Below are 230,686 nucleotides of genomic sequence, written 5' to 3'. Positions count from 1 at the left end.
ACAGGTCACACCGCTTTGGAACGGCGACGGCGAGATCGCCAGCCTGATGGAGCGTTTCGAGGCGGCCTGCGCCCAGAACCCGGAGATCAAGCGCCCGAAGATCATGCTGCTGCAGCACGCCTATGTCGGCACGGACGAGGCTGATCTCGAACAGGCCGCCAGGGAGATGAGCGTCTACTACAACTATTTCTTCGCCTGGTTCAAAAACGAAAAGCCTATCCGGCAGGGGCTGATCAAGACGATTTCCGAAGAGGAAATGGCTGAGAATGCGCTGATCTCGCCCGAGGTGATGCGCAAGAACCTCGCGGTCGGCACGGCCGATCAAGTCATCGCCCGCCTGAAGACCTATCAGGCGATGGGTTACGACGAATATTCCTTCTGGATCGATACCGGCATGAGCTTCGAGCGCAAGAAGGGCTCGCTTGAGCGCTTCATCGCCGATGTCATGCCGGCATTTGCGGAGTAGGGCACATGCAGCGCTTCCAGTGCTATATCGATGGCGAATTTGCAGACGGCGAAGCCCGCTTCGAAAGCATCGACCCGGCGACGGGTGCCGCCTGGGCGGAGATGCCGGAAGCGCGCGAAGCCGATGTCAATCGCGCTGTCGAGGCGGCCCATAGGGCCCTTTCCGCGGGACCGTGGTCCAAGCTGACCGCCACCCAGCGAGGCAAGCTTCTTTACAAGCTTGCCGACCTCGTCGCCGAGAATGCCCAGAAACTGGCCGAACTGGAGACGCGGGACACGGGCAAGATCATCCACGAGACCTCGGCGCAGATTGCCTATGTCGCGGAATATTATCGCTATTACGCCGGGATCGCCGACAAGATCGAGGGTTCCTATCTGCCGATCGACAAGCCGGACATGGATGTCTGGCTGCGCCGAGAACCGATCGGCGTCGTCGCTATGGTCGTGCCGTGGAACAGCCAGCTGTTCCTGTCGGCGGTGAAGATCGGCCCGGCGCTGGCGGCCGGCTGCACCATGGTAGTGAAGGCCTCGGAAGACGGGCCGGCGCCGGTCCTTGAATTTGCCCGGCTCATCCACGAGGCGGGCTTCCCGGCCGGCGTCGTCAACATCATCACCGGCTTCGGCCCCGCCTGCGGTGCGGCGCTCAGCCGCCATCCGAAGGTCGATCATATCGCCTTTACCGGCGGGCCGGAGACGGCGCGTCATGTGGTACGCAATTCGGCGGAGAACCTCGCCTCGACCTCGCTTGAGCTCGGCGGCAAGTCGCCCTTCATCGTCTTTGCCGATGCTGATCTTGAGAGTGCGGCCAATGCCCAGGTCGCCGGCATCTTCGCGGCGACCGGCCAGAGCTGCGTCGCCGGATCGCGATTGATCGTCGAGACAAGCGTCAAGGACCGCTTCCTCGACATCCTCAAGGCAAAGGCCGAGGCGGTCCGGATCGGCAGCCCTCTCGACATGGCGACCGAGGTCGGGCCACTCGCGACCCGCCGTCAGCGCGATCATATCGAGGCGCTGGTCGAGCGCTCGCTTGCCGCCGGCGCCAAGCTGGTCACGGGCGGCACGGCCCCCGAAGGCGCCGGCTACTATTACCGGCCGACCATTCTCGATTGCGACGGCAGTGCTTCGCCGTCACTTGATGAGGAGTTTTTCGGTCCCGTCCTTTCCGTGCTTTCCTTCGAAACGGAAGCGGAGGCGCTCGAACTCGCCAACAATACCCGCTACGGCCTCGCGGCCGGCCTCTTCACCCGCGACCTCACCCGTGCACACCGCCTGATCAAGGGGATCCGCGCCGGGATCGTCTGGGTCAATACCTACAGGGCGGTTTCGCCGATCGCGCCCTTCGGCGGTTTCGGGCTTTCCGGCCACGGCCGCGAGGGCGGCATGGCGGCCGCGCTCGACTTTACGAGGACGAAGACGGTGTGGCTGAGGACCTCGGACGAGCCGATCCCCGATCCTTTCGTGATGCGGTGACGGCGATGTTGTACGAAATCCGCACCTATCGGCTGAAGAACGGCGCCATCCCCGCCTACCTGAAGGTGGTCAGGAAGAGGGCATCGCGATCCAGAAGAAGCATCTCGGCGAGCTCGTCGCCTATTTCTTCTCCGAGATCGGGCCGATCAACGAGATCGTGCACATCTGGGCCTATCGGAGCCTCGACGATCGCGAGAGGCGCCGGGCCGCACTCATGGAAGACCCGGCCTGGCGGGCTTTCCTCCCCAAGATACGCGACCTCATAGAAGTCGCGGAGAACAAGATCATGAAGGCGGCGCGCTTTTCGCCGACGGGCGGCAGCGTGTCATAGAACAACCAAGCAAAACCGGATCACGGAGCAAGGGAACATGAAGAAGATACTCGCTTTGGCGGCTGCAGCCGCAACCATCGCAACGGCCATGCCGGCAACGGCCGCCGATCTCGTCTTTTCCAGCTGGGGCGGCACGACGCAAGACGCGCAGAAAAGCGCCTGGGCAGAGAAATTCACGGAAAAGACCGGCATCAACGTCCTGCAGGACGGGCCGACGGACTATGGCAAGCTGAAGGCGATGGTCGAGGCAGGCTCGGTGACCTGGGATGTCGTCGACGTCGAGGGCGACTATGCGGCGCAGGCCGGCAAGAACGGGCTGCTCGAGAAGCTCGACTTTTCGGTGATCGACAAGACGAAGCTCGACCCGCGCTTCGTCACCGACTATTCGGTCGGCAGCTTCTATTATTCCTTCGTCATCGGCTGCAACAAGGATGCGGTCGAGGCCTGCCCGAAGACCTGGGCCGATCTCTTCGACATCGAGAAGTTCCCCGGCAAGCGCGCCTTCTACAAGTGGTCGGCCCCGGGTGTCATCGAGGCTGCGCTGCTCGCCGACGGCGTCCCGGCCGACAAGCTCTATCCGCTCGATCTCGACCGCGCCTTCAAGAAGCTCGACACGATCAAGCCGGAAATCATCTGGTGGACCGGCGGTGCGCAGTCGCAGCAGCTCCTCGCCTCCGCCGAGGCCCCCTTCGGCAGTCTCTGGAACGGCCGGATGACGGCGCTCGCCCAGAGCGGCATCAATGTCGAGACCTCGTGGGAGCAGAACATTACCGCCGCCGACTCGCTCGTCGTGCCTAAGGGCGCAAAGAACAAGGAAGCCGCGATGCAGTTCATCGCGCTCGCTACCTCGCCTCAGGCGCAAGCCGATCTCGCCAAGGCCACCGGCTATGCGCCCATCAACTTGGATTCTCCCAAGGTGATGGACCCGGAATTGGCGAAGACATTGCCGGATGCGCAGACGGCAAGCCAGGTCAATGCCGACATGAGCTACTGGGCAGAGAACCGCGACGCAATCGGCGAGCGCTGGTACGCCTGGCAGGCAGAGTAAATGTAGGAGGCGGGGAGTGCGCAGCCCGTACTCCCCGCCGATCCCACGCAGGGGCAGGAGGAGGTCCCTCGCGCAGCTGAAATGGGAGACACAGCCATGTTGTCGCGTACCGACGCGAGGGCGGAAGGATCGAAGATCCCTGCACACCGCCTGCGCTTCACCGACTTCGACCTGACCTTGCCGGCGCTCGGCCTGCTGGTCCTGTTCTTCGTCGTGCCGGTCGCCATCCTGTTGGCGCGCAGCGTCTCGGAGCCCGTGCCGGGCCTCGGTAACTATGCCGAACTCTTGGGCTCCTCCACCTATCTCAGGATATTCGCAAATACCTTCATCGTTTCCGGCCTGGTCACGCTCGTATCGCTGCTGATCGGCTTTCCCGTCGCCTGGGCGCTGGCCATCATGCCGAGCCGCCTCGCTTCTGTCGTCTTCGCCATCCTGCTCTTGTCGATGTGGACCAATCTCCTCGCACGCACCTATGCCTGGATGGTGCTGCTGCAGCGCACCGGCGTCATCAACAAGCTGCTGATCGGCCTGGGCCTGATCGACAAGCCTCTGCCGCTCGTCAACAACCTGACGGGGGTGACGATCGGCATGACCTATATCATGCTGCCCTTCATCATCCTGCCGCTCTATGGCGTCATCCGGAAAATCGATCCGGCCGTTTTGCAGGCGGCGGCGCTTTGCGGCGCCAATCGCTGGCAGGCCCTCGTCCGGGTTCTCCTGCCGCTCGCCATTCCCGGCATGGCGGCCGGCGCTCTGATGGTCTTCGTGATGTCGCTCGGCTACTTCGTCACGCCGGCGCTGCTCGGCGGGACGGCGAACATGATGCTCGCCGAACTCATCGCGCAGTTCGTTCAGTCTCTGGTCAATTGGGGCATGGGCGGTGCAGCGGCCCTGGTGCTGCTGGTCGTCACGCTCGCGCTCTATGCCGTTCAGCTACGCTTCTTCGGCACCGACCGGATGGGAGGACGTTGACATGCTCCTGAATTTCGACCGACTCGGCCGGTGGAAGCTGGTTCTCCTCGGCATCACATTGCTGACGGCCGCCTTCCTGCTCCTGCCCATCCTGTTCATCGCGGCGCTCTCCTTCGGCTCGTCGCAATGGCTGATCTTTCCGCCGCCCGGCTGGACGCTGAAATGGTATCAGGAACTGGTTGCCGATCCCCGCTGGCTGGAGTCCGCCTGGACGAGCTTCCAGATCGCCATCATCGTCACGGTCCTTTCGGTCCTGCTCGGTCTCGTCACCTCTTTCGGTCTGACGCGCGGCCGCTTCATGTTTCGCGAAGCGCTGAAAGCCCTATTCCTGACGCCGATGATCCTGCCGGTCGTCGTTCTCGCCGTGGCGCTCTACGCGTTCTTCCTGCAGATCGGCCTCAACGGAACGCTGACCGGCTTCGTCATTTCCCATCTGGTGCTGGCGCTGCCCTTCTCGATTCTGTCGATCACCAGTGCACTCGAGGGTTTCGACAAGTCGATCGAAGACGCCGCCGTGCTGTGCGGCGCGTTCCCCTTCGAGGCGAAGATCCGCGTGACGCTACCGGCGATCAGCCACGGCATCTTCTCGGCGGCGATCTTCTCCTTCCTCACCTCCTGGGACGAAGTCGTGGTGGCGATCTTCATGGCGAGCCCCACGCTGCAGACGCTTCCCGTCAAGGTCTGGGCGACGTTGCGGCAGGATCTGACGCCGGTCGTCGCCGCCGCCTCCACCCTCCTCATCCTGCTCACCGTGCTGTTGATGGTGCTCGTCGCCATCGTTCGCAAAGGATTGAAGTCATGAGCAAACCCTTCCTGCAAATCCGCGGCATCCGCAAGGAATATGGACCCGTCACCGCCGTTCAGGACGTCAATCTCGACGTAGCGCAGGGGGAGTTCCTGACATTCCTCGGGCCCTCCGGCTCGGGAAAGAGCACGACGCTCTATATTCTTGCTGGCTTCGAGGATCCGACCCGCGGCGACATCGTGCTGAACGGGGAAACGCTGCTGTCGACGCCGTCGCACAAGCGCAATATCGGCATGGTGTTCCAGCGCTACACGCTGTTTCCGCATCTCACCGTCGGCGAGAACATCGCCTTCCCGCTGAAGGTCAGGCGGCTGCCGAAGGCCGAGATCGATGCCAAGGTGCGCGACATGCTGAAGCTCGTGCGGCTCGAAGGCTTCGAGGACCGCAAGCCGGCACAGATGTCCGGCGGCCAGCAGCAGCGCGTCGCGCTGGCGCGGGCGCTCGCCTATGACCCACCGCTGCTCTTGATGGACGAGCCGCTTTCGGCGCTCGATAAGAAACTGCGCGAGGAGATCCAGCACGAGATCCGCCGCATCCACCAGCAGACGGAAGTGACGATCCTCTATGTCACCCATGACCAGGAAGAGGCGCTCAGGCTCTCCGATCGGATCGCCGTGTTTTCAAAGGGGGTGATCGACCAGATCGGCACGGGACCGGAACTCTACGCCAATCCGGCAACCCGCTTCGTCGCCGAGTTCATCGGCGACAGCGATTTCCTACCCTGCGATCTGGTGACGGCGGCAAACGGCAAAGCGGAGATCGCGCTCGCCGGCACGACAGTTATCCCGAACGTACCGGTGCATGGCAAGCCGGTTGCCGGCGGCAAGGCGGCGCTTATGCTGCGGCCGGAACGCTTGCGCCTGATGCGATCGGCGCCGGGCGGCGCGACGGCTCTGCCCGTCACGGTCAGCGACATCACCTTTCTCGGCAACAACATCCATGTCGCGACCGAGACCGCCAGGGGCGACGCGCTGGCCGTTCGCCTTCCCTTCGGTCACGAGGCGATTTCCAGCCTCAGCCGCGGCGACAGCGTCTGGCTCGGCTTCGACCCGGCGACGGCGCACGTCTTCTGCTGAAGCGGCGTAAGGTTCGGAAAAGCGGTGATAATCCCAGGTTGGCGCCTGCTTTGCTAATCTTCAGAGAGTTCTTCCGCTGTTGCTGCGACAGGTGCATTGCCCAAGGAATTATCCGCATATTTGAAAGCAAGTATGCTGATGACCGAGGCGATGATTACGAACAGGACGAGACGCATGAAGGTTTCCCGGGGATCGTTGCATTGGCTAGCAACTCACCCGGAGACCTCGTTGTTCCAGCGCGAAGGATGCCTCACCGGTAGTTGGTGGGAACCAGTGCCGCCCTGGCCGGCGGCGTCTCCAACTCCGCTCGGTCGACAGCAAGGATGCTCATCACGAGAGAGACGAGGACGAGTATCAGCGCCATGAATGCGATGCCTGCCTTATCCATCCCCCATCATGATCGCGGGAATGCGAGCAAAACGGGGCGCCGGCGGCCAAGAATTCCACCAGTGCGCATCATGGTTAATTTCGTCTGAAGAGAGGGGCTTTTTTTACTTTCGCGCCAGCTCCGGGCGGCACTGTTACCCCGCCCTCGCGCCTTGCTGTTCCGCGAGCAGCGCCTCGGCGATTGCCGCCGCATTCTTGACATGCACATTTGCCGCCTCATAGGCCGCCGCGCCGTCGCCGGCCTTGATCGCGTCGATGATCTTCTGCATCTGGGCCGGACCCTGCTTGTCGCGGTCGGGCGTCTTGATCGTCATGGAGCGCAGGTGATTGATCCTCGCGGTGATCGAATTGACGATTCCCCAGGCGACATGGCGGCCGGAATTCTCAAACAGGGTGCGGTAGAAATCCGTCGTGGCGCTGAGAACCGCCGCGAGCTCGTTGGCGGCATAGGCGGCCCGGATGCGGGCAAGGATGCGCTCGAGCTCGGCCACGACCGCGGGGTCCTTTTGTGTGGCGCAGGCCTTGGCGGCGATGCCTTCGAGCACGCCGCGGATCTCGTAGATCTGCCGGGCCTCCTCCGGGGTTGTCTCGGCGACGATCGGGCCGCGGTTCGGTTGGATGGCGACGAGGCCTTCGGATTCCAGGTGCCGCAGCACCTCGCGGACGATCGTCCGGCTGACGCCGAGCTGGTCGCAGAGATCGCGTTCGACAAGCCGTTCGCCGGCCCTGAAGTGCATGTTGACGATAGCGTCGCGCATCTTTTCCAGGGCAAGCTCGCGAAGGGTCTTCTCCGGACGGAGGACTCGCATCGGCTGTTCAGACGCGCTCATGGGGCCGTTCCCTTTCCGCCAGCACCTGTGGCAAATGCGCGATCTCGATCCGGTCCTGGCCGTTACGTCCGAGCCGCATATTATGGGATACCATAATATCACTGGAGAAGGCGTCTGTCAGCAGGATACGCGTCGACATGCGCTGCGTCTAAAGTTGTCTGCCGGCCGGAAGGGATAGTCACGAAAATGCCGCAGTTAACCCTGGGCGGCCCCGGTGGAAAGCGACTCGATGAGCGCGGTGATGTAGCCATAGCAGAAGGCGAAGGCAACGCCGGTCGGGTCGCGGCCGCTGATCGTCGGCACGTGGTCGGGCATCACCATGTATTGGTATCCCACCTCGTGATAGATCTTCAGCGAGCGCACCATGTCCATGTCGCCCTCGTCGGGGAAGGTTTCCATGAAGGAAAGCTTGCCGCCGCGGATGTTGCGGAAGTGCAGATTGAAGATCTTGCCGCGCGTGCCGAACCAGCGGGTGATCTCGTCGATCTCCTCGCGCGGATTGTCGAGCATCTCGCCGATCGAGCCCTGGCAGAAGTTCAGGCCGTGATAGGGGCTCTCATGCATCTGCACGAATTTCTTGAGCCCCTCGACCGTGCCCAACACGCGCGTGACGCCGCGATAGCCGGGCGGCGCATAGGGATCGTGCGGATGGCAGGCGATGCGTACCCGATTGCTGGTCGCGACCGGCACGACGCGTTCCAGGAAATAGTCGATGCGCTCCCAGTTCTCGTCCTCCGACAGAACGCCGGCCAAGCCCGGCGCGGCGTTCTGGTCGATCCGATCCCAGCGAAACGCCTCGTTCATCGAACCGCCGCGGCCGCGTTCCATTTCGCTGCGGGGAATGCCGATCAGGTTCAGATTGTACTTGGCCGCCGGAATGCCGGCGCGGGCGCAGTTCTCGATCATCCGGCAGACAGCATCGATCTGCCGATCGCGTTCCGGGCCGGCCAGCAGGATATCCGGAAAGGAAGCTTTCTCGATCGGCTTCGAGGGCAGGGGAAGCTGGATCATGTCGAGTACGAGGCCGAAACTCTCGACATGGTCGCGATGCCGTTCCAGATCCTCGAGCGTCCAGCCTGCCGGATCGCCCGGCGGATCGGCGGAGATGTTTTTGACGCCAAGCTGGGCGTAGACCCGGTAATCCTCGTCGTCGCGCGCCGCGACCTGCGTTCCTACATACACGGAGAGGCTCCTTCCCGAACTTATCCAGTGTCGTATGACATAATATGAATTATTCGGAGATGTCGAGCGATTATTGCTCGGCGAGCCGGCGATAGCGGCGCTGGCTGGCGATGATGTGCTTGCGCATCGCCTGCCTGGCGCGTTCCGGATCCTGGTCGGCAATGGCTGCGAGGATGTCGGCATGTTCCGCCTGGACGCCGAGCAGATAGGCCTTGTCGGCCGCCTCGGGCAACGTCGTGAACTGGCTGCGGGGAATGGCACGCGGCCCGAACTGGCGCATCACATCGAGGTAAAAGCGGTTGTTGGTCGCCGCGGCGATGGCCATGTGGAACTCGAAATCGGCCTCGACCGTCGGCTTCCCCTCCTCGATCAGCTGCGCCATCTTTCTGTTGGCGACGCTAATCGCCGCTTCCTGCTCGGCGGTCCTGCGATATGCGGCAATCGCCGCGGCTTCGCTCTCGCAGGCCAGCCGGAACTCGAGGAGCTCAAGCGTTTCCGGGATGCTCCTGATTTCGACCGGAGTGAGCGCGAAGCGCCGGCTTGCTTTCGGGTCGCTGACAAAGACGCCCTTGCCCTGAATGGGGCGGACGTAGCCTGCGGCGCGCAGGTCGGCGATCGCCTCGCGGACCACCGTGCGGCTCACGCCGAAGCTCGCCTCCAATTGCGGCTCGGTCGGCAATTGGTCACCCTCCTTCAGCCTGCCGGCCTCGATCTGCCGGCGCAGTTCGTCGATTACCTGTTGCGCCAGTCTCTGTCGTCCGCCCGTCATTTATCCCTCATCAGAGTCCGTTGCTTTCACGGTCTCGCCCGGAAAGCTCTTGCCAACGCCGCCGAATGTCGCTAATTCATACTATGACATACGGACGACGTAATATGTCTCCTATAATAGGTCAGGGAGGAGTTTCAATGAAGCATTTTTCGAAGGGCCTCATCGCAGGGGCCGCGGCAATCGTTCTGAGCTTTTCTGCGCCCGGCGCACACGCCGCTACTCCCGACGACCAATTGGTCATTGGCACCTCTCTCGCCCAGGTTCTGTCGCTCGATCCGCAACAGGCGACCGAGGCGAAGGCGATCGAGATCATGTCCAATCTTTACGACCGGCTGGTGAAGACGGAAAACCGCAAGATCGCGCCGCAGCTCGCCGAAAGCTGGGAGATCGATGACAAGGGCATCACCTTCCATCTGCGCGAAGCGACCTTCGCCTCCGGCAATCCGGTCACCGCCGACGACGTCGTCTATTCGCTCGGTCGGCTGCTCAAGCTCGATCAGGCCTCGGCTGCCAATTTCAAGCGCATCGGTTATATGGCCGACAATGTCGACAAGCTTGTCAGGGCAGTGGATCCGAAAACGGTGCGCGTCGACCTTTCCGGCGAAACCACGGCGGAGCTGCTGCTCTACCGGCTGGCAATGTGCGTCGCGAGCGTCGTCGACAGCGTCGAGGTCAAGAAGCACGTGCAGGACAATGACTACGGCAATGCCTGGCTGCGCACCAATTCGGCAGGCTCCGGCCCCTTCACGCTGAAGCGCTGGACGCCCAACGAGATGGTCATCATCGAGGCGAACGACGCGTATGCCGGCGGCGCTCCGCACATGCGTCGTGTCATCGTGCGGCACGTGCCGGAAAGCCAGGTGGCGCGCCTGATGCTCGAGCGCAACGACATCGATATCGCCAGCGCGCTGAGCGCAGCGGACCTGAAGACCTTCGGGGACCAGCAAGGTTTCGAGGTCCAGCGGGTGCCGACCGGCGGCTTCTATGTTCTGTCGATGAATGCCGGCAACCAATATCTCGCCAATCCCAAGGTGCGCGAGGCGATCGCCTACAGCATCGACTACAAGGGCATCGAGCAGACGATCATGGGCCCCTATGGCCGGGTCCGCAACGTGCCGGTGCCGGAGGATTACGAGTATGCCATTGCCAATCCGGACTGGCACTTCGACGCGGCGAAGGCCAAGGCGCTGCTGGCGGAAGCGGGGTATCCCAACGGCTTTTCGCTGACGCTGAAGACCATCGCGCAGACGCCGCGCATCGACCTGGCGACTGCCATCCAGGGTTCGCTCGGCCAGGTCGGGATCAAGGTCGACATCCAGCAGGGCAACGGCTCGGACATCATTGCCGATCACCGGGCGCGCAATTTCGACCTGCTCATCCCCCAGACCGGCGCCTACATGCCGAACGTCCTCGGCTCCATGGAACAGTTCTCCAGCAATCCTGACAATTCCAAGGAGGCGAACAATGCTGGCAACTTCGTCTGGCGCTCGGCCTGGGACATTCCGGAACTGACGGCGCTGACCTCCAAGGCTTCGCTCGAGCCGGACGCGAAGAAGCGGGGCGAGATCTATGTCGAGATGCAGGAAAAATTCGTCGAGCAGAAGCCCGCCGTGCTGCCGCTTTTCGAACGCTTCGAGCCGATCGTCGTCAATGCGCGCGTCAAGGACTATGTCGGTCATCCCAATCAGCTGACGCGGCTCGAAGGCGTCACCAAGGCGTCCGACTAAGGGCGGCGTCGGGACACGGCCATGAAGGAACTCACCGCAATCGAGCTGGCACGGCGCGTCCTCCATCTCGTCATCAGCCTGTTCATCCTGCTCTCGGTCACCTTCGTCATCGGCCGTGTCCTGCCGGCCGATCCGGTCGGCGCCATTGTCGGCGAGCTGGCGGATCCGGCCGCCTACGAGGCGATGCGGGCGCGGCTCGGCCTCGACCTGCCGATCTACCAGCAGTTCTTCATCTATCTGCAGGGCCTGTTCCGGGGCGATTTCGGCCAAGCCATCCTCACCGGCAACTCGGTCGCCAGCGACATGCTGCAGGCCTTCCCGGCAACCTTCGAGCTGGCGACGCTGGCGATCATCATATCGGCCGTCGTCGGCGTTCCGCTGGGCCTCGCGGCCGCACTGTTCCGCGACAGCTTCATCGACAAGTTCGCCCGCGTCGTGGCTCTGGTCGGCCACTCCATCCCGGTCTTCTGGTTTGGCATCGTCGGGCTGGTGATCTTCTATGCGGCGCTCGACTGGGTCGGCGGACCGGGGCGGATCGACGTCTTCTATGAGGGCATGGTCGAGCCGGTGACCGGCATGCTGCTCGTCGACAGCCTCCTTGCCGGAGAAACCGAGATTTTCTGGAACGCGCTGTCGCACATCATCCTGCCGGCCGCCATCCTCGCCTATATGGCCATGGCCTATATCACCCGCATGACGCGCAGCTTCACCCTGGAACAGTTGAGCCAGGACTACGTGATTGCGGCCCGTGCCAAGGGTGCGGGGCCGGCCCGCACGGTCACCCATCACGTCCTGCCGAACATCGCCGTGCAGTTGATCACGGTGCTTGCGATTTCCTACGGCAATCTGCTCGAAGGAGCGGTGGTGACCGAGATCGTCTTCTCCTGGCCGGGCATCGGCCAATACATGACGAACGCCCTGATGATCGGCGACATGAATGCGGTGCTCGCGGCAACCATCATCGTCGGCTTCGTGTTCATGCTGCTCAACTTCGTTGCGGACATTGCCTATGCAATCCTCGATCCGCGGACCCGGGAGGCGGTATGATGAGTGACGCGATCCGGACCGCTTCAGAAATGCTGCAGTCGCCAGGTCTCACGGAGCGCATGCTTTCGGCGCTCCGCCGCGCGGCCGGCAAGCTTGCCGAGGAGCCGCTCGGTCTGGCTGGCTTCGCGATCATCGGCCTGCTCCTGCTGGTGGCCGCCTTCGCGCCGCTGATCGCCCCATATGACCCCACCGCCCAATCGCTGTCGAACGCGCTGCAGCCGCCAAGCCTTGCGCATCTCGCCGGGACCGACGAGTTCGGGCGCGATATCTTCAGCCGACTCCTCTATGGTTCGCGCATCACCATCCAGACGATCTTCTTCGTTTCGATCATCGTCGGCCCGATCGGGCTCGTCATCGGCGTCGTCTCCGGCTTCTTCGGCGGGCGTACCGACGCGATCCTGATGCGCGCCACCGACATCGTGCTTTCCTTCCCGTCGCTGATCCTGGCGCTCGCCTTCGCGGCGGCGCTCGGTGCCAGCCTGTCGACCGCGATCATCGCGATTTCACTGACTGCTTGGCCGCCGATCGCCCGGCTCGCCCGGGCTGAGGCGCTGGTGGTTCGCAATGCCGACTATGTGGCGGCCGCACGGCTCTACGGGGCGAGCCGGCTTCGCGTCCTCTTCCTCTACATCGCCCCGATGTGCATCCCCTCGGTCATCGTCCGCCTGACGCTCAACATGGCCGGCATCATCCTGACGGCCGCGTCGCTCGGCTTCCTCGGCCTCGGCGCCCAGCCGCCGGCGCCGGAATGGGGCGCGATGATCTCGAGCGGCCGCAAGTTCATGCTCGATTTCTGGTGGGTGGCGGTGATGCCGGGGATTGCCATCCTCCTGACCAGCCTCGCCTTCAACATCGTTGGAGATACGCTCCGCGACATCATGGACCCACGCCATGCCCGGTCGTGACGCTTCGCCAATCCTCTCCATACGCGACCTGAACGTCCGCTTCGGCCGAGACGCGGTCGCCGCTGTCACCGAAATCAGCTTCGACATCGGCCGCGAGCGCGTCGGTATCGTCGGCGAATCCGGCTCCGGCAAGTCGACAACCGGCCGGGCGATCATGCGGCTGCTGCCGCCGAAGGCCGGTGTCACCGCGAAGACCATGACCTTCTGCGGCGAGGAGCTGCTTGGCAAGACGGAGCGGCAGATGGACCGCTTGCGGGGACAGGAGATGGCGCTGATCATGCAGGACCCGCGCTATTCGCTGAACCCCGTCCTGTCGATCGGCAAGCAGATCGCCGAATCCGCCCGGCTGCATCTCGGTCTCAAGGGCAAGGACGCTCTCAAGGCCGCGCGCGACATGCTGGTCCGGGTGCGGATCAGCGATCCGGACCGCGTGATGGGGCAATATCCACACCAGGTCTCAGGCGGCATGGGACAGCGCGTGATGATCGCCATGATGCTGATCGCCCGGCCGAAACTCGTGATCGCCGACGAACCGACCTCGGCCCTGGATGTTAACGTCCGCAAGGACGTCCTGCTGCTGCTCGACGAGCTGGTGCGCGAGAACAATTCCGGTCTCATCCTCATCAGCCACGACATCCGGATGGTGGCGAGCTTCTGCGACAGGATCATCATCATGTATCGCGGTCGGATCGTCGAGGAACTGACCAGCCTCGACGAGGCGCAGCATCCCTATACGCGGGCCCTCATCGCCGCGATGCCGGACGCGCGCCATCCGGTACGGCGGCTTGCCGTCATGGACCGTCAGGCGCTCGAAAACATCGGCGGGAGGGTGGCGTGATCAGGGTCGAGAAACTCGATGTGGCCTTCGGCCATGGCCAGAGCCGCCACCACGTCGTGCGCGACGTCAGTTTTTCTGTGGAGCGGGGCGAGACGCTCGGCATCGTCGGCGAGTCCGGCTGCGGCAAGTCCACGCTGTTACGCTCGCTGGCGGGCCTCGAGGGCGGCTGGACGGGGCGCATCTGGTTCGACGGGCGCGAAGTCGGAAAGCTTCGAGGGCGCGAGGAGCTCAAGCTGGCGCAAATGGTGTTCCAGGACCCGTATGGTTCGCTCCACCCGCGCCACCGGATCGGCACGGCGCTGGCCGAACCCGTGAAAGCGATGGGCCATCGCGACGATCGGGAGCGGGTGCTGCGGGCCCTGCGGCAGGTGGGCCTCCCCGCCGATTTCGCCAACCGTTTCCCGCATGAGCTCTCGGGCGGCCAGCGGCAGCGCGTGGCGATCGCCCGCGCCCTGATCCTGTCTCCGCCGATCCTGCTGCTCGACGAGCCGACATCGGCGCTTGACGTGTCGATCCAGGCCGAGGTCCTCAACCTCTTGGCGGACCAGCGCGACGAGCGGAACCTGACATTCGTGCTGGTCAGCCATGATCTCGCCGTCGTTGCCCATATGTGCGATCGGGTTGTGGTGATGAAGAACGGAACGTTCGTCGACCAGTTGACGAAAAACGACCTGCAGCGCGGCGTCGCCCATGATGCCTATGCGCGCGAGCTGTTCGACGCGAGCTTCATGCAGCCGGAACAAGGCTCCTGATGCTGGTAACGAGCTCGGTCCCGTCGAATGGCTTGCTGAGGCGCGGCAGCGCACGGAACCGCTCCGGCAGATCCGATGGCGCATAGCCGGTCAGCAGCAGGACCGGCACCTGGCGTTCAAGCAGTTCGTCGACGAGCGGGTAGACGAGCTCGCCGCGCAAGTTCAGGTCCAGCGTCGCTACGTCGAAACTCTCGGCGCGCGAGGCCGCGATCGACGTGCTGAGGCTGGTGAAAGGCCCAACCACCAGATAGCCGGCCGCAATAAGATCGTCCTCGATTTGTAATGCCACCAGAAATTCATCTTCGACAACGAAGACCCGATATGGCTGCGTGGCGGTCATGGGGAGGGTTCGCGAGGGTAGGGAATGTCGATCATGCAGACCAGGCCTTGCGGCGCGAATTGGAGCTTGACTTCGCCGCCGAGGTCGGAGGCCAAGACGCGTTCCAGCAGCAAGCGGCCGAAACCGTTGCGCTTGGGGGCGAGGACGGCCGGGCCGCCCGATTCGCTCCAGCGAATATGGAGCCGATCGGTTTCCCGGTCTGCGGACCATTCGATGCCGACGCCGCCGGTTTTAACCGAAAGCGCCCCATGTTTCGCGGCGTTGGTGGCAAGTTCGTGGGCCGCCATGCCGAGCGTCAGGGCGTACTTAGGCGGCAGCATCATCGGCGGTCCGGAGAGCGTCACGTTGTTCCTGCCATCGTCGTGATAGGGGGCCAGTTCGTCCAACAGCACGGTTTCCAGCGAGACCCCCGACCAGCTTGCTTCGGCCAGACGCGTATGGGTTTGAGCGAGCGCCCTGATGCGGGCATCGAACGAGCGATGCGCCTCGTGCATCTCCGGGCTGACCGAAAAGGACTGGCGCGCGATCGAGCTTACGATTGCAAGCGTGTTCTTGACCCGGTGGCTGAGCTCGGCGACGAGAAGGTTGCGTTGGGCTTCGGCTTCCTTGCGCTCGGTGATGTCCATGCAAACGCCGGCGAGCTTGCCTGGCTTTGCGGCACCTTGAGGCGAGAACTGCCCGAACGCCTCCATCCAGCGGATCCTCCCGTCGGGGAGCCTGATCCGGTAGACGACGTGATAATCCTCGCGCGTCTCCATCGCCCTGGCGATTTCCAGCTCGACAAGGAGGAGATCGTCGGGATGGATGTCGCGCTTGAAATCCTCAAACGTGCCGCCGAATGTTCCCGGTTCGAGCTGATGTAGCGCCTCGAGGCCCGGCGACCATATGACCTTGCCGGTGGCGATATTCCATTCCCAGGCGCCCATCCGTCCGGCGCCGAGAGCGATCTGCAGCCGTCGTTCGCTCTCCTGCAGCGCTTCTTCGGCCTGCTTGCGCGCGGTGATGTCCACCGATGCGGCCACGGCGCCGACCACCTCGCCGGCGGTGTCGCGCAGCGGCGTGGCGTTGCCAAAGAGGTAACGGGACGTCCCGTCCTCGAAGCGGATTTCTTCCTCGAAGTTCGGCACCACCTCGCCGCGCGCCGCACGCTGCACCGGGAGCTCCTCGGGCGACAGCATCTTTCCCAGCGAGAAGACGCGGAAGTTGTCAGGTCGCTCACTCGTCGGGGCCGAGAGCGACAGGTTGCTGTCGGGTGCTTGACGGAGAAGCTCATAGGCGGCTCGGTTGCCGCTGATGACACGGCAATCGGGCGCACGCGCGATCCAGATCGAAGCCGGCACCGCCTCCATGATGGCCATCAACTCGGCTGCGCGTGCCCTCTCACTTGCCTCGTTGCGTCGCAGCTGCTCCTCGGCGAGACGCCGCGCCTCGTCGGCGCGCATGCGCTGGATGCTGAAGCCGAGCTGGCGGGCGATCGTCAATGCGACGTCGACCTCATTGTCGGTGAAAGCATGCGGCTGGTCATAATAGGTCATGAACTTGCCGACGAGCCTGCCGTCGGCGACGAGCGGTATGAAGCCGAGCGCATGGATACCTTCCGCCTCGATGACCGGCCGAAGGGTCGCAACCGCCTCGGCTTGCGCAACATCCTCGAGGAAGATTGGCTGCGGATCCCGCTCATCGCCGGTCCAGGGAGAATGACCGTCCACCGCGGTCCGATATTCTGGCGAGAGCCCGCGCCAGGCGACGAAGTGCATCTTTGCGGAACTGTCGGTTGCTGAACTGTCGAAAATCAGAATCGAGGCCCGATGGCAGCAGAGCGCGCCCTGGATGGCATCGAGCGCGGCCTCGTAGACCTCCGAGATGTCCTGGGCCCGGTGCAGCCGCTCGGTCAGGCGGTAAAGCGCGCCCTGTTCGCGCAGGCGAGCGGCCAGCGCCGCGGCGCTCCGCCTTTGTTCGGTGATGTCGCGGGCGATCTTGGACGCACCGATAATGCGGCCGTACGCGTCTCGGACCGGCGAGACGGTCAGCGATATATCGATCAGCCTGCCGTCCTTGCGGCGACGGATCGTCTGGTAGTGATCGATCCGCTCGCCGCTACGGATGCGTCTGAGGATGTTGGGCTCCTCGTTTTCATAGCCGGGCGGCATGAGAATGGTGATCGACTTGCCCACCACCTCGTCGGCCAGGTACCCGAACAGCCGCTCGGCGCCCTTGTTCCAACTCGTGATGATGCCGTTCAAATCCTTGGCGACAATGGCGTCGTCTGAGGATTCGACAATCGCCGCCAGATAGCGCGAATCCTTCTCCGCGCTTTTGCGTTCGGTAATGTCGACGAGCAGATTGACGGCGCCGGCAAGTTCACCGGACTTGTCGAAGATCGGCGTGGGATGCGGGAGGAGCAATGCGGTCGAACCGTCCGGTCGAACCGCCACCAGTTCCTGCCCGCGGATCGGCTGGCGCCCTTTCAGCGCCATCGCCATTGGGCATTCGTCGTGCGGCAAGGGCGTGCCGTCTGGGTGACGAAGCTTCCAACTGATGCACCAGCGGTCCTGGCCGAGCACCGGCTGGCGCCCCGCGAGGCTGGCTGCGGCCGGGTTGCAATAGGTGATGAAGCCGTCTGCATCCGTGATGTAAACGGCAACGGCAAGCGCATCGAGTGCCGCTCGAAAATCTGGTGACCCCAACACACTCAGATCGCCCAAATCGAATTTGGGCAGAGTCTCCGCACTGCACATCTGTTCCCTCCGCACGCCGCATAACGCTGGACAACGCCGCTGATCGGAGCTTTGTTCCGAGGCGCCCCAAAAGAGGTAGGGGTGCTCGACCGCATCTCAGATGGTAGGTTCGTCGGAGAGGGTGTAGCCCCTCGGGCTTTCGCGGAGGAGGAGGTCACTCAAAACTGGAGATATACGATGAGCAGAACTGTGCTAAATGCCGTGGGCAAGCCGCTCTATTACAGCGGAAGCTCGACGGCCTGGTTTTCCGCCACCGGATCAGGGCCAACACTCTATGGCACCGCCGGCAATGATTCCATGTGGGGCGACAGTTCCGTCAACGTCACCATGATCGGCGGGAAGGGCGACGACATCTATTATCTCTATTCGGGGATCAACCGGGCCTATGAGGCCGCAGGCGAGGGTGTCGATACCATCAATACCTGGATGAGCTATACGCTGCCGGCAAATTTCGAGAACCTGACCGTTACCGGAAGCGGCCGGTTCGCCTTCGGCAACGATACGGACAACATCATCAAGGGCGGCTCCGGAAGCCAGACGCTCGACGGCGACGGTGGCAACGATGTCCTGATCGGCGCGGGCGGGGCCGACACCTTCGTGTTTGCGCGAGGCAACGGAAGCGACCTCATCACCGACTTCAATTATGACGACACTGTTCGCTTGGACGGCTACGGGTTTACTTCCTTCCAGCAGGTCCTCGCCAATGCGAGCCAGGAAGGGGCCAATCTGCGGATTGCTTTGGCAGATGGCGAGAGCCTGGTGTTCGCCAATACCACTGCCGACCAGTTGCAGGCGCATCAATTCAGGCTCAGCCTCGATCGCTCCGTGCTGACACAGACATTTTCGGACGAGTTCACCACGCTCCAGCTCCGAAGCGGCACGAGCGGCGTCTGGGATCCGAAATTCTGGTGGGCGCCTGAGAAAGGCAGCACGCTTACCGGAAACGGCGAACTGCAATGGTATATCAACCCAAGCTATCAGCCGACGGCTTCGGCCAATCCGTTTTCTGTCAACAACGGCATTCTGACGATTACTGCCAAGCCCGCGTCGGAGGCTCTCCAGGCCGAAATCAACGGCTATGATTACACGTCCGGAATCCTCACGACACACTCGTCCTTCGCCCAGACCTACGGCTATTTCGAAATCCGCGCCGATATGCCGGACGACCAGGGCGTCTGGCCGGCCTTCTGGCTGCTGCCCGCCGATGGCTCCTGGCCACCGGAACTCGACGTCGTCGAAATGCGTGGCCAGGATCCGAATACCGTTATCGCCACCGTTCATTCGAACGAGACCGGCTCGCAGACCAGCATAGCGAGTGCAGTGAAGGTCGCTGACGCCAGCGGCTTTCACAAATACGGGGTGCTTTGGACCGAGGACGAGATCGTCTGGTACTTCGATGATGCGGCGATCGCGCGCGCCGACACGCCGTCGGACATGCACGACCCGATGTATATGCTCGTCAACCTGGCGGTCGGGGGCATCGCCGGCGCGCCGAGCGATGGGCTCGTCGATGGGTCGCAGATGAAGATCGACTATATCAGGGCCTATCAGTTGGACGCCGACTGGCAGATCTAACGACGGAGGCTTGGGAGGCCGACAGCAAGCGGCCGGTCTCCCTTGTAGATGTTACTTCTGGATGCAGGTATCCGCCGTGTCCTTGGTGCATTCGTCGAGACCGGTAAAGACCGGATCCTCGACCGGCTTGCCGGCGATGAGATCGAGCATCACCGACGGCGCCTTGTAGCCCATCTCGAAGGGCCGCTGCCCGACGAGGGCGGTCACCAGACCTTCTTTCGCGATAGCCACTTCCTCGCCGATAGTGTCGGCAGCGCCGATAACGAACTCGTTCTTGGCGATCTTGTCGGCCATCGGCTTGAACAGGTCGCGGTAAGGCTGCGGCGCGCCGAACAGCGGCCACCCGCCCATGATGCCAAAGGCATCGAGGTCGGGATTGGCGGCCAGGATGTCGGTCATCGCCTGCACGCCCTTTGCGCCGTCGTCATTGGTGAAGACCGGGCAGCCGGCAACTTCGGTCCAGCCGCCTTCGCCCTTGAGCTCCGCCAGCCCTTTTTGACCGGTCAGCGCATCACGCATGCCCTGGGCACGGCGCAGGATATTGTCGGCGCCGGGGTTGCCTTCGATGGTGCAGATCTTGCCGCCATTCGGCTTGCCCTTCTTGATGTACTCGCCGATACGGTAGCCCATCAGGTAATTGTCCGTGCCGAGATAGGTCTTGCGCAGGGCCGAATCCTCGGCCGCGAGATCCGCGTCGAGCGTCATCACCGGGACCGTCGGATTGGCGGTCTTGAGCGTCTGGGCGATGAGCTTGGCGTTCGAAGGCGAGATCGCGATCGCCGCCGTGTCCGCCTTGCCCAGCATGTCCTGGACGATCTGGGCCTCACCGGCCTCGTCGGATGTCGAGGCAGGGCCGGTGTAGAAGCATTCATACTCCGAATCCGGATTTTCCTTGTTCCACTTCTGGCAGCCCTGGTTGATCGCCTCGAAGAACGGGTTGTCGAGGCCTTTCACGACAATGACAAGCTGCTTCTTCTGGGCCAGAGCGGTTCCGGCGCTGAGCGCCAGCACGGCTGCGGCAAGCAATAATGCCTTCCTCATGCTTTCCTCCCTTGAAACGCGCGGACACCTCGTGTCCGCGACACCAGTCAGCCGGGATACCAGACGACGCGCGGATCCTCCTCCGAGCGTTCGTACTGCCAGGCAGAGTCTATAAGCTTCTCGAGATCATAGGCGGGTTGCCAGCCCAGCAGGTATTTGGCCTTGCTGTTGTCCATCCAGTTGGAATGGAAGCGGCTGCGGATATTGACGAAGCCAAGAGCGCGCGTGCGGGCGAGATAAGTTGCAACTTCGCCGTAATCGACCGGTCGATCCATCGAGATGTTGAAGAGCTGCCGGACCGCGCAAGGATGATCGATCGCCGCCAGTATCGCCGAGACGAGATCATCGACATGAACGAAGTTGCGCTTTAGCGGTCGCCCGTCGGCGTCCAGCAGCAACGGCACCGTGCCGTCCTTTTCATAGCGCTTCGCATCGGCCTCGGGAACGAGGTCCTTCCACACCGGCCCGCCGAAAACATCGTCGCCGAAGGAGAGGGAGTATTTGAAGTCATCCTTCTCCATGATCCAGGGCGCGCGCAGGCAGCAGCCGTTCAAGCCATATTGGATGCCGTATTGCTCCAGCATCACCTCCTCGAGGACTTTCGACAGGGCGTAGCAGCCCGGATAGGCCCGATGCGGCGTCGCCTCGGTGATGGGGCCGTTGTGCCGGTAATGGAAATGGCCGACGCCTGCATCGCCGCCGATCAGGATGAACTGCCGGGCGGTGTCCCTGGCGCGGAATTCCTCGAGCAGCCAGAACAGTCCCTTGACCGTCACGTCCATGACGCTGTCGGGGGTCTCCTTGCAGGTGGCGAGATGGATGACATGCGTTATCCCGGCAAGGGCGCGGGCGACGAAATCGCGCTCGGCGATCGTTCCGCGAACCACTTCGACACGGTCAGTCTCGGCATGCAGGCGGTTGTGACAAAGCGCACGGATGCGCGCCTTGGAAAAACGCGGATCGTCAAGCAGCCTAGCAATGAGGTGCTGTCCGACCTTGCCCGTTGCCCCGGTGACAAGGATCAGCATGCTCTCCTCCTGCTGATAGCTAATATCGGCGCGCCTCGCGCGTCAACGAATATTTGTAATACAATATGAGTTCGCGCGCATATACGTCTTTATTTGTAGGATGATTGATTGACGCTGTTCCGCGCATTTGCGTAAATGGAGATCGCATCACCCAGGGGAGGAGACCTGGCAGCGGCGTCCTACAGGCTTCGTCCCGACGAGGTATGCGTGAGCACGGCTTCTGCCAGCTATCGGGAGGCTAACGTGGCGGTTCTCGAACTCGCCAATGTTTCCAAGCATTTCGGCGCCATCCAGGCGGTCAACGACGTTTCCTTCGCGCTTCAGGCGGGCGAGGTCGTCGGCCTCATGGGCGATAACGGCGCCGGCAAATCGACGCTCGTCAAAATGATCGCCGGAAATTTCCGGCCAAGCCATGGCACTATGCGCATGAATGGGGCTGATCTCGTCATGCATCGCCCCGTCGAAGCGCGCAAGCATGGTATCGAGATTGTCCACCAGGACCTGGCGCTCTGCGATAACCTCACGGCGGCGGCGAACGTGTTCCTCGGTCGGGAGTTGCGGCGCGGTATCGGACCGTTGCGCATTCTCGATTACAAATCCATGTACCGGCGTGCCGGCGAGATCTTCAGGGAGCTCAAATCGGAAACCCGCCCGCGCGATCTCGTCAAGCAGATGTCCGGTGGTCAGCGGCAGGCAGTCGCGATCGCCCGCACCATGCTATCGGAGGCCAAGATCGTGCTGATGGACGAACCGACGGCGGCGATCTCCGTTCGCCAGGTCGCGGAAGTGCTGAATCTCATCCGCCATTTGCGCGACCGCGGCATCGCCGTGGTGCTGATCAGCCACCGCATGCCGGACGTCTTCGACGTTGCCGATCGCGTCATCGTCATGCGGCGCGGCCGGAAGGTTGCCGACAAGGCGATTGCGGCGAGCTCGCCCGAAGAGGTCACGGGCCTGATCACCGGGGCGATCGAACAGGTATAGTGGGGCTCAGGAAAAGCGAAGGTCGGTCATGGCAATTACCTTGGATCGAGCGATTGGGCAGAGGCAGCAGGGCTGGATCACCTCGGTTCTGTCCAGCCAGACATTCTGGGTGCTGATCGCCGTCATTCTGGCCTGCCTTTTCCTGTCGGTCGCGACGGATACCTTCGCGACCCCGAAGAACCTCTACAACATCACCCGCAATTTCACCTTCGTGGCGATCATTGCGCTGGGCATGACGCTAGTGATCATCACTGGCGGTATCGACCTGTCGGTCGGATCTGTCCTTTGTCTCTGCAGCATGGTGCTCGCGGTGGTCATGAATGCTGGCTATAGCATCGAAGTGGGGATTGCCGCCTCGGTCGGCACGGCCCTGTTGATCGGAGGTTTCAACGGCGTGATGATCGCCTATCTCGGCTTTCCGCCCTTCGTCATCACGCTCGGCATGTTGTCGATCGCGCGCAGCCTGGCGATGGTCGCCTCCAACAACACCGTCGTCTTCCAGTTCGGTCCGGATCACGACACTCTGCTGGCGCTTGGCGGCGGCGCCTGGTTCTTTGGCATCGCCAATCCGGTGATCTACATGATCGTACTGGCGCTGCTCACCGGCTTCGTGCTGCGCTGGACGAAGTTCGGCCGCTACGTCTTCGCGATCGGCGGCAACGAGCACGCCGCGACGCTGACGGGCGTCCCGGTCCGTCGCATCAAGGTTGCCGTCTACATGATTTCGGCACTCGCGGCGGGCGTCGCCGGCATCATCCAGACCGGCTGGCTCGGCGCCGTCACCACCAACATTGGCGCCGGCATGGAGCTCCAGGTGATCGCCGCGGCGGTCATCGGCGGTGCCAACCTGGCCGGCGGCGTCGGTACCGCTTCAGGCGCGCTGATCGGTGCGGCGCTGATCGAAGTGATCCGCAACAGCCTCGGCCTGCTTGGGATCAATGCCTTCTGGCAGGGAACCTTCATCGGCGGCGCGACGGTGCTCGCCGTTCTGTTCGATCGCATTCGCAGTTTCCGCCAGAGCGAGTAAGGGCGGTCGAGCCGCTCAGCCCTTGGTGAGGATGCGCTGCATTTCCATTATGGCTGCGTCGTGTTGCGGGTCGCGCCCGGCCGCGTAGGGCAGGCTGAAGGGCACGGCTATGTCCGGTTCGACGCCGCGGCCTTCCAAACGAAGAGTGTCGTCGATGACCGCATCGGAGACCGCCACTTCCAGAAGGCTGTCATCGGGAAGAAGAAAGGCGCGTCCGGCGAGCAGGGCGCCGGCCGTCCGTGAGCCGACGAGCGGTATGCCATTCACCTTCAGGGCATGCGCGAAGAGTTCGAGGCCGCTTCTCGATCCCTGATCGATAATCGCCACTACCGGCCGCCGCCAGCGAATGGTTCCGAACATGTCCTTGCCGTCCCGCGAGATCAGCCGGAACGTCGGCACCCCGCCGACGAAAAGGTCCGCCGCGTCCGGCGGGCCGCCGCCCCATCGACCGCGCAGGTCGACAATAACCCCGTCGGCGTTCTTGAGGCGACCGCCGGCGAGTTCACGGGCGACGATGTCGAGGCCGTCGCGGGTCGACAGCGTCCAGAGCCGCAGATAGCCGATGCGCCGCCCCTCCCGTTCGGTCACCGCTATGCTGTTCTCGATCGCCTTTTCGAACGTGCGCAGCGGCTGCAGCCGCTCGACGGCGACCGTGACGGTGATCGGCAGTGCGTCGCGGTGCCGGCGCAGCCGGACGTCGACGGTTCGGCCGATTTTGTCGCGGAAGGAAGCGATCTCGCGGTAGGGCAGACCGTCCACGGAGAGGATCTCGTCGCCGAGCCTGATGCCTGCCCGGGCGGCGGGGGCCCCGTCATAGACATCGCTGACGAAGCGCTGGCCGCCTTCCAGCCGCGTAACCATGCCGATCCCGGCATAACGAACTTCGCCGTCCGGCGGAAACAGGCGTTTGATGTCGTTGCGGATGGCGAAGCGGAATATGTCGGCCAGTTCGTAATAGTCGATGGTGTCGTCGGTGAAGCGGCCGGTATGCGACACGCCGAGGCTGGCAAGCACGGTGTCGACTGCCGCATCGACGCGATCCTCCGAGCTCTTCGCGGTCAGCCTGCCGCGCTCATCCGAGACCTGGCGGCGGACCGCGGCACTGAAGCGATCAAGCGCGGATGTGTCATAAAAATTGTCGATGACTAACTCGACGGCGCGATCGAAGACCGCATGGCCGGAACGGGGCAGATCCAGCGCGAACCCGCGGCAGGGCACGAGCAAGAGCAGGAGCGCGAATGGCAGGGAGCGACTGGTCTTCATCGTTGCGGAACCATGTTTCCCATGATGCCCAACACTATCCGCAAAGCCGCGGCCGGATCGAGACTCCCCTCAACAACATTCCGTGAAGCCAATGGCCGTAGCCGCCGCGAAATTCAGCTTCGGCTCTCGGGATTGCGATGCCGCAAATGCCCGAAACGAAAGCGTCCGGCGGCGGCCGCGCGTACCATCATCATCTCGCCGATGGTTTCGTGGGTCATCAGGCCGACGAGGCGGTCCATGCTGTCCACGACCGCGACGGCAGGGGAGCTCGCCTCCTGCATGAGGCGGAGGCTTTCGTCGAGGCGCTTGCGATGGTGGATTCTCGGCACGTCACGGCGCATCGCCAGGACGACGGGCGTTGTCGCGCCCTTTTCCTTCAATGTACGGATCATATCGTCCCGGGTGAGCAGGCCCTCGAAATGCCCGGAGGCGTCGACCACGGGGAACTCGCGCTGCGTCGTCGCAAGCAGCGCTTCGATGGCCTCGTCGATGCTCGCCGTGCGGTCAAGCTTCGCGAATTCGGTAATCATTACGTCGCTCACCAGAACGCTGCCGGAAACTTCGCGGATCTGGGCGTTCTGCGCTTCCGCGGTCGCTGCCAGATAGACGAAGATTGCGATGAAGATCAGCAGCGGATTGTAGAACAGGCCGACGAAACCGAAGACGAAGGCGAGGCCCTGGCCGATCATTGCGGCGATCTGGGTGGCGCGCGGCCAGCTCAAGCGCGAGGCAAGCGCGGCGCGCAGGACGCGGCCGCCATCCATCGGAAAGGCCGGGATCATGTTGAAAAGTACCAGAAACACATTCACCCCGGCGAGCCGCGCCAGAAAGCTCATATGCGGGTCCTCGATCCCGGCGATCTGCTCCAGGCCGATCGAGGTCCTGAGCACAAGAATGAGGACGCCGGCGATCGCCACGTTGACGAGCGGGCCGGCGATCGCGATCACGAATTCCGCCCCCGGCTCCTCCGGCATGCGCTCGAGCCGGGCGACACCGCCGATCGGAAGCAGGGTAATATCCGGCGTCTTGATGCCGAAATGGCGAGCCGCGGCAATGTGCCCGAATTCGTGCAGCACGACGCAGCCGAATACAGCCAGGACAAAGGCGATCCCTTCCAGCGCGGCCGGTGTACCGCCGATCCGGTAGTGCATCAGCCAGATCCAGACGAGCAGCAGCGCAAAGGTCACATGCACGCGGAGCGCGGTGCCGGCAATCGTCCCAATCCTGAATGACCAAGCCATGCGCGATGCGCTCCTGCCGTACGGGATAGACCGTGACCGAGTGTACGCTGCCGGCGGCGGCTTGGACATCGCCTCGATCGTCTACCGGGCGGCGGCGCAAACTCGAATGTACAATCAATGGCCGGCAGGTTCGTTCCCTGCGGCTGCCGAAGCGTCATCGGGATCGATCGCGATCGATCTGCGTCTGACATCGCCCGGACGCGTGAACGCCCCTAATAGGCTCTTGCCGGGACAAAAAGACAGATCGTCCTTCCGCGGTCTTCGCCCGCCGCCGAGCACCAGTGATATTCGCCGTCCGGCGATATGCGGACCCTTCTGTCGGAATAGGGCAGGACCTCGCCGGTAGCGTTGATGATGTAGCCTTGGGGTCGTTCGCTTACGGCCGTCTGGTTGACGTGACGGCAGTCGAAGTTCGAACAGCAGGAGTTCGGATATTTCCAGCCGCTTGGCGCGTCATGGGCGTAAGCAAAGGTGGTCGTAGACAATCCGACGAGCAAAAAGAAAATTCCGCGCATTGCGATCTCCTTCTCCAGCAGGATGTCGAGAGAACGCGTTACATTCGAAATCCGCTTTAACCATTGGAATCGAATAGCTTTTATGGGCTCGGGATCGAGCCCCCGCAAAAACACTGCGATCGGCAAGGACAGTCGCCAATTCCCCAACGAGAGCCACTGGTTCGGACCCGACGGCGTTCGCTGGTGCTTACAAACGGTGGGATCATCCAAATTGATCCACATCAGCGCCGTACATTTCAAATCCGGCGAATTCACGTCTTGGCGCTGCAATTGGTGCCAGCAGCCACCTCTTGATTGTGACGAGGCAGGTTGCGGCCCACTCAGGACTGCTGGATATGGAGGGCGTCGCTGGCGCCTTCGACAAGCTCCATCGGCCAGAGCTTGCTCGCCGTCCCATGCGGATAATGCTCGCGGAAGGCCGGCATGGTCGAGAGCAGCGTTTCGGCCAGGGCTACGCCGAGATCGCGCAGCGATAGCCGAAAGCAGGTGAGCGAGGGTGAGAGGAACTGCGCATGCGGGCTGTAGCGTCCGATGACCGCGATATCGCGTCCGGGCTTCACGCCTGCCTCCGAAAGCGCCCGGTAAAAACCGATCGAGATCGTCTCGTTGATCAGCACGATGGCGGTCGGGCGCTCGTCGAGTGAGAGAAGTTCGCGGCCGATCTCATATCCGCCCGCTTCATTGGGCGTGGACCGGAAGATCAATTCCTCGTCAAGCGTTAGTCCGTGGGCGGCCAGCGCCTCGCGGCAGCGTTCGACGAAGACATAGCCGAGATTGACGTCGTCATGCGGGCGCGTGACGGCGATGCGGCGATGGCCGCGCGCCACCAGCCGGTCGATGGACGCCTGCGCCATGCCCTCGAAATCGAGATCGAGCCAGGGCTGGCCGGCATCCGTCAGGGTCCGGCCAAGGGTGACAAAGGGAATGTTGCGCTCGGACAGAAGCTCGACACGGGCATCGTGCCGTTGCGTCGCCGAGAGGATCATCCCGTCGGCAAAGCCGCGGGTCACCACGCGGCGCAGATAATCCGCCGGGTCCTCCTGCGACGAGCAGAGCAGCGCGACGAGATCGAGCTTGTGCCTGGCGAAGACCGCCTGCACCCCGTCGAAGACGCTCATGAAGAATGTGTCGCCTTGACCGGTGATCTCCGTACCGGTCTGCATCATGAAACCGATGATGTTGGTCGTGCCCTGGCGCAGGCTTCGCCCCGACTGGTTCGGCACATAGCCGAGTTCCTTGGCCGCCGCCAGCACCCGCCGGCGCGTCTCCTCGTTGACATCCGGGCGACCGTTCAGTGCTCGGGAAACCGTTCCAATTGAGATGTCGAGATGCTGCGCAAGCCGCCGAATGCCCTTCATTGTCGGAGTGTTTCATCCTCTGCCGCTTGCCGTTCCCGATTCCCTATTGACATGTTTCGGAAACTCCGCATAGTTCCGTAAACGTTTACGGAGGCCGATACAAGGCGAAATCGTCATCGTTCGGGAGGAGAAGCGTGATCTTGCGCGCAGTTCTATGCGGGTGCGGAGCCATGGCCAGAGGCTGGGTGAGGGCGATCGCCGCCAACCCCGATCTCCGGTCGGAGATCCGGTTCGTCGGGCTTGTCGACGTCAAGCTGGAGGTCGCCACCGCGCTTGCCGCCGAGTTCGATCTTCAGGACGTCGTCATCGGACCCGATCTCGACGCGGTGCTGGCTGAAACGAAGCCGGACATCCTCTTCGATATCGTCGTACCGGCTGCGCGTCGCGACGTGGTCGCGGCCGGATTCCGGCATGGCTGCCACGTTCTGAGCGAGAAGCCGATGGCCGCTTCGCTGGCGGACGGCCGGGAGTTAATCCGTCTCGCCGATGAGGCGGGGAAGCTGCATGCGGTCGTGCAGAACCGCCGCTTCATCTCGGGTGTGCGCCGGATCCGCCGTTTCGTCGACGAGGGTGCACTCGGAGAACTCACCGGCATCCACTGCGACTTCTTCATCGGTGCCCATTTCGGCGGATTCCGGGAAGAAATGGAGCACGTGCTGCTTCTGGACATGGCAATCCACACGTTCGACGCCGCCCGCTTCATCGCAGACAAGAAGCCGCTTGCCGTTTATTGCTATGAGGAGAACCCGCGCGGCTCCTGGTATCGTCACGGCGCGGCCGCGACGGCGATCTTCGAACTTTCGGATGACGTGACCTTTACCTACCGCGGCTCCTGGTGCGCCGAAGGCGCCAATACGAGCTGGGAGAGCGCCTGGCGGATCACCGGGACGCGGGGCACCCTGCTTTGGGATGGCGCCGAGAGCTTCCATGCCCATACGGTCGCGGGCGGCCAAGGCCTGCTACGCGAACCGCTGCCGCTCGAAATCCCGGAACCCTCCGACCCGCGGCAGACGCACGGGCATGTCAGCGTGATTGCCGATTTCGTCGCATCTATCCGCAGTGGGCAGAAGCCGGAAACGGCGAGCGACGACAATATCAACAGCCTTGCCATGGTGTTCGCGGCGATCGAGAGCGCCCGCACCGGGCAGCGCGTGACAATCTGAGCGAGGCATTTGATGAGCAATCCAGCCAAGTCCATTCGCATCGGCACAATGGTCAGCGCCACCAAGGGCGAGGCGGCGAAGCGCATCGCCGAGATCGCTGACCTCGGCTTCGAGAGTTTCGAGCCGTTCTTCTGGCAGACGACCAACGGGCAGGATCTCGCCGAGTTGGGCAAACGTTGCCGCGAGGCGATCGGCGATCGCGACATCACCATCTCGACGCTTGGCATGTTCGGCAATCCTCTCGAGGAGACCGACATCGACCTGCAGACGCTTCAAGGCTGGAAGGCCTGCATCGACAATGCCCACCATTTCGGGGCGACCTGCGTCGCCGGATTCACCGGCCGCATTCGCAACCGGCCGCTCACCGACAGCCTGCCGCGTTACCGGAAGGTCTGGCGGGAGCTTGCAGCGCGTGCCGCCGACAGGGGCGTCAAGATTGCCTTCGAGAACTGCGCTATGGACGGCAACTGGGCGACGGGCGACTGGAACATCGCACACAATCCTGACGCCTGGGAACTGATCTTCAACGAGACGCCAGACGACCACATCGGGCTCGAATGGGAGCCCTGCCACCAGATGGTCTACTTGATCGAGCCATCGCCGCAGATCCGCAAATGGGCACACAAGATTTTTCACGTGCACGGCAAGGACGCGACGATCCGCTGGGACGTCATCCGCGAGCACGGGATATTCGGCAAGGAGAAGTTCGTCTTCATGCGCACGCCTGGCTTCGGTGACAGCAACTGGACCGACATCATTTCCGAGTTGAGGCTCGCCGGCTGGTCCGGCTCGATCGATATCGAAGGCTGGCACGATCCGGTCTATCGCGACGCGTTGGAAATGACCGGCCAGGTGCACGCGCTCAATTACCTGAAGACCTGCCGGGGAGGTGATTTCGTCGCCGATCCTGCCTGAGGCATGCCCGACGGCCGGCGTGGAGGATGCCGGCCGCGGGTCAACGATTGAGAGGAGGAGACCATGGGTATCAGCAGATATGCAATGCTGGGCGCATTCGCCCTTGCCAGCCTTTCCTTGCCGGCCTTGTCCGCAAGTGCGGAAGATGTGACCATTAGCGTCTGGTCGCTCGACAGGGACATCCAGCCGGCGCCGAACTTGATAAAAGATTTCAACAAACTCAACACGGGAATTAAAGTCGAATATCGGCAGATCCAGTTTGATGACGTGGTCAGCGAGGCAATGCGCGCCTATTCAACCGGACAGGCGCCGGATATCATCGCGGTCGATAATCCCGAACACGCGCTCTTCTCCTCGCGCGGCGCCTTTCTCGATCTCACCGACATGATCGCGAAATCCTCGGTGGTCAAACCGGAGAACTATTTTCCAGGACCGCTCGCCTCGGTGACTTGGGACGGCAAGTATTACGGCATTCCGAAGGCGACCAACACGATCGCGCTTTACTACAACAAGGACATGTTCAAGGCGAAAGGCCTTGATCCGAACAAGCCGCCGCAGACCTGGGACGAACTGGTGGAGGCGGCGCGCAAGCTGACCGACCCGGCCGCGAACGTATACGGCCTTGCCTTCTCCGCCAAGGCAAACGAGGAGGGAACCTTCCAGTTTCTGCCCTGGGCGCAGATGGCCGGCACCAGCTACGACAACATCAACTCCGAGGGTGCGGTGAAGGCGCTCGAGATCTGGAAGACCATTCTCGACGAGAAGCTCGCTTCTCCCGATACGCTTACGCGCGGCCAATGGGATTCGACCGGCACATTCAACTCGGGCAATGCGGCGATGGCGATTTCCGGCCCATGGGAACTTGACCGCATGATCAAGGAGGCGAAGTTCGACTGGGGCGTCGCACTGCTGCCGGTGCCGCAAGTGGGCGCCGAGCGCTCCTCTGCCATGGGTGACTTCAACTGGGCGATCTTCTCGAGCACCAAGCATCCGGAAGAAGCTTTCAAGGTGTTGGAATACTTCGTTTCGCAGGATGATAGGATGTTCAAGGATTTTGGGCAGTTGCCGGCCCGTTCCGATATCGCTATTCCGCCGACCGGCGAACCGCTCAAGGACGCGGCGCTCAAGGTATTCCTCGAACAGTTGAAATACGCCAAGCCGCGCGGTCCGCATCCGGAGTGGCCGAAGATCTCCAAGGCTATCCAGGACGCTATCCAGGCGGCCTTGACCGGCCAGATGAGTTCCAAGGACGCGCTCGATCAGGCTGCCGAAAAGATTAAGTCGGTTCTGGGCTGACTAGCGTCCGCCGCTCCCGCGGGCGGCGCATTCGTCGGCGGGTCATTGCATCCGCCTCGAGTTTCCTCCCGAGAGAGGCGATCTGCGGCTTCGGCCGAGATCGCCTCCGGGGATGGGGGATAGCCAATGAAGAAAATACTAGCCAGCGTCACGGACGGAAAAGGCTTCGACATCGGCCTCGTTCTGCTACCGCTCGCCTTCCTGTTCGTCATGTCCGGGCTGCCGCTCGTCTACAACGTCGTGATGAGCTTCCAGGAAGTGGACATGTTTAGCCTGGGCACCTTCGCCCGGCCTTTCGTCGGCTTCAAGAATTACGTCGACCTGTTCTCGCAACCCGAAACCCGGCCCATCCTCGTCAATACCGCGCTTTTCGTCAGCGCTTCGATCGCCGGCCAGTTCCTCATCGGCTTCGCCCTCGCCCTGTTCTTCTGGATGAACTTTCCAGGAGCGTCCTGGATGCGCGGCCTCTTTCTCGTCTCCTGGGTGATGCCCGGTCTGGTCGTCGGCGCCATCTGGAACTGGATCCTTTCCGGCGATTTCGGCGTGCTCAACTTCTTCCTGCGGGAGATAGGCATCATCGAAGGCAATATCTTCTGGCGCTCCGATCCGCACTATTCGCTGTGGGCGGTGATCATCGCCAATATCTGGCTCGGCACCTCCTTCAACATGATCCTTCTTTCGGTCGGTTTGTCGGGCATACCGAAGGACCTTTTCGAGGCGGCCGAGCTCGATGGAGCGAACGCATTGCAGCGCTTCTTCACGATCACCCTGCCGATGATGCGTTCGACCATCGGCGCAATCATCGCGCTCGGCCTGATCTTCACTCTGCAGCAGTTCGACCTCTTCGCCGGCATTACCTCGGGCGGGCCGAACAACTCGTCCAACGTGACGCAGTATTGGGCTTGGGACCTTTCATTCCGGCAATACGACTTTGCCAAGGGGGCGACGATCTCGGTGATCATGATCGTCTTCGTGATGCTCGCTTCCATTGTTTATGTGCGCTCCACCCGCCACGAGGTCCGAGGATGACCGACGATTTCCGCAATCGGCTGATGTTTGCCGTCGCGCTCGTTCTGGCGGCCATCTACCTTTTCCCGCTCTATTGGATGTATATCACTGCGCTGAAAACCGGTTCGGCGATGTTCGCAACGCCGCCGAAATTCCTGCCGAGCGATCCCCAATGGAACATCTACGAGTTCGTCTGGCAAAGCCGCAATATGGGACGCTACCTGTGGAACTCGCTGGTCATCGCCTTCGGCGCCGTTTCGCTGATCGCGGTGCTCGGCGTCGGCTGCGCCTATGTGCTGGCGCGCTACCGCAATGTCTGGGTGGACATCGGACTGTTCCTGATCCTGATGCTTCAGGTGCTGCCGGCCTCGCTGATGGTGACGCCGATCTTCGTTGGCTTCTCGCAATTCGGCCTGCTCGACACGCCGCGGCTTGCCGTCATTCTGGCGATCGCCGCAAAGAGCATGCCGTTCTTCGTCGTGCTCGTACGGGCTACCTTCATGAGTGTGCCGATGGAACTCGAGGAGGCGGCGCTGGTCGACGGCAATTCACGCATCGGCGCGTTCTTCAACATCGTGCTGCCGCTTGCAAGAAACGGCATCCTTGTCAGCGCCATTCTGATCTTCATGCAGGCCTTCGGCGAGTTCGTCTATTCGAAATCGATGATCCAGGCGGTCGAACTGCAGCCGGCGAGCGTCGGTCTCAACTCGTTCATGGGGCCGAACACCAATGAATGGAACAACATCATGGCTTATGCCACGATCTATGTGACGCCTGTCCTCGCCGTCTTCGTCCTCTTGCAGCGCCGTATCGTTTCCGGCCTCACCTCGGGAGCCCTCAAATGACCCTCCAGATCGAGCTCAACGGCGTCAACAAATATTATGGTGCCTTCCATGCGCTGAAGGACATCAACCTCGCCATAGAGGAGGGGACCTTTGTCGCCCTCGTCGGCCCGTCCGGCTGCGGCAAGTCGACGCTGCTTCGCTCGCTCGCAGGCCTCGAGAAGATCTCGACCGGCGAGATGAAGATCGCCGGCCAGCGGATGAACGACGTTCCGCCGCGCAAGCGCGACGTGGCGATGGTCTTCCAATCCTATGCGCTCTACCCGCACATGACCGTCGAGGAGAACCTCACCTACAGCCTGCGCATTCGCGGCGTGAAGAGAGCGGAAGCCCGGAAGGCAGCCGAAGAGGTTGCCGCGACGACGGGCCTTTCGCACCTGATGAAGCGCTATCCGCGGGAGCTGTCGGGCGGGCAGCGGCAGCGCGTGGCGATGAGCCGCGCGATCATACGCCATCCAAAGGCTTTCCTGTTCGACGAGCCGCTCTCGAACCTCGACGCAGCCCTTCGCGTCCACATGCGTAAGGAAATCCGGGCACTGCACGACCGGCTGCACGCTACGTCAGTCTATGTGACGCACGACCAGATCGAGGCGATGACCATGGCCGACCACGTCGTCGTCATGCGCGACGGCGTGATCGAGCAGCAGGGACGGCCGCTCGACCTTTACGACAGGCCTGCCAACAGGTTCGTCGCCGGTTTCATCGGTTCACCGGCGATGAACTTCATCCCGGCCATCGTCGCGGAGGGCGGGGCGGACGCAATCCTCGATTTCGGCAGGACGCGGGCGAGGTTGACGCTTGCCGCGCGCCTGGCGCCCGGCCTCGCCGTCACCGTTGGCATCCGACCGGAGCATGTCAGGATGGTCACCGCCGGCGAAGGGGCCTTCGACGTCCCGGTCGGCATTGTCGAATCGACCGGCTCGGCCACCTATGTCACCGCCGCGACGCAGCCCGAATTGACCGTGGTCGAGACCGGACGCGGAGAGGTGAAAAGCGGCGACGTCATCGGCCTTGCGATCAATCCGCAGCAACTGCATCTGTTCGATGCGGAAACGGGAACGCGGATCGAAGGGGAAGGCGGTCGCGCGAACCTCCGATTTGTGCCGCGCGCTGCCCCTCATCCCGCTGCCGCGACCTTCTCCCCGTTTTGACGGGGAGAAGGGGCAAGCCGCGCCCGTCCAGTGTCCGCTCTCCGCTTTGAAGAGAGGGCGATGTGCACCGGAGCGTGCCGCGAGTCTCCTTCGCACCGTTTGCGGGGAGAAGGTGGCCGGCAGGCCGGATGAGGGGCGGCCCGCCCAGGGCGCCTGCGAACTTACGCCAAGTTCTCCCGTGCCCTGAGGTCGAGGATCAGCCGTTCCTGCCCCACCCGGATGACGTGCTCCATGGCATGGCGGGCGCCTTCCTCGTTGCGGCGGCCGATTTCCTCGACGATGCGGATATGCGCCAAGGCGACCCGGTCGATTTCGCTGTCGTCCGCCGAGGGGCTGGTCAGCCGGAAGACACCCACGAGTGCGGCTTCGATCAGGCTTCCGACCGACCGCATGAAAGGGTTGAGCGAGGCTTCCAGCAGCCGTAGGTGAAAATCGAGATCGGCTTTCGCCAGCGTCTGGCCACTATGGCCCGCATCCCCCATGGCCACGGCAAGCCGCATCATCCAGGCGATGTCCGCATCAGTCGCGCGGCGGGCCGCGAGGCTTGCGGCATAGGGCTCGAGGGCGAGGCGCACTTCGCTGACATGGCGCAGAAACTCCTCGTCGACGCCGGCGCTGAAATGCCAGGTGAGCACGTCGCCGTCGAACAGGTTCCAGTTGGCCCGCGGCATGACGCGCGTGCCGATCCGCGCCCGGGCCACGACGAGGCCCTTGGCGGCCAGTGTCTTCATCGCTTCACGTAGGACCGTGCGTGAGACGTTGAAGCGTGCCGCGAGTTCAGTGTCGCCGGGTAGCGTTTCCCCGACGGGGAAGTGACCGGAGACGATCGCCTGGCCAAGCTCGTCAACGACGAGCCGATGGCTGGTCCGCTTGCCCGGTTGGTGGCCGAAACCCGACGACGGCATTTTAGGCGGCCCTCCACCTCGTCATGCGTGCTGCCGATCAGGGCGGGAGAGGCGGATGATCCCCTTCTGCAGGAGGATGAAGGCGAAGAGCAGCAGGCCGATCAGGATCTTGGTCCACCAGCTCGAAAGGGTGCCGTCGAAGGTGATGTAGGTCTGGATGAGGCCTTGGATGAAGATACCGACGAGCGTGCCGGCAACAAAGCCGGAGCCGCCGGTCAACAGCGTTCCGCCGATGACGACCGCAGTGATCGCATCGAGCTCGACGCCGACGGCGGCAAGGGAATAGCCGGCCGAGGTATAGAGCGAGAAGACGATGCCGGAAAGTCCGGCCAGGAGCCCCGACAGCGCGTAGATCCTGACGGTCGTGCTGGCGACCGGCACGCCCATGAGCTTGGCCGTCGCCGTGCCGCCGCCAAGGGCGTAGACATTCGTCCCGAAGCGGGTGCGGTGGGCGATAAGGATGCCGACGGCAAAGACGAGCAGCATCAGGCCGCCGATCAGTGTGATGCGCCCGCCGCCAGGCAGCTTGAAATAGAGGCTCTTCAGCGTCGCGTAGAAGGGGTGCTTGATCGGAATGGAATCGATCGACAGCACGAAGGCCATGCCGCGGGCCAGGAACATCCCGGCAAGGGTGACGATGAAGGCCGGCATTTCGAGATGATGGATGATTGCGCCCATCAGCGCCCCGAAGAGCGTCGTGATGGCGAGCACCAGCACGAAGGCGGCGAGCGGATGGATGCTGGTCTGTTCGAGCACGACCGCAAGGAAGACGCCGGTAAAGGCGATCACCGCGCCGACCGAGAGATCGATGCCGCCGGAAAGGATGACGAAGGTCATGCCGACGGCGGCGATGCCGAGAAATGCGTTGTCGGTCAGCAGATTGCCGATCACCCGCGTCGAAAGCATGTTCGGGTATTGCGCGGCACAGAGCGCGTAGCTCAGAAGGAAGATGAGGATCGTCGCCGTAAGCGGAAGATATTTCTGCTTCATTTTGCTTCTCGCTCGGTCGGTTTGCCGGCTGCGCGTGGCATGCTGACGAAGGTGAAGGCGGTCCGGAAACGCGGCGACTGCAGCACCAGGATGAAGACGATGATCGCCGCCTTGATGATCAGGTTGAATTCCGGCGGGAAGCCCGACAGGAGAATGCCGGTGTTGATCGCCTGGATGATGACGGCGCCGAGGACCGATGCGGCGATGCTGAACCGGCCGCCGAGCAGCGACGTGCCGCCGACCACAACCGCAAGGATCGCGTCGAGCTCCAGCCAGAGCCCGGCATTATTGGCGTCGGCCCCCTTGATATCGGCGGCGGCGATGACGCCGGCGATCGCCGCGCACAGGCCGGAAAGGACATAGGCCGCAATCAGCAGCACCGGCGTGAAGACGCCCGAGAGCGTGCTCGCCTCCCTGTTGACGCCCACTGCCTCGACCAGCATGCCGAGCGCCGTCTGCCGGACGACGAGCGCGACGAGAATGCCGAAGACCAGCCAGATGACGACCGGCATCGGCAGGCCCAGGAAGGAGCCGCTACCGATGAAAATGAGGCCGGCATCGTTGAAGGTGAGGATGGCGCCCTCGGTGATGAGCTGGGCGATGCCGCGCCCGGCGACCATCAGCACGAGGGTGGCGATGATCGGCTGGATATCGAGGACGGCGACGAGAATGCCGTTCCAAACCCCGCAGAGGATGCCGACGGCAAGGGTGACGAGTAGCGTTTCGGCCAGCGAATGGCCGGAGGTGATCAGCGAGGCGGAGACCGCGCCGCAGATCGCCATCATGGCGCCGACCGAGAGATCGATGCCCTTGGTGGCGATGACGACCGTCATACCGATCGCCAGTAGTACCACGGGCGCGCCGCGGTTGAGGATATCGATGAGGCTGCCGTAAAGCCGGCCGTTCTGAATCTGCAGGTTGAGGAAACCGGGAAAAATGATTGAAATCGCCGGGATGATGATTGCCAGAGCGATCAATTGCGGCAGCAGCCTGCCAAGATAGGTTCGCACGATCGATGTCACGATGCCTCCCGCTCGTTTGCCGCTGCGATCGCTTCGACGATCTGATGCGCTGTAATACGGTCTCCGCCGAGCTCGGCGACGTGGCTGCGGTCGCGCAGCACGACGACGCGGGAGCTATAGGCGACCAGTTCCTCGATTTCGGACGAGATGACAATCAGCGATAGGCCCTTCTCGCGCAGGCTCTCGATCAGCCTGACGATCTCGGCATGCGCGCCGACATCGATGCCGCGGGTCGGTTCGTCTAGGATCAGGAATTCTGGTTCGGTCGCAAGCCAGCGGGCGAGGATCGCTTTCTGCTGGTTGCCGCCGGATAAGAGCTTGATCGGCTTCTCGCGGTCGGCGGTTCGGATGTCGAGCGCTCGAATGTACTGGTCGGCCAGCCGGTTCTGTTCGGCGCGCGAGAGCGGCCGCGTCCAGCCGCGCCTTGCCTGCAGCGCCAGCACGATGTTTTCGCGCACCGACAAATCGCCAACGATACCGGCCGTCTTGCGGTCTTCCGGGCAGAAGCCGAATTTGTGGCGGATCGCCGCCCGCGGCGACGACAGATCGACCGTCTGGCCGTCGATTTCCGCGCTGCCGCTGTCGGCGCGATGGGCGCCGAAGAGCACCTCCGCCGTCTCCGTGCGTCCGGAGCCGAGCAGGCCGGCGATACCGACCACCTCGCCGGCGCGGACGTCGAGATCGAAAGGATTGATGCGGCCGCGGCGGCCGTAATTCCTGAACCGGTAACGCATCCGGCCCTCGGCGGTCTCGACGCGCGCAGAATGAATCTCGGCTGCGAGCTCACGACCGATCATCATGGCGATCAGGTCGCGCCGGTTGAGGTCGGACGTTTCGCGCGTACCGACCAGCTGACCGTTGCGGAGCACGGTGATGCGGTCGGAGATTTCGTAGACCTGTTCGAGGAAGTGGGTGATGAAGATGATGCCGAGGCCGCGCGCCTTGAGGCGCCGGACGATGCGGAAGAGCATGGCGACCTCGTGCGCGTCGAGGCTCGCCGTCGGCTCGTCGAGGATCAGCACCTTGCCGGACAGATCGACGGCGCGGGCGATCGCCACGACCTGCTGGATCGCCACCGAATAGCTTGCGAGGTCGCGGGTGACATCAAGGTCGAGCTCGTATTCGGCAAGCAGCTCACGGGCCTTGCGGTTCATGGTGCGCGTATCGACCATGCCGAAGCGGCGCGGCTGGCGGCCGAGGAACAAATTTTCCGCGACGGTCAGGTTCGGCAGGAGATTGACCTCCTGATAGACGGTACCGATGCCGAGCCGCTGGGCGTCGAAGGTATCGCGCGGGTCGACTTCGGCACCGTCAAGGAGGATGCTGCCGCCGTCCCTGCGATAGGCGCCGGTCAGGCATTTGATGAGCGTCGATTTGCCGGCGCCGTTTTCACCGAGCAGCGCATGGACCTCGCCGCGCCTGAGGTGAAAGTCGACCTTGTCTAGCGCCTTCGTTCCGGGAAAGCCCTTCTCGATGCGGACGGCCGAGAGAATATTGTCGTTGCTGGTCTGCATGGAAACTGTCTCTGCACCGGAAGGCGGCGCGTTGCCGTATCGGGGCGTCGCGCGCCATTCCTCGCCAAGGATCAGGCGTTCTTTCCGCGACGACCGGTGAGACGCCATGGAACATTGTCGGCCCACGCGAGCGGATCGCGTGGGCCGCAAGCGAGATCAGTAACCGAGGCCCTTCTTTTCCTCATAGACCTTCATCGGATCGTCGGCCTGGGTGTAGAGCTTCGATTCCGTCTGGATCCACTTTGCCGGCTCCTTGCCGTCCTTCAGATAGGCAGCAAGCGCATCGAAGGCCGGGCCGGCCATGTTCGGCGTCAGTTCGACCGTGGCGTTGGCTTCGCCGGCGGCCATGGCCTGGAAGATGTCCGGAACGGCGTCGATCGAGACGACGAGGATATCCTTGCCCGGCTTCAGGCCGGCTTCCTTGATCGCCTGGATCGCGCCGACGGCCATGTCGTCGTTATGGGCGTAGAGTGCGCAGATGTTCTTGCCGCCGTCCTCGGCCTTCAGGAAGCTTTCCATGACTTCCTTGCCCTTCGTACGGGTGAAGTCGCCGGTCTGGCTGCGGACGATCTTCAGGTTGTCCTTGCCGGAGAGCGCCGCTTCGAAGCCCTTCTTGCGGTCGATGGCGGGCGAGGAGCCGGTCGTGCCCTGAAGCTCGACGACGTTGCAGGGCTTGCCCGCCACGGTATCGACGAGCCACTTGCCGGCGACATTGCCTTCATGCACGAGGTCCGAAGTCACTGCCGTCAGATAAAGCTCCTTCGGTGCGTCGACGGTGCGGTCGAGCAGGATCACCGGGATTTCGGCATCCTTGGCTTCCTGCAGGACTTCATCCCAGCCGGTGGCGACGACCGGCGCGAGAAGGATGGCGTTGACGCCCTGGGCGATGAAGGAGCGAATCGCCTTGATCTGGTTTTCTTGCTTCTGCTGCGCATCGGCAAATTTGAGGTCGATGCCGCGCTGTTCGGCCTGCTGCTTCGTCAGCGTCGTCTCCGCGGCGCGCCAGCCGGATTCCGATCCGATCTGGGAAAAGCCGACGACGAGCTCGGCGGCCGAAGCGCTGCCGAAAGTGCAGGCAGCAAGGATCGTTGCACTAGCAAGTGCCTTCACGAATTTCATGATTTCCTCCCAAAGAAAGCTGCTCTCGATGCAGCTGTGGAGAAAAAATCATATAATATTACTTTTGTAAACTCACATTTGAATGCAACTGTTTTTGTTCTTGTGGATTCATCCGCAAATTGTGGGCCTGGTACCTTCTCAAAGTGTCGCCAGCGTGCGGTTGGGGAGCGCGCCCTGATAGAGCTGCTGCAGCCGCACCTTCTCCTCCAGCGCCATGACGATGTCCTCGCCGAAATCGACCCCGTGCGCCGCTTCGATTTCGGGCAGGCCGCCCGGGGTGAAGACATTGGCTTCCAGGACACGGTCGCCGACGATATCGAGTCCGACCAGAAACATACCGTCCTCGATCAGTTTGGGCCGCAGCTTTTCGGCTATGGCGAGAATTTCCGGTGTGACGGTCGCCGGTTCGGCGGTGCCGCTGGCGTGCAGGTTCGAGCGGACATCGCCCTTTGCCGGTACGCGTCGGAAGGCGGCATAGACGCCTTCGCGCTCGAGCGGCCGTCCGTTCATCAGGAAAAGCCGAATGTCGCCGCCGACCGCCTCCGGAAGATAGTTCTGGGCGATCAGGTATCCGGTTCCGCTCGCCGCCTCGAAGATCTGGTTGAGGTTGGCTTCGTCCTTGGAGCGGATCTTGAATACGTTCTTGCCACCGGATCCCTGCAGCGGTTTCAGGATCACGCCGTCCGGATGGTCGTCGATGAAGGCGCGGATTTCCTCGATGCTCCTGGAGATCATCGTCGTCGGTCGCACGACCTCCGGGAAGCCCTGGAAATAGAGCTTGTTCTGCGCCAGCGCCAAGCCGTCGGGGTCGTTGACGACGATGACGCCCCGGGCCGCGGCCAAGCGTCCAAAATTGGTCCCGACATAGACGGCCCAGGGGCGCCGGTCAGCGTCCTCGGAGGGATCGTTTCTGAGGAAGAGCACCTGGATCTCGCTTATCTCCATGGTGGTCACCTTCTCCTGAGCGCTTCTGAGGCTCGCGAGCAGCGTTTCTGGCTTCTTCGGTTTGGAGCCGGTCAGGGTCGTTGCGCGGATGAGCAGGCTGTCGTCCGGGCGGAGCACGAAGTCTCCCGGCGTGACATAGCAGACCTCGTGGCCGCGGGAGAGCGCCGCCAACGCCAGCGACGTCGTCGTGTAATACGTTGCCTCGCCCTCGATGGAGTTGACGAAAAAGGCGATGCGCATGGGCGTCTCCTAACTGTCCAAGAGATCGAGCGGGGACATTCCCGATCGCGCCCTCTCAAGTCGCGCCGGGGTTTGCGGATGGTCGATGAACATGGGGCGCACCGCCGGCGCCCCGATCAGGCCGCGGGCACTGAGCTCCTGCATGACCCGGAAATGCGAGGCCGCGATCTTTCCCATCCAGAAGGGCTCGAGCGCTCCGCCCTCGGCCAGATGGTGAAGCAGTTGCAGGAGCCCCCGCAAATAGATTGCGTCCTTGACCAGCCCGCCGCCGCGATAGACGCGCAACACGACGTTGAAGGCATCCGCCTCCGGCAGGCCGCGCTCACGCGCGAGCAGCCGATAGGTGTCCGGCAGCGAGGCCCCGTCGAGCATGGCGGCGCAGGCAATCACGCGTGCGGCGATCAGGCGCAGCCGTTCGCTCGTCATCCCGCCGGACAGATATTCCGCAAAGACCGCCAGCCCCTCCTGCATGCCCTCGTATCCCGCAAGACCCGAGCGAAACAGGCGCAACCCCTGGGCCGAGCCGTTAAAATAGGTCAGCAGATGAACGCCGATCTCGTGGCTGAGGATCGCTTCGACGCGATCGATCGGCATCAGGGTGCTCCGCGAGATCAGCAATCGCCTGCCCGATACGAGCAAGCCGGAGGGCAGGTCATCCCGCACTTCGACGCGTGCTTCGAAGTCACTGCAGCGGCGCTGATACTCGGCGATCATTTCGCGCGCGCGTCTTTCGACGAAGTGGCAATCCGCCGGCGGTCGGATCGCCGATGCCGAATGGCGGCTCTTCTTTGCGCCGCTGTCGCTGACGCCAAGGATGGTCTCGGCCACGCGCAGGAGCTCGGCCTCCACGGGACCGTAAAGCGCTCGGCCGAATTCGATGAACTTTGTCGTTTCCCGTGCGGAAAGGATCGAGAGTTGCAGATCGAGCTCCTGCTGCTTCTCCCGGTACAGTTGGTAGAGCACCGGATCCTCGAGATGCTCGAAGCAAATGGAAAAGAGCTTTCGCTTGGCCGCCTCCACCTGCAGCGTCAAGGGTCGATAGAGGAAGCGCGGCGTGCGATCGAAACCGCTGGCGGCAAACTCGCTCCAGGCGGCCTCGGCGTTGATCGGCGTGACGGCAAGCAGGAAATCGAAAGTCGAGGCCACTTCGTCGATGCAGCGGTCGGTGCGCACGACCGCGTCGACAAAGGCCTTCCGCCCCAGGGCGCGATGCGTGGGGGCGGTCAGGCTCCCCGTCGAAGTGGCAAAAGCCGAAAAGGCGTGCAGGCCGGCATCGAAGATCGCAGCGACGAGACGCTCGCGCAGCTCCGGGTAGATGTTGCCCGACTCCTGCTGGCGGTAGACCGGCGCAAAGCGCACGCGCATCGACGGGAAGGGGATGTCGAGCGCCCCGGCCGCGGTTCGCCCGTCTCCCGGCCAGTTGTGGACTTCGACTCGCGGCGTGCGGAACTTGACCTGGATCGCCTCGATGGCTGCGATGAAGGCACGTGCGGCTGCACGAATGGGTCCGGTTTTTTCCGCCGTCACTTCGATCGTGAAGGGCGGCAGAAACGGTTCCTTGTCGGTGAGCAACTCGTCAGAAGCGAGTTCCCCCATTTCGAGCACCATGAAGGCACCGAAGCGGCGTTCTAAGAGAGCCCCGACGGCAGAGACGATCAGTTCGGCGGTCGGGCTGTCCGGCGCGAGAAGATAGGAAGCGTTCGCCTGGGTGATTTCGCGCGCGACGGGAGCATGGCCGACGTCCGAGACATGGACGCAGAGAAAAGGCAGGGCTCGATCGATATGAAGCCGGCCTCCGTCCGGCAGTTCCTTCCGCACCGCCTTGCCCGCTTCGATTGCCGCGAGCGCTTCGGTCAGCCAATTCGGCTGCCCCGCTCTCACAGCGAGGGGTGCGCTTGCCGACTTCATCGCTCCGCCTCCAGGGCGTCGGCGAGGGCCGGCAGCGTCGAGGCGAGCAGTTGCCGGAGCGCGCGAAGCGTCTCGGCGAATGGTTCTCCGGTCCATTCCTCCATGAAGATCTTCTTGAACTCCACGGCGATGGCGCAGCCCGTCTGCGGGAACTGTTCGTGGATGAAGCGCGTCTGGTATCCGCGGCCCTGAAAGGCGATGTTTTCCCGGACATCGAGGCGGCCGCCGGGGAAGTCGAAGGACCGGATCGCTTCCACGAAGCGATCGACGAGCGGCGCCCATTTCTTGCGGTCCATGGAAAAGGTGCCGATATTGACGTCCGGCGCTTCAGCCGCGAACGTGGGCTCCGCCTCGCGGCCGGCGCGACGGTGGTTGTAGCTGTGCACGTCAAGGACGACGAAGCGCCCGTGGCAGCGCTCGATGCCGCTGAGATAGGATTTCAGCATCGCATAATATTCGTCGTGCATGGCGAGCGACGCCTCGGTGATCTCGCTCGGCAGTTCGCCAGTCCAGACGTTGAGACCCCAGGCCTGTTCCGGCCGCAGGTAAATTGCGCCATCGCGCGGCCGGTTGAGATCGACCTCGAAACGGGACCGGTGAACGACGATCCGGTTCGGCACGTCGCGGATGATGAACTCGGTAAAGGGGTCCTCCTCGCGGAGGCGCTCTTCCTCGGTAAGCCCGCAGAGGCGCTTGGCTGCGTCACGCATCGCGTGGCCGTTGTGGATGGCGGTTGCGACGACGGGCGACTGGCCGCGGTGCTGCGTCCACCATTCGCCGGCGGCTGCGAGCGTCAAGTCGGTGACTTCCTGAGCGATGTTCATGTCCATGGTTCCGCTGCCGCATCCGCCCGTCGATGGATGGCGTTCGCCAGCTACAATCCCGAACAAAGTTTTTCGGTTCCAAATGTTGGAGGAAGACCAGTCTTCTTACGCGCGATTGATCGTGGGCAGGAAGAGCTCTACTTCCCGCTGCCGCTCGGGGCTGAGCGTTTCGACATTGGTCTTCCAGAACGCCTCGGCCTCGTCCGGCTCCGGCTCCCAATTCCGGATCGACGTCACGTTGTCGTCGATGACCACACGGCGGTGGCCGCCGAGGCGCAGATATTCGTCCGCCAGCTTGCGCGCATTCATCTGTTCCATGGCTTTACTCCACGTTCTTCCCGGTTCAGAACGCCAGCGCCCTCGGAACGTTCCCGGCTTCTGGACGCTCCCGGGACACAGCTATGAAGTTTATACGCTTTTTGCTCTGCGGATGCGAGTTTCTGCGCGGATCGTCCGGCGGGCCGGATTAGGCGCTTTGCGGACCGCTATGCTATCATTCGCGCTTTCCTTGAGCCGTGCAGGGAACAGCGAGATGTAGCGGAAACTGGCTGCCATTCTGGTCGGCGATTTTGTCGCCTCCACGTCGGCGATGGAGCACGACGAGGAGCAGACGATCGCGCGCCTGGTCGATTGCATGACCATCATTGGAGAGATCGTAACCCGCTTCGAGGGCCGGGTCTTCAATACGGCGGGCGACGCCGTCCTCGCGGAATTCTCCAGCCCGGTCAACGCGCTGCGTGCCGCCATGGAGATGCGCGGAGCGATCGCGGCCGTGCCCCGGACTTCGTCGCAGGACATGCGCTTCGGCCTGCATCTCGCCGACGTGGTCGTCGTCGGCGAGGATCTGCGCGGCGATGGCGTCAATGTCGCTGCACGGATAGAGGCGTCAGCCGAGCCGGGCGAGATCGAAGTTTCCGGACAACTCTACGATCATGTTCGCCGTGTTTCGCCCTGCGCGTTCGAAGCCGTCGGAGAGCGACAGTTGAAGGGCGTGTCCGAACCTGTTCGCATCTACCGCGTCGGGGCGGCGATGGACCGCCATCGCTTTCAGATTGCCCCCACCCGTGCCGCACCGCCATCTGCGGTGCGGCCAAATTCAGGTCGTGGTGACGCCGTTTGCCACGGCAGCGTCCGCCGATCAGGACCAGACTTTTCTTGCCGAAGGGATGACAGACGACCTAACGCTCGAGCTCAGCCGGCTGAAAAGCCTTTTCGTAACGTCGAGATCCGCATCAAGCGTGCTTCGGACAGCCGATCCCGTCGAAATCGGCAGGATGCTCGGCGTGCGCTACGTGGTCGCCGGCTCGGTGCGCAAGAGCGGCGCCCAGGTGCGCGTCAATATCTCTCTTATCGAAACGGGGCAGGGGCATTTACTCTGGTCCGATCGCATCCAGCGTCCCTTCGAAGAGGTCCTCGACATCATGGACGAGATCACTGCGCGGGTCGCCGCCACCGTTTCGGGTCGGATCGAGCAGTCAGAACTCGCGGCCGCACGCCTCAAACGGCCGGAGAGCATGTCCGCCTATGAGCATTATCTCAGAGGTCTCGACCATCACCGGCTGGCGGGCGTCGCCGACCTGCATCTCTATGAGGCGATGCGCTGGTTCGAAAAGGCGATGCAGGCGGATCCGGGCTTCGGGCGCCCCTTCGCCATGCAAGTTTGCTCGTGGAGTTCGTTGCCGAGCTTTGATCTCGAGGCCGGCGAACTGCAGACGGCCCATGCCCTGGAGTTGGACCCCACCGATCCCGAGGCCCACCGCATCATGGGCGCGATCAAAATGAAGCGCGGCGATTTCGTCGCCTCGCGCTTCCACCATGAACGCGCGATCGAATTGGCGCCGAACGACGCCTACACAGTCGGCCGCTGCGCGGCTTTCTACCTGTTCGCCGGCGAGCCCTTGCGGGCGCTCGAACTCCTCGATCGCGCCGAAACACTGGATCCGTTTCTCCCCGTCTGGATCACCGAGGAGCGGGTAGCGGCTCTTTACGCGCTCGATCGTTTTGAGGACATGTTCGAAGTGGCCCAGAAGCTGCCGTTCCAGACGCGCCGCACCTATCTCTATCGGATCGCGGCGCGCATGGCTCTCGGTGAGACAGCGCGCGGGGCTGAACTCGTGGCCCAGGCGCTCGCCCTAGACCCCTCACTGTCGGCCGAGTATCTGATTGGCCAGGAGCTTTTCAAGGACAAGGGCATATTGGGGGCGCTGGTCGAACGAACCCGCGCCGCTGGTCTGCCGGCGTCGCGTGACGCGGCTTCTTGCGCTGCCTGAGCCATGCGGTCTATACCGCGTCCTGGCCGGCGGGAGCCGTTTTCTCCGCAGTCGAACCACGCCGCCTGCGCGCCTGGTGGCGGCGGGCAATCTTCGCGCGCACGGCCTTCAATGGCCGCGCCACCTCCTCGGAAAGCGCCTCACGGACGGCGTCGGAGATCACAGAGACAACGAAATCGGCTTGCAGCTCTTCGACCAGTTCGGCGATCGGCGTGCCGTCTTCCCGCCACAGCACGATGCCGATGCGGGCGATCGGCGTGAGGCGTTTCAGCCGGCGCACGATGAATTTCGCATGGCGAAGTGAATCCTGATCGAGGAAAGTCACGAGAATCGCGTTGCGCCCCGGGAAGGGCAGCGCCCGAATGGTCCCGGGCTTCAGGTCGTCATGGCTGGCGGCAGCGACATCCGCCCCTTGGACGCGGATGACCTGGGCGAGCATCGCCGCCGTCACATCGTCGAGTTCGCTGCGTCCGCCGATGCAGAGGACGGATTTTCCGTCTCCGAGTGGCAAGTCATAGTCGTCGCTCTGATCGTCTCCTTCGCCGTTATTTTCGCCGGCCTCATCCTCCTCGTCCTCTTCTTCCTCTTCGGCGGCGATTTCCTCGAGATTGGCGACAAGCGTGCGGGCGCTTTGAGCTATCTGAGCCACCTGCGGCTCGGACAAAGCGCCACGGGTGCGGTCGTGCTCGGCGAGCAGCAGGGCGGGAATTGCGACCGTGTCGTAGAATTCGACGAGATATTTCTCCTCGAGCATTTCTTCGGCGTTGTCGGTCGCCTCGTCCGGATCGCCGGCCAGCAGTCGTTGATAGAGCCGTTCCTTGGGGTCCAGCACCGGCTCGTTGCCCAAGAGGATTTCGAGGAATTCGAACTGCGGGACATGGCGGCCGAGCACGACAAGACAAACGGTGAGCGGCGTCGACAGCACCAGGCCGACCGGCCCCCAGAGCCAGGCCCAGAAAATCGCCGCGACGATGATCGCGAGCGGCGAAAGGCCGGTCCGCGAACCGTAGAGCCAGGGCTCGACGACATTGTTGCTTAGCAGTTCCAGGACAATGAAGAGAGCCGCCGTCCAGAACAGCAGGCTCCAACCCGGAGCGGCGGCGAAGGCGAGAAACAGCGGAAGGACAGCGGCGATGACGGGGCCGATATAGGGGACGAAACGCAGCACGATAGCGAGCATTCCCCAGAGAATCGCATTGGGTATGCCGAGCAACCAGAGGCCGACCGCCAGCGGTATCCCGTAGGTGATGTTCACCACCAGCTGCATGAGCAGATACTGGCCGACACGCGCGGCGGCATCCTGCAGTGCCTCGGTCGTGCGGTGCAGATCGCCATAACCGACAAGCCGGATGAAGCGGTCGCGCAGATCCTCTCTTTCGAAGAGCATAAAGATCACGACAACGATGACGAGACCGGTCGTGGCCAAAGGCCCGAGCAGGGGATTGATGATATTCCTGAGCGTTTCGATCGGGCGTTCAGGAGAGAATATCTCTACAAGAAGCGGTTTCTGCCCGGGTTCCGGTGCAGGGGATACGGGCGTTTCGGGCCTCGGCCGGCTGATCTCCGTGCTGATCCTTTCCACGACGCGGCTGATGCGGTCGAAGATCTGGCTTTCCGAGCCCGCCTCCTTCAGAACCCTGATCTTCTCGATGATGTTGTACTGGTAGGTGGGGAGATTCTGCGCCACTTCGCTGACCTGCACGGCCAGGATGACGCTGAATGCGGAGAGGAACAGGAAGGCTGTCGCGACGGTGACTATAGCTGCGACCGAGCGCGGCAAGCCGGCTCTTCTGAGCCGCGAAACCACGGGTGCCAGCGCAAATGTCAGCAGGATCGCGATCGCAAGCGGCAGAAACACTTCGCTGGCGAAATAAAGAACGGCCACCGTCGCCGCCGTCGCGGCAAGCGTTGGAAGCCGGGAAGGCTGCGCGATTGCTGACGACGCTGGCGCGAAAGCGATCTGCAACGATCGGCTGCCGGCCTTGACCTGATCCTGATCGGCTCTCCGAGAAAACCTCAGCATCTTATCCCTATGCCCCCAAAACCATCAGACTGCTTTGTGCATCTCCGAAGGGCCTTGGGCAAGATGAGGCCTACACCACGGCGCTGCCGGCGAGCAGGGCAAGGATCAGGAAGAGCAGGAATATGGCGAGCGCCAGATAGAACAGGATCTTGGCGATCCCGGCCGTCGCCGCGGAGATGCCGGAAAAACCGAGGAAGCCCGTTATCAGCGATATGACCAGGAAAATGAGAGCCCACTTGAGCATGGCGCAACCTTTGTTCGTAGCGTCCTCCTAAGCAAGTAGAGCGGCGATGGACGAAGCCTAGCGTAGCGGCCCGAAAAATCGGAGTCGCTGTAGAGGAGCAATCGCCTGCTACTTGTTCGGCCAGATCTCCTGTTCCCTGCTGACATCGGCGAGGCCCCGCCGCGCGTCCCGGTTACCGGTTGCCGCGGCGGCTTCGAAGATGCGCTTCGCTTCCGCGAAGCGGTTGAGGTTGAGATAGGCATAGCCGCGCAGGACCATCAGGTCGGTACGCTCCGTGGAAATCCGCCGCAACTGATCGAGGAATATCAGGGTTTCTCGGTAGCGGCCGGCGTCGAAGGCGGCGATTGCCCGGTCTGCCAGGATGGCGGTCTGCAGTTCGGCCACGCGGGCACGGCTTTGCGGCGACTTCGTCGCGGCGACGGCCGCCTTGCTTGTCAGTCCGGCGCGAAGATAGGCCAGGCTCTGACCGTAGGCGGCATCCTCCCTCACGGCGGAAGCGGGGGCGCGAAGCGCAACCTCGAAGGCTTGGACGGCTTCAAGCGGACGATTCATGTCCATCAGGCACCATCCCCGTGCCAACGCCGCCTGCGGCGACAGGCGGCTCGGGTCGAGGGTCTCGCGGCAGGCTATCGTCCTTCGCACGACCTGACGCGGCGCGGTGCCGACCCGCGCGGGCAAGCCGCCTTGTCGGCGGACAACGGCGTCGGCTGGCTGACCGCCTGCCGCTACGTTCGGCTTTGCGCCTTGCAGCACCGGCGGAGCCGGCAGCTGAGCGGGTTCCGCCGGCTTCTCCGGCTCTCCCAGACGAGCGATCCGCTCCGAACGGCCCGCCCAAAGCCGCTGGATCTCGGCCGTGCCGGCGGTGTCGCCAAGTTGATGGCGGGTGATCGCCAGACCATAGGCCGACGGCTCGTCATCCGGTTTCCAACTGAGCGCCGTCGAAAACCATTGAAGGGCCGTCTGCGGCTGCCCCAGCGTGCGGGCATACCAGCCGAACTGCTGCGCAGTGGCCGGATCGCGCGCCTTGATGGTCTCCTGCGCTATGCGTTGAAGGACTTCGCCGGCGAGAATCACCGGCGGTTCCATTGCCAGCAGATTGGCGGTTGCGGCCATATAGGTGGCGCGAGCGTCGGCCGAAGCATCCCGCCAGGGATAGAGCACCTTCTCGGCTTCTTCCGGCGCCTTGCGGTCGATCAAGGTGAGCGCCAGGCCTTGCGAGGCGGAGGCGGAATCCTGCTTCTCGCGCGCACGCCTGAACCATTGCTCCGCCGCGCTCATGTTCTTGCGGCGCAGGTGATACCAGCCGAGCAGCAGCGCGTCCGATGCCGTTCCTTGCGTCTCGACCAGCCGTTCGACCCGCTGCAGGTATTTCGGGTCGACGGCGAGCGTCGCGTCGTCTTCACCCTCGGCAACGAAGCGGCGGGCGAGGTCGTCGCGGATGCTTTCGAACTCCAGCGTGCCTGATGCGTTGGGTTTCTCGTAGGAAAGCAGTTCCTGGACCATGGCATAGGGCAGGAGAGCTGCTGCCTTCTGCAGCGTCGCGAGCCGCTCCGGTCCGCTGTCGCAATTCTTCAGGATGTAGAGATAGGCGTCGCGCGCCCGTCCTTGGCGCTTCGTTTCCGCAAAAGCTTCGGCGACGCGCCAAAGCACGTCAACCTCGCTGCAGGTGAGCAGGATGGGCGTGCTCGCCCCGACTTGAATGACAGTCTCGTATTGCTTGAGATCGGATGCATTGACGAGCCTTGCCCGGGCCTCGGCGACATCGAGGCGCTCAAGGAGGTCGGCGGGCGGCTGCCAACCGGCTTCTCTCGATCTCCGGTCGGCGATCGCCTTGCGCACCTCGGCGTAGCGGCCTTCCGCATAGAGCTGCCACATGGCTTCGAGCTGCACGTCCTCGTTGCGCGGAACTGCCAGGGGATCCTCGGGAGGGGTCCAATTGGGATAGAGCGCTCTCAGACGCGAAATCTCCGCCTGCAGGCGGGCCGTGTCGCCCTGGCTGGCGAAATAGCGCAGCGCCGATTCGTCCACGGCTGCCGGTTCGTCAGGCGGAGGGGTTTCCGCTTCGGACGGCGTCTCAGCCTGGGCGACATCGCGCGAACCCGGCTCTCTCGCGCCCTTCCGGCTGTCGTCGACGTTACCGAAGGGCACGGCCGGTTCCGGTGCGGCACTGGCGATGAGGTCTCCCAAGCCCTTGCGCAGATGGTTACCGTCGGCGAAGCCGGCGATTCCGATCACCGTTGCGGTGACCCCTGCGAAGGCTATGACTGGAAACTTCATAAGCACTCCGGATGCTTTTCCTCCACGAAAGACAACCCCAGCAGGTGCAGGGTCGAAGGGTAGTATTGCGTCGGTTGGAACGCCTTGGCGTCCTCTGGCATCTTCGTGCCTTCGAGCACACAGGCCAGAATATGGTTAATAATTCGATAACCCGGATCCGTCAGCGTCGCGCGCACCGCTCCGCTTTCGAGATCGCGGGTCAGAAGCTCGCCTTGCGGCCCAGAGATCCCACGTTGCAGCCGCAAGAGAAACTCCCGATCTGATTGATCGGCGCGCACGAGGTAAAGGGGAATTCGCAGAGCGTTAAAACCGAACTCTCGCGGAAATCCGGCGGCGGGCTTGAGTGTGGTCTTGGCGCTTACCCAATCGGCCGGCATGTCCTGCGGTCCAAATTTCATGCCCTGGATCATCGTCTTGCCGTCTGCCCCGAGCTCTTGCCATTTCGGCGAAGGGACGAGTCGGTCGAGCACGGGCAGTGCTTCGAACACCCAATAGGAGGGATTGATGACCGGGCCATCGTCCCGGTCGGCGGCTGAAAATCCCGCGACGCCGGGCAATAGCAGCGTGCGCCCGCCATGTTTGACGACGGTCTTGTCGAGAATGGCCTTGGCGATCGTGGCTGCCGCCTGCGAATAATCGCTGCGGCCCCAGCGCTCGGCAGCGAGCGCCAGGCCATAGGCGATCAAAATGTCGCCGTCGGTCGCGTTGTTGATGTCGGTAACATGCGGATCGTTGTCCGGACTCCATTTCCAGGCCGCAAGCCCGTCGTCGCGTAACAGAAGCTCGCGACGGGTGAAGGACCAGATCTGCTCGAAATCGGCCGGTTTGTCTGCCAGGAACGAAAGAAGCAGGCCATATCCCTGTCCCTCGCTGTGGCTGACATTGCCATTGGCGTCGTCGAGGATGCGCCCGCTCGGATCGAGGAACTTCGACTTGTACTGCGCCCAGGCGTCGGCTTTCACGCTTGCCTGCCTTTCATCCGCTCCGACCGGCCCGACCAGCGCCGCCAGAAGGAGCGCGAATATCAACAGGTATTTCATGTTCGGCGCCCCAGTTTACCGAGCAGCACGGCAGTGGCCAGTCCGAGCACGACTGCAAGGCTGACGAGCAGTACCGCATAGAAGAGAATGTTCGTCGAAAGCCAGTTCGCGGCGATCAGCCGGTAGTTCCAGAAAGACGGCGGCTGCGTCTCGATGAGTCTGAAGCGGCGGGCCGGCGTGGCGCTCACCTTGTCGTCGACGGGGTCGTAGACCGCGATGTGCCCCGACACTTCGCTCCATCGCGACGTGTCCGCGATCGCCGCCACCCCCTCGCGCAGCAATGCCGGCGAAGGAGCTGCAACCACTGTCCAGGTGGCGTTCTCGGCCGGATTGGCCGATTGTGCCACCAGCAGAGTCGCCGCTTTCGGCGGCACGAAAGGCGCCTCGGCCTCCGGTATCAGTCGCAGCGAATTCAAGGAAATGTCGAAATTCTCCTTGAGCCAGCTTTCGAAATCGATAATGGCGCTCCGCCAGCCGCCCCCCTTCAGCCGCGTCTGCCACTCGTCCAGCGCCGTCTGTGTGTTGCGCCCCTGGGCAACGTCCTTCGCGCTCCCCCAGGAGGCCTGGCTGACCGGGTCGATCCCGGCCTGCGTCAGCACCATCTTCGGCAGCTGCGGCATGGCGCCGATGAACAGCGCTTGCCTGCCGTCGGCCACCAGCGGATCGGCGATCGTTTCGATCTGCATCGGCCGTCCGCCGGCGACGGCCAGCTTCGCGATAAAGGTGCCAGCCGCGGAAAGCGTGTCGGGGTCGGCTCTGTCGATGTAGAGTGCCACCGGATCGGCGCTGCCGCGATAGGGATAGGCGGAGCCGGACGTTGCCGCGAGGTCCGGGCGCCGTGCGATGCGGGCGAAATCGGGCATCGCGAATTCAGACGTGTCGAACAGGGCAAAGCGCGGTTCGGAAGAAGCCGGCGTCCCGGGCGCGCATGTCTTGTCGGCTTCGGTCAGCAGGACCGCTTCGAGCTCGATGAGATTGGCACCGGGCCGGAAATGCCGCAGCGTCACATTGATCGGAAGGTGACCAAGGATCCCGCCCGCCGACGCTTCCAGGGCGACCGTCGTGGCGATGTTGCCGTTGACATAGACGTCGATCCGGCTTCCGGGACGGACCGCCTCCGTATAGCCGGCATCGAGAAGGATGGTGGCCTCGCCATAGGCGTCGGCATAGAAATCGGATGGGATCGCCACCTGGAGGGCCGTCCGGAACCGCCGGCCGGAGAACTCGCTCGTCGCGACGCCCAGTTCGGAAAAGCGCAGCCGCTTGCCGGAAAACACCAGCGGCGTTTGCGGCAGCCGCCAGCGCTCCGTCTTGATGACGTCGCGCGGGATGTTCGAGGGTTGCTCCGTGGCGGCGGTGATCGTTTCGATCGCCGCCGCCACGGCCGTCCAATCGGGGCCGCTGAGGACAAGAACCGGCGCATGTGCCGTCCCGGTTTCCGCGAAGGCGGCAATCGTGCCGGTCGCCGCCTCGGCGGGCAGCGAGGGAAGCAGGGGCTGGAGTTCCGTTGCGGTTCCGGCAACGATCGTCAGCTCGCCGGGCTTGCCGAGCTCCGGCATGATGCGGCTGAAGACGATGGACTGGGACCGCATGCGCCCGAGTAGGCCGACGCCCTGCGCCAGCCGCATCAGCACCGGTACGCGGCTCGGCTGCTCCAGCGCGGGCGCCACGATATTGAACTGGGTTCGCCCGGTCTCGTTCGTGCCGACGGCCTGAATGTCTTCGATTGCGGTCAGTGCTCGGGGCTCCTCACCCTCGAATGTGATGAAGGCGCTCTCCGAGGCGATCTCTGTCCAGAGTTCGTAGGTCGACTGGATCGTGCAGTCCGTTCGATGGCGGTGGTGCGCGCGGAAGCGGATCTCGTTCTCGCCGGTACGCAACAGGCCGGCGGGAATGTCGTAGCTGCGCTCGTGCGGCCCGTCGGCTGCCTGCACCGCTCCTTCGCCGACAAGCTTGCCGTTCACCAGGACGGACAGGACGGATGCCTCGGGCGCAACGACGATCGCGTTCTGATAGGCAAAGGTCAGCCTGCGGCCGGCTTGCGCCTGCGCCGGCGTGAGATAGAGGGACCAGGCGCGCTCGTCCGCTTCGCCGGCGAGCGACAAGGTCGGAAACGGCAGGACGAAGCGCCGGAACGGCGCTGCCGCCGGGCGGGGCGAGACCGCCTTGGGGCTGCCGGAGCTTGGCGCCGCATCTCGTCTTTGCGGCGCCTCTTCCACCGGCGGTGCGGCACGCTGTTCGGCAGGGCGCTCCCCGGACATGTCGAAGGGGGAGGGCTGTGCAGCCGCCGGCGAGCCGGCCAAGAAAGCCATCAGGAGAGCGAGCACGCGTTTCATTTGCCCGCTCCCGCTTCGGTCTTGATGCTGCGGAAGAAGTAAATCAGGCCGCGGCTCATCTGATAAAGGGCGAGCCACAGGAACCAGAGAGAGCCGCGCACCAGGCCCGGATTACCGCGCCGCAGGCGCTGAAACTCGCTCCACTGCTGCGAGTTCGCAAAGATAAGATCGGCGACGAGACTGTGGTGGCGGGCGATTTCCGGCAGATAGCGGCAGCCGACGATCGTCAGATCGCCCTCGGTTTCGATGTTCCTGATCGAGACCGGCAGCGTTTCGAAGGTACCGTCGCCGCTATAGGGCTGGAAGCGGATCTGCCCCCTGACATCGATCAGCAGTTCGTCGGTGGGCAAGCCGTAGACCTGGACTCGCGCCCCATGCGCCGAAACATTCTCGATCGTTGCCGGATAGGTTTGCTCGCCGAAGGAAAATTCGCAGCGGCGGCTGACTTTCACACGCCGCGAGGCTGCCTTTTCACCCCGCTCGGAAACGACCCCGAGCGCGCAGCCCGCCATGATGAGATTGAGGAGATTCCAGCCGCCGACGACGAGGGTAATGTCCGCCTTGTAAGGCTCCGTATAGACCCGGTAGATGGCGAGCGCCGTGGCGATGAGGAGCACGGCGAAGATGATGAAGAAGGGCCGGCTGATCTCGGAAAGCCGGCTTTTGAGGACGGACTCGTCCTTTGCCGTCACCTTGAACGTCGGCTTGCGCGGGTTGAGCAGAACCGAAACCACCGCCGGCAGCAGATGAACCGTCTGCGCATATTCGTAGAGCTCGGATATCCAGGGCCAGCGGAACGATCCGTATAGGTAGTTCTGCATCGTCAGGTTCACGAGCATGTAGACGAGCGTATAGGCGAGGAATTCGCCGCCGGAGGCGGTGAAGATCTGGAGATCGAAGAACAGGTAGAACAGCGGTGCGAAGAGGAAAATCGTCCGCGAGAACGGAAACAGCCAGAAGAGCGTCGACGACATGTAGCAGAGGCGCTGCGGTATGGACAAACCGCCCTTGAGCAGAGGGAAGCGGAACATCAGGATCTGCATCATTCCCTGCGCCCAGCGACTGCGCTGGCCGATGAAGCTCGCGAATGTCGCCGGCTGCAATCCGGCGATCAAGGGGCGGTCGACATAGACGCTGTTCCAGCCGCGCCCATGCAGTGCCAGCGCCGTCTCGCAATCCTCGGTGATGCTCAAGCCGCTGAAGCCGCTCGTATCCTCCAGCGCCTTGCGCCGGAGCACGGCCGCCGAGCCGCAGAAGAAGGCGGCGTTCCACTTGTCAAGACCGCGCTGGATGATGCCGTAGAACATCTCGTTCTCGCTTGGCATCTTCTCGAAGGTCCTGAGGTTGCGCTCGAGCGGATCGGGGTTGAGGAAAAAGTGCGGCGTCTGCACCAGGAACAGGCGCGGATCGTCTTCGAAATAGCCGACCGTTTCGAGCAGGAAGTCGCGCGCCGGGGCGTGGTCGGCATCGAATACGGCGATCAGCTCACCGTTTGAATTGAGCATCCCGTTGTTGAGATTGCCGGCCTTGGCATGTTCGTTGCGGTCGCGGGTGAGGTAGCGCACGCCGAGATCCTCGCAGAGTCTCTGCAGTTCCCGGTGTCGTGCGGCAGCGCGATGCGCATCGACGAGATTGGTGGAATTGCGCTTCTGCAAAGTGCCGCCGTCGTCAAGCAGCCAGACCGTCAGTTTCTCGGCCGGGTAGTCCATGCCCTTGGCCGCGGCGAGCGTGTTGGCAAGCAGGTCCGCATCCTCGTTATAGGAGGGCACGAAAACGTCGACCCTCGGGTATTTCCCGGGCGTCGCCGAACGGGAGGGCCGCGGCGGAAGCGGCATGGCGACCACGAACAGGCTGAGGCCGAGCATCATGACGCTGTACATTTCCGCCAGGTAAAGCAGGAAGCCCGGAATGAAATTCTCCGGCTGGTTGACAGGCGGCAAGGTGCTCGTCGTGCGCCAGTAGACGTAGCGCAGCACCATGGCACTGCCGAAGGCAAGCGCGATGAGCCGCCATTTGCCGCCTGCGTCCAGGAGCTTGATGAGCCCCATGAACGTCACGACGAGGACGCTTGCGACCAGCTGCGTCTGCATGTTGACGGGCAGCGTGATGAGCGTGACCAGGCAAAGGGATACGACAACCCATGCGGCAAGAGTCGCGATCTTACTCATACATTTGCCTTCCAACAGCGGCGTTCATGTCGCTGGCAATGGTTTACAACACTAGCCTGATCAGACAATTCCATTGGCCCCTTAGCAGGCCCGAGTTAGCGCCCCGTTTAAGGGCAGGCCGGCCCTCCCTGCGGTGTGCAAGTCGGCAGGGGGACGACGACGCTGCCTGCCGCGCCGGTGGGACCCGCCGGGCTCGGCAGGCTTCCGCCTGTCTGCGGTGCGGGTAGTGGCGCGACGACCGGCTGGCGCGTCACCTCCGGTTTTTCGATCTCAGGCACCGTGCGCGCGGGAGTCGTCACCACTGCGCGTCTCGGGCGTTCGAGCGCGGGTGCCTGGTCCGAAGGCGGCGCCGTCCGGTAGATGGGACTGCCGGTACGTCCGAGCCCGGCGTCGACCGTCGGCGGCGGCCCGTAGGGGTTCCAGGACGGATCGCCGATGATGGTCCCGCTGATCGTATAGGCGTAGACGATATTCAGCAGTTCGTTTTCCGACGCATCGGTCGCACAATAGCGGAACCGCACCTGTATGGTGCCATAGCTGCGCAGAGGCGAGCGCTGGCTTTCCGGCGGACGTATCTGCTGCCATGCATAGAGGCAGGCGTCGCCGTCGCGCCGCCCGAAGGCATAGCCGAACGGACCGTAGTTGTTCTGAAGGAAGTAGGGCGACTGGGCCAGGGGGACGCCCGGAACTGCCCGTCTTGCCTCCCGCATCATTTCCGATGCACGGACGGCCGAATAGGTTGCCGTCTTCTGATCGAGCCCGGCACCTGTCGGTCCGAAGAATGTGGCGCGCAGGTAGTTCTGTCCGGGTGTTGAAGCGGAGGTATGCAAATTGACGTCCTGCTCGACGGCGTTGCCGAAGCGCCGCTCGACCACGTTTAGGATGTCGGGCCCGCCGGGCGGCGGCAGGACGAGCGCGTTTTCCGTCGCTACGATGGTTGCGCCGGTCGGCGCGCGGGCACCTTCACGGGCCGTGCAGCCTGCAAGGGACAGAGACGCGAGAACGATCAAACCGACGGCCTTGCCGCTGCACCGCAAACTGGCAACCTCCAACCTTGCCTTACAGGGACGCGCGTCTTCTTGAAACGCGCAAAGGCCGCTGCGGCACATCGAATAGCTACATGTTTCAATGAATCGGCTCGACGAAATGAAACACGCAGCAGGCAGGTAAGGAATGCAGGGGCCGCGCCACCCGCATTCCATATCTCAATCTCATGCCACGACCACGAATCGCGATCGGCCGGCACGCTAGAGATTGCATAGTGCAAGTGGAGGCTTTTTCAAACCCGCGGAGAAGGGGGCACGAAAGGCGGGGCCGTCCAAACGGCGCCCGGGGCCGCGGCGACTGGTCTGCCAGAGGCAGGCCGGTGCCCTTTTTGTCCAAGGAACATTTCTGATTGAGCGCGGTTCGTCGGGAGGGAGATTGAAGCCATGAACGTGCAGTCCGAACGCAGCCAGTCCCTTTGGATGGCAACCGCCGCGGAGCACCGGCCGCAGCTGCTTGCCGCCAATGAGCGAGCCGATGTCGTCGTGGTGGGCGCCGGTATCGCCGGTCTCTCGGTCGCCTACGAATTGTGCCGTGAAGGACAGTCGGTGATCGTCGTGGATCGGGGCGCTCTTGCCCGAGGCATGACGGCTCGCACAAGCGCGCATCTTGCCTCCGTCCTCGACGACTTTTACCACGAACTCATCAGGCTGCGTGGCCTCGAGGAGGCGCGGCAATACTTTCGCAGCCAGGTGGCGGCCCTTGATCGGGTGGAACAGGTACAGGCGTCCGAAAATATCGAGTGCGACTTCCGTCGCCTGGACGGCTATTTGTTCGCGGCGTCGGACGAAGACGTTTCCATCCTGGAGCGGGAGATCGATGCCTGTCACAGCCTCGGCTTCTCCGGCGTCGCCTGGGATGCATTGCCGGGTACTGGGGACGGCGGCGACCGCCGTTGTCTCCGCTTCCCGGACCAGGGACGGTTCCATCCGCTCAAATATCTCGACGGCCTCATCCGCTGCATCGAACGCGATGGCGGACGCCTATACGCAGAGACGCCAGTCGTAAGTGTCGAAGAGAAGGACGGCGAAACCATTGTCCGCACACGGGAAGGCCGCGAAATCCGCGCGCGAGCGGCGGTGATCGCGACGAATTCGCCGATCAACGACTGGATCGCGGTTCACACGAAGCAGGCACCATATCGCACCTATGTAATTGCCGGCCGAGTACCAAGCGGCTCGGTGGTCGACGCGCTGTACTGGGATACGCTGGACCCGTACCACTATGTGCGCCTGCAGCCGTCAGGCGCAGACCATGACTGGCTGCTTGTCGGCGGCGAGGACCACAAGACCGGACAGGTCGACGACCAGCCGGAGCGGCTAGCGAGGCTCACCGAATGGGCAAAGTCGCGCTTCCCGCAGATCGGCGATCCGGAATTTGCGTGGTCCGGCCAGGTCATGGAGCCAGTCGACCACCTCGCCTATATCGGCCGAAATCCCGGAAACAACAACGTCTTCGTTGTGACCGGCGATTCCGGCGAGGGCCTGTCGAACGGTGTCGCCGGTTCCTTGATCCTGCGCGATCTTGTCATGGGCCGTGAGAATATCTGGGCCGGCATCTATCAGCCCAGCCGGATCTCGATCGGCGCAGCTGGCGAGTACATTTCTGAAAACCTCACCATGCCGGCCAATCTCGCCGAACATCTCACTGGCGGGGAATTGTCGTCGCTCGACGAATTGAAGCCCGGCGACGGCGCCCTCATTCGTCGCGGCACTTCAAAGCTTGCCGCCTACCGCGATGACGGCGGCGAACTCCATGTTCGATCCGCGACTTGTACCCATGCCGGCTGTGTCGTGCACTGGAACAGTTTTGAGAGGTGCTGGGACTGTCCATGCCACGGCTCCCACTTTTCGGTGGATGGCGAGCCCCTGAACGCGCCTGCCTTCAAGCCGCTTGCGGCCGCTGACGAATAGGCGCCGCGGCGGGACCGCCATATCTTCCGGCCATGAGTGGCCCCCGGAACAACCGGCCGCTTGAGCCGTTCGAAGCAGGCTGTTGACAGGAAACCGGAACGGCGAGACGCCAAGTGCGCGATAAACTCGACTATGATTGCATTGTTGTCGGTGGTGGCCCTGCCGGCCTGGCGGCAAGCGTCTATCTGGCGCGCCTTAATCGGCATGTGGTCGTCGTCGACGAGGGGAATAGCCGCGCTTCTCTCATTCCGCGCTCTTACAATCATCCAGCCTTCCCGGATGGCGTCCCGGGTCAGGTGTTGCTCGACCGTATGCATGATCAAGCCGGCAAGTTCGGAGTCGAGCGTCTCGCCGCCCGTGCCGATCTGCTGGAGCGGGTAGCGGACGGCTTTCAGTGCAGAGTGGCCGGCCGCCTTCTCGGGAGCCGCGCGGTCATCTGCGCGACGGGCCTCCTCGACGTTCTTCCGCCCTGGCCGAATGCGAATGAACTCGTGCGGAATGGCAATCTCAGGCTATGCCCGATCTGCGACGGGTATGAGATCAACGGCGCACCGGCGGTCGTCATCGGCAACAACCGGCGGGCGCTGAAGGAAGCCGCATTTCTGCTGTCGTTCACCGACGACGTGACGGTGGCGACCTTGGGCGCCGAACCCGAGGGCCTGACGCCTGCGGACATCAGGCCGCCCATTCGGCTGCTCACCGCCCGATTGGCCCGGCACGCGCCCGTCCCCGAAGATCGCATGGCATTGGAATTCATGGGAGCGGCAACGATGGAGGCGGTGGCGGTCTATTCGGCGCTTGGCTGCAGGCCTCAGTCCCTCCTGGCGCAGGCAATCGGAGTGAAGCTTGACGAGGAAGGGCGGATACCGACCGATCGGCATCAGCGAACCGATGTCCGGTTCTTCTACGCGATCGGCGATGTGGTGACGGGCCTAAATCAGATGGGAGTCGCCATGGCGCAGGGAGAGATCGCCGCGGTCACCGCGCACAACGATCTGTCGGAGGCTTTCGGCAATCCTTGAGCGGGGTACTCGTCAGGGCCTCGCGCTCACGCGGGTGGAAGACGCCGCGCCAGGCCGATCTTCTCGAGTGTCGTTCGCAGCACCGCATCAAAGGCGACCTTCCTCCAAAGCTGCCGGTAACCGAGGCGTTGATAGAGTTCGAGCGCTCTCGCATTCGCAGCGGCCACTTCGATGTGCGCTTCGCAGTATCCGCGCTCCAGGATTTGTCTTTCGAGCGCTCTCACAAGCGCCGATCCGGCGCCTCGACCCTCGAATGCCGGAGCCACCCAGATGTCGCTGATCGTATTGTCCGCGTGCTCGCAGGCCCCGATGCCGGCAGCCTGGCCTTCGACCTCGGCTACCAGGACCTTTGACCGCATGTCCCGTAGAAATGGCAGGAACGGGTTATTCTGCTCGACCGCCAGCGCAACTTCCGGTGGGATGAGCGGCTTTATCCCCTTACACCAGGCCGAGAGCCCCAGCCGGGCAAGAGCCTCCACTTCGTCCGCTAAAGCCGGGCGCACGACAATCATGTGGTCTGTCCCTCCCGATAAGCGCCACGCCGCCGCTCACCACTCTATAGCGGGCCGGGCGATCATCAGCCAGAAAATCCCGAGGACCGCAGCAAAGGCCGGAAAACCGAAGGCGAACCACAGGTGAAAGAGCCGATAATAGCGTCTGGGCAATGGCTGCCCACCCTTGCTCGCGGCCTCGGCGAGCCTGCGCATCTCCATCTGCATCCAAACGACCGGCAGCCAGAATGCACCGGTGATCAGGTAGAGGAGGATCGACAGCAGGATCCAACCTTCCGTCAGGGAGTAACCGACATGCCAGGCGAGCGCCACCCCCGTCATCGGCTGCAGGACGACGGCGGTGGCGGTGAACAGGAAGTCGGCCAGGACAACGATGCGCGCAACCGAAGCGATCGTCTCGGCACGACCGGTGCGATGCGCCACCAGCATGAAAAACGCGATGCCCGCGCCGGTGCCCAACAGCACGGAGGCCCCGATGATGTGCAGGTACTTGAGAACGAAATAGAGCATCAGCGCTCCTCCAGGATCGCCAAGGCGGCGAGGTGCAGCACGATGATCGGCCAGATCTTCATCAGCGGGCCGAGCGGTTCATTCCACAACTCAGGGAGTAGTATCGTCCCGGCCAAGGCGTAGAAAAGGGAGAGGCCGATCGCACCGTAGAGCCCGGCGCGGCTCGTTCGACGAACCGCAATGGCAAGTCCGATGACGATGTCTGCGATCGCTCCGGCGACGACGCTGGGGCCAGCAAGCACCCCCGCGCCGGTGCGCTCCATCAGGTCGATGCCGATCTGGTAACCGGTCGTCAGCGATATGACGCCGGTAGCGATCCAGAACAACGACAACACGACGAAGATGACCGGCTTCAGGAGGTAGAGCCTGGCAAACCATCTTTCCTGAACCGTAATCGGCGTTCTCGCCAGCGCCACCGAGAGCGCGGTCGGTTCTATCCCGGTATTCTCCGACCACGCCCGGATGTCGCCCACGGCACCGCGGGTGATCTCCTTCTGCGCCGTGCTGCGCGTCGGCGGAAGCCAGCCGAGTGCCCCGGCGAGATCGCTGAGCTTATAGAGGAGACCTGCGAGCGGAGCGGGTATGTTGAGGATGCGGGCAGGGCTCCAGCCAAGCCAGTGCCGGTAGGTTCTCACGACATCTTCGAAGGAGAGGGGCTCCGGCCCTGCTATCTCCAGGATCAGTCGCTTGGGGGCACTCGGATGGACGAGCATCTCGACGGTGCGTGCCACGTCTTCGAGGCGCACGACCTGGAGCAGCCCGGTATTCGGCATGATCGGCAGGACGGGCAAAGCCGCCAGCCCACGGATGAGCGCACTGGCGCCAAAGGCGCCGGGGCCGAGCACAACGGAAGGGCGCAGAATGACCCAGTCGAGGTCCCTGGCCATCAGCGCCTCGTCGCCTTCGAGCTTGGTGCGCGAAAAGGGGGAAGGTTGCTGCTTTTCTACGCCCATGGCCGAGAAATGGATGACGCGGCGGACACCGGCCTGTTCGCAAGCTTGAAACAGGGCGGAGGGACCGCGGATATGGACGCCGGACGTATCGTGACCCGGCCCGTCCTGGAGTGTGCCTGCGCAATTTACAACGGCGGTTATGTTCAACAGATGCGGCAGCCAGTCTTCGGGCCGAACCGCTCGGGCAAGATCGAGTTCCACGGTTTCGCCGGTCTTTGACAGCGAAGAGCCCGGTCGAACCACGCGTACGACCGTCATGCCGCGCTCGAGAAGCTTCGCGCAGACGGCAGCGCCGATCAGCCCCGAAGCCCCTATCACAAGGACTCTCATCCTTCCCCCTTCTGTCGCCGGCGATTACCGTAATACCGCAGCCATTGCCGGCGCGTTGCACCTTACTGCTCCAACAGGCGCCGGGTGGAACATGTTCCGCGGATGGTGAACAGCGGATTATCGAGAGAGCCGGTTCAGTGCCTCGCGAAGCGTCGCGGCGGCCTCTTCCCGCTCGCCGGACGACATGAGGTCGGGCTCTGCATCAAGCTTCAGATGCGGGAGTTCCTTGTGAATCGCGTCGCAAGCGACGCTGAGATTGGCCCTAAAGTCGACGACTCGGAAGGTAGCGACCGGGTAGGCTAGGCCCTTGACCCGGACGCGTCCCACCTCCTCGCAATGGATCACATCCTGCACCTGCGCGAAGGTCTCGTAGGAAATCAGCACCGCGCCAGGCTCCGCTTCCTGCTCCAGTCGGGCGGTGAGATTCACGGCCCCGCCGATGATGGTATAGTCCATTCGATCTTCGCTGCCGAAATTGCCGACGGTGCAGTAGTCCGTGTGAATGCCTATTCGGCAGCGCAGCGGCGTCTCTATTCCGGCGCCGCGCCAAGTCTCGCCGAGTTCGGCCATCCGCTTCTGCATGGCAAGTGCCATCGAAACGCAGGCGATGGCGTCCTCCTTCACGCCGCTCGTCTCCGGATCGCCGAAGAACATCAGGATGGCGTCGCCGACATACTTGTCGATCGTGGCGCCGAAGGACAGGGCGATCTTCGACATTTCTGTCAGGTATTGATTGAGGAGCTGAGTGAGTTCCTCCGATTCCATCTTGTCGGTCGTCTCGGTGAAACCGGCGATGTCGGAGAAGCAGATCGTCAGTTTCTTGCGCTGGCTCGCGATGCTGACATCCTGCCGGCCGCTAAAGATCGAACTGTAGACCTGCGGGGCGAGGTATTTCGCCAGCTTGCTCGACAAGGCTTCGAGGGCGGCCGATTTTTCGGAAAGGTCCTGCTCGCGACGTTTCAGCTCCGTCACGTCGGAATAGACGGCCACCGTGCCGCCGCCCGAAATGCGGCGTTCGCTGATCTGCACCCAGCGATCCGGACCGCGCTGCTGCAGGATCGTTCCGACGGGATTGCGGTGCGCCGCGAGGCGCCGGGCGATCCACTCATCCTCCCGTCCGATGGCATCCTCGATCAGGCCGCGCTCCGCCGCGGCACGGATGATCGCCTCGAAATTCGTGCCGGAGACGACGGCGTCATCCATGCCCGGATAGAGTATCTCGCGATATCGGCTGTTGCAGAGGAGGAGCCGGTCCTCGCCATCATAGAGCGCGAAACCTTCGGAAATGCTCTCGATCGCGTCGATCAGGCGCTGGCGGGCTTCGGCGACGTCGCGCAGGTTCTTCTCTTCGACCTCGATCGCCGTGTCGCGGAAGACGCGCAACGCCTTGGCCATCCGGCCGATCTCGTCGCGCCCGGTATCCGGCAGCGTCACACGCAGGTTGCCGGCGGCAATGGCGAGCATGCTGTGGCTGAGCCCGGCAAGACGGGCAAGCAGGTTACGGTCGACATAGAGCCAAACGATCATTACCGAACTCAGCAGGCTTAGCAGGGCGGAGCCGAGCACGATCGCGGTGCCATAGCGCCGCACGGTCGCGGCTTCGGCGCCCGCTTCGGAAATATCCCGTTTCGCCGCCGCCACGAGGCGATCCACGGCAAGCGTCAGCTTGCGCGAAAGCTGATCGTTTTCCGCCACCAGCTTCTCGCCCTCTGCCAGGAGAGCAAGTTCTTCGCCGCGCGCGCCCGGAATGCTTGTTGGCCCGTCGATCAGCGCCTTGAACTCGTCGACGAGCTGACGGAAGCGCTTGCGCAATTGCTCGTCGAATTCGGGCGTGACGGCCTCCAGCGCGTTGACCGAGCGGTGCAGGGGAAACGAAAGCAGCGACAGGTCGCCCGGGGCCGGCACGACGGCAGCCTGCAAAAGCGTGTCGTTGATCGCCGCTATCTCGCGTTGCGCCGTTTGCTGCGGAATATAGGCGGCGATTGCCCGGGCGAGATCTCGCGTCGCCGCAGCTTCCGCTTCCGGCGACAGTGTCGGATCGACAGTCGCGGCCCGCCACCGCGGCACCTTGGAATTCATCACGAGAATGCCGGGCGCGACGAGCCGCTGGCTGGCATTGGTCGTCGCCGACAGGCGGCGCAGAAGCTCCTCCTTTCGGGCCACGGCGTCGAGACGCGCGGTCACGAGACCATTGAGGGCGTTCAGGTTGCGCCGCAGCCCCACTGCCGCCGCTTCGATTTCGGCAACGACCGCCGAGCTGAGCGCCGTTCCCCTCAAGGCGGCAAGCAATTCCTCCAGGCGCGTCATCTCGCTGCCGATCGCCGCCGATACCTCGGCGTGCCGGGCCTGGCTGCTCGATGCAAGCACGGCGGGAGCGGTGGCGGCGACGCGCTCGGCTTGGCGGGAGAGTTCGAGAGATAGAAGGGCGGACGGGGCCCGGCGCTCCGTTACCCGTTCGAGCACCTGGCCGAGCTGGAGAAAGGCGTATAGCGCGCCAGCGGTCGCAAGCACGGCGAAGGCACTGATGCCGAAGAAGGCGAGCAGCAGACGACCGCGAATGCCGAGACGATCAAACATCGCGGCCCCTCGCTCCGGCTGAGGCGGTCAACATCGTCCGCACGGATTTCTTCTCAGATGCGTGCTGCTGCGGTGAGCCGCCAGTTACTCCAGCGGCACGTACTCGCCACCCTTCCAAATATACCATACCCAGTTCTGAACGGTGAGGTCGCCCTTCTCGTCGAAATCGATCCGGCCGAGCACCGTATCGAACGCGTGGTTGCGCAGCGCCGCGATGACTTTCGGCGGTTCCAGCGACCCCGCTTTACGGACCGCCTGCGCCCAAACTTCGGCGGCGCCGTAGCTGTGCAACGTCCAGGAGTCGGGCTCGAAATTCTCCGCCCGGAAGCGCTCGACGACCTCAGCCGCCTCGGCATTGCGACGCGGGTCGGCGACGAAGGTAAAGAGTGTTCCTTCGGCAGCGGGGCCGGCGATCAGGCCGAAGGCCTCGGTTGCAGTGTCGTCACCGGAAATCACCTGCACCGGAAAGGCGCGCTCGCGCGCTGCACGAACCATGAGCGCCGCTTCCGTGTGATAACCGCCGAGATAGAGCACCGTGATACCTGCCCTTTGCAAATCCGCGATCTCGGCCGAGTAGTCGTCCTTCCCCGGTTCGTAGCTCTGATAGATCGCCTCGTTGACGCCGCGCTTATTCAACTGCTTCTTCGTCTCTTCGGCGAGACCCTTGCCGTAGGTCGTGTCGTCGTGAAGGATTGCGATCTTTTTGGTTCCCCACTGATCGGCCAGGTAGTTGCCGGCCTTCAAGCCCTGGGCATCGTCCCGACTGCAGACCCGGAAGACGTTGGCATGGCCTTGCTCGGTCAGGGCCGGATTGGTCGAGGACGGCGAAATCTGCAGCACGCCGGCCGCGGCGTAGATTTTGGAGGCGGGGATCGAAGCGCCCGAGCAGTAATGGCCGACGACGAAGACCGCACGGTCGGCGACGAGCTTCCGGGCGGCCGCAACGGCCTGCTGTGGATCGCAGAAATCATCCGCCACGATCAATCGAACCTGCTCGCCGAGGACGCCGCCGGCGGCATTGATCTCCGCGACTGCCATCTCCGCGCCGCGCTTCAACTGGGTGCCGGTCCAGGCGAGTTTGCCACTCATCGGGCCGGCAACACCGATCAGAACTTCCGCTCGAGCCGGAAAGCTGAGAGCAAGGGCAACGGCGGCAGCAAGGGCGAGAGGTCGGCGCATGAACACCTCCGCCTGCAATATACTCTTGATGCGCCGGTGCGGCTACGTGTGGTGGCGAAAGGTTGCGCGCCGCTTGAGCATGCCGGGACGTTCAGCGGTTGATCGGCGTCCCGTCCGCAACGTGAGCCCAATATTGCGGCAGCTCATCGTTGATCGTGTACCAGGATGCCCTCGAGCCGACGAAAATGTGCTCGCTCGGCCGGATCGTCGGTTCGTCGGCGAGCGGCCCGAGCGCAACATGCACATAGTCGCCACCGCGGACGACCGAATAGAGAAAGGAGCCGCACTTTCCGCAGCGGGCATTGTGCGCGTTCTCCTCACCGTAGCTCTCTTCATGGTGTGCCCCTTCGGTGACCGTGAACTTCTCCCGCTCGATGCCGGCAAACGGCTTGAAGGCGGACCCGGTCGTCCGCCGGCAATCCGCGCAATGGCAGTTTGCGGCATAGCGGAATTCGTCGGCGACGACAAAGTGGACGGCGCCGCAGAGGCACCGTCCGGCTAGCATGCGAACGCTCTGGTCTGTCATGATGCTCCTCGTATCCTTGCGGCTTGCGTTACTGAGGTGAATTGCAAGGCGGATCAAATGGCTCCTGGGTCGACGCAAGTTCCTGAGCGATCTCCCAAACATGGCCCGACGGATCCGCAAAGGCGGCGGTGCGGCGTCCCCAAGGGCGATCGATCGGGCCGTTAAGCAGTCTCACGCCTCGACCCTCCAGGCTGGCGCAGGCGGCGTCTACATCCGCGACCCTGATCGTGAGCAGGATACGCGCGCCCGAACTCGCCGACGCCACCGGCAAAGGTTCGATCAGTTCCGGCGCCTGCGATGCGTGAAGCAGATTGATCATGGCGCCCTCGAACTTCAGTACGCAGGAGACGTCATCCTGGTACACGATTTCCGGCTCAAAAGCCTTCCTGTAAAAGGCCTTTGCCTCGCCGAGATCATCCACAAAAAGGGTCACGACTTCGAGCGCAACAAACAATGACAAGAATTCCTCCTCTTATGTACTTGGAGTTGCCGACCTGAACGTGATCGGTCGGCAACTCCAAGACGCAGCCGCAGCCTCCATTCCGACAAGGAGAGTGAAATCTTCCGCAAAGAATAGCGGATTTCAAGGCTGCAGATGTGAGGAGAACTTCCTCAGGTCAAGACGCTCCGCGCGGGGCAGGGGTGCGCGGCCAGCCGAAGGGCCGGTGCGAGGCGGATGCGACCTTTCCAATCAGACCAGCGGCGCTCCAATGATATCGATGCCGTTCGCGCTGCAGCACCGTGTCAGGGCAGCGATCATTTCCGGTGTCGGCGCCGACTGCGGCGGCAATTCCGGCCGATCGGCCGGGCGGCCCATCTGGCGCAGCAGTGTTTCGAAGTCCGAACCGCGGGTAATCGTCAGACACCGGGCCCCGCCGCCCGATTCGACGCGGAAGGTGTGGGCGAGGCCCTTCGGCGCAACAACCGTGTCGCCGGCAACGGCAATCCGCTCGCGGCCATCGATGTGAAAACGCATTCGGCCCTCGAGGATGTGAAAGACTTCGTCTTCCCGGCGATGCACGTGCAGTGGCGGAGAATCCCCGTAGGGCATCTGGTGCTCGACCATGCAGATGCCGTCGTTCCCCTTGTTCGAGGCGGCGTGGATCGCGACGAGCGTGTTGTTGAACCAGAAGAGTTCCTTGCCTTCTGAGGTGTCGCTAGTGATTGACATAGCGGCTTGCTCCTTTGCCTTATGTGACGTGGCGTCGCGGGTGATTTAGCGGCCGACCGGGTCGAGCGGAAATCGAATGATCGTATAGGGCGAATTGACGGGATGAATTTAAATGCTCTGGACCTCAATCTGGTGCGCGTACTCGACGCGCTTCTGCGGGAAAGAAGCGTCACACGCGCCGGCGATCGGATCGGCTTGAGTCAGCCTGCGGTCAGCGCAGCACTCAACCGCTTGCGCCACGCGCTCAATGATCAGTTGTTCGTTCGGCGTGGCAATGAGATGGTGCCAACGCCCCGGGCGGAGAACCTGGCGGAGCCGGTGCGGGTGGCGCTGCGCGAAATTGAACGCGTTTTCCACGCGTGCGAGAGGTTCGAACCTGCGGAGCTTGAGCGCACCTTCACGCTAATGGGGGCCGATTTCTTTTCGATGCTGCTGATGCCCTCCCTGGCAGCGCGCATCACGCACGCGGCGCCTGCCGTGTCACTCCGTTTTCTCGACAGTGCGCGCGGCGACGTCGCAAGGCTGCTTCAGGAAGACGAGGTCGACGCGGCGCTGGAGCGGCCGCTGGAGGTGCCGGACTGGGTCTCGAGTGCCCTTCTCTTTCACTCTCCCTTTGCGATCATCGCAGCCAAGGACAATATTGCGATTGGCCGGGCTGGGATCGGCGAGAATGGACTTCTGCCGATCGAAATCTTCTGCGAACTGCCGCATGCCATCCGCTCGATCGACGGTTCGATGTCGGGCTTTACTGACGACGCCCTCGCCAAGATCGGGCGGGCGCGCCGCGTGAGCCTGGCATTGCCGCACTTCCAGGCCGTGGCGTTGGCCGTGGCAAGCGGGAACTATCTTGCCGCTGTTCCTCGCCAATTCGCGGTTTCCGCCGCCCGGAGCCTGCCGATTGTCATCTATGAGCCGCCGCTTTCGATCCCCGTTCCCGAGATCAGGATGTATTGGCATGCCCGTCACGACGACGAGCCGCCCCATCGCTGGCTGCGCGGGCAGATCCTCGAGACCGTCGAGACCCTCGGATTCCCCGATGCGGGAGTCGCGTGAGATCAATCGGATAGGGCTGCACTCCCGGACTTGGTCTTCGCACGCATTGCTTCGTCGGCCTTGCCGATGTTTTTGCGCCGCCTGTCGAGCCAGTGCATCGCCGGGGTGACAGTGAGCCCGTGCGTAACGATGGAAATCAGCACGATCAAGGCGACGGCGGACCACATGACGCCGACCTCTTCGAAACGCGCCACCCCGGTGGCAAAGGCGAGATAGTAGATCGAGCCCAGGCCGCGGATCCCGAAGACGGCGATCGCCGCCCTTTCACCCTTTGGCAAGGTCGATGGCAGGCTCACCCATCCGGTGGCCGGCCGGGCAATGGCTAGGACGAAGAGGGCAAAGGCGACCACGCGCCAATCGAGGTCGACAATGAAGTGTCCGAGGCTGACGGCGGCGCCGAAGCAGACGAGAAGCACCATCATCAGGAGCCTTTCGATCTGCTCGGAGAAGTCGTGCAGTTCCTTGTGAAATTCGTGGTGTCGCTCGACGGTGCGGAAGGAGAGCGCGGCCACGAACACGGCGACGAATCCATAGCCGTGGACGAGTTCCGTCAGGCTGTAGGCGAGGCAGGTGATCCCCAAGGCGACGAAACCGTCGCCCGTGCGCACGAGCGCAGCGCCCTTCGGAAGGCGAAACGTGGCAAAGCCGAGCGCCTTGCCGACAATCCATCCCATCACGATGCCGGCGAAGAGCCGCCAGGTGACATCCAGCAGCAGCCACCCGGCGAACCAGTCCGGCTCATCGGAGGCGAGTGCGATCGCAATTGCCAAATACACGAACGGAAAGCTCAGGCCGTCGTTCAAGCCGGCTTCGGACGTCAGCGCGAACCGAACTTCGTCCTCGGTTCCCGTCTCCGGCGGTCCTACCTGGACATCGCTCGCCAGGACCGGGTCGGTCGGTGCCAGGCAGGCGGCGAGCAGAATGGCGGAAGCTGCTCCAAGACCGAGTATCAGCGAGGCGCCGGCGGCCATCACGGCGATCCCCAGCGGCATCGCAATGCCCAGGAGCCGCCAGGTGAGAGCCCAGTTGCGCAGGCCGATCGGCCGGTCGATCTTCAGTCCGGCACCCATCAGCGCGACGATGACGGTGAACTCCGTCATATGCTCGATGACGAGCCGACTGTCGAACGAGCCGAGATCGACGACCGGTCTGAGTATAGTGTGTCCGGCCAGGGCGCCGATGGCGATGCAGAAGATGGGCAGTGAAAGCGGCAGGCGGCGAAACGCCATGGGAATCCAGGCGGTCAGCAGGATGACCAGCCCAAACAGCCCAAGCGTTATGTCGTAGTGCTCCATCCGCGGTACCTCTCAGTCGATCAACGCTGGGGCTGAATCGAGATCGAAGGTCACGAGGGGATTTATGGACATGATAGCTCCGAAAGACGCGCAGCAAGATCGTAGAAAAACGCGTCTGCCGCGTCTGACGTTCCCGTCGACCACGTCAACGGTCATTGATGGGCAACATCTGGAATCCGAAGCTTGGCGCACCAATATCATTGCATGAGCAACAAACCTGCTTTGATCGGAGGGTCAAAGGGAAATGCATATGCGCTTTTCGGATCTCGCCATTGACGACCTTGAAATCTCGATGCTCCGGCGCGTTCATGTCTATGCTTGCTCCTCCAGGGAGCTGGAGCCGGAAAGTGAAGAGGGTGCTAAAATAGGCAGGATGCTTTTTCACCTATACCAGCAAGGCGTAAGGAGCGAAATCGCCCTGATGCGGATGTTAACGACGGGCGACGCGACACCCGAAATGATCAACGACTAGCGGTTGATCTTCGCCTTGTTTGGGCGCTCGACCGCAGGGGCGAGACATCTCGTTGCCTGCATTCGGGAACCTGCTGCGGCCTTGCGTGAACAATTGTGGTGTTGAAGCGTTTTTCTTGAACCTCGCAACGATGTGGAGGATCGGGCATGCGTCGCGATATGCAGCGTTACATGATGATCGAACTGATCGCCCTTTTCGCTGCGCTTGCCGTGGTCGCGGCGGTGATGGTGGTCACCCTGCTTCCGGGCTGACGCCTGTCGATGGGCGGGCGGAAGGTTGGCCGGCGGAGGCTTGGACTTGTCGACTGAGCCGCACCGTTGGCAAGATCGCCCTTCCGATCAAGTGAGCCTCTAGAAACCCCTGAGTTGGGCCAGAGGAAAAAGAAGGCAACGCCAAATACCGATGACTGAGCACCAGAGAGAGTTTTCCCCTGCGAACGAGTATGACGTGCGGCGACTGCCATTCGCAAAGCGCCTCGAGGATCTATTGCCCGGCGATTGCATCTGGCCCATCAACAGCGGTGGACCCTATCTCTTCTGCGCCGCCAAGGCCGTCGGCAAATACTGTCCCCATCACAAGACAAGGCTGATACATAAGCGCGGCAGCGGTCATGCCCACGAATGAACCGCAAACCCGTTAGGATGGATTATTCTTGTCTCCGCTGGCGCTTGGCGGGTTCGGGTCGATCGACTTCACGCCGTCGGCATTGACTTTCGTGTCTTCGATACGCGTCGCATTGCTTGTCGGAAAGCGGTCGACGTAGAAATAGAACAGTGCGCTGGCGAGGATGATGATGGCGGCGCCGATCAGCGCCAAACGCTCCCAATTTCTGTTCATGTCTGCATCTCCCGTCCAGTATCGAACAAAACTGCGGCAGGGGGCGATTGTTCCGGGACGGCGCGCGGCGACTGGTCAAATCCTCGGCGCGCTGGAACAAGGAAGTTCCCCGAAAGTTGGGCGCTAGCTTAGGATCGAGAGTAACACCGGACATGCCTCGATGAACGCTAAGGACGTCGATCTTACGAAGGCAATGGAGACCGCCGATCCGGGCAGGGGGCGCAGTGCAGCCACGCCGGGAGAGATACCGGCGAAAGGGTTGCGCGACGTGTTCTGGCGGGTGATGTCCGAGATCTCCGAGGAGCGCGTCTTCCTGATCGCGGCAGGGGTAAGCTTTTACCTGCTGCTGGCGCTGTTTCCGGCTCTGGGCGCGCTCGTCTCGCTATACGGGTTTATCGCAAATCCCTCCGATATAGGCGCGCATATGGCCGTATTGGACGAGCTCCTGCCGCCCGGCTCGTACAGTATGATTACGGATCAGCTGACGTCTCTTGCCACGCAGAAGACGTCGACCCTCAGCCTTGGCTTCATCGGCGGACTGTTGGTCTCGCTCTGGAGTGCGGCCAACGGCATTGCTGCACTCTTCGACGCCATGAACGTCGCTTATGGGGAAAAGGAGAAGAGAGGGATCGTTTCTAGAACGCTCCTGTGCCTTGCCTTCACCTTTGCCGCATTGCTTTTTGCCGTCGTCCTCATCGTGGCGATCGGCGTCATTCCGGCCTTGCTCGCCTATCTATGGCTGGATCGCTGGATTGAGATCCTGACGAGAGTGGCGCGGTGGCCGGCCATTCTGCTGCTCGGGACCCTCGGCACCGTGCTCATCTATCGTTATGGACCGAGCCGCGAGCGGGCCAAGCTGCGGTGGCTGAACTGGGGCGCCGTATTCAGCACATTGCTGTGGCTCGCCGCCTCATGGGTATATTCCTACTATCTGGAAAATTTCGCGAACTACAACGCGACCTATGGCGCACTCGGCGCGCTGATTGGCTTCATGATGTGGGTCTGGATTTCCATGGTCATCCTGATCACCGGCGCTCTCCTTAACGCCGAGCTCGAGCATCAGACGGCGGTCGATTCCACCACTGGAGAGCCGATGCCGATGGGCGAACGCGGGGCTTTTGTCGCCGATACGCTCGGAAAGGCTGCGGATTAGCCGTCGAGGGCGCCTGAGCGACGGCCGGCGCGCCCTCTACCTCACGAGATTGAGATTTTACGCTGGCCTTTGCACGCAATACGCTCATAGCCTGGACATCCAAGGGAGGCATGCCATGAAACGCATGGCACTTATCGTGACGGTATTGGCCTGTTCGGTCGGCCCGGCTGTTGCTCAGGACACGTCGATGAGCTTCTTCGTCACCAGCTCCAATCCGGGCAAGGGCGGTGATCTCGGCGGACTTGCGGGCGCCGATGCCCATTGCGGCGCGCTGGCGGCGGCCAGCGGCTCGACCGGCAAGACCTGGAGGGCGTATCTGTCTACCGACACGGAGAACGCCAAGGACCGTATCGGGACAGGGCCCTGGTACAACGCCAAGGGCGAAAAGATCGCCGACGATGTCGCTGCGCTTCATGGCGAGACCAACAACCTGACCAAACAGACCGCGCTCAACGAGAAGGGCGAAGTCATCAACGGTCGGGGCGACACGCCGAACCGCCACGACATTCTGACCGGCACGAAGCCGGACGGAACCGCCGCCGCGGAAACCTGCGGCAACTGGACGATGGGCGGCGCGGAGGGTGCTGCAATCGTCGGCCACAGCGACCGCACCGGTACCGACGACTCGGCCGCGGCCAAATCCTGGAACTCTTCCCATTCGACGCGGGGCGGCTGCACGATTGAGGCCTTCAAGGGCACCGGAGGAGACGGCCTCTTCTATTGCTTCGCGACCGATTGAGGATCGGCTGAAGCTGCAGAGGCGACGTTACACGTAGCGGGCCAGCATTGAGCGTATGAAAGTCCTGCAGGCAAGGGCAAGAGCCTGCAGGAGCGGGCGGCGTCCGTCGACCAGAGCGTTGAACAGGCGGCGCAGCAAGGAGCTCGCGTGCCGGAGTGCTCTCCTCGACCGCCGCTCATCCTTAGTTGAGAAAATCGGCCCGATGTGGGGTAAAGCTATCGACGAGACGGCCCTCCTCCAGCGCCTTGACGCCATGGACCACCCCGGACGGCACGATGAAACTGTCGCCGGCGGAAAGAACCTGGGTCCGCCCGCCGACCGTCACCTCGAAGCTCCCCGCCGCGACATAACTGGCCTGAACGTGCGGGTGAGAATGGGGAGCGCCGATGGCTCCCTCCTCGAAGGCGAATTCCACCAGCATCAATTCGTCCGTCGAGAGGATCACCCGGCGCCGATTGCCCTCTCCGAGATCTGTCCATTCGCCTTCGTTACCGCGGGCGAAAAGTTTCCTATCCATGATCGTCTCCTATCTCGCGAGCCAGCCGCCGTCTACCGGAATGACGGCGCCGTGCATGTAGTCGGAAGCCGTGGCAAGCAGAAACACGGTCGCATCGCCGATATCGTCCGGCGTGCCCCAGCGGCTGGCCGGGATGCGCTCCAGAATGGCCGCGCTTCGCTTTTCGTCGGCGCGGAGCGCCTCGGTGTTGTTGGTAACGATATAGCCGGGCGCCACGGCATTCACGTTGATGCCCCTGGCCGCCCATTCGCAGGCGAGAACCCTGGTGATGCCCAGCGCGCCATGCTTCGACGCGGTGTAGGAGGCGACGCGGATACCTCCCTGGAAGGAAAGCAGCGAGGCAATATTGACGATCTTGCCGCGCCGTCCCTCGGCAAGCAGCCGGCGGCCATAGGCCTGGCTCAGGAAGAACAACGAACTGAGATTGATGTCGATGACGTCGTCCCAGTCGGCTTCGCTGAAATCAACCGCGTCGGCGCGGCGGATGATTCCGGCATTGTTGACCAGGCCGTCAAGAAAACCATGCTCGCGCCACAATTCGTCGATCAGCGAACGGCTCGCTTCGCGGTCCGCAAGATCGGCATGCGCGGAAATGAAGCTTCCGCCTGCCTCCGAGACCTTCGTCTCGGTTTCGTCCATGGCGGAGCGGCCGACGCCGATCACTGTTCCGCCGGCGCGGGCGATCGCCACGGCCACGCCCTGGCCGATGCCGGTATTGGCGCCGGTGACGATGATGCGGCGGCCGGCGAGGCTGAAGGCCGACGGAACGCTCACTTCAGCGCCTCCATCGGCACTATCTCCACATCGGTATAATCGACATTGTCGCCGGCCATGGCCCAGATGAAGGCATAACTGGACGTGCCGCAGCCGGAATGGATGGACCAGGGCGGCGAAATCACCGCCTCCTCCTCCGCCATCACGATATGGCGTGTTTCGCTCGGTTCGCCCATCAGATGCAGAATGCGTGCCCCGTGCGCTAGGTCGAAATAGAGATAGGCTTCCATGCGCCGATCGTGAACGTGGCAGGGCATGGTGTTCCAGACGGAGCCGGGCGCAAGTTGCGTCATGCCGACGACGAGTTGGCAGGTCTTCACGCCTTCCGGGTGAATGAATTGGAAGATCGAGCGCTCGTTCGAGGTGGCCGCGCTGCCGAGATCGAGCCGTTTGGCATCGCCGATGCGGATATGGCGCGCCGGCAATGCCTGGTGGGCGGGCGCGCTGAGCAGATAAAATTTGGCGGGGGCGGCCGGATCTTCGGACGAGAAGGAGACGTCCTCGCCCATGCCCGCATAGATCATGTCGCGCGGCTCGAGCCGGAAGCTTTCGCCACCGACCTCGACGTTGCCGGCGCCGCCGATATTGACGGCGATGAGCTCACGCCGGTCGAGGAAGCGGGGCGTGCCTGTCGGGCGGATGGACTCCAGCGGCAGGGGTGCGTGGACCGGCATCGCGCCGCCGACGATCATCCGGTCGTAATGGGTATAGGTCAGTGAAATGCGGCCCGGCCTGAACAGCCCCGAAATGTGGAAATTGGCGCGAAGCGCATCGGTATCCATGCGCGCGGCGGCTTCGGGGTTGATGGCGTGACGGATGGCATAGTCGATATGGGTTGCGGTCATCGGCGTGTTGTCCTCGGATTTGCAAGAAAGGAAGTCAGTCCCGGCGGGTTGTCGTGTCCAAAATCCATTTGGCCTGCTGACCGCTCAGCCGCACGCGATAGCGTTCCTGGCTGGCGGTAAGATGGGCGCGCATGGCGGCGCGGGCAGCGTCCGGATCGCTGGCGGAAATCGCCTTGAGGATCGCCAGATGCTCGCGCTGCAGGCCCTCCTGATATTCGCGCGACAGGATGCTGTCGGTGCCCCAGGGCGAGGCGATGTCGCAGGGGATCGCCCGCATGCCAAGCGCATCGAGAACTTCCACATAGTAGGGATTGTTGGTCGCAACGGCGATCGCCCGGTGGAAGGCGAAGTCGCTCTTGCCGGTGGCCTCGCCGCGCTCGAGCAGCCGTTCGAATTCAAAGAAGGCCTCCTGGATCTGCGCCTCCTGGGCGGCATTGCGCCGAAGCGCCGCAAGCCCGGCGCTCTCTATCTCAAGCCCCATCCGCACTTCGATGACGTTCAGGGCATGGGAGATCCGGTTGCCGACGTCGAGGCTGATCGAGCCGAAAGCAAGTGTCGGGTGATCCTTGACGAAGACACCGGCTCCCTGTCGCGCCTCGACCAGGCCATCTGCGGCAAGGGTCGCGATCGCCTCGCGCACCACGGTCCGGCTGACGCCGTAAAACGCGCTCATCCGGCTCTCCGTCGGCAGCTTGTCGCCAGGCGGGATTTCGCCTTTCAGAACCTGCTCCCGGATCGCGCTTGCAACGCGTTCGGAAAGCTTCGGCTTGCGCTCCATCCTGGATTCGGCCGGGGAGTCCATGACGCTCTTACCCCTTGAAGACGCCCGGCAGCCAAAGCGAGAGGGCCGGAACATAGGTGACGAGCCCGAGGACGATCAAACCCGCCAGATAGAAGGGCCAGATGCTCCGCATCGCCTCCCATACGGTGATTTTCCCGACCGCGCAGGCGACGAACTGCACCGCGCCCACCGGCGGCGTATTGAGGCCGATGCCGAAGTTCAGGATCATGATCACCCCGAAATGGACTGGATCGACTCCATAGGCCATCGCCACAGGCAGAAAGATCGGCGTGCAGATGATGATTGTCGGCCCCATGTCCATGAAGGTGCCGAGGAACAGCATCAGGACGTTGATCAGCAGCAGCACGATGATCGGGTTCTCCGAGATCGTGTTCATCCAGTCGATCAGTGCCGCGGGCACCTTGAGAAATGCCATCAGCCAGGAGAACGCCGCTGCCATTCCGATAATTAAGAGGACCATCGCCGTCGTGCGCACCGCGCCGAAGGTGGCGTGGACGAAGTCCTGCCAGTTCATCTGACGGTAGACGAAGACGGTCACGGCCAGCGCGTAGAGAACGGCGATGCATGAGCTTTCCGTCGCCGTGAACACGCCCGAGCGGACGCCGCCGAAGATGATGGCGATGAGCAGCAGGCCGGGGGTCGAGATGAGTAGGAAGCGGCCGACCCTCGCGAACCCTGGAAAAACCTCGGTGGGGTAGCCGCGGCTGCGCGCCACGAAATAGGCGGTCACCATCAGCGCGGCCGCATAAAGGAGGCCGGGGAGAATGCCGGCGGTGAAGAGATCCGCAATCGAGATCTTTCCACCCGCCGAGATCGAATAGATGATCATGTTGTGCGACGGCGGCAGCATCAGCGCGATCAAAGCCGCCATGGAGGTGACGTTGACGGCATAGTCGGCGCCATAGCCGCGCGCTTTCATTTGCGGGATCATCAGCCCGCCGACGGCTGCGGCCTCCGCGACGGCGGAGCCGGAAATGCCGCCGAACAGCGTCGCGGTGACGATGTTGACCTGCCCCAGTCCGCCGCGGATGTGCCCGACCAGCGAGGCGGCGAAGGCGACGATCTTCTGGGCGATGCCGCCGCGTACCATCAGGTCGCCGGCATAGATGAAGAACGGAATGGCGAGCAGAGAAAACACGCTCATGCCGGAATTCAGCCGCTGGAAGATGACGAGCGGCGGCAGCCCGAGATAGAGCACGGTCGCGAAAGAGGCGACGCCGAGGCAGAAGGCGATCGGCGTGCCGATCAGCATCAGCAGCGTAAATACGCCGAAGAGGATCATCATATCCATCCGATCACGCCTTTACATTCGCGGTGTCGAGTTCGGCGGCAGCCTCCGCCGGCGGCAATTCGTCGAGAAGATCGTCGATCGGTTCTCCTGCAAGCCGAAGAACGATGCGTTCCAGGGCGAACAGGCTGATCAGCACGCCGCCTGCAACCAGCGGCACATAGTTCCAGCCGCCGGAGATGTGCAGGGACGGCAGAATGGTGTCCCAGGTGAGCCTGACAAGCTCGACCCCGTACCAGATCATGCCGCAGCCGAAGGCGAGCGCGACAAGGTCCGAGATCATCCGCAGCCACTTCTTCCCACCCTTGGGTACCACGTAGAGCAGGACGTCGAAGCCGAGATGGTAGTTTTCCCGCACGCCGACCGCGGCACCCAGGAAGATGAACCAGCTCATCAGCATGACGGCGCCGGGCTCGGTCCAGCTCGGCGAGTCGTTCAGCACATAGCGGCAGAACACCTGCCAAGCGACGATCGCCGTCATCACGACAAGGCCGATCCCCGCGAGCCAAAGCGAAAGCGTGCTCAACCCCGAGAGCGCGCGGCCCGTTTTCACCAGTCTGGTGGACATGGTCGTCATCCCTAGAAGGGATGGGCAGGGTCGGGCCTGCCCATCAAATGGCGTCATTGAACCGCCCGTACGTCCTCGACCATCTTCTTCAGGACCGGATCGGTGACGTGCTTCTCGTAAACCGGCTTCATCGCATCGATGAAACCCTGCTTGTCGGGCGTGGAAATCTTCGCGCCGGCCGCCTCGACCTTGGCGCGCGACTCGCTGACCTTGGCCGCCCAGAGCTCGCGCTGCTTGGCGACGCTGTCCTTGGCGGCCTGCTTGAAGATCTCCTGGTCTTCCGGCGTTAGCTTGTCGAAGGCGGCCTTGTTCATCACGAACACCTCCGGAAGAATGGTGTGCTCGTCGAGCGAGAAGTTCTTCGCCACCTCGAAATGCTTGGCGGTGTCGTAGCTCGGGAAATTGTTCTCCGCTCCGTCGATGACGCCCGTCTCGATCGCCGAATAGACCTCGCCATAGGGCATCGGCGTGGCGTTGGCGCCGAGCGCCGCCACCATGTCGACGAAGATGTCCGACTGGATGACGCGGAACTTGAGCCCCTTCATGTCGGCAACCGACGTGATCGGCTTCTGCTTGTTATAGAAGGAGCGCGAGCCCGCATCATAATAGGCAAGCACCACCAGTCCGGCGCCTTCGAATGCCTTTTTGATCTGGTCGCCGATCGCGCCATCCATGACCTTGTGCATGTGCTCTTCCGAGCGGAAGAGGTAGGGCAGGGCCGGGATGATCGACTCCTTCACCGTGCCGTTGAAGGGTGCCATCGACACGCGGTTCAGTTCGATCACGCCGGAGCGCACCTGCTCGATGGTGTCCTTTTCCTCGCCGAGTTGCGCCGAGTGGTAAACCTCGACAGCGTAGCGGCCGGCAGTACGCTCCTTGACCAGCTCGCCGAAATATTCGACGGCCTCAACCGTCGGATAGCCGTCCGGATGCGTATCCGATGAGCGCAGCACTGTCTGGGCGCTGGCCGCACCGGTCATGAATGCAGCGGCAAGCAGCAGGCCCGCCGTCAGTTTTCCAAGAATTCTCATGCTCTCCTCCCGTTTCGCATGATCAGATCGATGATCTCACTTTCACTGTTTCAAAGTTGGTACGCCTTCTTTGCGAGTCCGCAGGCAAGATCTCGGGCAAGCTCGCAGGCCTCGTCCTCTCTCAGCCGATGTTCGGCCACCAGGCGTGCCAAAAATGCGCAGTCGACCCGGCGTGCGATATCGTGGCGCGCCGGGATCGACGGAAACGCCCTGGTGTCGTCGTTGAAGCCGACCGTGTTGTAGAACCCGGCCGTCTCGGTGGTCATCTCGCGGAAGCGGCGCATGCCTTCCGGGCTGTCGTGGAACCACCAGGCGGGCCCGAGTCTGAGCGCCGGGTAGACGCCGGCGAGCGGCGCAAGCTCGCGCGCATAGCTCGTCTCGTCCAAGGTAAAGAGAATGACGGTCAGGTCGGGCTCGAGTCCGACGGCGTCAAGCAGCGGCTTCAAGGCCGTCACGTAATCCGTGCGGGTCGGAATATCGAAACCCTTGTCGCGGCCGAACTTTGCCAGCATCGACGGGGAATGATTGCGGAAGGAGCCCGGATGGATCTGCAGCACCAGTCCGTCGTCAAGGCTCATCTTTGCCATTTCGGTCAGCATCTGAGCACGGAAGAGTCGGCTCTCGTCCGCATCCGCCTTGCCAGAGCGCACCTTGTCGAAGAGCGCCACTGCGGCCGCCTCGGAAAGGTTTGCCGTATCCGCCGTGGCATGGCCGTGATCCGTGGAAGTTGCGCCGAACTGCTTGAAATAGGCGCGCCGGGCCCGATGCGCGTCAAGATAGCCCTTCCATGTTCCGGTGTCGGCGCCGGTGATCTGACCCAGCCTGTCAAGATTGGCGGAAAAGCCGGCGAACTCCGGATCCACGACCGAGTCGGGTCTGTATGCGGGAACGACGCGGCCCTTCCAGCCGCTTTCGCGGATTTTCGCGTGCCAATGCAGATCGTCGAGCGCCCCGTCGGTCGTCGAGATTACCTCGATATTGAAGCGTTCATAGAGGGCGCGGGGGCGGTAGTCCGGCTTGTCGAGGCAAGCGGAGATGCGGTCGTACAGGCGATCGGCGTTTTCCGCCGAGGGCAACTCCTCAATGCCGAAGAGGTTGGAAAGCGTGTAGTCGAACCAGAGGCGCGTCGGCGTGCCGCGAAACAGATGATAGCGCTCGCAGAAAAGTCGCCAGATCGCGCGTCCGTTCGTCTCGACCGGCGCGCCGTCGAGGGTCGGCACGCCGAGCTCTTCCAGTTTCACACCCTGGCTGAACAGCATGCGGAATACATAGTGGTCCGGTACGATGAGAAGCTGTGCCGGATCGGGGAAGGGCTCGTCGAGCGCATACCACCGCGGTTCCGTGTGACCGTGCGGGCTGACGATCGGCAGTCCGCGCACCTCGGCATAGAGGTCCCGCGCGAGCCGCCGCGTGCCCTCGTCCGCCGGAAACAGAAGATCTGGGTCGATCAGCCCCTTCATGTAGCCCGCTCCTCCTATAGGCTCGCTATGGCTAGAGCCTGTAAAATAAAATGTCAACATACAAATTTTTTTACTTGTATGATGAATTTGGTTGTGCACGTTCTTACGTTGAGCAAGTCGCGTTCGGCCCCGTCGCGGCAGCGGTGCGGGTTTGCCCAAGCGGTCGCCGATCACCGGGTGATGGAGAGAGCGAGATGGCAAGGATACGCGTCGGTCTGATCGGCCTCGGCATGGCCGCAGCGCCACATGCCAAAAGTCTGCTCGATTTACAGGAGAGGGCCGAGGTTGCCGCTGCCTTCAGTCCTACGCCGGCGCGGCGCGAAGCATTTACGCAGATTTACGGATTTCCCACTTGCGACGATGCCGAGACGATCTTCGCCGATCCGTCGATAGCAGCCGTCATGGTGCTGACGCCGCCCAATACACATCTTGACCTCGTCCGGCGGGCGGCCGCAGCGAACAAGCATGTGCTTCTCGAAAAGCCGCTGGAGATATCGCCTGCGCGCGCCGAGGCATTGGTGGAACTTGCCGAAAAAGCAGGAATCGTACTCGGCATCGTGCTTCAGCACCGCTTTCGCCCGGTCAGCGAGGCACTTGCCGAACTGATCGAGGAGGGGCGTCTCGGCGAGATCGTCAGCGCTTCGGCGCGCCTCCACAACTGGCGCCCGCAGAGCTATTACGACCAGCCGGGACGCGGCACGCGGGCTCGCGACGGCGGCGGCGTGCTTCTCACCCAAGCGATCCACACGCTCGACCTCATGATTTCGCTCGCCGGCCTTCCGGAGGAGGTCAGAGCCCATGCGGCAACCAGCAAGGTGCACCGCATGGAAACGGAAGACCTCGCCATGGCGGCCATCCGCTTTGCAAACGGAGCGATCGGCACGGTGAGTGCTACCACCTGCGCCTATCCGGGCTTTCCCGACGAGATCGACGTCATCGGCACGCGCGGCATGGCGCGCCTCGGCGGAAGGAATTTGACCGTCTCCTTTCACGATGGAACGGAACTCACGATCGAGGACGAGGCGGCCGGAGGTGCCGGCGCCGATCCGATGGCCTTCCCGCACCACCATCACCGCGCGGTGCTCGCGGATTTCCTCGATGCCATCGAGACCGGACGAGAGCCGCGCGTCAACGGCCGCGAGGCGTTAAGGGTTCATCGCCTCATTGAGGCAATTCTCGTGGCCGCCGAGAGCGGCCGCCCGCAACGTTCTTAGGCCTCGTTGCACCACCTACGACCAATCGGGGAGGCGGACATGGCTTTCTCAGTGAACATGACGGCTCACCTATAGCGACCGATCGCCAGATCCTTCGCGTCGATCTCTGGCTTGCGCCCGCCGACCAAATCGCTGATGAGACGGGCCGAACCGCAGCTCATCGTCCAGCCGAGCGTGCCGTGTCCGGTGTTGAGGTAGAGACCGGCAATCTTCGTCGGCCCAATCACCGGCGTCCCGTCCGGCGTCATCGGCCTGAGCCCGGACCAGAAGGATGCCTGTCGCAAATCGCCGCCTGGGAACAGATCTGTCACCGAATGGTCGAGGGTGCGCCGCCGGGCCGGGCCAAGATCATTGGTGTATCCAGAGATTTCCGCCATGCCACCGACACGGATCCGGTCGCCGAGGCGTGTGATGGCGATCTTGTAGGTCTCGTCCATCACGGTGGATTCCGGTGCGCGCGAAGCGTCGGTGATGGGAATCGTCAGTGAATATCCCTTGACGGGATAGACCGGCAGCTTGATGCCGAATGGTTTCAGCAGCAGCGGTGAATAGCTGCCGAGCGCGACGACGACCGCATCCGCGTTCAGCCGGTCGCGTTCGGTCAGGACGCCGCGCACCTGCCCGCCTTCAACATCCAGCCCCTTGATAAGCGTGCCATAGGCGAAGCGGACTCCGAGCGCCGCCGCCCTGGCGGCGAGCGCGTTGGTAAATTTGAAGCAGTCGCCGGTTTCGTCCTTCGGCGTCAGCAGACCGCCGACGATCTTTTCTCGGACATGCTTCAGAGCGGGCTCGACCCCAATGCAGCCGTCACGGTCGAGCACCTTGTAGGGCACGCCGTCGGCCGCCAGCGCCTTGACATCCTTGCCCGAAGCGTCCAGCTGCTGCTGCGTCCTGAAAAGCTGCAGCGTGCCCTGCATGCGTTCGTCATAGGCGATGCCGGTCTCCGCCCGGACCTCCGCCAGTGATGTCCGGCTGTAAGCCGCGAGGCGCAACATGCGGCTCTTGTTGATCGCGTAGCGCTCCGGGGTGCAGTTCCTCAGCATCTGGAACATCCAGGTGAGCATGGCGCGGTCGATCTTCGGCCGCAGGATGAGCGGCGCATGCTCCATGAAGAGCCATTTCAGCGCCTTCATTGGAATACCGGGTGCGGCCCAGGGCGAGCAGTAGCCGAAGGAGACTTCGCCGGCATTGGCGAAGCTGGTTTCCAGGGCCGGACCTTGCTGGCGGTCGATGACGGTGACCTCGTGTCCTGCCTTGGCGAGCTGGTAGGCACTGGTGACGCCGATCACACCGGCGCCGAGAACGATGACTTTCATGGTTTCCTCGATGATGGACGATCAGCGGTAGCGACGCTCGTAGCGGCGGCCGAGGCTAGTCAGAATTTCATAGGAGATGGTGCCGCCTGCTTCCGCCAGTTCTTCAAGCGTTTGGTGAGGGCCGAGAACCTCGACAAGGCTTCCCAGCGCAAGCGTGCCTTCGGGAAGGGCGGAAATATCGACGGTTATGCTGTCCATCGAGACGCGCCCGACGAACGGCAGGCGAACGCCGTCGTAGAAAACGGCGCCGCGATGGCTGAGACTGCGCGGCAGGCCGTCGGCATAGCCTGCGGCGATCGTGGCAAGCCTGGTTTCGGCGGAAGTCACATGCGCACCGCCATATCCGACCCGCGTGCCGGCCGGCACCGTTCTCGTCTGAATGACGGCAACGTCGAGCCGCACGACCGGCTCCATTGGATTGGGCTTGCCCGCTGTGGGTGCTCCCCCGTAGAGGGCGATGCCGGGACGAGACAGCACACCGTGATAGTCGTCGCCCATGAATATGCCGCCGGAATTGGCTAGGCAGACGCTCAAGCCTGGAAACTCGGCGGCGATCCGACCGATCTCGGCGAGCTGCTCTGCATTCTGGCCATTGTCCAGCTCGTCGGCGCAGGCGAGGTGGCTCATGATGAACAGAATTTCGATATTGCCGCAGCCCCCGAGATCAGCCGCAAGCGGGGTTCGTTCCTCCGGGGGAACCCCCAAGCGCGACATGCCAGTGTCGAACTGCAAGACGGCGGGAAGAACGCGCCCGAGCTTCCGCGCCGTCAGCGACCAGCGGCGGAATTGCTCGAGAGAGTTGAGAACCGGAACGATGCGGGCCTTGGCGCAGGTGATCTCCGTTCCGGGCTGCAGCCCGTTGAGCACGAATATCTGCGTGTCGTTCGGCAAAAGCGGTCCGAGCTTCACCGCCTCGGGGAGATGCGCAACAAAGAAATGCCGGCAGCCTTCCGCATGCAGGGCGTCGGAGACCTGCTCGGCGCCAAGGCCATAGGCGTCGGCCTTGACCACCGCGGCGGCGGTTGCCGGTGCGACCCTTGTCGAAAGCTTTCGATAATTCCGCCGCAAGGCGGCAAGATCGATCGTCAGGTAGCCCGAAGCGCCACCCACCGTTTGTCGATCTGGAACATGCAAGGCATGACGGTTCATGTGCAACCCTCTCGTTGCGCAGAACATATTGAAACGATCGTCGAATATCTTATCTGGTGTTGATTGATTGTATCAAAGTATGGGCAATACCCGCACATACTGCACAAAAACGGAGCTTTATGCATGACAGCGCTTGACGCGATCGATCGAAATATCCTGCGTCTGCTCCGCGTCAACGCGCGCATGAGCAATGCCCGCATGGCGAAGGAGGTTGGCCTGTCGCCGTCGGCTTGTCTGCGCCGGATAAGATTGCTCGAAGAGGCCGGCGTCATACGCGGCTACACCGCGCTGGTGGAAAGCGGCAGTTCCGAGGACACGATCGCGGTGATCATCAATATCACCCTGGAGCGACAGACGGAGGATCATCTCGACCGTTTCGAAGCGGCGGTGCGCAAGCATCCGGAAATACGCGAATGCTTCCTCATGACGGGCGGATCGGATTATCTGCTGCGGATAGAAGTCGCGGGCGCCGGCGAGTTCGAGCGGATCCACAAGGACATTCTCTCGACGCTGCCCGGCGTCCTGCGCATCCATTCGAGCTTTTCAATCCGCAACGTTCTCGCCACCCGAACCAAGCCCCGGCGGTGACGGGTCTGTCGAAGGTTTCGGGGCAAATCCAGTGGGTGGCTTCATTGTCCGAAGTTCCATAAGATATATTACGCGATTTTTCTATGTAGCCGCAAAGTTGAAGTGTCCTGATCCTGCAAAGTAAGAATGTCACTCTCCCCGCGTTTTGATGCCGTGGGAGATTGCGGATGGGACTGATTGCGATCATCGAGATTCTTTGCGCGAATTCGAGCCAAGCGAAGGGCCGGGTCGAGCGGATGAACCGAACGCTGCAGGACCGGCTGGTCAAGGAACTGCGGCTCGCCGGGATCTCCGGCATGGACGCAGGCAACGACTTCCTGCCCGGCTTTATCGCGCGTCACAATGCACGCTTTGCCCGCACCCCTGCCCGGTCGGAGGATCTGCATCGGCCGCTGAACCTCATGCCGGACCGGCTAAAGGATATTCTCTGCAAGCGCGAGCAGCGTTATGTCGGGGCCCAGTTGACGTTCTCCTACGAGCGCAAGCGGATCATGCTCGAGGAGAACGAGGTGGCACGCGGACTGGTCGGGGCGCTATGTCGAGACCTACGCTTTCGCCGACGGCCGGCTCGACGTGCGCTGGAAGGGACATTCCCTGCCTTATAAGACGTTCGACAAGGACCAGCGGGTGACGCATGCGGCGATCACCGAGAACAAGCGGCTTTCCGATGTGCTGACCTACATCAAGGAGCGGCAGGAGCAGTTGCCGTCGCCGAAGGTCCGGACCAACAGCGACAAGAACGGCTACACGCCACGCGGCCGTAAGCCGGGCAAACGGACGGATTTTATCAACGATCCCGCGGTCATGGGCCGGCGGCAGCAAGCGCTCTCTCGCCTTGATGCCGCAGAATAATCAGCGGTCTGGCTGTCAAAGCTAAAGCCGATCAGTGGATAATTCACCCGCCCCGATCTCACCTTGCAACCCGGACCAGCCGGTCAGATCGGGGCTGGTCCTCGTGCCGTGTGGCAGCGCTGCAAGTGACATTTCTACTTTGCGCCGGAGCGGACATTTCAACCTGGCCGCCACATCATGTAGCGGCATTTTAGAGATGCGACATATGAGCCAGTTAGAGATGCGACAGTCGTCGCCTCTTGGGATGCTGGTCAAACGCTTCCGCCACCAACTTCGCCAAGGCCAAAGAGGCGGTGAGGCCCGGCGATTCTATGCCGAACAGGTTGATCAGCCCGGGCACGCCATGCACGGTGGGGCCCTGTACGACGAAATCCTGATGGGCGACCTCCGGAGGCACGATCTTCGGCCGAATGCCGGAATAGGCCGGCAGCAATGCGCCATCCTTAAGGTCTGGGAAATAGCGGCGTACGCCGGCATAAAAGAGCGCCGCCTTTGCCGGGTCGACATCGTATCGAAGCGTGTCGACCCATTCGATGTCGGGGCCGAACCGCGCCTGGCCGGTCAGGTCGAGGGTCAGGTGGATTCCGAGGCCTCCCTTGACGGGGACGGGATAGATCAGGCGCGAGAACGGCGCCTTTCCGACGAGCGAGAAATAGTCTCCCTTTGCGAAGTATTCCTTCGGCACCAGCGCCGGCGGCATGCCGTCGATCAGGCGTGCCAGCTTGGGTGCGGCAAGCCCGGCGGCATTGACGAACAGACGGCAGCCGAGACGTGTCGGTGCGGCGCCGCCGACATCGACCACAATGCCGCGCGGTTGCCCTACCCCGCTCGACCGGGCTGTTGCAGACGAGGACTGCGCCGGCATTTTCGGCATCGCCGAGCAGCGACAGCATATAGGCGTGACTGTCGACAATGCCGGTCGAAGGCGACAGGAGCGCGCCGGTCGCGGCAAGTGCCGGTTCGAGGGAGCGCGCCTGCCCGGCAGAGATTTGCCTGACATCCGTCACCCCGTTGTGCGCCGCCCCGGCGGCGATCGCCGGCAGCTGTTTCAGCTCCGCTTCTGAAGTTGCGACGATCAGCTTGCCGCACAGCTGGTGTGGAAGCCCGCGCTCGCGGCAATAGGCATAAAGCAGGTTTCGGCCGTCGACGCATAGACGCGCCATCAGGCTGCCTGCCGGATAGTAGATGCCGGCATGGACGACTTCGCTGTTGCGCGACGAGGTCTCGCTTCCGATGCGATCGGCCGCTTCGAGGATGAGCACCTCGCGGCCGGCCAGCGCAAGGGCGCGGGCAACGGCAAGCCCGATGACGCCGGCTCCCGCGACGATGCATTCCACTTGCTCCAGCGACATGGCAGGCCCTGACATCATTTCATTGCTTCACCGAATCTATGAAAGCAACGAAGTGCGCTAACTCTCTGAAATTATGACTTTTGGACGGAGGACCGCTACATGCCTGTTCTAGAAATTGCTCTAGCACAGGAGAGCGGGACGCGCCAACGACCCGTTAGATCGATGCTCCCTCGCCCATTCGGGTCATGGTCTAATTCTTGACTGCAGACCTCGTTGTGCGAGCCTTGAGACGGAGGTCGCCGAGCGGCAAAACGCTCTTATGTAAATCCAATGAATTCCATCCCCACCCAACCGTCACATTTCATACTTTCCCATTCAATGGGAGGTTCCCATGTTCAGCAGGAAGGAATGGCACGCTCACGAAACCGAGACTTCACCGGCTTTTGCCGTTGGCGTCTTGCTCTTGTCGATCGGCCTCATCGTCGCTTACCTCGTGCTGGCGACCGGCGTCGCAGACGATAGGCGATCCGGAGCCAAGGTCTACGCACCGCTGACCCAAGAGAGGCTGAGCGCGCCCGGGAGGTTATGACAGTTTCTTGCGAACGGCTCCGCAAGGTCTCGGCGCTGAGCGCCTTTTCGCTAAATGATCACTTGTTCCCCCAACTCGACGACGCGGTTGGCGGGCAGATGGAAGTAGTCGGTCGGGTCAATTGCCGAGTCAGCCATCGCTATGAACAGCCTGTCCTGCCATCTCGGCATACCCGAAGCGGGGTCCGGAACGAGCTTGCGCCGGCCGAGATAGAAGGACGTCGACATGATCTCGAATTTGAAACCTTCCTTGCGGCAGCGCGCCAGCGCCCGTGAGACATTCTGGTCATCCATGAAGCCGAACCTCAGCTCGAGCTTGCTGAACCGGTCGGAGAGCTTCGTCAGCGTGTAGCGATCCTTCTCCGCGACATAGGGCACCCTTGCCGTTTTGATGGTCAGGATGACGTTGTGCTCGTGAAGCACATGATTGTGCTTGATGTTGTGCAGGAGGACGGACGGCGTGGTCTCGGGCGTGGCGGTCAGGAAGAGCGCCGTTCCCGGCACTTCGACCGGAGCGTGCTCGGATTTTCGTTCGACGGCAGCGATGAACTGGTCGAGCGGCACTTCCAGACGCGCAGTCTTCTCGCGCAGAAGCTGCACGCCTCGCCGCCAGGTCCACATGATCGTGATCAACGTTCCGGCGAAAAGGATGGGTACGAAGCCGCCATGGTGAATCTTGAAGAGGTTGGCGCCGAGAAAGACCATTTCCAGCAGGAACAAGGGGAGTAGGACTGCAATGGCAGTCAGCACAGCCCAGCCCCACTGCCGGCGAACGAACTCGAACGCGAGAATCGTGTCGATCAGCATGGCACCGGTGATCGAGACGCCATAGGCGGGCGCGAGGGATTCGGAACTGCCGAACACAAACAAAAGGACGAGCACCCCGATGAGGAGCGCCGTGTTGACCAAGGGCAGGTAGATCTGGCCAGTATGGGTTTCCGAGGTGTAGCAGATCTCGAAGCGAGGCAGGAAGCCGAGGTGGATGGCTTGCCGCACGAGCGAGAACGCGCCGGTGATTACCGACTGGCTGGCAATGATGGTCGCGAGCGTCGCAAGGAGCACCACCGGCAACAGGGCCCAGCTCGGAAACATCAGGAAAAACGGGTCGGAGATCGCCTCCGGATGCGACAGGATCAGCGCGCCTTGTCCGAGATAGTTCAAGGTCAGCGCCGGGAATACGACCGCAATCCAGGCCGCCTGGATCGGGGCGCGGCCGAAATGCCCCAGATCGGCGTAGAGAGCTTCCGCTCCCGTGACCGTCAGAAACACGGCCCCAAGAACGATGAAGCCAACGAGGCCGGCATTCCATAGGAAAACGACGGCGTGCACGGGATTGAAGGCTCCGAGGATCGCCAGATCGTCGCCGATATGGGCCACGCCCGCCGCGCCGAGGACGATAAACCAGATGAGCGTGATCGGCCCGAAGAAGATCGAGACGGCGCCGGTGCCACGCGACTGAACGGCAAACAACAACACCATGATCCCGACCGAGATCGGCAGCACATAGTCGTGCAAAGCCGGCGTCACGAGCTTCAGCCCCTCCACGGCGGAGAGCACCGAGAGCGCCGGTGTGATCATTGCGTCGCCGATGAAGAGCGACGCACCGAAAATGCCGGTGAAGAACATCAGTACCGGATACCTGGTGCCCTTCTTCATCAGCAGGGCAAGCAGGGCCAAGGTGCCGCCCTCGCCATTGTTGTCGGCGCGAAGCAGCAGGATCACGTATTTAATTGTCACGATGATCGTCAGCGTCCAGATGACCAGCGAGATGAGGCCGATGATCTCTGCCCGCTCGACACCGCCCGCCGCAAAGGGCCGCAATGCCTCACGAAACGCATAGAGGGGGCTGGTGCCGATGTCGCCATAGACCACTCCCACGGATCCGAGCATCAGGGCGAGAAACTGGCGCAGGCCACGGCCCTGTGCCGGTGCATGGTCGACGGAGGCGGTCATGGGTTCTCCACGTCAGAAAATCCCCGAAGTGACGGACGCGCATGATGCTGGGCCAAAAATGGAGGCAGGGCGCCAACTTCTCTGCAACGCGCGGAAATCGGAGAAGTTTCTATCTTCGTACAGGACTGTACCGCCGACTTCCATGACCCAGAAAGGGAATCCAGCAGAAATCCGCTCTGGCAGAAGCTTGACCTCTGGCCGTCCGGGGGCTGGTCGCCTGATCTATCCGGCAACCGCCGGTCGGTCGGAATCGGTTTCATCCACGTGAATGCGGTCCCGGCCGGCGAGCTTGGCCATGTAGAGGGCCCGGTCCGCACGGGCATAGAGGCTGATCGCAGTGTCGCCCGGCTGAGCACCCGCGATGCCGGCCGAAAACGTGTATCCGAAATCGGGCCGCTCCTGAAGCGGACGGGACTTGCGCACGGAGGCGAGCATTCTTTCGAGAATCAATTTAGCCTGCTCGACGGGCGTGGCCGGTAGGGTAAGCACGAATTCCTCGCCGCCGACCCTCCCGAAGCAGTCGGTGCGCCGCACCAGGCGGTGAATGCGCGTCGCGAAATCCCTCAGGATTGCATCACCGGTCTGATGGCCGAACTGGTCGTTGATGCTCTTGAAACGGTCGATGTCCAGCACGCAGAGGCAGCCTGGCGAGCTCTGCTGCAGCATGTCCTCGATTCTCGCCGTCACGAAACGGCGGTTGGCGACGCCGGTTAGTTCGTCGGTATAGGAGGCCTTGATGGCCAGATCACGATCCTGTCGCACCGTGCGCGCCTTCACCCTGAGACCGGTCACATCGGTGGCCACGCAAAGCATCCAGCCATCCTTCTCGACGGTTTCGGTCATCCAAAGCCAGCGCCCGTCGAACAGATCGGTTTCAAAAGACCTGAAGCCGACCTTGCCGCGGCGCGACTGGGTCGATCGCAGCCATTTTTCGAAATCTCCCGCGCGAATGACGGTTCCGCGTTGGGCATGAAAGTTCCGCCGCATCAAGTCCGGCCATAGCGGCGTCTCATCCGGTGCGACGAAATAGGCTGACCGGAATGCCTCGTTGGCGTAGCGCAGCCTGTCGAACTCGTCATAGGCGGCGACGAGAACCGGAGAGGTCTCGAAGAGTTCAAAGAGTCGACTGGTATCCTTCGCCATATGTCGACGTTAGACGGTCTTCGTTAAAGGAAGCAATAAGCCAGCGGTGCGAATGCAAGCGCTTGGCAATTGGCCGCCGCTCCGTCGTGGCCGACATTCCTCTCCGGCAACGGTCCCAAAGGGCAAACCAGCACTTGCACAGAGATTCGGGGCCGCTACCTGCAGTGACTCGTCATCGTCCCAATCAGGCATACACTGAACGTTTCCGGCACACGCTCGGGCGCCACGGATGTGCGAATCCGCCCCCGTCGAGAGGAGATGAACCATGGTGCCATCTCGCGACCGGTGCAGCACTTTCGGCCCCACAGAGGTGGATCTGCTGCACAGCATTTTCGAACAGATCCTGGAGGAAAAGGGTGTGGAGAGCAGCGGCGAGAGAGCGAATGAAATCGCCGCACGGTTGATTCGCATTTATCAGTCCGGCGTGCGCGACGTCGCAATGCTGAAAAAACTGTCCGTGCGTCCGCGGGAGTGATCCCACGACGCGAGGTCGGGCCGCCTGCCATCAGTGCAACGTCTTGTTTCCTGGGAAGGGAACGGGAGTGGCTTCGGCCATTTTCGCGGCCATTCGCATCGCGATCACATAGTCTTCGGTGAGCTCCATCAGCGCGAGCGCGATCTCCTGCCACGTCCAGCCGGCGCTTTCGGCCAGACTCGTGAAAATCTGAAAATCCTCTTCCAGCGCGCGCTCGCACTCGACCCGGCGGTCCGGGGGCTGGGGCTGGGTGATCGTGTCGGTGACCTTAGGCATCGTTCCTCCTAGTGAAGAGGGAAACTCGCAGACGAGGAGACCGGTTCCATCGCGCCGTTCCGAAAAGCATCTGGCTGCGGGAGGCTCGATAGAGACGAAGAAAGCGACCGCGCGCAGCGTTACTCCTGAAGGGCGTGGAGGCGGTCATGGTTCCGCACAATCAGTGGAAGCGCGACGTTGAGGCTCGGCAAGGTGAGTTCGCGTCCTTTCCCTATGATCGAGCGACCGTCGAGCGATTTCGCGAGGAGTTCCCACGGTCCCGGTGGAACGACGAACGCAAGAGCTGGTTCGTGCCGGGAACGACGGCCGCCGGTCGTATCGAGCGGTGGCTGGCACGGGAAGCAGAGCGCGCCGACATCCATGGTGACGCCAAAGGCCGCGACGCCTATGATTTCGAGCCCATCGTCAGCCCATATCTAGAGGTCCGCGACGACCTGCGCATCCGAACGCCCTATTCCAGATCGGTGATCGAATTGCTGCGCGGAATTCCCTGGGCGCATTGGGACGAGGATGGGCGGGTCTGGCGCGTACCCTTCCGGTCCTACGAGGAACTGCAGCGACACTGGCCACGGATCGAGGAGGCCGCTCGACGAAGCGAACCGGAGGAAAGAAAGCGCCGCCGAGATGCGGAAAAAGATTCCGAGGCAGAGAGAGCGGCGAGAGCGCGGGCCGCGGAAAGGCGTCGCCGCCGCTATCCCCTCCCCGCTGACGATCCGCCGCCCTTGGGCCGCCCGGTTGCGACCGTTCAGTATGGGAGCGTCGTCTTTGTGGATCTCTCCGGCGAAGTCGCCGAGCCGGCGCCGCTGGCGCAATACTATCCGCAAGCGGATCACACCGCTGACCACGTCTGGGGGAGATGGCGCCCACCGACCCTTGCCGAACTCGTCGCGACATGGCCGGCCCGCCGAGAGCCCGGGCCTGAGGCGTTTTCCAGGGGATGGTGGCAGCCGACACTCTCCGAGTTGAGGATCGCCCGCAGAAAAGCCCGATCCATGGCGCGGCGCCAGCAGGCGCGAAAGCCGGTGGGTGCCGACGCGCAGCGAACGCGAGTCGAATAGCGAAGCGACCATCCGTTCAGGCCGAAATTGATCATCCAGACCGCTGGCGGCTTTGCGGCATGTCGAACTGCGGCTATGTTCCTTTTCCGTTCACGCGCGATTCGCGGCAATCCCGCCGCCTTCACAGGACGCGCCTGTTCAACTGGAGGCGGGACGAGCCGGATGAGCGTCGCATATCTGGAAAAGCTGAACGAGCGCCAGCGCAGTGCCGTCTCACACGGTGTCGGACCGGACGCCCATATCGGTGGTCCGCTTCTCATCATCGCCGGCGCCGGCTCCGGCAAGACCAACACGCTTGCCCACCGGGTGGCGCATCTGATCGTCAACGGTGCGGACCCCCGACGTATCCTGCTGATGACCTTCTCGCGCCGGGCGGCCGCCGAGATGGGCCGAAGGGTCGAACGCATCTGCGGCCAGGTGCTCGGCGGCAAGGCCGGGACGATCTCCGACGCGCTTGCCTGGGCGGGAACCTTTCACGGCATCGGCGCGCGGCTCCTGCGCGACCATGCGGGGGAAATCGGTATCGATCCGGATTTCACCATCCACGACCGGGAAGACAGCGCCGATCTCATGAACATCGTGCGGCACGAACTTGGTTTGTCGAAAAGCGAGAACCGTTTCCCCACCAAGGCGACCTGTCTTGCCATCTATTCGCGCACCGTCAATGCGGAACAGCCGCTCGACGAGGTCCTGCGCGATAATTTTCCCTGGTGTTCTGCCTGGGAAAAGCAACTGCGCGAACTTTTCGGCGCCTATGTCGAAGCCAAGCAGGCGCAGAACGTCCTCGATTACGACGACCTGCTGCTCTACTGGGCGCAGATGATGGGCGACGCCGTCCTCGCCGAGGACGTCGGCGGCCGGTTCGACCACGTGCTTGTTGACGAATATCAGGATACCAACCGGCTGCAGGCTTCGATCCTCCTTGCGTTGAAGCCGAATGGTCGGGGCCTCACCGTGGTGGGCGACGACGCCCAGTCGATCTACGCGTTCCGCGCCGCGACGGTGCGCAACATTCTGGATTTTCCGGCAAGCTTCACGCCGGCGGCGGAAATCATCACGCTCGATCGGAACTATCGCTCGACACAGCCAATCCTCGCTGCCGCGAACGGCGTCATCGAGCTGGCCCGCGAACGCTTCACCAAGAACCTCTGGACCGAGCGGGAATCGGCCGAGCGGCCGCGGCTCGTGACCGTGCGCGACGAGGCCGATCAGGCCAACTACGTCGTCGAACTGGTTCTGGAGAACCGCGAAGGCGGAATGCTGCTGAAGCAGCAGGCGGTGCTCTTCCGCACTTCGCACCACAGCGGTGCCCTCGAGGTGGAACTGACCCGCCGCAACATCCCCTTCGTAAAGTTCGGCGGGCTCAAATTCCTGGACAGCGCGCATGTGAAGGACATGCTGGCGGCGCTACGCTTTGCGCATAATCCGCGCGACCGGGTCGCGGGTTTTCGGCTGATGCAATTGCTGCCCGGAGTCGGTCCGCAGACGGCGGGGCGCGTCCTCGAGGCGATCGCCGCCGATCCGGAACCGTTGGCGGCGCTTGCGGAGATCCCTGCCCCGCCGCGCTCCGGCGATGCCTGGACGGCCTTCGCCGGCATGCTGCAGAGCTTGCGATCCGGCCGGACCGGATGGCCGGGGGAAATCGGCACGGCCCGCGCCTGGTACGAACCGCATCTGGAGCGGATCCATGAGGACGCCGAGGTGCGCAGGGCCGACCTTTTGCAGCTCGAGCAGATCGCCAGCGGCTATCCGTCGCGCGAGCGCTTTCTGACCGAGCTCACCCTCGATCCGCCGGACGCCACCAGCGACCATGCGGGCGTGCCGCTGCTCGACGAGGACTATCTCATCCTCTCGACCATCCACTCGGCCAAGGGGCAGGAATGGAAATCGGTTTTCGTGCTGAATTGCGTCGACGGCTGCATTCCGTCCGATCTCGGTGTCGGCAGCACGGCGGAGGTCGAGGAGGAGCGCCGTCTGCTTTACGTCGCCATGACGCGCGCCAAGGACAGCCTGCATCTGATCACCCCGCAGCGCTTTTTTACGCACGGTCAGCATGCCCAGGGCGACCGGCATGTCTACGCCTCGCGCAGCCGCTTCCTACCTGCAACGCTTCTGCAATTCTTCGAGTGCTCGGCCTGGCCCGTTGCCAAGCCGGCTGCGGCTGGCCAGCGTGATGCGCAGCAATTGCGCATCGATGTCCGGGCCCGCATGCGCGGTATGTGGCGTTAATGCATGTCGCCCAAAGTGTGCAGCGTGAATACGTTTGAACGCGCCTTAGGAAAATGATCGTTGCCGGCTCGCTGGAGCCGAACGCGCCAATTGACGGACGAGCATTGTCGGCGCAGTGATCGAGCGGTCGTCTTTAGCCATGCCGTTCAGAACCTGGAGCAGATCGTAGCCGGCCGGCCAGCGGCCGAAGCCGCTCGCGATGTTGATGTGGCCGGCATGGCCTAGATCGACGAGGCGGCCGCCCCATTCTTCACACAAAATCCGTAAGCGGTCGAAGCGCATATAGGGATCGTTAAGACTGCCGACGACGAGACTTGGAAAGCTAAGCCGCTGTCGCGGCATGCCCCCGAAGGCGATCGCCCCCGGATGCAGTCGCTCCGTCTCCTCGAGATCACAGGGGCCGACCAGAAGCGCGCTTCGGATTCGCTCGACAATCGGGCGTCCGGCCAAGGCCGCGACCAACAGGCAGCCCAGACTGTGGGCGACGATGTCGACCGACGGATGCCTGTCGATTTCTGTCTCCAGAGCACTTCGCCAAGCCGCAAGCGCCGGTCGGCTCCAGTCGCCCTGCTCGACGAGCGTGGCCCCTGGTTGATCGATGAGCCAGTGGCGCTGCCAGTGCCCCTCGCCCGATCCGAACAAACCCGGAACGATCAGCGTCTTCACCATACGTTCGCTCCCCGGAACACCGGTTGCTGCAAATGAATAGGTTCATGCGGAGATTGTGCCCGGCAGCAAGAGCGAAGGTAAGGAATGAAGGTCCATTCTCTACAAAGTTACTGGAAAAAATGCCGGATAAGCGAAGCGCGCCGACCGACCGGCATCGCCTCATCCTGCAGCGAGCAAATCAGCAATAGCGCCGGTGGAGCGAAAGCCAGCCGTCGCCGCCGATCCGGACCTCGATGTCGGCGTAGTGCTCCAAAGTCAGATGCGGCGTTCCCTCCGCTGCCGCGTGAGCACCGGTGATCACGGCCACCTGGGCGCCGGCGGAACTGCCCGCGAGTATCCCAGCCGGAGCATCTTCGAAGACCAAGCAGTCCTCGCCGCGAACACCGAGCCGGCTGGCGGCGAGAAGATAGCCCTGCGGATCGGGCTTGCCCGCCGTGACGTCCTCACCGGTGACCATGTGGCGCGGAACCGGAATGCAGGCCGCGGCAAGGCGGCGCCTGGCCAGCTCCAGCGGCGCCGACGTGACGATCGCCCAGCGCTCCGGCGGCAATGAATTAAGGAAGGCGACCGCCCCGGGTATCTCGACGATACCCTCCACATCGGCGATCTCCGCCAAGGCGAGCGCGTGCGCCTCGAGGTCGGGGTCGACGGCAAGCCCGAGCTTGCGGATCGTGTCCGACGCGCGCACGCCGTGCACCGATTTCATCAACTCATGGGGATCGAGCCCATTGCGGACCGCCCATGCCCCCCATACCCGTTCGACGACGGCCATGGAATTGAGCAAGGTGCCATCCATATCGAACAGCAGGGCAGCGAAGCTTTTTGGGAATATCGCGGTGGTCAGGGTATCCAAGCCGGCTCCTTGAAACGAGTGTCTCGCGCATCGCGCGATTGCACAACTATCCCTGGACGGGCCGGCGCACAACCTCCTTCTCGGCGCTCTCAGCGATGCCCGCCGGCAATAAGAAAATTGATCGGCCCGCCGGCGACGTCATCGTCGAAAACGGCGCAGGAAAGCACGCCGCCGAAGACGGCACCCGAATCGACATTGGTTCTGTTGCCGACAGTGCGGGGGTTGCCGCGGCTCGGCGTGTGCCCGTGGCAGACATGCTTGCCCCAGTAATGGCCGGAGTAGTTCGGATCGGTCCGCATCCAGAGCAGAATGTCGTCGCCCTGCTCCTCGAGCGGGATCGAATCATCTACGCCGGCATGGACGAAGATGCGATAGGGGTCGACAATGATCGACGGCAGTTCGGCCATCCAGACCAGATGGCTCAAGGGTATGGCGCCGCCGTAGGACTCCAGGGTCTCGCCGCCGCCGTTCATCAGCCACGAGCTCATCTCGGCGAGACCCTTGCGGGCCGAGAGCAGCATGTCTTCGTGGTTGCCCTTGAGCGTGAGCCATTGCCAACCGGCCTGGGTCGGTCCCGCCATGATCCGCTCGACGACGCCCCGGCTCTCCGGGCCCCGGTCGACGAGGTCGCCGAGAAAAATCACCCTCCCCTCCGGCGCGGCGGACTCGATTGCGCTCAGTAGGGTTTCGAGCTCATCGAGACAGCCGTGAATGTCACCGACAGCAAATGTCAGACGTCGGCCATTCATGAAGCGGTGCTCCTGTCCCCGTCGCTGCAGCGGCGCGCGTGTTGCACCTTGAATTGCTGCTACGAACACATGGTTCAGCGAACAGCTCTATCGCATTACAAAATTTAAAGGAATCGCTTTCGGCGAAAAATTGCGGAAACGCAATATGTTGGTTAATCAGGCGGCAGAAGAGCCGGAAGAAGGATGTCCGGCGCTTCCGTGGCACAGCTCAACGGCGCGGCGTGGCTCTCGGAATGGCTGAACTGGTGATGGACACCGGGTCGCTGGCAGGAAACGTGTCCTCGAGCCCCTCCTCCAACTGCTCTTCCATCGCATCCGCGTCATGTGCCTGGCGGGCATTCGCGAGCGCGCCTTCCGGGATCGATGGGGATCGCCGCGCGCCTGTTATGCCGAGCAACTCGCCATCCGCCTCCATGGCGGCTCCAAGGATTTCCTTCGCGCGCGCCACGGCGTTGAGCCTGTTCAGGGTGCCGGCCGCGTTCTGCGGGCACAGGACGGAAACGACTTCACCCGTCGCACCGACGAACTCGACGGTGAACCCCGCCTTGCCGCCGCGCTCGGGGAAGACCTGGATGCCAACGAACTGCATCGCTTTCTCCTCCATGCTAGCGCGGCAGTCTACCAGATTTGTCGAACTGCCGACAGCCGCCGTGGCGCAGCATTGTCAGCCGCATGGAAGCCCGGCGCCCCTTTCTCCCGCCCCGCCGGCCTGGTACAGGCCGCGAAGGCGTCGAGGGCGCGATTATAGACTCGCGTCTGCACGTCCATCATGCCCAGCACAGTATGGAACAGGTTGTCGTGCGACCGCGGCTCGTTGGTATCTCTGGCAAGGCAGCCCGTGTCGACGCCCATCAACGCCTGGTAGGGCTTCGAGAACCAGGCGATGAAGGGGACCTGAGTTTGTTCCTTCGGTGCGATCGCATAGGGAGCGCCGTGCAGGTAAATGCCATTCTCGCCAAGCGATTCCCCATGGTCCGACATGTAGATCATCGCGCCGGCGATGCGGTCCTGATGCTTCTCGATGAGCCCGGCGACGCTCGCCAGAACATGGTCGGTATAGAGGATCGTGTTGTCATAGGCGTTGACGATTTCCTCTGTCGTACAGCTCATCAGCTCCGGCGTGCGACAGTCCGGCGTGAAGCGGCGGAACGCTTCGGGATAGCGCAGGTAATAGGCCGGGCCGTGACTGCCGAGCTGATGCAGTACGATGACGCTGTTTTTCGTCGTCGCGGCAAGCTTCTTATCCAGGTCGCCGAGGAAGATTTCGTCGAGACATTCGCCATTGCTGCAAAGTGGGCTGTTCTTTTGGTGCGTCATGCTCGCAAAACTGACGAGGTCGGCGATGCCCTTGCTGCCGGTGTTGTTGTCCCACCAGGTGACCGAAACGCCCGCATGCGTCAGTACGTTGACGAGGTTTTCGGTCGAGCGAGCTTTCCAGTCGCTATACTCGATGCGCGGATAGATGGAAAACATGCAGGGCAGCGAGACGGCCGTCGCCGTGCCGCAACTCGTCGTGTCACGGTAGTTGACCACTCCGAGTGCCTCCAGTTCCGGATTTGTGTCGCGGTGATAGCCATTGAGAGAGAAGTTCATCGCCCGCGCAGTCTCGCCTGCGACCACCACCACGACGACAGGCTTGCCGGCTTTGGCGATGCGCGCGCCTTGTTTGGCGTCGACCGCGAGCGGCTGCACGACCAGATTGTGCTCGCGATAGCTGGAAAGCCCGTAGCGGATCGCCGACGTGATCGGTCCGGCCGGATTAAACCGGACCATCAGATCCCGATGCTCCCTGAGTGCATAGGCGATGCCGGCAAAGTTGGCGTAGATGAGCATGCCGCTCAGGAGAAGCGCTGGAGCAATGAAGAGGAAATTGATAGCCGCTTTTGAGAGCAGCGGCCGATGCTTGATCTCAACCCAGGCTATGAGAAGCGACGGCAAGAGCGCGTAGAGCGCAAGATGAAGCGCCAAACTGCCAGTCAACAGGTGGCTTGCCTCCGGCACGGTGGTGACGGCGGCGTTTCCTATCATTTCCTTGTCGATGACGATGCCGAACGTCTCGGTGAAGTGCGACGCAGCCGCCGATATGGCGATCAGCAGGACCAACAGCGGCTTCATCAGATATTTCATCGACAGCATGGTCAGGACTGAAAAGGTGGTCAGACCGAGTGCCACGCCGAACGATAGGACAGCGATCCACGCGTGACCGAAAGAGGTCACCGCATGGCTCCAGAAGGAATTGTTGGTGATGAGCAGCAGATAAAGCGTGGCCGCCGCACTCAAGGAGATGCTGCCGATCTCCGGCCGGCGAATTCTGAAGACAGCCAAAACATTGTTCTCCAGGATGGAAATTCTTTGCCCGTGGTTACGTCGCACCTTTTTCGAACCGGCGTCGTCCCTATTCTTGGACGCGACGAAGTTGCCGGCGTGTCACGACACCTCCGCCAGTACCGCGGGCAAACTGTCGAGGTCCTGTCGGGCACGATGCTCCCCGGGTTCTGCGACGTTGGCACGTGAGGGAAAACCCCCTATGGTCTGCGGCCGCCGATCCAAGAAGGCTTTAGATCAGGGAAACGCATGCGCCTGCTGCTTATCGAAGACAGTCCCCGCCTCATCGAACTTGTGGGCGAAACCATGCGCGATGCGGGCTGGCGGCTCGACGCCGTTTCGAGTGTCAGCGAAGCCGAGGCTGCCATTGTCGAACGGGAGCACGATCTTGTACTTCTCGACCTGGGCCTGCCGGATGGCGACGGCCTCGACCTTCTGAGATGGATACGGCAGGAGCACGCCGGCTTGCCGGTGCTGGTCATCACCGCCCGCGGCTCCGTCGACGAGCGGGTCCAGGGTCTCGATGCCGGGGCGGACGACTATTTGGTGAAGCCCTTCCACCATCGCGAATTGCTTTCCCGCTGCCGGGCCATGCTGAGGCGCAATCCGCACGCGATACAGCCGGTGCTCGAAGCCGGGGCGCTGCGCTTCGATCCAGCCACCGCAGAGCTCAGCTGCGATGGGACGATCATCGCCCTTCCCCCGCGCGAGCGCTCCCTGATCGAGATATTGATGCGTGAGGTCGGGCGCGTCGTTCCAAAGCGACGGCTCGAGACAGCCCTCTCCGAATATGGCCAGGAGCTTAGTTCCAACGCGCTGGAGCTCGCCGTCTCCCGCGTTCGGAAGCGATTGCAGCCCCTCGCCACCGGTATCCGGATCGAAACGGTGCGCGGCATCGGCTATCTCCTGCGGACCGCTGCATGAGGAAAGGCAATCCGTCGCTGATCGGCATTGTTGCCGGGCGCATCATCGCCTTTTCGCTGCTCGCCATGGTGCTTGAGATCGGCGTAGTTTTCGCGGATTACTGGTTTGACGACGAAAAGCTCAGCGTCCTGATGCTGCAGCAGGAAACGGAGATCCTGTCGCAAGGGATCACGACGGAGGGCGGGCTGCCGACATTCAGAGCCGATCGTGCGTTCCGTGAACGCTACGTCGAACTGGATGGGCGCGCAGGCGCGATCTATGTCCGGATTCGGACCGCTTCCGGCTCTATCCTCTTTTCCGATTGCACGACGGAATGCGCCGAGCATTTCCTGCCGTTGAGCATTAATGCGCCGCGCTTCTGGAAGCGGACAATCGAGGAGGGAAAGCCATTCAGCGTGGCGGGCGGCCAATCCTTCGAGCGGGGTGGCGAATCCGTGTTCGTCGAGCTGGCGATCCTGAAAGACCCGAACGGTTTCATGTATGGGGCCCTCCTGCGCGAGATGTTCGATTCAATGATCGTTCCGATGACGCTGATGTTTTGCCTCGTCATCGGCGCGACGATCTGGTCGATCCGAAGTGCGCTGAGGCCGGTGGCGATGGCGGTCAAGGCTGCGGATGCGATCGACCCGCGCGACAGCGGCGCCCGACTGCCGATAACCCGCATGCCGGAAGAGATCGAACGGCTGGTAAGCGCCGTCAACCGGCTGCTTGCCCGTGTCGCCGATCTCGTTGAATCGCAGAAGGTCTTCTCTTCCTCGATCGCCCATGAGATACGCACGCCGGTTTCGATCGCCAAGATGGAGTTGAGCCGGATCGACGATCCGCGGGCGCGCAATGCCGAGCGGGATCTCGACGCGCTGACGCATATTCTCGAGCAGCTGACGTCGCTGGCGCGGGCGGACGCAGTGGACCCTTCCGCCTATGAACAGGGCAATCTGTCCGAAATCGGAGCCGAGGTGGCGCAAGCCACGGCGCCGTTCGTCTTCGATCACGACAGGTCGATCGAGTTCGTCGACCGCGGGACGACGCCGGTAAGGATGATCCCCGCGCTCGTCGAGAACATGCTCAGGAACCTGATCGAGAACGCGGTAAAGCACAATCCGCCGGGTACCCGGATCGTTCTGACCTGCGGGCCCGGCCCACAGGTCTCCGTCGAGGATGACGGCAAGGGCATGGTCGATCTACCGGAACTGAACGAGGACCTCGGCTACGTCAAGCGCTCCGGCCAGCTCGGTCTCGGCCTGAAAATCGTCCATCGGATCGCCGAGTTGCACAAGGCGAAAATCTCATACGACACCGCTCCGAACCGGGGCACCAAGATCACGATCGACTTTGCCTCTGCGGCCTGAATTCGGCGCCGCTCCTTGTGCCGGGTATTTGTTGAGCATAGTGCATATTTTTTAATCCGGTGCGTTTTCTTGGATGCAGATTTCGTGCCCAATCCGCAGTCACATGCTATTGCGCTGTGCACTTCGTTCTCGTTCCACCGTCCGTGTCGCTGACGAATATCCATGTCCAAGGCCGCAGCCCTTCTTCGACGTTTCATGCCCTCGCTGGTACCGGTCAGCGGCTGGGAGCGCCTGCGCGCCTCCTGCGGCGCGCTCATCGGGGTCCTGTCGACAGGGTTCATCAGCACGGTTGCCGTCGGGGCCGACGCCAGCCTGCCGCTGCTCATCGCCCCGATGGGAGCCTCCGCGGTGCTGCTTTTCGCCGCGCCGTCGAGCCCGCTCGCCCAGCCCTGGTCGATCGTGGGCGGCAATGTCGTCTCGGCAACGGTCGGCGTCACCTGCGCCTTGCTCATCCCCAACCCGGTGGTGGCAGCAGCCATCGCCATCGCCTTGGCGATCGGCGCCATGCTGCTCCTCGGCTGCCTGCACCCGCCGAGCGGCGCCGTCGCCCTGACCGCGGTTCTCGGCGGCCCGGTGATCCGTGAGGCGGGCTACGCCTTCGTCTTTTCCCCGGTCGCCATTAACTCGCTGGTCATCCTGACGGCGGCGCTAATCTTCAACAATCTCACCGGCCGGCGCTATCCGCACCTTGCCCCTGCCCCGAACCCCCATCGGACCGAGGATCCGCTGCCAAGCCAGCGCCTCGGTGTCGTGCCGGACGACCTCCAGGCGGTGCTGGCGCAATATGGCGAGATCGTCGACATCAGTCCCGAGGAGCTCGACAGCTTCATTCACCAGGCGCAAATTCGTGCCTTCACCCGCCGGTCGGGCGAAATAACCTGTGGCGAGATCATGTCCCGCGACGTGCTGACCGTTGCGCCCGACACGCCGCTGCGGAAGGCATGGCGAATGCTCGTCGCACACCGAATTCAGGCCTTGCCGGTGGTGACCCAGAAAGACGGCATGGTCGGCATGATTACCCAAGCCGACTTCATGAAGCACACGACGCTGGCGGCGGACGGGCGGCTGCAGATCGGCCTTCGCGAGCGGATTGGCAATATCATTGGACTGCCGGCGAAATCGCCTCGGCTGGTTTCCGAAATCATGATGGCCCGAGTCCAATCGGCCCTGCCGGAAACAATGATCGCCAAGCTGGTGCCGCCCATGGCGGACATGGGTCTGCATCATATGCCGATCGTCGACGCTGACAACCGCGTCGTCGGTATCGTCACCCAGTCGGATCTTATCGCGGCGCTGTTCCAGGGGCGGCTTGACGCCGTGCAGCAGGTCGCCTGATTCGCGATAGTTCCTGATCCTCCTCATTTCCATTGCTGGCCGCGGCTGGCCGAGGCGCCAGCTGGGCCAAACGCTCCCCGGCAGCCATTGGATTTAATTCGATCGATTGACTTAGTCGTTTGAATGATATAATTTCAGCAAATGATGAAAAACAAGGACACCATGACACAGCTCAAGGCCGAGCGCGGCGACGCCACGCGAGAGAAGCTTCTCGCCACGGCGATCGACATCTTTGGCCGCTACGGCTTCGACGGCGCCACGACGCGGAAGCTCGCCGATGCGGCGGGCGTCAACCTCCAGGCCATCCCTTATTATTTCGGCGGCAAGGAGGGCCTCTATATCGCCGCGGCCGAGCACCTGGCAGCTCTGATCGGCAACCATGTCAGCGATTTACGCGCCATCATTCATGGACGCCTTGCCGAACTCGAGGAGCAGGGCCAGCCGATGACTGCAGCCGAGGCGCGCGGCTTCCTCACCCAGATGGTCCAGAGGATGATCGTTCTCTTCGTCAGCAAGCAATCGGAGAGCTGGGCGCGCTTCATCATCCGCGAGCAGATGGAGCCGACCGAGGCATTCACGCGCCTCTACGGCAACATCATGCGGCCGATGATCGAGATGGCCCGGCGGCTGATCGGCGCCATTCTCGAGGACGACCCGGCCTCCGAGCACATCCGGCTCAGAACCCTCTCCTTCGTTGGCAGCGTGCTCGTGTTCCGCATGGCGCATGCGGCCGTCTATGCGCAGCTCGAATGGGAAACAGCCGGGCCGAAGGAGATCGAGACATTGCACAGGCACGCGGCTGAACTTGTCGCGATACTCGGTGCGGAGAAGGATCGCCAGCCATGAAGAAGATTGCACTCATCGCCCTTGCCCTTGCGGCCGGCGCGGCCGGCGCCTGGTGGCTGGATCTGCCCGCCCGGATCGGCTGGGCCGAAGACCACAGGAACACGGTTCTCTACGGCAATGTCGATATCCGCCAGGTGTCGCTCGGCTTCCGCGTCAGCGGCCGTATCGCCGAACTGCGCGTCGACGAGAGTGATACCGTCAAGGCCGGAGACGTCATCGCCAGACTGGATGCCGAACCGTTCCAGCAGGCGCTGGACGCCGCCGAGGCGGATGCCGAGGCGCTCCGCTCAACGCTCGCAAAGCTCAAGGCCGGCGCTAGGCCAACCGAGATCGCCCAGGCTCGCGCCGCCCATGAGGAACGCCTTGCCGAACTCCAGAATTCCGAACTTGCCTATCAGCGGGCGCAACGACTGCGGCCGGCCGGCACGATCTCGCAAGCCGAGCTCGACCAGGCGATCGCAAGCCGTGCCGCGGCCACGGCCCGTGCGGCCTCCGCACGCGAGGCATTGGCCCTGCTCAAAGAGGGAAGCCGCGTCGAAGACATAGCCACGGCCGAAGCGCAAGCGAATGCGGCAACGGCCAAGGCCGAGAGCGCCCGCACCGCACTCGAGGACGTCTCGCTGGTCGCGCCGAGCGCCGGCGTCATCCTCTCTCGCGTCCGGGAAGTCGGGGCGGTCGTCTCGCCGTCGGACACCGTTTATGTGCTGTCTCTGACCGCGCCCGTCTGGGTCCGCGCCTATGTCGCCGAACCGGACCTCGGCCGCGTCCACCCTGGGATGAAGGTCAAGGTGACCTCAGACTCTAACCCCCGGCAAGGCTATGAGGGAACGATCGGATTCATTTCGCCAGTGGCGGAATTCACGCCGAAGTCGGTGGAAACGCCCGAGCTTAGAACCGATCTCGTCTATCGGCTGAGAATCGTCGTCGACAAGCCGGGCACTGACCTGCTCCAGGGCATGCCGGTGACCGTGCACCTGCCAGGCCAGGAGACCGGGTCATGACATCCGCTCCCGACAACTCGGCCGCGGCGGCGCCTTTCATACGGCTGTCGTCCGTCTCGAAGCGCTTCGGCGAGGCGCCACCTGCCCTGGACTCCATCGACGGCATAATTGCGGGCGGCAGGATCACCGGCCTAGTCGGTCCGGATGGCGCCGGCAAGACGACATTGATCCGGCTGATGACCGCGCTGATGCTGCCCGACCAGGGTACGGTCGAAGTGCTCGGCTATGACACGCGTAGGGATCCGGCGAGCATCCAGGCGGCGATCGGCTACATGCCGCAGCGCTTCGGGCTCTACGAGGATCTCTCGGTTCAGGAGAACCTCGATCTCTATGCCGACCTGCGCGGCCTGCCGCTTGCCGAACGCGGCCGGATATTCGCCGAGCTGCTTGAATTCACCGATCTTGCCCGTTTCACCGCGCGTCTGGCCGGCAAGCTCTCCGGCGGCATGAAGCAGAAGCTCGGCCTTGCCTGCGCGCTTCTGCGTAAGCCGCGGCTGCTGCTGCTTGATGAACCCGGCGTCGGCGTCGATCCGATCTCGCGGCGCGACCTCTGGAAAATGGTCGAGAACCTGACGGCGGAAGGCATAGGCGTGCTCTGGTCGACGGCCTATCTCGACGAAGCGGAAGCCTGCGATCATGTCCTGCTGCTCAACCAGGGCAAGCTACTGTTTTCCGGTTCGCCGCACGAGATGACCGGGCGCGTCGAAAATCGAGTCTTCCGTCTCTCCGGCACGGTCGGGCGACGGCGCGAAAGACTGGCACGCCTGCTGGACCAGGAGGGCGTCGTCGACGGCGTCATCCAGGGCGAAGCGATACGCCTGGTGATGAGGCCAGGGCTCGCCCCTCCGTCTCTCGACGAGGCATCTTCCGGCCGCGCCACGACGACACCGCCGCGCTTCGAGGACGCTTTCGTCGACATGCTCGGCGGCGGTCCCGGCGGGCAGTCACGGCTCGCTGAGACCCAGCGGCCATTTACCACCGACGGCGGCCGGCCGGTGATCGAAGCGCGCGGGCTGACGAAGCGCTTCGGCGACTTCACCGCCGCCGACAGCATCACCTTCGAAATCCCGCGCGGCGAGATTTTCGGCCTGCTCGGTCCCAACGGCGCCGGCAAGTCCACCACCTTTAAGATGCTGTGCGGGCTCTTGAAACCCACCGCCGGCGAGGGTCGGGTCGCGGGCTTCGATCTCCGGCGCGACGCAGCCGAGGCGCGCAACCGGCTCGGCTACATGGCCCAGAAGTTCTCGCTCTACGGCGACCTCAGCGTCCTGCAGAACCTGAATTTCTTTGCCGGCGTCTACGGTCTCTCCGGCTTGAGGAAGCGCGAGCGGATCGACCTGATGACCGAGATCTTCGATTTCCGCGCGATCCGAGACATGTCGGCGAAGGACCTGCCGCTAGGCCTCAAGCAGCGGCTGGCGCTCGCCTGTGCCGTCTTGCACGAGCCGGAGGTGCTCTTTCTCGACGAACCGACGTCCGGCGTCGATCCGATCACCCGGCGCGAGTTCTGGACCCATATCAACGGGCTCGTCGAAAAGGGCGTCACCGTTCTCGTCACCACCCATTTCATGGACGAGGCCGAATATTGCGACCGCATTTCGCTCATCTATCGCGGCCGGTCGATCGCCCTCGGCTCGCCGGACGAGATGAAAGCGCGGGTCACCGGCAAGGACCTGCCGGATCCGACCATGGAAGACGCCTTCATCGCTCTAGTGCAGGGCTCGGAGGCAAGGGAGGCAGCATGAGTGCCGACCAGAAAAGGCGGGAGGCCGAAAGCTCTGGCCGCGGAAGGCGCTTCGCAGCCCTTGTGCGCAAGGAAACCTACCAGGTGGTGCGCGACCCGAGTAGCATCCTGATCGCCTTCGTGCTGCCGTTGATCCTGCTCTTCCTGTTCGGCTATGGCGTGTCGCTCGACACGACGCAGACGCGGATCGGCCTCGTCGTCGAGGAGGCGACGCCGCTGACGCGCGATCTTGCCGCGAGCTTTCAGGCTTCGCGTTATTTCGCCGTCGTCAATGGCCGGGACCGCCGCGAGTTCGAGGACGACCTCGTCCTCGGACGAGTGCGGGGCATCGTCGTCATTCCGGCGCGCTTTGCGGCCGACCATGCGGCGGGACGAAATCCTGCGGTGCAGGTGATCGTCGACGGGTCCGATCCGAACACGGCGAATTTCGTGCAGAACTATGCGCAGGGAACGGTCGCCAATTGGGAGCGGCAGCTTGTGAGCGAAGGCCAAGGCCAGTTGCCGGCGATCGCCGCCGAACAGCGCTTCTGGTTTAATCCGGAACTGACGAGCCGCAACTTCTTGGTCCCTGGCTCGATCGCGATCGTCATGACGCTCGTCGGCACACTGCTTACCTCGCTCGTCGTCGCCCGCGAATGGGAACGCGGCACCATGGAAGCGATGATGGCAACCCCCGTCTCGGCTGCCGAACTGCTTGCCGGCAAGCTTCTGCCCTACTTCATTCTCGGCCTCACCTCGATGACGCTCTGCGTTCTTCTCGCCGTCTTTCTGTTCGGCGTCCCGTTCCGGGGGTCGGTGGTCGCGCTTTATGCGCTCTCCGCGGTCTTTTTGATGCCGGCACTCGGGCAGGGTCTGGTGATCTCTGCCGTCACCAAGAACCAGTTCCTGGCGTCGCAACTCGCACTGATCACCGCATTCCTGCCGGCCTTCCTGCTTTCGGGCTTCCTGTTCGAGATCAACTCGATGCCGACCGTCATCCAGTGGATCACCTACGTCGTGCCGGCGCGCTATCTCATCCCCAGCCTGCAAACAGTGTTTCTCGCCGGCGACATCTGGCCGATGTTCGCCCGGGCGATTGTGGTGATGTTCCTGATTGGCTGCGTTTTCTTCGCGCTCGCCGCACGCAGCACCAGAAAGAGGATCGGTTAGATGTGGTGGGGCAGACTGAAGGCGCTGATCGTCAAGGAACTGCTGGCCGTGCTGCGGGATCCGAAAGGCCGCACGATCCTGATTGGCCCGCCGATCATCCAATTGCTCGTCTTCTCCTACGCGGCGACGCTCGAGGTGAAGAATGTCGACCTCATGGTCTTGAGCCGCGACAACGGCCGCTGGAGTGAGGAGCTCGTGCAGCAGATCGGCGGCTCGCCGACCTTCCGTTCGATGCGGCTCGCCGACAGTCCCGCCGAGGTCCGCGCCGCGATCGATAACCAGCACGTGCTGGCCGCTCTGGAGATCGGCCCCACCTTTTCCCGCGACATCGAGGCGGGAAAGCCCGCCGAAGTGCAGATGATCCTGGACGGGCGGCGCTCCAACGCCTCGCAGATCGTGTCCGGCTATCTGAGCCGCATCGTCGGTGCGCTCGCAGCCGAGGCTCCGGCCGGCAAACGCGCCGCCTCCGAGGCGATCAGGGTCGAGGCGCGCAACTGGTTCAACCCCAATCTGACCTTTCAGTGGTTCATGGTGCCCAACCTCGTGGCGAGCATCGCTCTCCTGATCGGCCTGATCGTCACTGCGCTGTCGGTCGCTCGCGAGCGGGAACTCGGCACATTCGACCAGCTCATCGTCTCGCCGCTGCGGACGCACGAAATCCTGATCGGCAAGCTCATCCCGCCGATGATGATCGGGCTCTTCCACATCACCATCTATATTCTGGCCGCCGTCTTCGTCTTCGGCGTGCCGCTGCGCGGCTCGCTGCTGCTGCTTTACGGAAGTGCCATCTTCTACCTCGCCGCAGTCGTCGGACTCGGCCTCTTCATCTCGGCACTGTCGATGACCCAGCAGCAGGCCATCCTCGGAGCATTCCTGTTCATGGTTCCGGCCATGCTGCTATCAGGTTTTGCGACGCCGATCGAGAACATGCCGGCCTGGCTGCAGCCGGTGACGCTGATCAATCCGCTGCGCTATTTCCTGGTCATCGTGAAGGGCGTCTTTTTGAAGGATATTCCGCTCGCCGAGGTGGTGCACCAAACCTGGCCGCTGTGCCTGATCGCCGTCGTCACGCTTTCCTCCGCCGCCTGGCTTTTCCGCCGCCGACTGGAGTGAGGGTCAGAGGAGACGGACGGGACCGGGATAGCGGCCGACGATTTCGTCGGATGTCACGAGCACAAAACCTTCGACAATCGATTGGGCGACGAGGATGCGGTCAAATGGGTCCTTATGGATCGGAGGAAGCTGATCGACGGCCACCGCATGAGCGCCGTTTACCGGCAGTTCCGCATAGCCGTTGTCGAGCAGTCCGCGACGCAGTAGCCGAGGATCGGCCTGGAAGTCCGCCCGCCCGAGACCGCGCTTGATGGCGATTTCCCAAAGGCTCGCCGCGCTGAAATAGGGCGCGTTTGCACGGTCTTCGATGAGCGCACTCGCTCCTTTTGACAGGCGGCCGGGGCTGCTAGGCTTTCAGGAACCGCTCGATCGCCGCAATCTCGTTCTGGCGGATGTCGTGTCCCCCGGAATGCCATTCGAGGTCTACTTCCGCGTTCTGCGCCTTGAAATAGACCGCGAGCGCTTGCGTCAGCGGCGCCGGGCAGATCGGATCGCGCTCGCCGGCGGTGATCAGCACCTTCCGGCCCGCCAGCGCGGCATTGTCCTTCGGACGGAACGGGATCAGCGGATGCATGAGCACCGCCCTGTCGAAGACACCATCTTCGATCAGCACATTGGCGAGGATATTGGCGCCGTTCGAATAGCCAAGACCGATGATCTCCGAGGCATCATGCTCGGCGGCAAGCGCTTTCACGAAGCTAGCCATCTTGTCGGTGGCGCGGGCGAGGTCCGCCATGTCATAAACCCCCTCGCCCGTGCGCCTGAAGAATCGAGCGGCCCCGTGCTCGGAAACGTCGCCGCGCGGCGAGACGATGGTCGCCTCGGGCAAGAGCTCGGCGCCGAAGCCGAAGAACTGGTTTTCGTCGCCCCCCGTTCCGTGCAGGGCGAAGAGGATCGCTTTGCCGGGCTTGCTTGCCCTCAGCTTGTGAACATAGCCATGGTCGGCCATTGAATTCTCCTTTTCCGCCAACAGGTCGGCGGTCGTTTGTAGCACGGAACTTCAAGAGCGCTTGCGCCTCCCGCGCATCGACGAAGGAGGAGCGGAGCGCCGAAGGACACGTTTAGCCTTCCAGCTTTTGCAAGTGGCTCTCGAGGATCGGTCGCAGATGCTTGTGCTGCTGCGGCAGTTTCAGCGCGTCGCCGAGATGGGCGATCTCCTCGTCGCGGTCGAAGCCGGGTTCGTTGGTGGCGATCTCGAACAGCACACCGCCTGGGGTGCGGAAGTAGATCGCCCAGAAATAGTCGCGGTCGATCACCGGCGTCACATGGTAGCCGGTATCCATCAGCGCCTTGCGCACCTCCAACTGCTTTTCGCGATTGTCGACGGCAAAGGCGACGTGGTGCACCGAGCCGGCCCCTTGCGCGGCGCGGTTGATATTCGGCAATGTCTCGAGGTCGACAAGGCTTGCGCCATTGCCGCCCGGCACGATCAGCCGCGTGACGCCATCCCTGCGGTCGAGCTCTTCATAGCCCATGAACTTCAGCAATTCCGCGGTCGCGCCCTCGTCGCGCAGCCGCATGGAAACCGAGTGGAAGCCGCGAATCGCGTGATCCTCGAAAATTCCGCTTTCGGTCCAGGGCGTGCGCGAGTCGTCCTCGACCTCGACCAGGGCAAAGCCGTCGCCGTCCGGCCCTGTGAAATTCAGGCGTTTTTCGCCGAAGGCCTCCTCAGCCTTGACGCCGGTGACGCCGAGTTGCGTCAGGCGCTCCTGCCAGAAACCGAGAGACCCCTTCGGCACGGAGAAGGCAGTCGTTCCGACCTCCCCCGTCCCTGCGCGCCCTCGCGGCATCTGCGGAAAGGGGAAATAGGTCATCACCGTGCCGGGCGTTCCGGTTCTGTCGCCGTAATAGAGATGGTAGACGTCCGGCGAATCGAAGTTCACGGTCTTCTTGACGCGGCGCAGGCCAAGCGTGTTCGTGAAGAAGTGATTGTTGGCACGGGCATCGTCCGCCATTGACGTTACGTGATGCAGGCCTCTGATCTGGTCGAGCATTTGTCGCTGCCTTTCTGCCCGTCTATCCTCGGGCTTGTCGATGCCGGATAGATGCGCTCTTCCGCTCGAGCGCGAAAGACCAGTGGCAACAAACGCATTGTCAACGTTGTGTTGACGTACATCGATGTTCGTCTATACCGCACGGTATTCACCGCTTGCCACCGGTCGAGCACGCTCTTACGATCCGGAATACTGTCTGAAATCCGCGGGAGGAGGAGCCCGGGCATGCCGTGAAACATCGCTTCCTGCTCCTGCTCCTGCTCCTGCCGGTTGCCGTCGTGACGCTTGCCGTACAAGGCAATGTCGTTGCGACCCGGAGCTACATGCAGGAAGCCTCGGCGCAGGCGAATACGGCGCTGAGACTGGCGGTTGCCGCCCTCAGCGGCCATCTCAACCGCTATCAGGCTCTGCCCGCCTTGATCGCCGATCACGATGACATCAAGGAACTGGTGACGCGCCCGCGGGATCGCCGGCTGCGCGAGTCCGTCAACGGTTATCTGAAAGAGATCAATGCGCTCCTGAAATCGTCCGACATCTACGTCATCACCCCCGACGGCGACACGATAGCCGCCAGCAATTACGACGGACCGGCAAGCTTCGTCGGCCAGAATTTCAGCTACCGCCCCTATTTCCAGGATGCGCTCAGGGGGGAGCAGTCCCGCTTCTATGCGCTCGGGACGACATCGCTGAAGCGCGGCTATTACTTCGGCTCGCCGATACGTATCGGCGAGGAGATCCACGGCGTTATCGTCTTCAAGGTCGATATCGAGACCATCGAGGCCTCCTGGCAGGGCGGCGAGTACAGAATTTTCGTTTCCGATCCAGAAGGCATCATCTTCATGAGCGGGGATCCGGAATGGCTTTACGCGAGTATCCTTCCCCTGACGCCGGATCGGCTTTCCCGGACGGAAGCTTCCAGGCGCTATGCCAATGCTATCCTTCACCCCCTGCCGGTCGCTCGTAGCGAGGTCGACGGTCATGCATTGATTAAAGTCTCGGGAGCAGACAGCGCCCGGGAGTATCTTGTCCTCTCGCACTACATGCCGGAAGCGGACTGGACGGTGAACGTACTGACCGACACGGCTTCGGTCAGGACCCAGGCGCTGACCACGGTCGCAGCCGCCATCCTGTTGCTCTGTCTTGCCGGGTTGGCGGTCGCGATCCTCATCCAACGGCGGGCGCGGCTGCGCGAGCGCATGCTGATGCAGGCGCAGGCGCAGGAGGAACTCGAGCGCCGGGTCGAGGAACGCACCGCCGATCTCGCTCGCGTCAACGAGCAGATCGAGGCCGAGATCGCCGAACGGCGGCTTACCGAGCAGCAATTGCGCCAGACGCAGGCGGACCTCGTCCAGGCGGGCAAGCTCGCCGGGCTCGGCCAGATGTCGGCCGCCCTTTCGCACGAGTTCAACCAGCCGCTTGCCGCCGCCAAGACCTATGCCGACAGCGCGGCGCTGCTGATCGAGAGGGGGAGGACGACGGAAGCGAGCGACAATGTCAGGCGCATCTCCGGGCTCATCGACCGCATGGCGGCAATCAGCCGGCATCTGCGCAATTTCGCCCGTAAGCCGAATGAGAAGCTCGGCCCCGTTCCGCTCGAAGACGTGATACACGACACGATGGAGATCGTCGCGACACGCCTGAAGACGGCGCAGGCTGCAATCGACATCGACCTCGGCCCCGAAGCGCTGGTCGTCCGCGCCGGATCGGTGCGGCTGCAGCAGGTGCTCGTCAACGTGATCTCCAATGCGGCCGATGCGGTCGAAGGGCTTGATGACCGCACGATATCGCTGCGCGCCTGGCGCGAAGGCGACATGGCGGTGCTGACCATCCGCGATCGCGGGCCTGGCGTCGCCCCCGCCATCGCCGAGCGCATCTTCGATCCTTTCTATACGACCAAGGGTGTCGGCAAGGGTCTCGGCCTTGGCCTCTCCATTTCCTACAATATCGTCAAGGATTTCGGCGGCAGCCTGACTGTGTCGAACCATGGCGAGGGAGGAGCCGTGTTCCGTATCGTGCTTGCCGTCGTTCCCGAAGCCGAGAGGGAGGCGGCAGAATGAGCGAAAGCCGCGTGCTGCTCGTCGACGACGAAGAGGAGTTGCGCCGTTCGAGCGCGCAGGCGCTGGAACTCGCGGGCTTCCGGGTCGATACCTTTGCCGGCGCCGAGCGAGCGCTCGAGTTCATCAGCTTCAGTTTTCCGGGCGTCGTCATCAGCGATATCCGCATGCCGGGAATGGACGGCATGACATTCCTGCAGCGCATCCGCGAGATCGATCCGGAAGTGCCGGTGATCCTGGTCACCGGCCATGGCGACGTGCAACTGGCGGTCCGGGCGATGCGGGAGGGAGCCTATGACTTCGTCGAGAAGCCATTCACGGCGCAGACACTTGCAGGCACGATCCGCCGGGCGCTTGATTGGCGCGGCCTGGTGCTCGAGAACCGGCGCTTGCGGGCCGTCGCTGGCAAGCGCGACGATATCGAACAGCGCCTGCCCGGGCGAAGCCAGGGCATGGTCGACCTGCGCTACCGGGTGCGCGCCATCGGCGCGTCGGACGCCGATACGTTGATCATCGGCGAGACCGGCGTCGGCAAGGAGGTGGTGGCCCGGGCGCTGCATGATCTGAGCAGCCGGGCCAACAGCCCCTTCATCGCCATCAATTGCGCCGCCCTGCCGCAAAACCTGATCGAAAGCGAGCTCTTCGGCCACGAGCCGGGGGCATTCCCCGGGGCGCTCAGGCCGCGTTACGGCAAGTTCGAGCACGGGCGCGGCGGCACGATCCTGCTCGACGAAATCGGCTCCATGCCGTTCGATCTGCAGGCGAAATTCCTGCGCGTACTGCAGGAAAGGGTGATAACCCGGCTGGGCTCCAACGAGACAGTGCCGCTCGACGTGCGCTTCATTGCCACCAGCAAGCTGGAGCTCGAGCCGGAGGTCGCCGCCGGGCGCTTCCGCGCCGACCTGCTCTATCGGCTGAACGTCGCGACCTTGCGCGTCCCGCCGCTTGCGGAACGCCGCTCCGATATTCCGCTGCTTTTCATGCAGCTCGTCCGGGAATCGGCCGCCCGCTACGGCCGCGACGACATCGAGATCTCGCCCTCGCTCGCCTCAGAAATGGCAGCGCGGGACTGGCCGGGAAATGTCCGCGAACTGCGTAATGCCGCCGAACGGCTGGTGCTGGGCCTCGAAACGGACCGCAACGAAGCAGCCTCGCCCGCCAACGGGTCTCGCCTTGCCGACCGGGTCGCCGCCTTCGAAAAGAGCGTCATCGCCAGCGCCCTCGCAGCACACGGCGGCGCGCTGAAGCCGGTCTATGAATCGCTCGGCATCTCGCGCAAGACGCTCTACGAGAAAATGCAGAAGCTCGGCCTCGACAAGCGGGCCCTGACGGACGAGCCGTAGACGCGAAGCCTTACAGCGCCGCGCGTCATATCAGACGCGCAGGTCGCTGTAGCACTTTGAATTGCTGCATGTCTTTTGTCCTCAAATCGAGATCGATCCAAGGAGACATGCAGTAGGCGCGTGCTCCGCTCCATCTCGTCTCACGCTGTTGCCTTGCCAAGCGCGGTAGAGGGATCCACGGCGGCGCTGCTTTGCGGGGAGGCAGGCAATTGGTAGATGACTGCCGTCCCTTCCGTCTTGTCGAGATACTGCATGAGAGCGGTGACGAGGTGGTAGAAGATCGAGGCCGGAACTTCGTTAGCGACGACCCTTCCCTTCTCGTCGATGCGGTCGATCCACATTCCGAGGGGGGCGGGGTCGATATGCCAGCGGAACAGGTGGCCGACGCGCGCCTCGATCTCCGGCTTGAGGTCCGGTCCGCCGGTTCCTTCAAGCGCGATCGCGGCCTTTATAGCCTCGGCCTGCGGCCAACTGCGCGAGATGACGTCGAGCGGCAGGCCGGATCGCGAGACGGCGCCATAGGCCAGCCCGGTCGAGCGGTTGAGGCCGTTGGCGATTGCGGATGCATAGAGTTTCCGGGCAAAGGGGATCAAATCCGTCTGCCTGCTCTTGGAGACGAAATCGACCAGAAGAGATGCCCATTCGAAGTGATGGCCGGGCTCGGTCCACTGGCCCTGCTCGCCGGCGGCCGGCCGCCAGGAATCGTCGAAATATTCTCCGAGCGTCCAGCTTTCGACATCGAAGAAGTGACTGCGGAACAGATCGATGATGCGGGCAGCGCGCCGAAGGTAGCTGCGCTCGCCGGTCGCCGCGTGCCAGGCGAGAAGGGCTTCGAGCAGGTGCATGTGCGGGTTCGTGCGGCGCAGCTCGGTGCCGTCGGAGGTTTCCAGGAATCCAGTCAGCCGTTCGTCCTCCAGATGGGCGTCAAGGAAGGCGAAGGTCTCCTGGCCAAGGCGCAGCGCTTCCGGGTGTCCGGCCTGGTGGGCATGAGCAAGCGCCAGGAGCACGCAGGCATGATCATAGGTGTCTTCGCAGCCATCGGCGATGGCGCCGTCTTCCTGGAGCACCCTTGCCCAGCCGCCCCGCTTCGTGCGGCCTTTCTCCATGAATGCGATGCCGTGCGCGATCAGCCGGTCGGCATCGCCGTCCCAACCGCGCAGCTTTGCCACGGAAAAGGCGTAGACCTGACGGGCCATGGTGCGCATGCGCTTCGGCTTGATCAGCGGCGCGCCATCGAAGCTCAGCGCTTCGTGAAATCCGCCATTCCGCTCGTCGACGCCCGCCGTCGACCACAGCGGCAGGGTCTCTTCGAACAGCCAATGGGCGACCCGCTGCCGCCAGGCCCCTGGCAGCAACACGCGGTCGTGCGCCGGCGTGAACTTGGTCTCCAGCCGCCCGCTCTTCTCCAGCTGTTCGACGATGCGTTTGACCTCCTGGCTCTTAGCCACCGGCGCTACGAAGGTCGCGTCGGCCGTCGCCACGATCGCGATATCCTTCAGCCCGATAACCGAGAGCAGGCGGCCCTGGCTGCGCAGGTAGGAGTGCTCGCAGTCGATGGCGACGACGTCGCCGATCGCAACATTGCCGGTCGCATCGGTCGCGCTGACGTCAAGCAGCGACTGCCAGGAGCCGAGGTCGCTCCAGCGGAAGCTTGCCGGCACCATGGCGATGTCGCCGGCATGCTCCATGATCGCGTAGTCGATCGACACCGAAGGAATTGCCGAATAAAGCCCCTGCGGCAGATACGCGCCCGACACCTCGCTCACTGCCGCAGCATGGGCGCGCTCCGCCTTCTCCCAAATCTCCGGCTGAAGCATGCGGAATGCCGCGCGCATGGCGCTCGCGCGAAACAGGAAGATGCCTGCGTTCCAGAAAAAGGTGCCGGCCGCGACATAGGCCTTTGCCGTTTCCAGGTCGGGCTTTTCGACGAAGCGCGCGACATCGCGGACATCGCCCTCCCCAGTCGCCTCGATGTAGCCGTAGCCGGTCTCCGGCTGGCTTGGCGGGATCCCGAAGATGACAAGCCTGCCCGCATCGGCAGCCGGCATTCCTCTTTCCACCGTTTTCCAGAATTGCTCCTCAGTTGAAATTTCGTGGTCCGAAGGCACGACCAGCACCAGCCCGTCACCGTGGGCAGCGATCGTCTCGAGCGCGGCCACCGCCACCGCGGCCGCCGTGTTGCGGGCGACGGGCTCGAAGACGGCGCGACCGCCCGCAAGATCGATGCCGGCCATGTCGGCGCGCACTCGCTCGGCATGGCGTTCGGAGGCGATCAGATGGATCGGCGTATCGCCCGCTGGGCGAGCTTTGAGCCGCCGGATGGTGCCGAGCAGCATCGAGCCATGGCCGGAAAGGTCATGGAATTGCTTGGGATTGTCCTCGCGCGATAGTGGCCAAAGCCGCGAGCCGACGCCGCCGCTCATCACGAAGCAGGAGATCCGTTCCGCCATTCTCTCGTCCCCTTCCCTTGCCCGCCAGCCGGGCGGAATGCCGCACACGTCTTGCCGCTCAGAACGTCTGGTTATAGGGGCCGACCTCCGCATGCTCCCTGAGAACACGGTCGACCGCCGCAAACATGGCCCGCTGCTGTGCTTCCGACACCGGGCTTTCCACCACGACGACAAGCTCCGGCTTGTTGGAGGAGGCCCTCACCAGACCCCAAGTGCCGTCCTCGATCACCACACGAACGCCGTTCACGGTGACCAGGTCGGCGATCCTCTGACCGGCAATCGGCAGACCGTCGCGCTGCATGGTCCTGAAGCGCTCCAGCACGCGCTCGACGACTGCGTATTTCACCTCGTCGCCGCAATGCGGCGACATCGTCGGCGATCCCCACGTCACGGGAAGAGCGCGATAGAGCTCGGCCATGCTGCTGTCGGGATTGCGGTCGAGCATTTCGCAGACAACGATCGCGGTGATCAGCCCGTCGTCATAGCCGCGCCCGAGAGGCGGGTTGAAGAAGAAGTGACCTGATTTTTCGAAACCCGCGATGGCGCCGAGTTCGGCGACCCTGCGCTTGATGTAGGAATGGCCGGTCTTCCAATAGTCGGCGCGAGCACCGTTCGCCTTCAACACCGGATCGGCCGCGAACAGCCCGGTAGACTTCACATCGACCACGAACACCGATTGGGGATGCAAGGCGGACAAATCCCGGGCCAGCATCACCCCGACCTTGTCGGCGAAGATCTCGCGGCCCTCATTGTCGATCACCCCGCAGCGGTCGCCGTCGCCGTCGAAGCCCAGCCCCACATCGGCGCCGCTTTCAAGCACCTTTTCCCGGATGGCATGGAGCATCGCCAGGTCCTCGGGATTGGGATTATAGCGCGGGAAGGAATGGTCGAGCTCGCAGTCGAGCGGGATTACCTCACAGCCGATCCGCTCCAGCACCTGCGGCGCGAAGGCGCCGGCGGTGCCATTTCCGCAAGCCACCACCACTTTCAGCTTCCGGGCGATCCGCTTTCCACGGGTCAGATCGTCGATGTAGCGCTGGCGGAAGTCCGGGACGAATTCATAGGAGCCGCCGCCGGCGAGGTCGAAGTCGGCCTCCAGCACTATCCTTTTCAACTCGGCCATCTCGTCCGGACCGAAAGTCAGCGGCCGGGCCGTGCCCATTTTGACGCCGGTCCAACCGTTCTCGTTGTGCGAGGCGGTCACCATCGCCACCGACGGCACGTCGAGCGCGAATTGCGCGAAATAGGCCATCGGCGACAGCGCCAGGCCGATGTCCCTGACCCGTGCGCCGGCGGCCATCAGCCCACTGGCCAAGGCCAGCTTGATGGCAAGCGAATAGGAGCGGAAGTCATGCCCCGTCACAATGTCGGGGCCGGCGCCCGAGCGTCGGATGAAGGTGCCGAGCCCCATGCCCAGAGCCTGCACCCCCATCAGGTTCAGCTCCGGAGCCTTCCCGTCGTCCGGCCGCCCGAACCACCACCGCGCGTCGTACTCCCGAAAGCCTGTCGGCCTGATCAGCGCGCTCGTCTCGAGAGCAAATCGGTCGGATTTGGGCTCACGCGGGGAGCCTGGTTTGAAGGAAGCAAGATCCATCTGCATCATCTCGCATGCCGCTGGCTGTTGAAACGGGAAGAGCGTCGCCGCGGCAACCACGGCTAACCTGCGGCACGAGGATACTGTTCGCCTGAACGGAAGATCCCCGGCCGCAATGTCGGGATCGGCAACTTATACGCGTATTACTGACATAAAATCCAATGAATTACTTTGGTCTATCTGTCCAATAGATGCTATTGAGGAAGCTCTACTCTCTCTCCGATGCAGAAGTAGACTTTTGCTAAACATTTATACAGGCCTAAGCTACTCGAAATTAACAATAACAGATGCTGGACCGCGAATGAAGTATCACATTCTAATAATCTATGTAGCGATATAGTATTAATGCGATAGCATTACAGGCCAGCATGTTCGCCCGCCGCGCTTTTGGCAGCGCAAGAGCACACTGTTCCCCGGCTGGCAATCAATGAAAGGGCGTCAGGGCTTCGGCATCATGCGTCGAGAACCCGGCGAGCGCATACTTGCCATCGGCGAAGGGTAGCGAGCGGCGATGCCGCAGTTCCTCATCGACGACAGATTGGATGCCGGACCTGAACCGCCTCACACTGAATTGCGCTGCATGCGTCCTGATGACATCTGCCCGGAAGGAATCCTCCCTGGCCTCAAAGGAATAGATGGCCTTGATCAACCCTTCGACTGTCTGGTTCTCGAACAGAATGCCCGTCAGTCCTGGCACGACCGTTTCGACCGCGCCGCCGCCGCCGTAGGCGACGACGGGACGGCCGCTCGCCATCGCCTCGACTGGAACGATGCCGAAGTCTTCCTCACCGGGAAAGACAAAGGCACGGCATTTCGCGAGCTTCTCCTTGAGCACGGCGAACGGCGCACGCCCCAGAAAGGTAACGGTCGGACCGGCCATGCGCTTCAGCCTGGCAATGTCCTGCTCCTTACCGCCGCCGATCACCACCAGGTTCTTGCCCATTTTGGTGAACGCCTCGACGGCGAGGTCGATCCGCTTGTAGGAGACGATCTGCCCGGCGCAGAGATAGAAATCCTCGACCTCGGCCGAAGGCGAGAAGTCCTCGATGCCGACAGGCGGATACACCACGGTGGCAGGTCGGCGGTAATACTTGCCGATGCGGGCCGCCACATGGTGTGAATTGGCGATGAACCGGTCAACGCGAAGGCTGGTGTTGACGTCCCATGTGCGCAACATCGGCGCCAGCACCGGCATCATCATGCGCGACAGGATACCCGCACTCGAGCGGTAGGCGTGATAATGATCCCAAAGATAGCGCATCGGAGAATGGCAATAGCAGATATGGGCGGCATGCGGCGGCGGGATGATACCCTTGGCCGGACCGGATTCGCTTGAGATGATCAGGTCGTAGCCGCTGAGGTCGAGGCTTTCGAGCGCAAACGGCATCAGTGGCAGCAAGGATTGATAGTGGCCGATGGCCCCGGGGACTCGCTGCAGAAAGGATGAAGTCACCTTGTGCTTCTTGATCGTATCGGAAACCTGTGCCTCGTCGTAGACTAAGGTGAAGATATCCGCTTCCGGATAGAGATCACACAACGCCTCGATCACCTTCTCGCCACCGCGCATCGAAACCAGCCAATAATGTACGATTGCGACGCGCATAGCTGTCCCTCGCTTTCAATACCCCAGCTCAGCATGCGTCAGACGGGCATGTCGTTGATAGCGCCAAGAACGGTTCGCGCCCGCATCCGAGCGAACGATGTCCCTGATCGAAAGGGTTAGGTCGGGCTGGGGTCCGGCGCAGCGCTAGGGCATTGGGCAGGTGTCGCCTATACGATAGTTTCCCTGGTTTAGGCAGCTTCCCCAAAAGGGATTAGCCGCGTTTAGGCCGCAGTCAATTTTATCTCGAACGTTTTGAGCCGACAATCAGGGCCGGTTTTGCGTTCGGCCGCTCGGCGGATCGCGACCTTCTGAGAAATTTGCGAGGTCCCATGCGAACTGCCGGTCAGAGCCTGCCGAAGCTGATGCGTACCCTCGGACGCGCATCGACGTTTTGCTCCGCAATCGGTCTGGTGGCCTTCGGCGCCCTTGCGTCGGCCCATGCCGATTCCGCCTTTCGCCTGCAGCCGCAAACGAGAGTTAAGGTGGCGATCGTCGAGTGGATGGCGTCTACCGGCGAATACAAGGAATGGTCCGCCCTCAACGGAGAATACAGCGTGTCGCCGTCCGGCACGATCTCCGTGCCCATGGTCGGGGAGATCACCGCCAAGGGCCGCACACCGGCCGAGCTGTCTTCAGCGATTGCCGATCTGCTGAAGCAGCGTACCGGGCTAATGACGGCACCGCAGACGACTGTAGAGGTCATCCGATATCCGATGATCTATGTCACCGGCCTGGTGGATCGCCCGAGCGAACTCGAATACAGGCCGGGCCTGATGGTCATGCAGGCCGTGACCATGGCAGGCGGGAGAGAGCGGCGGACAAACCCGGCCGGCGGATACTCCGACATGGAGCAGATCCGCTACACGGGCGAGCTCAATCGTGTGGAACTGGAGTTGCTTCAATTGGCGGCCCGCCGCGCGCGGCTGCGGGCCGAATTCGGCGAGAGCCCCAAGGTGGAGTTCCCTCCGGTGCTGACAGGCGCCAAGGGCGCCGCGATCCAACAGATGATCCGGGACGAAACCACGCTCTTCGATGCCCGGCGTGAGGCGCTGCGTCGACAGATCGAGTCTCTCAACGAACTCGCCACCCTGCTGAAGAACGAGATCGATGTCCTTGAGGAAAAGAGGGTTTTCAAGGAACGGCAGGTCGTGATCGCCCAGGATGAACTGAAGGGCGTGTCGAAGCTGCTTAGCGACCAGACAGTGACGAAGTCGAGGCAGACCTCGCTTGAACGGATACTTGCCGAACTCCAAAGCGACAACCTCGACCTGCAGATCGCCGCCATGCGTGCCAGGCAGAAGCTCAGCGAAACCGAACGTGACGTGGTCACGCTCCAGGGACAGCGCCGCACCGAGGCGGGACGCGACCTGCAGACGACGGAAGCTTCGATCGAGGATCTGAAGGTCAAACGTAATACCTATCTGCAACTCCTTCAGGTGAACGGCGCCTCGCTTTCGCGCATCGCCAGCCTCAAGACGTTCGATCAGCAGCCCCTGGAATACTGGATCACGCGCGCCGGCCAGGACGCACCATTCAGGGTTACGGACTCAACACTGCTCGTGCCCGGCGACGTTCTGGACGTGCGCTCGCCGCTGCCGGAGGCGGTCGACATGCAACTTCTGTCATCCGTCGGAATCGAACAGTCACAATAACCACAAGCGCATGAGCGCCGCACCTTCGATAGGGAAGCACAATGGTCGTGCATGACATCTCGAAAATCGTACTGGACGAGAACTTCGAGGCGCGCCGCGCCGATCGGCAGGAGAATATATCCTTTCGTGACGTGACCGATTTCCTACGCCGGCATACGGCACTCATCGGGTCATTCGGGGCGATCGGGCTTGCACTCGGCGTGTTCTACATCCTAAACACCTCGCCCTCGTACACAGCCACGGCGCGGCTTGTCATCGATCCGGAGCAAGGACGCATCGCCTCACAGGACGCATCAACCGGCACGATCATCATCGAGGCGGCCGAAATCGCCAGCCAGGTGGAGATTGTCAAGTCCGAGGCGATCGCGCGCGCCGTCATCGAGCAACTGAACCTCACGAAAGACCCGGAAATCGTCAGCACCTCGTCCTGGATGTCCTCCATCAAGGAAACGGTGAAATCCGTCTTCACGCTCGGCGCCAAAGATGAAGCCGACAACGTGCCGGACGAGGAATATCTCATGCGACGCACCATGGCGACGTTCCTGTCGCGCATGACGGTGCGTCGGGTTGGCCAGTCCTACGTGCTCGAAATAGGGTACACTTCGCTTGACCCTCAGAAGGCGGCAAAAACCACCAACGCCATCGCCATGGCTTATATTAAGACAGGCTTGAACGAGCGGGCAGAAGCGGCCCGCAGCGGCGCCCGCTGGCTCGAAAGCCGGCTGATGGAAATTGGCGAACAGGCGCGTGCCGCGGCAATGACCGTCGAAGATTTTCGTGCCATGAACGACATCACGACGATCGGCACGACTTCGACGCTCGAGCAGCAGCAGCTCTCAGAGCTCAGCAGCCAAATGCTGGCAGCGCGGGCAGCGACCGCGGCCGAGTCCGCCAAGCTGATGACCTTCCAGGAGGTGATCGCGAGCGGTTCGATAATGGCGGATATCGACGAAGGCGCCGACAACCCGCAACTCCAGAAGCTGCGCGACGAGATGCGCGCCGCCACCAGCAAGCTCGAGAATCTCAAGGCCCGCTACCACGAAGGCAATCCGGCCATCGTCGCCGCCAAGGCCGAGATCGAACGGCTCGAAGCGGCCATGCGCGCCGAGTTCCAGCGGATCGAGCGGCTCTTGCGGTCGCATGTCGACATCGCCCAGACCCGCGAAAAGCTCCTGGAGACGGAGCTTGCCAAACTTACTGCGGCCGGCGCAGGCAAGAACGTTGCCCGCGTGGAACTCTCCGAAATGGAAAGCCGAGCCACGACCTACCGCAACATGTACGAGGGTGTCCTGCAACAACTCATCGGTGCGCTACAGACGCAATCCTTCCCGCTCGGCAAGGCTCGCATCGTGATGGCGGCTACCGCCCCCCTCGGCAAGACCTGGCCGAAACCCTCGACGGTCCTGCCGCTTTCGCTGGCCCTCGGTTTGGGAGCGGGACTGGTGATGGCCCTGATGCGCGATGGTCTCGACCGCCGCGTCAGTTCGAGCGAGCGCCTCCGCGCCGAACTCGGCATCGCATCGCTCGGACACGTTCCGGTCTACCGAGGCGGACCGCGGCCGCAGCAGCCGGCCATTGCGTCAACGATGCTGCCGCTTCGCTCGGTGCTTGACATGCCCTATTCGCGCTTCTCCGAGGCATTGCGCGGTGTCAAGAATTCCATTGATTCCGCCTTCCCGGCCAATGCCACAGCCGTGGTCGGCGTAACGTCTGTCGGCCCCGGGGAAGGCAAGACGACCATCGCTGCCAATCTTGCGCAGCTCTACATGAACGAAGGCACGTCCGTTCTACTGGTCGACGCGGATTTCATCGGCTCCCGTCTCAGCCGCGTCACGAGCGAGGACGGCGCGAACTTCGGCATGGAGAGCCTGCGGCTCATCGGCATATCGGGACAATATTCGAAACGGAGATCGAGCGGCGAGACACCGAACCCCGAGGACTTCGACGGCAAGGCGGTATGCTGCGTGCCGGTGCTGACGGTCGACCAGACCCGCAAGGCGGCGGTCGCGCATCAGCGCTACGGCCACTTGCCGGCGTTGAAGGCTGAGCTCGAACTCTTGCGGCAGCGCTACAAGGTGATCATCGTCGACATGTCCGGCTTCGAGGATTCTGCCGACACGCGGGTGATTTGCACCTATCTCGACGGTATCGTCGTCGTGCTCGGGCAATCCGACAAGATGACGGTCGAGCGTCTTGCCGAAGCGCTTTCGACCTTTGGCAAGTCGCGCGTGGCGCTGCTCGGCGTCATCTCGAACCGCAGTGAAGGTCCGCGTCGTGCCAAGATGAAGGATCGGAAGCCATGGCGCCCGAGCAGCATGTGATTCCGTCCGCCGTTCGGCCCGAAAGCACCAAGGCGTCGCCTTCGACAGGCGCCTCCACGACCAGGATCGCCATCGGCATCGCCAGCGCCGGGCGACGGGAGGTTCTTTCGGCGGTTCTGCCGCTGATTGCCCGTCAGACGCGCAGGCCAGATGAGGTGATCGTCTGCCTGTGCTCGACGGCCGACATCGACCAGCACAGCATCGACATGCTCGACTGTCCCGGCAAGGTCATCCTGTCACAGCGGGGTCTCTGCCGTCAGCGTAACGCGATCCTGACGGCCGTGACCGCGGACGTCGTGCTCTTTCTCGACGACGATTTCCTGATGGCGCCGGACTACCTCGGGGAACTCGAGCGCCTCTTCGAGGAGAACCCCGGCATCGCGATGTCCACGGGAACCGTGGTCGCCGACGGCATCATCGGACCAGGCATTTCGATCGAGGTCGGGCTCGAGACTATCGACGCGACCAAAGGCAAGCCGCGCCCGGCGGAAAGGCTGGAGCCGGTCTACAACGCCTATGGCTGCAACATGGCCATCCGGATGGCGGCCGTCAGGCGCGGGCAGCTGCGATTTGACGAGAACCTGCCGCTATACGGCTGGCTCGAAGACGTCGACTTCAGTCGGCTGGTTGCGGCCCACGGCAGCATCGTGCGCTCCAACCGCCTGCTCGGTGTTCACCTCGGCACCAAAATATCGCGGACCCCCGGCGTCAAGTTCGGTTATTCGCAGATCGCCAACCCCATTTACCTCGTGCGCAAGAAGACGATGAGTTTGCCAATCGCGGCGGTCCAGGTGGCACGTAACCTGATCGCCAATATCGTCAAGGTCTGGAAGCCGGAGCCCTGGGTCGATCGCAAGGGCCGGCTGCGGGGCAATGCACGCGCCTGTCTCGACCTTTTCTTGGGTCGCCTCGGGCCGCGAAATGTTGAAGGACTGGAGTAGGGTCCATGACCGGCATCCCGCCCGCCCGCATCGTCATCATCAATGACCGCTCCACCAGGGTCGGCGGAGCGACCAATCTCGCGATCCTTTCGGCCGAACTGCTGCGGCGGCGCGGACTTTCGGTCACGTTTTTTGCCGGCGACAACGCGCCGGGGGAGCCGCCCGCGGACGACATGATAAACCTGGGACAGGCTCCGTTGCTCGACCGGACGCGAAGCGACGCTCTGCGCCTGGGCCTCTACAATCCGCGGGCCCACGAGGCGTTGAGCGGACTGATCTCGACCCGCGATACGCCGACGACGATCTATCACGTGCACGGCTGGTCGAAGATCCTGTCGCCAGCCATTTTCCGCGCACTCGCCAAGGTGCGCGAGCGGGTTGTCCTGCATGCCCACGACTATTTCCTCGCCTGCCCCAACGGAGGCTTCGTGAACTACAGGACGCAACGCGTCTGCGAGCTTGAACCGATGTCGCGCCGATGTTTGGCGACGCAGTGCGACAAGCGCGGCCTGCATGAGAAGCTCTGGCGGACGGCGCGTCACCTCTTGCGCGAACATCTCTTTCCCACTCGCAGCGCACCTGCGCACATCGTCATCGTCCATGAGAGAATGCGCGAATACATGCTGCGCGCCGGAATCGGCGACGGGCGCATCTCGACGATCCGCAACCCCGTCTCTCCGCTCGCCGGGCCGGGCCTGGCGCCCTGGACGCGCTCGAATTTCGTCTTCATCGGACGGCTTGAGGAAGAGAAGGGGTACAAGGACGCGGCGCGCGCAGCGCACCTCGCCGGTGTGCCGCTGCATTTCATTGGCGACGGCGCAGGCCGCGCCTTCCTCGAGCGGGAATTTCCGCAAGCGAGGGTTCACGGCTGGAAATCCAAGGAGGCCATGCATGATATCGTGTGCGGGGCACGGGCCGTCGTCGTTCCCTCGCGGGTGCCCGAACCCTTTGGCCTGGCTGCGCTTGAGGCCGCCGGCAGTGGATTGCCCGTCATCATCACCAAAGCGGCTCTGCTTTCTCAGGAAATCGCGGCCTCCGGCTGTGGCTTGTCCTTCACCCCCGCGAATGTGGACGACCTTGCCACAGCCATGCGCCGCATCGCATCCGACGACGATCTCGTTCACCGGATGAGCATGACCGGCGTGGCTGTGGCCGGGCAATTGTCACACACGCCCGAAAGTTGGGCCGACGCACTCATCGATCTCTACGAAAGCATTCTGCTGCGCGGCCGATCAGATCCACGGGCACCGGCCACACTGCCGGCCCCTCGCGCGGCAGGCTGGGGGACCCTGCGCGATCAGATCTGGTGATGCTCGCCACCATTGACATCGTGACGGCTAGCACGCCGTCCGTCGACCGGCCGAGCGTCATCCTGATTTTTCCTGCCGTGTACGTCCATTGGACTAGGTGTTGGCCATCATGATCGGATTGTCAATCAAGGTGGCCGCTGGCAGCCTGAAGGACATCGGACGACTTCGAGGAGCGAGAGATATGCTGTCTATTTCCGATGGCGCGGCAAGAGGGGAACGCTCCATTCCGGCGACGGTTGCGGCGCCGCGCGGCGACCGCGGTAAACGCATTTTCGACGTGACGGTTTCCGCTGCCGCGCTCCTGTTCTTCGCGCCGCTGCTGGCAGTCATCGCCGTCGCGCTGCTCGCCGTGGACGGCCGGCCGCTGATCTTCCGTCACGCACGCGTCGGCGCCCAGGGCCGGCTGTTCGATTGCCTTAAGTTTCGATCGATGCGGCGCGATGCCTCGGAACGGCTGACGGAACTGCTCGCGACTGATCCCGAGCGTCGACGGGAGTGGGCCGAGAAACGGAAGCTCAGCAGCGACCCCCGGGTCCACTGGCTTGGGAAGATTCTTCGAATGACCTGCCTCGACGAGCTGCCGCAATTCTACAACGTGCTGCGTGGCGACATGAGCCTCGTCGGACCCCGCCCCATACCTCCGGACGAGACCGAGAAATACGGCAGCAACCTGCACTACTACACATCGTTGAAGCCCGGAATGACGGGAATGTGGCAGGTAAACCGGCGGGCCGACACCACTTACGAGGAACGCGTCCAGTACGACATCAAGTATTGCCAATCCCGGTCGGCCTATCTCGACCTGGTGATCATCGTGAAAACGGTCGGCATCGTCCTGTTTGCAACGAACTATGCGTAATGGGGCGATTCACCAGATGAAGATGACGAGCGCAGCCCAAAAGATGAGGCAAAACGCGATTGCCAGCCAGCGAATGACCAATTGCGCGTTCCATGAAGTTCGGCTGGTCATGATGTCCATTCCGCCAAATGGTGCCTGCCTCGACATCTGCGGCGAGCCCTTCGTTCCTGCCGGGGGGCAAAATGTCCGCGGAGAGACGATCGCCTCCGCCTGCCCATCCATTCACAGGCGCAAGTCCCGGTTGCCCTACTCGTCATCCTGCGACCGACGGCAAATCGACCCACGCCTCTATGTCATAGGACACCCGTCATGTGGTGATATTTCGGCAACAGAGTGGTGTTTTCCAGTCCGTCGTGGCACACGTCCCGCGGCTCCCAACCGCGAGCGGGCGATGCCAGTCGGCAGGCCGGACGACCGGACGATCCGCGAGCGATGATGCGGCGCCATCTTTCCATCGCCGCCGTACACCTCGGAAACCTGTCCGCCGGTCTGCGGCGACTGGTGAGCCTTCCAGCCCTGGTCGGGGATGGCTTCATGGCCCTCTCCGCCAAAGTGGTCTCCCAGGCGGTTCAACTCGCTATTTTCATCGTCGCCGCGCATGTCCTGGAGGCTGCCGAGTTCGGATTCTTCGCTTTCAGTTCATCCTTCGCCATTTTCGTCCTCGTCATGGCCGAGGGCGGGTGGGGAGAATTTGTCATGAAGGCGGGAGCGGACAAGGTCGATCTAGACCAGCTCGCGACCATGTCGATCCTGTCGGGCGCGATCGCGACACTGCTCGGCCTGCTTGCAGCGCTGGCGGCCGTCTCGTGGTTCGCAGACGGCTGGTCGGCCGTCCTGATCCTCCTGTTCAGCGCCTGGTACTTGCCGGCGTCGCTCTCCACGGTCTACGACGGCATCCTCATCTCGCGCGGGCAATTGCGTGGCCAGTCCCTGATCCGCATCGCCGGCGAAGCCGTCGGACTTGTCGTTGCGATCGGCGGGCTGTGGATAGGCCAAGGCATCGCGGCCCTCATCTGCGGTCGGCTGGCGCAGCAGATAACCTTCCTTGGTGCATCGATGGTGCTCGTGCGCTGGCTTCCCTCCCTGCGCCTTTGCCGCGACTTCGCGCTCGAAGTGCTCGAGTTTTCCCGTCATATCGTCGCCAACCGCCTCGTCGTGTTCTTCCGCTCCTATGCGGGCACGCTGGTGGTCGGCAGCGTTTTGGGTCTTGCGGAGGCCGGTTACTATCGCGCCGCCGAGCGGATCGTCGCCGCGTTTTCCGAATTGATGGGCGAGCCGGCGCGCATGCTGGCCTGGATCGTCTTCGGCCGCGCCGGCGGCCAGGCCAAGGGTGAGCGCGACCGAGCCGCGATCGGTTCCACGGCAACCACGTTCATGACCGTGCTCATGGCAGTCTCCGCTCCGGTCTATCTCGGCCTCGCGCTGGTGTCGGGTGGACTGATCGACGTCCTGCTCGGCGAGAAATGGGCGCCCGCCGCCATTCTCGTCGCCATTCTGGCAGCCAAGCAGACCCTGCTCATTCCCGGATACGTGACCGAGCCGCTGCTTTCGCTGAGCGGCACCATTCACAAGATGCCACGGGCCATAATGCTGAACGGGGCGATCTCCGTCGGTCTCATCGTGCTGCTGACCCCGTTCGGCGCGATCGCCACCGCGCTCGGACAGTGCCTTGCGGCCGTCATCTCATTCAACATCTCGATGCGCCTTCAAACCCAACAGGGCGGCCTCGTCTGGAGCCGTGTGCTCGGCAATTGCGGCCTGGTGGCCATCGCTGTCGTGGCGATGGCGGCAACCGTGCTGCTCCTTGGCAGGATTGCCGAGGTGTCGGCACTGAGGCAGATCTCGACGGTCGCTCTCCAGGTCGTCTCCGGCGCCTGCATCTATGTAGCAACGCTGGCCCTCCTGCAGCGGTGGGGCGGCGCGCTGAAGCCTATTTTCGCTTTCGGGCGGCATTGACGACTGATCCAGTGACGCCTGCCACGGGGGACCACAGATGCTGGGCAACGATATCAGGAACACGGCCTATCCACTGTTGCGCCGCGCGGTTCGCAGCCTCAACCAGTCGCTCACGCCGCTGCGCGCTGCCGGCGGACGACTGCGTTATCTTTCTCCCTTCCCGCAGCGGTTCACCGGCGCTTATGCCACGTTCGAGGAGGCGCTTGCCACCGCGCGGTCGAACGGTCTCGCCGGCTACGATCACGAGGAAATCGCCGAAGTCGCGTTCGAGCAGATGTGCAAGGTGGCACCCTGGGACTATCCGGTGCTGTTCTGGATGCACCAGATCGCCGGCGAGGTTAACGGGCTCGTCGATGCCGGCGGCCACATGGGCACGAAGTACCGGGCGTTCCGCAATCTCATGCAATTCGACGACACGTTCCGATGGGTCGTCTACGATCTGCCGTCGATCGTCCAGGCGGGCCGGCGCAGGGCCGAGCGAGAAAATCTCCCCGCGTTGCACTTCGTGGAGTGCATCGCGGATGCCGGGCCGGTTGAGCTCTTCCTGGGCTCCGGTCTACTGCAATACCTCGACGTCCCGTTGTCTCGGCTCCTCAACGAACTCCCTGTCCCCCCACGACATCTGATTTTGAACAAGGTGGCGCTACGAAAGGGAGGAGCAGTGGTCACGCTTGAGCGCATTGGACGCGCGACCGTTCCCTACCAGATGCGCGATGAAGGCGCGCTGCGCCAGGACATCGAACACCTCGGCTACACGCTCGTCGATCGCTGGACAATCCCCTCGCTCGCCCACGTGATCGAGACGCATCCGGAACTGGGCGCAAGCGAGAGCGCCGGCTTCTACTACCGGCTCGGATAACAGCATTACCCCGGCGTGCCGTTTGCGCCGCCGGGCGTCACCTCCCGGTTGCGGCGACCTGCCGCCGCAATTCCACGACGGAGCGGCGTTCGTTGCGGGCCTTCAGGTGATCGGCAAGCCGGATCGCCAGTGCAAGGGCCATCAAGGTCGGGTTGGCGTGGCCCGGCGTCGGAAAGACCGAACTGCCGGCGATGAACAGGCCGTCGACGCCATGGACCATGGCATCGGGGTCGACGACGCTGACTGATGGATCGGTGCCCATGCGCGTCGTGCAGGAGGGATGCGCCATGTCGGTGAAAACCGCCTTGCCGTCGTCGTTCTCGGCAATCCAGGCGGCCAAGCGGAGCGCCGGCAGGCCGTTGCGGACGAACTGCGAGGACAGGGCGTGCGCCAGCCGCTTTATGCTCTCGACCTCCGCCTCGCCGATTTTCCAGTTCACGCGCGGCAACGGCGTCCCGAACAGATCCCGCTGCTCCGAGAGAGTTACGCGGCTGTCCGCATCGAGCCTCTGCTCGGCCATCACGTCGAAGCGAAGCTCGTCGGAACGGTGCAGCATTCCGCGCTTTTGGACGAGGCGGCGGAAAGCGCCCTGAGCCAGCAGGCCGGGCGATCGGAGAGCCGTCGCGAGATCGCCGAAAAGCCGCGTGCTGCCGCCCTGCATCAACCGTTTCACCGCTGCCCAGGGATCGCCTGCGGCATGGACCTGCACCGGATAGGCCGCACAGTTCACCAGCCCGTCGCGCCGCTGCACATGAGGACTGAGACGCATGCCGTGGAGATAGAAATGCGGCCGCCCCTGATGTGACAGGCCGTAGAAATTGAAGTGCCCGGCCAGCTTGTCGATATCAGGACCGACGAAGCGCGCGATCGCTGCGCGAGGATGGTCGGCGAGATAGCGACCGACCACGTCTCTGGAATTGCCGACGCCCGATTTCATCACCGCGTTGGAGGCGAGCAGCAAGCGGGCGTTCTCGATGCCGCCTGCGCAAAGCACCACGGTCGCCGCCTGCACGGTCGCGTGGACGCCCTCGACAGCGCGTATATCGAGCGAGATCACCCGTCGGGCGTCTCGGTCGAGATTGATGGCCGTCACCGTGGCGCGCGACAGCACGTCGACATTCGGCGCATCGAGATCCCGCGCCATGCGGCTAAATCGCATCGGCTCACCGCGTCGGTCGCGTTCATGGCTGAACTGCCAGAAAAAGGGCCGAAGGAGATCGGCGTCGAAATCGAAGCCGCGCGGCGGCGTCCGCAGCAGGCGATACAGGCTCTCGTCATAGACATTCGGACCAAGGTTGAGCAGGTCGGCGGCCTTGGCCAGCGCGGGCGACAGGTTCTCGCGCGTCATCGGCCAGCCGGACACCGGCAGCCACGGCCGGCGCTCGAAGTCGATCTCGTCGAAACTCGCGCACTTGCCGATCCAGGTATGCGAACTGCCCCCGAGCGTGCGATTGCGCAACTCGAAGGGAGCCACATCGTTCAACCAGGCGAGCCCGCCGTTATAGCCGCGGCCAAGTGGTTCGGCGCCGGCGCGGGCGATCGGCTCCCCCACATTTTCGACAGCGTTCAGAACTTGATGCTCCTGGCAGAAATCGGGGCCGCCGCTTTCGATCAGCAGGACACGACAGCGGCTCTTGGACAACTCGCGAGCAATCGTGATGCCCACCGGGCCGCCGCCGATGAGAGCGATGTCCGCCCGAAAGTTGGTTCCCGACGGGAAGGTGCGGAGATCGTGGATCGACATGCGCCTCTCCTGCGCGTTGGATTCCGGTGGTACCAGAAGCACTCTCGGGCCGAAATCCGCCAATATGGATAGGAGTTTAAGTGCACTACTGATTTCGGATAGGCGGGGCCTGCACACTTTGAGCAGGCCATGACCGTATGTCCATTTTGAAACGCGGCAAGCACGCGACTAACCTTACACTGCGCCGGTATGCGGCAGCGGTCCCTCTTGCCTGGAACGCCGGTGGTCGGCGACGACGGGACCGGCGCGGATCGGAGAACAAGCGATGGCTCGCGTAGGATTGAGGGAATGGCTGGCACTTGCGCCTGTCTTCGCGTCGGGAAAGCTGGCGCGATTCAGCGGCGACGGCACGGGTCCGCTGACGCGGTTCGAAGCTAACTTTTCGGAGAAATTCGGCGTCAAGCACACGCTAACTGTCAGCAGTGGAACGGGCGCGCTCATCGCCGCGCTCGCGGCCTGCGGCGTGGGCCCCGGCGACGAGGTGCTCGTTCCGGCCTATACCTGGATTGCGACAGCCGCAGCGGCGATCGCCGTGGGCGCGGTTCCGGTCATTGTCGATATCGACGAAACCCTGACGATGGATCCGGCGGACATTCTTCGCAAGCTTACCCCGCAGACCAGGGCGATCGTTCCTGTGCATATGGCGAACATGGTTTGCAACATGAGTGCGATCCTGGCGATCGCGCGAAAGCACGATCTCATCGTAGTCGAGGATGCCTGCCAGGCGGTGGGGCTCACATACAGGGGCGTGCGTGTGGGAACGATCGGTCATGCAGGCGCCTACAGTTTCAATCAGTTCAAGAACATCAACATCGGCGAGGGAGGCGCGATCGTTACAAATGACGACCGTCTCTTCGCTCGCGCACGCATGTATCACGATATCGGAGCGCTGTTCCGCGGCCATCTCGACAATTACAACGAACCATCGATGGTCGGTGTAAATCTCAAGGCCAGTCAGATACAGGGCGCCATGCTCAACGTCCAACTGAAGAAGCTCGATCCGATGATCCGGCGGATGCGGGTGCGTTACGACGCGATGGCGGAGATTCTCGACAGCGCGGGGTTCACGCTGGGCCCGCACAATGACCAGGAAAGCGCGGCCGGGCTGCACCTCCTCTTCGACACTGCCAAGGAAGCAGAAAGCTTTGCCGCAGAGAACAAGCGGGGCGTCTACCGTCTCTTCGATTCCAGCCGGCACGTCTATACCAACTGGCTGCCGATCATCGAGCAACGCACCGCCAATCCCAGAATGAACCCCTATTCATGGGCTGCGCGGAGGATCGAATATGCGCCCGACAGCTGCTCGAGGTCGCTCGACATTCTCAAGCGGACCTGCCGAGTGAGTCTAGGCGAAAACTACCCCTTGGCGCTGATGACCTATCTCGCCAGACGCATGCGGCGCCAGCGCGAGGCATCGAAGGGGGGATTGGCCTATGCGACGTAGTCTCGAGCGCATCGGCCCGAACACCATCGACATATGGCAGTGGAGCATCGCGGCCGAGGCGGCGCAAGCCGAGGCACATCTTCCGCTGCTCAGCGCCGCCGATCGTGCCCGCGCGTCACGGTTCATCCACGCCCGGGACCGACATCGCTTCATCGTCGGCCGTGCGGGGCTGCGTCTGGTGCTCAGCCGCTACCTTCATATTCCGCCAGCACGCATCGGGCTCGCCTACAATGTCTTCGGCAAGCCGCGCATCGCCGCGGCGATGATCCCGGAGTTGCACTTCAATCTAAGCCACAGTGCCGATGTCGCCATGCTCGCCGTGTCGGATCACTATCCCGTCGGCCTCGACATCGAAGAAATCAAACCGCTGAAGGAAGATGTCGCCACCCATTTCTTCTCGCCTCGCGAATGCGCCGAACTGGCCGCCTTGCCGGAGCAAGATTATCTCGCGGCCTTTTATCGCTGCTGGACACGCAAGGAGGCTTTCGTGAAGGCGCACGGCGCGGGCCTCTCCCTGCCGCTCGACACTTTCGACGTGACGATCAGCGCTACCGAGCCGCCACGACTCAAGCGGCTGGACGGCGACGTGGACGCACCATCGAACTGGAGCCTGCTGGAACTGATGGCGCCGGAGAACTTTCACGGCGCCGTGGCGGCCCTGACGATCGGCAATGCCGTGCGCCTGCGCTATCGCAGGGAGGACGTCTTCCGGATCAAGACATTAATCGCGCATCCAGGACGTAGCGATCGCCAGCAGAATCGAAATGGTGGCAGCCGACCAATCCAGGCTTGAAGTCGGGCTCGATCGTGCGCACGCATTTTTCCCTGTAGGTGTCGAGGTCCAGTTGCTCGATTTCCATGATATTCAGCCCGTAGCCATAGATGCCGTGCGCATTGCGCTGCGAGGGGCGGAACACACGATCGTCGCGCGCGAAGATCCGCCCGGCGTTCCGGGCGAAGGTGCTGCCGATCACCACCGGATTGCGCCGGTGCGGAGTGATGCGCGATAGGGCCGGCCCGTCGACTTCGAATATGTGCAACTCGCTGCAGTGATCTTCGAAGGCGTGGTATTCCGACAAGTTGGTGAAGAGCCACCAGCGATCGGCGTGGCGGGTCAGCACGCTGTCGGCGGCCGACATGCCGTTGAGCGCGGTCGAATGAAGCTCCCATTTCAACGGAAACTCCACGCAGCGCCAGATCTCGATCCGCTTCGACTGATGCGTTTCCGGCATCATGAAGATATCTTCGCCATCGCGAAAGACGAAGGGATATGAAAGGTGATAGTGGCAATCGAGAGCAATGCCGATAGGCTGCAAACGGTCGCCGTCGAGCCGTCCCACGGCGATATGCGCCTTGCGGTCGCCATCGGCATAGGCTTCGTAGAACAGGTAGCAGGCGCCCTCGTGTTCGAGCAGGAAAGGATCGGCCCTGATGTTGTCGCGGGTGGGAGGAATTTCGACCGAGCCGCACGGCTCGAAGTTGTCGATCCCGCCGCTTCCGGTGTAAAGCGTCCAGACCGCCGATCCCGATCCCGTCTTCTTCTTGAGCGCCTTGAACGCACGCCCGGCAAGTTGTTTGGTGAGGCCGGCCACGTATTTGGCGAGTTCCCCGGTCGTCGGCGGCGCCGCATCGGGTGGTGAGTGTGACGTCGACGGCAGCTCGGCCGAATCCGCCAGGCGCGACAGTTCGCGCATCAGCAGGGTGGCCGCGCGCTCCTTGACGAAATTGATGTTCCGGAGCGCACTGAACTTGATGTTGAAGGACGAGGCGGCGATGTCGCCCACGCTGGAGCCAGACCGGACATAGAGGGAGAGATCAACGCAAGGCGCATTGCGGGCAACCTCACGATAGCTGAACCATTCGCAGCCCCTCGCCTTCTGGTCCGAAAACGAAAACGCCCATTCGCCGTAGCGCAAGTGCCCGACGGCATCGTCGGGCATTCCGTTCGGAGACATGCGGATGACGAGGTCAAGCCCGAGTTCGGCGATTTGCGCCTGTACGGCACCCGGCGTCGACTGTGCAAGTGGCACGATGCGCTGCTTGCGCGCCTCGAAATTGCAGGGGCTGTACGGCGCCTGCCTTCCCAGCGTCTTCTCCTCGAAGCCATAGGCCAACTTCAGGAGTGCCGAGGGAGCGGTCCGGAATCCCCGGGGCCTGTCGATCAAGATCGCGGTCAGGGCATAGCGGCGGTCCGCTATGATGCGGTCGAAGACCATAAGTTGCCAGTTCTCGAAGTCTACGGCATCCGCGAGGATTCCAATGCGCAGCGGGCGGCTCAGATCGCGCATGGTCGTGCTCTCCACGTCGGTGATCAATTGGTGCTACGGCCGCCGAAGCGATGTGTGGCAATGGCGGCAAGTGCCTTGATACTGTTGCTGTTGAGACTGTCTTCATGCCACCCCTCGAGGTCGAAGACCTCCGTGTCGGGGGCAACGGCCTCGCCCCAGCCGAACAGGAGCTTGCGCGCCCGCGGATGGTTCGCCTCGCTGCGGAAAAGCAGAACCGGATTGCCGTCGGCGTGCGCAGGACGATAGCTGCGAGCCGCGTCGACGAGCAGGTCGGTCACCCTTGCATTGATCTCTTCCTCGTCCGAGTAGGCGCCTGCCTGCAAACCGATGCGTTTCATCAGGCCGAGGCTGAAATTGAACTCCCGGAGGAAGTCGACCAGGCGGATGCGCCCGGCCAACAGCTTGCGGGTGAAATAGCCGAGCCGCTTCAGGCGCCGCTCGCCATTCCAGCGCAGCCGGCGCAGCTTCGGCTGGGAGCGCACGAAGCCGGGGGCCCAGGCGTCTATGACCGCAGTGAAGCGCAAGTCCGCTCCGCGCTCGCGAAGCTGCCGGCCCACTTCCATGGCCAGCACGCCGTTGACGCAGAGCCCCATGATGGCGATCGGCCCCTTGAGAATGTCGGCGCCCATCCTCTCGACGACGCGCCGTGCAATGTCTTCGAACGACATTGACGCAAGTCTTCCGTCGAGATCCGCGCTGAACATGTTGGCGTTGTAGACGGACACAGTGCTGTCGAGCTCGTTGGCGAGCCGATAGTAGAGAAACGGGTGGTTCAGAGTGTAGAGCGAGCACGGGCCCGTGCCCTCTCGGCAGACGCTGACGGACCAGGGATTGTCATCTTTCGCTGCCGCATCCCCGTCGGCAACGCCGAAGATCGCACCGGCGAAACCGCTAAAGGTCGGTTGCTTGAACAGCAGCTCCAGATCCGCTTTCCCGCCGAGCTTGGAGCGGACCGCGGACAACATTCGCAAGGCGAGCAGAGAGTGGCCGCCGAGCGAAAAGAAATTGTCGCCGGGCGCGATTTCTCGGACATCGAGCACATCGGACCAGATGGCTGCGAGCGCCTTCGTCCTTTCGTCAATCGGCATGCTGGTCTTGCCCGCGGCAGGTGTGACCTGCACCGCCGGCGCGGTTTTGACGGGGACAGTCAGCGCATCGCGATCAACCGTGCCATCGAATTTGCGCGGCAGGTTCAGGAGCACACTGACGCCTTGCGGCATCGCCGGGGTCGCCAGCTGCGACCGGAGATAGGTCATGAGCGTCTCGGGCAGTCGGTCGAGCGGCTCGATCATATTGGGGACAGGCGTCACGAAGCCGTAGCTGCCCATGCCGCCATCGGTAGGTACCACCGCCGCTGCAGCAACCGAGGGGTGGCTGGAAAGGACTTGCTCCGCGACCGGGACAGACCGAAGAATTTCCGGCTGTTGGAATATCTCCCGTTCGGGCACGATCAACGAGGACAGCAACGCGGACGGCCGTTCCAGCACGATCTCGTAGATCTGTTGCCAAAGATCGAGCAAGCCCTCGATGGTGCGCCGCTCGAACAGGTCGGCATTGTACTCGATCGACATGCGCCAGCCGCTCGGGCGGCCAATCATCATGAAGCTGAGGTCGTAGATTACACCCGGCGATTGCGACGGCGCACTGATAAGTTCGAGGCCGCCATATCGCTGGTCCTCGAGAAACGCCTTCTGGAGATTGAAGTTGACGGAGATCAGTGGATTGCGCGAAGGATCGCGCATCGGGTTGACCATCTCGACAAGCTTGTTGAACGGCATCCGGTGATGATTGAGTGCTGCCGTGACGATCTCGCTTGCCGAGCGCAGGTGGTCGGCAAAAGTCATGTCACTGGGGAAGTCGAACCGCAACACGATGTTGTTAATGAAAACGCCGATCAGATTCTCCAGATCGGTGTCGTCGCGCCCGGCCACCTGGGACCCGAAGAGGACCTTGTCGGCAGCGGCGTAGCGATGGAGCAGCGCGCTCACCACGGCAGCGCCGAAACTGTAGAGGGAAACGCGATGCTGCCGGGAGGCGGCATCGATGCGCTCGCCGAACTCGACGGGTTTGGCAACCGACAGGATGGAGCCGCGTGTCGTCTTGACAGGTCCCCTCGGATGGTCCGGGACGACCTCGAAATAGGGAGCGCCTTCGAGACGCTCACGCCAGAACGCCTTCTCCGCCTCGAACCCATAGCTTTCCAGATACTCGCTCTGCCAGAGCGAGAAGTCGCCATACTGCAAAGGCAGTTCCGGGAGGGCAGGCGAACGCCCGGCCTCGATCGCCGCCGAAATTTCGCCGACCTCCCGCCCAAGCACGCGGATCGACCAGCCGTCGAAACAACTCTGGTGGGCGGTGATCAGCAGGAAGCCGCGGTCGTTCTCCACCATCAGCAGCGAGACGCGGAAAAGGCAGGGCTGGCTGAGGTCGAACGGCGCGCGCGCCGTCTCCTCGCCGATCGAAAGGATGCGGGCCTCGCGCTGGTCGGCCGGCACGTTCCTGAGATCGATCACCGACATGCGGAAGTCGACCTGATCGACGACCTGTTGGCATGGACGGCCGCCAACTTCGACGAAACGGGTGCGCAGGATCTCGTGACGCTGGATGACGGTGCGGAACGCCGCCTCGATCGCCGACGAGCGGATCGCGCCGCGCACCTCCCAACGCACTGCGACGTTGAGCGCGGGATTTCCGGGTTTCATCTGGTCGAGAATCCAGCAGCGCAGTTGCGTCTGCGAGCAGGGAAATTCGGCGACGACCGTCGGTGCGGTTGTCGGAACTGCCTGGTTCGTTTCCTTCATGCCCGTGTCACCTGTTCGATGCGGCGGCGCGCGCCATTGCGGAAATCCCTCAGCGAGGGAACAGAGGGATGGGGAAGCGTCCCATCCGTCTCATTGCGAGCCTCGGCGAAGGCCGCGAGTTCGGCCACCGAGGGATGCATCATCAGATGCTTCGCCTCGAGTTCGAGGCCGCTGTCCAGCATACGTGCCGCGATGCGGAAGATGACGAGCGAGTCGGCGCCCAGCGCGTAGAGATTGTCCTCCACGCCGATATCGTCGGAATTCAGCACCTCGCGCCAGATGGTGCAGAGTCGCTCCTCCATCGGCGTGCGGGGCGGCACCCGGATCACGGTCGCCGCGCGCTGCGGCAAGCCCCGTTGTTCGAGGGCCTTCCGATCCAGCTTGCCGTTGGCCGTCTGCGGGAGCGTCTCCTCGAATGCCCAGAAGGTCGGAACCATGTGGGCAGGAAGGTTAGCTTCCGCGTGGGCAGAGAGTTGCGCGTTGCTGGGGCGGCTGCCGCCTTCCTCGACCACCAGGTAGCAGACGAGGTGCTTTTCGCCCCGACCGTTATGCGCCGCGACGACGGCGCATTGGCGAATGCCGGGTGCGCGTGCCATGACGGCTTCGATCTCGCCGAGTTCGATGCGGAAGCCACGCAGTTTGATCTGTTGGTCGCGGCGGCCGAGCAATTGCAGGGAGCCATCGACAAGCCGTCTGCCGACGTCACCCGTCCGATAGAAGCGCTGTGGCGTGCCGGTGCCGATGTCGATCTCGACGAAGGCTTTTTCGGTGAGGTCGGGACGATCGAAGTAGCCGTTCGCCAATCCCTCGCCGCCGATGTGGAGCTCACCGGTAACACCGATCGCCGCAATACTGCCGGTCCGGTCAAGAATATGAAGCTGCGTATTGGCAATCGGGTGACCGATCGTGATCGGCCCGTCGGCTGCATCAATCTTCCCGACGGAGGACCAGATCGTCGTTTCCGTCGGTCCGTACATGTTCCAGAGTTCGCCGCCGGTGGCGAGCAAGGTTTCGGCCAGCGCCTTCGGCAACGGTTCGCCGCCACAGAGCATCTTGAGCCCGGGGCGCTTGAGGCCCGCTTCCACGAGCATCTGCCACAGCGTCGGCGTCGCCTGCAGCACGGTGGCATTGCACTGCTCGACGAGGCGCACGAGCGCAAAGCCGTCCCGTACCGCCTGGCGGCCCGCCAGTACGACGCGTCCCCCCGTGATCAGCGGCAGATACAGCTCCAGGCCTGCGATATCGAAGGAGATCGTGGTGACGGCGACGATGGTGTCGCGATCGGTCAGACCCGGTTCCTTCGCCATAGACACCAGGAAGTTGACGAGCGCCCTGTGCGACACTTCCACGCCTTTGGGTGCCCCTGTAGAACCCGACGTGAAGATGACGTAGGCGGCCGATGTTGTGTCGGTGGGCAGCTTTGGTGCACTTCGGACGGCCGCGATGGCGTCGGCGTCCCTGTCCAGTCGAATGGCCTGGAGCTGCGATCCTGCAAGCCCCGCGGATTTTTCGCTATCGCAGATGACGGCCGCCACGCGTGCGATCTCTAGCGTCTGGGCGAGTCGGTTTTCCGGGTGCGCTGGATCGAGCGGCACGTAAGCATGCCCGGATTTCATGATGGCGATCAACGCAACGACCATTTCGAGCGAGCGCTCGACCAGCACCGCAATCCTCAGCCCAGGATCGGGCACCACCTCCTGGATATAGGTGGCGAGTTGGTCGGAACGGCGATCGAGTTCCGCGTAGGTTAGCACTTGCCCGTCGTGCTCGACGGCCGCTGCATCGGGCTGGGCCTTAACCTTTTCCGCAAAAAGCGAGAACACGAAGGCGTCGCGATCATAGTCCGCCGCGCTGTCGTTGAGCGTGTGGACCAGCCAGTTCTTCTCGCTTGCGCGCATCAGCGGAAGCTGGCCGATCGGCCTGGTTATGTCCTCGGCAAGCGCACCGGCGAGGGTTACAAGATGGCCGATCCAGCGTTCGACCGTGCCTCGATCGAAGACCTCGGCATTATAATCGACGTCGATGCGCACGCCCTGCGGGCCCTCGGTCAGGTTGAAGAACATGTCGAAGTTGGAGAAAGCCTTGCCGTTCGAGGCGATCCGCGTCTCGAGGCCTCCGAAGTCCAGATTTTCCGGCACTCTCTCCAGGTTGAATTGAATCTCGGTCAACGGCAGGCGGTGCATGTCGCGCTTGATGCCGAGCTTCCGCACCAGGGTGCCATAGGTGTAGTCCTGATGCTCGAAGGCATTGATCACGAGTTGCTGCGTGGCTTTCAGATGTGCGTCGAACCGCATGCTTGCATCCACCTGCTGGCGCAGTGGCAGCAGGTTGACGCAATGGCCGACGAGCGTCTGGCCGTCGAGCAGGCTCTGGCCGGCCGAGGGTACGGCGACGACGATGTCGTCCTGCCCGGAAAGACGGGAGATCACCACCTGAAGCGCTGCAAGCAGTGTGGAGAACAACGTCGCACCAGCCTTGGCACCGGCTTTCTTCAGAGCCTTGTAGTCATCGGCTTCAATCTGCCCGTGCACGGTCCCGCCGGCAAAATTCCGGCGCTCCGGGCGGGGGTGGTCGAGCGGCAGGTCCGGCAGGTCCGGGACCTCCGCGAATTGATCGAGCCAGAAGCGCTCGGTCGCGTTCGACATTTCCGCCTTTGGCGCAAGATCCGTGGCATAGGTCGCGAAGGACAGGGCCGCGGGCAGGTCTGGCGTCGCGCCATCGACCAGGGTGGAATAGGCCTTCGCCAGTTCCTCGACGAGAACATTGACGGACCAGCCGTCGCACACGATGTGGTGGGCGGTGAACACCAGCCGGTGGCTCTGGGGTTCCATGTGCAGGATGCATGCCCGGGCGAGCGGGCCTTCTGCCAGATCGAAGGGCGTGTGCGCATCGTCTTCAAGAAACCGGGCGAACAGCGCTTCACGATCGGCATCCCCGACGAGATCGACGTGACCGATATCGAGATCGAAGTCGGGAATGAACTCGAAATGATCTCCCGCTCTGCCGAACCGGATCTGCAGGGCGTCGTGCCGCGCGATGACGGTCTTGAGGGCCTGGCGAAGCTTCTCTTCGTCAAGCTGCCCGTCGATCGTCATCGTGAAGGATTCGTTGAACGCGCATGACGCACCGTCCCCGGCTTGCGCCGCCAGCCAGATCTCCTTCTGCGCCTCCGTCAAAGGAGCCGCCGAAGGACGGGCCGCCCGCGGGGTCGACGTCTGCGGTGGGGAGGCAAACTCCGCAGGCGGCGTACCGAGAATGCCGACCGCCTGAAATGCATCAAGGCTTTCACGGAACGCGGCAGCGATCGCCTGGAAATCCGCTTCGCTATGGGCCGTCGTGAGGAAGCAGGGGTAGCCGTCCTGGATGTGGATGCCGAGCATGCGCATCTTCGCATAGAGCAGCGTGCCCAACGGATCGTCCCTGCCGAAATCGGTGACGAACCAACTCTTGTAGCTTTGGACGACATTGGGAATGCCGCGCCGCGCGAGATCGGCGTTGACCTCAGCCACCAGCGCCTCAGTGCGTTCGGCCACCCGTCCATACAGAGCGGCGCCGTCGCCCTTAATATGCTGCAGCACGGCACGGGCCGCAGCGAGAACCACCGGATGGCGAACGAACGTGCCCGCGCAGAAGGTCGGCGCGGTCATCGGCACGGAATCGTCGCCATAGCTCCAGTGGCCGCCGTCGAGCGCATCCATGAACCGGCTGTCGCCGACCAGCAGGCCGATCGGCATGCCGCCGCCGACGACCTTGCCGTAGGTCGCCATGTCGCCCTTGATTCCCCAGATCGCCTGCATGCCGCCCGGATCGACCCGGAAACCGGTGACGACCTCGTCGAAGACGAGCGCGAATTCGGACGCCGTTGCGATCTCGCGCAAAGACCGCACGAACGCCTGCGGACGCAGCTCCGGATGCCGGCTCTGCACGGGTTCGATGATGACCGCGGCAATCTCTCCGGCATTGGCGCGGATCCAGTCGAGACTCTCGGCGTCGCCGTAGCGAAGCACGGTCATGTTGGTGACGGAGGCCGCCGGAATCCCCGCCGCGACCGGCAGCGCGACCGGTGTGCCTCCACGGTTCCTTCCCTTCACCAGAACCTCGTCGAACTGGCCGTGATAATCGTTGCCGAAGACGACGATCCTGTCTCGGCCGGTCACTGTGCGGGCGACGCGCATCGCGGCCATCACCGCTTCCGATCCGGTGTTGCAGAAGGTCACGCGCTCATGTCCGGTCATCGCCGCAACCAGCTCGGCGACTTCGCCGGCAAGCGGCGTCTGCGGACCGATGGCGAAGCCCGCATCCACCTGGGACTTTATCGCCTCGGTCACGAAATCGGGCGCATGGCCGAAGGCGGTCTGCCCCATGCCGTTGACCAGGTCGATGTATTCGTTGCCGTCGATGTCCCAGATACGGGAGCCCTTCGACCGATCGGACACGACCGGGAAGACGATCTCTTTCCAGTCCTGCCGAAAGCCGGCGGCCGTGCGCGGATCGGCAAGCCACCGCCTGTTGCGGTCCGTGAAGCTCTTGGATTTCGGATTGCGCGCCTCGTAGGCAGTGATCAGCTCGGCTACGAAGGCGTGTTTCTCGGGTGTCATCTCGGAAGCCGCGTTCTTGGCGCCGGGGCTGTAGAGCTTGATCCGCTGCGCGCCGACATCGCCATCGCCCACGGCCCGTGCCGCTTCCGCCGTCACCGGCATAGGCATGGGCTGTACCGTCGTCGCAACGGGCGCTGCCGCGGACAGCGCGCGCTCCGCGGTACCCGCCTGCAAGACCTGGAGCTGCTGCGAGAGAATCGACTGCACCATCAGAAGTTGAGACTGCAAGATCCCTTCAAGACCGCTGGCGCTCGCGGGCGGCGCGCTCGCCGTCGGTGCGCTGAAGGCGGCGGTCGGAGCGGGCGCCGATGGCGCCGGCGGCACGGCGACCCGAGCCGCACTGGCGGGTTCCGCGGCCACCGCTTCGGCCGAGTTTGCCGGTTCCGGCGGCAGTTGCTGGTCAAGGTGGCGCGCCAGATCCCGGACGGTCGGGATATTGCTCAGCAATTCGCGGAAGGAGAGCTTGATCTTGTAATCCTTTTCGATCCGCTGCGCGAACTGTCCGATGAACAGGGAATCGAAACCCAGCTCCAGGAAGGTCGCCGTCGAGTCCCCTGCCCCGAGTGCCTCGCCGGACATATCGGCCAAGACGTTCAACAACGAGGCCTCAAGCTTGGGAGCGCGGCTGGCCACGGGTATTGGTTTGACGACTTCCATGGTGGGACTTCCCTCGATCGATGGGGCTGACGCAATGGATGCAGGTCTCTCGGCAGTCAGTGCCGGTGCCGCCGAGGCGTGGTCGCCGGCGCGCCGGACCGATTGCGGCGCATCGATCCAGTGCCGCTGACGCTGGAATGGATAGGTCGGCAGGAGCAGCTTTGACGGCTGCGGCCCGGGTTTCTCCGGCCAGTCGAGATCGCAACCCGCCGTCCAGAGCTTGCCATGCGCCTCTGCAAGCGTCTCGCTCGCGGCATGGGCGCGATCGTGTTCCGGCAGCGACTGAACGATAGCATGGGTGGCATCACGGCTCAGTGTCTGAGCGGCAAAGACCGAGAGCGTGCGCCCTGGGCCGACCTCGAGCAGCACCGGCTTCTGCTCCCGGCTGAGAGTTTCGAGCCCCTGCGAAAATCGCACCGCCGCCCGGCAATGACGCGCCCAGTAGTCCGGCGACATGCCCTGCTCGACCGTTTGCCAGCTGCCGCTGACACAGGAGACATACGGCAGGTTCGCCGTTCCGTAGGTGACCCTGGCGGTTTCCTCGCGCAGCGCGTCGGTCACTCCGTCCATCATCGCGGAATGGAAGGCGTGCGAGGTATGCAACCGGCTGAAGGCGATCCCGGATGCTTCGAGGGCCGCACAGGTCGCATCGACGCCGGCGAACGTTCCGGAAACGACGCAGAGCTTGGGCGCGTTGATCGCCGCGATCTCCACATCCTCGCGTAGGTGCATCGTCACGGTCTCGACATCCGCGCGCACGGAGACCATCGCGCCCTGCGGCTGCGCCTGCATGAGGCGGCCGCGGGCGGCCACCAGACGGAGGCCATCCTCGAAGGAGATGACATCGGCGAGCGTCGCGGCAACGAACTCGCCGACGCTATGGCCGATCATCGCGCTCGGCTTGAGCCCTCTGCTCATCCACAACCGCGCCAGCGCGTACTCGACCAGATACAGGCAGGGTTGGGCAATCCGCGTCTCGCGCTGCTCGTCCGCCATCGCCTGCGAGACTGCGCCGGCGTGACAGATAAAATCGCGAAGGTCGGTCTTGAGGGACGCACGCAGGATTTCAGTGCCGCGATCGATCCAGCGCGTGAATTCCGGCTCGCAATTGTAAAGCACGGCACCCATTCCGACATATTGCGAGCCCTGGCCCGGAAACATGAAGACGACGGGCGGGCGATCGGAGGCGACTGCGCTCGCTACGCGTTCGGACCCTAGGCGCTCTACCGCGTCGCTGACGCTGTTGGCAACGATCGCGGAGCGATGCGCGAAGGCCCGTCGGCCGGTCTGGAGCGTATGGGCGACGGCCGCCAATGTACCATCGGGCATCTTTGCAAGATGGTCTCGCAGGTTGAGGCGCATCGCCGCCAGCGCCGCTTCATTGCGCGCCGACAGGGGGAGAATGAATGGGCCGCGGGGGGGATCGCCCGCCGCCTCCCCGCGGACCGGTGCCTCCTCGACGACGACATGGACATTGGTCCCGCCGACCCCGAAGGAGCTCACGCCCGCCCGTCTCGGACCCTCCCCCTCTGGCCAGTCGGTCATTTCCGTGGGGATGTAGAACTGGCTCCCGTCGAGGTCGATGCGCGGATTGGGGCGCGTGAAGTTGGGTAAACCGGGGATCTTTGCGTGCTGGAGTGCCAACGCCGCCTTGATGAGGCTCGTGACGCCGGCCGCCGCATCAAGATGGCCGACCGTACCCTTCACCGACCCGAGTGCGCATGATCCCCGCCGCTCGTTCGTTTCGGCAAAGGCGGCGCGCAAGCCTCCGAATTCGATGGGATCGCCGAGTGGCGTCGCCGTGCCGTGGCATTCGACATAGCCGATGGTCGCAGGATCGACGTCGGCGCCCGCCAGCGCTGCAGCAATGGCCCCGGCCTGGCCAGCGACGCTCGGCGCTGTGAACCCGACCTTCTCCGACCCGTCGTTGTTGACGCCATAGCCGCGGATCACCGCGAAGATGTGGTCGCCGTCACGAAGCGCATCCTCCACCCGCTTCAGGAGGACGACGGCCGCGCCGCTGGCAAAGACCGTTCCGGCGGCTCGTTCGTCGAAGGGTCGGCAAACCCCATCGGGCGAAACCATGCCGCCCTCCTGGTAGAAATAACCGCGCCGCTGCGGCACGGTGATCGACACGCCACCGGCGAGCGCCATGTCGCAACTATAGGTCAGCAGGTTCTGGCAGGCCTGCGATACCGCCAGCAGCGACGTCGAGCAGGCCGACTGAATGGTGATGGCGGGTCCGCGCAGATCAAACTTGTAGGCAATCCGGGTCGCCAGTGCATCCGTCAAGGAGCCGACGATCTGCTGGAAGCAACCGATCTGGTAGTTGGACGTGAACTCCTCCGCCTTCGCCCGCTCTCCAAGTACGTTGTTGATGAGATAGGTCGGCATTGAAGCGCCGGCGAAAACGCCGACAAGTCCGGGATATTTCTGTGGGTCGTAGCCGGCGCGTTCCAGCGCTTCCCAGCAGATCTCCAGAAAGACCCGATGCTGCGGGTCGGTGACTGCGGCCTCCCGCGGAAACATGCCGAAAAACTCGGCGTCGAACAGTTCGATGTCGGGCAGGTGCGGCCGGGCGGGCACGTAGTTGGCGCTGCCGCGCTCCTCGTCGGTGAAAGCGTCTTCGAGCTCATCCGGTTTCAGCTTGGAAAAGGCATCCCGCCCTTCGCAGATCATCTGCCACAGGGCTTCCACCGAAGGAGCTCCGGGAAAGCGGCCGGACATGCCGATGATGGCGATGCCGGAAAGATTGCTGTCTGCTTCGCCAATCGCCGTCATGGAGCACTCCTGCGGAATTGAGACATGGTCTTGCGCTGCAGCGCGGCTCGCTCCGCCGCCGACATTGCCCGTGCACCGGCAATGGCTCTGCCATCGAGAAAGCCCGCCAGTTCCCTGATCGTCGGATGCTCGAAGAGCGCCACGACGTCGACCGGCCGGCCGAGATTGCTTTCGAGTGCTGCATGGATGCGCATCAGTTGAAGCGACGTCCCTCCGAGGTCGAAGAAATTCCGATCGAGTTCCACCGCCTGGATACCGAGGACAGCCTGCCAGAGGCCGAGCAGGACCGCCTCGGTCTGGCTCGTGATCGGTGCCGTTGCCGTTGGCGCCGCATTGACAGGCAGGGGCAGCTTGGATCGGTCCACTTTCCCCGATTGATGCAGCGGAAGCTGGCGGAGCACAGTGACGACGCTCGGGATCATGTAGGCCGGCAAGGCGTTGCGCAGCCGCTCCATAACACCCCGTATCAACTCGGCGTCATCTGCGGTGGCGCTGGCCTGTGGGCAGATATAGCCGAGGATTCGCTTGTTCTGCGGACCGAGCGTCTGGCAGATGACGACGCCGTCTGAGAGGCGCGGGTCGCGCCGGAGCGCGGCCTCGATCTCGTCGAGCTCGATGCGCTTGCCGTTGAGCTTGATCTGTCGATCAACTCTGCCCTTGAACCGGGCCGACCCGTTTTCATCCAGGACGGCCAGGTCGCCGGTCAGATAACCTCGAAGGGGCGCCTCCGGCGTTTCGATCGTGACAAACCGCTCCGCCGTCAGTTCGGGCCGCTTGAAATAGCCGATGGCCACGCCGTCACCCGTCAGGACCAGTTCGCCCTCGACGCCGGCCGGAACCGGACGACGCTCTTCGTCAACGATCAGAATGCCGGTATGCTCCACCGCCTGACCGATCGGCACGTCGCTACCGTCGAAGCCTGCCGGTATGTCGTAGGCGGTGGCGAGAACGGTGATCTCGGTCGGCCCGTAAGCGTTGGTTACCCGGCAAACGGGAAAAGTCTTCTGAAAGCGCCGCACATGTTCGACAGAGGCGACTTCGCCGCCGAAAAACATGTGGCGCAACGACGGCAGGGCCGAACCGGGGTAGTCGGCGAGCAGGTTGAAGAGCCCCGTTGTCAGCAGCGCGACCGTGACGCCATTGCCGCCCACGACATCGCGCAGGCGGGCGACCGAAAAATTGCCGTCCGGCAAGATCGCCAGCTTGCAACCGTTTGTCAGGGCGCACCAGACCTCGAAGGTGGAGGCGTCGAATGCGATCGTCGCGGCGTGCAGCATGACGTCGTTGCTTGTGAGCTTGAGGTAGTTCTGGTCCAGCGACAGCCGCGCAATGCCGCGATGGGCGATGGCAACGCCTTTCGGTCGGCCGGTAGAGCCAGAAGTGAACATCACATAGGCCAGATCGCCGCCACCGACTGCGATGTCAGGCCGGATCTCGTCTGCGCCGCCAGTGAGTTTCTGGAGCAGCGCGAACAGATCGACGTTCGATCCCTTTGCGTTCGGGACCGAACGGATCGTCCGCGCCGTCTCGGGGTCGACGAAGACGACCTTCGGCTCGCATTCGCCGATGACATAGTCGAGGTGCTCAATGGGAAAAGTCGTGTCCAGCGGCAGGTAAGCGGCCCCGGCCTTCAGGATCGCCAGCATGGCCACAATTGCTTCCGGCGACCGCGGCACGAACAAGCAGACGATGTCGCCTTTCTGGACCCCTTCCCGGATGAGATAGGCCGCTAGGCGGTCCGAAACTCGTTCAAGCTCGTCATAGGTGATCGTGCGCCCCTCACAAACTAGTGCTACCGACTTCGGACTGGCTGCAGCGTGCTGTGCAACGATCGAGGGAATGGAGCGATCCCGGTCATAATGTATGATGACATCCGAGCGCGGCTCCGCCGATCGGGCGACGCCGGATTTCTCCTCCGTCGCGGAAACACGGAAGTCCATCATTGCCGATCTCCTGTCCCTTTCCCGTCCCCACAGAGCGCCGAATGCGGTCGTCCGACGCGACTGGCAACGGCGACACAACTTTCAAGCCGTGCCGCCGGTCGTCAGAATTTCATGGTGAGGAAAAATAAACAGTTGATCATTGGGATAGCTTCAGCTTTGCCCGCTGCCAAAAGGGTTAGACTGCTTAGTCCTTCGGCGGAAGCTCTCACGGGACGGCCGCGGTCGCACCTAGAAAGTCGAACAAGCTCCGAGCGCGTGAAATGCGCACGCGCTCCGTGGAGGTGAAATTATCTCGAGATATCAACGGAAACGGTAGGCGCGGACGTAGTCCACATACATGTGGGAAGGGTCGGGTGCATCGTCTGCGGTCGACTCGACGAGGGCGAGGTTGAGCAAGATGAACATCGGCTGGCGATGCTCGGGACGCGTGCTTGCCTTCCAGACCAGGCGACGGTCGAAGTACATTCGGATGAACTCGGCGTCGACCTTGACGCCATAAGTATGGAATTCTCCCGGATCGCCGGCAGCAAAAGCATCGATGCGCTTGAACTGGGAATCGTGACGCCCATCGCGATGCCACACATGCACGACGGAGGAGTAGCCGTCCGGCTTGTCCCCGTAGAACTCCAGCACGTCGATCTCGGCCGTCGCCTTGGACCGGTCCTTGCCGATCAGCCAGAAAGCTGGCCAGACTCCGGCGCCGGTCGGCAGCCGCGCCCGCATCTCGAAATATCCGTATTGCTGAGCAAAGCCTTTGCCCTTGGGGTCGACCGAGGCAAGCAGGCCGGAAGTCCATTTGCCCTCGTCGTCGCGCCTGGCCTCGATGCGCAGGATGCCGTCCTCGGTGGTGAACGGATATCCGGCTTCAGGATTGGCAAAGCGCGCACCGCCGAAATCGCCCGACCAGGGCGTATGCGCGATCCAGCGCGTGTCGGGCCCCCAGGCGGATACGCTGAGGGTGTCGAAACTCTCGTCGAAAGACGTCTCCATCCTGTCGAGTGAGAGCTCGTCGCCGGTATCGCTGCCAGCAACGCCTTCTGCCGGCACCGGGCCGGGGAAGGTCGATGCCAGCGCGCATGCCAGAAGCCCCGAAGCGAGCCTCCTGATCAGGAACCGGCGGTTCAATCCAAACCCGAGATCGCGAGGGTGCGAGAACATCGGAACAAACTAGCGCAAGCCCGTCGCGGCCATCCACTACCAAATCGGGTCGAGCGGCTATACGAAAGGCGTAACCGCGGGCGTAAATACGCGCGTAACAGCCTTTGCTACGATCCTGGCACAACCGGATCTTGGCAATGAACTTTGAACTGATCGGCGTCATCACGGTGATTGTAGGACTGGGCGTCTTGTTCGCACCGGTCCATTGGGCCTTTACGTTCATGGTCATATCGACGGCACTCGGTTCCGCGGCTGCGTTCAACCTGCCTGCCCTTGGCGGCGCGTCCGTGCTTGTGCCCAACGTCTTTCTGCTCTTCTTTTGCGCCAGGATCTTCATGGCCTATGGCGAAGGGCCGGTGCTTGCGGCCTACGCCCCACCAAAGGCGGGGTTCTGGCTCTTGGTGCTGACGATGTTCGGGCTGATGACCGCGATCCTCCTGCCGCGCCTGTTCCAGGGTACGATCGATGTACTGACCGTCGAGCGTTCGGTCGGCGCGCGCAGCATCGTCGCCCACGTGCCCCTTCGCTTTTCGTCCAGCAACATAACGCAAGCAATCTACGCGCTCGGCGGTGCTGTCTGTTTTGGCCTTTGCTACGCGTATATCCGCCGGACCGCTGCGTCCGCGCATCTGGTCAACGTTCTCTTGATCGTTGCCGCCGTCAATCTCGGCTTTGCCGTCGCCGACGTCCTGACCTATTTCACCGGCACGGAGCAACTCCTGGAGTTCGTCCGGACGGCCAACTACGCGCTGTTGACGGCCTCCGAGAAGGGTGGCTTCAAGCGGATTTCCGGCGCCTTTCCCGAGGCGTCGGCCTTCGCCGACTACACACTGGTTCTCTTCGCGGCCATTGCCAGCCTCTGGCTCGACCGTATCCGCTCGCGCGTGACCGGACCGATGGCGGCGGCGTTGCTTGTCGCATTGGTGCTGTCCACGTCCGCGACGGCCCTCGTGGGCCTCGCCGTCGTCGTCCCGTTTCTCTGGTCGCGCTCGGTCGCATCCGCGCTCGGTTCCCGGCGAGCGGGGCGCACCGGCTTCCTCCTCGCCGTGGCCGCCTTGATGCCCCTCGCCCTTATGATGACCATAACCCTCTTCCCGGCCACCGCCGAGTCCATCAATCAGTTCCTCGACGAGATCCTGCTGTCCAAGGCAGACAGTCAGTCTGGTCGGGAGCGCATGGCCTGGAACGCCGCCGCCTACCAGACATTTCTGGACACTTCCGGGCTCGGCGCCGGGCTTGGAAGCGCTCGCGCATCGAGCTATCTGCTCGTGCTCCTCTCGAACGTCGGGGTCCCGGGGACGGCGGCATTCTGCCTCTTTGTCGCCGCCACTCTCCGGTCCAGAATGCCGAAGGCGCCGAGCGGCGACGGGGAAACGGCGTCGGTGGTGCGTGCGGCAAAGGCCGGGTTGGTCGCAGGGCTGACGACATCGCTCATTTCAGGCACGGTTTACGATCTCGGCCTGACATTCTACATCCTTGCCGGCAGCATCTCGGCCCTCACCTATCCTCGCGTCACGATGACGCAGCCCGCTCGGGCGCACCTAGCCGGCGCGTCGGGACGGCGACATTCGGGAAGCCTGTCATGAAGGTCCTCGTCTTCAACGTCAAATACAGTGCGAACCTCGGAGACGGCCTGTTGGCACAATGCCTCGAGGGCGAACTGATGCGCGGATCCGATGAACTCACCGTCGAGACGATAGACCTCGCAGGGCGGAGCGCTTTTGGAGAGAGCAACAATGCCAGGCGGCGTCTGTTCCTTCGGGCTCTCCAGACGCTTCCCTCCTTTCTCCGGCGCACCGCGGTTTCGCGCGGGCTTGCCGGAAAGCTCGGCAACTTGCGCGATCGTTGGCAGGCGTTGATAGACGACGCCGACGCCGTGGTGATCGGCGGCGGCAATCTCTTTCAGGACGATGACCTGAACTTTCCCCTGAAGGTCGCAACCGTTCTCGATTGCGTGCGGCGCAGCGCAAAGCCGCTCGCGATCTATGCGGTCGGGGTCGGACGCCAATGGTCGCCGCGCGCCGACGAGCTGTTTCGCAGGCTTGAACTGGCGCGTGTGGTTCATGTCTCCGTTCGCGACCGCATCGCGGCCAGGAACTGGGCGCAACATTTTCCCGCCGGCCCGCACGCCGAGATCGTCCCCGATCCCGGCCTCCTGGCCATCGATCTTCTGGCAAGACACTACGGACGTGAACCGGCGCGGACCATGACCATTGGCGTCTGTGTGACCGACCCGCTCATCCTCCACAGGCACGCGACACAGGGCCGGTCGACCATACCTTTCCGCGGTCCGGGTGAATATCAGGAACTCATCAAGCTGCTGCTCGATGACGGCTACAATGTCCGCCTCTTCAGCAATGGCGCCGAGGAAGACCAGGCGTTTGCAAGGCGACTCCTCGGCGCGCCGGACCTCGCCCGCTGTGTCGCCCAAGACAGGCTCAGCCTGGCGCCGCGTCCGACCCGACCCGAGGAGCTCGTCGATACGATTGCCGCGATGCAGGTGATTATGGCGCATCGACTTCACGCATGCATTGCCGCCTATTCGCTGGGCGTGCCGCAGATCGGGCTCGCATGGGACGAAAAGGTCGAGGGCTTCTTCAGCTTTACAGGGCAACCGGACCGCTTCGCTGCCGGTGACATGCCGGTCCGGCAGATGGCAGTCGCCTTGGCGGAAGCTGCACGCCAGGGGATCGATCCGACGGCGCGGGATGAGATCGTCTCGCGAGCGCGATCTGGCGTGCGCGGGCTCGAAACTGCCCTGCTAGGCGCGCAGCCGGTCAAGACTGCTGGTGGAAGCAGCATCCAGCGCCACGACCGACGCGCCGCACTCACCGCTTCCGCATCAGTGAGACCGTGAGCCTTTCATCCCGGATCTGAATCCAATGCTTGAAATCCCGGCATTGGCATTGATTTTGTTCGCCTTTCACAGCACCTGAGCGGGAGAATCCCCCACGGGGGCTAGGCAACACTCCCCCGATTTATCACCAGCCTAACTATCTTGGGTAATATTCCCAACCATCGGTTGCCTGATATATTCTAAAGTACAATCGTGCAGACCGAAGAGAGAGTGTGCGCGATGGTGGGGCGACTTGAGGCATTATCAGGTGCATCCATCCGGCGCACCCCCTTGAGCACCCGGACATGAGCTGATCGCGAAGCAGCCGAAAAGACTGACGAATCGGTAGTAATATTGAGCGACGATACCGGTTAATTGTTGAATTATTCTTATATTTAAGAACGAATTGGAGTACTATATATGTATATTCTCTCAGCGACTGTCGGAAGAACCGTAACGAACAGCCGTGCAACCTTTCAAGTGCCGCTCGACCGTCAATCGCCTCCAGGTTTGACTGACCCGGACGTGACTGACCATCCGGAGGATGCGGACTACATCCTGCTCATCGATCCACGCGCCCTGGACAGGGAGTGCCTAGCCAAGAGCTTGTTGGACTATGATCCGACGCTCAGCATCGTGACGGTCGGTTCGTTCGACGAGTGGCGCGCCCGCAAGTTGCACGCCGATCCGTCCGCCGTGCTGCTGATCGTTGGCGGCAGCAAGATCGGCGAACAGGAAGTCTGCGAGAAGATCGAGAACCTCGCCGAGAAGTTCAAGTTCAGCCCGGTGATCGTCGTTGCCGAAACCGACGAACTCGGCCAAATCCTCAAGGCGCTGGAGTGCGGTGCCCGCGGATACATTCCAAGCAATGTCGGTATCAATGTCGCGGCGGAGGCGATTGCGCTCGCACGCGCCGGCGGTGTCTTCGTTCCGGCGAGCAGCATCCTGACGATGCGCGAAACGATCAACTCCGCCGTCAACGGCGCGCGTTGTTCCGACACCTTCTTCACGCCCCGCGAGATCGAAGTCGCCGAGGCATTGCAACGTGGCAAGCCCAACAAGATCATCGCCTATGAAATGGACCTGTGCGAAAGCACGGTTAAGGTCCACATTCGCAACATCATGAAGAAACTGAACGCGACCAATCGTACCGAGGTCGCCTACAAAATCCGCGAATTCATGAAGTAGGACGAGGCGGCTTCACCGCGAAGGGCAATCCGTATCGTCTCGGCCCGCACGGACGCGGGCCTGACCTGCGGTGGATGTTTCCACCATCGCTCAAGTCGGCGCGAGTCGAACTCGCGCCGAGGCGCTGCATGTCTCCTTGAATCGACCTCGATTTGGTGCATGTCGCCCAGAAGTGTGCAGCGGTTTTGGGATGACGACATGCACAAAAACAAAGACCTGAAGCGCGCCGCGTGAACACGTTTAAACGCGACGCGCTTTAGGGACAAAGACATGCAGGGATTCAAAGTGCTGCAGCGACCTTTGCGCATCTGATAAGACGCACGGCGCTGTCGTGATCTCCGACCGGAACCTTGCGGCAATTTGCGTCGCCGAGGACGAACCGTCAGACCGTCGCCTGCTCACACGTTGAAGGCGGCGCCGATCAGCGTCTTGGTATAAGGCTCTCTCGGCGCTTCGAAGATCGCGTCCGTTTCCCCCTCTTCGACAATGCGACCGTTTTTCATGACGATCACATAGTCCGACATCGCCTTCACCACGGAAAGATCGTGGCTGATGAAGATGTAGGAAAGGCCGTGCTTGCGCTGCAGGTCGCGCAGCAGCTCGATCACTTGGCCCTGTACCGAGCGGTCGAGCGCCGAGGTGGGCTCGTCGAGGATCACCACCTTCGGCTTCAGGATCATCGCCCGGGCGATGGCGATGCGCTGGCGCTGGCCGCCGGAGAATTCGTGCGGGTAGCGATTGCGCGAGGCGGGATCGAGGCCCACCTCCTTCAAGGCGGCAATGGCGCGCCGGTCGCGCTCCGCACGGCCGAGCCCCGGCTCATGCACATAGAGGCCCTCGGTGATGATCTCGCCGATCGTCAGGCGCGGCGAGAGCGAGCCGTAGGGATCCTGGAAGACGAGCTGGAGCTCGCGGCGCAGGGGCCGCATCGTGCTGCGGTCGAAACCGGAAATGTCGGTCGCGCCGAAGCGGTAGGAGCCGTTGCTCGGCAGCAATCGCAGCAGCGCCCGCCCGAGCGTCGATTTTCCCGAACCGGACTCGCCGACGATGCCGATCGTCTGGCCCTGCCTCAGGCGCAGGTTGACGCCGTCGACCGCCCGGAAGACGGAGGACGAGCCGCCGAACAGGCCTTTGCCGATAGCGTATTCGACCGCCACGTTGCGGCCCTCGAGAATGATCGGCGCGTGGCCCGGCGGCGCCGGCTTGCGGCCGCTCGGCTCGGCGGCGAGCAACATCTTCGTGTAGTCCGCCTTGGGTCGCTCGAAAATCTCAGTCGTGCTCCCCTGCTCGACCACCTCGCCGCGTCGCATCACGGCGACGCGCTCGGCGAAGTGCTTGACGATGCCGAGGTCGTGGGTGATCAGCACGATTGCCATGCCGAAGCGCTTCTGCAGCGATTTCAGCAGTTGAAGGATTTGCGCCTGGATGGTGACGTCGAGTGCGGTCGTCGGTTCGTCGGCGACCAGGATGTCCGGCTCGTTGGCAAGCGCCATGGCGATCATCACCCGCTGACGCTGGCCGCCGGAAAGCTCGTGCGGATAGCTGTCGATGCGACGCCCGGGCTCGGGAATGCCGACCAACTCCAGAAGTTCCAGCACGCGCTTCTTCGCCTCTTTGAACGTGCCGCCGCGGTGATGGACGATCGGTTCGGCGATCTGCCGGCCGATCGTATAGAGCGGGTCGAGCGAGGTCATCGGCTCCTGGAAGATCATGGTGATCTTCGAGCCGCGCACGTCGTTGAGGGCCTTCGGCGGCAGCCCGATGAGTTCCTGCCCGCGGTAGCGCGCCGATCCGGCAACCGTGCCGTTCTTCGCCAGGAGCCCCATGATGCCCATCATCGTCTGGCTCTTGCCCGAGCCGGATTCGCCGACGACCGCCAGCGTTTCGCCGGCATTGACCTCGAGATCGATGCCCTTGACCGCTTCGACCGTGCCGTCCGGGGTAGAGAAATCCACCTTGAGGCCGCGGACGGCGAGAATGGAATCCTTGGTGTTTGCCATGTCAGCGGTCCTTGGGATCGAGCGCATCGCGCAGGCCGTCGCCGACGAAGTTCAGCGAAAACAGCGTGACGACGAAGAAGATGGCCGGGAATATCAGCAGCCAGGGCGCCGATTGGATGTTGTTTGCCCCTTCGGAAATCAGCGCGCCCCAGCTCGTCAGCGGCGCCTGCACGCCGAGGCCGAGGAACGACAGGAAGCTCTCGAGCAGGATCACCTTCGGCACCACGACGGTGACGAAGACGATCACCGGGCCGATGGTGTTCGGAATAATGTGCCGGCGGATGATCTGCCAGTCGGTCAGTCCGAGCGCCTGCGCCGCACCCACGAATTCGCGGCGCTTCAGGGCAAGCGTCTGGCCGCGCACGATACGGGCCATGTCCAGCCACTCGACGGCGCCGATCACCAGGAAGATCAGGATGAAACTGCGGCCGAAGAAGACGACCAGAACGACGACGAGAAAGACGAAGGGCAGCGAATAGAGAATCTCGACGAAGCGCATCATGACGTTGTCGACGCGCCCGCCGATATAGCCGGAGGTCGCCCCGTAGACGACGCCGATGCCGAGCGAGACGAGGCTGGCGAGCAGGCCGACCGCAATCGAGATCTGGCCGCCCAGCATGACGCGGACAAGGAGGTCGCGGCCGTTGGAGTCTGTGCCGAACGGGAAATATTCGCGATCGACCTGGCCCTCGACCTTCAGCCTGCGACCATCGTCCTCGGTCGCGACGACCTTGGTGTTTTCGAACTCGTTGGCCCTATCGAAGTAGCGCGTGGCGCGCGGATCGATCGGTTGCTCGGAGGTGACCGTGGCAGTGAAGGCTTCGCCCTCGACGTGGAACTCCTCGAGCGTCACGCGGGCGCGCGCCGCGACACTCTCCATGACTTCCTGCAGCGTCGAGGTATCCGGACGCGGCTCGAGGCTTGGGCCGATCGACACATAAGAGGGGAAGACCTGATCGTAGCTGTGCGGCGAGAAGAACGGCCCGACGAAGGAGAAGAGCGCGATCAGTGCCAGCATGACGCAGCCCGCCATGGCGGCGCGGTTGCGGCGGAAGCGCAGCGCCGCGAGTTGGAAGAGGCTGCGCCCTTTTGTCTCCGGCGAGACCGCCGGGACCTGAACGATATCAGTCATGGCGAACCCTCGGATCGAGCAGGCCGTAGAGAATATCGACCAGAAGATTGAAGACGATGACGAAGATGGCGATGAGGACCACCGTGCCCATGACGAGCGTATAGTCGCGATTGATCGCGCCGAGCACGAAGTAGCGGCCGACGCCAGGAATGGTGAAGATCGTCTCGACGACCGCGGAACCGGTGAGCAGTGCCGCCGCGCAAGGGGCCAGATAGGAAACAACCGGCAGCATGGCGCCGCGCATCGCATGGGTGATGACGACGACGCGGGACGGCAACCCGTAGGCCTTGGCCGTTCGAATGTGATCCGTGTGAAGCGCCTCGATCATCGAGCCGCGCGTAAGCCGTGCGAAGACGGCGAGCTGCGGCAGGGCCAATGCGATCATCGGCAGGATCAGGAAGCGGAACGACCCGTCGCCCCAGCCCCCGGCCGGGAGCCACGACAGCATGATCGCAAAGATGAGGGTCAGGACGGGACCGACAACGAAATTCGGCACGGTGACGCCGACGGTCGAAATCGACATCACGGCGAAATCGAGAAAACTGTTCTGCCTCAGCGCGGCGATCGTGCCGGCGATTACGCCGCCGACGACGGCAAGTATCAGCGCGTAGAAGCCGAGCTCCATCGAATAGGGCAGGCCCTTGCCGATTAGCTGCGCGACATTGTTGTCATGGTAGATATAGCTCGGGCCGAAGTCGCCGGTTACCGCATTGCTGAGATAGATCAGGTATTGGCGCCAAAGCGGCTGGTCGAGATGATAGGTCCTCATCAGGTTCTCCATCGTCGATGGAGGAAGAGGGCGCTCGAGATTGAAGGGGCCACCGGGGGCAAACCGCATCAGGAAGAAGGATATCGTGACGACGATGAACAGCGTCGGCACCGCACTCGCCAGCCGGCGAAGGACGAAGGAGATCATGGACGTGGCTCCGGAGGCGACGCGCGGGCTCCCGCGCGTCGCCTCATTTCGTTACTCGGCGATCGAGAGGAACTTGCTCAAATGCGCATTCGGCGCATTGTCCTGCCAGCCCTTGACGCGGCTCGACACGAGCCACAGGTCCGCCTGGGTGAGGAACGGCGCAATCGGCTGCTCCTTCATCAGCAGGGTCTCGGCTTCGTGGAGAATCTTCGAGCGCGCCGCCGGATCCTGTTCTTCATAGGACTTCTTCATCAACGCGTCGAACTCGGCGTTTTCGAAGTGGCCATAGTTGAAGGTCTTGTTGGTGCTGAGGCTCAGCGCCAGGAAGTTCTCGGCGTCCGCATAGTCGGCGACCCAGCCGGCGCGGGCGACGTTGAACTTGCCGCCTTCCTGCAGGTAGGCGTAGTGCGACGAGACGTCGAGGTTCACCAGCGAGACCTTGGCGCCGAAAGTGTTCTTCCACATGTCGGCGACCGCCGTCGCCACGCGTTCGTGGTTCGGGTTAGTGTTGTAGCGGATCTCGATGTTCAGCGGCTTGCCGCCCTCGCCGTAGCCGGCCTCCTTCATCAGCTCGATCGCCTTGTCCTCGCGGTCGAGCTGCGACATTTCCGCAAAGTCTGCCTTGGCCGGTTCGCCGTATCCTTCGATGCCCGGCGGTACCATCGAGTAGGAAGGAATTTGCGAGCCGCTGTAGATCTCCTTGGCGAGGAAGTCGCGGTCGACCGCCATCGACAGCGCCCGGCGGACGCGGACGTCGTTATAGGGCTCCTGCCGCGTGTCGAAGGCGTAGTAATAGGTCGCAAGCGTCGGCGAGACATGCACCTGGTCGCCATAGGACTTGCGCAGCCGCTCGATCTGATCGGCCGAGAAGTTGTAGGCGAGGTCCATTTCCTTCGCCTCGAAGCGACGCACCGAGGCCGCCTGATCGTCGATCGGGTAGAAGATCACCTTGTCGAGCTTGACGTTGGCGGCATCCCAATAGCTCGCATTCTTCTCGACGGTCAGGCTGTCGTTCGGCACGTGCGCCGTCAAGCGGAAGGCGCCGTTCGAGACCATCACGCCCGGCTTGACGAAGTCGGCACCGTTCTTCTCGACGCTCGCCTTGCTGACCGGCAGCGCCGTCTGGTGCGCCAGCAGTTCCAGGAAGAAGGGCGTCGGCCGCTCAAGCGTGATTTCGAGCGTCTTTTCGTCGACGGCCTTCACGCCGAGCTGGTCGACCGGCACCTCGCCCTTATTGACCTTTTCCGCGTTCTTGATCGGGAAGAGAATGTTGGCGTACTCGGCGGCCGTCTTCGGATCCTCGACGCGGCGGAACGAGAAGGCGAAGTCCTCGGCAGTCACCGGCGAGCCGTCGGACCACTTGGCATCGGCGCGCAGCTTGAACGTATAGACGACGCCGTCATCGGAAAGCTCCCAGCTTTCCGCAGCACCCGGCACGATCTTGCCGGCGGCATCGTAGATCGTCAGGCCTTCATAGAGATCCTTGAGGATGAATTCCTCGATGTTGATGGAGGTGTGCGCCTGGTCGAGCGTCTGCGGCTCGCCGGCATTACCGCGATGCAACACAGCTTCAGCGAGCGCCGGGCTTGCACCGATAAGCAGCGAGCCGATGAGCGCGGCAGCGCTGAGGTTGAGTTTCATTGAAGCCATTTTTCTTCTCCTTCCCCTCGTTTTGAGTGTGGTTGATCGCAGGAGAGAAGTGCAAATCCTCACCAAAGGCAAGGCGATTTTGCACCCTCCTTTATAAAACGAAACTCTGATAATCGCTTTAGTTGCATCGCGCCCTTGCGGGGGATTCCATCGCCTGTTAGACCTGTCCAGCCAACGAATTATGCGCCGGAAACCCGCAACTGCAACGATTTAGATCAGAAAGAGAGAACGAGCCCGCGCTCTGTTGACAGGGCGAAATAAGACTCCGTGCAAACTTCATGAATAGATATGGCACTTTACGTAATATGCGTAAAAATTCTGAACGCCTTTCGCAATCTTTTTGCGGGACGCGCGCATTGCGTGCTGCCGGCCCAAGACCCCGCAACCAGGCGACGGATCGAGACAAGGAGAGAACAGGCACGACGAAAACGCCGTTCCCACCGGATTTCTCCGCGAACGCCACCACCAACCAGAAAGCGAATGCCCCGATTTTTCGCATGAGGGCTTTTCATCCACAGCAAATTCCTCTGACGCACGTCAATCAACTGTCCGCCCCGCCCATCGTTCCGGTTGCCAAAAGGTCCTCATCAACTATTGTGCCTCTGACTTGGGCCGCTAAGCCGGTTCGGAGGCATCGGAGCGCGCGCGCACGCTGCCGCGTCGCCGGCGAACGAGCCCGCACCGTGGCGGCGCGTGGGCCGCTTCATTCACGGCGCCTGGAGTGAGGCGCACCAGCATCAGGGAGATTTCGAATGGCATTGATCACATTGCGGCAACTGCTCGACCATGCGGCGGAGAACGACTACGCGCTGCCGGCCTTCAATGTGAACAATCTCGAATATATCCAGGCGGTCATGCGCGCCGCCGATGCGACCGACTCCCCGGTGATCCTTCAGGCAAGCCGCGGCGCGCGTGCCTATGCGGGCGACGCCTTCCTGCGTCACCTGATCCTCGGTGCGGCGGAAGAATATCCGCATATCCCGGTCTGTCTGCATCTCGACCACGGCGACCAGCCTTCGACCTGCATTTCGGCGATCACCAACGGCTTCACATCGGTGATGATGGACGGCTCGCTGGAAAAGGACGGCAAGACCGTCGCCAGCTACGATTACAATGTGGCAGTCACGGCCGAAGTGGTGAAGATCGCTCATGCGGCGGGCGTTTCGGTCGAAGGCGAACTCGGCTGCCTCGGCAACCTCGAAACCGGCGCCGGCGACAAGGAAGACGGACACGGATTCGAAGGCAAGCTTTCGCGTGAAGAATTGCTGACCGACCCCGACCAGGCCCTCGACTTCGTCTCCAAGACCGGCGTCGATGCTCTGGCGGTGGCGATCGGCACCAGCCACGGCGCCTACAAGTTCACGCGCGAGCCGGATGGCGAAATCCTTTCGATCGAGACGATCGCCAAGATCAACAAGCGGCTTCCGAACACCCACCTCGTCATGCACGGATCATCCTCGGTGCCCGCCGACCTGCAGGAATTGTTCAACGCCTATGGCGGCAAGATGAAGAAGACCTGGGGCGTGCCGGTATCCGAGATCCAGAAGGCCATCCCGCTCGGCGTCCGCAAGGTCAATATCGACACGGACCTCCGGCTCGCCTTCACCGGCGAGATCCGCAAGCACCATATCGAACATCCGGACAATTTCGATCCGCGCAACTACCTGAAGCCGGCCATCGCGCGTATGACCGAAGTCTGCAAGGAGCGCTTCGAGGCCTTCCGCGCGGCCGGCCAAGCATCGAAGATCCGGGTGCTGCGACTCCCGGAAATGGCCAAGCGCTACGCCAAGGCAGCCTGACGGCGCATTGCCAGACAGGAAGGCGGAAGCCGCGCACCCGGACTCACGGCGCGCGGCTTTATTTTAGTCCAGCCGCTCCAGCGGCGCCTCATGCTCGTAGAGCTGATCCATGCTGAGCGAGGCGACGTCGGCGAGCGGCGTCTGGCTTTTCACGCGGCCGCTTCCGAGAACCACGACGTCGTCGCAAAAGGAAATCGTGCTTCTGTGATGGCTGATGACGATGGTCGTGCGCCGGCCGGCGCGCAGCTTAAGCGTCTCGACGATTGCCGCCTCCGACAGTCCATCCACGGCGTTCGTCGCCTCATCGAGAATCAGGATCGCTGGATCGCGCACCAGCGCCCTTGCAAGCGCGATGCGTTGGCGTTGCCCGGCCGAAAGACTCGCTCCCCGATAGCCGACCACAGTCTCGTAGCCTTGCGGCAGCATTTCGATGAAGCTGTGCGCTTCGGCCAGTTTGGCCGCTCGCTCGACTTCCGCGGCCGTCGCCTCCTGACCGTAGGTGATGTTTTCATGAATACTGCCATCGACGAGTTCCAGGTCCTGGCTGGCGACGGCGATCTGGCGCCGCCATTGCGCCGGATCGATCTGATCGAGCGGCACGCCGTCGATGAGGATCCGGCCTTCGTCCGGGTCGACGAAGCGGCACAGGAGGTTGACGATCGTCGTCTTGCCGGCGCCCGATCGGCCTATGAGAGCCGTCGAACGGCCCATGCGGATCGTAAAGGTGGCGGCGCGCAACACGACGGGGCGGGCTTCCAAGCCTGGATATCTAAAGGTCACCCGATCGAATGCGATGTCCCGGTGCAGGCCCTCGACCGGTTCGCTGCCGGCCGGGGGCTTCGGCTTGTCAGACGAATCCAAGAGCCAGCGCACTTCTTCGAGCGATCCGCTCCAGCCCTGGATTTGGCTCCAGGACATTTGCAAGGCTCGCACATGCGGTTGCAGCCGGTAGAGCAGCACGACGAAGGCAACGATTACCGGGAAGCTCACGCCGACGGACCAGGCACTCACGACCGCCCCCAGGAAAAGCGCGGAATGCAGTACTTCCGTCAGCGGCGGCAGGATGCCCTGTCGCGTTTGCAAGACCAAACCCGCATGGCGCACGGAATCGGAGGCCGTGTCGAACGCCACCTTCTCGCGACCTTCCTGCCCGAAAACGCGGATCAACCGTCCCGCATGAACGAGATGCAGCATCCGCGCCGCAAGCTCGCTGTTGAAGGAGGTCACATTGCGGCTAGGGCCCCTCAGGGTCGCCGATAGTGCCGCATGCGCTACCTGGACAAGGACCAGACCAAGCGCGACGAAAAGCGTCATCTGCCAGGAAAGAAGCAGCAGGAAGGCCAACAGGATCACCGCGGCGGACGCGTTCACCACGGCCGCGAGCACGGTCTGGATCGCGTCCGAGGCCCGCCAGGATTCATTCGAGATGATGTTGAGCAGCCGGCCGGGGTTCTGTTGCAGGAAGAACGGGTAGCCTATACGCAAGAGCTGATTGGCCAATGCGCTGCGGATCGAATGGCTCGCCTTTCCGTAGATAAAATTGGTGAGTACGGTGTTCGCGAAGGCGAGGAGGTTCTTAAGGACGATCAGCGCAAGGATCGCAGCCGCGAGTGCCAGCAGCCTGTCGCCTTTGTCCAGCTCCGATCCCACCTGCTGGAAGATCGCCGAGATACCGCTCAGAGCGGGGGAATCGTCGCTGCCGGCGATAATCCCGAGCATCGGGATGATGAGACCGATGCCGGCTCCTTCGAGCGCCGCGCTTGCGAGTCCGAGCACCACGACTAATGGAAGCAGGTGCAATTGGCGCCCGAGCGCGTCACGCAGAAACTGCAGGCCTGGCATGAGGAAGCGCACAATCATCGGCTCCGCTCCAGCTCAGCTGTCCTCTCCTCGACCGGCTGCAGCTCGGTCGGCGCGGCCCGGCTTGCCACAACGAGATAGGCGAATTTCGCGGCGCCCAACAGGTTCATGGACACGATCGGCCAATGGGACAGTTGGAGTTCAGGATCGAAACGGGGACCGCCAAAGACCTGGCCACATGCCGATCTGACCGTCCAACAGAAATGCCGGAGAAGCCACGGCGCTTTGAAGAGATGTTTCAGGCAAAGCGCTCCGTTGCCCAGGCTGTAGCTTCGGTGGAGCTTTTCGATCGCAGCGCGGGACGTTCGTCCGTGGTGATGAAACACCGTCATGTCCGGGACGTATTCGACGGGGATGCCGAGTTGAAAGGCACGCACGAGATAGTCGGTATCCTCGGCGGAATGGAGCGGCGTGCCCGCGCCGAAGCGTTCGTCGAAGTGGCCGATAAGAGCAGCGACCTCGCGGTGCATGGTCATGTTGCAGCCGAGGACGAAGCCGCCGGGATGGACATCGCGGGTCAGGCGGGCAGCGATCTTCGACCGCTTGATTGTGAAAGGCTGGTCGCAGGCGTTGCCGAGCTCGACGCGGCCGCCGCGAACAACGCGCTGGTCGCCGCTCGCGTAATGCCGTTCCAGGTCACGCAAATAGGCTCGATCAATTTCGCAGTCATCATCTACGAACACCAGAATCCGTCCGCCGGCCCGCTCCAATCCCGCATTGCGCGCGGCCGCAAGGCCCAGGCGCGGCTCGGTGACGAGCGTGATCGTCATATTTGAAGACGCGGCGATGCGGCGCAGCTCGAGCGGTGTGTCGTCCGTCGATCCGTTGTCGACCACCACGAGTTCGCTAGTGACGGCGGGGTAAGCGCTGCGAGCCGCCTCTATCGAACGGATACAGGCCTTAAGCGCCCGTACGCGGTTCCGCGTACAGACGATGAAGCTCGCGTAAGGCCTCGTCCGCGCCCCAGCAGCGCAAAGGTTCGTCCGCGGTTCCAGCGTACGTTCAAGCGCCATTTCACACCGCGCCATGTTGAGGAAGGATCGTCGCCGCTGGAACGGATTGCATATAACGCGCCAGCCAATCCACTTTCCTGGACGCGGCCATGAAGAGTCGGCTGCACCAGGGTGCACGCGCGCCGGCGAGCAGGCCGTACCGCTCCCGGCGCCGAATGAGCTGCCATTTCCCCGTCCGTGTCAGGAAATCGTGCGTCAGTTCCGGCCGTTCTTCATCGACGATCATCTGATAGAGGAAGTAGAAGAAGCACAGGATGCCGTCTTCGTAGGCCTTGCGTGTCTCGGCCGGGCAGGTGGAAATCCTGCGTTCCAGCGAGAGCATGAATTCGGAAACGGCCGCGATCGTCTGCCTCGTCACCGCGGCTCCGATCTCGCGAAGCGGGCTGGCATCATCGAAAAGACCATCCCGTTCAAGGTTTTCAGCGACGATCTTCAAGTGCGTCTGACGCATGCGCCGCTGGTGCTTGCTCGTCACGCTGTTGCCATGGATGCGGTAGGCAACCAGCGGCTCGTCGATCATCGCGGCCGGACAACAGTCGGCGATCCGACGGAACAGATCGAAGTCTTCCGCATGCGGATAGTCCGGATCATAGACGAGCAAACTTTCGGGGATTGCTTTCCGATTGTAGACGACGGTCGAGTGGAGGAAGAGGGTGAAGAACATCGACAGGATGCGCATGCTTTCCCGCCGGTATATCGGGCTAGGCTTCCCGCGGATGATGCGTGTGCCGATAAGCGTATCGACGCCTGAGCCGCACAAGGCAAGCCGAGGCTCTTCGGCAAAGAGCGCGACCTGTCGGGAGATGCGCGACGGATAGGCAACGTCATCGGCATCCATCCGCGCCACGAGCTCGCCGTTTGCGAGCGCCAGTCCCTCGTTCAAGGTCGCGATCAGGCCGCGGTTCTCCCGCGAAAGAATGGAAAGGCGGCCATCCTCCTTGCGATATGTCTCCAGGATTTCGAGCGAACGATCCGTCGATCCATCGTCGATCGCGACGACCTCAAGGTGTTTGTAGTCCTGGTACAGAATGCTCTCGAGCGCTGCAGCGAGGTAGGGTTCGCCATTGTAGACGGGCAGCAGGACGGACACCAATGGGCTGGGCATGGTTCGGCTCATGTTTATTGGACCTCCGAGCCCTGGAAGGCTCCAGTGCGCTCACCCGGCGCGCGCCGATACGCGGCGCCTTCCGAATTCCCGCTTCCGCGGCGAACATAGGGAAAGTGGCGTTTTAGCGCGTTGAGCGGCTGCTCGAAGGCGATCCAGGAAATCGAAGCAAGGATCAGCGTACCGGCGCCGGCGACCAGGAGCCGCCCCGGCCCCTGCTCCGAAACATTGACGGGAATGATGGGTTGCGCCTTGACGACAAGGGCAAGCACGATCGCATGGTAAAGATAGATGCCGTAGCTGATGCGGCCGAGGGCGACCATCGGCCCCCATCCGAGAAGGCGGCCAAGAGTGCCTCCGATCCCGCGCGGGCAATTGCCGACGAGCAGCGCCAGCGGCAGGAGCGGAAGGATCTCGAGCCCCATCCAGGCCAGCCACTCCAGGAGCGGCGGCTTCGACGTCGGGCGAAACCATAGGAGGATCAGGGAAATGGCCATAAGCGGCACCCAGCTTCGCTCAACCCATCGAGGCCAAGCTTCTCTGCTTGATCGTCTGGTGGCCAGAAGCGCGCCGACCGCCAGCGCGTCCATCGAGGCCGGCGGCAACAAGTCGCGCGCGAGCGACGGCGTCCCGGTCAAGGGCCAATAGAAGCGGTAGGCGAGCGAGAGGGCGATTACGCCGAGACAGATAGCGGCGACCGAGCGTCTGGGCGCCATAAGCACGGCCAGCGGCCAGACAATGTAGAATTGCTCCTCGATGCTCAGGCTCCAGGTATGACAGAGCACCCAAGGGTTCCAATCGTTCTGCAGCGCATACCAGAAGTTCGAAAGATAGAGCGCGTGCCAGGCAAGCACTTGCTTGGACCCTTCCAAACCGATCAGCCAAACGAAGCCTAGCACCCCGAAGTAAGGAGGAAAGATGCGCAGCGCCCGGCGCACGTAGAAGGATTTGAGGGCCGCAGCAGTTTCGAAGCGAGCATCAGCGCGCGCTTCGAGCAGCAACCGGGTGATCAGGAAACCGCTCAGAACGAAGAACAATCGAACCCCGATATGTCCCAGATGGGATCCGTCGGCGAAGAAGTGCGCGTAGAGAACCAATGAAACGGAGATGGCTCTTAGGCCGTCCAGCTGCCGGTCGCGCGCAATCTGCATGAACATCCCCAGAGTAAAACCTTGCGGGATTCTCCTTGGCGGCATCCCTCGCCGGTATGATTTTTTGCCGCAGCTTCGCCAGATGCTCCTCGGAAGAGCGGTGAGTTCAGGTGTATGAAAAATAGTTAAGGCGGTGGTCGGCGACTGTATAGCCGAATAGGGCCAAACTTTGGCACGCGTCGCGCAAGCATTCCGGTGGAGGCATCGGAACGCGCAGAAGTGTGTTTCGCCTGCAACGAGAGACGAGATCTGAGTTGCCGACGCGAAAGCATCACTACATATGGATTCGGTTGCAAGAATCTTGGCACTACGCCAAATAAGATGCAGCGGCGGTACGCCTACTTACCTGAAGTCGCCGCCGTAAGTCTTTGCCAAGCCGCCTAAAAAGTCGGCGGCGTGTTGATCCAGAGCAGCACGGTCTCGCCGTCGTGGCGGTTCGACCAGGCATGGCGGCGGCGGCTCTCGAAATAGAGGGAGTCGCCCGGATGAAGGTCGTAGAACTGATCCGAATCCAGCACGAACCCGACGCGGCCGGAAAGCACATAGACGAACTCCTCGCCTTCGTGCCGATAGGCACCCTCGCTCGAGGCGCCGGGCGCCAGCACGAAGCGGTGGCAGTCCATCTGGTTCTTACCCTCGGCAAGCATTTGCACCGTCACGCCTGGAGTCGTACGCGGCCAATTGCGCCATTCGCCGGCGCGGACAAGCGCGCGTGCCTGCGGCTCCTCTTCGCCCGAGAGGCTCGAGACCGTGGTGCCAAAATATTCGGCGAGATTGTGCAAGACGGCAATCGAGACGCCCTGGGAGGTTCGTTCGAGCGTCGAGAGTACCGATGGCGCGATGCCGACCTCGCCGGCCACCTGTTCCAGCGTCTTGCCCGCCGCATGCCTGAGGCTTCTCAATTTGCGCCCGACCTGCAGGTCGGCATTGGCTTCCGCCGACGGCCCGGGCCCGGCGTCGTCGTTCGCCGGGCCTTCGGCCTCTAGCGCCTCGCGAATTGCCGCCGGGTTGAGGCCGCGCTCGGCGCGAAACCAGGAAATGCGCTTCAACCGCGCCAGGTCGGCCTCGGTATATTGCCGATGGCCGGTCGCCGAACGGCCGGGCACCACGAGCCCTTGGGTTTCCCAAAGACGCAGCGTCGAAGCCGAGACGCCGGCGAGCCTTGCCGCTTCGGCCACCTTGTAGCGAATATTGTCCGGCCCACTCATCAAGATGCGTCCTTCCGACGCCGAAGACGGCGCGATTCCCCGTCGTGCACAGTTTTCGGCAATCTAGCGGCGCGCCCCGCGGATTTACAAGAAGCGGCCATCACTAGGCCTGCTCGCTCCATCACCAAATTTGATTTGCTTTCCATGTCAAAAGATGTACCACTTCCGGAGGAAAATTGCAGAAAAAATGCAATATATCTCTGAATTCAGACAGGACAGTGACGATGACCAGCCTGACCGAACGCAAGAACGCCGCCATTTCCCGCGGCGTGGGGATGACAACGCAGATCTATGCCGAGCGCGCCGAAAATGCCGAGATCTGGGACAAGGAAGGCAATCGCTTTATCGATTTCGCTTCCGGCATCGCCGTGGTCAATACCGGACACCGCCATCCGAAGGTGATCGCTGCCGTCAAGGCGCAGCTCGATCGCTTCACCCACACCTGCCATCAGGTCGTTCCCTATGAGAACTACGTTCACTTGGCAGAGCGGCTGAATGCGCTCACCCCCGGCACGTTCGCCAAAAAGACGATCTTCGTCACCACCGGCGCCGAGGCGGTCGAAAACGCGGTGAAGATCGCCCGCGCCGCAACCGGACGCCAGGCCATCATCGCCTTCGGCGGCGGCTTCCACGGCCGCACCTTCATGGGCATGGCGCTGACCGGCAAGGTCGTGCCCTACAAGGTCGGCTTCGGCGCGATGCCGGGCGACGTGTTCCATGCCCCCTTCCCGATCGAGTTGCACGGCGTCAGCGTCGAGCAGTCGATCGCAGCGCTGAAGAAGCTCTTTGCCGCCGACGTCGATCCGGGCCGCGTCGCGGCTATCATCCTCGAACCGGTTCAGGGCGAAGGCGGCTTCTATCCGGCCCCGACCGCGTTCCTGAAGGCACTCCGCGAGATTTGCGATCAGCACGGCATCCTGTTGATCGCCGACGAAGTCCAGACCGGCTTTGCCCGCACCGGCAAGCTCTTCGCTATGCAGCATCATGACGTTGCTCCGGATCTGACGACGATGGCGAAGAGCCTCGCCGGCGGCTTTCCGCTCGCGGCGGTGACGGGCCGCGCCGAGATCATGGACGCGCCGGGCCCGGGGGGCCTTGGCGGCACCTATGGCGGCAATCCGATCGGCATCGCAGCCGCCCACGCCGTGCTCGACGTCATCGAGGAAGAGCAGCTTTGCGAGCGGGCAAACCAGCTCGGCAACCGGCTCAAGCAGCGCCTTGCCGAGATCCGCGAAAAGGCGCCGGAGATCGCCGACATCCGCGGCCCCGGCTTCATGAACGCCGTCGAATTCAATGACGCGAAAACGAACCTGCCGAGCGCGGAGTTCGCCAACAAGGTCCGCCTCGTCGCCCTCGAAAAGGGATTGATCCTGCTGACCTGCGGCGTCCACGGCAATGTCATCCGCTTCCTGGCGCCGATCACCATCCAGGAAGAAGTCTTCGCCGAAGCGCTCGATATCCTCGAAGCATCGATCGTCGAAGCGCGCGGTTGACGGCACGCCGGCCGACCGCTATCGCGCTCGTCCGACACCGGCTTGGGGCGCGCGGACGCGTGCCCCGCAACAAAACAAAGAGCGAGGCTTGCTGAGCCGTGGCCCGCCTCGCCGGAGGACGCGCCATGGCCCTGACACCCGCACTCACCAAGCACCTTCGCGCAGCGGACCAATTCGCAACGCTCGATCGGGTGACCCGCGCCGCCTCCGAGTGGAACGGCCCGACCTTCGATGTCTTCAATCCTTCGACCGGCGAATTGCTGGCGACGCTGCCCGACATGGAGATCGAGGACGCCCATGCCGCAATCGATGCGGCCGCCTGCGCCCAGCCGCTCTGGGCGGGAAAGCCTGCCAAGGACCGAAGCGCGATCCTGCGCCGCTGGCACGACCTGATCGTCGAGCATGTCGACGATCTCGCTGCCATTCTCACGGCCGAGATGGGCAAGCCGCTCGGCGAGGCGAAGGGCGAAGTGCTGCACGCCGCTTCCTATGTCGAGTGGTATGCGGAGGAGGCGAAACGCGTCTATGGCGAAACCTTTCCTGCCCCTGCCAACGACCGTCGCATGCTCGTCATCAAGCAGCCGGTCGGCGTCGTTGGCACAATCACGCCCTGGAATTTCCCGGCATCGATGGTCGCCCGCAAGATTTCACCGGCGCTTGCCGCCGGCTGCGCCGTCGTCCTGAAGCCTGCGGAACAGACGCCACTCGTCGCCGGTGCGATGTTCGTGCTCGCCGAGAAGGCCGGCTTTCCAGAAGGCGTGCTCAATTTGCTCTACGCTTCGGAGGGGGCGCCGATCGGGCGCGAACTCTGCAGCAATCCCAAGGTCCGCAAGATCAGCTTCACCGGTTCGACCGAAGTCGGCCGCCTGCTGATGCGGCAATGCTCCGACCAGATCAAGAAGGTCAGCCTCGAACTCGGCGGCAACGCCCCTTTCATCGTCTTTGACGACGCCGACATAGACGAGGCGGTTGACGGCGCGGTTCAGGCGAAGTTCCGCAATGCCGGGCAGACCTGCGTTTCGGCAAACCGCATCTATGTGCAATCGGCGGTGCACGACGCCTTCGCCGCGAAATTTGTCGCGCGGGTACGCGAGCTCAGCGTCGGCGACGGCTTTTCGCCCGGCATCACCATCGGTCCGATGATCGATGGCCATGCGATCGAGAAGATCGAGGCGCATGTCGCCGACGCCCTCGCCAAGGGTGCCGAACTGCGCTGCGGCGGCGAGCGGATCGGCACGAACGGGACCTTCTTCGCGCCCACGGTTCTCACCGGCATCTCGCACGACATGCGCGTCGCCCAGGAGGAGACATTCGGGCCGATCGCCCCGATCATCCGCTTCGAGACCGCCGAGCAGGTGGTGGCCGAGGCGAACGACACGATCTACGGTCTCGCCGCCTATTTCTATGCGGAGAATCTCAAGCGGGTCTGGCATGTGGCCGAGGCGCTGGAATACGGCATGGTCGGCATCAATACCGGTCGCATGTCCTCCGAGGCAGCCCCCTTCGGCGGAATAAAGCAGTCCGGGATCGGCCGCGAGGGTTCGCGCCACGGCCTCGAAGACTATCTCGAGATGAAATATCTCTGCATGGGCAATATCTGACCTTTCGAGCTGCACCTCTCGGTTCATCGCATTGCCGGAACCTTCCGGCTCTTGAAATTCACGCTGCGCCTTGCCAATTGGGGCGAAAACCGAAGCAGGATGAATATCCGTCGGCTCGCTTCGGCCCGTCGAAGTCAGCTAATCCCAGGAGGCCCGCAGCACGATGAGTGACCTCGAAATGTCCGTCGAGAAACATGTCTTCGAAGCCGATGTGGCGAAACTGCTGCATCTGATGGTGCACTCGGTCTATTCCGACAAGAACGTCTTTCTCCGCGAACTGATTTCGAATGCCGCGGACGCCTGCGAGAAGCTGCGCTACGAGGCGATCGTCGCGCCGGAACTGCTTGGCAGCGATCCCGCTCCGCGCATCATGCTGACGCTGGACGAGGAGAACGGCCGCCTGGTCGTCGAGGACAACGGCATCGGCATGAGCCGCGACGAGTTGGTCGAATCGCTCGGCACGATCGCTCGCTCCGGCACCCGCGCCTTCATGGAGCGGATCGAGGCGGCACAGGGCAAGGACGGCGCGCAGCTGATCGGCCAGTTCGGTGTCGGCTTCTATTCGGCCTTCATGGTCGCCGACAATGTCGACGTCGTTTCCCGCCGGGCCGGCTCCGACAAGGCGTGGCACTGGGCGTCGGACGGCAAGGGCAGCTACACCGTCTCCGCCGTCGAGCTCGCCAATGCGCCGGCGCGCGGCACTCGCATCACGCTGCATCTGATGGAGGACGCAAGAACCTACACCTCGCGCTGGACCGTCGAGCGGATCGTCAAGGATCAGTCCGGCCACGTGCCGGTACCGATCGCGATCGCCGAGAAGCCAGGCGCCGAGCCTGCACAGGTTGCCGACGGCACGGCGCTGTGGACAAAGCAGAAGAGCGACATCCGCAAGGAAGACTATACGGACTTCTACCGCGGCGTTGCCGGCCAGTACGACGAGCCGGCGGTGACCGTCCACTTCCGCGCAGAGGGGCGCCACGAATATACGGCGCTCGCCTTCGTTCCCGGCTCGAAGCCTTTCGACCTGTTCGACCCGGACCGCAAGGGCCGCATGAAGCTCTATGTGAAGCGTGTCTTCATCACCGACGAGGCGGAGTTGCTGCCGCGCTACCTGCGCTTCGTGCGCGGCCTCATCGACACCGCCGATCTGCCGCTCAACGTGTCGCGCGAGATGATCCAGGAAAGTCCGCTGCTTGCGAGCATCCGCAAGGGCCTGACGAACCGCGTATTGACGAGCATCGAAAAGCTCGCGGAGAGCGAGCCGGAGACCTTCACCACGCTTTGGGAGAACTTCGGCAGCGTCATCAAGGAAGGCATCTACGAGGATTTCGAACGGCGGAGCCAGCTGCTGGCTCTTTCCCGCTTCCGTACGACTGCCGGCGATGAAAAGCCGCGCGCCTTGAGCGACTACGTCAAGGATATGAAGGACGGCCAGTCGGCGATCTACTATCTCACCGGCGACAACCTCGCCCAGCTTAAGGCGTCGCCGCAGCTCGAGGGATTTCGCGCCCGCGGTATCGACGTGCTGCTCTTGACGGATCCGGTCGACAGCTTCTGGGTGACGACGGCGCCTGATTTCGAGGGCAAGCCGTTCAAGTCGATCACCCAGGGCGCCGCGGACCTCGCCGGAATTGCGAAGCCGGACTCAGAAGCCGCCTCTTCCGAGGCGAATCCCGCCGTCACCGAGTTCGTGAACTTTGCCAAGGCGACGCTCGGCGAAGCGGTTTCCGATGTGAGAGCTTCCGACCGCCTGACGGAAAGCGCCGTCTGCCTCGTGGCGCCGGAGCACGGCCCGGACCGTCAGCTGCAGAAGATGCTGCAAGGTGCGGGGCGTATCGAAGTCGCGGCAAAGCCTGTGCTCGAAATCAATCCCGGGCATCACCTGATCGCCGCGCTAGCCGACTGCCCGGCGGAAGAAGGCTCGTTCCGAGAGGACGCGGTGAAACTGCTTCTCGATCAGGCGCGGGTTTTGGACGGCGACAAGCCGGAGGATCCGCGCGCATTTGCGGAGCGGCTGTCGCGCGTTTTCGATAGGGCGTTGAAGGGGTGAAGGCGCGCGGCTTTGCCCCTCATCCCGCTGCCGCGACCTTCTCCCCGCAAGCGGGGCGAAGGGGCGAGCGGCGCGCTCCTAGACCCTCGCCCCGCTTGCGCGGAGAGGGCTGGGTTGAGGGGGCAAGCAAAGGGAAATCCATCGACGGCGCAGCTTAGTCGGCTTCACCACTTTTGGTCGGAACGGCCATCCCTATTTCCGCGAGCACCTCGGCCGTATGCTCGCCTAGCCGCGGCACGCCGCGCGCCAGAGCCAGCGCTGCGCCGGAAAAACGAATCGGTGTCCTCACCCCCGGCGAGGTGCCCGTCGCCGCACCAGTATGCGGCGTCTCGACCCGCATCTGCCGATGGACGATCTGTGGGTCGGCGAAGACGTCGGCAACCGTGTTGATCGGCCCGCCCGGCACGCCGGCCGCTTCTAGCTTGGCGAGCAGGGCGTCCCGGGTAAAGTCTTGGGTTTTCGCGGCGAGTTCCGGCGTCAGGCTGTCACGGTGCTGAACACGGCCCGCATTCGTGCGGTAGCGCTCGTCGGCGGCAAGGTCGGGACGGCCGAGCAGGTCGCAGAACTTGATAAACTGTCGGTCGTTGCCGACCGCGACGATCAGGTGGCCATCCGAGGTCGGGAACACCTGGTAGGGCGCAATATTCGGATGGGCGTTGCCAAGCCGCCGCGGCGCCTTGCCGGAGACGAGGAAGTTCAGCGCCTGATTGGCGAGCACGCCGGTCATGCAGTCGAGCAGAGCCATGTCAATCTGTTGGCCTTCTCCGGTGCGCTCCCGCTGCGCCAGGGCCGCCTGCACGGCGATGACGCCATAGAGGCCGGTGAAGATGTCGGCAAAGGCCACGCCGATCTTCTGCGGCTCTCGATCCGGTTCGCCGGTCAGGTCCATGATGCCGCTCATGCCCTGGATGATATAGTCGTAGCCGGCGCGATGAGCGTAGGGCCCGTCCTGGCCGAAGCCGGTGACGGAGCAATAGATCAGCCGCGGATTGATCGTCTTCAGGCTCTCGTAATCGAGGCCGTATTTCGCCAGGCCGCCGACCTTGAAGTTTTCGAGGAGAATGTCCGACTGCGCTGCAAGACGGCGTACGGCCTCCTGCCCCTCCTCCGTCGTGAAATCGAGAACGACAGAGCGTTTTCCCCGATTGCAGGCATGGAAATAGGCGGCATCGAGCTTCTCGCCCCCCTCGCCTTCGACGAAGGGTGGCCCCCAGCTGCGCGTGTCGTCTCCGGCCGGGCTTTCCACTTTGATGACCTCGGCGCCGAGATCGGCGAGCGTCTGGCCGATCCACGGACCGGCGAGGATGCGGGCGAGTTCGAGAACCTTTATGCCCTTCAGCGGCGCTTCCATCGTCCCACCGCTCAGAAAAAGGCCTGCAGCCCCGTCTGGGCGCGGCCGAGGATCAGCGCATGGACGTCGTGCGTCCCCTCATAGGTGTTGACCGTCTCGAGGTTCACCATGTGGCGCATGACCTGGTACTGCTCGGAAATGCCGTTGCCCCCATGCATGTCGCGGGCCATGCGGGCAATGTCGAGCGCCTTCCCGCAATTGTTGCGCTTGACGATCGAGATCATCTCCGGCGCCATCCGCCCCTCGTCCATCAGCCGCCCGACGCGCAGCGACGCCTGCAGCCCGAGCGCGATCTCGGTCTGCATGTCGGCGAGCTTCTTCTGGAAGAGCTGGGTCTGGGCGAGCGGTCGGTTGAACTGCTTGCGGTCGAGGCCGTATTGCCGCGCCGCGTGCCAGCAGAATTCGGCCGCACCCACCGCTCCCCAGGAAATGCCGTAGCGGGCGCGGTTGAGGCAACCGAAAGGGCCCTTGAGGCCTTCGACATTCGGCAGCAACGCCTCCTCCCCCACTTCGACATTGTCGAGAACGATCTCGCCGGTGATCGACGCCCTGAGCGAAAGCTTGCCGGCGATCTTCGGCGCCGATACGCCCTTCATGCCCCTCTCCAGCACGAAGCCGCGAATGGCATTGCCATGCGCCTCCGACTTGGCCCAGACGACGAAGACATCGGCGAGCGGGGCGTTGGATATCCACATCTTCGAGCCGATCAGCCGATAGCCGCTGCCGGTCTTGATCGCCCGGGTCTTCATACCTGCCGGATCGGAACCGGCATCCGGCTCGGTAAGGCCGAAGCAGCCGATCCACTCGCCACTGATCAGCTTCGGCAAGTATCTTTGCTTCTGCTCCTCGGAGCCGTAGGCGAAGATCGGATAGATCACCAGCGAGGATTGCACGCTCATCATCGAGCGATAGCCGGAATCGACCCGCTCGACCTCGCGGGCGACGAGTCCATAGGCGACATAGGAGGCGCCGACGCCACCATAGGTGTCGGGCACGGTCACGCCGAGCAGGCCGAGCTCGCCCATTTCGCGGAAGATCGCCGGATCGGTCTTTTCGTCACGATAGGCTTCGATCACCCGCGGCTGCAGCCGCTCCTGGGCGTAGGCGCGCGCCGTATCGCGGATCATTCGCTCGTCTTCGCTCAGCTGATCCTCGAGGAGGAATGGGTCGTCCCACTGAAATTGACTTTTGCCGGCCATGTTTCTCTCCCATCGGATCTAAATAGGACCGGGAATCAGGCCGCATACCTTTCCCCATCCGCTCCATGGCGTTATCGCAACCGGGGTCGAGCCTTTCAAATGCAATTGAGGCAATGGCTCATGCACCTGCTGCATGGTTTTCCTGAATTGGGGGCAGTTGCAAGCAGTCGTCTGCTTCATCCGCTTCTGTTGTCGCTGATGAGAGGGCCCAGGCCCGCGCCTGTGAACTGTAACAGAAGCTATAACAAACTGACATCGCGCCTTCACGAAGCGCCGATATGGCAGGGATCACTAATAAACGATCGCCCACCGACGAGGACCTGCCGCCGATGTTTCAGTTGAGGAACGTGACCCGCCAGTTCGGCAAGAAGCGAGCCGTCGACACGGTCACCTTCGACATACCGCAAGGTCAGATGGTCGGGGTCATCGGCCGGTCCGGGGCGGGCAAGTCGACGCTTCTGCGGATGATCAATCGGCTCGTCGACCCCACCTCCGGGACGATCGAATTCGCCGGCATCGAGGTATCCTCGCTCAGGGGTTCTGCCCTGCGGCATTGGCAGCGCGACTGCGCGATGATCTTCCAGCAGTTCAATCTGGTCCCGCGCCTCGACGTTCTGACCAATGTCCTCCTCGGCCGGCTGAACCATCGTTCGACGGTCTCGAGCATCCTCAACCTGTTCACCCGGGAGGAACGGATCATAGCGATCGGCGCACTCGAGCGTCTCGGCATCGAGCAGACGGCGCTGCAGCCGGCCGGTACGCTTTCCGGCGGCCAGCAGCAGCGCGTCGCGATCGCCCGGGCGCTGATGCAGCAGCCGAAGGTGCTTCTCGCCGACGAGCCGATCGCGTCGCTCGATCCGCTCAACGCCAAGATTGTCATGGATGCGCTGCGCGACATCAACGAGCGTGACGGCATCACCGTCGTCACAAACCTGCACACGCTCGACACGGCGCGCAACTATTGCGAGCGGATCATCGGCATGGCGCAGGGCCGGATCGTCTTCGACGGACAGCCGAAGGATCTCACCGCCACGGCGGTCGCCGAGATCTACGGCGCCGAAACGGCGATCGAAGAATCGATGACCTCGACGAGCATCAACATTCCCGCGGCTGTCGCTCGCGAGGAAAACGCATCGGCCAGCTACAAGCCGCTGGCACTGGCCGGCCTCTAAGGCCGCCGCGATCGAATGCCCGCGTCAAGGGCGCCCAATCGAAACAGCCACTGATCCGGCGAGGCCGGATAAACGGGAGACGAACCTCATGCTGAAGAAAGCTCTTCTGGGCGCCGTTGCGCTCATCGCCCTGGCCGGCCATGCCCAGGCCGAAGACCTAAAGGAATTCCGCATCGGCATCATGGGCGGCGAGAACGAAGCCGACCGCCTGCGCAACTACCAGTGCCTGGTCGACAAGCTCCCGGCCGCCATCGGCGTCGAGAAGGTCTCGCTCTTCCCGGCTGCAGACTATGACGGCGTCATCCAGGGGCTGCTCGGCGGCACGCTCGACTATGCCGAACTCGGCGCTTCCGGCTACGCCAAGATCTACCTCGCCAAGGCTGATGCCGTCGAGCCGATCTTGACCACGGTCCAGACCGATGGCTCCACCGGCTACCACTCGATCATGGTCGCCCGCAAGGACGCCGGCATCACCAAGCTCGAGGATCTCAAGGGCAAGAAGCTCGGCTTCGCCGATCCGGACTCCACCTCCGGCTACCTCGTCCCCCTCGTCACCCTTCCGGAAGCGATCGGCGCACCGGTCAAGGAATATTTCGGAGAGACCGGCTTCGGCGGCGGTCATGAAAACCTCGTCCTCGAAGTCCTCAAGGGCACCTTCGATGCCGGCACGACCTTCGGCTCCGGCGTCGGCGAGTTCAAGGACGGCTACACCTCCGGCAATCTGCGCAAGATGGTCGACAAGGGCGTGCTCGACATGAACGACCTCGTCGAGCTGTGGCGCTCGCCGCTGATTCCGAACGGCCCGATCGTCGTGCGTACAACGATGAACGACGACATGAAGGCGAAGTTCAAGCAGTTCATGATGGATCTGCCGAAGACCGACGCCGCCTGCTTCTCCGCCATCCAGGGCGGTGATTTCACCGGCTTTACGGAGGTCAACAGCGATTTCTACAAGCCGATCATCGACGCTCGCAAGGCAACGATCGGCGGCTGATCAAGAACCGCCAGATTTACGCTGGCCGCGTTACGCGGCCAGCGTTTGATTGTTCGGGGTTGCCGCCGGCACCCACCGCAAGAGGCCGGCACGAGCCGGAAATCCCATGGCCACCTCCCTGCTGTCACAGCGCTTGAGCGAGAACGGCGCCCTGATCGAGCGTCATTGGCAGGAGCTCAATACGCGCCGTCGCCTCTATACCTGCCTCGGGCTTGCCGCCCTGGCGCTGGCGCTTTTCGGCTCGCTCTGGTTCGCGAACGACTCGAATGCCGGGAAATTCCTCGTCCGCCTGCCGCATTTCTTCGACTTCGTCGGTGACCTGATGCCGCGCGAGCCGATGGAGATCGTTCGGGCGCTCTTCGATCTGCCCTCTCCCTACGACGACGGCAGTTTCAAATACAACTATCCGGAAGGCCGGCTATACGTCACCGAGAGCCTCTACATTCCCGAATACTTTCACAAGATGCTGGAGACGGTGAATATCGCCATCTTCTCGACGCTGATTGGTGCGTTCTTCGGCTTCATTCTGTGCTTCCTCGCGGCCCGCAACCTGACGCCCAGCGCTTGGGTGCGCGGCCCGGTCCGCCGGATCATGGAAATCCTGCGCGCATTTCCGGAAGTCGTGATTGCCGGCTTCTTCCTGGCGATCCTGTCGCTCGGCCCGATCCCCGCGATCGCGGCGGTGTCGATTCACACGATCGGTGCGCTGGGCAAGCTGTTCTTCGAAGTGGTCGAGAATGCCGACATGAAGCCGGAGGAGGGCCTGCGCGCCGTTGGCGCCAGCTGGATCGAGCGGGTTTGGTTCGGGATCGTGCCGCAGGTCTTGCCGAACTTCACCAGCTATTTCCTGCTTCGCCTGGAGATCAACGTGCGCGCCTCGACGATCATCGGCGCTGTCGGCGGCGGCGGAATCGGCGAGCTCCTGCGCCTGTCGATCGGCCAGGGCCATCAGGCCAAGACGCTCGCGATCGTGCTTTTGCTCTTCGCAACGATCTTCGCCGTCGATCAGTTCTCCGCCTGGCTTCGCCGCCGCCTCGTCGGCGACCAGGCCTTCCAGCTCGCCCAGTAGGAGCGCGCCATGATTGCCTCGACCAAGCCCAGCGCGCTCGAAATGGAAGCCATTGCGGCGCGCCACCGGCATCTCCTGCAGTCATCCACCGCAAGGCGGCGCAGGACGGCGCTGATCGGCATCGGCGTCGTTCTCTATCTCGCATTCAGCTGGTGGCTCTTCTCGATCGGCCATGTGCTCGCCAACGCCAATTGGGGTATCGCGGGCACCTATCTCGCCGACTGGGTCTCCTATGAGGTTCGACCCGAGATCGCCGTCGCCCCCGACGGGACGATGGCCGTTTCCTACCAGCGCAACTCGCCGCTCGGTCGAAATCCCGATCCGGAATGGGTGACCCTCGAAAAGCGGACGGCAACGCGCACCGTCGAGGCACCGGCTGCGACGAAACAGGCGCCGAAGCCGAAGACGAGTTCCTCATTCAACTTCATGGCTCCGAAGGCGGCACTCGGTGGCGGAGAGGCTGCAGCCGCCCAGAACGCTGATGAGACACGTACCGAGGAAATCGTAACCCGAGCGGTCGTAACCTATGACCGTTCGACGCGCATCGAAGTCGGCGACAAACTGGTCACCGCCATCCACGGCGGCGAAACGCTCACCATGACGGTTGACGGTGTCGACACCGTCACGCCGCAGACACCCCTCCCAAGCTGGGCCACGCAGAAGCGGCCGGGCGAAAAGGTCACGCTTTCCTTCGGCTCCACCGGCTGGGCGGAAGTTACCGGCGACGAGGTCTCGATCCGCAATCGCTTCTTCGGCTGGGCGAACTTCCTCTTCGACACCAACTCGCCGTTCTTCGGAAAATCCTACGGCGAAGTGGCACGTCTGATCCTGTCGGGAGACCGAATCGACCCGGCGCGCTCGAACCTGTCACTCGCCTGGGACAACGTCCTCTACAATGCCGAATGGCAGCATCTCGATGTCTGGACGAAGCTGCTGCAGACGGTCGTCATGGCCTTTGTCGGGACGGTGTTCGCGTCCCTTATCGCCTTCCCGCTCTGTTTCCTTGCCGCCCGCAACATCACCCCGAGCCGTGTAACCAACCAGTTGGCCAAGCGCTTCTTCGATTTCCTGCGCTCGGTCGACATGTTCATCTGGGCGCTGTTCTTCACCCGTGCCTTTGGTCCGGGGCCGCTTGCCGGCATGTCGGCGATTTTCTTCACCGACACCGGCACGCTCGGCAAGCTCTACTCCGAAGCGCTGGAAAACATCGATGACAAGCAGCGCGAAGGCGTCAAATCCGTCGGCGCTCCGCCGGTCGCGGTGCAGCGCTTCGGCGTGCTGCCGCAGGTGCTTCCCGTCTTTGCAAGCCAGGCGCTTTATTTCTGGGAATCGAACACACGCTCTGCCACGATCATCGGCGCCGTCGGGGCCGGCGGCATCGGTCTGAAGCTCTGGGAAGCCATGCGGACCAATTCGGATTGGGAAAATGTCGCCTATATGGTTCTTTTGATCTTGATGGTTGTCTTCGTTTTCGACAGCATCTCGAACGCGTGCCGCTCCCGGCTGATCGGGCGCAGCGGACACTGAACTCTTTTTGCGCTTCAGACCGATGCGATCATGATGTTGTCATGCAAATCGGCTAGCTGCGCATCACACCCACAAGTGGTCGGCTCGCCTCACCGCCGGGCGACGATCAAGAAAGTGAAGACCAGTGCGCTACGCAATCTATTTCGCGCCGCCGGCCGATGACCGGCTGTCGCAGACCGCGTCCCGTTGGCTCGGCCGCGATGCCTTCCTCGACGGCGCCTTGGCCTGGCCGGACAACTTGGCACTCGAACGGGAACAGCACATGACCCTGACGGCCGAGCCGCGCCGCTACGGCTTCCATGGGACCTTGAAAGCGCCCTTCGCGCTTGCGGCGGGACGAAGCGAAGCGGAATTGATCGCCGCCTTCGACGAATTCGCCGCGGAAATCGAGCCCTTCGAGATACCGGAGATCAGGCTCCACCAAATCGGTCCGTTCTTCGCGCTCGTACCGAGCGCGCCGTCGGCGCCCATGCAAGATTTGGCGGAGCAGGCGGTTCGCCGCTTCGAACCTTTTCGCGCCCCTCTCTCCGGAGCTGATCTCGCCCGCCGCAATCCGGAAAAACTGACGCAGCTTCAAAAGGATTACCTCGCGGCATGGGGATACCCCTATGTCTTCGAGGAGTTCCAGTTCCATCTGACGCTCACCGGCTCCGTGCCGGAGGAGACGCGCGGCCTGATGCGCGATACGCTCGAGGCCGCCTTCGACGAATTTATCGGGCGGCCGCTGAGCGTCTCGACGATCGCTCTTTTCGTCGAGCCGCAGCGCGGCGCCCCCTTCACCGTTCATTCCCTGCTGCCACTCGGCAGCGCATCCGCACGAAAGATTGCATGACATGAGCAGCGAACAGGTTCTGAGCAATGCCCGCATCGTTCTCGAAAATGACATCATCGATGGTTCGGTGCTGATCCGCGACGGCAAGATTGCCGACATTTCGGAAGGGGCGAGTCGGGTTGGCGAAGATTTCGAGGGCGACTACCTGTTGCCCGGGCTGATCGAGCTTCACACCGACCACCTGGAGGCGCATTATTCCCCGCGCCCGGGTGTGCGCTGGCTGAAGATCGCCGCCATCCAGGCGCACGACGCCCAGGTCGTCACCTCCGGCATCACCACCGTCTTCGACTGTCTGCGCCTCGGCTCGGACGAGGAAAGCGGCTTCCCGAAGGGCGAGATGCGCAGCATGGCCGACGCCTTGGCGCAGGCGAAGGACGAGGGCCGGCTGCGCGCTGACCACCTCATCCACCTGCGCTGCGAGGTTTCGACCGCCGACGTGCTGGAGCACTACGACGATTTTCGCGACGACCCGCAGGTTCGCCTCGTCTCCCTAATGGATCACGCCCCCGGCCAGCGCCAGTTCCAGACGATGGAGCAGTATATCCTCTACTATAAGACCAAGCGCGGCCTGACCGACGAGGCTTTCGCCGCTTTCGTCGAGCGCCAGCAGGCGCTTTCGGCACGCTATGCGGCCCCGCACCGCACGGCGCTCGCGCAAGCCTGCGCGGAACGCGGCATCACCGTCGCAAGCCACGACGACGCTACCCTCGCGCATGTCGAGGAGTCGATCGGCTACGGCGTCCGGCTGGCAGAGTTTCCGACGAGCTTCGAAGCGGCTGAAGCCTCCCACCGGGCGGGATTGAGCGTTCTGATGGGGGCGCCCAACGTCGTGCGCGGCAAGTCGCATTCCGGCAACATCGCCGCGCGTGAGCTTGCGGAGCGCGGCGTGCTCGACGTGCTTTCGTCGGATTACGTGCCCTTCAGCCTGATCCATGCACCCTTCATCCTCGCCGACGAGGTCGAGAGCATCGACCTGCCGAGCGCGATCGCCCTGGTGACCGCAACGCCGGCACGCACCGTCGGCCTCACCGATCGCGGCCGGATCGGCGTCGGCCTGCGCGCCGATGTAGCGCGTGTCCATCGGCCCGAGGGCATTCCGGTGGTTCGCTCCGTATGGCGCGAAGGACGGCGTGTCGCATGATGGCCGCGGAAAATCAGGGCGGGACGCTCATCGTCGTCGTCGGCCCGAGCGGCGCCGGCAAGGATAGCGTCATGGGTTTCGCCGCCCGCCACTTCGCGCAGCGGCCGGATATTCTCTTCGTCCGACGGGTCATCACCCGCCCCTCGGATGCCGGCAGCGAAGTGCACGAAAGCGTCTCCACGGCGGAATTCGAAGAGATGCAGCAAGTCGGCGCCTTCGCCGTTGCCTGGCAGGCGCACGGCTTGAGCTACGGAATTCCGCGTGAGATCGCCGACAGGATCGAAAGCGGTATGACGGCAATCGTCAACGGCAGTCGCGCAGCCCTTCCCGCCATCCGAGCCGCCTTCGGCAAGGTGGCCGTTGCCCTGGTCACCGCCGACGCATCGGTGCTCGCAAAGCGCCTCGCCCAACGTGGTCGCGAAAGCGAGGAAGACGTGCTGCGTCGACTGAAGCGGCAGGTCCCCGACGTCGTGGCCGGGCCGGACGTGACCGTGATCGACAATAGCGGCCGGCTCGACATTGCCGGGCAGCGTTTCGTCGCACTTGTCGAACAGCATTGCGCCAAGGCCCCCCACCCCGCCTGATCGCCGACCCTCGGACAATTTCGCCCGAGCCCCGGATCGAAAGACCGGGGCTTTTTTCTTGGCGATTGCGTCCACGGGCCGCCTTACCTCCTGGCAGAGGGTCGAACATTTTTTTCGCTTGCCGCCGGCTTATTATGTATATACATTATCGCAAGAGAAGGGCGGAAAGCTTATGAACGAAAACGCCGACATGAAAGCGGAACGCAGCAGTCTCTGGCGCAACGTGCGCCTTGCGACGCTTCGCGAGGATTTGGGCCCGCTCGGCATTGTCGAAACGGGCGCCGTGGCCGTGCGCGGTGGTCGGATCGTTTATGCCGGCGCCGAAAGCGAACTCCCCTCTCGGCTGTCCGGCGCCGACCGGCTGATCGATTGCGAAGGCCGCTGGATGACGCCGGCGCTGATCGACTGCCACACCCATATCGTCCATGGCGGGAACCGTGCCCGTGAATTCCAGATGCGGCTCGAAGGCGCTAGCTATGAAGAGATTGCCCGCGCCGGCGGAGGAATTGTCTCCACCGTAAAGGCGACCAATGCTCTGTCAGTCGACGAGCTCGTCGAAGCCGCCCTTCCGCGGCTCGATACGCTGCTTTCCGAGGGCGTTGCGACGATCGAAGTCAAATCGGGCTATGGCCTCAACATCGAGGCGGAACTGAACATGCTGCAGGCGGCGCGCAAACTCGCGCAAGCGCGCCCGGTCCGCATCGTCACCAGCTATCTCGCCGCCCACGCCACGCCGCCGGAATACAAGGGCCGGAACGCCGACTATATCGAAGATGTCGTTCTCCCCGGACTAAGCCAGGCCCATGCGGAACGACTCGTCGACGCTGTCGATGGCTTCTGCGAGGGGATCGCCTTCTCACCGGCCGAGATCGCCCGTGTGTTCGACCGGGCCAAGGCGCTCGGCCTGCCGGTCAAACTTCATGCCGAACAGCTTTCCGATCTCGGCGGTGCGAAGCTTGCAGCCTCCTATGGCGCGCTTTCGGCCGATCACCTCGAATATCTCGATGCGGACGGCGCGACCGCCATGGCGAAGGCCGGTACCGTCGCCGTCCTGCTGCCGGGAGCATTTTACACCCTTCGCGAAACGCAATTGCCGCCGGTCGAGGCGCTGCGCGCCGCCGGCGCGCGCATCGCGATTGCCACCGATTGCAACCCGGGAACCTCGCCGCTGACGTCTCTTCTCCTGACCATGAACATGTCGGCGACGCTCTTCCGCCTGACGCTGGAGGAATGCCTCGCCGGCGTTACGCGCGAGGCGGCGCGCGCGCTTGGTATCCTCGGCGAGACCGGCACGATCGAAGCGGGAAAGTCGGCCGACCTTGCTCTCTGGGACATCGAGGCGCCGGCTGAGCTGATCTACCGCATCGGGTTCAACCCCCTCTCCGAGCGGATTTTCAAGGGTGAAAGGATTGCCCGATGACCATTGTTCTGAAACCCGGTTCGGTACCGCTCAAGGACCTGGAGGCGATCTATTGGACGGGTAAGCCGGCCCGCCTCGATCGCGCCTATGATGCCGGTATCGAAAAGGCCGCAACCCGGATCGCCGAGATCATCGCCGGCAATGCCCCCGTCTACGGCATCAATACCGGCTTCGGCAAACTCGCCTCGATCAAGATCGACAGCGCCGATGTTGCCACCCTGCAGCGCAATCTGATCCTGTCGCATTGCTGCGGCGTCGGCCAGCCGCTGCCGGAGAATATCGTGCGCCTCATCATGGCGCTGAAGCTCATCTCGCTTGGTCGCGGCGCGTCCGGCGTGCGCCTCGAACTCGTCCGCCTGATCGAAGGGATGCTCGAAAAGGGCGTCATCCCGCTGATCCCGGAAAAAGGCTCGGTCGGCGCTTCCGGCGATCTCGCGCCGCTCGCCCATATGGCCGCGGTGATGATGGGCCATGGCGAGGCCTTCGTCGCCGGCGAGCGCATGAAGGGCGATGCTGCCCTAAAGGCCTCCGGGCTTTCCCCGGTGACGCTCGCCGCGAAGGAAGGCCTGGCGTTAATCAACGGCACCCAGGTTTCGACGGCACTGGCTCTGGCGGGCCTGTTCCGTGCCCATAGGGCCGCCCAGGCGGCGCTCATCACCGGCGCGCTCTCGACCGATGCGGCCATGGGATCGTCAGCCCCGTTCCACCCGGATATCCATACGCTGCGCGGCCATCGCGGCCAGATCGACACGGCGGCCGCACTCCGGAGGCTGCTTGACGGGTCGGTCATTCGCCAAAGCCATCTCGAGGGCGACGAGCGCGTGCAGGATCCCTATTGCATCCGCTGCCAGCCGCAGGTCGACGGCGCCTGCCTCGATCTGCTGCGCTCGGTTGCCGCGACCCTCACCACCGAGGCCAATGCCGTCACCGACAATCCGCTGGTGCTCTCCGACAATTCCGTCGTCTCCGGCGGCAATTTCCATGCCGAGCCGGTCGCCTTCGCCGCCGACCAGATTGCGCTCGCGATCTGTGAGATCGGCGCCATTTCGCAGCGCCGCATTGCGCTCCTCGTTGACCCGGCCTTGAGCTACGGTCTGCCCGCCTTTCTCGCCAAGAAGCCGGGCCTCAATTCCGGGCTGATGATCGCCGAAGTTACCTCGGCCGCGCTTATGTCGGAGAACAAGCAGCTCTCGCATCCCGCCTCCGTCGACTCTACGCCGACGTCGGCCAACCAGGAAGACCACGTCTCCATGGCCTGCCACGGCGCCCGCCGCCTGCTGCAGATGACCGACAATCTGTTCTCGATCGTCGGCATCGAGGCCTTGGCCGCCGTCCAGGGCATCGAATTCCGGGCACCGCTTGCGACCAGCGCGGAACTTCAGAAGGCGGCCGCAGTCGTGCGCGCCGTTTCCCCGACGGTCGAGGAGGATCGCTACATGGCAGACGACCTCAGGTCCGCCGGCGAACTCGTTGCCTCCGGGCGGCTCGCAGCCGCCGTCTCCGACGGCATTCTCCCGCGACTGGAGATTTGACATGGCCGTCTACGAAGTCCGGCAGGGCACCTCGCCCGTCATTCTCGGCTTTCCGCACACGGGCACCGACGTTCCCCCGCCGATCTGGCAGCGCTTGAACGACAACGGCCGTATCCTCGCGGATACCGATTGGCACATCCACGAGCTCTATGAAGACCTGCTGCCGGAAGCGACCATCGTCCGCGCCACCTTCCATCGCTATGTCATCGACGCCAATCGCGATCCGGAGGGCGCCAGCCTCTACCCGGGCCAGAACACGACCGGCCTTGTTCCGGAAACCGATTTTGATGGCGTGCCTATCTGGAAGGAAGACGAAGGCCCGACGGACGCGGATATTGCCGCGAGACTGCGCGATTTTCACGCCCCCTATCACGCCGCGCTCGCCGCCGAGATCGACCGGGTCAAGGCCATTCATGGCGTGGCGGTCCTCTACGACTGCCACTCGATCCGCTCGCATATCCCCTTCCTGTTCGAGGGCAAGCTGCCGGACTTCAATATCGGCACCGATATGGGCAAGACCTGCGCCCAGCAGATCGAGCGTACGACGGCGGATATCGCAAGCAAGGCAGAGGGTTACACCCACATCCTGAACGGACGCTTCAAAGGCGGCTGGACGACCCGTCACTATGGCCGCCCCGAGACCGGCGTCCATGCGATCCAAATGGAACTCGCCCAATCGACTCATTTGGCGACGGAGGCGCCGCCCTTCGCCCTCGACGCAGGCAAGGCCAAGCTGCTCCGCAGTCATTTGAGGGCGATCCTGGAACAGATCGAAGCGATCGCCCTCGGTCTTCGCGATAACTAAACTTACAGAATTGAACAAACACAGACACTTATGGCGGAATGCTGATCCGATAGCGCAGCACATTCTCCAGCATCCCGCCGAAACCGCAATTGACAGGGAGTGAGGCATGACCATGAACAATCCGCGCCACAACATCCGCGACGTGCGCAGCCCGCGTGGCACCGAGATCAGCGCCAAGAGCTGGCTGACGGAAGCGCCGCTCCGGATGCTGATGAACAATCTCGACCCGGAAGTCGCCGAGAACCCGCACGAACTCGTCGTCTATGGCGGCATTGGCCGGGCCGCCCGCACCTGGGCGGATTTCGACCGGATCGTCGCGACGCTGAAGGATCTCAACGAGGACGAGACCTTGCTCGTCCAGTCCGGCAAGCCGGTCGGCGTCTTCCGCACCCACAAGGACGCGCCGCGCGTGCTGATCGCCAACTCCAACCTCGTGCCGCACTGGGCGACCTGGGACCATTTCAACGAGCTGGATAAGAAGGGTCTCGCCATGTACGGCCAGATGACCGCCGGTTCGTGGATCTATATCGGCAGCCAGGGCATCGTGCAGGGCACCTATGAGACCTTTGTCGAAGCCGGCCGCCAACACTACAACGGCGACCTCAAGGGCAAATGGGTGCTGACCGGCGGCCTCGGCGGGATGGGCGGCGCCCAGCCGCTTGCCGCCGTCATGGCCGGCGCCTGCTGCCTCGCCGTCGAATGCAATCCGGATTCCATCGATTTCCGTCTCCGCACCCGCTATGTCGACGCGAAAGCCGAAACGCTTGACGAAGCGATGGAGATGATCAACCGCTGGACCGCCGCGGGCGAGGCGAAATCCGTCGGTCTGCTCGGCAACACGGCCGAGATCCTGCCGGAGATGGTCCGACGTGGCATCCGCCCGGACATGGTGACCGACCAGACCTCCGCCCATGACCCGATCAACGGTTATCTGCCGAAGGGCTGGACCATGGCCGACTGGAAGCAGAAGCGTGAAGGCGATCCGAAAGCCGTCGAAAAGGCCGCCCGCGCCTCGATGCGCGAGCATGTCGAAGCGATGATCGCCTTCCAGGACATGGGGATCCCGACCTTCGACTACGGTAACAACATCCGCCAGGTGGCGAAGGAAGAGGGCCTCGAAAACGCCTTCGCCTTCCCTGGCTTCGTGCCGGCCTATATCCGCCCGCTGTTTTGCCGCGGCATCGGCCCGTTCCGCTGGGCGGCGCTGTCCGGCGATCCGGACGATATCCGCAAGACCGATGCCAAGGTGAAGGAGCTGCTGCCCGACAACAAGCACTTGCACAACTGGCTCGACATGGCCGCCGAGCGCATCGCCTTCCAGGGCCTCCCAGCGCGCATCTGCTGGGTGGGTCTTGGCGACCGCCACCGCCTCGGCCTCGCCTTCAACGAGATGGTCAGGACCGGCGAGCTCAGCGCACCGGTCGTCATCGGCCGCGATCATCTCGACTCCGGCTCCGTCGCCTCGCCGAACCGCGAGACCGAAGCCATGAAGGACGGCTCCGACGCCGTGTCCGACTGGCCGCTCCTGAACGCACTGCTCAACACCGCGTCGGGTGCCACCTGGGTCTCGCTGCACCATGGCGGCGGAGTCGGCATGGGCTTTTCGCAGCATTCGGGCGTCGTCATCTGCTGCGACGGCTCGGAAGATGCCGCCCGCCGCATCGAACGGGTACTCTGGAACGATCCAGCAACGGGCGTCATGCGCCATGCCGATGCGGGCTACGACATCGCGGTCGATTGCGCCAAGGAACAGGGCCTGCGGCTCCCGGGCATCCTCGGCAACTGACGAAATGGCGGGAAGCTGCCCCGCGGCCTCCCGCTGCCCGGCTCCTACGATGTCGCAATCCTGGCACGCTTGCCGTCGAGCAAAAGGAGCAGCACCAGCCCTGCGAGCCCGGCCGCAGCGCCGTCCCGGAATAGTCGCTGAAGCGCGTGCCGATCGCAAAGAGCGCAGTGCTGAACGCCCCGCCCAAAAAGATGTTCACCGCGATCAGCGAACTGCCAAGCCCCGGCCGATCGGCGATCAGGTCCTGGAGGTAGGTGATCGGGATGCTGATCAGCGCCGCCGCACCGAGGCCGCTGGCGAGGGTCAGCGCATAGACGTGCCAAGGCCGATCCGACAAGCCGAGCAGCGCCAGATAGACCACGTAGACAGCGGTGCCGAGCGCCAGGGCATCGACATGGCTGAGGCTGTATTGAATGCGGCCCCAGACCAGAATGAAGGCCACTTCCAACAGCGCCACGAGGCCGACGATGCCGATGTCGGTAGCGGTGCCGCCGGCCGCACCGGTGACGATCAAGGGAAGGACCGCCGCATTGACATGCAGGGTCGAGGAAATCAGCGCGATGGCGACAAGCCGCCCGAGTACCCGCGGCGACAGGATCTCGCCGAGGGACGCGAGATAGGAAAGCCGTTTGCCGAGGGCTGAGCCGGCACCGGCTGTGGGCGGCAACAGGAAAGCGACGAGGATGAGGTTGGCGGCGCAGCCGAGACTCGCCAGCAGATAGGCCGGCAGCATGCTGCCGCGCGCTGCGAGCACGAAGCCGACCACGCCCGGGACCAGCACCCAAGAAAGCGAGATGGCGGCCCTCACTGCCGAGTTGACCGCAGCCGCGTCCCTGCCGCCCATGTGGTTGGCCGCTGTGCGTACATTGGCGAAGAGGAGCGAATTGAGGGCGCCGTAGATCGGCAGGAGCAGCAGCGTGGCAATCACGAAGCTCGCCTTCGCCGGCCAAGCATAGACCATCCCATAGCCGACAACGCCGAACAGAATGACCGCCAGCATCAGCGTGCGGTAATTGCCGACGCGGTCCGCGACGATGCCGACGGTGACGCTGGCAATGACGTTGAGTAGGGCGGCGGCGAAGATCAGCGCCGAATAGAACGCGTTGCCGAGGCCGAGTTCGGTGATGCCGACCACTGACTGATAGGGCGAGGTCGCGGCGCCGGCGAAGCCGAAGAGGAATATCGCGAGCATGCTCGCGCGAATGACCGGGTTTCGCATGGCCGTGAGCAGCGACGAAGACATGGAGGGGTGTTCCGCGGAAGGGGCGAGGTCAGTTCTGTCCGCCCGAGGCATCGAGCGGGGTCGTGCGGCTGCGGCGTCAGGTCCAGCGGGCGGACAGCCGCGCCTTCGGGGTGAAGTCGAAATCGCGATCGAAGGGGAAGATTGGCCGCTGGCGGCGCTCGCTCGCGAGCTTCTCGATGTCCTGATTGACGACACCGTCGGTGAGCGCCATCAGGTTGGGCTTGGCGATCGGCGCGAGTTCCGGTGAAAGGTAACCGGACTTGACGACCAGCAGGCGGACCGCCTGCGGGTCGAGACCGAGCCGGCGGAAATCCTCGATATTGTGATAGGGCCGCCGCCGGGCCGAAAGCACGACGGTGATGCCGCCGACCTGAACCACCGCCTGCCGTTCCGCAAGCAAGCCGGGATCGTAAAGCCTGACGATCTTCGCCGCGGCTTCGACGGCAGCACCCGAGGGGTCGAGGCTGCCGCCGATCCGAAGGGCCAGGGTCGAGCCTTCGCTTGCGGCAAAGCATGCCTCTACCGCCGGCCGATCGGCAATTCCGGCAATGAGCGCGTCCTGCCAATCACGTGCCAGAAGCGCCTTCAACACGTCGGCGCGGTCGCCGACGCCGCCGCCGGTCGGGTTGTCGCCCGAGTCGGCGAGAACGATCGGTCGCGTCGTTGCCGCTTCGGCAATGTCGAGCATGGCTTCTAGGGCTCCGGTCACCGAACCGAAACGGAATTTTTCTCGGGCATCCCAGTAGCTTGCGGCGATTTCCTCCGCCGCTTTCAAAGTGGCTTCCTGGTCCGATCCGGTCACGACCGCGCAGGCGGTGGCCCGCGGCTCGTCCGCCCAGACATAGCCGACCATCAGATTAGCATCGAGGATGCCGGCCCGAACATTAATCTCGGGCAGGACTCGATAAAGGCTTGCCGCAGGCTCGTCCTCCGTCGAGGTCCTCTCTCCTGGCAGGAGCAGCGGCACGGGCGCCCAGGCGACGCCCGGCCGAGCGCCGGTGCGCAGCACCTCGACCAGCATCGTCCACGCCCTCACCATGGTTTCGCGCGTATCGATATGCGGCGCCGTGCGATAGGCGGCGAAAATATCGATTTGGTCGATGATCCGCTGGCTGACATTGCCGTGCAGGTCATAGCTGACGGCAATCGGGCAGCCGGGACCGACGACGTCACGGGCAGCCGAAATCCAGTCGGCCTCCGCATCGTCCAAGCCGTCGACCGTGATCGCGCCATGCATGGCGAGATAGAGTCCGTCGATCGGCACGACTGCCTTCAACCCTTCCAGGAACTCCGCCTTGAAGGCCACATAGGCCGGCCGGGAAACCGGCCCACCGGGGACGGCGCGGGCATGGAGCAGCGGAACGTGTTCCACATCCTCAGCGTCGAGGAAGCTGAAATTGTCGGCCCTCAGCAGTTCCTCGCCCCTCAAGACCCGAAAGTCCTCGACCGACATCAGGACGGGCGAATAGGTGCTGCATTCCGTGTGGATTCCGCCGACGGCGATCCGCATGACTCAAAACTCACAAGATCGGGCTCAGGGGAGCGATCGCCGCAAAGCGCAGCCAGTCCTTCTCAGCCTTTGGCGTCCAGGCCGCCTCGGCGATCGCCGACAGGCGCGGGAAGACGAGCCGGTTGAAATAGCCGCGCGACAGAAAATGCTCCGACCAGATGCAGGCCTGCACGCCCTTCATTCGGCTCTTTAGCTCTTCCGGGAACTCGCCTTCCGCCTCGTAGGCATAGGTATGCGCCGGCGTTGCCGTGCCGGCCCAGCTTGCGCCGGGCTCCTGCCAGGCTTCCGCCTGGGCCATGTCGAGGTAGTAGGCCTGGCCGGGCGTCATGACGACGTCGTAGCCCTCGTGCGCCAGTTCGATGCCGACCTTGGGGTTCTCCCACGCCATCAGCAGCGTGTCCTCGGTTCCGACGCCGCCGCCATGGGCGACCTCGTTCCAGCCGACGAGCTTGCGGCCGCGCGCCGTCAGCATCTGCTTCACCTTTTTGAGGAAGAAAGACTGGAGCGCGAAGGTGCCGGAAATGCCCTCCTCTTCCATCAGCCTGCGTGCCAGGGGCGAGGCGAGCCACGAGCCGTTCGCCACCTCGTCGCCGCCGATGTGGATATACCGGCTCGGGAAAAGCTCAACCATTTCGTCGAAGACCTTCTCGAGGAATTCGTAGGTGAGCGGGACGGCTGGATTGAGCGCGTTGTTGGGATAGCCCTGGACGGAATGATAGCTCTCCGGCGCCTCCTGGCCATCTGCAAGATCGGGAAGTGCCACGAGCGCCGCAGTGCTGTGGCCGGGGATGTCGATCTCCGGCACCACCTCGACATTGAGACCGGCCGCATGGCCGACAATCGCCTTGACGTCCTCCTGGCTGTAGAAGCCGCCCGAGGGCTCCGCCCCGTTGCCGAGCTGCGGCAGCAGCGGCTCGTCAGGCCCGCGCAGTACGCCGAGGGTCGTCAGGGTCGGAAAAGCCTTGATTTCCAAGCGCCAGGCCTCGTCGTCGGTCAGGTGCCAGTGGAAGATATTGAGCTTGAACCAGGCGAGAATATCGATCAGCCGCAGGACGTCGGCAGTCGGATAGAACTGCCGCGACACGTCGAGATGGCAGCCGCGCCAACCGTAGCGCGGTTGGTCGGCGATCGTACCCGAGGCAGGAAAACGGAATCTGCCGGCATGGCTGCGCGCGCCGTCGAGGAGCTGCGCGAGCGTCGTCAGCCCGTACTGCCGTCCGGCTGCCGCGCTATATTCAAGCCGGATCTCGCGGGGGGAGAAGGTAAGACGGTACGCCTCGGGAGCCAGATCAGCACCCTTTGCGAAGACAATCGGCACCCCTTGCTCCGATGGTGCGAGGCTGAAGGGAGAGTGCCCGGCGGCAAAGAGCCGATGAAACAGCGCCAGCACGTTCGAAACCGCCTCGACATCCTCCGGGCTGCTTCCCGCGGCCGGGTAGAGGACCACGGGAAATTCATCTCCTGCCACGGCGTCGATCTTCGCCGGCCAGGGCTGCAGCGCGAAGGGCAGGTCGAGCCGTCCTTCGGGCAGACGGACCGGCGGCGGTTCGCTCGTGGCACCCTCGAGCCTAAGGTCCGAGACCGCCACCGGCACATGCTTGCCATCGGAGAGCGTCAGATAAGCCGACTTCGCCCCGTCGCTGCAGTGCTTGGCCTGCCGGTGCAGACCGCTGACCACGAAGGTCCAGCTTTCCCCCGGCTGAAGGGTCAGCCCCTCGGGCGGGGCGAATTCATGAAAATTGGCGTTGCGGCGCAGGAAGACGGCGTTCTCGCAGGCAGCCGGATCGATGACGCGAGTGAGCGAGGTGTAGACGAGACGGAAGCCGCTCAGCGCCCTGCCGGAGAGATTGAAGAGACTTAAGGTGAAGCGACCGTTGGGGCCGCCATCCGGCTGCCAGGCAGATTCGAGGCGATATGAAACCGGCTGCATCAGCATCCTCCAAGGGGATTGGTCAATAATGGCTGGACTGCGAGAAGGTGCGGGCGAGTTCGGCCTGGCCGGCTGTCAGGCCGCAGTCGACCGGCAGGCACACGCCCGATATGGCGCCGGCTTGCGGCCCGGCCAGGAAATCGACGGCATTGGCGACGTCTTCGGGGTTGACGATGCGCTGAAGCGGATACCAGCGCTTGGCCTCCTCGAAGACCTGCGGATTGGCCGCGGCGCGGGCTTCCCAGGCCTGGGTGCGCACCGTGCCCGGCGCCACCGCATTCGAGCGGATGCCGAACTTGCCGTATTCGACGGCGATGAGCCGGGTCAGATGCAGGAGGCCGGCCTTGGCGCAGCTATAGGCCGGATGTCCGAAGACGCCGACACCATTCACCGAGGCGATATTGACGACCGAACCCCTGCTCTCCTTCAGCATGTCCTCGACCGCCCGGAAGCAGAGGAAGGCGGCTTCGAGATTGAGCGCATTGTCCATCCGCCAGATGTCCTGCGTCGTATCCTGCAGGCTGGCGGCGCGCGCCGCGCCGGCATTGTTGACGAGCGTATGGACGACGCCACGCTCCCCCGCGGCTGCGGCCATGGCCGCCACGCTCGCCGCATCCGTCACATCGCAGGCGACGGCGGCGAACCGTTCCTCTGCGCCGAGTTCACGCGCGACCTTGGCTCCGGCATCGCCGTCCATATCGGCGAGGAGAACGACGTCGTGTCCATCCGCCAGGCGACGGGCAATGGCCCGGCCGATGTCGCCGGCTGCGCCGGTGACGATCGCTACGGATTTCGGCTTGGGCGGTTGCTCTGCCACATCAGTCTCCGAGAAGCTGGCGATCGTCGCCATCCCTATGCGCGACCAGCTGCTGCTTGATGCGCCTGAGCGTTGCGGTGGCCTGCGGCTGGACACGGTAAGCCACCAGGCTGGCAAGGATGTCGACCAGAGCCACATAGGCGATGCGCGTGGATGTCGGACGGTAGATGTTGTTGCCTTCCGGCAGGTCGACCGGAACGGTGGTGTCGGCGGCGCGCGCCACCGGGCTGCCGGTCTGGGTAAGCGCGATGGTCGGCACCTTCGCTTCGCGGGCAAGGCCGAAGGCACGCACCAGCTCGGCGTTGCGACCCGAAAAAGACGAGCCGATGATCACATCGCTCTGCCTGGCGGCTGCCGCGAGCATCAATTGCATGCTGTGGTCGGAGCTCGCGGTGATGCGCAGGCCGAGGCGGAAGAGGCGGTTCTGCAATTCGCCGGCAATCATCGAGGAATTGCCGCCCGACCCGAAGGCGTAGATCATTTCCGCGCCGGCTAGCCGGTCGGCCGCCTGTTCGAGGGCTGCAAGGTCGAGCGAACGATGCAGCAGGAACAGCGCGTTCTGCGCCTTGGCGATGATGTCCTGGGCCACATCGCCGGTCTCCTGGCTTTTCGGCTCGGGCTTCAGGTAGCGCATCCCGACATAGGCGGTGCGGGCGAGTTGCACCTTGAAATCGGAAAAGCTGTCGCAGCCCAGCCGCCGGCAGAAGCGCGTCACCGTCGGCGGCGAGACATCCGCCTTCCCCGCAAGCTCGATGATCGATGCGTTGACGGCAAATTCGAAGTCGTTGAGCAGAATGTCGGCGATGCGGCTCTCCGACTGCGAGAGCCGCTCCTTTTCATGCTGCAAGGTTGCGAATATATCCATCCGGACGGCCACTCCTATCTGAGCCGCGGGATGCGGGCGGAAATCCGCACGCACTTTTCCTCATCCCGCGACATATTGGGCGTCCTTGGGCTTATAGGCGACGCAGTCGATCTCCACCTTGCAATCGACCATCATCGAAGACTGCACGCAGGCACGCGCCGGCGGATGAGCTCCAAAATATTCCTGATAGATCTTGTTGAAGCTCCAGAAATCGCGCGGGTCGTCCAGCCAGACGCCGACTCTCACCACGTGCTCGATACCGTAGTCGGCCTCCTTCAAAATGGCCAGCAGATTGCCGATCGCCCGGTGGGTCTGGGCGACGATGTTCCCGTCGACGATCTCGCCATTTTCCATGGCAACCTGCCCGGACACATGGAGCCAGCCGTCTACCTCCACGGCCCGCGCGAAAGGCAGCGATTTTCCGCCCGCCCCGATCTCTTCGGTGCCATAGCGTTTGATGGACATCAGGAGCCTTGTGCAAATTATTTTCGCATTACGTTGACAAATCACCACAGAAAGACAATTTTGGCCAGAGAAAAACGCCAATCATGAAAAGAATTTCAATAAGGGGCGAACACATGCGGAATCCCTTCCAGAATCCGTTCCCCGTCAGCGACGCCGCCCGGCGACAGATCTGGGAGATGCTGGTGACGCGGGACATCGACGCTTTCCTTGCCGCCGACTGGTCGCTGGTGGCCGCCGATTTTGTCGAAGAGGGTTTCATCGGCATCGATGGAAAACGGACGGCAAGCCCTGACAATTGGCGGCTGGCGTTTCCGTCGCTTGCCGCCTATCGCGACGAGTGGCTGCGCCAAGCCCTGGATTTTGCCGAGCAGTCCTTCTCGGAGGACGCGCGCACGGCGATTTTCACCACCACGACGCTCGAGGACATCGAGATCAACGGCGATCGGGCGCTCGCCCGAAAGAAGTTCGATGGCGAGATCAGGAAAGCCGACGGCAGCGCCGATGTCCTGAAGTGGCAAACGGTCTATTATTGCAGGCTGCATGAAGGCCGGTGGAAGATCTCTGGCTTCACCGGTTATCTGCCGAATCCGATGGGTGATTGAGGAAGGCGACGGCATTGCGCATTTTTACAGCGGCCCTGGCAACCGAAACGAACACCTTCTCTCCCATCTGCATCGACAGGCGCGCCTTCGAAGCGTCGCTTTATGCGCCTCCTGGCAAGCATCCGGAAACGCCGACGCTCTGCACCGCGCCGATCACCGTGGGCCGCCGCGTGGCGGCGGAGAAGGGCTGGCAGCTGATCGAGGGCACCGCGGCCTGGGCGGACCCCGCCGGGCTGGTCAACCGGCAAACCTATGAGACATTGCGCGACGAGATCCTCGGGCAATTGCGTTCAGCCCTCCCCGTCGACGCCGTGGTGCTCGGGCTGCATGGTGCGATGGTCGCCGACGGCTACGAGGATACGGAGGGCGATCTCCTGACGCGCGTGCGCGAGATCGTCGGGCCGGAGGTGCTCGTCTGCGTCGAGCTCGATCCGCACAGCCATCTTACTGAAAAGCGTGTTGCGGCCGCCGATTTCTTCGTCTTCTTCAAGGAATTTCCGCACACGGATTTCGTCGATCGCGCCGATGACCTCTGGCGCATTGCCGTCGACACGCTCGAAGGGCGCGTTCGACCGGTCATGTCGGTATTCGACTGCCGGATGATCGACGTCTTTCCGACGTCGCGCGAACCGATGCGCAGCTTCGTCGACAAGCTGATGCGGATCGAGCGGGAGGATCCGGACGTCCTGTCGCTGTCGGTCGTGCACGGCTTCATGGCCGGCGACGTTCCGGAGATGGGCACCAAGACGGTTGTCGTCACCGATGGCCGTCCGGAAAAGGGCCAAGCGCTCGCTCGCGAACTCGGCCTCGAGCTTTTCGAAAGGCGCGGCACCTTCCGCATGCCGGAAATCGACGAAAGGCAGGCGGTCGCCGCGGCGATCGCCGCACCTGCAGGTCCGGTCGTAATCGCCGACATGTGGGACAATCCCGGCGGCGGCACGGCGGGCGATGCGACGGTCGTGCTCGGGGAACTGCTCGCGAACGGTGTGACGGACGCGGCGATCGGCACCATCTGGGATCCGATGGCCGTGCAGATTTGCATGGCGGCGGGCGAAGGCGCCGAAATTCCTTTGCGCTTCGGGGCGAAATCGGCCCCCGGCACGGGCCATCCGATCGACGGCATCGTCAGGGTGGTGCGGCTGGTGCGCAATGCCGAAATGCGCTTCGGCGAGAGCTTCGCCCCCTTCGGCGACGCAGCGCACCTTCAGTATCGCGGTATCGACATCATTCTCAATTCGACTCGCGCCCAAAGCTTCGACCCGAGCCTGTTCTCGGTGATGGGTATCGATCCGAATGCGAAGAAAATCCTGGTGGTCAAATCCACCAACCACTTCTACGCCTCGTTCTCCAAGATCGCGTCGCAGATCCTCTATTGCTCGGCCGGAACGCCCTACCCCAACGATCCGGCGAAAACGCCCTATCGGCGGGCGCGGCGCGATATCTGGCCGATCATAAGCGATCCGCACCGGCGTGAACATCTCGATACGATACGCGACTCCGCAGCCCAAACGCACACGTCCGGCTCCAGTGCAGCCCGCAGTCGGGACTTCCTCTATGGGGATGACGGGCTGCTGTAATGATCGCCGTCGACACGTCAGCCTCCGTGTCGCTTGTTAGCGGAGCGGCGAAGGCGGTGATGCCGCCTCTTCCTTCAGCCAGGAAGCGAAGATTTCTGCGGCGGGGGCCGGTCGGCGACCTTTTGGCGTGACGATCCAGTAGGCGATCCGATCGGACCGGACCGAGTGCGCGAAAGGTTGCACGAGCCGTCCGGCCGAAAGATGGTCGCGCACCATATGCAGGCGCCCGATCGCGACACCTTGCCCATTGAGAGCCGCTTGAAGCACGATGTTGTAGTCGGTCAGCTGAAGTATTCGGCCGCGCCGATAGTCGACACCGGCTTCGCCGCACCAAAGCTGCCAGTCCACGGGCTTGCTGGACTCGAGCAGGGTCTGGGCGAGCAGATCCGCCGGCCTTGCGAAGCGTGATCCATCGCCGTAGAGGGTCGGGCTCAACACGGGGCTCAGCTCTTCGTTCATCAACCGCTCCGCCAACATCCCATCCCACTGCCCGGCACCGAAGCGTATGGCCAGGTCGACATCGCCGGTTTCGAAGGTCGTGAGACCCAATGTCGGCTCGAGGTCCACCTCGATCTCAGGATGCTCGATCATGAACCGGGAAAGACGGGAGACCAGCCAGTTGGCGGCAAAGGAGGGAAGGACGCTGACGCGCACGCGTTGCCTGGCAGCGCGGTAGCGAATCTCGGAAGTCGCGCCGGCGATAATCCCGAAGGCTTCGGTGGTCCTGCCGAGATAGTCCGCCCCCTCGATCGTCAATTCGATGCTCTTGGCTTTGCGGACGAACAGCCGCACGCCGAGCGTCTCCTCGAGCTGCTTGATGTGGTGGCTCACTGCGCTTTGGGTGATCAGCAACTCTTCGCCCGCCTTGCGGAAGCTGAGCAAGCGACCCACCGCTTCGAAGGCCCGCAAGGCCTGCAGCGGCGGCATGGTGCGGGATGTGCGCATGGGCTCTTTCGTCGTGGCATTAGCGTAATCGATCGCACCATAGCGCAGTTTGAATTGGAAGCAATCGAAGGACCGTCGCATTCTCTCGGCATTTCCAACGGGAGACCGCCATGTCAGCGACCATCGCATCCAAACTTTCTGCCCTCGGCCACCGATTGCCGGGAGCTTCGGCGCCGGCGGCGAATTACGTCTCGACGGCTCGAACCGGCAACCTCCTCACCGTTTCGGGGCAGATCAGCGTGAGGGATGAAGAGGTCCTGACCGGGATCCTCGGCACCGGCGTTTCTGAGGAGGCAGGTCGCATCGCGGCCGAATATGCTGCGATCGGCGTCCTCTCGCAGATTGCGGCGGCAACCGATGGCACGTTGGCGGCGGTCCGGCGTGTCGTTCGGCTCGGCGTCTTCATCGCCTCGACGCCGGCCTTCACGGCGCACTCGCAAGTCGCCAATGGCGCATCGGACCTGTTCGTCGAGGTGTTTGGCGAAGCGGGGCGGCACGCGCGTGCCGCCGTGGGCGTGGCCGCGCTGCCCGCCGGTGCCATGGTCGAGGTCGACGCACTGGTGGAGCTGGGGCCTGCCGCATGAAAGAAGCACTCGACGTGGAGCAGCTTCGTGCGGAGACTCCCGGCTGTGGGGCCGGAATGCATTTCAATCATTCCGGCGCCTCGCTGCCCTCGCAAGCGGTACTTGCGGCGATCTGGGACTACCTGCGCAAGGAAGCGATCGAGGGACCGATGGAAGCGGCGAGTGGAACGAGCGCGCTTCTGGAAGAGGTGCGCGCCGACACGGCCGCACTGATCGGCGCCGATCCGAACGAGATTGCCTTCCTCACCAGTGGGTCGGCCGCCTGGGGCGCGGCTTTCTCGGCCTTGCCGCCGCTTGTCGCCGGTGACCGGATTCTCGTCGGTCGCCAGGAATGGGGCGGCAATCTCGCCACAATGCAAGAGGCCGCGGCGCGGGCCGGAGCGCGGATCGAGACAATTCCCGCCCGTGATGACGGCAGCGTCGACGCCTCGGCGTTGGCATCGATGATCGACGATCGCGTGCGTCTGGTATCGCTCACATGGCTTCCCGCGAATGGCGGCCTCATCAACGACGCGGCGGCCGTGGGCCGCGTGACCAAGGCGGCCGGCATTCCCTATTTCATCGATGCCGCCCAGGCCCTCGGCCAGATCCCGATCGATGTCGCCTCGCTCGGATGCGATGTATTGAAGGCAACAGGCCGGAAATTCCTCCGGGCGCCGCGCGGCACGGCGATCCTCTATGTCAGACAAGAGTTCCTGCCACGGCTGACGCCGCGCTCTCTCGATGTGCTTTCGGGGCCGATCGTCGATGGGGTCGTCAAATTCCGCAACGACGCACGCCGGTTCGAGGCGGGCGAGATTTCGCCGGCGCTGATTTTCGGGTTGGGCGCTGCCATTCGCCAGGCACGGACCCTCGGCATCGGAGCGATCCGCGCGCGGATCAGCGGACTCTCCAGCGCGCTGCGCGACAATCTGCGCGGTATTCCGAATGTGACGCTGCGGGATCTGGGAACAGAACTCTCCGGTATCGTCTCCTTTACGGTCAAGGGCGTTCCGGCGGCCGACATTCGTGCGGCACTCGCCGAACGGCAAATCGCGATCGGTGCGAATGGTGTTCCCTATACGCCGCTCGATATGACCGCACGAGGACTGGACCATATCGCCAGGGCGTCGGTAAGCTATCTGAACACGGCGTCGGAGATTGCCTTACTGTCAGAGGCAGTGGCCGACATGGCCAGGCGAGTGTGACGTCGCTCAATATCAGCCGCCAGTTTGTGAACCTGTGAGGGCAAACTGGGCAAAAGTGAAAATCGGAGCATACGATGGATTTGGGTATCAAAGGCAAGCGGGCGTTGGTCTGCGCCGGTTCCAAGGGGCTGGGCCGAGGCGTCGCTGAAAAGCTCGCCGAGGCGGGCGCCATCCTGACGCTCAATGCGCGCGAGCCGAAACAGCTTCGCGAGACGGCGCGCGCCATCGGCAAGGAATATGGCGTGGAGGTCGGGATCGTCGCCGCCGACGTCACCACGGAGGATGGCCGCGAAGCGCTCATGCGGGCGGAGCCGCGTCCGGATATCCTTGTCACCAATGCCGGCGGGCCGCCGCCCGGCGACTGGTCGAGCGTGACCGAAGACAATTGGCTGGAGGCGATCAGGGCCAATATGCTGGCGCCGATCCTGCTGATGAAGGCCTTGATCCCCGGCATGATCGAGCGGAAATGGGGTCGCATCGTCAATATCACCTCGGCCTCGGTGAAATCGCCGATCCCAGAACTCTGTCTCTCCAACGGCGCCCGCACCGGGCTCACCGGCTTCGTTGCCGGCACGGCCCGTCAGGTCGCCCGTCACGGCGTCATCATCAACAACCTGCTGCCCGGTTCGCATGAGACGGAGCGTCTGGAAAAACTGCTTGAAAAATCCGCCAAGGCACGCGGGATTTCGCTCGAAGAGGCTCGCGCCGAGGAATATGCGCAGAATCCGACCGGGCGCATCGGCACGCCGAGCGAGTTCGGCGCCGCCGCGGCATTCCTGTGCAGCCAGTATGCCGGCTATATCGTCGGCCAGAACCTGCTGCTCGACGGCGGCGCGCTCAATTCGACGCTCTGACTGCGCCGGCACTCATTGTTCAATCGACGATCCGCCGGACCATGATGATGTCGTCGACTTCCCGGCCGTTGCGGATGCAGCCGCCGGGAATGCGACCGACCGCTTCGAACCGCTCGCGGCGGTAAAAGGCGATTGCCGCCGCGTTTTCAGCGCTGACCGACAGCTCCAATTGCCGGATGCCTTGATGCCGCGCGTGGTCGGTCACCGCTGCGAGCAGCAGCCCTGCGGCATCGCTGCCGCGCAAGCTCCGATGCACGTAGACCATGACCACGGTGGCGCGATGCGCCATCATGCTGGCGCTCTGCCGCAGCAGGCCCATGATGCCCACCGGTTCGCCGCCGCGGAAGGCGACGAAGACGGGATTGTCGGTCAGCCGCCGGCGCCATTCTTCGTCTGGAAGCTTTTCCCAATCCGCCGCGCTGCTGGCAAAGGAATCGGGCTCGGTGCGCAGCGCCTCGAGGCGGATGCGCCGGAAGGTCCCGACCTCGTCGGGGCCCAGCAGTCGTATCGCCACGGTCACGCTCAGGCCGCCGGATCGAAGAGGGCCAGATCGATGTCGGTCATCTCGACCCGACGCTCGAAGGCAACGCCATTTTCGTCGAACAGGTGGCAATCGCCGGCGCGGATGCCGGTCGTCACCTGTTCTTCCGCGCGGATGACGGCGGTACCCGGCAGCATGGCGCAATAGTTCTCGCCCTCGCCACCGAGCGAAGCGTAGGCAACCGTGTGTGCTCCGAGGCGCTCGATGACCGACGGGTTGATCATCAGCGTCAGGTCGGCGGAGCCCGTCTGGATGTGCTCCGGCCGCACGCCAAGCGTCAGCGAACGGCCAACCATGCCGCTGCGGGCCGTAACCGGTACGACCGCGGTCTGTCCTCTGTAGTCGATTTCAACGCCGTCCTCGCGCACGCCGATGCAGGTGACCGGCAGAAAATTCATCTTCGGATGGCCGATGAAGCCGGCGACGAAGATGTTGGCCGGTTTGTGATAGAGCTCGAGCGGCGCGCCCGTCTGGGCGATCTCACCGGCATTCAGCACGACGATTCGGTCCGCCATCGTCATCGCCTCGACCTGGTCGTGGGTGACGTAGATCATCGTTGCCTTCAGTTGCCGGTGAAGTTTCGCAAGCTCGATGCGCATATCGGCGCGCAGCGCGGCATCGAGGTTCGAGAGCGGTTCGTCGAAGAGGAAGATCTTCGGCTCGCGCACGATCGCCCGGCCGATCGCCACGCGCTGGCGCTGCCCGCCCGAAAGCATGCCCGGTTTCTGCTGCAGCCGCTGGTCGAGATGGAGGATGCGCGCCGCATGCTCGACCTTCGCCTTGAGCTTCTCCTCCGCCATCTTTTCCACGCGCAGCGGAAAGGCGATGTTCTCGAACACGGTCATGTGCGGATAGAGCGCGTAGGACTGGAAGACCATGGCAATGCCGCGCTTGACCGGCGGCAGGTCGTTGACCCGCTTGCCGTCGATGACGATGTCGCCGGCCGTCGTCTCGTCAAGACCGGCGATCATTCTAAGCAGCGTGGACTTGCCGCAGCCGGAGGGGCCGACGAAGACCACGAATTCGCCGTTCTTCACCTCGAGTTCGATGCTCTTCAGCACCTCATAGGTGCCGTAGAATTTTTGAACCTTGTTGAGTTTGAGTTGTCCCAAGTCACTCTCTCCGGCCGCCGGCGAAGGCGGCTTATCCGCGAATTGGAGGGACCGCGGGAGCTGAGCCCCGCGGTCCTCTCGGGCTTACTTGTACTGTTCGAGATCGGCAGCGGCCTTTTTCAAGGCATCGGCCGGTTCCGCCTTGCCGGTGACGACCGACTGGACCATCTCGATCATGGTGTTCTGGAACCCTTTGTAGTCCTTGAAGAGCGGCTCGGGTCCACCATAGGCGATCCCGTCGATCAAGGGCTTCCAGGATGCATCGGCCTTGACGAATTCATCGACGTTCGGCGACGGGCGCAGCGGCGTCAGCCCCGCGCCGCCCTGCAGTTCGTACTCGCCCTGCGGACCGGGAGAGGTGATGAACTTCGCGAATTCGATCGCCTTTTCCTCGACGCCCGTATCCTTGAAGATCGCCAGGCTGTCGGTGATCAAGAGCGTGCCTTCGCCCTTGGCCGAGGGGCCGAGCGGCAGCGGCGCAATGCCCCAATTGATCTTCGTTTCCTTCAGGCGCGCGGCGGCGCCGGAGCCGGCCTGGATCATGCCGACCTTGCCGTCGAGGAAGATGGCCCGAATTTCGTTTTGCTCGTACGCGGTTGCGCCTTCGACGGAATAGGGCGTGATATCCTTGTAGGCCTGCAGCGCCGCCAGCACTTCGGGGCTGTCGATGACGATCTTATCGCCGTCGATCACCTTGCCGTTGTTGGTGTAAACCCAATGCATGAACTGGTGCATCGTGTTGTCGAAGGTTTTCGCCGGCAGACCATAGCCCGGAATACCGGTCTTTTCCTTGATCTGCTTTGCGAAGGCGATCTCGTCCGCCCAGGTCTTCGGCGGCGTCTCCGGGTCGAGACCGGCCTGCTTAAAGAGGTCCTTGTTCCAATAGAGTGCCTTGGTCGAGAAGGCGATCGGCACGCCCCACTGATTGCCCTCGAAGGTTACCGTGTCGACGATGTTGGGGTAGTAGCTCTTCTTCTCTTCCTCGGTCATCGGCACCGGAACGATCAGTTCGTTCTCGGCGAATTCCTTGAGGGTACGGGATCCGACATAGGCCATGCCAACCGGCGTGCCGGCCGCGGCGAGCGTCGTCGCCTTGTCCTGGCACTGCGCCCAGCCGACGACTTCCGGCGTCACCTTCCAGCCGGGGTTCTTGGCTTCCCATTCCTTGATGTATTTCTCGTGGATCGGGTCGATCTTGTCGCCGCAATAGATCCAGCTGATCTCCTGGTCGGCGGCCTGTGCGGCGAGCGCGGTCGATCCTAGCAGGGCAAGCGCAAGAAACCCGGTTTTGTAAGCGATGGTCACTGTAAGACTCCCGTTCTCTGGTGGTTGCTTATTGTTTCACCGCGCCGGCGGTCAGACCGCTGACGAGATAGCGTTGAAGGAAGAAGATGACGATCACCGCCGGCGCGATGCCGACGAAGCTTGCGGCCATCAACTCGTTCCAGACGACTTCCTGGCGGCCGAAATAGGCAAAGAGCCCGACCGGCAACGGCATGTATTCGGTCTTGGAGTTGAAGGTCAGCGCGAAGATGAACTGCTGGGCATAGGAGCCGATGAACGTTGTGATCGCGACCACGGTGATGCCGGGCATGGCGATCGGCAGGATCACGCGGCGAAGCGTATAGAAATGGCTGGCGCCATCGACGAAGGCCGCTTCGTCCAATTCGCGCGGGATGCGCAGCATATAGGTGCGCAGGAGCCAGATCGCCGAGGGAATGAGGAAGGCGACCCCGGGCACGATCATCGCGAAATAGGTGTTAAGCACGCCCATGCTGCGCATCAGCCGGAAGAGCGGGATCAGCAGCACGGCGCCCGAAAACATGTTGACCGCGAGGAAGGCGCCGAGCAACGCCCCGTTTCCCCGAAACCTGAAGCGCGCGAAAGCGTAGGCGGCCGGCACGACCAGCGCCAGCACGACCGCCGTGACGATGAAGGACACGAAGAACGAATTGAAGATGTAGCGGGCAAATCCCGGCACGCTTACCCACATGGTCCTATAGGCTTCGAAGGAGCCGTTCTCAGGCCAGAAGCGATAGGGCGAGGAAAACAGCAGGCTGAGCGGTTTCAGCGACACCAGGAAACCTTCGACGAAGGGCGCCAGAATGAAGCTCAGGAAGACGAATATCCCTGCATAGATGCCGACGAGCTCGTACCAGCGGTAGCGGTTGATCATGGCCGGCTGGCTCATCGGCTTTCTCCGGAGGCAAGGCGGTGCGTGACGCGGAAATAGGTGATGCAGAAGATCGACAGGAAGATGCAGATCAGCACCGCACGCGCCGCACCCTCACCGTATTTCTTCGAGCCGATGGCCGTTCGATAGGTGTCGATGATCATCGTCGTCGTGTCGCCGTTCGGGCCGCCTTGCGTCAGGATCCAGATGATGTCGAAGGAGTTGAAGGTGGCGATCAGCGACAGCATCGACATGGTGATCATCGACGGCACAAGCAGCGGCAGGGTGATGCGGCGGAAGCGGTAGAAACGCCCTGCGCCGTCCGTCCAGGCGGCCTCGTAAAGATCCTGCGGGATCGCCTGCATCGAAGCGAGCATATAGAGGGTCACCAGCGGCACGCCGATCCAGACATCGGTGATGATCGTTGCCCAGAAGGCCGTCGAGCCGTGCGCCAGGAAGGCGACCGGGCCGCTAACCAGCCCCAGGTTCTGCAGCAGGCCGGAGATCATCCCGAACTGGCCGTTATACATCCAGCCCCACATGAAGATGCCGATCGCCATCGGCACGATCCAGGGCGGCATGGTAAGCACCCGGAACAGCGCCCGCCCCGGCACTGCGGCATTCAGCATCACTGCGCCGAAGGTGCCGATGATCATCTTGATCGCCACCGAAAAGGCGGTCCAGACGAAGGTCCGGATGATCACTTCCGCAAAGGTCGCGTTGAAAATATTGTCGTAATTGGCAGTGCCGACCCATTTGGTGGTCTTCTTGAGCGAGGCATCCGTAAACGACAGAATGAACGTATCGACCAGCGGATAGGCGACGATTACCGTCACGTAGAGGACGGCCGGAAGAAGCAGTATCCAGGCGAAGATGACGGTGCTGCGGCGAACACTCATGCCCCTGCCCCTCAGGCCGCACGGGCGTGCAGGGCTTCGTCGAAGCGGTCCCAGAGCGGCCGGAGATCGATGACCTGCCGCTTCATGCGCGCCTCGTCCATGGAGAGCGCCAGGATGCCTGCCTCCAGCGCATCGAGCGGCGAGACCGGCAGCGGTCCGCCGTGCTTGACATGGGCGATGATCTCGGCCGCCATCTGCTCGTCCGCACCATAGTGCTGCGAGAGTGCTGTTTCCGTCGCATATTTCTTCTCGACGACCTTCCTGCCGGAGAGCGCCTCGTGGACGTCGAGATAGCCGCGGATGAAGTCGCCCTCCGCCATGCCGCGCGAACCCATCACGCAGAAGCGGCGGAACTGGTCCGGCACGTTGAGGTTCGTGTGGAAATTCATCGCCACGCCATTGGCGTATTCGATGATCGCAACCTGATAGTCGATGATGTCGCCGTCGCTGTCGAAGACCTTGTCGGAGCCGAGCCAGCCGCTCGGCTTGCGGTGAAACAGTTGCAGGTCGTTGATGCCGTCGCGGGCGGGATCATTGGCTGGGGTGAAACTCTTGCGCCCGCCGAAGCTCGCCACCCGCTCCGGCCGGGCGCCGACGACGCCGTTATAGAGGTCGAGGTCGTGGCAGCATTTCTCGAGCATGAAGCTGCCGGCATAGCGTCCGTAGCGGCGCCAATCGCGCATGAAGAAGGCGCCATGATAGGGTTCGATATGCTCGGCCGCCTCGATCGAAACGATCTCGCCGAGGGTTCCAGCCGCCTGGGCGGCGCGAAGATCGCGGTACATAGGCGCATAACGCAGCACCAGCCCCACCATCAGCCGGTCGTGCCCATGCTTCGCCAGCAGCGCGGCAAGTTCGACGCTCTGCTCTATGGTGCTGACGATCGGCTTTTCGCAGAAGACCTTGAGACCCGCCTCGAGTCCGATGCGGATGTGATCCAGATGCATGTGGTTCGGCGAGCCGATCATCAAGAGGTCGAGTTTTTCGCCGGCAATCAGTTCCTCCGGCTTGGCATAGGCCTTTCCCGCCGAAATGCCCTCTTCCGCAAGCGTCGCGAGGCCGGCGGGGGCGGGGTCGACATAGCCGGCGATCACGAAGCTTTCGTCGATCGCCTTGAAGACATAGCCCAGATATCCGAGACGGAATCCGAGTCCGATTATCCCGACCTTCATGCTGATGCCGTTCCCGTTTCGTAATTTATTTTCGTAGACTGGGATAGAATTTTCATCGCGTCAACAGAAATCCAAACATTCGGAGAAGATGTGAAATTCATTTTCATAGGCCGGCGAACGCCGCTTCCCGTCAGGGCTCCCGAATGGCACGCCTGACGCTATGCATGGGTGCGTCCGGCGAGCGTGCGCTCCAGCGCCTGAAGCAGGTCGTGAATGAGCACGGCGAGCGCCGCAACGATGAGACCGCCCTGCAGGACAAAGGCGAGATTGTTCGACTGCAGGCCGGCAATGATGACCTCGCCGAGGGTCTTGGCGGCAACGGTCGAGCCGATCGTTGCGGTCGCGAGGCTGATCACGACCGAAAGTCGGATGCCGGTGAGGATCACCGGCAGCGCCAGGGGAAGCTCGATCTGAAGAAGCCTTTGGCGTTCGGTCATGCCCGCACCGCGCGCCGCCTCCATCACCGCAGGCGGCAGCGTCGTCAGCCCCGTCAGGGCATTCTCGAAGATCGGCAGCAAGCCATAGAGAAAAAGCGCGATCAGCGTCGGCTTCTCGCCGAAGCCGAAGATCGGAACCGAGAGCGCCAGCACCGCCACGGGTGGGAAAGTCTGGCCGATATTCACGAGGCTGCGCGACAGCGGCAGGAATTCGGCGCCCATCTCCCGCGTCACGAGGATCGCCAGCGACACGGCAACAAGCGTCGCGGCGAAAGTCGCGACGAGCACGGTTCGAAGATGGAGGAGCGTCAGCCAGAAAATGCTGCCCCGATTGTAGACCGCCGGCGCATTCTCCTGCACCAGCGGCTTGAATAGCGGCTCGAACCAGCCGGGCTGCAGCAGGAAGGCCAGCAAGACGAGGAATACCGCCAGCCGCAGGAGCGTCGGGAGCGACGGCATCACCGCGGCCTCGCGGCACGTTTGACCAGGCCGTCGAGGCTGATCTTGCCGAGGATGGAGCCGTTCGCCGCCGCAACCGGCAAGGCAGAGCGCCCGGACCACAGGAGTTCGGAAAGGGCCTCGCGCTGGCTCAAGGCCTCCGGTATCGGCGTGCCCTCCGCCGCACCGGGTTCGACGGCGTCGCCTGCCGTCTCGATGGCCAACAGGCGGAATGGCCTTTCCGTCGCGCCGATCAGTTCCTCGACGAAAGGCGTTGCCGGGCGCACCAGCATCTCGGCCGGCGTTCCGTGCTGTACCACTTCGCCCTTGTCCATGACGGCGATCCGGTCGGCGAGATGGAAGGCCTCCTCCATGTCGTGGGTGACGAGGATGATCGTCGTGCCGAAATGCTTCTGGATGGCGAGCAGGTCGTCCTGCGCCTTGGCCCGGATGATCGGGTCGAGCGCACCGAAGGGTTCGTCCATCAGAAGCAGGTTCGGCTCCGCCGCCAGCGCCCGCGCGACGCCGACGCGCTGCTGCTGGCCTCCGGAGAGCTCGTGCGGATAGCGCGGCCCGAAGAAATCCGGATCGAGCTGGAAGAGGGTCAGCAGTTCTTCCACCTTGGCCTTGATCCGCGTCCTTTCCCAGCCGAGCAGCGTCGGTACGGTGGCGATGTTCTCGGCGACCGTGCGGTGCGGAAAGAGGCCGTGCCCCTGGATCGCATAGCCGATCCGGCGGCGCAGTTCGAATTCCGGCACCAGGCGGTTGTCCTCGCCGTCGATCCGGATCATGCCGGAGGTCGGCTCGACCAGACGGTTGACCATCCTGATCAGCGTCGTCTTGCCCGAGCCCGATGTCCCGACGATGACGGTGATCGTATGCGGCATGACGGTGAGCGAAACGTCGCTCACCACCTCGGTTTCGTCGTATCGCTTGGTGACCCGGTCGAATTCGATCATGTGGCCTTGCCCCGGCTGTGTTTCGGACCCGTCACTTCGATCAGGGCGTCGAGGACGATCGCTGCGGCAAAAGCGAGCAGGACGGTCGGCACGGCACCAAGCAGCACGAGATCCATGGCCGTCTGGCCGATGCCCTGGAAGACGAAGACGCCGAAGCCGCCGCCGCCGATCAGGGCGGCGATGGTGGCAAGCCCGATATTCTGGACGAGCACGATGCGGATCCCGGCAAGAATGACCGGAAAGGCCAAGGGAAACTCGACTCGGGCGAGCCGCTGCCCTTCGGTCATGCCGAGCCCGCGAGCGGCATCGTTGGCCGCGCGCGGCACGCCGGCGAGGCCGACGACCGTGTTGGCGACGACCGGCAGCAGCGAATAGAGAAAGAGCGCGACGAAGGCCGGAGCGACGCCGATGCCGCGCACGCCGATTGCATGAGCGCCCGGAACATGCGTCGCAACCCAGCCGAGCGGGGCGATCAGGATGCCGAAAAGGGCGATCGACGGGATCGTCTGGATGGCGTTCAGGACATTCAAGAGCGCCGCCCGCAGCCGATCTACGCGATGGCAGAGAATGCCGAGCGGCAGTCCGACGGCGGTTGCCACGGCGAGCGATCCAAGCGCCAGCGTCAGGTGGCGGCCGGCCTCGGCCCAGAACGTCTCGGCACGACTCGCATATTCCTTAAGGATCGACAGACCATTCCATTGCCCGGTGGCGAGCATTGCGCCGATGAGCGCCAAGGCCCCCGCGAGGAATAGAAGCCGGAGGCCGGGTCCGGGGTTCAACCGAGTCAACGCATCGGCGACCAGAAGCGCAAAGGCAAGGACGAGTATCCAAAAGCCCGAGGCCGGCGAGACGCGGGCATAGGCATTGTCCGCCGGCGTCAGGCTGGCCGCAGCGCTGCCGATGAGAAAGCAGAGTGCGACGAGGGCCGCAAAGGCCGCCGCCATGCGCACGAGAACGGATGTTCTCAGGACCGCAACGATGGCACCGGACATTACAAGAGCAAGAAGTCCGTAGCCGAGCGACGGCGGCAATGCTTCCAGGATCGCCTTTCCCTCCCCCTGGACGATGCGGTTTGCCCGGAATGTCGCGAAGGGGGCAAGAAACGCCCCATAAAGCGCCAGAGCCGCAATGATTACGCCGAGCTTATCGATAATAGTAAGGGGTCTGCGCTCTATTTCCCGGATGACACCGATCGCCATGAATTGATCCGCTCGCCCCATCTTTTGCGGGGGTTGTCCGATCCAGCATCGGACACCCCCCGTTCATCAGCCTACTTCAGGAAGCCGTTCTTCTTCAGAAAATCCTCGGCGACCGCCTTCGCCGGTTCGCCGCCCACCTGCACGCGGCCGTTCAGTTCCTGCAGCGTCACGAGATCGAGCTTCTCGAAGACGGGCTTCAAAAGCGTCTCGATATTGGGATTTTCCTTCAAGATGGCCTCCCGGATGATCGGCGTCGGCTGATAGACCGGCTGCACGTTCTTGTCGTCCTCGAGGACGACCAGGCCGGAGGGCGCAATGCCGCCATCGGTACCATAGACCATCGCCGCATTGGCGCCGTTCGTCTGGTTGGCGGCCGCGGCGATGGTCGCTGCCGTATCGCCGCCCGACAGCGTGATCAATTGCTCCGGCTTCAGCGTGAAGGCGTAGGCGGTCTGGAATGCCGGCAAGGCAGCCGCGGAGTTCACGAACTCGGCGGACGCCGCCAGGATGACCTCGCCGCCGTCGCTGACATATTTGCCGAAGTCGGAAAGCGTCTTGAGGCTGTTCTTCTCGACCACCTCCTTGCGCAATGCGATCGCCCAGGTGTTGTTGGCCGGCGACGGTGTCAGCCAGACGATCTTGTTGGCATCGTAGTCAAGCTTCTTTGCCAGTTCATAGCCTTTGGCCGCATCCTTCCAGGCGGGATCGTCTGCCTTCTCGAAGAAGAACGCGGCGTTGCCGGTATATTCGGGATAGATGTCGATTTCGCCGGCCGTGATCGCCTTGCGGACAACAGGCGTAGCGCCGAGTTGGACCCGGTCGGTGGTCTTGATGTCGTTGGCATTCAACACGGCGAGAATGATGTTTCCGAGAACGCCGCCCTCCGTGTCTATCTTGGAGGAAACCACGACGTCGGCCTTGGCCGCGGCGGTACTCAGAGCAAGGGCTAGAGCGGTGCCGATAACTGTGTTCATCAGGGTCAGGCGCATGATTGTCTCCCTCAATTGATCGCAGCCGCCACGGCTCTCCGCTGCGTCCGGTTAGAGCATCCATATATGTCAGGGTTCCGCAAAGAACAGGGCAACGACCCTTTAGTACTTGCGGTTGAGCTTCGGGTCGACTGAGGTCAGAACACGTACTAACAGGTTGCAATCGATGGCGAAGTCGGTCACTCTTACGCGAGGCCTCCCTTACAGCAGCAGTTCTCCGTGCCCGGTGGCGGCTGATCGCCACTTTCGTCATTCCAGAATGCCAGCATGAGCCCGGTCGGCCTGAGGCAACGGCATTTCCGCACCGGCCGCAGCGGTCCTTGAGAAAACAGTCGGGGGATGTGATGACCGTCTATGTGCTAGCGCTTCTCATCGGCGTCGTCGCAGGGTTGCGGGCGATGACCGCGCCAGCTGCCGTCAGCATCGCCGCCGCGGCCGGCTGGCTGCCGATTGCCAGCACCTGGGCGGCCTTCATGGGCTACCGCTTCACGCCTTATATCTTCGGCCTGCTGGCGCTCGTCGAATATGTCACCGACCAGCTGCCGGGCACGCCGAGCCGCACGGTGCCGCAGCAGTTCGGCGCCCGCATTGTCAGCGGCGGCTTTTGCGGCGCGGTCATCGGCACGGCAAGCGGCTCCTTGGCCGGCGGTGCCATCGCCGGCGTTATCGGTGCGATCATCGGAACGCTCGGCGGTTATCAAGCGCGCAAGCGGCTCGTCGCGATGACCGGCGGCAAGGACCTGCCGATCGCCCTTCTCGAAGATCTCGCCGCAATTCTGCTGGCCTATTGGGTGGTGTCGTCATGAGCAGGCAATTCGATGCGATCATCATCGGCGCCGGTCAGGCCGGTCCGTCGCTTGCCGGCCGATTGACGGAGGCCGGCAAGACCGTGGCGCTCATCGAGCGCAAGCTTTTCGGCGGCACCTGTGTCAACACCGGCTGCATGCCGACCAAGGCGATGGTCGCGAGCGCCTATGCGATCCACACGGCGCGCCGCGGTGCCGAATACGGCATGACGACCGGTCCTGTTTCGGTCGATTTCGCCCGGGTCATGGCGCGAAAGGAAAAAATCCGACTCGAGTCGCGATCGGGAATCGAATCCTGGCTCAAAGGCATGAAGAACTGCACGGTGCTGGAAGGCCATGCGCGCTTCGAAGGTCCAACCGAGATCCGCATCGGCGAGGAGCGGATTTCCGGAGAGCAGATCTTCCTCAATGTCGGCGGACGCGCCGCGATCCCGGATTTTCCGGGCGTCGACGAGGTCCCTTATCTCACCAACAGCTCGATCATGGAGCTGGCCCACCTGCCCCGGCGTCTCATCATCATCGGCGGCAGCTATATCGGGCTTGAATTCGCACAGATGTTCCGCCGCTTCGGGTCCGAAGTCACCGTCATCGAGAAGGGCCCTCGCCTGATTGCGCGCGAGGATCCCGACGTCTCGGATGCGATCCGCGCCATCCTCGAACAGGAGGGAATCCACATCCGCCTCAACGCCGAATGCATCCGCTTCGCCAGGCACGCCGACGGCATTGCCGCCGGGGTCGACTGCACGTCGGCCCCCCCGCAAGTCGTCGGCTCCGACGTGCTGCTTGCCACCGGCCGCCGCCCGAACACCGACGATCTCGACCTCGACAAGGCGGGTGTTACGACCGACGCACGCGGATACATCGAGGTCGACGACATGCTGCGCACCAACGTGCCGCATATTTTCGCGCTGGGCGACTGCAACGGACGCGGCGCCTTCACTCATACATCCTACAACGATTTCGAGATCGTCGCCGCGAACCTCATCGACAATGACCCGCGCCTGGTCAGCGACCGCATTCAGACCTATGCGCTCTACATCGATCCGCCGCTCGGCCGGGCCGGCATGACCGAAAACGAGGCGCGCCGGACCGGCCGCAAGCTGCTGATCGGCACCCGGCCGATGACCCGCGTCGGCCGTGCCGTCGAGAAGGGCGAGACGCAGGGATTCATGAAAGTCATTGTCGACGCCGACACGAAGGACATCCTCGGCGCCTCGATCCTCGGCACAGGCGGCGACGAGGCCATCCAGAGCATCCTCGACGTCATGTATGCGAAGCGGCCCTACACCACGATCAGCCGCGCCATGCATATCCACCCGACCGTGTCGGAATTGATCCCCACCGTATTCGGCGATCTTTCGCCCGCGACGTAGCGCAAGAATTTTAGAGCACTCCAGTCAGTTGGAGCGTCTGGTAGCCGGCCAGCAGGGTGATCAGAATTCCGACAAGCCGCAGGAGTGTCTTCTCCTTCAGCGCCTTGACCATCCAACCGGCCAGCGGCGCCGCCAGGACGCCTCCGGCGATCAGACCGCCAATCGATGCCAGATAGTCGCGGAAATGGCCTGCTTCCTCCCAGTGGCCGGTTACGATCATGGCGAGGAAGCTCAGCGAGACCGAAAGCGCAATCAGAAACTCGCTCGCATTGACGGTGCCGATGACGAAGCGCGGCTGTCCGCCGGCGCCGAGCAGGCCGGTCGTCGCAACGGGACCCCAGCCGCCGCCACCGGCCGCATCGAGGAAGCCGGCAGTTGCGCCGAGCGGCGCAACGATTCGCATTTTCACCGGGTTCGTCGGAATACGATGAAACGACCGGTACAACAGCCAGCTCCCGATGATGGCGAGATAGGCTGTGACGAAGGGCTTGACCTGGTCGCCGTCGAACGAAGTGAGGACGAAGGCGCCGAGGGTGCCGCCCCCGACGCCGAAGGGCACGAGGCGCCGGAACAGTTTCCAGTCGATGTTGCGGTGATAGAGATGGGCGGAGCCGGAGGCGGCGGTGGTGAACAGTTCCGCGGCATGGGCCGATGCCGAGGCTTGTGCCGGCGGCACGCCGAAGGCGAGGAGCACCGTCGACGAGATCACGCCATAGGCCATTCCAAGAGCACCATCGACAGCCTGAGCCAGAAACCCGACCGCCGCGAACAGTAGGAAGTCTTCCATGGGAGGCTCCGCAACAGGATTCGTTTAACATAGCGAAGCCTCGCGTGCGCATCGACACGGAGGCTTATCGCTCGACCGAACTGCGTTCATGGTGCCCTCGGGCTCGCAATAAACGGAGCATGCGTTCTGCTTGTTCCGCGAGTATGGTTCAATCCGGGCGTGTTCTTCAATACTGTAGGATCGCAGGGTGCCTACTGCATTTCTTCTTAAATCGGCGTCGATTAAAGAGGAAGACATGCAGCAATTCAAAGTGCTGTAGCGCGTCGCTCAGACGAACTCGCTTTGAGCACGCTTCAGCCATGCGGAACAAGTCGACTGAGCCAAATTCGGAGCCAACATTCTCGATCGAAAATAGCACGAGCAGCTGACCGTCAGGGCCGCCATTTGCGGGCGCCCGTTGGCGCCCGCGATTTCTGGCCATCGCTATTTTACCGGGATCATCAGGTGGGCATAGGGCGTGCCCGCCCACATGACATAGGGCATCGTCGTGTCGGGCTTGGGATCCGTCGGATAGCCTTGCATCATGTCCGTCGCGTTGACGATCATGACATGCGGCCCGGTCTGCACCCAGTTGTTGCCCTCTTCGGGCTTCGTCGCATAGGGATCGGTATTGCTCGCGTCGGTGCCGCCGGCCAGCATGTACATGAAGCCCACCTTGCCTTTGGGCGGCTCCTTTTTGCCGATCCATGCCATCGCCCATTCCATCGCATTGGCATCGCCGCACATCGGGTCGGGGCCGGGCGTGACCGGGTTGTCCGGCATGCACCAGAAACCGTTCGTGCCCTCCCTCAAGGTGCGCATCGTGCCCTTCTCATCCATGGCATGGATGGCAGCGCCGCTTGCGACCGCAGCGGGCGCTGCGGATTCGGCGCTCTTGATCAGCGCAGCGTCGTCGGCGGCTGCGCCCTGCCCTGCGACCAAACTGCTCGCCGCCAAAAAGGCAGCAGCCGTCAGAAGCCGTTTCATGGCCGTTCTCCCGGATCGTGTTCATGGTTTCATGCTATCGGCCCGCGGCTGTGTCTAACCGCATTAGCTGACGCTAAAATAATAGCAGAGCGGGCTCAACCGGACAATTTGGCAAGGCTGGCGCCATCGGCAACGCTCGTCGCCTGTGCGGCACGCGTTCACCTTCCACGGCTGAACCACCGCAGCGACATGCAGGAAAGCCCGGCGTCGATCTTCCCAATCTCCGTCGTTTTCAACGGCACCACCTTATAGCCGGCCTTTTCGAGCATCTCGATCGTACGCGGAAAATCGGCGCCGACCATCACCACATCGTTGACGCGAAGTGCATTGGCGGCTGGTTCCTCGCCTTCGGGAATGAGCATCTGCCGGAGTTTCTTGAAGGCGCCCGAGCGCGCCAGGCGGCTGGTGGAGAGCACCGTTTCCTCGTCGAGCAGCGAGCAATCGGTCTTGAAGTGGAGGACGCCCTCCGGCGTTTCAACAATCTCGCTCTTGCGGCCGAGCTTGTCCAAGCAAGCCTGCAATGCCTCGGCCCCCGCTTTGTCGGTGCGGACAGAAAGACCGATCATAACGCTTTCCTGGGTCGTGAGAACGTCGCCGCCATCGGCATAGCCTGCCGGCAGATCGAGGACGGTGTCGAACAGGTCGCGGAGCGTCGGCGCGATCTCTTCGGTTTCCCGAACACGCGTGGCGGCACCCGGGCGCAGAACGATCGCGCCCTCGGTGAAGACCAGCGCCGGGTCTTCGACGAAGATCGAATCCGGGAAGGCCTCCAGCGGCGGCAGTACCGTCGCCTCGACGCCGGCCTCGCGCATCGCCGCCAGATAGGCGTCGTGTTCGGCCTTGACGCCCGCATAGCTTGGGCTGCCGCGGTCCTGCGCCCGCAATCCGCAGACAACGGAATTCGCCGGTTCCCGGGCGATGATCGAGTTGAAGTGATAGACCGGACGCGATGTCATCGAGAAACTCTACCCCTCTCAGTTATCCGGAAATCCGGCTGACGAATTCAGGATTGCCGCGCAGCGTATTGCTGACCGTGCAGATTTCCACTTCCGCCGCTTCGGCGATTGCGTGGCGCATTGCGTCGTCGATATCGCCGCGGATGACGAATTCGATATCGAAGCGTGCCACGCGCGACGGTTCGTCCTGCGCCTTTGCGCCGGTCACGTTGGCCGATATTTCCACGAGCCTGTCGAGCAAGCCGAAACGACTTGCAGCGATCCGTGCGCTGAGCACCAGGCAACTGGCAAGCGAAGCGTAGAGAAGGTCGAGCGGGCCGAACCCAGCCGGCGACGGGCTCGTGACGATGTCGAGCGCACCGCCGGTCACCGAGGTCACATGCGGGGAACCCGTTCGCCCGACGGTCGCGCCCGCGCCGGTCTGCCTCGTCTTCACTCTGAGCTCGGCCATCGGGCTTCCTCATCCATCTGCTGAGAAGACAATATTCCAGCTATTTCGGGATTCGGCCATGGAGATCAAAGTCGATTTCAGGATCAGCCCTGGCTGCGCGGCCGTGCCGGGGCGAGCGACCTTCACCGCCCGACAGCTTCTCCGGTGTTCTTCAGGAAGAAATGAACCTTCGCCATGTCGATCGGAACTTCGATCACGTCGTCCGGTGCGATACGTGCCGCGGCGTGCACCTGGGCGGTGAACGAGGCCGATCCTACTCTTCCGATCACCAGCGTGTGGGGACCGAGCGGTTCGATATCGCGCACCTGCAGCTTGATCTTCGGAAAAGCCGCATCGGTCGCAATCGTGTGCTCGGGGCGGATGCCAAGCACAACCGCCTCGCCGATATGGGGAGCAAGCCTCATGGCCAGGTTTTCCGGAAGCGGAAAGGCGACGTGGCCAGGCGCTCGGAACGAGAGCCCCGCTTCGCCGCGTTCGACAATGCCGTCTATAAAATTCATGCTCGGCGCGCCGATGAAGGCGGCAACAAAGAGATTGGCCGGCGCTTCATAAAGCGTGATCGGATCGGCAGCCTGTTCGATGCGCCCCTGGTTCATCACCACGACGCGGTCCGCCATGGTCATGGCCTCGACCTGATCGTGCGTCACATAAACGGCCGTGGTCTGCAGCCGCCGGTGCAGAAGCTTGATCTCGGTGCGCATTTCGATCCGGAGTTTCGCGTCGAGGTTCGACAGCGGCTCGTCGAAAAGGAAGACGTCCGGCTGACGGACGATCGCGCGGCCGATCGCCACACGCTGCCTCTGGCCGCCGGAGAGCGCGCTGGGCTTGCGGCTGAGATAGGCGCCGAGATTCAGGATACGGGCGGCTTCCGCCACGGATTTTTCGATCTCGGCCTTCGGCGTGCCGCGAACCTTCATGCCGTAGCCGATGTTCTCGGCGACCGTCATGTGCGGATAGAGGGCGTAGTTCTGGAACACCATCGAACAGTTGCGCAAGCCGGGCCTAATATCCGTGACATCGCGTTCACCGATCCGGATCGTGCCGGAAGACGCGGTCTCCAGCCCGGCGATCATTCGGAGCGTCGTCGTCTTGCCGCAGCCGGAGGGGCCAACGAAAACGACGAACTCGCGGTCGGCGATCGACAGATCGAGCGGCGGGATGACGGTAACGCTGCCGAAGGATTTGGTGACTTGTTCCAGGCGGACCTGCGACATTCGAATGCCTTTCTCGAGACCCCATGCCCAAAGCCGGGGAACGCACTGCGAAAGAGGGGCGTCGACTGCCAGCCCCCGTGCGGTGCCCGCTCCGGAACCGGAGCGGGCACCTATCCTTATTTCTGTGGGAGGCCCATCGACGAGCGATAGGCAGCAAGTTGCTTGTCGCGGCCGAACTCGTCCGTCAGCTTGTTCCATTGCTCGGCCACCGTATCGAGTGCCTGCTGCGGCGTCACCTCGCCTGCAAGGGCCTTGGAGAGTTCGATCTCGAGCACCTCCGTATAGGAGAAGTAACCGGGCAGACGCATGTCGAGCGCGATGTTCTTGGCGGTGACCGCTTCCTTTTGGGCGCCGAGATATTCCTTCGCCTCACGATCCGAGAAAATCTTCGACCAGAGTTCGAGATTGGTGGTGTGCGAAAGGCGATACGGGTTGACCCCCGTGCCGCCGGTAATCGCCGCCTGCGCCGAGACCTCGGGGCTCGTCAGATACTGGATATAGTTCCAGGCGGCCTCCTGCTTCGTGGACGAACTCGGCACGGCTGCCTGCCAGCCACCGAAGGCCATGAAGGAGGTCTGCACGACCTGATCGAACTTGTCCCACTTCTTCGTCTTGTAGTTATAGATCTCGTCTACTCCGGGCAGCGGCGCCGAGCCCACCTTGCCGGCGACCTTCGACTGCTTCGGGTCGGCGGCGATAACACCCGTGTCGCCCCAGCCAATCGACTCTGCCACCTGTCCGCCGGCAAAGGCGGCGTTCACTTCACCGAAGGAGAAGTTGAGCGCATTCGGCGGCGCAAGCTTGGAGGCGCGGATATATTCCTCGAGGCCGCGGACCCAGCCGGGATTATTGACCTGCGCGTCCATCGTGTCCGGATCGAAGAACATGCCGCCCGGATTGTCGGGATGGCTCGTATAGCCGGCCACATGGCTGAAGAGGAACCAGAACTGCTGGCCGCCACGGCGGAAGGCTTCTGCGGTACCCCAGAGGTTGTTCGCCGGTTGATTGAAGAACTCGGCGATGTCGAGATACTCTTTCCAGGTCTTGGCCGGCGCCAGGTCGTAGCCGTATTTCTCCTTGAACGCCTTCTGGTTGTCCGGATTCTCGAAGAGATCGATGCGATAGGTATAGGTATGAGCGTCGCCGTCCATGGTCTGCGACAGGACCTTGCCGTTCCATACCATCAATTGTTCGCGATAGACCGGCGCGATATCTTCCCACGCCGCACCCTGCCGCATCTCAGCCGGCATTTCGGCGAGGAAGTCGGTGAAATCCGGCGCCCATGCCGGTGCAAAGGCGATGACGTCGAAGGCGTCCTCGCCGGAGGTCAGCGAGGTCACGATCTTCGGATAAAGTTCGGACCAGGGAAACTCGACGACCTTCACCTTGCCGCAGGTTTTTTCCTCCCAGCCCTTCGCGGCGATCTGAAGCGCCGAAGCGATGTAGGGGCCGGTCTGGGTCGTGGCGGTCAGTTCCACCCCGCTGAAGTCCGGGTCGCAGGCAAAGGCCGTTCCGTTGGCCGCCGCGGCCAGCAAACCGGCGGCGGTGGATGCAAGCAGAAGTCTCCTCATTTTTTCCTCCCTCTGAGTGAACCTTGCGAAGCTGGAGATGCGTGCGGTCACTTGATCGCTCCCAGAAGCAGGCCCGACCGCATGAGCCTGCTCAAGATCCCTGCCATGATCATCATCGGGATGATCGCCACGAGTGCTGCAGCGGATATGGACCACCATTCGTCGCCGCGCTGGCTGTTTTGTCCGGCGACCAGGATCGGCAGCGTCTGCCATTTCGAACTCGTCAGGAAGAGCGCGAAGAGGAACTCGTTCCAGACGAAGGCAAGCGTGATCATGAAGGTCGCGATGAGGCCGGGTTTCGACATCGGCAAGACGATGCCGAAGAAAATGCGCCAGGACGGCACGTTGTCTACCATGGCCGCCTCTTCCACCTCGATCGGAAGCGCTTCGAAGAAATCCCGCATCAGCCAGATGACGATCGGCAGCGAGAAGGCGATATAGGCGAAGGTCAGGCCGATATAGCTGTCGACGAGCTTGAAGCCGAGCTTTCCGACTTCCGTATACATGAGATAGAGCGCGAAGGCGGCGACGATCGGCGGAAACATACGCTGGCTTACGAACCAGAAGACGATGTCGTTGTTGCCAAGTTCCGGCCCCGGCAGACGAAAGCGGCTGGAGATCACCGCGAGCGCGAGCGCGGCGATGAAGGAATAGATGAGCGAAATCCCTTGGCCGAAACCGAGCACGTTCCGCCCGAGCAGAAAGCCGCCGAAGGCGACCACCACGAAGATGAGGGCGGAGAGCAGCCGAAATCGAAAGGTGAACCGCACGAGCGCGTAGGCCGCCGTGGCGCCGATGAAGGTTGCAAGCACCGCAGCCGACAGGCTGACGATCAGCGAGGCGATGAAGGTGTTGTAAAAGGCGCCGCGCTCGCCGGAGAGCAGTTCGTTCCAGGCCGTCAGCACCGGCTCGAAATCGACGAACGGCAGATAGGTCGGCCCGCCAACAACGGCAATCGGCGTCTTGAACGAGGTGATCGCCACCCAATAGAGTGGAAACAAGGTGAAGGCGAGCCAGACCAGGCAGCCGCCGAGCGCCAGCCAACGCCGCTTTCCCTGAAGGGTGCGCACGCTCATTTATGCTTCTCCAGATAGGGCTTCAGCACGGCCAGGTAGACGAGGCCGATCACCGTGATGAAGATCAGGAAGAGGAAGGACAGAGCTGATGTGTAGCCGAGATTGAACTTCTTGAACCCCTCCTGATAGGCGAACAGCGTCAATGTCTCTGTCGAGACGCCCGGTCCGCCGCCGGTCATCACGAAGACCGTGTCCATGATCTTGTAGCTTTCTATGAGGCGAATGAAGACGACGGCCGTCGAGATCGGCAGCAGCATCGGAAAGGTGATGTCGCGGAACTGCTGCCAAGGCGTGGCGTTCTCCAGCGCCGCGGCCTCGTAGACGTCGTCCGGCAAGGTTTGCAGCCCGGCCAGCAACATCAGGATGACGAACGGCGTCCATTGCCAGACCTCGACGACGATGATCGAGCCGAGCGCCCAGGCCGTCCGCGTCAGAAATGGGAGGTTCGGAAAGCCGAAGAGCGTCATGAACTCGTTCAGCGGCCCCATCGTCGGGTTGAGGATCTGGCGCGCGACGAGCGCCACGGCGACCGGGGCCACAAGCATCGGCAGCAGGAAGCCGACGCGGAATATCCCCTCGCCCGGCACGCGGGAATTCAGCGCCAGCGCCACGGAAAGGCCGATCACATATTGCAGCCCGACGGAAAGGAAGGCGATCAGCGTCGTCGTGCCGGCAACATGCCAGAAGCGCGGATTGGAAAGCAGGTCGGCATAGTTGCCGAAGCCGACGAAACGGGCCGGCATCGGCGGCACCAGCCGCATGCTCATGAAACTCGTCGTCAGCGAATAGACGAGCGGAAAAATCGAGATCAACAGAACGATGATCAGGGCCGGCCAGATGAAGAAATGCTTGATCGGGTCGTTGCGCGTCATGCCGCCGCTCCGCGCGCCAGCAGCGCCTCGATCTCCTCGAGCTTCGGCATCGCCGGGGCCGTTCCGCGGCGCGTGACCGCAATGCCGGCCGTCGCGCAACCGAACCGTACCGCCTCGACCGGCAAGGCCCCGCGTGCCAGAGCCGCGGAAAAGCCGCCTACGAATGCGTCCCCTGCGCCGGTGGTGTCGATCACCGGACCGCTGGCGACCGCCGGCACGAGCACCGACTGACCGTCGGCATGGTAGAGCACGCCACGCTCGCCGAGCGTGATCAGCGCCGTTTTCGCCCCCTTCTTCAGCAGCACATCGCCGGCGCGGCGGGCATCGTCAGGCGTCGGCAGCGCGAAGCCGACAAGTGCCGCCGCTTCCGTTTCGTTCGGTACGATGTAGTCGCAGAGCGGATAGATGCTTTCAGGAAAAGGCTCGGCCGGCGCCGGGTTGAACACCGTCGTGACGCCCGCGGTATGGGCAATTTTGAGCGCTCTTTCTGCAGCCGCCGCCGGTTGTTCCAGCTGGGTGACGAAGACGCGCGAATTCTCGATCGTGCCACGCGCCGCTTCCACATCTTCGATGCCGATCGAGCCGGCGGCGCCGGGATAGACGATGATGGCGTTCTCACCGTTCTCGTCATTGACATAGATGAAGGCGGCGCCAGTTGGCAGATCATCCATCTGCAGGACCTTCGGCGTCACGCCTGCCTCGGCATAGGTCTTCAGCGCCATCTCGCCGAAAGTATCGCGCCCGAGCCTCGAAATGAACGAGACCTGACTGCCGGCCCGCGCCGCCGCCACCGCCTGGTTCGAGCCCTTGCCGCCCGGACCGACGGAGAAGCCGCTGCCGGTGATCGTCTCGCCGAGCCGGGGCATGCGCGACGCCAGATAGGCCGTGTCGGCCACGAAGATCCCGAGGATCGAAACACCCGTCTTCATGCGTAGCCTCCTCTCTCAAAAAAGCTGCCGGCCGGGTGTTTCAGGCTGTTTCCGGCGGAATAACCCCCTTGGTGATGAGGAAGCAGCCGTAGAACCGCGTCTCGCCGGTGGTGATGACGCAGTAGGCCTTCTTTGCTTCCTCGTAGAAGGCAAAGCGCTCGATGCCGTACATCGGCGTCGGCTTACCCTCGGCGCGATCGATCTCGGCCTGAACTTCGCGCTGCACGGCGGGGATCTCCTCTGGCGCGCCCATCACTTCCATGCGGCCGACCGAAGGCTGCAGCGGCGTGTCGAGCGGCAGCACGGAGAGCACTGCCCTCACCGCGCGGGCGGCCGAAACATTGTCGATATGGAGCAATTTGCCGAGCGTCGTCTGCCGGGCGATGGCATCCGAGGGGAAATTGGTATCGGAAATCACCAGCGTGTCGGCGTGCCCCATCGATCGGAGCGCGTGCAGCACGTCCGCATTGAGCGCCGGGTCGATATTCTTGAGCATGTCGGTCCTCCTCCAAACCATTAATTAGACTGCCGCGCCGCGGCATGGCGCCGCTGGCGGTCTGATCACATATGCAAATGCCTTGTACACACCGCCGGTCGGCCTCCTCCGCCAGGTGGCATGCGCGGACCCTCTACTCGCCGTAGGGGATCCAGATGTTCTTGACGTCGACGGCGCGGCGCAGGAAGGCCGGCCCTTCGGCAGCCGAACGGTCCAGCCAGTCGATCGCCTTGCCGTAATCGACGAAGGTGCGCTTGAGATTGCCGATCGAGAGCCTCTCGACAAGGGTCGATAGCTCCGGCGAACCGAAAGCCCAGAGCGCGTCGACGTCGTTGTGGCCGGCCAGCGTCTTGGCCAACTCCGTCGCCGAACCGGTGACGATGTTGACGACGCCGGCCGGAACGTCGGACGTCTCCAGCACCGAATAGAAATCCGTCGCGGCGAGCGGATGCGGCTCGCTGGGAACGGCGACCACCCGATTGCCGACAGCGATCAGCGGCGCGACGAGACTGACGAAACCGAGCAGCGGCGCCTCCGGCGGGCAGATCACCCCGACGACGCCCTGCGGCTCGGGCATCGCGAGCGCGACGCCACGCAGAGGCGGCAGGTGGACGACGCCCTCATACTTGTCGGCCCAGGCGCCATAGCTGAAGAGACGGGCGATCGCGGCCTCCACCTCAGCCTTCGCATTCGCCGCCGACGCGCCGGTCATGGCGACGATGCGGTCGGCAAATTCCGCCGCCCGGCCGCTCAGATTCTCGGCGATGTAATAGAGGATCTGGGCGCGGTTGTGCGTCGTCGCCGAAGACCAGGCTGAGGCCGATTGTGCCGCGACGACGGCGTTGCGGATATCCTTGCGATTGCCCTCGCCGACTTCGCCGATGACCTTGCCCTTCGGCGTCAGGATCGCGCGAGAATAGTTGCCATCCGGCCGCGCCTGCTTGCCGCCGATGAAGAGCTTGGCGGTGCGGTCGAGCTGCGGCATGGCGAAATCGCCGGCGGCGGCCTTGAGGACCGGCGCCGCGATCTCCGTGCGGAGCTTCCGGCCGAGCCAGGCCCTGGGCTTCAGATATTCGTAGCACCCTTCCTTGCCGCCTTCCCGGCCGAAGCCGGATTCGCGCTTTCCGCCGAAGCCGCTGGAAGCGTCGAAGAGATTGGTGGCATTGACCCAGACGACGCCGGCGGCAAGCTTGGCGGCGACATGCAGGGCGAGCCCGATCGTCTCGCTCCAGACGCTGGCAGCAAGGCCGTAACGGCTGTGATTGGCAAGCTGTACCGCCTCTTCCGGCGTGCGGAACGTCATCGAAACGGCGACCGGGCCGAAGATTTCCTCCGTGGCGACGACGGAGGTCGGTTGCACCGCCGTTAGCAGCGTCGGCGGGTAGAAACTGCCGCCCTTGGGGAGCTCGATCTGCGGCTGGTACAGCGCCGCCCCTTCGGAGACACCCTGGCTGACGAGGTTTTCGATCCGCTGCAACTGCACCGGCGCGACGATCGCCGCCATGTCGATCGCCTTTTCGAGCGGATGGCCGACCCTAAGCGTCCCCATGCGCCGCTTCAGCCGTTCGTGAAACAGCGGCGCCGCACCCTCCTGGACGAGCACCCGCGAGCCGGCGCAGCAGACCTGGCCCTGATTGAACCAGATTGCGTCCACCACGCCTTCCACCGCCGCGTCGATATCGGCATCGTCGAAGACTATGAAGGGCGACTTGCCGCCGAGCTCCAGCGTCAGCGATTTGCCGGAACCGGCGGTTCTTTCGCGAATCAGGCGGCCGACCTCGGTCGAGCCGGTGAAGGCGATCTTGTCGATGTCGTCGTGCTCGACGATCAGCGCACCCGTCTCTCCCTCGCCGGTGACCACGTTCAGGACGCCCGGCGGCAGGCCGGCAGCAGAGGCAAGCTCGGCGAAAAGCAGCGCCGTGAGAGGCGTGAACTCCGCCGGCTTCAGAATGACGGTGTTGCCAAGCGCCAGTGCCGGTGCCACTTTCCAGGCAAGCATCAGGAACGGGAAGTTCCAGGGAATGACCTGACCGACGACGCCGACCGGCACCTGATCGGCAAACTCCGTTTCCTGAAGCTGCGCCCAGCCCGCGTGATGGTAGAAGTGGCGGGCGGCGAGCGGGATGTCGATGTCGCGCGTTTCGCGGATGGGCTTGCCGTTGTCGAGCGCTTCGACCACGGCGATCAGCCGGGCGTGACGCTGGATCGTCCGCGCCAGCGCATAGAGATGCCGGGCCCGGGCGTGGCCGGAGAGCTTCGCCCAGGGGCCTTGCGCCTTGCGGGCTGCCGCCACGGCGGCGTTGACGTCCTCGCGGCCGCCGAGCGCGATCTTCGCCAGCAGCGCACCCGTCGCCGGCTCGAAACTGTCGAGCGTCTTGCCTGATGCGGACACGACGAAGCCGCCGTTGATGAAATGGCCGAACGCGCCCTTGTGGCGGGCGAGCCAGGCCCGGGCTTCGCTATCGCCTTCGGGTGCGGGGCCGTATGACATCTCGTCGAAAAACCTGGAGACGCTCATCGGATTATCCTATCGGGTGTCTGTTGAGGGCCGAGTAGGCGCCGCTGATATGGTGTTCGAGCTGGCGCTCGATGTCCGCCAGGAGGCTCGATGCCCCGACGCGGAAGAGGTCCGGCTCCAGCCATTCGCGGCCGAGCTCCTCCTTCATGAGGAACTGGTAGTTCAGGACGTCCTTCGCCGCCGAGATGCCGCCGGCCGGCTTGTAACCGACCTTCGTGCCCGTCCGCTCCTGATAGGCGCGGATCATCCTCAGCATGACGAGGGTCACGAGCAGCGTCGCGTTCACACCCTCCTTGCCGGTCGAGGTCTTGATGAAATCGGCCCCGGCCATCATGCAGACGAGCGAGGCGCGGGCGACGTTGCGCAACGTCTTGAGGTCGCCGGTCGCCAGGATCGCCTTGACATGCGCATCGCCGCAGGCGTCGCGGAAATCGCGCATCTCATCATAGAGCGCCTGCCAGTTGCCGGTCAGCACATGCTCGCGGGTGATGACGATGTCGATTTCCCTGGCGCCGTCAGCAACGGATGCTTCGATTTCTTTGAGCTTGACGTCATGCGGCACGAGACCGGCCGGAAAGCCGGTGGAAACCGCGGCGACCGGGATTCCGCTGCCCTCGAGCGCCTCGACCGCCGTCGACACGAAGCGGTGATAAACGCAGACCGCGCCGGTCGTGATGTCGCGATCGCCCATGCCGAGCGCATCGAGAAGATCCTGGCGCACCGGCTGGCGCGCCTTGGCGCAGAGACGCTTGACGCGCTCCGTCGTATCGTCGCCATTGAGCGTCGTCAGATCGATGCAGGTGACCGCCTTCAAGAGCCAGGCAGCCTGCGCATCCTTTTTCACGGTCCGGCGACCCGGCAGCGTCGCGACACGACGCTCGGCGGCGGAAAGATTGACACGCTGGTCGAGCACCCAGGAAAGATCGAGATCGACACCGTCGTTGCGGGGCCAGTTATGACCGGCGCCGGCGGGCTCGGCAGCACCGGCCGGCACCCTCTTCACAGCAAGGTCTTCCAAGCGATTACTCCTCGTATCTCCCTGCCGGACCAGGCCCCTGCGGGTCAACCGCCGACTTGTTATTTTTTTATCTATTTTTTGTTATCATTTCATCAGGCTTGATGAGTGTCAAGCGATGACGCGGTCGAAGCGACGAGACTATCACATTTATCCCGTCGGCGCCTCACGCACCGCAAGCGCCGCCTCTCCGTCTTCCGTGATCACCGCCCGGAATGTGGTGAGCGGCGCAAAGAAGGCGGGCTTCAGCCTGCCGATCTTGCTCTTGTCCACCACGAGGTAATTCTCTCGCGCGAGTGAAATCACCTTCTGCTTTACCGGCACTTCATGAAAATGAACGCATGTCGCGCCACGGCTGGGGTCGACGCCGGCCGCCGAGAGGAAGGCTACATTGATGCCGAGGTGATTGAGCGTCTCGAGCCCGGAATTGCCCGAGAAAGAAGCCGAGGACGGGTGGTAAACGCCGCCGAGCATGACGATCCGGACATTGGGCCTGCGGGTCAGGCGATCGGCCACATTCAGAGAATAACACACCGCCGTAATTGAATAATTTTCCGGGATGAGATCGACGAGATACTCAAGCGTCGTGCCGCAATCGATGAAGATCGTCTCGTCGGGACGGATGTGCTGGGCGGCATGGACGCAGGCTTCCCGCTTCGCCGCCGCGTGACTGTCGGCCGCACGCGCGAGATCGTAAGGCGCCTCAGCCTCGATATCGGCGGCCGGAACGATATGCCCGCCGAGATATCCGAAGAGGCCGGGGTTGTTGGCGACGTCGCGCCGAATGGTCATTTCGGAGACGCCCAGCAAGGCGGCTGCATCTTTCAGATGCAGAACGCGCCGCGCCGATAGGGCATTTGTCAAAGCGACAATCCGTGTTGTCTTGCGATTGGCCATTTCCATCCGGAGTCCGCGCCCTGGGCAGGCTTAACCAGGGGCGCGACGAGCTGCAGCCTAACAATCTTTGTTAGAAATATCACAAATGTAAACGTCACCGCAAGTGCGCTGTGCGTTGTCGTCCGGCGCAATACAATCTGGATAGGAAACGCCGTTGCGACACTCAGAAATGAAAAGCGTCGCGCAAACCTCCGGCGTTTTTCGTCGGCCGAAGGTCGAGATCCGCCTCGATATGATCGATATGCTGCAGCATCAGCGCGCAGGCAGCTTCGACATTCTTCTTTTCCAGTGCATCAACGATATGCTGGTGTTCATTGTGGCCGCAGCTTGAGATCACCGATTGCCCATAAAGCGCGATCACGAGCGAGGAGCGCGCAACGAGCTCATCCATGAAGCGCTTGAGAATGGCATTGCCGCTCATGGCGGCGACCGCCAGGTGAAAATCGCCGGAAGCCTTGATCTCGGCGCGGCGGGCAGGTGCGCCGCGCTGATTCATCAACCGCTGCTCTTCCGCAAGCAGCTTTCTGAGTTCCTTGACCTCTGCCTTGCCGATATGGGGCGCTGCCTCGCGGAGTATGACCGGTTCCAACAGCCGGCGGGTCGCGAATATCTGCTGAGCCTCGATCACGGAAGGAAAGGCGACGAAGGCGCCGCGATTCTTCTCGACACTGACGAGCCCCTCATAAGAAAGGGCCTGAAGGGCGGCGCGAACCAGCGTCCGGCTGACATTGAAGAGGCTGCCGACGTCGGTCTCGGAGAGCTTCGTTCCGGGCGCGAGGCGCCGCTCGACGATCGCATCGCGGATCGCGTCGCGGATCTGCTGGGCGCCGGTGTCCATGGCGCTTCCCGCCGGGCTTAGATTGACTGACGTCATGAGGCAGGGAATCCGAACGATGCCGTTACAGTGGGTACAGCGGAAGTTAACCGCTTTTTGCCGTCAATCAAAGCTCAATATTGTATACAATGATAGGCAGTCTTTGAGCACGAACGCCCACAAAATGTGCATCCAACATGGCCCGCCGGCTGCCCAGTTTGGCGACGTACGAAAACATAGCCGCGGATTCAGGCCTTTAGCAAACTGGCACGCTTGATGCTTCTTCTCAGCTGCAAGGAGAAAGCGGGCATGTCCAAAGCAGCAGAGATCGATATCGCTTCCGTTTCCAAGGTCTATGGCGCGACGACCGCCGTCCATGCCATCAGCCTGAAGATTCCGGCGGGCAGCTACTGCTGCCTGCTCGGCCCCTCCGGATGCGGCAAGACCTCGACGCTGCGCATGATCGCCGGCCATGAACGCATTTCCTCCGGCGATATCCGCCTCGGCAGCATCGTGGTCACCGACTTTCCGCCAGCAAAGCGCGGCACGGCGATGATGTTTCAGTCCTATGCGCTGTTTCCCCATCTCGATCTCGTCGACAACGTCGCCTTCAGCCTGAAGATGAAGGGTGTCGAGAGGGAAGAGCGCCGCGCCAAGGCGCTCGAAGTGCTGCGATTGATGCAGATGGAGGCCTATGCGACGCGCCGGCCGGCGCAGCTTTCCGGAGGCCAGCAGCAGCGCGTGGCGCTCGCCCGGGCGCTGATCACCGACCCCGAAGCGCTGCTGCTCGATGAACCGCTTTCCGCACTCGATCCATTCCTGAAGATCCGGATGCGGGCGGAACTCAAGAAACTGCAGAAGACGCTCGGCATCACTTTCGTCCATGTGACGCACAGCCAGGAAGAGGCGATGGCGCTCGCCGACCTGATCGTCATCATGAACGACGGCCGCATCGAGCAGGCGGCAGCCCCGCGAACCGTGTTCGAAAAGCCGGCGACGGCCTTCGTCGCCCGTTTCATGGGCGACCACAATGTTCTTTCCGGCCGCGTGACCGCGATTGGCCGCGGTGTCGTTACCCTGACGGTGCCGGAAGGCCAGACCTTTTCCGTCCGCGACGTCGCCCAGGAGGTCGGCAAGCCGATCGACATCGGCATCCGCACGGACCGCGTGCGCCTCGAACCCGCATCGGACAAATCACTCGGCTTCCAGGGTGTCGTCTCGAATGTCGAATATCGCGGTGCCTCGGTGAAGATCACCGTTATCGGCGCCGGCAGCGACGAATTCACCCTCGTCGTTGCCGATACCGAGTACTTCAGCAAGCCCCTGTCGGCCGGCGACGCGGTGTCCCTGAGCTGGGCCCTTGAGGACGTGATCCCTCTCGGCCGCCTCGCAGCCTGATGCGCGCCGAAATGCGACGATCGACCCGATCCCACAAAAACCATCAATCAAGCACCACGAAAAAGGGGAACGACAGCATGACTAGTGAAACGAAGACTGATAAGGGAATATCCCGGCGCACCCTCCTGAAGACAGGCGCCGCCGCGGTCGGCGCCATCGCCGGTTCCGGCGCCATCACCGGCTTCCCGACGATCTGGGCGCAGAACCCTATCACGCTGCGCCAGTTCGGCACCGGCGTTTCGAACATCAATGCGATCGCCGAGAAGTGCAAGGAAGATCTCGGCATCACCCTCGAGATGACAGCGACCGATTCCGATGCCGCCGCCCAGCGCGCCGTCACTCAGCCGGATTCCTACGACATCGCCGACATCGAATATTGGATCGCCAAGAAGGTCTTCCCGACGGGCGTCATGCAGCCGATGGATGTGTCGAAGATCAAATACTACGACAAGATCGTGCCGCTCTTCATCAACGGCAAGCTCAAGCCGGAGAGCGTCGTCGCCCAGGGCACCGCGCCGCACACCGTCGGCTTCGTCGAGGCGCAGGACTCCAAGAGCTTCGCCAAGGCGCCGACACAGTGGATGACGCTCATCCCGACGATCTACAACGCCGACACGCTCGGCATCCGCCCGGATCTCGTCGGTCGCGAGATCAGCACCTGGGCCGACATCATGGACCCGGCCTTCAAGGGCAAGACGGCGATCCTCAACATTCCGTCGATCGGCATCATGGATGCGGCGATGATCATGGAAGCCCTTGGCAACATCAAATATGCCGACAAGGGCAACATGACGACGGACGAGATCGACCAGACGATCGATTTCCTCATCAAGGCGAAGCAGGACGGCCAGTTCCGCGCCTTCTGGAAATCCTTCGACGAGAGCGTCAACCTCATGGCCTCCGGCGAAGTCGTCATCCAGTCCATGTGGTCGCCGGCCGTCGCTGCCGTGCGCTCCAAGGGCATCGCCTGCAAGTACCAGCCGCTGAAGGAAGGCTACCGCGCCTGGGGCGGCGGCCTCGGCCTCGCCGCCCATCTCCAAGGTGCACAGCTCGATGCGGCTTATGAATATATCAACTGGTATCTCTCCGGCTGGGTCGGCGCCTACCTCAACCGCCAAGGCTACTACTCCGCAGCCATGGAGACCGCGAAAACCCACATGTCCGAGGACGAATGGGGCTTCTGGGTCGAGGGCAAGCCGGCTAAGGGCGACATCCTTTCGCCGGAAGGCAAGGTCATGGAGAAGGCCGGTGCGGTCCGCGACGGCGGCTCCTTCGAGGAACGCATGGGCAAGGTAGCCTGCTGGAACTCGGTGATGGACGAGGACCGCTACATGGTGCGCCGCTGGAACGAGTTCATCGCGGCTTGAGCGAGAGGTTTTGCGCTCTCCCTGGTTTAACTAACCCTCTCCCCGCTCGCGGTGAGAGGGAACCGAGACGTCGCCGCAAGCTCCCTTCTCCCTGCTTGCGGGGAGAGGGTGCCGGCAGGCGGATGAGGGGCTGCCAAAGCTGTATGTATTCGGAAGGATAAATAATGACGGCAGTCGCAACCTCAGGAGAAATGAAAGCCGACAAGGCACGCCGCGGCCTTGCCGCGCCGTCCCGGCTGATCGCCTATCTCCAGGTAGCGCCCCTTCTCCTCATCCTCGGCTTTTTCTTCATCCTGCCGATCCTGATGATCATCGTCGTCAGCTTCTGGGATTACGACTTCGCCGGCCTTTATCCCGACTTCCTGACGATGAACTATACCGACACTCTCGGCTCCTGGGTCACCTGGAAGACCTATCTCAACACGCTGAAATTCACCGCCATCACCTGGGCGCTGACGCTCTTCATCGGCTTCTGGGTCGCCTACTTCCTTGCCTTCCATGTCCGCACGACGACGATGCAGATGGTGCTCTTCCTCGTCTGCACCGTACCGTTCCTGACCTCGAACATCATCCGGATGATCTCCTGGATACCGGTCCTCGGCCGCAACGGCCTCGTCAACTCCACCCTGACCAAGCTTGGCCTCGTGGCGAAGCCGATCGAATGGCTGCTCTATTCCGATTTCGCCGTGGTCCTCGCCCTGGTGCATCTCAACACGCTGTTCATGGTGACGCCGATCTTCAACACGCTGATGCGCATCGACCGTTCGCTTATCGAAGCGGCGCGCGACTGCGGCGCGAGCGGCTGGCAGGTGCTCTGGAACGTCGTCCTGCCGCTTGCCAAGCCCGGCATGGCGATCGGCTCGATCTTTGTCGTCACGCTAGTCATGGCCGATTTCTCGACGGTCCAGGTGATGTCCGGCGGGCAGAGTGCATCAGTCGCGCTGATGATGAAGAACCAGATGTCGCTGCTGCAATATCCGGCGGCGGCCGCCAATGCGGTCGTGCTGCTCATCGTGGTGCTGCTGATGGTTGCGGCGATCCTCAGGGTCGTCGATATCCGCAAGGAGCTCTGACATGAAGAACGAGAGACGCGGCAAGGAATTCTACCTGCTCGCAGCCTTCTTCGCGCTGTTCGTGCTGTTTCTCTACGGGCCGCTTTCGGCCGTCCTGATCCTCTCTTTCCAGGGGCCGGACGGCGGCCTCACCTTCCCATTGAACGGCGTCTCGCTTCACTGGTTCTACA

General features: G+C 63.1%; 191 protein-coding genes and 5 pseudogenes (2 of these 196 only partly in view). 84 read left to right on the top strand and 112 right to left on the bottom strand.

The genetic code is table 11. The annotated features are described in order from the left end of the window. The 7 genes and pseudogenes from CO656_RS02665 to CO656_RS02635 form a co-directional block, all read left to right on the top strand. Positions 1–466, top strand: the 3' end of a protein-coding gene (locus tag CO656_RS02665; RefSeq protein WP_097524707.1) for an LLM class flavin-dependent oxidoreductase. 575 nt of this gene lie to the left of the window's left edge; 466 of the gene's 1,041 nt are visible here — the last part of the coding sequence; its start codon lies off the left edge, out of view; its stop codon occupies positions 464–466. Positions 467–471: 5 nt separating this feature from the next. Next, positions 472–1,935 carry an aldehyde dehydrogenase gene (locus CO656_RS02660; protein ID WP_097524706.1) on the top strand — a complete coding sequence of 488 codons (1,464 nt, stop codon included), beginning with the start codon at positions 472–474 and terminating at the stop codon, positions 1,933–1,935. A gap of 5 nt (positions 1,936–1,940) precedes the next feature. Next, positions 1,941–2,266: pseudogene (locus CO656_RS02655) on the top strand (NIPSNAP family protein). Positions 2,267–2,303: 37 nt separating this feature from the next. Then, complete coding sequence (locus CO656_RS02650; RefSeq protein ID WP_097524705.1) at positions 2,304–3,314, top strand: ABC transporter substrate-binding protein; 1,011 nt, start codon at positions 2,304–2,306, stop codon at positions 3,312–3,314. Between the two features lie 96 nt (positions 3,315–3,410). Then, entirely contained in the window at positions 3,411–4,286 is an 876-nt protein-coding gene (locus tag CO656_RS02645; RefSeq protein ID WP_097524704.1) for an ABC transporter permease, read from the top strand. A 1-nt stretch (position 4,287) separates the two neighbouring features. Then, positions 4,288–5,088 carry an ABC transporter permease gene (locus CO656_RS02640; protein ID WP_097524703.1) on the top strand — a complete coding sequence of 267 codons (801 nt, stop codon included), beginning with the start codon at positions 4,288–4,290 and terminating at the stop codon, positions 5,086–5,088. Continuing rightward, entirely contained in the window at positions 5,085–6,167 is a 1,083-nt protein-coding gene (locus tag CO656_RS02635) for an ABC transporter ATP-binding protein (RefSeq protein ID WP_097524702.1), read from the top strand. The genes CO656_RS02640 and CO656_RS02635 overlap by 4 nt, the downstream gene beginning before the upstream one ends. A 53-nt stretch (positions 6,168–6,220) precedes the next feature. Here the strand turns inward: CO656_RS02635 and CO656_RS31205 are convergent, their stop codons facing one another. The 5 genes from CO656_RS31205 to CO656_RS02615 form a co-directional block, all read right to left on the bottom strand. Then, complete coding sequence (locus CO656_RS31205; protein WP_272938880.1) at positions 6,221–6,343, bottom strand: hypothetical protein; 123 nt, start codon at positions 6,341–6,343, stop codon at positions 6,221–6,223. A gap of 74 nt (positions 6,344–6,417) precedes the next feature. Continuing rightward, on the bottom strand, positions 6,418–6,555 hold the full coding sequence (locus CO656_RS02630) for a hypothetical protein (protein WP_086022811.1): 138 nt from the start codon (positions 6,553–6,555) through the stop codon (positions 6,418–6,420). Between the two features lie 133 nt (positions 6,556–6,688). Beyond that, positions 6,689–7,384 (bottom strand): GntR family transcriptional regulator, encoded by a 696-nt coding sequence (locus CO656_RS02625; protein WP_037425666.1) that lies wholly within the window; start codon positions 7,382–7,384, stop codon positions 6,689–6,691. 195 nt (positions 7,385–7,579) lie between these two features. Further along, positions 7,580–8,566, bottom strand: coding sequence for a mannonate dehydratase (locus CO656_RS02620; RefSeq protein WP_097524701.1), 987 nt, complete (start codon positions 8,564–8,566; stop codon positions 7,580–7,582). A 70-nt stretch (positions 8,567–8,636) separates the two neighbouring features. Beyond that, the gene (locus CO656_RS02615; RefSeq protein ID WP_037425660.1) at positions 8,637–9,335 is read right to left on the bottom strand and encodes a FadR/GntR family transcriptional regulator; all 699 of its coding nucleotides are present in this window, start codon (positions 9,333–9,335) and stop codon (positions 8,637–8,639) included. Positions 9,336–9,472: 137 nt separating this feature from the next. Here CO656_RS02615 and CO656_RS02610 point away from each other — a divergent pair, with 137 nt between their 5' ends. The 5 genes from CO656_RS02610 to CO656_RS02590 are packed head-to-tail and all read left to right on the top strand — an operon-like array spanning position 9,473 to position 14,604. After that, complete coding sequence (locus CO656_RS02610) at positions 9,473–11,062, top strand: ABC transporter substrate-binding protein (RefSeq protein WP_097524700.1); 1,590 nt, start codon at positions 9,473–9,475, stop codon at positions 11,060–11,062. Positions 11,063–11,083: 21 nt separating this feature from the next. Next, positions 11,084–12,109 (top strand): ABC transporter permease, encoded by a 1,026-nt coding sequence (locus tag CO656_RS02605; RefSeq protein ID WP_097524699.1) that lies wholly within the window; start codon positions 11,084–11,086, stop codon positions 12,107–12,109. After that, complete coding sequence (locus CO656_RS02600; protein WP_097524698.1) at positions 12,109–13,014, top strand: ABC transporter permease; 906 nt, start codon at positions 12,109–12,111, stop codon at positions 13,012–13,014. The genes CO656_RS02605 and CO656_RS02600 overlap by 1 nt, the downstream gene beginning before the upstream one ends. Further along, positions 13,001–13,852 carry an ABC transporter ATP-binding protein gene (locus CO656_RS02595; protein WP_097524697.1) on the top strand — a complete coding sequence of 284 codons (852 nt, stop codon included), beginning with the start codon at positions 13,001–13,003 and terminating at the stop codon, positions 13,850–13,852. Before CO656_RS02600 ends, CO656_RS02595 begins: the two co-directional genes overlap by 14 nt. Further along, positions 13,849–14,604 (top strand): ABC transporter ATP-binding protein, encoded by a 756-nt coding sequence (locus CO656_RS02590; RefSeq protein ID WP_097524696.1) that lies wholly within the window; start codon positions 13,849–13,851, stop codon positions 14,602–14,604. The genes CO656_RS02595 and CO656_RS02590 overlap by 4 nt, the downstream gene beginning before the upstream one ends. On the opposite strand, the gene CO656_RS02585 is transcribed toward CO656_RS02590, so the two are convergent. Beyond that, positions 14,579–14,944 (bottom strand): response regulator, encoded by a 366-nt coding sequence (locus CO656_RS02585; RefSeq protein ID WP_037425643.1) that lies wholly within the window; start codon positions 14,942–14,944, stop codon positions 14,579–14,581. The two genes, CO656_RS02590 and CO656_RS02585, sit on opposite strands and share 26 nt — an antisense overlap. Then, entirely contained in the window at positions 14,941–17,682 is a 2,742-nt protein-coding gene (locus CO656_RS02580; RefSeq protein WP_097524695.1) for a PAS domain S-box protein, read from the bottom strand. Before CO656_RS02580 ends, CO656_RS02585 begins: the two co-directional genes overlap by 4 nt. Before the next feature lie 177 nt (positions 17,683–17,859). Between CO656_RS02580 and CO656_RS02575 the strand changes: the two genes are divergently transcribed. After that, positions 17,860–19,257: a family 16 glycosylhydrolase gene (locus tag CO656_RS02575; protein WP_097524694.1), complete on the top strand. Its 1,398-nt coding sequence runs from the start codon at positions 17,860–17,862 to the stop codon at positions 19,255–19,257. Positions 19,258–19,308: 51 nt separating this feature from the next. Here the strand turns inward: CO656_RS02575 and CO656_RS02570 are convergent, their stop codons facing one another. Together CO656_RS02570 and CO656_RS02565 are read right to left on the bottom strand one after the other, a co-directional pair. Continuing rightward, entirely contained in the window at positions 19,309–20,298 is a 990-nt protein-coding gene (locus CO656_RS02570) for a sugar-binding protein (RefSeq protein WP_097524693.1), read from the bottom strand. Positions 20,299–20,345: 47 nt separating this feature from the next. Beyond that, the gene (locus tag CO656_RS02565) at positions 20,346–21,326 is read right to left on the bottom strand and encodes an NAD(P)-dependent oxidoreductase (RefSeq protein WP_037425631.1); all 981 of its coding nucleotides are present in this window, start codon (positions 21,324–21,326) and stop codon (positions 20,346–20,348) included. Positions 21,327–21,533: 207 nt separating this feature from the next. On the opposite strand from CO656_RS02565, the gene CO656_RS02560 reads away from it, so the two are divergent. Both CO656_RS02560 and CO656_RS02555 read left to right on the top strand, forming a co-directional pair. Beyond that, entirely contained in the window at positions 21,534–22,310 is a 777-nt protein-coding gene (locus CO656_RS02560) for an ATP-binding cassette domain-containing protein (protein ID WP_050988372.1), read from the top strand. 28 nt (positions 22,311–22,338) lie between these two features. After that, the gene (locus CO656_RS02555; RefSeq protein ID WP_037425626.1) at positions 22,339–23,337 is read left to right on the top strand and encodes an ABC transporter permease; all 999 of its coding nucleotides are present in this window, start codon (positions 22,339–22,341) and stop codon (positions 23,335–23,337) included. Positions 23,338–23,352: 15 nt separating this feature from the next. On the opposite strand, the gene CO656_RS02550 is transcribed toward CO656_RS02555, so the two are convergent. The 4 genes from CO656_RS02550 to CO656_RS02535 form a co-directional block, all read right to left on the bottom strand. Then, the gene (locus tag CO656_RS02550) at positions 23,353–24,600 is read right to left on the bottom strand and encodes a S41 family peptidase (RefSeq protein WP_097524692.1); all 1,248 of its coding nucleotides are present in this window, start codon (positions 24,598–24,600) and stop codon (positions 23,353–23,355) included. A gap of 113 nt (positions 24,601–24,713) precedes the next feature. Then, complete coding sequence (locus tag CO656_RS02545; RefSeq protein ID WP_037425621.1) at positions 24,714–25,841, bottom strand: site-2 protease family protein; 1,128 nt, start codon at positions 25,839–25,841, stop codon at positions 24,714–24,716. A 212-nt stretch (positions 25,842–26,053) separates the two neighbouring features. Continuing rightward, entirely contained in the window at positions 26,054–26,356 is a 303-nt protein-coding gene (locus CO656_RS02540; protein ID WP_037380159.1) for a hypothetical protein, read from the bottom strand. 320 nt (positions 26,357–26,676) lie between these two features. Beyond that, positions 26,677–27,714, bottom strand: coding sequence for a LacI family DNA-binding transcriptional regulator (locus tag CO656_RS02535; protein ID WP_097524691.1), 1,038 nt, complete (start codon positions 27,712–27,714; stop codon positions 26,677–26,679). A gap of 134 nt (positions 27,715–27,848) precedes the next feature. Between CO656_RS02535 and CO656_RS02530 the strand changes: the two genes are divergently transcribed. From CO656_RS02530 to CO656_RS02505, 6 genes are all read left to right on the top strand, one after another. Further along, on the top strand, positions 27,849–28,877 hold the full coding sequence (locus CO656_RS02530; RefSeq protein ID WP_097524690.1) for a Gfo/Idh/MocA family oxidoreductase: 1,029 nt from the start codon (positions 27,849–27,851) through the stop codon (positions 28,875–28,877). A gap of 12 nt (positions 28,878–28,889) precedes the next feature. Beyond that, positions 28,890–29,792, top strand: a complete 903-nt coding sequence (locus CO656_RS02525; protein ID WP_097524689.1) for a sugar phosphate isomerase/epimerase — start codon at positions 28,890–28,892, stop codon at positions 29,790–29,792. 63 nt (positions 29,793–29,855) lie between these two features. Next, positions 29,856–31,088 carry a sugar ABC transporter substrate-binding protein gene (locus CO656_RS02520; RefSeq protein ID WP_097524688.1) on the top strand — a complete coding sequence of 411 codons (1,233 nt, stop codon included), beginning with the start codon at positions 29,856–29,858 and terminating at the stop codon, positions 31,086–31,088. Between the two features lie 126 nt (positions 31,089–31,214). Beyond that, entirely contained in the window at positions 31,215–32,117 is a 903-nt protein-coding gene (locus CO656_RS02515; protein ID WP_037425607.1) for a sugar ABC transporter permease, read from the top strand. Beyond that, a complete protein-coding gene (locus CO656_RS02510; protein WP_097524687.1) occupies positions 32,114–32,941 on the top strand; it encodes a carbohydrate ABC transporter permease in 828 nt (275 codons plus the stop codon). The genes CO656_RS02515 and CO656_RS02510 overlap by 4 nt, the downstream gene beginning before the upstream one ends. Beyond that, a complete protein-coding gene (locus CO656_RS02505; protein WP_097524686.1) occupies positions 32,938–34,089 on the top strand; it encodes an ABC transporter ATP-binding protein in 1,152 nt (383 codons plus the stop codon). Before CO656_RS02510 ends, CO656_RS02505 begins: the two co-directional genes overlap by 4 nt. 161 nt (positions 34,090–34,250) lie before the next feature. Here the strand turns inward: CO656_RS02505 and CO656_RS02500 are convergent, their stop codons facing one another. The 9 genes from CO656_RS02500 to CO656_RS02460 all read right to left on the bottom strand — a co-directional run bounded on the left by CO656_RS02500 (position 34,251) and on the right by CO656_RS02460 (position 43,874). After that, on the bottom strand, positions 34,251–34,994 hold the full coding sequence (locus tag CO656_RS02500) for a FadR/GntR family transcriptional regulator (protein WP_037425598.1): 744 nt from the start codon (positions 34,992–34,994) through the stop codon (positions 34,251–34,253). 21 nt (positions 34,995–35,015) lie between these two features. Continuing rightward, positions 35,016–35,984, bottom strand: coding sequence for a galactofuranose ABC transporter, permease protein YjfF (gene yjfF, locus CO656_RS02495; protein ID WP_097524685.1), 969 nt, complete (start codon positions 35,982–35,984; stop codon positions 35,016–35,018). Continuing rightward, positions 35,981–37,006, bottom strand: a complete 1,026-nt coding sequence (locus tag CO656_RS02490; protein WP_097524684.1) for an ABC transporter permease — start codon at positions 37,004–37,006, stop codon at positions 35,981–35,983. Before CO656_RS02490 ends, yjfF begins: the two co-directional genes overlap by 4 nt. Further along, entirely contained in the window at positions 37,003–38,520 is a 1,518-nt protein-coding gene (gene ytfR, locus CO656_RS02485; protein ID WP_097524683.1) for a galactofuranose ABC transporter, ATP-binding protein YtfR, read from the bottom strand. The genes CO656_RS02490 and ytfR overlap by 4 nt, the downstream gene beginning before the upstream one ends. Positions 38,521–38,676: 156 nt before the next feature. Further along, on the bottom strand, positions 38,677–39,639 hold the full coding sequence (gene ytfQ, locus CO656_RS02480; RefSeq protein ID WP_097524682.1) for a galactofuranose ABC transporter, galactofuranose-binding protein YtfQ: 963 nt from the start codon (positions 39,637–39,639) through the stop codon (positions 38,677–38,679). A 138-nt stretch (positions 39,640–39,777) separates the two neighbouring features. Next, positions 39,778–40,824 carry a glutathione synthase gene (locus CO656_RS02475; RefSeq protein ID WP_037425584.1) on the bottom strand — a complete coding sequence of 349 codons (1,047 nt, stop codon included), beginning with the start codon at positions 40,822–40,824 and terminating at the stop codon, positions 39,778–39,780. A 9-nt stretch (positions 40,825–40,833) separates the two neighbouring features. Further along, a complete protein-coding gene (locus tag CO656_RS02470; protein ID WP_097524681.1) occupies positions 40,834–42,732 on the bottom strand; it encodes a flavohemoglobin expression-modulating QEGLA motif protein in 1,899 nt (632 codons plus the stop codon). Beyond that, positions 42,729–43,562: an N-formylglutamate amidohydrolase gene (locus tag CO656_RS02465; RefSeq protein WP_037425580.1), complete on the bottom strand. Its 834-nt coding sequence runs from the start codon at positions 43,560–43,562 to the stop codon at positions 42,729–42,731. The genes CO656_RS02470 and CO656_RS02465 overlap by 4 nt, the downstream gene beginning before the upstream one ends. Before the next feature lie 99 nt (positions 43,563–43,661). Further along, positions 43,662–43,874: a hypothetical protein gene (locus CO656_RS02460; RefSeq protein ID WP_037425578.1), complete on the bottom strand. Its 213-nt coding sequence runs from the start codon at positions 43,872–43,874 to the stop codon at positions 43,662–43,664. A gap of 271 nt (positions 43,875–44,145) precedes the next feature. Between CO656_RS02460 and CO656_RS30670 the strand changes: the two are divergent. Together CO656_RS30670 and CO656_RS30665 are read left to right on the top strand one after the other, a co-directional pair. Continuing rightward, positions 44,146–44,499, top strand: a pseudogene (locus CO656_RS30670) (adenylate/guanylate cyclase domain-containing protein); the annotation flags it as partial. Positions 44,500–44,722: 223 nt separating this feature from the next. After that, entirely contained in the window at positions 44,723–45,826 is a 1,104-nt protein-coding gene (locus tag CO656_RS30665; protein ID WP_234819635.1) for a hypothetical protein, read from the top strand. 10 nt (positions 45,827–45,836) lie between these two features. Here CO656_RS30665 and CO656_RS02450 read toward each other — a convergent pair whose 3' ends face one another. The 7 genes from CO656_RS02450 to bcsN all read right to left on the bottom strand — a co-directional run bounded on the left by CO656_RS02450 (position 45,837) and on the right by bcsN (position 56,951). Then, positions 45,837–47,849, bottom strand: a complete 2,013-nt coding sequence (locus tag CO656_RS02450; protein ID WP_097524680.1) for an AI-2E family transporter — start codon at positions 47,847–47,849, stop codon at positions 45,837–45,839. A 70-nt stretch (positions 47,850–47,919) separates the two neighbouring features. Next, positions 47,920–48,093 (bottom strand): DUF1328 domain-containing protein, encoded by a 174-nt coding sequence (locus CO656_RS02445; RefSeq protein ID WP_018237251.1) that lies wholly within the window; start codon positions 48,091–48,093, stop codon positions 47,920–47,922. 108 nt (positions 48,094–48,201) lie between these two features. Then, the gene (locus CO656_RS02440) at positions 48,202–50,370 is read right to left on the bottom strand and encodes a tetratricopeptide repeat protein (protein WP_097524679.1); all 2,169 of its coding nucleotides are present in this window, start codon (positions 50,368–50,370) and stop codon (positions 48,202–48,204) included. Continuing rightward, complete coding sequence (locus CO656_RS02435; protein WP_097524678.1) at positions 50,367–51,410, bottom strand: glycosyl hydrolase family 8; 1,044 nt, start codon at positions 51,408–51,410, stop codon at positions 50,367–50,369. Before CO656_RS02435 ends, CO656_RS02440 begins: the two co-directional genes overlap by 4 nt. After that, a complete protein-coding gene (locus CO656_RS02430; RefSeq protein WP_037425570.1) occupies positions 51,407–53,746 on the bottom strand; it encodes a cellulose biosynthesis cyclic di-GMP-binding regulatory protein BcsB in 2,340 nt (779 codons plus the stop codon). The genes CO656_RS02435 and CO656_RS02430 overlap by 4 nt, the downstream gene beginning before the upstream one ends. Next, complete coding sequence (gene bcsA, locus CO656_RS02425) at positions 53,743–55,914, bottom strand: UDP-forming cellulose synthase catalytic subunit (RefSeq protein WP_095678072.1); 2,172 nt, start codon at positions 55,912–55,914, stop codon at positions 53,743–53,745. The genes CO656_RS02430 and bcsA overlap by 4 nt, the downstream gene beginning before the upstream one ends. Before the next feature lie 107 nt (positions 55,915–56,021). Further along, entirely contained in the window at positions 56,022–56,951 is a 930-nt protein-coding gene (bcsN, locus tag CO656_RS02420; protein ID WP_097524677.1) for a cellulose biosynthesis protein BcsN, read from the bottom strand. A 393-nt stretch (positions 56,952–57,344) separates the two neighbouring features. Here bcsN and CO656_RS02415 point away from each other — a divergent pair, with 393 nt between their 5' ends. Next, positions 57,345–58,871 (top strand): FAD-dependent oxidoreductase, encoded by a 1,527-nt coding sequence (locus CO656_RS02415; protein ID WP_097524676.1) that lies wholly within the window; start codon positions 57,345–57,347, stop codon positions 58,869–58,871. A gap of 113 nt (positions 58,872–58,984) precedes the next feature. Continuing rightward, the gene (locus CO656_RS02410; protein WP_097524675.1) at positions 58,985–59,893 is read left to right on the top strand and encodes an NAD(P)/FAD-dependent oxidoreductase; all 909 of its coding nucleotides are present in this window, start codon (positions 58,985–58,987) and stop codon (positions 59,891–59,893) included. Between the two features lie 26 nt (positions 59,894–59,919). On the opposite strand, the gene CO656_RS02405 is transcribed toward CO656_RS02410, so the two are convergent. From CO656_RS02405 to CO656_RS02370, 8 genes are all read right to left on the bottom strand, one after another. Then, positions 59,920–60,405, bottom strand: coding sequence for a GNAT family N-acetyltransferase (locus CO656_RS02405; protein ID WP_097524674.1), 486 nt, complete (start codon positions 60,403–60,405; stop codon positions 59,920–59,922). A 36-nt stretch (positions 60,406–60,441) separates the two neighbouring features. After that, entirely contained in the window at positions 60,442–60,915 is a 474-nt protein-coding gene (locus CO656_RS02400) for a DUF2269 family protein (RefSeq protein ID WP_097524673.1), read from the bottom strand. Continuing rightward, positions 60,915–62,198, bottom strand: coding sequence for an SDR family oxidoreductase (locus CO656_RS02395; protein ID WP_097524672.1), 1,284 nt, complete (start codon positions 62,196–62,198; stop codon positions 60,915–60,917). Before CO656_RS02395 ends, CO656_RS02400 begins: the two co-directional genes overlap by 1 nt. 117 nt (positions 62,199–62,315) lie before the next feature. Then, positions 62,316–64,775 (bottom strand): adenylate/guanylate cyclase domain-containing protein, encoded by a 2,460-nt coding sequence (locus tag CO656_RS02390; RefSeq protein ID WP_097524671.1) that lies wholly within the window; start codon positions 64,773–64,775, stop codon positions 62,316–62,318. Between the two features lie 84 nt (positions 64,776–64,859). Next, on the bottom strand, positions 64,860–65,954 hold the full coding sequence (locus CO656_RS02385; protein WP_097524736.1) for a branched-chain amino acid ABC transporter substrate-binding protein: 1,095 nt from the start codon (positions 65,952–65,954) through the stop codon (positions 64,860–64,862). 91 nt (positions 65,955–66,045) lie between these two features. Further along, positions 66,046–66,480: a GFA family protein gene (locus CO656_RS02380; protein ID WP_097524670.1), complete on the bottom strand. Its 435-nt coding sequence runs from the start codon at positions 66,478–66,480 to the stop codon at positions 66,046–66,048. A 28-nt stretch (positions 66,481–66,508) separates the two neighbouring features. Beyond that, positions 66,509–66,940: a VOC family protein gene (locus CO656_RS02375; RefSeq protein WP_097524669.1), complete on the bottom strand. Its 432-nt coding sequence runs from the start codon at positions 66,938–66,940 to the stop codon at positions 66,509–66,511. A 231-nt stretch (positions 66,941–67,171) separates the two neighbouring features. Further along, positions 67,172–67,651 carry a cupin domain-containing protein gene (locus CO656_RS02370; RefSeq protein WP_097524668.1) on the bottom strand — a complete coding sequence of 160 codons (480 nt, stop codon included), beginning with the start codon at positions 67,649–67,651 and terminating at the stop codon, positions 67,172–67,174. A gap of 102 nt (positions 67,652–67,753) precedes the next feature. Here CO656_RS02370 and CO656_RS02365 point away from each other — a divergent pair, with 102 nt between their 5' ends. Then, a complete protein-coding gene (locus CO656_RS02365) occupies positions 67,754–68,704 on the top strand; it encodes a LysR family transcriptional regulator (RefSeq protein WP_097524667.1) in 951 nt (316 codons plus the stop codon). A 2-nt stretch (positions 68,705–68,706) separates the two neighbouring features. Here CO656_RS02365 and CO656_RS02360 read toward each other — a convergent pair whose 3' ends face one another. Further along, positions 68,707–69,999, bottom strand: coding sequence for a cation:proton antiporter (locus tag CO656_RS02360; protein WP_097524666.1), 1,293 nt, complete (start codon positions 69,997–69,999; stop codon positions 68,707–68,709). 244 nt (positions 70,000–70,243) lie between these two features. Between CO656_RS02360 and CO656_RS02355 the strand changes: the two genes are divergently transcribed. Then, positions 70,244–70,471, top strand: a complete 228-nt coding sequence (locus CO656_RS02355; protein ID WP_176536570.1) for a hypothetical protein — start codon at positions 70,244–70,246, stop codon at positions 70,469–70,471. A gap of 636 nt (positions 70,472–71,107) precedes the next feature. Here CO656_RS02355 and CO656_RS02345 read toward each other — a convergent pair. Further along, positions 71,108–71,308: a hypothetical protein gene (locus tag CO656_RS02345; protein WP_097524663.1), complete on the bottom strand. Its 201-nt coding sequence runs from the start codon at positions 71,306–71,308 to the stop codon at positions 71,108–71,110. 160 nt (positions 71,309–71,468) lie between these two features. Between CO656_RS02345 and CO656_RS02340 the strand changes: the two genes are divergently transcribed. Both CO656_RS02340 and CO656_RS02335 read left to right on the top strand, forming a co-directional pair. After that, on the top strand, positions 71,469–72,461 hold the full coding sequence (locus CO656_RS02340; protein WP_097524662.1) for a YihY/virulence factor BrkB family protein: 993 nt from the start codon (positions 71,469–71,471) through the stop codon (positions 72,459–72,461). 115 nt (positions 72,462–72,576) lie between these two features. Beyond that, positions 72,577–73,200: a hypothetical protein gene (locus CO656_RS02335; RefSeq protein WP_097524661.1), complete on the top strand. Its 624-nt coding sequence runs from the start codon at positions 72,577–72,579 to the stop codon at positions 73,198–73,200. A 181-nt stretch (positions 73,201–73,381) separates the two neighbouring features. Here CO656_RS02335 and CO656_RS02330 read toward each other — a convergent pair whose 3' ends face one another. Genes CO656_RS02330 through uxaC form a run of 8 tightly spaced genes read right to left on the bottom strand, consistent with a single transcriptional unit; the run spans position 73,382 to position 80,485 of the window. Further along, positions 73,382–73,720, bottom strand: coding sequence for a cupin domain-containing protein (locus CO656_RS02330; protein WP_234819634.1), 339 nt, complete (start codon positions 73,718–73,720; stop codon positions 73,382–73,384). A gap of 6 nt (positions 73,721–73,726) precedes the next feature. Beyond that, entirely contained in the window at positions 73,727–74,491 is a 765-nt protein-coding gene (gene kduD / locus CO656_RS02325; protein WP_097524659.1) for a 2-dehydro-3-deoxy-D-gluconate 5-dehydrogenase KduD, read from the bottom strand. Continuing rightward, entirely contained in the window at positions 74,488–75,336 is an 849-nt protein-coding gene (kduI, locus tag CO656_RS02320) for a 5-dehydro-4-deoxy-D-glucuronate isomerase (RefSeq protein WP_097524658.1), read from the bottom strand. Before kduI ends, kduD begins: the two co-directional genes overlap by 4 nt. Before the next feature lie 34 nt (positions 75,337–75,370). Beyond that, the gene (locus CO656_RS02315) at positions 75,371–76,138 is read right to left on the bottom strand and encodes a FadR/GntR family transcriptional regulator (protein WP_176536569.1); all 768 of its coding nucleotides are present in this window, start codon (positions 76,136–76,138) and stop codon (positions 75,371–75,373) included. A gap of 7 nt (positions 76,139–76,145) precedes the next feature. Further along, positions 76,146–77,429: a TRAP transporter large permease gene (locus CO656_RS02310; RefSeq protein ID WP_097524657.1), complete on the bottom strand. Its 1,284-nt coding sequence runs from the start codon at positions 77,427–77,429 to the stop codon at positions 76,146–76,148. 4 nt (positions 77,430–77,433) lie between these two features. Continuing rightward, entirely contained in the window at positions 77,434–77,994 is a 561-nt protein-coding gene (locus CO656_RS02305; RefSeq protein ID WP_097524656.1) for a TRAP transporter small permease, read from the bottom strand. Between the two features lie 53 nt (positions 77,995–78,047). Then, positions 78,048–79,025 carry a TRAP transporter substrate-binding protein gene (locus tag CO656_RS02300; RefSeq protein WP_037425474.1) on the bottom strand — a complete coding sequence of 326 codons (978 nt, stop codon included), beginning with the start codon at positions 79,023–79,025 and terminating at the stop codon, positions 78,048–78,050. Between the two features lie 50 nt (positions 79,026–79,075). Then, the gene (uxaC, locus tag CO656_RS02295; protein ID WP_097524655.1) at positions 79,076–80,485 is read right to left on the bottom strand and encodes a glucuronate isomerase; all 1,410 of its coding nucleotides are present in this window, start codon (positions 80,483–80,485) and stop codon (positions 79,076–79,078) included. 194 nt (positions 80,486–80,679) lie between these two features. On the opposite strand from uxaC, the gene CO656_RS02290 reads away from it, so the two are divergent. Further along, positions 80,680–81,699 carry a Gfo/Idh/MocA family oxidoreductase gene (locus CO656_RS02290; protein WP_097524654.1) on the top strand — a complete coding sequence of 340 codons (1,020 nt, stop codon included), beginning with the start codon at positions 80,680–80,682 and terminating at the stop codon, positions 81,697–81,699. 65 nt (positions 81,700–81,764) lie between these two features. Here CO656_RS02290 and CO656_RS02285 read toward each other — a convergent pair whose 3' ends face one another. Together CO656_RS02285 and alr are read right to left on the bottom strand one after the other, a co-directional pair. Then, positions 81,765–83,015, bottom strand: a complete 1,251-nt coding sequence (locus CO656_RS02285; RefSeq protein ID WP_037425465.1) for a D-amino acid dehydrogenase — start codon at positions 83,013–83,015, stop codon at positions 81,765–81,767. 21 nt (positions 83,016–83,036) lie between these two features. After that, positions 83,037–84,164 carry an alanine racemase gene (alr, locus tag CO656_RS02280; RefSeq protein ID WP_097524653.1) on the bottom strand — a complete coding sequence of 376 codons (1,128 nt, stop codon included), beginning with the start codon at positions 84,162–84,164 and terminating at the stop codon, positions 83,037–83,039. Positions 84,165–84,287: 123 nt separating this feature from the next. Between alr and CO656_RS02275 the strand changes: the two genes are divergently transcribed. Both CO656_RS02275 and CO656_RS02270 read left to right on the top strand, forming a co-directional pair. Continuing rightward, positions 84,288–84,752 carry an Lrp/AsnC family transcriptional regulator gene (locus tag CO656_RS02275; RefSeq protein ID WP_097524652.1) on the top strand — a complete coding sequence of 155 codons (465 nt, stop codon included), beginning with the start codon at positions 84,288–84,290 and terminating at the stop codon, positions 84,750–84,752. Between the two features lie 185 nt (positions 84,753–84,937). Beyond that, positions 84,938–85,604, top strand: a pseudogene (locus CO656_RS02270) (ISNCY family transposase); the annotation flags it as partial. Positions 85,605–85,818: 214 nt separating this feature from the next. Here CO656_RS02270 and CO656_RS02265 read toward each other — a convergent pair. Then, positions 85,819–86,950, bottom strand: a pseudogene (locus tag CO656_RS02265) (NAD(P)/FAD-dependent oxidoreductase). 337 nt (positions 86,951–87,287) lie between these two features. Here CO656_RS02265 and CO656_RS02260 point away from each other — a divergent pair. Next, on the top strand, positions 87,288–87,485 hold the full coding sequence (locus tag CO656_RS02260; protein ID WP_097524651.1) for a hypothetical protein: 198 nt from the start codon (positions 87,288–87,290) through the stop codon (positions 87,483–87,485). A 50-nt stretch (positions 87,486–87,535) separates the two neighbouring features. Here CO656_RS02260 and CO656_RS02255 read toward each other — a convergent pair whose 3' ends face one another. Beyond that, positions 87,536–89,437, bottom strand: coding sequence for a potassium transporter Kup (locus CO656_RS02255; RefSeq protein WP_097524650.1), 1,902 nt, complete (start codon positions 89,435–89,437; stop codon positions 87,536–87,538). 222 nt (positions 89,438–89,659) lie between these two features. Then, a complete protein-coding gene (locus CO656_RS02250; RefSeq protein WP_097524649.1) occupies positions 89,660–90,580 on the bottom strand; it encodes a GGDEF domain-containing protein in 921 nt (306 codons plus the stop codon). 265 nt (positions 90,581–90,845) lie between these two features. Between CO656_RS02250 and CO656_RS02245 the strand changes: the two genes are divergently transcribed. After that, the gene (locus tag CO656_RS02245) at positions 90,846–91,055 is read left to right on the top strand and encodes a hypothetical protein (RefSeq protein ID WP_037417303.1); all 210 of its coding nucleotides are present in this window, start codon (positions 90,846–90,848) and stop codon (positions 91,053–91,055) included. Positions 91,056–91,085: 30 nt separating this feature from the next. Here CO656_RS02245 and CO656_RS02240 read toward each other — a convergent pair whose 3' ends face one another. Next, positions 91,086–91,331: a hypothetical protein gene (locus CO656_RS02240; protein WP_037417300.1), complete on the bottom strand. Its 246-nt coding sequence runs from the start codon at positions 91,329–91,331 to the stop codon at positions 91,086–91,088. A gap of 146 nt (positions 91,332–91,477) precedes the next feature. Between CO656_RS02240 and CO656_RS02235 the strand changes: the two genes are divergently transcribed. Continuing rightward, positions 91,478–92,389 (top strand): hypothetical protein, encoded by a 912-nt coding sequence (locus CO656_RS02235; RefSeq protein WP_179864680.1) that lies wholly within the window; start codon positions 91,478–91,480, stop codon positions 92,387–92,389. A 162-nt stretch (positions 92,390–92,551) separates the two neighbouring features. Then, positions 92,552–94,618: an ATP-dependent helicase gene (locus tag CO656_RS02230; protein ID WP_097524648.1), complete on the top strand. Its 2,067-nt coding sequence runs from the start codon at positions 92,552–92,554 to the stop codon at positions 94,616–94,618. A 45-nt stretch (positions 94,619–94,663) separates the two neighbouring features. On the opposite strand, the gene CO656_RS02225 is transcribed toward CO656_RS02230, so the two are convergent. From CO656_RS02225 to CO656_RS02205, 5 genes are all read right to left on the bottom strand, one after another. Further along, on the bottom strand, positions 94,664–95,287 hold the full coding sequence (locus CO656_RS02225; RefSeq protein ID WP_097524647.1) for an alpha/beta hydrolase: 624 nt from the start codon (positions 95,285–95,287) through the stop codon (positions 94,664–94,666). 178 nt (positions 95,288–95,465) lie between these two features. Continuing rightward, a complete protein-coding gene (locus CO656_RS02220) occupies positions 95,466–96,140 on the bottom strand; it encodes an HAD family hydrolase (protein ID WP_097524646.1) in 675 nt (224 codons plus the stop codon). An 89-nt stretch (positions 96,141–96,229) separates the two neighbouring features. After that, the gene (locus tag CO656_RS02215) at positions 96,230–96,889 is read right to left on the bottom strand and encodes a metallophosphoesterase family protein (protein WP_097524645.1); all 660 of its coding nucleotides are present in this window, start codon (positions 96,887–96,889) and stop codon (positions 96,230–96,232) included. A 208-nt stretch (positions 96,890–97,097) separates the two neighbouring features. Further along, positions 97,098–97,478, bottom strand: a complete 381-nt coding sequence (locus CO656_RS02210; RefSeq protein WP_037417291.1) for a hypothetical protein — start codon at positions 97,476–97,478, stop codon at positions 97,098–97,100. A 29-nt stretch (positions 97,479–97,507) separates the two neighbouring features. Continuing rightward, positions 97,508–99,214, bottom strand: a complete 1,707-nt coding sequence (locus tag CO656_RS02205) for a phosphoethanolamine--lipid A transferase (RefSeq protein ID WP_097524644.1) — start codon at positions 99,212–99,214, stop codon at positions 97,508–97,510. Between the two features lie 249 nt (positions 99,215–99,463). Here CO656_RS02205 and CO656_RS02200 point away from each other — a divergent pair, with 249 nt between their 5' ends. The 8 genes from CO656_RS02200 to CO656_RS02165 all read left to right on the top strand — a co-directional run bounded on the left by CO656_RS02200 (position 99,464) and on the right by CO656_RS02165 (position 108,675). Continuing rightward, on the top strand, positions 99,464–100,138 hold the full coding sequence (locus tag CO656_RS02200) for a response regulator transcription factor (protein ID WP_037417285.1): 675 nt from the start codon (positions 99,464–99,466) through the stop codon (positions 100,136–100,138). Then, on the top strand, positions 100,135–101,487 hold the full coding sequence (locus CO656_RS02195; protein ID WP_037417282.1) for a HAMP domain-containing sensor histidine kinase: 1,353 nt from the start codon (positions 100,135–100,137) through the stop codon (positions 101,485–101,487). The genes CO656_RS02200 and CO656_RS02195 overlap by 4 nt, the downstream gene beginning before the upstream one ends. Before the next feature lie 162 nt (positions 101,488–101,649). Beyond that, positions 101,650–102,822 (top strand): HPP family protein, encoded by a 1,173-nt coding sequence (locus CO656_RS02190; protein WP_097524643.1) that lies wholly within the window; start codon positions 101,650–101,652, stop codon positions 102,820–102,822. A 141-nt stretch (positions 102,823–102,963) separates the two neighbouring features. After that, on the top strand, positions 102,964–103,668 hold the full coding sequence (locus CO656_RS02185; RefSeq protein ID WP_037417277.1) for a CerR family C-terminal domain-containing protein: 705 nt from the start codon (positions 102,964–102,966) through the stop codon (positions 103,666–103,668). Further along, positions 103,665–104,669, top strand: coding sequence for a secretion protein HlyD (hlyD, locus tag CO656_RS02180; protein WP_097524642.1), 1,005 nt, complete (start codon positions 103,665–103,667; stop codon positions 104,667–104,669). Before CO656_RS02185 ends, hlyD begins: the two co-directional genes overlap by 4 nt. Beyond that, positions 104,666–106,414, top strand: a complete 1,749-nt coding sequence (locus CO656_RS02175; RefSeq protein ID WP_097524641.1) for an ATP-binding cassette domain-containing protein — start codon at positions 104,666–104,668, stop codon at positions 106,412–106,414. The genes hlyD and CO656_RS02175 overlap by 4 nt, the downstream gene beginning before the upstream one ends. Beyond that, positions 106,411–107,562 carry an ABC transporter permease gene (locus tag CO656_RS02170; protein ID WP_097524640.1) on the top strand — a complete coding sequence of 384 codons (1,152 nt, stop codon included), beginning with the start codon at positions 106,411–106,413 and terminating at the stop codon, positions 107,560–107,562. The genes CO656_RS02175 and CO656_RS02170 overlap by 4 nt, the downstream gene beginning before the upstream one ends. Beyond that, positions 107,563–108,675: an ABC transporter permease gene (locus tag CO656_RS02165; protein WP_097524639.1), complete on the top strand. Its 1,113-nt coding sequence runs from the start codon at positions 107,563–107,565 to the stop codon at positions 108,673–108,675. It abuts the gene before it with no gap. Positions 108,676–108,678: 3 nt separating this feature from the next. Here the strand turns inward: CO656_RS02165 and CO656_RS30660 are convergent, their stop codons facing one another. From CO656_RS30660 to CO656_RS02150, 3 genes are all read right to left on the bottom strand, one after another. Next, positions 108,679–109,008, bottom strand: a complete 330-nt coding sequence (locus tag CO656_RS30660; RefSeq protein WP_097524638.1) for a type II toxin-antitoxin system VapC family toxin — start codon at positions 109,006–109,008, stop codon at positions 108,679–108,681. Between the two features lie 13 nt (positions 109,009–109,021). Next, a complete protein-coding gene (locus CO656_RS02155; protein WP_097524637.1) occupies positions 109,022–109,624 on the bottom strand; it encodes an alpha/beta hydrolase in 603 nt (200 codons plus the stop codon). 112 nt (positions 109,625–109,736) lie between these two features. Continuing rightward, entirely contained in the window at positions 109,737–110,669 is a 933-nt protein-coding gene (locus CO656_RS02150; RefSeq protein ID WP_097524636.1) for a VOC family protein, read from the bottom strand. Positions 110,670–110,899: 230 nt separating this feature from the next. On the opposite strand from CO656_RS02150, the gene CO656_RS02145 reads away from it, so the two are divergent. Together CO656_RS02145 and CO656_RS02140 are read left to right on the top strand one after the other, a co-directional pair. After that, positions 110,900–112,726, top strand: a complete 1,827-nt coding sequence (locus CO656_RS02145) for a sensor histidine kinase (RefSeq protein WP_097524635.1) — start codon at positions 110,900–110,902, stop codon at positions 112,724–112,726. After that, positions 112,723–114,066, top strand: a complete 1,344-nt coding sequence (locus CO656_RS02140; RefSeq protein WP_097524634.1) for a sigma-54 dependent transcriptional regulator — start codon at positions 112,723–112,725, stop codon at positions 114,064–114,066. The genes CO656_RS02145 and CO656_RS02140 overlap by 4 nt, the downstream gene beginning before the upstream one ends. A 140-nt stretch (positions 114,067–114,206) precedes the next feature. Here CO656_RS02140 and CO656_RS02135 read toward each other — a convergent pair whose 3' ends face one another. The 3 genes from CO656_RS02135 to CO656_RS02125 all read right to left on the bottom strand — a co-directional run bounded on the left by CO656_RS02135 (position 114,207) and on the right by CO656_RS02125 (position 119,713). Continuing rightward, a complete protein-coding gene (locus CO656_RS02135; protein WP_097524633.1) occupies positions 114,207–116,516 on the bottom strand; it encodes an AGE family epimerase/isomerase in 2,310 nt (769 codons plus the stop codon). A gap of 58 nt (positions 116,517–116,574) precedes the next feature. After that, positions 116,575–118,119, bottom strand: a complete 1,545-nt coding sequence (locus CO656_RS02130) for a phosphomannomutase/phosphoglucomutase (RefSeq protein ID WP_097524734.1) — start codon at positions 118,117–118,119, stop codon at positions 116,575–116,577. A 415-nt stretch (positions 118,120–118,534) separates the two neighbouring features. Beyond that, positions 118,535–119,713, bottom strand: coding sequence for a glycosyltransferase (locus CO656_RS02125; protein WP_083853960.1), 1,179 nt, complete (start codon positions 119,711–119,713; stop codon positions 118,535–118,537). 329 nt (positions 119,714–120,042) lie between these two features. Here CO656_RS02125 and CO656_RS02120 point away from each other — a divergent pair, with 329 nt between their 5' ends. The 7 genes from CO656_RS02120 (at position 120,043) to CO656_RS02085 (ending at position 129,611) form a co-directional block, all read left to right on the top strand. Next, positions 120,043–121,365, top strand: a complete 1,323-nt coding sequence (locus CO656_RS02120) for a polysaccharide biosynthesis/export family protein (protein ID WP_050988226.1) — start codon at positions 120,043–120,045, stop codon at positions 121,363–121,365. Between the two features lie 41 nt (positions 121,366–121,406). After that, positions 121,407–123,686, top strand: a complete 2,280-nt coding sequence (locus tag CO656_RS02115; RefSeq protein WP_050988225.1) for an exopolysaccharide transport family protein — start codon at positions 121,407–121,409, stop codon at positions 123,684–123,686. Further along, on the top strand, positions 123,665–124,627 hold the full coding sequence (locus tag CO656_RS02110) for a glycosyltransferase family 2 protein (protein ID WP_097524632.1): 963 nt from the start codon (positions 123,665–123,667) through the stop codon (positions 124,625–124,627). Before CO656_RS02115 ends, CO656_RS02110 begins: the two co-directional genes overlap by 22 nt. Before the next feature lie 5 nt (positions 124,628–124,632). Continuing rightward, on the top strand, positions 124,633–125,937 hold the full coding sequence (locus CO656_RS02105; protein WP_234819628.1) for a glycosyltransferase family 4 protein: 1,305 nt from the start codon (positions 124,633–124,635) through the stop codon (positions 125,935–125,937). 181 nt (positions 125,938–126,118) lie between these two features. After that, on the top strand, positions 126,119–126,796 hold the full coding sequence (locus CO656_RS02100) for a sugar transferase (protein WP_037417248.1): 678 nt from the start codon (positions 126,119–126,121) through the stop codon (positions 126,794–126,796). 435 nt (positions 126,797–127,231) lie between these two features. After that, complete coding sequence (locus CO656_RS02090) at positions 127,232–128,752, top strand: oligosaccharide flippase family protein (RefSeq protein WP_037417336.1); 1,521 nt, start codon at positions 127,232–127,234, stop codon at positions 128,750–128,752. Between the two features lie 37 nt (positions 128,753–128,789). After that, positions 128,790–129,611 carry a methyltransferase, TIGR04325 family gene (locus CO656_RS02085; RefSeq protein ID WP_037417245.1) on the top strand — a complete coding sequence of 274 codons (822 nt, stop codon included), beginning with the start codon at positions 128,790–128,792 and terminating at the stop codon, positions 129,609–129,611. Between the two features lie 37 nt (positions 129,612–129,648). On the opposite strand, the gene CO656_RS02080 is transcribed toward CO656_RS02085, so the two are convergent. Further along, positions 129,649–131,355, bottom strand: a complete 1,707-nt coding sequence (locus tag CO656_RS02080; protein ID WP_097524631.1) for a GMC family oxidoreductase — start codon at positions 131,353–131,355, stop codon at positions 129,649–129,651. Positions 131,356–131,620: 265 nt separating this feature from the next. On the opposite strand from CO656_RS02080, the gene CO656_RS02075 reads away from it, so the two are divergent. Both CO656_RS02075 and CO656_RS02070 read left to right on the top strand, forming a co-directional pair. Then, the gene (locus CO656_RS02075) at positions 131,621–132,799 is read left to right on the top strand and encodes an aminotransferase class I/II-fold pyridoxal phosphate-dependent enzyme (protein ID WP_037417235.1); all 1,179 of its coding nucleotides are present in this window, start codon (positions 131,621–131,623) and stop codon (positions 132,797–132,799) included. Beyond that, positions 132,789–133,592: a 4'-phosphopantetheinyl transferase superfamily protein gene (locus CO656_RS02070; RefSeq protein ID WP_097524630.1), complete on the top strand. Its 804-nt coding sequence runs from the start codon at positions 132,789–132,791 to the stop codon at positions 133,590–133,592. Before CO656_RS02075 ends, CO656_RS02070 begins: the two co-directional genes overlap by 11 nt. Here the strand turns inward: CO656_RS02070 and CO656_RS02065 are convergent. From CO656_RS02065 to CO656_RS02045, 5 genes are all read right to left on the bottom strand, one after another. Beyond that, on the bottom strand, positions 133,513–135,087 hold the full coding sequence (locus CO656_RS02065; protein ID WP_097524629.1) for a hypothetical protein: 1,575 nt from the start codon (positions 135,085–135,087) through the stop codon (positions 133,513–133,515). The two genes, CO656_RS02070 and CO656_RS02065, sit on opposite strands and share 80 nt — an antisense overlap. A gap of 23 nt (positions 135,088–135,110) precedes the next feature. Beyond that, positions 135,111–137,888, bottom strand: coding sequence for a condensation domain-containing protein (locus CO656_RS02060; RefSeq protein ID WP_097524628.1), 2,778 nt, complete (start codon positions 137,886–137,888; stop codon positions 135,111–135,113). Next, positions 137,885–145,924, bottom strand: coding sequence for a hybrid non-ribosomal peptide synthetase/type I polyketide synthase (locus tag CO656_RS02055; protein WP_097524627.1), 8,040 nt, complete (start codon positions 145,922–145,924; stop codon positions 137,885–137,887). Before CO656_RS02055 ends, CO656_RS02060 begins: the two co-directional genes overlap by 4 nt. After that, positions 145,921–147,867, bottom strand: a complete 1,947-nt coding sequence (locus CO656_RS02050; RefSeq protein ID WP_234819627.1) for a non-ribosomal peptide synthetase — start codon at positions 147,865–147,867, stop codon at positions 145,921–145,923. The genes CO656_RS02055 and CO656_RS02050 overlap by 4 nt, the downstream gene beginning before the upstream one ends. Positions 147,868–148,167: 300 nt before the next feature. Continuing rightward, entirely contained in the window at positions 148,168–148,992 is an 825-nt protein-coding gene (locus tag CO656_RS02045; protein WP_234819626.1) for a glycoside hydrolase family 16 protein, read from the bottom strand. Positions 148,993–149,162: 170 nt separating this feature from the next. Between CO656_RS02045 and CO656_RS02040 the strand changes: the two genes are divergently transcribed. From CO656_RS02040 to CO656_RS02030, 3 genes are all read left to right on the top strand, one after another. Further along, on the top strand, positions 149,163–150,611 hold the full coding sequence (locus CO656_RS02040) for a hypothetical protein (RefSeq protein WP_050988221.1): 1,449 nt from the start codon (positions 149,163–149,165) through the stop codon (positions 150,609–150,611). Further along, complete coding sequence (locus CO656_RS02035) at positions 150,608–151,882, top strand: polysaccharide pyruvyl transferase family protein (protein ID WP_050988220.1); 1,275 nt, start codon at positions 150,608–150,610, stop codon at positions 151,880–151,882. Before CO656_RS02040 ends, CO656_RS02035 begins: the two co-directional genes overlap by 4 nt. A gap of 504 nt (positions 151,883–152,386) precedes the next feature. Continuing rightward, positions 152,387–153,049, top strand: a complete 663-nt coding sequence (locus tag CO656_RS02030) for a response regulator transcription factor (RefSeq protein WP_234819625.1) — start codon at positions 152,387–152,389, stop codon at positions 153,047–153,049. Between the two features lie 398 nt (positions 153,050–153,447). Here CO656_RS02030 and CO656_RS02020 read toward each other — a convergent pair whose 3' ends face one another. The 4 genes from CO656_RS02020 to CO656_RS02005 are packed head-to-tail and all read right to left on the bottom strand — an operon-like array spanning position 153,448 to position 158,747. Further along, positions 153,448–155,049 carry an ABC transporter ATP-binding protein gene (locus tag CO656_RS02020; protein ID WP_097524623.1) on the bottom strand — a complete coding sequence of 534 codons (1,602 nt, stop codon included), beginning with the start codon at positions 155,047–155,049 and terminating at the stop codon, positions 153,448–153,450. A gap of 1 nt (position 155,050) precedes the next feature. Further along, a complete protein-coding gene (locus CO656_RS02015) occupies positions 155,051–156,181 on the bottom strand; it encodes an ABC transporter permease subunit (RefSeq protein ID WP_097524622.1) in 1,131 nt (376 codons plus the stop codon). Beyond that, a complete protein-coding gene (gene oppB / locus CO656_RS02010) occupies positions 156,174–157,097 on the bottom strand; it encodes an oligopeptide ABC transporter permease OppB (protein ID WP_097524621.1) in 924 nt (307 codons plus the stop codon). The genes CO656_RS02015 and oppB overlap by 8 nt, the downstream gene beginning before the upstream one ends. A gap of 51 nt (positions 157,098–157,148) precedes the next feature. Further along, positions 157,149–158,747, bottom strand: coding sequence for a peptide ABC transporter substrate-binding protein (locus tag CO656_RS02005; protein WP_050988219.1), 1,599 nt, complete (start codon positions 158,745–158,747; stop codon positions 157,149–157,151). 752 nt (positions 158,748–159,499) lie between these two features. On the opposite strand from CO656_RS02005, the gene fba reads away from it, so the two are divergent. Further along, the gene (gene fba, locus CO656_RS02000) at positions 159,500–160,546 is read left to right on the top strand and encodes a class II fructose-bisphosphate aldolase (protein ID WP_097524620.1); all 1,047 of its coding nucleotides are present in this window, start codon (positions 159,500–159,502) and stop codon (positions 160,544–160,546) included. 63 nt (positions 160,547–160,609) lie between these two features. On the opposite strand, the gene CO656_RS01995 is transcribed toward fba, so the two are convergent. The 5 genes from CO656_RS01995 to CO656_RS01975 all read right to left on the bottom strand — a co-directional run bounded on the left by CO656_RS01995 (position 160,610) and on the right by CO656_RS01975 (position 166,883). After that, a complete protein-coding gene (locus tag CO656_RS01995) occupies positions 160,610–162,403 on the bottom strand; it encodes an ABC transporter ATP-binding protein (protein WP_097524731.1) in 1,794 nt (597 codons plus the stop codon). Next, a complete protein-coding gene (locus CO656_RS01990; RefSeq protein WP_097524619.1) occupies positions 162,403–163,419 on the bottom strand; it encodes a glycosyltransferase in 1,017 nt (338 codons plus the stop codon). The genes CO656_RS01995 and CO656_RS01990 overlap by 1 nt, the downstream gene beginning before the upstream one ends. 1 nt (position 163,420) lies before the next feature. After that, the gene (locus tag CO656_RS01985) at positions 163,421–164,524 is read right to left on the bottom strand and encodes a glycosyltransferase (protein WP_179864679.1); all 1,104 of its coding nucleotides are present in this window, start codon (positions 164,522–164,524) and stop codon (positions 163,421–163,423) included. 14 nt (positions 164,525–164,538) lie between these two features. Continuing rightward, positions 164,539–165,675: an acyltransferase gene (locus CO656_RS01980; protein WP_097524730.1), complete on the bottom strand. Its 1,137-nt coding sequence runs from the start codon at positions 165,673–165,675 to the stop codon at positions 164,539–164,541. A 380-nt stretch (positions 165,676–166,055) separates the two neighbouring features. After that, positions 166,056–166,883 carry a MerR family transcriptional regulator gene (locus CO656_RS01975; RefSeq protein WP_097524617.1) on the bottom strand — a complete coding sequence of 276 codons (828 nt, stop codon included), beginning with the start codon at positions 166,881–166,883 and terminating at the stop codon, positions 166,056–166,058. A gap of 224 nt (positions 166,884–167,107) precedes the next feature. Here CO656_RS01975 and CO656_RS01970 point away from each other — a divergent pair, with 224 nt between their 5' ends. The 3 genes from CO656_RS01970 (at position 167,108) to htpG (ending at position 172,027) form a co-directional block, all read left to right on the top strand. Beyond that, positions 167,108–168,376, top strand: a complete 1,269-nt coding sequence (locus CO656_RS01970) for a 4-aminobutyrate--2-oxoglutarate transaminase (protein WP_097524616.1) — start codon at positions 167,108–167,110, stop codon at positions 168,374–168,376. A gap of 125 nt (positions 168,377–168,501) precedes the next feature. Further along, entirely contained in the window at positions 168,502–169,977 is a 1,476-nt protein-coding gene (locus tag CO656_RS01965; protein WP_037417203.1) for an NAD-dependent succinate-semialdehyde dehydrogenase, read from the top strand. Between the two features lie 163 nt (positions 169,978–170,140). After that, positions 170,141–172,027 carry a molecular chaperone HtpG gene (htpG, locus tag CO656_RS01960; RefSeq protein ID WP_097524615.1) on the top strand — a complete coding sequence of 629 codons (1,887 nt, stop codon included), beginning with the start codon at positions 170,141–170,143 and terminating at the stop codon, positions 172,025–172,027. Between the two features lie 154 nt (positions 172,028–172,181). Here htpG and CO656_RS01955 read toward each other — a convergent pair whose 3' ends face one another. After that, positions 172,182–173,378: a CaiB/BaiF CoA-transferase family protein gene (locus CO656_RS01955; protein WP_097524614.1), complete on the bottom strand. Its 1,197-nt coding sequence runs from the start codon at positions 173,376–173,378 to the stop codon at positions 172,182–172,184. Between the two features lie 11 nt (positions 173,379–173,389). Then, positions 173,390–174,577 carry an acyl-CoA dehydrogenase gene (locus CO656_RS01950; RefSeq protein ID WP_097524613.1) on the bottom strand — a complete coding sequence of 396 codons (1,188 nt, stop codon included), beginning with the start codon at positions 174,575–174,577 and terminating at the stop codon, positions 173,390–173,392. Positions 174,578–174,906: 329 nt separating this feature from the next. Between CO656_RS01950 and phnC the strand changes: the two genes are divergently transcribed. The 11 genes from phnC (at position 174,907) to hutU (ending at position 187,439) form a co-directional block, all read left to right on the top strand. Continuing rightward, positions 174,907–175,749, top strand: a complete 843-nt coding sequence (gene phnC / locus CO656_RS01945; protein ID WP_097524612.1) for a phosphonate ABC transporter ATP-binding protein — start codon at positions 174,907–174,909, stop codon at positions 175,747–175,749. Between the two features lie 88 nt (positions 175,750–175,837). Then, positions 175,838–176,743 (top strand): phosphonate ABC transporter substrate-binding protein, encoded by a 906-nt coding sequence (gene phnD / locus CO656_RS01940; RefSeq protein ID WP_097524611.1) that lies wholly within the window; start codon positions 175,838–175,840, stop codon positions 176,741–176,743. Positions 176,744–176,849: 106 nt separating this feature from the next. Next, the gene (gene phnE, locus CO656_RS01935; RefSeq protein ID WP_097524610.1) at positions 176,850–177,812 is read left to right on the top strand and encodes a phosphonate ABC transporter, permease protein PhnE; all 963 of its coding nucleotides are present in this window, start codon (positions 176,850–176,852) and stop codon (positions 177,810–177,812) included. Between the two features lie 9 nt (positions 177,813–177,821). After that, the gene (gene phnE, locus CO656_RS01930) at positions 177,822–179,339 is read left to right on the top strand and encodes a phosphonate ABC transporter, permease protein PhnE (RefSeq protein WP_097524609.1); all 1,518 of its coding nucleotides are present in this window, start codon (positions 177,822–177,824) and stop codon (positions 179,337–179,339) included. Between the two features lie 124 nt (positions 179,340–179,463). After that, positions 179,464–180,171, top strand: a complete 708-nt coding sequence (locus CO656_RS01925) for a DUF1045 domain-containing protein (RefSeq protein WP_097524608.1) — start codon at positions 179,464–179,466, stop codon at positions 180,169–180,171. A 1-nt stretch (position 180,172) separates the two neighbouring features. Then, the gene (locus CO656_RS01920; protein ID WP_037417178.1) at positions 180,173–181,312 is read left to right on the top strand and encodes an alpha-D-ribose 1-methylphosphonate 5-triphosphate diphosphatase; all 1,140 of its coding nucleotides are present in this window, start codon (positions 180,173–180,175) and stop codon (positions 181,310–181,312) included. After that, complete coding sequence (gene phnN / locus CO656_RS01915) at positions 181,309–181,896, top strand: phosphonate metabolism protein/1,5-bisphosphokinase (PRPP-forming) PhnN (protein ID WP_097524607.1); 588 nt, start codon at positions 181,309–181,311, stop codon at positions 181,894–181,896. Before CO656_RS01920 ends, phnN begins: the two co-directional genes overlap by 4 nt. A gap of 172 nt (positions 181,897–182,068) precedes the next feature. Then, positions 182,069–183,316, top strand: a complete 1,248-nt coding sequence (gene hutI, locus CO656_RS01910; RefSeq protein ID WP_097524606.1) for an imidazolonepropionase — start codon at positions 182,069–182,071, stop codon at positions 183,314–183,316. Next, positions 183,313–184,848 carry a histidine ammonia-lyase gene (gene hutH / locus CO656_RS01905; RefSeq protein WP_097524605.1) on the top strand — a complete coding sequence of 512 codons (1,536 nt, stop codon included), beginning with the start codon at positions 183,313–183,315 and terminating at the stop codon, positions 184,846–184,848. Before hutI ends, hutH begins: the two co-directional genes overlap by 4 nt. Before the next feature lies 1 nt (position 184,849). Continuing rightward, a complete protein-coding gene (gene hutG / locus CO656_RS01900) occupies positions 184,850–185,653 on the top strand; it encodes an N-formylglutamate deformylase (RefSeq protein ID WP_037417164.1) in 804 nt (267 codons plus the stop codon). A gap of 112 nt (positions 185,654–185,765) precedes the next feature. Beyond that, positions 185,766–187,439 (top strand): urocanate hydratase, encoded by a 1,674-nt coding sequence (gene hutU / locus CO656_RS01895; protein WP_179864687.1) that lies wholly within the window; start codon positions 185,766–185,768, stop codon positions 187,437–187,439. A gap of 44 nt (positions 187,440–187,483) precedes the next feature. Here hutU and CO656_RS01890 read toward each other — a convergent pair. The 6 genes and pseudogenes from CO656_RS01890 to CO656_RS01865 all read right to left on the bottom strand — a co-directional run bounded on the left by CO656_RS01890 (position 187,484) and on the right by CO656_RS01865 (position 194,269). Further along, positions 187,484–188,682 (bottom strand): annotated as a pseudogene (locus CO656_RS01890) (MFS transporter). 76 nt (positions 188,683–188,758) lie between these two features. Then, positions 188,759–190,192, bottom strand: a complete 1,434-nt coding sequence (locus CO656_RS01885; protein WP_097524603.1) for a M81 family metallopeptidase — start codon at positions 190,190–190,192, stop codon at positions 188,759–188,761. Between the two features lie 10 nt (positions 190,193–190,202). After that, positions 190,203–192,122, bottom strand: coding sequence for a beta-N-acetylhexosaminidase (locus tag CO656_RS01880; protein WP_097524602.1), 1,920 nt, complete (start codon positions 192,120–192,122; stop codon positions 190,203–190,205). Between the two features lie 22 nt (positions 192,123–192,144). Then, entirely contained in the window at positions 192,145–192,972 is an 828-nt protein-coding gene (locus CO656_RS01875) for an SDR family oxidoreductase (RefSeq protein ID WP_097524601.1), read from the bottom strand. After that, positions 192,941–193,804, bottom strand: coding sequence for a MurR/RpiR family transcriptional regulator (locus CO656_RS01870; RefSeq protein WP_097524600.1), 864 nt, complete (start codon positions 193,802–193,804; stop codon positions 192,941–192,943). Before CO656_RS01870 ends, CO656_RS01875 begins: the two co-directional genes overlap by 32 nt. Positions 193,805–193,864: 60 nt before the next feature. Then, on the bottom strand, positions 193,865–194,269 hold the full coding sequence (locus CO656_RS01865) for a RidA family protein (RefSeq protein ID WP_037417130.1): 405 nt from the start codon (positions 194,267–194,269) through the stop codon (positions 193,865–193,867). Between the two features lie 113 nt (positions 194,270–194,382). Between CO656_RS01865 and CO656_RS01860 the strand changes: the two genes are divergently transcribed. Both CO656_RS01860 and CO656_RS01855 read left to right on the top strand, forming a co-directional pair. Continuing rightward, positions 194,383–194,871, top strand: coding sequence for a hypothetical protein (locus CO656_RS01860; RefSeq protein ID WP_037417127.1), 489 nt, complete (start codon positions 194,383–194,385; stop codon positions 194,869–194,871). 14 nt (positions 194,872–194,885) lie between these two features. Beyond that, on the top strand, positions 194,886–196,448 hold the full coding sequence (locus tag CO656_RS01855; RefSeq protein WP_097524599.1) for a M81 family metallopeptidase: 1,563 nt from the start codon (positions 194,886–194,888) through the stop codon (positions 196,446–196,448). 36 nt (positions 196,449–196,484) lie between these two features. Here CO656_RS01855 and gcvA read toward each other — a convergent pair whose 3' ends face one another. Next, positions 196,485–197,393, bottom strand: a complete 909-nt coding sequence (gene gcvA, locus CO656_RS01850) for a transcriptional regulator GcvA (RefSeq protein ID WP_097524729.1) — start codon at positions 197,391–197,393, stop codon at positions 196,485–196,487. 110 nt (positions 197,394–197,503) lie between these two features. On the opposite strand from gcvA, the gene CO656_RS01845 reads away from it, so the two are divergent. The 3 genes from CO656_RS01845 to CO656_RS01835 all read left to right on the top strand — a co-directional run bounded on the left by CO656_RS01845 (position 197,504) and on the right by CO656_RS01835 (position 200,018). Continuing rightward, on the top strand, positions 197,504–197,977 hold the full coding sequence (locus tag CO656_RS01845; RefSeq protein WP_037417120.1) for a RidA family protein: 474 nt from the start codon (positions 197,504–197,506) through the stop codon (positions 197,975–197,977). Then, positions 197,974–199,164 carry an aminotransferase class V-fold PLP-dependent enzyme gene (locus CO656_RS01840; protein ID WP_097524598.1) on the top strand — a complete coding sequence of 397 codons (1,191 nt, stop codon included), beginning with the start codon at positions 197,974–197,976 and terminating at the stop codon, positions 199,162–199,164. Before CO656_RS01845 ends, CO656_RS01840 begins: the two co-directional genes overlap by 4 nt. Before the next feature lie 74 nt (positions 199,165–199,238). After that, complete coding sequence (locus tag CO656_RS01835) at positions 199,239–200,018, top strand: SDR family oxidoreductase (protein WP_097524597.1); 780 nt, start codon at positions 199,239–199,241, stop codon at positions 200,016–200,018. Between the two features lie 19 nt (positions 200,019–200,037). Here the strand turns inward: CO656_RS01835 and CO656_RS01830 are convergent, their stop codons facing one another. From CO656_RS01830 to CO656_RS01780, 10 genes are all read right to left on the bottom strand, one after another. Continuing rightward, positions 200,038–200,538, bottom strand: coding sequence for a GNAT family N-acetyltransferase (locus CO656_RS01830; RefSeq protein ID WP_037417111.1), 501 nt, complete (start codon positions 200,536–200,538; stop codon positions 200,038–200,040). Positions 200,539–200,540: 2 nt separating this feature from the next. Beyond that, a complete protein-coding gene (gene ugpC / locus CO656_RS01825; protein WP_097524596.1) occupies positions 200,541–201,671 on the bottom strand; it encodes a sn-glycerol-3-phosphate ABC transporter ATP-binding protein UgpC in 1,131 nt (376 codons plus the stop codon). Positions 201,672–201,755: 84 nt separating this feature from the next. Then, positions 201,756–202,976, bottom strand: a complete 1,221-nt coding sequence (locus tag CO656_RS01820; RefSeq protein WP_097524595.1) for an extracellular solute-binding protein — start codon at positions 202,974–202,976, stop codon at positions 201,756–201,758. A gap of 28 nt (positions 202,977–203,004) precedes the next feature. After that, the gene (locus tag CO656_RS01815) at positions 203,005–203,862 is read right to left on the bottom strand and encodes a carbohydrate ABC transporter permease (RefSeq protein ID WP_037417102.1); all 858 of its coding nucleotides are present in this window, start codon (positions 203,860–203,862) and stop codon (positions 203,005–203,007) included. Beyond that, a complete protein-coding gene (locus CO656_RS01810; protein ID WP_097524594.1) occupies positions 203,859–204,743 on the bottom strand; it encodes a sugar ABC transporter permease in 885 nt (294 codons plus the stop codon). The genes CO656_RS01815 and CO656_RS01810 overlap by 4 nt, the downstream gene beginning before the upstream one ends. A gap of 11 nt (positions 204,744–204,754) precedes the next feature. Further along, complete coding sequence (locus tag CO656_RS01805; protein WP_097524593.1) at positions 204,755–205,915, bottom strand: Gfo/Idh/MocA family oxidoreductase; 1,161 nt, start codon at positions 205,913–205,915, stop codon at positions 204,755–204,757. A 158-nt stretch (positions 205,916–206,073) separates the two neighbouring features. Beyond that, positions 206,074–206,811 carry an ABC transporter permease gene (locus tag CO656_RS01795; protein ID WP_097524592.1) on the bottom strand — a complete coding sequence of 246 codons (738 nt, stop codon included), beginning with the start codon at positions 206,809–206,811 and terminating at the stop codon, positions 206,074–206,076. Then, positions 206,811–207,749: an ABC transporter ATP-binding protein gene (locus CO656_RS01790; protein ID WP_097524591.1), complete on the bottom strand. Its 939-nt coding sequence runs from the start codon at positions 207,747–207,749 to the stop codon at positions 206,811–206,813. The genes CO656_RS01795 and CO656_RS01790 overlap by 1 nt, the downstream gene beginning before the upstream one ends. Further along, complete coding sequence (locus CO656_RS01785) at positions 207,746–208,948, bottom strand: ABC transporter permease (RefSeq protein WP_097524590.1); 1,203 nt, start codon at positions 208,946–208,948, stop codon at positions 207,746–207,748. Before CO656_RS01785 ends, CO656_RS01790 begins: the two co-directional genes overlap by 4 nt. Before the next feature lie 71 nt (positions 208,949–209,019). Continuing rightward, on the bottom strand, positions 209,020–209,937 hold the full coding sequence (locus CO656_RS01780) for an ABC transporter substrate-binding protein (RefSeq protein ID WP_097524589.1): 918 nt from the start codon (positions 209,935–209,937) through the stop codon (positions 209,020–209,022). 344 nt (positions 209,938–210,281) lie between these two features. On the opposite strand from CO656_RS01780, the gene CO656_RS01775 reads away from it, so the two are divergent. Beyond that, on the top strand, positions 210,282–210,743 hold the full coding sequence (locus CO656_RS01775) for a DUF4126 domain-containing protein (RefSeq protein WP_097524588.1): 462 nt from the start codon (positions 210,282–210,284) through the stop codon (positions 210,741–210,743). Then, on the top strand, positions 210,740–212,116 hold the full coding sequence (locus CO656_RS01770; protein ID WP_097524728.1) for an FAD-containing oxidoreductase: 1,377 nt from the start codon (positions 210,740–210,742) through the stop codon (positions 212,114–212,116). Before CO656_RS01775 ends, CO656_RS01770 begins: the two co-directional genes overlap by 4 nt. Before the next feature lie 10 nt (positions 212,117–212,126). Here the strand turns inward: CO656_RS01770 and CO656_RS01765 are convergent, their stop codons facing one another. The 14 genes from CO656_RS01765 to CO656_RS01700 form a co-directional block, all read right to left on the bottom strand. Further along, positions 212,127–212,903, bottom strand: a complete 777-nt coding sequence (locus CO656_RS01765) for a sulfite exporter TauE/SafE family protein (RefSeq protein ID WP_097524587.1) — start codon at positions 212,901–212,903, stop codon at positions 212,127–212,129. A 423-nt stretch (positions 212,904–213,326) separates the two neighbouring features. Further along, positions 213,327–213,869, bottom strand: coding sequence for a hypothetical protein (locus CO656_RS01760; protein WP_097524586.1), 543 nt, complete (start codon positions 213,867–213,869; stop codon positions 213,327–213,329). 158 nt (positions 213,870–214,027) lie between these two features. Then, positions 214,028–214,825, bottom strand: a complete 798-nt coding sequence (locus CO656_RS01755; RefSeq protein ID WP_097524585.1) for an arginine deiminase family protein — start codon at positions 214,823–214,825, stop codon at positions 214,028–214,030. A 22-nt stretch (positions 214,826–214,847) separates the two neighbouring features. Then, on the bottom strand, positions 214,848–215,276 hold the full coding sequence (locus CO656_RS01750) for an OsmC family protein (protein WP_097524584.1): 429 nt from the start codon (positions 215,274–215,276) through the stop codon (positions 214,848–214,850). Between the two features lie 122 nt (positions 215,277–215,398). Further along, positions 215,399–216,490, bottom strand: a complete 1,092-nt coding sequence (gene ugpC / locus CO656_RS01745; protein WP_097524583.1) for a sn-glycerol-3-phosphate ABC transporter ATP-binding protein UgpC — start codon at positions 216,488–216,490, stop codon at positions 215,399–215,401. 116 nt (positions 216,491–216,606) lie between these two features. After that, positions 216,607–218,061 (bottom strand): extracellular solute-binding protein, encoded by a 1,455-nt coding sequence (locus tag CO656_RS01740; RefSeq protein ID WP_097524582.1) that lies wholly within the window; start codon positions 218,059–218,061, stop codon positions 216,607–216,609. 47 nt (positions 218,062–218,108) lie between these two features. Next, a complete protein-coding gene (locus tag CO656_RS01735; RefSeq protein ID WP_097524581.1) occupies positions 218,109–219,137 on the bottom strand; it encodes a carbohydrate ABC transporter permease in 1,029 nt (342 codons plus the stop codon). Beyond that, on the bottom strand, positions 219,134–220,009 hold the full coding sequence (locus CO656_RS01730; RefSeq protein ID WP_095678078.1) for a sugar ABC transporter permease: 876 nt from the start codon (positions 220,007–220,009) through the stop codon (positions 219,134–219,136). Before CO656_RS01730 ends, CO656_RS01735 begins: the two co-directional genes overlap by 4 nt. Then, on the bottom strand, positions 220,006–220,938 hold the full coding sequence (gene rbsK / locus CO656_RS01725) for a ribokinase (protein ID WP_097524580.1): 933 nt from the start codon (positions 220,936–220,938) through the stop codon (positions 220,006–220,008). Before rbsK ends, CO656_RS01730 begins: the two co-directional genes overlap by 4 nt. Positions 220,939–220,978: 40 nt before the next feature. Further along, positions 220,979–221,434, bottom strand: a complete 456-nt coding sequence (locus CO656_RS01720) for an RbsD/FucU family protein (RefSeq protein ID WP_037417048.1) — start codon at positions 221,432–221,434, stop codon at positions 220,979–220,981. Positions 221,435–221,567: 133 nt separating this feature from the next. Next, positions 221,568–223,952, bottom strand: a complete 2,385-nt coding sequence (locus CO656_RS01715; RefSeq protein WP_097524579.1) for an aldehyde dehydrogenase family protein — start codon at positions 223,950–223,952, stop codon at positions 221,568–221,570. Positions 223,953–223,956: 4 nt separating this feature from the next. Further along, positions 223,957–224,970 carry a deoxyribose-phosphate aldolase gene (deoC, locus tag CO656_RS01710; RefSeq protein ID WP_097524578.1) on the bottom strand — a complete coding sequence of 338 codons (1,014 nt, stop codon included), beginning with the start codon at positions 224,968–224,970 and terminating at the stop codon, positions 223,957–223,959. Between the two features lie 147 nt (positions 224,971–225,117). Next, positions 225,118–225,864: a DeoR family transcriptional regulator gene (locus tag CO656_RS01705; protein WP_037417061.1), complete on the bottom strand. Its 747-nt coding sequence runs from the start codon at positions 225,862–225,864 to the stop codon at positions 225,118–225,120. 163 nt (positions 225,865–226,027) lie between these two features. Continuing rightward, a complete protein-coding gene (locus tag CO656_RS01700) occupies positions 226,028–226,738 on the bottom strand; it encodes a GntR family transcriptional regulator (protein WP_097524577.1) in 711 nt (236 codons plus the stop codon). A gap of 249 nt (positions 226,739–226,987) precedes the next feature. On the opposite strand from CO656_RS01700, the gene CO656_RS01695 reads away from it, so the two are divergent. The 4 genes from CO656_RS01695 to CO656_RS01680 all read left to right on the top strand — a co-directional run. Continuing rightward, positions 226,988–228,076, top strand: a complete 1,089-nt coding sequence (locus CO656_RS01695) for an ABC transporter ATP-binding protein (protein WP_037417039.1) — start codon at positions 226,988–226,990, stop codon at positions 228,074–228,076. Between the two features lie 77 nt (positions 228,077–228,153). Beyond that, a complete protein-coding gene (locus tag CO656_RS01690) occupies positions 228,154–229,443 on the top strand; it encodes a PotD/PotF family extracellular solute-binding protein (protein ID WP_097524576.1) in 1,290 nt (429 codons plus the stop codon). 191 nt (positions 229,444–229,634) lie between these two features. Beyond that, complete coding sequence (locus tag CO656_RS01685) at positions 229,635–230,516, top strand: ABC transporter permease (RefSeq protein ID WP_234819633.1); 882 nt, start codon at positions 229,635–229,637, stop codon at positions 230,514–230,516. Position 230,517: 1 nt separating this feature from the next. Then, a protein-coding gene (locus CO656_RS01680; RefSeq protein WP_037417032.1) for an ABC transporter permease crosses the window boundary here: on the top strand, positions 230,518–230,686 show its 5' portion. 653 nt of this gene lie beyond the right edge of the window; 169 of the gene's 822 nt are visible here — the first part of the coding sequence; its start codon is at positions 230,518–230,520; its stop codon lies off the right edge, out of view.

Source organism: Sinorhizobium sp. FG01, from assembly GCF_002531875.1.
GTDB lineage: Bacteria > Pseudomonadota > Alphaproteobacteria > Rhizobiales > Rhizobiaceae > Sinorhizobium > Sinorhizobium fredii_C.
The sequence above is the reverse complement of the archived record's forward strand: the minus strand, read 5'-3'. Positions and strand labels throughout refer to the sequence as shown.

What these genes read in the sequence shown, in the direction of transcription:
- CO656_RS02660 (WP_097524706.1), top strand. Translation starts at nt 472, where the DNA reads ATGCAGCGCTTCCAGTGCTATATCGATGGCGAATTTGCAGACGGCGAA.
- CO656_RS02650 (WP_097524705.1), top strand. Translation starts at nt 2,304, where the DNA reads ATGAAGAAGATACTCGCTTTGGCGGCTGCAGCCGCAACCATCGCAACG.
- CO656_RS02645 (WP_097524704.1), top strand. Translation starts at nt 3,411, where the DNA reads ATGTTGTCGCGTACCGACGCGAGGGCGGAAGGATCGAAGATCCCTGCA.
- CO656_RS02640 (WP_097524703.1), top strand. Translation starts at nt 4,288, where the DNA reads ATGCTCCTGAATTTCGACCGACTCGGCCGGTGGAAGCTGGTTCTCCTC.
- CO656_RS02635 (WP_097524702.1), top strand. Translation starts at nt 5,085, where the DNA reads ATGAGCAAACCCTTCCTGCAAATCCGCGGCATCCGCAAGGAATATGGA.
- CO656_RS31205 (WP_272938880.1), bottom strand. Translation starts at nt 6,343, where the DNA reads ATGCGTCTCGTCCTGTTCGTAATCATCGCCTCGGTCATCAGCATACTT.
- CO656_RS02630 (WP_086022811.1), bottom strand. Translation starts at nt 6,555, where the DNA reads ATGGATAAGGCAGGCATCGCATTCATGGCGCTGATACTCGTCCTCGTC.
- CO656_RS02625 (WP_037425666.1), bottom strand. Translation starts at nt 7,384, where the DNA reads ATGAGCGCGTCTGAACAGCCGATGCGAGTCCTCCGTCCGGAGAAGACC.
- CO656_RS02615 (WP_037425660.1), bottom strand. Translation starts at nt 9,335, where the DNA reads ATGACGGGCGGACGACAGAGACTGGCGCAACAGGTAATCGACGAACTG.
- CO656_RS02610 (WP_097524700.1), top strand. Translation starts at nt 9,473, where the DNA reads ATGAAGCATTTTTCGAAGGGCCTCATCGCAGGGGCCGCGGCAATCGTT.
- CO656_RS02605 (WP_097524699.1), top strand. Translation starts at nt 11,084, where the DNA reads ATGAAGGAACTCACCGCAATCGAGCTGGCACGGCGCGTCCTCCATCTC.
- CO656_RS02600 (WP_097524698.1), top strand. Translation starts at nt 12,109, where the DNA reads ATGAGTGACGCGATCCGGACCGCTTCAGAAATGCTGCAGTCGCCAGGT.
- CO656_RS02595 (WP_097524697.1), top strand. Translation starts at nt 13,001, where the DNA reads ATGCCCGGTCGTGACGCTTCGCCAATCCTCTCCATACGCGACCTGAAC.
- CO656_RS02585 (WP_037425643.1), bottom strand. Translation starts at nt 14,944, where the DNA reads ATGACCGCCACGCAGCCATATCGGGTCTTCGTTGTCGAAGATGAATTT.
- CO656_RS02580 (WP_097524695.1), bottom strand. Translation starts at nt 17,682, where the DNA reads ATGTGCAGTGCGGAGACTCTGCCCAAATTCGATTTGGGCGATCTGAGT.
- CO656_RS02575 (WP_097524694.1), top strand. Translation starts at nt 17,860, where the DNA reads ATGAGCAGAACTGTGCTAAATGCCGTGGGCAAGCCGCTCTATTACAGC.
- CO656_RS02570 (WP_097524693.1), bottom strand. Translation starts at nt 20,298, where the DNA reads ATGAGGAAGGCATTATTGCTTGCCGCAGCCGTGCTGGCGCTCAGCGCC.
- CO656_RS02565 (WP_037425631.1), bottom strand. Translation starts at nt 21,326, where the DNA reads ATGCTGATCCTTGTCACCGGGGCAACGGGCAAGGTCGGACAGCACCTC.
- CO656_RS02555 (WP_037425626.1), top strand. Translation starts at nt 22,339, where the DNA reads ATGGCAATTACCTTGGATCGAGCGATTGGGCAGAGGCAGCAGGGCTGG.
- CO656_RS02550 (WP_097524692.1), bottom strand. Translation starts at nt 24,600, where the DNA reads ATGAAGACCAGTCGCTCCCTGCCATTCGCGCTCCTGCTCTTGCTCGTG.
- CO656_RS02545 (WP_037425621.1), bottom strand. Translation starts at nt 25,841, where the DNA reads ATGGCTTGGTCATTCAGGATTGGGACGATTGCCGGCACCGCGCTCCGC.
- CO656_RS02540 (WP_037380159.1), bottom strand. Translation starts at nt 26,356, where the DNA reads ATGCGCGGAATTTTCTTTTTGCTCGTCGGATTGTCTACGACCACCTTT.
- CO656_RS02535 (WP_097524691.1), bottom strand. Translation starts at nt 27,714, where the DNA reads ATGAAGGGCATTCGGCGGCTTGCGCAGCATCTCGACATCTCAATTGGA.
- CO656_RS02525 (WP_097524689.1), top strand. Translation starts at nt 28,890, where the DNA reads ATGAGCAATCCAGCCAAGTCCATTCGCATCGGCACAATGGTCAGCGCC.
- CO656_RS02520 (WP_097524688.1), top strand. Translation starts at nt 29,856, where the DNA reads ATGGGTATCAGCAGATATGCAATGCTGGGCGCATTCGCCCTTGCCAGC.
- CO656_RS02515 (WP_037425607.1), top strand. Translation starts at nt 31,215, where the DNA reads ATGAAGAAAATACTAGCCAGCGTCACGGACGGAAAAGGCTTCGACATC.
- CO656_RS02510 (WP_097524687.1), top strand. Translation starts at nt 32,114, where the DNA reads ATGACCGACGATTTCCGCAATCGGCTGATGTTTGCCGTCGCGCTCGTT.
- CO656_RS02505 (WP_097524686.1), top strand. Translation starts at nt 32,938, where the DNA reads ATGACCCTCCAGATCGAGCTCAACGGCGTCAACAAATATTATGGTGCC.
- CO656_RS02500 (WP_037425598.1), bottom strand. Translation starts at nt 34,994, where the DNA reads ATGCCGTCGTCGGGTTTCGGCCACCAACCGGGCAAGCGGACCAGCCAT.
- yjfF (WP_097524685.1), bottom strand. Translation starts at nt 35,984, where the DNA reads ATGAAGCAGAAATATCTTCCGCTTACGGCGACGATCCTCATCTTCCTT.
- ytfR (WP_097524683.1), bottom strand. Translation starts at nt 38,520, where the DNA reads ATGCAGACCAGCAACGACAATATTCTCTCGGCCGTCCGCATCGAGAAG.
- ytfQ (WP_097524682.1), bottom strand. Translation starts at nt 39,639, where the DNA reads ATGAAATTCGTGAAGGCACTTGCTAGTGCAACGATCCTTGCTGCCTGC.
- CO656_RS02475 (WP_037425584.1), bottom strand. Translation starts at nt 40,824, where the DNA reads ATGCGCATCGCCTTTTTCGTCAACTCCATCGAGGGCGAGGCAACGTAT.
- CO656_RS02470 (WP_097524681.1), bottom strand. Translation starts at nt 42,732, where the DNA reads ATGAAGTCGGCAAGCGCACCCCTCGCTGTGAGAGCGGGGCAGCCGAAT.
- CO656_RS02465 (WP_037425580.1), bottom strand. Translation starts at nt 43,562, where the DNA reads ATGGACATGAACATCGCTCAGGAAGTCACCGACTTGACGCTCGCAGCC.
- CO656_RS02460 (WP_037425578.1), bottom strand. Translation starts at nt 43,874, where the DNA reads ATGGAACAGATGAATGCGCGCAAGCTGGCGGACGAATATCTGCGCCTC.
- CO656_RS30665 (WP_234819635.1), top strand. Translation starts at nt 44,723, where the DNA reads ATGACAGACGACCTAACGCTCGAGCTCAGCCGGCTGAAAAGCCTTTTC.
- CO656_RS02450 (WP_097524680.1), bottom strand. Translation starts at nt 47,849, where the DNA reads ATGCTGAGGTTTTCTCGGAGAGCCGATCAGGATCAGGTCAAGGCCGGC.
- CO656_RS02445 (WP_018237251.1), bottom strand. Translation starts at nt 48,093, where the DNA reads ATGCTCAAGTGGGCTCTCATTTTCCTGGTCATATCGCTGATAACGGGC.
- CO656_RS02440 (WP_097524679.1), bottom strand. Translation starts at nt 50,370, where the DNA reads ATGAAGTTTCCAGTCATAGCCTTCGCAGGGGTCACCGCAACGGTGATC.
- CO656_RS02435 (WP_097524678.1), bottom strand. Translation starts at nt 51,410, where the DNA reads ATGAAATACCTGTTGATATTCGCGCTCCTTCTGGCGGCGCTGGTCGGG.
- CO656_RS02430 (WP_037425570.1), bottom strand. Translation starts at nt 53,746, where the DNA reads ATGAAACGCGTGCTCGCTCTCCTGATGGCTTTCTTGGCCGGCTCGCCG.
- bcsA (WP_095678072.1), bottom strand. Translation starts at nt 55,914, where the DNA reads ATGAGTAAGATCGCGACTCTTGCCGCATGGGTTGTCGTATCCCTTTGC.
- CO656_RS02415 (WP_097524676.1), top strand. Translation starts at nt 57,345, where the DNA reads ATGAACGTGCAGTCCGAACGCAGCCAGTCCCTTTGGATGGCAACCGCC.
- CO656_RS02405 (WP_097524674.1), bottom strand. Translation starts at nt 60,405, where the DNA reads ATGATTGTCGTGCGCCCGGCTTTAGCGGACGAAGTGGAGGCTCTTGCC.
- CO656_RS02400 (WP_097524673.1), bottom strand. Translation starts at nt 60,915, where the DNA reads ATGCTCTATTTCGTTCTCAAGTACCTGCACATCATCGGGGCCTCCGTG.
- CO656_RS02395 (WP_097524672.1), bottom strand. Translation starts at nt 62,198, where the DNA reads ATGAGAGTCCTTGTGATAGGGGCTTCGGGGCTGATCGGCGCTGCCGTC.
- CO656_RS02390 (WP_097524671.1), bottom strand. Translation starts at nt 64,775, where the DNA reads ATGTTTGATCGTCTCGGCATTCGCGGTCGTCTGCTGCTCGCCTTCTTC.
- CO656_RS02385 (WP_097524736.1), bottom strand. Translation starts at nt 65,954, where the DNA reads ATGCGCCGACCTCTCGCCCTTGCTGCCGCCGTTGCCCTTGCTCTCAGC.
- CO656_RS02380 (WP_097524670.1), bottom strand. Translation starts at nt 66,480, where the DNA reads ATGACAGACCAGAGCGTTCGCATGCTAGCCGGACGGTGCCTCTGCGGC.
- CO656_RS02370 (WP_097524668.1), bottom strand. Translation starts at nt 67,651, where the DNA reads ATGTCAATCACTAGCGACACCTCAGAAGGCAAGGAACTCTTCTGGTTC.
- CO656_RS02365 (WP_097524667.1), top strand. Translation starts at nt 67,754, where the DNA reads ATGAATTTAAATGCTCTGGACCTCAATCTGGTGCGCGTACTCGACGCG.
- CO656_RS02360 (WP_097524666.1), bottom strand. Translation starts at nt 69,999, where the DNA reads ATGGAGCACTACGACATAACGCTTGGGCTGTTTGGGCTGGTCATCCTG.
- CO656_RS02355 (WP_176536570.1), top strand. Translation starts at nt 70,244, where the DNA reads ATGCATATGCGCTTTTCGGATCTCGCCATTGACGACCTTGAAATCTCG.
- CO656_RS02345 (WP_097524663.1), bottom strand. Translation starts at nt 71,308, where the DNA reads ATGAACAGAAATTGGGAGCGTTTGGCGCTGATCGGCGCCGCCATCATC.
- CO656_RS02340 (WP_097524662.1), top strand. Translation starts at nt 71,469, where the DNA reads ATGAACGCTAAGGACGTCGATCTTACGAAGGCAATGGAGACCGCCGAT.
- CO656_RS02335 (WP_097524661.1), top strand. Translation starts at nt 72,577, where the DNA reads ATGAAACGCATGGCACTTATCGTGACGGTATTGGCCTGTTCGGTCGGC.
- kduI (WP_097524658.1), bottom strand. Translation starts at nt 75,336, where the DNA reads ATGACCGCAACCCATATCGACTATGCCATCCGTCACGCCATCAACCCC.
- CO656_RS02315 (WP_176536569.1), bottom strand. Translation starts at nt 76,138, where the DNA reads ATGGACTCCCCGGCCGAATCCAGGATGGAGCGCAAGCCGAAGCTTTCC.
- CO656_RS02310 (WP_097524657.1), bottom strand. Translation starts at nt 77,429, where the DNA reads ATGGATATGATGATCCTCTTCGGCGTATTTACGCTGCTGATGCTGATC.
- CO656_RS02305 (WP_097524656.1), bottom strand. Translation starts at nt 77,994, where the DNA reads ATGTCCACCAGACTGGTGAAAACGGGCCGCGCGCTCTCGGGGTTGAGC.
- CO656_RS02300 (WP_037425474.1), bottom strand. Translation starts at nt 79,025, where the DNA reads ATGAGAATTCTTGGAAAACTGACGGCGGGCCTGCTGCTTGCCGCTGCA.
- uxaC (WP_097524655.1), bottom strand. Translation starts at nt 80,485, where the DNA reads ATGAAGGGGCTGATCGACCCAGATCTTCTGTTTCCGGCGGACGAGGGC.
- CO656_RS02290 (WP_097524654.1), top strand. Translation starts at nt 80,680, where the DNA reads ATGGCAAGGATACGCGTCGGTCTGATCGGCCTCGGCATGGCCGCAGCG.
- CO656_RS02285 (WP_037425465.1), bottom strand. Translation starts at nt 83,015, where the DNA reads ATGAAAGTCATCGTTCTCGGCGCCGGTGTGATCGGCGTCACCAGTGCC.
- alr (WP_097524653.1), bottom strand. Translation starts at nt 84,164, where the DNA reads ATGAACCGTCATGCCTTGCATGTTCCAGATCGACAAACGGTGGGTGGC.
- CO656_RS02275 (WP_097524652.1), top strand. Translation starts at nt 84,288, where the DNA reads ATGACAGCGCTTGACGCGATCGATCGAAATATCCTGCGTCTGCTCCGC.
- CO656_RS02260 (WP_097524651.1), top strand. Translation starts at nt 87,288, where the DNA reads ATGTTCAGCAGGAAGGAATGGCACGCTCACGAAACCGAGACTTCACCG.
- CO656_RS02255 (WP_097524650.1), bottom strand. Translation starts at nt 89,437, where the DNA reads ATGACCGCCTCCGTCGACCATGCACCGGCACAGGGCCGTGGCCTGCGC.
- CO656_RS02250 (WP_097524649.1), bottom strand. Translation starts at nt 90,580, where the DNA reads ATGGCGAAGGATACCAGTCGACTCTTTGAACTCTTCGAGACCTCTCCG.
- CO656_RS02245 (WP_037417303.1), top strand. Translation starts at nt 90,846, where the DNA reads ATGGTGCCATCTCGCGACCGGTGCAGCACTTTCGGCCCCACAGAGGTG.
- CO656_RS02240 (WP_037417300.1), bottom strand. Translation starts at nt 91,331, where the DNA reads ATGCCTAAGGTCACCGACACGATCACCCAGCCCCAGCCCCCGGACCGC.
- CO656_RS02235 (WP_179864680.1), top strand. Translation starts at nt 91,478, where the DNA reads ATGGTTCCGCACAATCAGTGGAAGCGCGACGTTGAGGCTCGGCAAGGT.
- CO656_RS02230 (WP_097524648.1), top strand. Translation starts at nt 92,552, where the DNA reads ATGAGCGTCGCATATCTGGAAAAGCTGAACGAGCGCCAGCGCAGTGCC.
- CO656_RS02225 (WP_097524647.1), bottom strand. Translation starts at nt 95,287, where the DNA reads ATGGTGAAGACGCTGATCGTTCCGGGTTTGTTCGGATCGGGCGAGGGG.
- CO656_RS02215 (WP_097524645.1), bottom strand. Translation starts at nt 96,889, where the DNA reads ATGAATGGCCGACGTCTGACATTTGCTGTCGGTGACATTCACGGCTGT.
- CO656_RS02210 (WP_037417291.1), bottom strand. Translation starts at nt 97,478, where the DNA reads ATGCAGTTCGTTGGCATCCAGGTCTTCCCCGAGCGCGGCGGCAAGGCG.
- CO656_RS02200 (WP_037417285.1), top strand. Translation starts at nt 99,464, where the DNA reads ATGCGCCTGCTGCTTATCGAAGACAGTCCCCGCCTCATCGAACTTGTG.
- CO656_RS02195 (WP_037417282.1), top strand. Translation starts at nt 100,135, where the DNA reads ATGAGGAAAGGCAATCCGTCGCTGATCGGCATTGTTGCCGGGCGCATC.
- CO656_RS02190 (WP_097524643.1), top strand. Translation starts at nt 101,650, where the DNA reads ATGTCCAAGGCCGCAGCCCTTCTTCGACGTTTCATGCCCTCGCTGGTA.
- CO656_RS02185 (WP_037417277.1), top strand. Translation starts at nt 102,964, where the DNA reads ATGATGAAAAACAAGGACACCATGACACAGCTCAAGGCCGAGCGCGGC.
- hlyD (WP_097524642.1), top strand. Translation starts at nt 103,665, where the DNA reads ATGAAGAAGATTGCACTCATCGCCCTTGCCCTTGCGGCCGGCGCGGCC.
- CO656_RS02175 (WP_097524641.1), top strand. Translation starts at nt 104,666, where the DNA reads ATGACATCCGCTCCCGACAACTCGGCCGCGGCGGCGCCTTTCATACGG.
- CO656_RS02170 (WP_097524640.1), top strand. Translation starts at nt 106,411, where the DNA reads ATGAGTGCCGACCAGAAAAGGCGGGAGGCCGAAAGCTCTGGCCGCGGA.
- CO656_RS02165 (WP_097524639.1), top strand. Translation starts at nt 107,563, where the DNA reads ATGTGGTGGGGCAGACTGAAGGCGCTGATCGTCAAGGAACTGCTGGCC.
- CO656_RS02155 (WP_097524637.1), bottom strand. Translation starts at nt 109,624, where the DNA reads ATGGCCGACCATGGCTATGTTCACAAGCTGAGGGCAAGCAAGCCCGGC.
- CO656_RS02150 (WP_097524636.1), bottom strand. Translation starts at nt 110,669, where the DNA reads ATGCTCGACCAGATCAGAGGCCTGCATCACGTAACGTCAATGGCGGAC.
- CO656_RS02140 (WP_097524634.1), top strand. Translation starts at nt 112,723, where the DNA reads ATGAGCGAAAGCCGCGTGCTGCTCGTCGACGACGAAGAGGAGTTGCGC.
- CO656_RS02135 (WP_097524633.1), bottom strand. Translation starts at nt 116,516, where the DNA reads ATGGCGGAACGGATCTCCTGCTTCGTGATGAGCGGCGGCGTCGGCTCG.
- CO656_RS02130 (WP_097524734.1), bottom strand. Translation starts at nt 118,119, where the DNA reads ATGATGCAGATGGATCTTGCTTCCTTCAAACCAGGCTCCCCGCGTGAG.
- CO656_RS02125 (WP_083853960.1), bottom strand. Translation starts at nt 119,713, where the DNA reads ATGCGCGTCGCAATCGTACATTATTGGCTGGTTTCGATGCGCGGTGGC.
- CO656_RS02120 (WP_050988226.1), top strand. Translation starts at nt 120,043, where the DNA reads ATGCGAACTGCCGGTCAGAGCCTGCCGAAGCTGATGCGTACCCTCGGA.
- CO656_RS02115 (WP_050988225.1), top strand. Translation starts at nt 121,407, where the DNA reads ATGGTCGTGCATGACATCTCGAAAATCGTACTGGACGAGAACTTCGAG.
- CO656_RS02110 (WP_097524632.1), top strand. Translation starts at nt 123,665, where the DNA reads ATGGCGCCCGAGCAGCATGTGATTCCGTCCGCCGTTCGGCCCGAAAGC.
- CO656_RS02105 (WP_234819628.1), top strand. Translation starts at nt 124,633, where the DNA reads ATGACCGGCATCCCGCCCGCCCGCATCGTCATCATCAATGACCGCTCC.
- CO656_RS02100 (WP_037417248.1), top strand. Translation starts at nt 126,119, where the DNA reads ATGCTGTCTATTTCCGATGGCGCGGCAAGAGGGGAACGCTCCATTCCG.
- CO656_RS02090 (WP_037417336.1), top strand. Translation starts at nt 127,232, where the DNA reads ATGCGGCGCCATCTTTCCATCGCCGCCGTACACCTCGGAAACCTGTCC.
- CO656_RS02085 (WP_037417245.1), top strand. Translation starts at nt 128,790, where the DNA reads ATGCTGGGCAACGATATCAGGAACACGGCCTATCCACTGTTGCGCCGC.
- CO656_RS02080 (WP_097524631.1), bottom strand. Translation starts at nt 131,355, where the DNA reads ATGTCGATCCACGATCTCCGCACCTTCCCGTCGGGAACCAACTTTCGG.
- CO656_RS02075 (WP_037417235.1), top strand. Translation starts at nt 131,621, where the DNA reads ATGGCTCGCGTAGGATTGAGGGAATGGCTGGCACTTGCGCCTGTCTTC.
- CO656_RS02070 (WP_097524630.1), top strand. Translation starts at nt 132,789, where the DNA reads ATGCGACGTAGTCTCGAGCGCATCGGCCCGAACACCATCGACATATGG.
- CO656_RS02065 (WP_097524629.1), bottom strand. Translation starts at nt 135,087, where the DNA reads ATGCGCGATCTGAGCCGCCCGCTGCGCATTGGAATCCTCGCGGATGCC.
- CO656_RS02060 (WP_097524628.1), bottom strand. Translation starts at nt 137,888, where the DNA reads ATGAAGGAAACGAACCAGGCAGTTCCGACAACCGCACCGACGGTCGTC.
- CO656_RS02055 (WP_097524627.1), bottom strand. Translation starts at nt 145,924, where the DNA reads ATGACGGCGATTGGCGAAGCAGACAGCAATCTTTCCGGCATCGCCATC.
- CO656_RS02050 (WP_234819627.1), bottom strand. Translation starts at nt 147,867, where the DNA reads ATGATGGACTTCCGTGTTTCCGCGACGGAGGAGAAATCCGGCGTCGCC.
- CO656_RS02040 (WP_050988221.1), top strand. Translation starts at nt 149,163, where the DNA reads ATGAACTTTGAACTGATCGGCGTCATCACGGTGATTGTAGGACTGGGC.
- CO656_RS02035 (WP_050988220.1), top strand. Translation starts at nt 150,608, where the DNA reads ATGAAGGTCCTCGTCTTCAACGTCAAATACAGTGCGAACCTCGGAGAC.
- CO656_RS02020 (WP_097524623.1), bottom strand. Translation starts at nt 155,049, where the DNA reads ATGGCAAACACCAAGGATTCCATTCTCGCCGTCCGCGGCCTCAAGGTG.
- CO656_RS02015 (WP_097524622.1), bottom strand. Translation starts at nt 156,181, where the DNA reads ATGACTGATATCGTTCAGGTCCCGGCGGTCTCGCCGGAGACAAAAGGG.
- oppB (WP_097524621.1), bottom strand. Translation starts at nt 157,097, where the DNA reads ATGATCTCCTTCGTCCTTCGCCGGCTGGCGAGTGCGGTGCCGACGCTG.
- CO656_RS02005 (WP_050988219.1), bottom strand. Translation starts at nt 158,747, where the DNA reads ATGGCTTCAATGAAACTCAACCTCAGCGCTGCCGCGCTCATCGGCTCG.
- fba (WP_097524620.1), top strand. Translation starts at nt 159,500, where the DNA reads ATGGCATTGATCACATTGCGGCAACTGCTCGACCATGCGGCGGAGAAC.
- CO656_RS01990 (WP_097524619.1), bottom strand. Translation starts at nt 163,419, where the DNA reads ATGGCGCTTGAACGTACGCTGGAACCGCGGACGAACCTTTGCGCTGCT.
- CO656_RS01985 (WP_179864679.1), bottom strand. Translation starts at nt 164,524, where the DNA reads ATGCCCAGCCCATTGGTGTCCGTCCTGCTGCCCGTCTACAATGGCGAA.
- CO656_RS01980 (WP_097524730.1), bottom strand. Translation starts at nt 165,675, where the DNA reads ATGCAGATTGCGCGCGACCGGCAGCTGGACGGCCTAAGAGCCATCTCC.
- CO656_RS01975 (WP_097524617.1), bottom strand. Translation starts at nt 166,883, where the DNA reads ATGAGTGGGCCGGACAATATTCGCTACAAGGTGGCCGAAGCGGCAAGG.
- CO656_RS01970 (WP_097524616.1), top strand. Translation starts at nt 167,108, where the DNA reads ATGACCAGCCTGACCGAACGCAAGAACGCCGCCATTTCCCGCGGCGTG.
- CO656_RS01965 (WP_037417203.1), top strand. Translation starts at nt 168,502, where the DNA reads ATGGCCCTGACACCCGCACTCACCAAGCACCTTCGCGCAGCGGACCAA.
- htpG (WP_097524615.1), top strand. Translation starts at nt 170,141, where the DNA reads ATGAGTGACCTCGAAATGTCCGTCGAGAAACATGTCTTCGAAGCCGAT.
- CO656_RS01955 (WP_097524614.1), bottom strand. Translation starts at nt 173,378, where the DNA reads ATGGAAGCGCCGCTGAAGGGCATAAAGGTTCTCGAACTCGCCCGCATC.
- CO656_RS01950 (WP_097524613.1), bottom strand. Translation starts at nt 174,577, where the DNA reads ATGGCCGGCAAAAGTCAATTTCAGTGGGACGACCCATTCCTCCTCGAG.
- phnC (WP_097524612.1), top strand. Translation starts at nt 174,907, where the DNA reads ATGTTTCAGTTGAGGAACGTGACCCGCCAGTTCGGCAAGAAGCGAGCC.
- phnD (WP_097524611.1), top strand. Translation starts at nt 175,838, where the DNA reads ATGCTGAAGAAAGCTCTTCTGGGCGCCGTTGCGCTCATCGCCCTGGCC.
- phnE (WP_097524610.1), top strand. Translation starts at nt 176,850, where the DNA reads ATGGCCACCTCCCTGCTGTCACAGCGCTTGAGCGAGAACGGCGCCCTG.
- phnE (WP_097524609.1), top strand. Translation starts at nt 177,822, where the DNA reads ATGATTGCCTCGACCAAGCCCAGCGCGCTCGAAATGGAAGCCATTGCG.
- CO656_RS01920 (WP_037417178.1), top strand. Translation starts at nt 180,173, where the DNA reads ATGAGCAGCGAACAGGTTCTGAGCAATGCCCGCATCGTTCTCGAAAAT.
- phnN (WP_097524607.1), top strand. Translation starts at nt 181,309, where the DNA reads ATGATGGCCGCGGAAAATCAGGGCGGGACGCTCATCGTCGTCGTCGGC.
- hutI (WP_097524606.1), top strand. Translation starts at nt 182,069, where the DNA reads ATGAACGAAAACGCCGACATGAAAGCGGAACGCAGCAGTCTCTGGCGC.
- hutH (WP_097524605.1), top strand. Translation starts at nt 183,313, where the DNA reads ATGACCATTGTTCTGAAACCCGGTTCGGTACCGCTCAAGGACCTGGAG.
- hutG (WP_037417164.1), top strand. Translation starts at nt 184,850, where the DNA reads ATGGCCGTCTACGAAGTCCGGCAGGGCACCTCGCCCGTCATTCTCGGC.
- hutU (WP_179864687.1), top strand. Translation starts at nt 185,766, where the DNA reads ATGAACAATCCGCGCCACAACATCCGCGACGTGCGCAGCCCGCGTGGC.
- CO656_RS01885 (WP_097524603.1), bottom strand. Translation starts at nt 190,192, where the DNA reads ATGCGGATCGCCGTCGGCGGAATCCACACGGAATGCAGCACCTATTCG.
- CO656_RS01880 (WP_097524602.1), bottom strand. Translation starts at nt 192,122, where the DNA reads ATGCAGCCGGTTTCATATCGCCTCGAATCTGCCTGGCAGCCGGATGGC.
- CO656_RS01875 (WP_097524601.1), bottom strand. Translation starts at nt 192,972, where the DNA reads ATGGCGACGATCGCCAGCTTCTCGGAGACTGATGTGGCAGAGCAACCG.
- CO656_RS01870 (WP_097524600.1), bottom strand. Translation starts at nt 193,804, where the DNA reads ATGGATATATTCGCAACCTTGCAGCATGAAAAGGAGCGGCTCTCGCAG.
- CO656_RS01865 (WP_037417130.1), bottom strand. Translation starts at nt 194,269, where the DNA reads ATGTCCATCAAACGCTATGGCACCGAAGAGATCGGGGCGGGCGGAAAA.
- CO656_RS01860 (WP_037417127.1), top strand. Translation starts at nt 194,383, where the DNA reads ATGCGGAATCCCTTCCAGAATCCGTTCCCCGTCAGCGACGCCGCCCGG.
- gcvA (WP_097524729.1), bottom strand. Translation starts at nt 197,393, where the DNA reads ATGCGCACATCCCGCACCATGCCGCCGCTGCAGGCCTTGCGGGCCTTC.
- CO656_RS01845 (WP_037417120.1), top strand. Translation starts at nt 197,504, where the DNA reads ATGTCAGCGACCATCGCATCCAAACTTTCTGCCCTCGGCCACCGATTG.
- CO656_RS01840 (WP_097524598.1), top strand. Translation starts at nt 197,974, where the DNA reads ATGAAAGAAGCACTCGACGTGGAGCAGCTTCGTGCGGAGACTCCCGGC.
- CO656_RS01835 (WP_097524597.1), top strand. Translation starts at nt 199,239, where the DNA reads ATGGATTTGGGTATCAAAGGCAAGCGGGCGTTGGTCTGCGCCGGTTCC.
- CO656_RS01815 (WP_037417102.1), bottom strand. Translation starts at nt 203,862, where the DNA reads ATGAGCCAGCCGGCCATGATCAACCGCTACCGCTGGTACGAGCTCGTC.
- CO656_RS01810 (WP_097524594.1), bottom strand. Translation starts at nt 204,743, where the DNA reads ATGAGTGTTCGCCGCAGCACCGTCATCTTCGCCTGGATACTGCTTCTT.
- CO656_RS01805 (WP_097524593.1), bottom strand. Translation starts at nt 205,915, where the DNA reads ATGAAGGTCGGGATAATCGGACTCGGATTCCGTCTCGGATATCTGGGC.
- CO656_RS01795 (WP_097524592.1), bottom strand. Translation starts at nt 206,811, where the DNA reads ATGCCGTCGCTCCCGACGCTCCTGCGGCTGGCGGTATTCCTCGTCTTG.
- CO656_RS01790 (WP_097524591.1), bottom strand. Translation starts at nt 207,749, where the DNA reads ATGATCGAATTCGACCGGGTCACCAAGCGATACGACGAAACCGAGGTG.
- CO656_RS01785 (WP_097524590.1), bottom strand. Translation starts at nt 208,948, where the DNA reads ATGGCGATCGGTGTCATCCGGGAAATAGAGCGCAGACCCCTTACTATT.
- CO656_RS01780 (WP_097524589.1), bottom strand. Translation starts at nt 209,937, where the DNA reads ATGCGCCTGACCCTGATGAACACAGTTATCGGCACCGCTCTAGCCCTT.
- CO656_RS01775 (WP_097524588.1), top strand. Translation starts at nt 210,282, where the DNA reads ATGACCGTCTATGTGCTAGCGCTTCTCATCGGCGTCGTCGCAGGGTTG.
- CO656_RS01770 (WP_097524728.1), top strand. Translation starts at nt 210,740, where the DNA reads ATGAGCAGGCAATTCGATGCGATCATCATCGGCGCCGGTCAGGCCGGT.
- CO656_RS01765 (WP_097524587.1), bottom strand. Translation starts at nt 212,903, where the DNA reads ATGGAAGACTTCCTACTGTTCGCGGCGGTCGGGTTTCTGGCTCAGGCT.
- CO656_RS01760 (WP_097524586.1), bottom strand. Translation starts at nt 213,869, where the DNA reads ATGAAACGGCTTCTGACGGCTGCTGCCTTTTTGGCGGCGAGCAGTTTG.
- CO656_RS01755 (WP_097524585.1), bottom strand. Translation starts at nt 214,825, where the DNA reads ATGACATCGCGTCCGGTCTATCACTTCAACTCGATCATCGCCCGGGAA.
- CO656_RS01750 (WP_097524584.1), bottom strand. Translation starts at nt 215,276, where the DNA reads ATGGCCGAGCTCAGAGTGAAGACGAGGCAGACCGGCGCGGGCGCGACC.
- ugpC (WP_097524583.1), bottom strand. Translation starts at nt 216,490, where the DNA reads ATGTCGCAGGTCCGCCTGGAACAAGTCACCAAATCCTTCGGCAGCGTT.
- CO656_RS01740 (WP_097524582.1), bottom strand. Translation starts at nt 218,061, where the DNA reads ATGAGGAGACTTCTGCTTGCATCCACCGCCGCCGGTTTGCTGGCCGCG.
- CO656_RS01735 (WP_097524581.1), bottom strand. Translation starts at nt 219,137, where the DNA reads ATGAGCGTGCGCACCCTTCAGGGAAAGCGGCGTTGGCTGGCGCTCGGC.
- CO656_RS01730 (WP_095678078.1), bottom strand. Translation starts at nt 220,009, where the DNA reads ATGACGCGCAACGACCCGATCAAGCATTTCTTCATCTGGCCGGCCCTG.
- rbsK (WP_097524580.1), bottom strand. Translation starts at nt 220,938, where the DNA reads ATGAAGACGGGTGTTTCGATCCTCGGGATCTTCGTGGCCGACACGGCC.
- CO656_RS01720 (WP_037417048.1), bottom strand. Translation starts at nt 221,434, where the DNA reads ATGCTCAAGAATATCGACCCGGCGCTCAATGCGGACGTGCTGCACGCG.
- CO656_RS01715 (WP_097524579.1), bottom strand. Translation starts at nt 223,952, where the DNA reads ATGAGCGTCTCCAGGTTTTTCGACGAGATGTCATACGGCCCCGCACCC.
- CO656_RS01705 (WP_037417061.1), bottom strand. Translation starts at nt 225,864, where the DNA reads ATGGCCAATCGCAAGACAACACGGATTGTCGCTTTGACAAATGCCCTA.
- CO656_RS01700 (WP_097524577.1), bottom strand. Translation starts at nt 226,738, where the DNA reads ATGACGTCAGTCAATCTAAGCCCGGCGGGAAGCGCCATGGACACCGGC.
- CO656_RS01695 (WP_037417039.1), top strand. Translation starts at nt 226,988, where the DNA reads ATGTCCAAAGCAGCAGAGATCGATATCGCTTCCGTTTCCAAGGTCTAT.
- CO656_RS01690 (WP_097524576.1), top strand. Translation starts at nt 228,154, where the DNA reads ATGACTAGTGAAACGAAGACTGATAAGGGAATATCCCGGCGCACCCTC.
- CO656_RS01685 (WP_234819633.1), top strand. Translation starts at nt 229,635, where the DNA reads ATGAAAGCCGACAAGGCACGCCGCGGCCTTGCCGCGCCGTCCCGGCTG.